At 73.2% G+C, this 230,686-nt stretch carries 196 protein-coding genes and 3 pseudogenes; 101 read left to right on the top strand and 98 right to left on the bottom strand.

The features are described from left to right. Positions 1-24: 24 nt before the first annotated feature. Complete coding sequence (gene allB / locus C3492_RS12140; RefSeq protein ID WP_103811752.1) at positions 25-1,365, bottom strand: allantoinase AllB; 1,341 nt, start codon at positions 1,363-1,365, stop codon at positions 25-27. A gap of 274 nt (positions 1,366-1,639) precedes the next feature. Here allB and C3492_RS12135 point away from each other — a divergent pair, with 274 nt between their 5' ends. Both C3492_RS12135 and C3492_RS12130 read left to right on the top strand, forming a co-directional pair. Then, positions 1,640-2,437, top strand: a complete 798-nt coding sequence (locus C3492_RS12135) for an IclR family transcriptional regulator (protein WP_103811751.1) — start codon at positions 1,640-1,642, stop codon at positions 2,435-2,437. Positions 2,438-2,889: 452 nt separating this feature from the next. Next, complete coding sequence (locus C3492_RS12130; RefSeq protein ID WP_103811750.1) at positions 2,890-3,312, top strand: DUF6234 family protein; 423 nt, start codon at positions 2,890-2,892, stop codon at positions 3,310-3,312. Positions 3,313-3,319: 7 nt separating this feature from the next. On the opposite strand, the gene C3492_RS12125 is transcribed toward C3492_RS12130, so the two are convergent. Then, complete coding sequence (locus tag C3492_RS12125; RefSeq protein ID WP_103811749.1) at positions 3,320-3,673, bottom strand: DUF5955 family protein; 354 nt, start codon at positions 3,671-3,673, stop codon at positions 3,320-3,322. A gap of 144 nt (positions 3,674-3,817) precedes the next feature. On the opposite strand from C3492_RS12125, the gene C3492_RS12120 reads away from it, so the two are divergent. Both C3492_RS12120 and aceB read left to right on the top strand, forming a co-directional pair. After that, positions 3,818-4,426 carry an NTP transferase domain-containing protein gene (locus C3492_RS12120; RefSeq protein ID WP_103811748.1) on the top strand — a complete coding sequence of 203 codons (609 nt, stop codon included), beginning with the start codon at positions 3,818-3,820 and terminating at the stop codon, positions 4,424-4,426. Between the two features lie 184 nt (positions 4,427-4,610). After that, positions 4,611-6,236, top strand: a complete 1,626-nt coding sequence (gene aceB / locus C3492_RS12115; RefSeq protein WP_103811747.1) for a malate synthase A — start codon at positions 4,611-4,613, stop codon at positions 6,234-6,236. A 52-nt stretch (positions 6,237-6,288) separates the two neighbouring features. Here aceB and C3492_RS12110 read toward each other — a convergent pair whose 3' ends face one another. Together C3492_RS12110 and C3492_RS12105 are read right to left on the bottom strand one after the other, a co-directional pair. Beyond that, positions 6,289-7,203 carry a HipA family kinase gene (locus tag C3492_RS12110; protein ID WP_103811746.1) on the bottom strand — a complete coding sequence of 305 codons (915 nt, stop codon included), beginning with the start codon at positions 7,201-7,203 and terminating at the stop codon, positions 6,289-6,291. Between the two features lie 20 nt (positions 7,204-7,223). Next, positions 7,224-8,723 (bottom strand): IucA/IucC family protein, encoded by a 1,500-nt coding sequence (locus C3492_RS12105; RefSeq protein ID WP_103811745.1) that lies wholly within the window; start codon positions 8,721-8,723, stop codon positions 7,224-7,226. Positions 8,724-8,854: 131 nt separating this feature from the next. On the opposite strand from C3492_RS12105, the gene C3492_RS12100 reads away from it, so the two are divergent. From C3492_RS12100 to C3492_RS12080, 5 genes are all read left to right on the top strand, one after another. Continuing rightward, positions 8,855-10,378: an IucA/IucC family protein gene (locus tag C3492_RS12100; protein ID WP_103811744.1), complete on the top strand. Its 1,524-nt coding sequence runs from the start codon at positions 8,855-8,857 to the stop codon at positions 10,376-10,378. A gap of 106 nt (positions 10,379-10,484) precedes the next feature. Then, complete coding sequence (locus C3492_RS12095; protein WP_103811743.1) at positions 10,485-12,026, top strand: hypothetical protein; 1,542 nt, start codon at positions 10,485-10,487, stop codon at positions 12,024-12,026. Between the two features lie 48 nt (positions 12,027-12,074). Further along, on the top strand, positions 12,075-12,818 hold the full coding sequence (locus C3492_RS12090) for an NUDIX hydrolase (protein ID WP_103811742.1): 744 nt from the start codon (positions 12,075-12,077) through the stop codon (positions 12,816-12,818). A gap of 68 nt (positions 12,819-12,886) precedes the next feature. Further along, positions 12,887-14,149 (top strand): VWA domain-containing protein, encoded by a 1,263-nt coding sequence (locus tag C3492_RS12085; RefSeq protein WP_103811741.1) that lies wholly within the window; start codon positions 12,887-12,889, stop codon positions 14,147-14,149. Beyond that, entirely contained in the window at positions 14,149-14,949 is an 801-nt protein-coding gene (locus C3492_RS12080) for a hypothetical protein (RefSeq protein WP_103811797.1), read from the top strand. The genes C3492_RS12085 and C3492_RS12080 overlap by 1 nt, the downstream gene beginning before the upstream one ends. A gap of 53 nt (positions 14,950-15,002) precedes the next feature. On the opposite strand, the gene C3492_RS12075 is transcribed toward C3492_RS12080, so the two are convergent. Beyond that, positions 15,003-15,629, bottom strand: a complete 627-nt coding sequence (locus tag C3492_RS12075; protein WP_103811740.1) for a winged helix-turn-helix transcriptional regulator — start codon at positions 15,627-15,629, stop codon at positions 15,003-15,005. Positions 15,630-15,710: 81 nt separating this feature from the next. Here C3492_RS12075 and C3492_RS12070 point away from each other — a divergent pair, with 81 nt between their 5' ends. The 6 genes from C3492_RS12070 to C3492_RS12045 all read left to right on the top strand — a co-directional run bounded on the left by C3492_RS12070 (position 15,711) and on the right by C3492_RS12045 (position 21,511). After that, complete coding sequence (locus C3492_RS12070; RefSeq protein WP_103811739.1) at positions 15,711-16,919, top strand: pyridoxal phosphate-dependent aminotransferase; 1,209 nt, start codon at positions 15,711-15,713, stop codon at positions 16,917-16,919. Positions 16,920-17,089: 170 nt separating this feature from the next. Next, on the top strand, positions 17,090-18,916 hold the full coding sequence (locus tag C3492_RS12065; RefSeq protein WP_258055640.1) for a serine protease: 1,827 nt from the start codon (positions 17,090-17,092) through the stop codon (positions 18,914-18,916). A gap of 31 nt (positions 18,917-18,947) precedes the next feature. Next, a complete protein-coding gene (locus C3492_RS12060; protein WP_258055639.1) occupies positions 18,948-19,514 on the top strand; it encodes a DUF4232 domain-containing protein in 567 nt (188 codons plus the stop codon). Between the two features lie 113 nt (positions 19,515-19,627). Next, a complete protein-coding gene (locus tag C3492_RS12055; protein WP_103811794.1) occupies positions 19,628-20,230 on the top strand; it encodes a histidine phosphatase family protein in 603 nt (200 codons plus the stop codon). Positions 20,231-20,415: 185 nt separating this feature from the next. Then, entirely contained in the window at positions 20,416-21,036 is a 621-nt protein-coding gene (locus tag C3492_RS12050) for a hypothetical protein (protein ID WP_103811738.1), read from the top strand. A 52-nt stretch (positions 21,037-21,088) separates the two neighbouring features. Next, entirely contained in the window at positions 21,089-21,511 is a 423-nt protein-coding gene (locus tag C3492_RS12045) for a thioesterase family protein (protein ID WP_103811737.1), read from the top strand. A gap of 13 nt (positions 21,512-21,524) precedes the next feature. On the opposite strand, the gene C3492_RS12040 is transcribed toward C3492_RS12045, so the two are convergent. Beyond that, a complete protein-coding gene (locus C3492_RS12040; RefSeq protein WP_175252304.1) occupies positions 21,525-21,926 on the bottom strand; it encodes a helix-turn-helix domain-containing protein in 402 nt (133 codons plus the stop codon). 117 nt (positions 21,927-22,043) lie between these two features. On the opposite strand from C3492_RS12040, the gene C3492_RS12035 reads away from it, so the two are divergent. Together C3492_RS12035 and C3492_RS12030 are read left to right on the top strand one after the other, a co-directional pair. Further along, a complete protein-coding gene (locus C3492_RS12035) occupies positions 22,044-23,483 on the top strand; it encodes an MFS transporter (protein ID WP_103811736.1) in 1,440 nt (479 codons plus the stop codon). Positions 23,484-23,580: 97 nt separating this feature from the next. Then, the gene (locus tag C3492_RS12030; RefSeq protein ID WP_103811793.1) at positions 23,581-24,201 is read left to right on the top strand and encodes a 3'-5' exoribonuclease domain-containing protein; all 621 of its coding nucleotides are present in this window, start codon (positions 23,581-23,583) and stop codon (positions 24,199-24,201) included. A gap of 16 nt (positions 24,202-24,217) precedes the next feature. On the opposite strand, the gene C3492_RS12025 is transcribed toward C3492_RS12030, so the two are convergent. The 8 genes from C3492_RS12025 to C3492_RS11990 all read right to left on the bottom strand — a co-directional run bounded on the left by C3492_RS12025 (position 24,218) and on the right by C3492_RS11990 (position 31,425). After that, positions 24,218-25,585 (bottom strand): nucleobase:cation symporter-2 family protein, encoded by a 1,368-nt coding sequence (locus C3492_RS12025; RefSeq protein WP_103811735.1) that lies wholly within the window; start codon positions 25,583-25,585, stop codon positions 24,218-24,220. 264 nt (positions 25,586-25,849) lie between these two features. Beyond that, the gene (locus tag C3492_RS12020; RefSeq protein ID WP_103811734.1) at positions 25,850-27,235 is read right to left on the bottom strand and encodes an 8-oxoguanine deaminase; all 1,386 of its coding nucleotides are present in this window, start codon (positions 27,233-27,235) and stop codon (positions 25,850-25,852) included. Between the two features lie 66 nt (positions 27,236-27,301). After that, positions 27,302-28,714 carry a nucleobase:cation symporter-2 family protein gene (locus C3492_RS12015; protein WP_103811733.1) on the bottom strand — a complete coding sequence of 471 codons (1,413 nt, stop codon included), beginning with the start codon at positions 28,712-28,714 and terminating at the stop codon, positions 27,302-27,304. Between the two features lie 64 nt (positions 28,715-28,778). Then, complete coding sequence (gene pucL / locus C3492_RS12010) at positions 28,779-29,702, bottom strand: factor-independent urate hydroxylase (protein WP_103811732.1); 924 nt, start codon at positions 29,700-29,702, stop codon at positions 28,779-28,781. A 6-nt stretch (positions 29,703-29,708) separates the two neighbouring features. Further along, a complete protein-coding gene (gene uraH / locus C3492_RS12005) occupies positions 29,709-30,122 on the bottom strand; it encodes a hydroxyisourate hydrolase (protein WP_103811731.1) in 414 nt (137 codons plus the stop codon). Positions 30,123-30,126: 4 nt separating this feature from the next. Next, a complete protein-coding gene (gene uraD / locus C3492_RS12000; protein WP_103811730.1) occupies positions 30,127-30,639 on the bottom strand; it encodes a 2-oxo-4-hydroxy-4-carboxy-5-ureidoimidazoline decarboxylase in 513 nt (170 codons plus the stop codon). 151 nt (positions 30,640-30,790) lie between these two features. After that, a complete protein-coding gene (locus C3492_RS11995) occupies positions 30,791-31,102 on the bottom strand; it encodes a helix-turn-helix domain-containing protein (protein ID WP_181140334.1) in 312 nt (103 codons plus the stop codon). A 47-nt stretch (positions 31,103-31,149) separates the two neighbouring features. Next, positions 31,150-31,425 (bottom strand): hypothetical protein, encoded by a 276-nt coding sequence (locus tag C3492_RS11990; RefSeq protein ID WP_181140327.1) that lies wholly within the window; start codon positions 31,423-31,425, stop codon positions 31,150-31,152. A gap of 149 nt (positions 31,426-31,574) precedes the next feature. Here C3492_RS11990 and C3492_RS11985 point away from each other — a divergent pair, with 149 nt between their 5' ends. The 3 genes from C3492_RS11985 to C3492_RS11975 all read left to right on the top strand — a co-directional run bounded on the left by C3492_RS11985 (position 31,575) and on the right by C3492_RS11975 (position 35,006). Further along, on the top strand, positions 31,575-32,432 hold the full coding sequence (locus tag C3492_RS11985; protein ID WP_103811727.1) for a TIM barrel protein: 858 nt from the start codon (positions 31,575-31,577) through the stop codon (positions 32,430-32,432). Between the two features lie 28 nt (positions 32,433-32,460). After that, positions 32,461-33,348 carry a 2-hydroxy-3-oxopropionate reductase gene (locus tag C3492_RS11980; protein WP_103811726.1) on the top strand — a complete coding sequence of 296 codons (888 nt, stop codon included), beginning with the start codon at positions 32,461-32,463 and terminating at the stop codon, positions 33,346-33,348. 194 nt (positions 33,349-33,542) lie between these two features. Beyond that, positions 33,543-35,006, top strand: coding sequence for a catalase (locus tag C3492_RS11975; RefSeq protein WP_103811725.1), 1,464 nt, complete (start codon positions 33,543-33,545; stop codon positions 35,004-35,006). A gap of 309 nt (positions 35,007-35,315) precedes the next feature. Here C3492_RS11975 and C3492_RS45640 read toward each other — a convergent pair whose 3' ends face one another. Next, the gene (locus C3492_RS45640; protein WP_258055638.1) at positions 35,316-35,561 is read right to left on the bottom strand and encodes a hypothetical protein; all 246 of its coding nucleotides are present in this window, start codon (positions 35,559-35,561) and stop codon (positions 35,316-35,318) included. 343 nt (positions 35,562-35,904) lie between these two features. On the opposite strand from C3492_RS45640, the gene C3492_RS11965 reads away from it, so the two are divergent. Together C3492_RS11965 and C3492_RS11960 are read left to right on the top strand one after the other, a co-directional pair. Beyond that, positions 35,905-36,138 carry a hypothetical protein gene (locus C3492_RS11965; RefSeq protein ID WP_103811724.1) on the top strand — a complete coding sequence of 78 codons (234 nt, stop codon included), beginning with the start codon at positions 35,905-35,907 and terminating at the stop codon, positions 36,136-36,138. 159 nt (positions 36,139-36,297) lie between these two features. Beyond that, on the top strand, positions 36,298-36,969 hold the full coding sequence (locus C3492_RS11960) for a TIGR04222 domain-containing membrane protein (protein WP_103811723.1): 672 nt from the start codon (positions 36,298-36,300) through the stop codon (positions 36,967-36,969). Positions 36,970-37,053: 84 nt separating this feature from the next. Here C3492_RS11960 and gcl read toward each other — a convergent pair whose 3' ends face one another. Then, positions 37,054-38,841 carry a glyoxylate carboligase gene (gcl, locus tag C3492_RS11955; protein ID WP_103811722.1) on the bottom strand — a complete coding sequence of 596 codons (1,788 nt, stop codon included), beginning with the start codon at positions 38,839-38,841 and terminating at the stop codon, positions 37,054-37,056. A gap of 350 nt (positions 38,842-39,191) precedes the next feature. Here gcl and C3492_RS11950 point away from each other — a divergent pair, with 350 nt between their 5' ends. Further along, positions 39,192-40,040 (top strand): hypothetical protein, encoded by an 849-nt coding sequence (locus C3492_RS11950; protein WP_308461142.1) that lies wholly within the window; start codon positions 39,192-39,194, stop codon positions 40,038-40,040. A 209-nt stretch (positions 40,041-40,249) separates the two neighbouring features. Here C3492_RS11950 and C3492_RS11945 read toward each other — a convergent pair whose 3' ends face one another. Then, entirely contained in the window at positions 40,250-41,842 is a 1,593-nt protein-coding gene (locus C3492_RS11945; protein ID WP_103811720.1) for an AMP-binding protein, read from the bottom strand. Then, entirely contained in the window at positions 41,839-43,512 is a 1,674-nt protein-coding gene (locus C3492_RS11940; RefSeq protein ID WP_103811719.1) for an AMP-binding protein, read from the bottom strand. Before C3492_RS11940 ends, C3492_RS11945 begins: the two co-directional genes overlap by 4 nt. Before the next feature lie 114 nt (positions 43,513-43,626). Between C3492_RS11940 and C3492_RS11935 the strand changes: the two genes are divergently transcribed. From C3492_RS11935 to C3492_RS11925, 3 genes are all read left to right on the top strand, one after another. Then, positions 43,627-44,457 (top strand): response regulator transcription factor, encoded by an 831-nt coding sequence (locus tag C3492_RS11935; protein ID WP_103811718.1) that lies wholly within the window; start codon positions 43,627-43,629, stop codon positions 44,455-44,457. 185 nt (positions 44,458-44,642) lie between these two features. Beyond that, entirely contained in the window at positions 44,643-47,465 is a 2,823-nt protein-coding gene (locus C3492_RS11930) for an AAA family ATPase (protein WP_103811717.1), read from the top strand. Positions 47,466-47,675: 210 nt separating this feature from the next. Continuing rightward, positions 47,676-48,467, top strand: a complete 792-nt coding sequence (locus C3492_RS11925) for a trypsin-like serine protease (RefSeq protein WP_103811716.1) — start codon at positions 47,676-47,678, stop codon at positions 48,465-48,467. A gap of 112 nt (positions 48,468-48,579) precedes the next feature. Here C3492_RS11925 and C3492_RS11920 read toward each other — a convergent pair whose 3' ends face one another. After that, on the bottom strand, positions 48,580-49,716 hold the full coding sequence (locus C3492_RS11920) for a winged helix DNA-binding domain-containing protein (protein WP_103811715.1): 1,137 nt from the start codon (positions 49,714-49,716) through the stop codon (positions 48,580-48,582). Positions 49,717-49,837: 121 nt separating this feature from the next. Between C3492_RS11920 and C3492_RS11915 the strand changes: the two genes are divergently transcribed. After that, positions 49,838-50,680 carry a patatin-like phospholipase family protein gene (locus C3492_RS11915; RefSeq protein ID WP_103811714.1) on the top strand — a complete coding sequence of 281 codons (843 nt, stop codon included), beginning with the start codon at positions 49,838-49,840 and terminating at the stop codon, positions 50,678-50,680. Positions 50,681-51,031: 351 nt separating this feature from the next. Here the strand turns inward: C3492_RS11915 and C3492_RS11910 are convergent, their stop codons facing one another. The 5 genes from C3492_RS11910 to C3492_RS11890 all read right to left on the bottom strand — a co-directional run bounded on the left by C3492_RS11910 (position 51,032) and on the right by C3492_RS11890 (position 59,218). After that, a complete protein-coding gene (locus C3492_RS11910; protein ID WP_103811713.1) occupies positions 51,032-52,351 on the bottom strand; it encodes an ABC transporter substrate-binding protein in 1,320 nt (439 codons plus the stop codon). Next, a complete protein-coding gene (locus C3492_RS11905) occupies positions 52,348-53,442 on the bottom strand; it encodes a hypothetical protein (protein ID WP_103811712.1) in 1,095 nt (364 codons plus the stop codon). Before C3492_RS11905 ends, C3492_RS11910 begins: the two co-directional genes overlap by 4 nt. Continuing rightward, entirely contained in the window at positions 53,439-55,190 is a 1,752-nt protein-coding gene (locus C3492_RS46630) for a VWA domain-containing protein (RefSeq protein ID WP_103811711.1), read from the bottom strand. The genes C3492_RS11905 and C3492_RS46630 overlap by 4 nt, the downstream gene beginning before the upstream one ends. 72 nt (positions 55,191-55,262) lie before the next feature. Next, positions 55,263-57,530, bottom strand: a complete 2,268-nt coding sequence (locus tag C3492_RS11895; protein WP_103811710.1) for a serine/threonine-protein kinase — start codon at positions 57,528-57,530, stop codon at positions 55,263-55,265. Further along, positions 57,527-59,218 (bottom strand): serine protease, encoded by a 1,692-nt coding sequence (locus C3492_RS11890; RefSeq protein WP_103811709.1) that lies wholly within the window; start codon positions 59,216-59,218, stop codon positions 57,527-57,529. Before C3492_RS11890 ends, C3492_RS11895 begins: the two co-directional genes overlap by 4 nt. Positions 59,219-59,399: 181 nt before the next feature. On the opposite strand from C3492_RS11890, the gene C3492_RS11885 reads away from it, so the two are divergent. Then, complete coding sequence (locus C3492_RS11885) at positions 59,400-60,164, top strand: polysaccharide deacetylase family protein (protein ID WP_181140333.1); 765 nt, start codon at positions 59,400-59,402, stop codon at positions 60,162-60,164. A 13-nt stretch (positions 60,165-60,177) separates the two neighbouring features. Here the strand turns inward: C3492_RS11885 and C3492_RS11880 are convergent, their stop codons facing one another. Then, positions 60,178-61,191 carry a DUF2278 family protein gene (locus C3492_RS11880; RefSeq protein WP_103811707.1) on the bottom strand — a complete coding sequence of 338 codons (1,014 nt, stop codon included), beginning with the start codon at positions 61,189-61,191 and terminating at the stop codon, positions 60,178-60,180. Positions 61,192-61,384: 193 nt separating this feature from the next. Here C3492_RS11880 and C3492_RS11875 point away from each other — a divergent pair, with 193 nt between their 5' ends. Continuing rightward, complete coding sequence (locus tag C3492_RS11875; protein WP_103811706.1) at positions 61,385-61,825, top strand: SRPBCC family protein; 441 nt, start codon at positions 61,385-61,387, stop codon at positions 61,823-61,825. A gap of 27 nt (positions 61,826-61,852) precedes the next feature. On the opposite strand, the gene C3492_RS11870 is transcribed toward C3492_RS11875, so the two are convergent. The 6 genes from C3492_RS11870 to C3492_RS11845 all read right to left on the bottom strand — a co-directional run bounded on the left by C3492_RS11870 (position 61,853) and on the right by C3492_RS11845 (position 69,273). Further along, positions 61,853-62,491, bottom strand: a complete 639-nt coding sequence (locus tag C3492_RS11870) for a LysE family translocator (protein ID WP_103811705.1) — start codon at positions 62,489-62,491, stop codon at positions 61,853-61,855. Positions 62,492-62,534: 43 nt separating this feature from the next. Then, entirely contained in the window at positions 62,535-63,686 is a 1,152-nt protein-coding gene (locus C3492_RS11865; RefSeq protein WP_103811704.1) for an XdhC/CoxI family protein, read from the bottom strand. A 122-nt stretch (positions 63,687-63,808) separates the two neighbouring features. After that, entirely contained in the window at positions 63,809-65,266 is a 1,458-nt protein-coding gene (locus C3492_RS11860; RefSeq protein ID WP_103811703.1) for an NCS2 family permease, read from the bottom strand. 154 nt (positions 65,267-65,420) lie between these two features. Further along, positions 65,421-67,802: a xanthine dehydrogenase family protein molybdopterin-binding subunit gene (locus C3492_RS11855; protein WP_103811702.1), complete on the bottom strand. Its 2,382-nt coding sequence runs from the start codon at positions 67,800-67,802 to the stop codon at positions 65,421-65,423. 2 nt (positions 67,803-67,804) lie between these two features. Then, positions 67,805-68,380 (bottom strand): (2Fe-2S)-binding protein, encoded by a 576-nt coding sequence (locus C3492_RS11850; protein ID WP_103811701.1) that lies wholly within the window; start codon positions 68,378-68,380, stop codon positions 67,805-67,807. Beyond that, complete coding sequence (locus C3492_RS11845) at positions 68,380-69,273, bottom strand: xanthine dehydrogenase family protein subunit M (RefSeq protein WP_103811700.1); 894 nt, start codon at positions 69,271-69,273, stop codon at positions 68,380-68,382. The genes C3492_RS11850 and C3492_RS11845 overlap by 1 nt, the downstream gene beginning before the upstream one ends. A 351-nt stretch (positions 69,274-69,624) precedes the next feature. On the opposite strand from C3492_RS11845, the gene C3492_RS11840 reads away from it, so the two are divergent. After that, positions 69,625-71,298 carry a PucR family transcriptional regulator ligand-binding domain-containing protein gene (locus C3492_RS11840; protein WP_103811699.1) on the top strand — a complete coding sequence of 558 codons (1,674 nt, stop codon included), beginning with the start codon at positions 69,625-69,627 and terminating at the stop codon, positions 71,296-71,298. A 167-nt stretch (positions 71,299-71,465) separates the two neighbouring features. After that, positions 71,466-72,230 (top strand): hypothetical protein, encoded by a 765-nt coding sequence (locus C3492_RS11835; protein ID WP_181140326.1) that lies wholly within the window; start codon positions 71,466-71,468, stop codon positions 72,228-72,230. Positions 72,231-72,403: 173 nt separating this feature from the next. On the opposite strand, the gene C3492_RS11830 is transcribed toward C3492_RS11835, so the two are convergent. Next, positions 72,404-73,192, bottom strand: coding sequence for a GntR family transcriptional regulator (locus C3492_RS11830; RefSeq protein ID WP_103811697.1), 789 nt, complete (start codon positions 73,190-73,192; stop codon positions 72,404-72,406). A gap of 180 nt (positions 73,193-73,372) precedes the next feature. On the opposite strand from C3492_RS11830, the gene C3492_RS11825 reads away from it, so the two are divergent. Both C3492_RS11825 and C3492_RS11820 read left to right on the top strand, forming a co-directional pair. After that, positions 73,373-74,215, top strand: a complete 843-nt coding sequence (locus C3492_RS11825; protein ID WP_103811696.1) for a (2Fe-2S)-binding protein — start codon at positions 73,373-73,375, stop codon at positions 74,213-74,215. A gap of 315 nt (positions 74,216-74,530) precedes the next feature. Next, on the top strand, positions 74,531-75,574 hold the full coding sequence (locus C3492_RS11820; protein ID WP_103811695.1) for a DUF2637 domain-containing protein: 1,044 nt from the start codon (positions 74,531-74,533) through the stop codon (positions 75,572-75,574). 81 nt (positions 75,575-75,655) lie between these two features. Here C3492_RS11820 and C3492_RS11815 read toward each other — a convergent pair whose 3' ends face one another. The 3 genes from C3492_RS11815 to C3492_RS11800 all read right to left on the bottom strand — a co-directional run bounded on the left by C3492_RS11815 (position 75,656) and on the right by C3492_RS11800 (position 79,660). Further along, a complete protein-coding gene (locus tag C3492_RS11815) occupies positions 75,656-76,099 on the bottom strand; it encodes an ATP-binding protein (protein WP_103811694.1) in 444 nt (147 codons plus the stop codon). A 318-nt stretch (positions 76,100-76,417) separates the two neighbouring features. Further along, positions 76,418-78,160, bottom strand: coding sequence for a pyruvate dehydrogenase (locus tag C3492_RS11805; RefSeq protein WP_103811692.1), 1,743 nt, complete (start codon positions 78,158-78,160; stop codon positions 76,418-76,420). A 69-nt stretch (positions 78,161-78,229) separates the two neighbouring features. Then, on the bottom strand, positions 78,230-79,660 hold the full coding sequence (locus C3492_RS11800) for a protein phosphatase 2C domain-containing protein (protein WP_103811691.1): 1,431 nt from the start codon (positions 79,658-79,660) through the stop codon (positions 78,230-78,232). A 296-nt stretch (positions 79,661-79,956) separates the two neighbouring features. On the opposite strand from C3492_RS11800, the gene C3492_RS11790 reads away from it, so the two are divergent. After that, positions 79,957-80,946: a helix-turn-helix transcriptional regulator gene (locus C3492_RS11790; protein WP_103811690.1), complete on the top strand. Its 990-nt coding sequence runs from the start codon at positions 79,957-79,959 to the stop codon at positions 80,944-80,946. A 236-nt stretch (positions 80,947-81,182) separates the two neighbouring features. Here the strand turns inward: C3492_RS11790 and C3492_RS11785 are convergent, their stop codons facing one another. The 7 genes from C3492_RS11785 to C3492_RS11755 all read right to left on the bottom strand — a co-directional run bounded on the left by C3492_RS11785 (position 81,183) and on the right by C3492_RS11755 (position 90,544). Further along, the gene (locus tag C3492_RS11785) at positions 81,183-82,451 is read right to left on the bottom strand and encodes an SGNH/GDSL hydrolase family protein (RefSeq protein WP_103811689.1); all 1,269 of its coding nucleotides are present in this window, start codon (positions 82,449-82,451) and stop codon (positions 81,183-81,185) included. A 207-nt stretch (positions 82,452-82,658) separates the two neighbouring features. Continuing rightward, positions 82,659-83,147: a methylated-DNA--[protein]-cysteine S-methyltransferase gene (locus C3492_RS11780; RefSeq protein WP_103811688.1), complete on the bottom strand. Its 489-nt coding sequence runs from the start codon at positions 83,145-83,147 to the stop codon at positions 82,659-82,661. A gap of 65 nt (positions 83,148-83,212) precedes the next feature. Beyond that, complete coding sequence (locus tag C3492_RS11775; protein ID WP_103811687.1) at positions 83,213-84,610, bottom strand: DNA-3-methyladenine glycosylase 2 family protein; 1,398 nt, start codon at positions 84,608-84,610, stop codon at positions 83,213-83,215. A gap of 79 nt (positions 84,611-84,689) precedes the next feature. After that, on the bottom strand, positions 84,690-85,784 hold the full coding sequence (gene rsgA, locus C3492_RS11770; protein WP_103811686.1) for a ribosome small subunit-dependent GTPase A: 1,095 nt from the start codon (positions 85,782-85,784) through the stop codon (positions 84,690-84,692). A 253-nt stretch (positions 85,785-86,037) separates the two neighbouring features. After that, positions 86,038-87,513 carry a cellulose-binding domain-containing protein gene (locus C3492_RS11765; RefSeq protein WP_103811685.1) on the bottom strand — a complete coding sequence of 492 codons (1,476 nt, stop codon included), beginning with the start codon at positions 87,511-87,513 and terminating at the stop codon, positions 86,038-86,040. A 269-nt stretch (positions 87,514-87,782) separates the two neighbouring features. Continuing rightward, a complete protein-coding gene (locus tag C3492_RS11760; RefSeq protein ID WP_103811684.1) occupies positions 87,783-89,150 on the bottom strand; it encodes a radical SAM protein in 1,368 nt (455 codons plus the stop codon). A 386-nt stretch (positions 89,151-89,536) separates the two neighbouring features. Continuing rightward, the gene (locus tag C3492_RS11755) at positions 89,537-90,544 is read right to left on the bottom strand and encodes a hydroxyacid dehydrogenase (RefSeq protein ID WP_103811683.1); all 1,008 of its coding nucleotides are present in this window, start codon (positions 90,542-90,544) and stop codon (positions 89,537-89,539) included. Between the two features lie 110 nt (positions 90,545-90,654). Between C3492_RS11755 and C3492_RS11750 the strand changes: the two genes are divergently transcribed. The 7 genes and pseudogenes from C3492_RS11750 (at position 90,655) to C3492_RS11720 (ending at position 100,172) form a co-directional block, all read left to right on the top strand. Further along, a complete protein-coding gene (locus C3492_RS11750; RefSeq protein ID WP_103811682.1) occupies positions 90,655-91,941 on the top strand; it encodes an FAD-binding protein in 1,287 nt (428 codons plus the stop codon). 157 nt (positions 91,942-92,098) lie between these two features. Then, the gene (locus C3492_RS11745; RefSeq protein WP_103811681.1) at positions 92,099-93,349 is read left to right on the top strand and encodes an ROK family transcriptional regulator; all 1,251 of its coding nucleotides are present in this window, start codon (positions 92,099-92,101) and stop codon (positions 93,347-93,349) included. Positions 93,350-93,360: 11 nt separating this feature from the next. Then, a complete protein-coding gene (locus C3492_RS11740; protein ID WP_374938338.1) occupies positions 93,361-95,259 on the top strand; it encodes a glycoside hydrolase in 1,899 nt (632 codons plus the stop codon). Between the two features lie 150 nt (positions 95,260-95,409). Continuing rightward, the gene (locus C3492_RS11735) at positions 95,410-98,304 is read left to right on the top strand and encodes a glycoside hydrolase family 2 TIM barrel-domain containing protein (RefSeq protein ID WP_103811680.1); all 2,895 of its coding nucleotides are present in this window, start codon (positions 95,410-95,412) and stop codon (positions 98,302-98,304) included. A gap of 135 nt (positions 98,305-98,439) precedes the next feature. Continuing rightward, positions 98,440-98,781: pseudogene (locus C3492_RS45625) on the top strand (jacalin-like lectin); the annotation flags it as partial. Positions 98,782-98,881: 100 nt separating this feature from the next. Further along, positions 98,882-99,463 (top strand): TetR/AcrR family transcriptional regulator, encoded by a 582-nt coding sequence (locus C3492_RS11725; RefSeq protein WP_181140325.1) that lies wholly within the window; start codon positions 98,882-98,884, stop codon positions 99,461-99,463. Further along, positions 99,456-100,172 (top strand): alpha/beta fold hydrolase, encoded by a 717-nt coding sequence (locus C3492_RS11720; protein ID WP_103811679.1) that lies wholly within the window; start codon positions 99,456-99,458, stop codon positions 100,170-100,172. Before C3492_RS11725 ends, C3492_RS11720 begins: the two co-directional genes overlap by 8 nt. Here the strand turns inward: C3492_RS11720 and C3492_RS11715 are convergent. After that, positions 100,106-100,918 carry an isocitrate lyase/phosphoenolpyruvate mutase family protein gene (locus C3492_RS11715; RefSeq protein WP_103811678.1) on the bottom strand — a complete coding sequence of 271 codons (813 nt, stop codon included), beginning with the start codon at positions 100,916-100,918 and terminating at the stop codon, positions 100,106-100,108. The genes C3492_RS11720 and C3492_RS11715 overlap by 67 nt on opposite strands. 65 nt (positions 100,919-100,983) lie before the next feature. After that, a complete protein-coding gene (locus C3492_RS11710; protein WP_308461139.1) occupies positions 100,984-101,325 on the bottom strand; it encodes a hypothetical protein in 342 nt (113 codons plus the stop codon). A gap of 130 nt (positions 101,326-101,455) precedes the next feature. Here C3492_RS11710 and mmuM point away from each other — a divergent pair, with 130 nt between their 5' ends. Further along, positions 101,456-102,379, top strand: a complete 924-nt coding sequence (gene mmuM, locus C3492_RS11705) for a homocysteine S-methyltransferase (protein ID WP_181140324.1) — start codon at positions 101,456-101,458, stop codon at positions 102,377-102,379. Between the two features lie 474 nt (positions 102,380-102,853). On the opposite strand, the gene C3492_RS45620 is transcribed toward mmuM, so the two are convergent. From C3492_RS45620 to C3492_RS11685, 5 genes are all read right to left on the bottom strand, one after another. Beyond that, complete coding sequence (locus tag C3492_RS45620) at positions 102,854-102,979, bottom strand: hypothetical protein (protein ID WP_258055637.1); 126 nt, start codon at positions 102,977-102,979, stop codon at positions 102,854-102,856. Then, entirely contained in the window at positions 102,976-103,644 is a 669-nt protein-coding gene (locus C3492_RS11700) for an ABC transporter ATP-binding protein (RefSeq protein WP_103811676.1), read from the bottom strand. Before C3492_RS11700 ends, C3492_RS45620 begins: the two co-directional genes overlap by 4 nt. 28 nt (positions 103,645-103,672) lie before the next feature. Further along, positions 103,673-105,763, bottom strand: a complete 2,091-nt coding sequence (locus C3492_RS11695; protein WP_103811675.1) for a bacteriocin-associated integral membrane family protein — start codon at positions 105,761-105,763, stop codon at positions 103,673-103,675. A gap of 142 nt (positions 105,764-105,905) precedes the next feature. Then, on the bottom strand, positions 105,906-106,217 hold the full coding sequence (locus tag C3492_RS11690) for a lactococcin 972 family bacteriocin (protein WP_103811674.1): 312 nt from the start codon (positions 106,215-106,217) through the stop codon (positions 105,906-105,908). Between the two features lie 249 nt (positions 106,218-106,466). Further along, complete coding sequence (locus tag C3492_RS11685; protein WP_181140332.1) at positions 106,467-108,038, bottom strand: carboxylesterase/lipase family protein; 1,572 nt, start codon at positions 108,036-108,038, stop codon at positions 106,467-106,469. Between the two features lie 281 nt (positions 108,039-108,319). On the opposite strand from C3492_RS11685, the gene C3492_RS11680 reads away from it, so the two are divergent. Continuing rightward, a complete protein-coding gene (locus C3492_RS11680) occupies positions 108,320-109,384 on the top strand; it encodes a LacI family DNA-binding transcriptional regulator (RefSeq protein ID WP_103811673.1) in 1,065 nt (354 codons plus the stop codon). Positions 109,385-109,494: 110 nt separating this feature from the next. Next, positions 109,495-109,698 (top strand): hypothetical protein, encoded by a 204-nt coding sequence (locus tag C3492_RS11675; RefSeq protein ID WP_103811672.1) that lies wholly within the window; start codon positions 109,495-109,497, stop codon positions 109,696-109,698. Between the two features lie 89 nt (positions 109,699-109,787). Here the strand turns inward: C3492_RS11675 and C3492_RS11670 are convergent, their stop codons facing one another. The 6 genes from C3492_RS11670 to C3492_RS11635 form a co-directional block, all read right to left on the bottom strand. Further along, positions 109,788-110,042: a hypothetical protein gene (locus C3492_RS11670; RefSeq protein WP_258055636.1), complete on the bottom strand. Its 255-nt coding sequence runs from the start codon at positions 110,040-110,042 to the stop codon at positions 109,788-109,790. Continuing rightward, positions 110,039-110,902, bottom strand: a complete 864-nt coding sequence (locus C3492_RS11665; protein WP_103811671.1) for an oxaloacetate decarboxylase — start codon at positions 110,900-110,902, stop codon at positions 110,039-110,041. The genes C3492_RS11670 and C3492_RS11665 overlap by 4 nt, the downstream gene beginning before the upstream one ends. Positions 110,903-111,062: 160 nt before the next feature. Continuing rightward, on the bottom strand, positions 111,063-111,719 hold the full coding sequence (locus C3492_RS11660) for a ThuA domain-containing protein (RefSeq protein ID WP_103811670.1): 657 nt from the start codon (positions 111,717-111,719) through the stop codon (positions 111,063-111,065). 974 nt (positions 111,720-112,693) lie between these two features. Further along, complete coding sequence (locus C3492_RS11645; RefSeq protein ID WP_103811669.1) at positions 112,694-114,082, bottom strand: hypothetical protein; 1,389 nt, start codon at positions 114,080-114,082, stop codon at positions 112,694-112,696. A gap of 54 nt (positions 114,083-114,136) precedes the next feature. Then, entirely contained in the window at positions 114,137-114,985 is an 849-nt protein-coding gene (locus C3492_RS11640; protein ID WP_103811668.1) for a hypothetical protein, read from the bottom strand. Positions 114,986-115,332: 347 nt separating this feature from the next. Further along, positions 115,333-116,313, bottom strand: coding sequence for a helix-turn-helix transcriptional regulator (locus C3492_RS11635; RefSeq protein WP_103811667.1), 981 nt, complete (start codon positions 116,311-116,313; stop codon positions 115,333-115,335). Between the two features lie 207 nt (positions 116,314-116,520). Here C3492_RS11635 and C3492_RS11630 point away from each other — a divergent pair, with 207 nt between their 5' ends. From C3492_RS11630 to C3492_RS45615, 4 genes are all read left to right on the top strand, one after another. Next, positions 116,521-116,829 carry a hypothetical protein gene (locus tag C3492_RS11630; RefSeq protein ID WP_258055635.1) on the top strand — a complete coding sequence of 103 codons (309 nt, stop codon included), beginning with the start codon at positions 116,521-116,523 and terminating at the stop codon, positions 116,827-116,829. A gap of 108 nt (positions 116,830-116,937) precedes the next feature. Beyond that, a complete protein-coding gene (locus C3492_RS11625) occupies positions 116,938-117,126 on the top strand; it encodes a hypothetical protein (RefSeq protein ID WP_103811665.1) in 189 nt (62 codons plus the stop codon). A gap of 11 nt (positions 117,127-117,137) precedes the next feature. After that, positions 117,138-118,148, top strand: a complete 1,011-nt coding sequence (locus C3492_RS11620; RefSeq protein ID WP_103811664.1) for a DUF6528 family protein — start codon at positions 117,138-117,140, stop codon at positions 118,146-118,148. 60 nt (positions 118,149-118,208) lie between these two features. Further along, entirely contained in the window at positions 118,209-120,251 is a 2,043-nt protein-coding gene (locus C3492_RS45615; protein ID WP_258055634.1) for a DUF1906 domain-containing protein, read from the top strand. 954 nt (positions 120,252-121,205) lie between these two features. Here the strand turns inward: C3492_RS45615 and C3492_RS11610 are convergent. Next, the gene (locus C3492_RS11610; protein WP_103811662.1) at positions 121,206-122,417 is read right to left on the bottom strand and encodes a transglycosylase family protein; all 1,212 of its coding nucleotides are present in this window, start codon (positions 122,415-122,417) and stop codon (positions 121,206-121,208) included. Between the two features lie 684 nt (positions 122,418-123,101). On the opposite strand from C3492_RS11610, the gene C3492_RS11600 reads away from it, so the two are divergent. After that, the gene (locus C3492_RS11600; RefSeq protein WP_103811661.1) at positions 123,102-123,506 is read left to right on the top strand and encodes a VOC family protein; all 405 of its coding nucleotides are present in this window, start codon (positions 123,102-123,104) and stop codon (positions 123,504-123,506) included. Here the strand turns inward: C3492_RS11600 and C3492_RS11595 are convergent. From C3492_RS11595 to C3492_RS11585, 3 genes are all read right to left on the bottom strand, one after another. Next, positions 123,486-124,175, bottom strand: coding sequence for a helix-turn-helix transcriptional regulator (locus C3492_RS11595; protein WP_181140323.1), 690 nt, complete (start codon positions 124,173-124,175; stop codon positions 123,486-123,488). The two genes, C3492_RS11600 and C3492_RS11595, sit on opposite strands and share 21 nt — an antisense overlap. A 191-nt stretch (positions 124,176-124,366) precedes the next feature. Continuing rightward, on the bottom strand, positions 124,367-125,314 hold the full coding sequence (locus tag C3492_RS11590) for a VC0807 family protein (RefSeq protein ID WP_258055633.1): 948 nt from the start codon (positions 125,312-125,314) through the stop codon (positions 124,367-124,369). A 342-nt stretch (positions 125,315-125,656) separates the two neighbouring features. Then, positions 125,657-126,865 (bottom strand): YihY/virulence factor BrkB family protein, encoded by a 1,209-nt coding sequence (locus C3492_RS11585; protein ID WP_258055632.1) that lies wholly within the window; start codon positions 126,863-126,865, stop codon positions 125,657-125,659. 141 nt (positions 126,866-127,006) lie between these two features. Here C3492_RS11585 and C3492_RS11580 point away from each other — a divergent pair, with 141 nt between their 5' ends. From C3492_RS11580 to C3492_RS11475, 23 genes are all read left to right on the top strand, one after another. Continuing rightward, on the top strand, positions 127,007-128,641 hold the full coding sequence (locus C3492_RS11580) for an acyl-CoA dehydrogenase family protein (protein WP_103811659.1): 1,635 nt from the start codon (positions 127,007-127,009) through the stop codon (positions 128,639-128,641). Positions 128,642-128,918: 277 nt separating this feature from the next. Further along, positions 128,919-130,214 carry a GAF domain-containing protein gene (locus tag C3492_RS11575; protein WP_181140322.1) on the top strand — a complete coding sequence of 432 codons (1,296 nt, stop codon included), beginning with the start codon at positions 128,919-128,921 and terminating at the stop codon, positions 130,212-130,214. 165 nt (positions 130,215-130,379) lie between these two features. After that, positions 130,380-131,714 carry a hypothetical protein gene (locus C3492_RS11570; RefSeq protein ID WP_103811657.1) on the top strand — a complete coding sequence of 445 codons (1,335 nt, stop codon included), beginning with the start codon at positions 130,380-130,382 and terminating at the stop codon, positions 131,712-131,714. A gap of 130 nt (positions 131,715-131,844) precedes the next feature. After that, positions 131,845-132,417, top strand: coding sequence for a GNAT family N-acetyltransferase (locus C3492_RS11565; RefSeq protein WP_103811656.1), 573 nt, complete (start codon positions 131,845-131,847; stop codon positions 132,415-132,417). A gap of 127 nt (positions 132,418-132,544) precedes the next feature. After that, positions 132,545-132,628, top strand: a complete 84-nt coding sequence (locus C3492_RS46870) for a putative leader peptide (RefSeq protein ID WP_309486338.1) — start codon at positions 132,545-132,547, stop codon at positions 132,626-132,628. A gap of 125 nt (positions 132,629-132,753) precedes the next feature. Then, positions 132,754-134,451, top strand: a complete 1,698-nt coding sequence (locus C3492_RS11560; protein ID WP_103811655.1) for a nitrite/sulfite reductase — start codon at positions 132,754-132,756, stop codon at positions 134,449-134,451. Next, positions 134,448-134,630, top strand: a complete 183-nt coding sequence (locus C3492_RS11555) for a hypothetical protein (protein ID WP_030645814.1) — start codon at positions 134,448-134,450, stop codon at positions 134,628-134,630. Before C3492_RS11560 ends, C3492_RS11555 begins: the two co-directional genes overlap by 4 nt. Then, positions 134,627-135,337 carry a phosphoadenylyl-sulfate reductase gene (locus C3492_RS11550; protein WP_103811654.1) on the top strand — a complete coding sequence of 237 codons (711 nt, stop codon included), beginning with the start codon at positions 134,627-134,629 and terminating at the stop codon, positions 135,335-135,337. The genes C3492_RS11555 and C3492_RS11550 overlap by 4 nt, the downstream gene beginning before the upstream one ends. Continuing rightward, on the top strand, positions 135,334-135,900 hold the full coding sequence (cysC, locus tag C3492_RS11545) for an adenylyl-sulfate kinase (protein ID WP_103811653.1): 567 nt from the start codon (positions 135,334-135,336) through the stop codon (positions 135,898-135,900). Before C3492_RS11550 ends, cysC begins: the two co-directional genes overlap by 4 nt. After that, the gene (gene cysD / locus C3492_RS11540) at positions 135,897-136,832 is read left to right on the top strand and encodes a sulfate adenylyltransferase subunit CysD (RefSeq protein WP_103811652.1); all 936 of its coding nucleotides are present in this window, start codon (positions 135,897-135,899) and stop codon (positions 136,830-136,832) included. Before cysC ends, cysD begins: the two co-directional genes overlap by 4 nt. 2 nt (positions 136,833-136,834) lie before the next feature. Next, positions 136,835-138,169 carry a sulfate adenylyltransferase subunit 1 gene (locus C3492_RS11535; RefSeq protein ID WP_103811651.1) on the top strand — a complete coding sequence of 445 codons (1,335 nt, stop codon included), beginning with the start codon at positions 136,835-136,837 and terminating at the stop codon, positions 138,167-138,169. Between the two features lie 274 nt (positions 138,170-138,443). Then, a complete protein-coding gene (locus C3492_RS11525; protein ID WP_103811649.1) occupies positions 138,444-139,556 on the top strand; it encodes an aliphatic sulfonate ABC transporter substrate-binding protein in 1,113 nt (370 codons plus the stop codon). 12 nt (positions 139,557-139,568) lie between these two features. Beyond that, complete coding sequence (locus C3492_RS11520; RefSeq protein ID WP_165951494.1) at positions 139,569-140,372, top strand: ABC transporter ATP-binding protein; 804 nt, start codon at positions 139,569-139,571, stop codon at positions 140,370-140,372. Next, positions 140,359-141,243, top strand: coding sequence for an ABC transporter permease (locus tag C3492_RS11515; RefSeq protein ID WP_103811647.1), 885 nt, complete (start codon positions 140,359-140,361; stop codon positions 141,241-141,243). Before C3492_RS11520 ends, C3492_RS11515 begins: the two co-directional genes overlap by 14 nt. Before the next feature lie 2 nt (positions 141,244-141,245). Next, a complete protein-coding gene (locus tag C3492_RS11510; RefSeq protein WP_103811646.1) occupies positions 141,246-141,983 on the top strand; it encodes a sirohydrochlorin chelatase in 738 nt (245 codons plus the stop codon). A gap of 212 nt (positions 141,984-142,195) precedes the next feature. Then, positions 142,196-144,394, top strand: a complete 2,199-nt coding sequence (locus tag C3492_RS11505; protein ID WP_103811645.1) for a hypothetical protein — start codon at positions 142,196-142,198, stop codon at positions 144,392-144,394. A 3-nt stretch (positions 144,395-144,397) separates the two neighbouring features. After that, positions 144,398-145,648 (top strand): hypothetical protein, encoded by a 1,251-nt coding sequence (locus C3492_RS11500; protein WP_103811644.1) that lies wholly within the window; start codon positions 144,398-144,400, stop codon positions 145,646-145,648. Further along, complete coding sequence (locus C3492_RS11495) at positions 145,645-148,359, top strand: GTPase-associated protein 1-related protein (RefSeq protein ID WP_103811643.1); 2,715 nt, start codon at positions 145,645-145,647, stop codon at positions 148,357-148,359. The genes C3492_RS11500 and C3492_RS11495 overlap by 4 nt, the downstream gene beginning before the upstream one ends. Beyond that, positions 148,356-150,053: a hypothetical protein gene (locus C3492_RS11490; RefSeq protein WP_258055631.1), complete on the top strand. Its 1,698-nt coding sequence runs from the start codon at positions 148,356-148,358 to the stop codon at positions 150,051-150,053. Before C3492_RS11495 ends, C3492_RS11490 begins: the two co-directional genes overlap by 4 nt. After that, positions 150,050-150,175, top strand: coding sequence for a hypothetical protein (locus tag C3492_RS45610; RefSeq protein WP_258055630.1), 126 nt, complete (start codon positions 150,050-150,052; stop codon positions 150,173-150,175). Before C3492_RS11490 ends, C3492_RS45610 begins: the two co-directional genes overlap by 4 nt. A gap of 96 nt (positions 150,176-150,271) precedes the next feature. Continuing rightward, on the top strand, positions 150,272-150,940 hold the full coding sequence (locus tag C3492_RS11485; protein ID WP_103811642.1) for a tellurium resistance protein: 669 nt from the start codon (positions 150,272-150,274) through the stop codon (positions 150,938-150,940). Continuing rightward, positions 150,934-151,914, top strand: coding sequence for a PP2C family serine/threonine-protein phosphatase (locus tag C3492_RS11480; RefSeq protein ID WP_103811641.1), 981 nt, complete (start codon positions 150,934-150,936; stop codon positions 151,912-151,914). The genes C3492_RS11485 and C3492_RS11480 overlap by 7 nt, the downstream gene beginning before the upstream one ends. Next, positions 151,915-153,252, top strand: coding sequence for a protein kinase (locus C3492_RS11475; protein ID WP_103811640.1), 1,338 nt, complete (start codon positions 151,915-151,917; stop codon positions 153,250-153,252). A gap of 42 nt (positions 153,253-153,294) precedes the next feature. On the opposite strand, the gene C3492_RS11470 is transcribed toward C3492_RS11475, so the two are convergent. From C3492_RS11470 to C3492_RS11455, 4 genes are all read right to left on the bottom strand, one after another. Beyond that, entirely contained in the window at positions 153,295-153,618 is a 324-nt protein-coding gene (locus C3492_RS11470; protein WP_103811639.1) for a hypothetical protein, read from the bottom strand. Positions 153,619-153,689: 71 nt separating this feature from the next. Then, a complete protein-coding gene (locus C3492_RS11465; RefSeq protein WP_103811638.1) occupies positions 153,690-155,186 on the bottom strand; it encodes a hypothetical protein in 1,497 nt (498 codons plus the stop codon). 273 nt (positions 155,187-155,459) lie between these two features. Next, positions 155,460-156,116, bottom strand: coding sequence for a DsbA family protein (locus C3492_RS11460; protein WP_103811637.1), 657 nt, complete (start codon positions 156,114-156,116; stop codon positions 155,460-155,462). A gap of 79 nt (positions 156,117-156,195) precedes the next feature. Continuing rightward, on the bottom strand, positions 156,196-157,206 hold the full coding sequence (locus C3492_RS11455; protein ID WP_103811636.1) for a ketopantoate reductase family protein: 1,011 nt from the start codon (positions 157,204-157,206) through the stop codon (positions 156,196-156,198). 494 nt (positions 157,207-157,700) lie between these two features. On the opposite strand from C3492_RS11455, the gene C3492_RS11445 reads away from it, so the two are divergent. Next, positions 157,701-159,854 carry an MMPL family transporter gene (locus tag C3492_RS11445; RefSeq protein ID WP_258055628.1) on the top strand — a complete coding sequence of 718 codons (2,154 nt, stop codon included), beginning with the start codon at positions 157,701-157,703 and terminating at the stop codon, positions 159,852-159,854. A gap of 141 nt (positions 159,855-159,995) precedes the next feature. On the opposite strand, the pseudogene mgt reads toward C3492_RS11445, so the two are convergent. From mgt to C3492_RS11425, 4 genes and pseudogenes are all read right to left on the bottom strand, one after another. Beyond that, positions 159,996-161,238: pseudogene (gene mgt, locus C3492_RS11440) on the bottom strand (macrolide-inactivating glycosyltransferase). A gap of 68 nt (positions 161,239-161,306) precedes the next feature. Beyond that, entirely contained in the window at positions 161,307-162,605 is a 1,299-nt protein-coding gene (locus tag C3492_RS11435) for an ABC transporter substrate-binding protein (RefSeq protein WP_103811634.1), read from the bottom strand. Continuing rightward, positions 162,605-163,438 carry a carbohydrate ABC transporter permease gene (locus C3492_RS11430; protein WP_103811633.1) on the bottom strand — a complete coding sequence of 278 codons (834 nt, stop codon included), beginning with the start codon at positions 163,436-163,438 and terminating at the stop codon, positions 162,605-162,607. The genes C3492_RS11435 and C3492_RS11430 overlap by 1 nt, the downstream gene beginning before the upstream one ends. After that, positions 163,435-164,406 carry a carbohydrate ABC transporter permease gene (locus C3492_RS11425; RefSeq protein ID WP_374938337.1) on the bottom strand — a complete coding sequence of 324 codons (972 nt, stop codon included), beginning with the start codon at positions 164,404-164,406 and terminating at the stop codon, positions 163,435-163,437. The genes C3492_RS11430 and C3492_RS11425 overlap by 4 nt, the downstream gene beginning before the upstream one ends. 137 nt (positions 164,407-164,543) lie before the next feature. Here C3492_RS11425 and C3492_RS11420 point away from each other — a divergent pair, with 137 nt between their 5' ends. Continuing rightward, positions 164,544-165,407 carry a phosphotransferase enzyme family protein gene (locus tag C3492_RS11420; protein ID WP_103811631.1) on the top strand — a complete coding sequence of 288 codons (864 nt, stop codon included), beginning with the start codon at positions 164,544-164,546 and terminating at the stop codon, positions 165,405-165,407. 74 nt (positions 165,408-165,481) lie between these two features. Here the strand turns inward: C3492_RS11420 and C3492_RS11415 are convergent, their stop codons facing one another. The 4 genes from C3492_RS11415 to C3492_RS11400 form a co-directional block, all read right to left on the bottom strand. Further along, positions 165,482-166,207 (bottom strand): 3'-5' exonuclease, encoded by a 726-nt coding sequence (locus C3492_RS11415; protein ID WP_103811630.1) that lies wholly within the window; start codon positions 166,205-166,207, stop codon positions 165,482-165,484. 161 nt (positions 166,208-166,368) lie between these two features. Then, positions 166,369-167,607 carry an SAV2148 family HEPN domain-containing protein gene (locus C3492_RS11410; protein ID WP_103811629.1) on the bottom strand — a complete coding sequence of 413 codons (1,239 nt, stop codon included), beginning with the start codon at positions 167,605-167,607 and terminating at the stop codon, positions 166,369-166,371. A 117-nt stretch (positions 167,608-167,724) separates the two neighbouring features. Further along, entirely contained in the window at positions 167,725-169,071 is a 1,347-nt protein-coding gene (locus C3492_RS11405) for a copper amine oxidase (RefSeq protein WP_103811628.1), read from the bottom strand. A gap of 53 nt (positions 169,072-169,124) precedes the next feature. Then, a complete protein-coding gene (locus C3492_RS11400; RefSeq protein WP_103811627.1) occupies positions 169,125-169,937 on the bottom strand; it encodes a Tat pathway signal sequence domain protein in 813 nt (270 codons plus the stop codon). A gap of 198 nt (positions 169,938-170,135) precedes the next feature. Here C3492_RS11400 and glgX point away from each other — a divergent pair, with 198 nt between their 5' ends. Together glgX and treY are read left to right on the top strand one after the other, a co-directional pair. Further along, a complete protein-coding gene (glgX, locus tag C3492_RS11390) occupies positions 170,136-172,247 on the top strand; it encodes a glycogen debranching protein GlgX (RefSeq protein ID WP_103811626.1) in 2,112 nt (703 codons plus the stop codon). 1,014 nt (positions 172,248-173,261) lie between these two features. Next, complete coding sequence (gene treY, locus C3492_RS11385; protein WP_181140320.1) at positions 173,262-175,631, top strand: malto-oligosyltrehalose synthase; 2,370 nt, start codon at positions 173,262-173,264, stop codon at positions 175,629-175,631. Between the two features lie 132 nt (positions 175,632-175,763). Here the strand turns inward: treY and C3492_RS11380 are convergent, their stop codons facing one another. Together C3492_RS11380 and C3492_RS11375 are read right to left on the bottom strand one after the other, a co-directional pair. Continuing rightward, the gene (locus C3492_RS11380; RefSeq protein WP_103811624.1) at positions 175,764-176,519 is read right to left on the bottom strand and encodes a dienelactone hydrolase family protein; all 756 of its coding nucleotides are present in this window, start codon (positions 176,517-176,519) and stop codon (positions 175,764-175,766) included. A 231-nt stretch (positions 176,520-176,750) separates the two neighbouring features. Continuing rightward, positions 176,751-177,677: a LysR family transcriptional regulator gene (locus C3492_RS11375; RefSeq protein WP_103811623.1), complete on the bottom strand. Its 927-nt coding sequence runs from the start codon at positions 177,675-177,677 to the stop codon at positions 176,751-176,753. Positions 177,678-177,777: 100 nt separating this feature from the next. On the opposite strand from C3492_RS11375, the gene lpdA reads away from it, so the two are divergent. Then, positions 177,778-179,271 (top strand): dihydrolipoyl dehydrogenase, encoded by a 1,494-nt coding sequence (gene lpdA, locus C3492_RS11370; protein WP_103811622.1) that lies wholly within the window; start codon positions 177,778-177,780, stop codon positions 179,269-179,271. Positions 179,272-179,409: 138 nt separating this feature from the next. Further along, a complete protein-coding gene (locus tag C3492_RS11365) occupies positions 179,410-180,660 on the top strand; it encodes a M14 family zinc carboxypeptidase (protein ID WP_103811621.1) in 1,251 nt (416 codons plus the stop codon). Between the two features lie 306 nt (positions 180,661-180,966). Here the strand turns inward: C3492_RS11365 and C3492_RS11360 are convergent, their stop codons facing one another. Together C3492_RS11360 and C3492_RS11355 are read right to left on the bottom strand one after the other, a co-directional pair. Then, on the bottom strand, positions 180,967-181,380 hold the full coding sequence (locus C3492_RS11360; RefSeq protein WP_181140319.1) for an SSI family serine proteinase inhibitor: 414 nt from the start codon (positions 181,378-181,380) through the stop codon (positions 180,967-180,969). 110 nt (positions 181,381-181,490) lie between these two features. Beyond that, on the bottom strand, positions 181,491-182,042 hold the full coding sequence (locus C3492_RS11355; RefSeq protein ID WP_103811619.1) for a DUF1707 and FHA domain-containing protein: 552 nt from the start codon (positions 182,040-182,042) through the stop codon (positions 181,491-181,493). Between the two features lie 177 nt (positions 182,043-182,219). Here C3492_RS11355 and treZ point away from each other — a divergent pair, with 177 nt between their 5' ends. Next, positions 182,220-183,965 (top strand): malto-oligosyltrehalose trehalohydrolase, encoded by a 1,746-nt coding sequence (gene treZ, locus C3492_RS11350; RefSeq protein WP_103811618.1) that lies wholly within the window; start codon positions 182,220-182,222, stop codon positions 183,963-183,965. Positions 183,966-184,007: 42 nt separating this feature from the next. Here the strand turns inward: treZ and C3492_RS11345 are convergent, their stop codons facing one another. From C3492_RS11345 to cyc2, 5 genes are all read right to left on the bottom strand, one after another. Further along, positions 184,008-184,943: an aminoglycoside phosphotransferase family protein gene (locus C3492_RS11345; RefSeq protein ID WP_103811617.1), complete on the bottom strand. Its 936-nt coding sequence runs from the start codon at positions 184,941-184,943 to the stop codon at positions 184,008-184,010. Positions 184,944-184,995: 52 nt separating this feature from the next. Further along, positions 184,996-186,123, bottom strand: coding sequence for an aminopeptidase P family protein (locus C3492_RS11340; protein WP_103811616.1), 1,128 nt, complete (start codon positions 186,121-186,123; stop codon positions 184,996-184,998). Between the two features lie 210 nt (positions 186,124-186,333). Beyond that, complete coding sequence (locus tag C3492_RS11335) at positions 186,334-186,897, bottom strand: PDZ domain-containing protein (protein ID WP_103811615.1); 564 nt, start codon at positions 186,895-186,897, stop codon at positions 186,334-186,336. Positions 186,898-187,038: 141 nt separating this feature from the next. Beyond that, positions 187,039-188,913 carry an O-aminophenol oxidase PhsA gene (gene phsA, locus C3492_RS11330; RefSeq protein ID WP_103811614.1) on the bottom strand — a complete coding sequence of 625 codons (1,875 nt, stop codon included), beginning with the start codon at positions 188,911-188,913 and terminating at the stop codon, positions 187,039-187,041. A gap of 114 nt (positions 188,914-189,027) precedes the next feature. After that, positions 189,028-191,181, bottom strand: a complete 2,154-nt coding sequence (cyc2, locus tag C3492_RS11325) for a germacradienol/geosmin synthase Cyc2 (RefSeq protein ID WP_103811613.1) — start codon at positions 191,179-191,181, stop codon at positions 189,028-189,030. A gap of 152 nt (positions 191,182-191,333) precedes the next feature. Here cyc2 and C3492_RS11320 point away from each other — a divergent pair, with 152 nt between their 5' ends. Together C3492_RS11320 and C3492_RS11315 are read left to right on the top strand one after the other, a co-directional pair. Then, positions 191,334-192,134: an alpha/beta fold hydrolase gene (locus tag C3492_RS11320; RefSeq protein ID WP_103811612.1), complete on the top strand. Its 801-nt coding sequence runs from the start codon at positions 191,334-191,336 to the stop codon at positions 192,132-192,134. Beyond that, positions 192,131-193,396 (top strand): cytochrome P450, encoded by a 1,266-nt coding sequence (locus C3492_RS11315; RefSeq protein ID WP_103811611.1) that lies wholly within the window; start codon positions 192,131-192,133, stop codon positions 193,394-193,396. Before C3492_RS11320 ends, C3492_RS11315 begins: the two co-directional genes overlap by 4 nt. On the opposite strand, the gene C3492_RS11310 is transcribed toward C3492_RS11315, so the two are convergent. Together C3492_RS11310 and C3492_RS11305 are read right to left on the bottom strand one after the other, a co-directional pair. Beyond that, positions 193,373-194,593, bottom strand: coding sequence for a damage-control phosphatase ARMT1 family protein (locus C3492_RS11310; protein WP_103811610.1), 1,221 nt, complete (start codon positions 194,591-194,593; stop codon positions 193,373-193,375). The two genes, C3492_RS11315 and C3492_RS11310, sit on opposite strands and share 24 nt — an antisense overlap. Positions 194,594-194,615: 22 nt before the next feature. Further along, a complete protein-coding gene (locus tag C3492_RS11305; RefSeq protein WP_103811609.1) occupies positions 194,616-195,263 on the bottom strand; it encodes a ScbR family autoregulator-binding transcription factor in 648 nt (215 codons plus the stop codon). Between the two features lie 432 nt (positions 195,264-195,695). On the opposite strand from C3492_RS11305, the gene C3492_RS11300 reads away from it, so the two are divergent. Next, positions 195,696-196,670 carry a lytic polysaccharide monooxygenase gene (locus tag C3492_RS11300; RefSeq protein WP_103811608.1) on the top strand — a complete coding sequence of 325 codons (975 nt, stop codon included), beginning with the start codon at positions 195,696-195,698 and terminating at the stop codon, positions 196,668-196,670. Positions 196,671-196,688: 18 nt separating this feature from the next. Here C3492_RS11300 and C3492_RS11295 read toward each other — a convergent pair whose 3' ends face one another. Continuing rightward, entirely contained in the window at positions 196,689-197,339 is a 651-nt protein-coding gene (locus tag C3492_RS11295) for a Tat pathway signal sequence domain protein (RefSeq protein WP_103811607.1), read from the bottom strand. A gap of 640 nt (positions 197,340-197,979) precedes the next feature. Between C3492_RS11295 and C3492_RS11290 the strand changes: the two genes are divergently transcribed. From C3492_RS11290 to C3492_RS11280, 3 genes are all read left to right on the top strand, one after another. After that, positions 197,980-198,690 carry a DUF6230 family protein gene (locus C3492_RS11290; RefSeq protein WP_103811606.1) on the top strand — a complete coding sequence of 237 codons (711 nt, stop codon included), beginning with the start codon at positions 197,980-197,982 and terminating at the stop codon, positions 198,688-198,690. Continuing rightward, positions 198,684-199,145: a DUF6114 domain-containing protein gene (locus tag C3492_RS11285; RefSeq protein WP_103811605.1), complete on the top strand. Its 462-nt coding sequence runs from the start codon at positions 198,684-198,686 to the stop codon at positions 199,143-199,145. The genes C3492_RS11290 and C3492_RS11285 overlap by 7 nt, the downstream gene beginning before the upstream one ends. Positions 199,146-199,598: 453 nt before the next feature. Then, positions 199,599-200,591 carry a sporulation protein gene (locus tag C3492_RS11280; protein WP_103811604.1) on the top strand — a complete coding sequence of 331 codons (993 nt, stop codon included), beginning with the start codon at positions 199,599-199,601 and terminating at the stop codon, positions 200,589-200,591. 31 nt (positions 200,592-200,622) lie between these two features. Here C3492_RS11280 and tatA read toward each other — a convergent pair. Then, positions 200,623-200,796 (bottom strand): annotated as a pseudogene (gene tatA / locus C3492_RS11275) (Sec-independent protein translocase subunit TatA); the annotation flags it as partial. A gap of 359 nt (positions 200,797-201,155) precedes the next feature. Beyond that, positions 201,156-201,524, bottom strand: a complete 369-nt coding sequence (locus tag C3492_RS11270) for a metalloregulator ArsR/SmtB family transcription factor (RefSeq protein ID WP_103811602.1) — start codon at positions 201,522-201,524, stop codon at positions 201,156-201,158. A 180-nt stretch (positions 201,525-201,704) separates the two neighbouring features. On the opposite strand from C3492_RS11270, the gene C3492_RS11265 reads away from it, so the two are divergent. Then, on the top strand, positions 201,705-202,160 hold the full coding sequence (locus C3492_RS11265) for a tellurite resistance TerB family protein (RefSeq protein ID WP_103811601.1): 456 nt from the start codon (positions 201,705-201,707) through the stop codon (positions 202,158-202,160). A gap of 180 nt (positions 202,161-202,340) precedes the next feature. Here C3492_RS11265 and C3492_RS11260 read toward each other — a convergent pair whose 3' ends face one another. Then, complete coding sequence (locus C3492_RS11260) at positions 202,341-204,188, bottom strand: aromatic amino acid ammonia-lyase (protein ID WP_103811600.1); 1,848 nt, start codon at positions 204,186-204,188, stop codon at positions 202,341-202,343. Between the two features lie 127 nt (positions 204,189-204,315). Continuing rightward, on the bottom strand, positions 204,316-205,278 hold the full coding sequence (locus C3492_RS11255) for an ABC transporter substrate-binding protein (RefSeq protein ID WP_103811599.1): 963 nt from the start codon (positions 205,276-205,278) through the stop codon (positions 204,316-204,318). Positions 205,279-205,568: 290 nt separating this feature from the next. Between C3492_RS11255 and C3492_RS11250 the strand changes: the two genes are divergently transcribed. Genes C3492_RS11250 through C3492_RS11235 form a run of 4 tightly spaced genes read left to right on the top strand, consistent with a single transcriptional unit; the run spans position 205,569 to position 209,754 of the window. Next, positions 205,569-208,247 carry an ATP-binding protein gene (locus C3492_RS11250; RefSeq protein WP_103811598.1) on the top strand — a complete coding sequence of 893 codons (2,679 nt, stop codon included), beginning with the start codon at positions 205,569-205,571 and terminating at the stop codon, positions 208,245-208,247. Beyond that, positions 208,244-208,720: a roadblock/LC7 domain-containing protein gene (locus tag C3492_RS11245; RefSeq protein WP_103811597.1), complete on the top strand. Its 477-nt coding sequence runs from the start codon at positions 208,244-208,246 to the stop codon at positions 208,718-208,720. The genes C3492_RS11250 and C3492_RS11245 overlap by 4 nt, the downstream gene beginning before the upstream one ends. A 28-nt stretch (positions 208,721-208,748) precedes the next feature. Beyond that, positions 208,749-209,165: a DUF742 domain-containing protein gene (locus tag C3492_RS11240; RefSeq protein WP_181140330.1), complete on the top strand. Its 417-nt coding sequence runs from the start codon at positions 208,749-208,751 to the stop codon at positions 209,163-209,165. Further along, on the top strand, positions 209,152-209,754 hold the full coding sequence (locus C3492_RS11235; RefSeq protein WP_103811595.1) for an ATP/GTP-binding protein: 603 nt from the start codon (positions 209,152-209,154) through the stop codon (positions 209,752-209,754). The genes C3492_RS11240 and C3492_RS11235 overlap by 14 nt, the downstream gene beginning before the upstream one ends. Positions 209,755-209,757: 3 nt before the next feature. On the opposite strand, the gene C3492_RS11230 is transcribed toward C3492_RS11235, so the two are convergent. The 8 genes from C3492_RS11230 to C3492_RS11195 form a co-directional block, all read right to left on the bottom strand. Further along, positions 209,758-210,426 carry an ABC transporter permease gene (locus C3492_RS11230; protein WP_103811594.1) on the bottom strand — a complete coding sequence of 223 codons (669 nt, stop codon included), beginning with the start codon at positions 210,424-210,426 and terminating at the stop codon, positions 209,758-209,760. After that, positions 210,423-211,076 (bottom strand): ABC transporter permease, encoded by a 654-nt coding sequence (locus C3492_RS11225; protein ID WP_103811593.1) that lies wholly within the window; start codon positions 211,074-211,076, stop codon positions 210,423-210,425. Before C3492_RS11225 ends, C3492_RS11230 begins: the two co-directional genes overlap by 4 nt. Beyond that, on the bottom strand, positions 211,073-212,206 hold the full coding sequence (locus C3492_RS11220; RefSeq protein ID WP_181140318.1) for an ABC transporter ATP-binding protein: 1,134 nt from the start codon (positions 212,204-212,206) through the stop codon (positions 211,073-211,075). The genes C3492_RS11225 and C3492_RS11220 overlap by 4 nt, the downstream gene beginning before the upstream one ends. Before the next feature lie 253 nt (positions 212,207-212,459). Next, on the bottom strand, positions 212,460-213,755 hold the full coding sequence (locus C3492_RS11215; RefSeq protein WP_258055626.1) for a PP2C family protein-serine/threonine phosphatase: 1,296 nt from the start codon (positions 213,753-213,755) through the stop codon (positions 212,460-212,462). 72 nt (positions 213,756-213,827) lie between these two features. Next, positions 213,828-214,235, bottom strand: coding sequence for a peptide-methionine (R)-S-oxide reductase MsrB (gene msrB / locus C3492_RS11210; RefSeq protein ID WP_103811591.1), 408 nt, complete (start codon positions 214,233-214,235; stop codon positions 213,828-213,830). Between the two features lie 15 nt (positions 214,236-214,250). After that, positions 214,251-215,642: a UDP-N-acetylmuramate--L-alanine ligase gene (murC, locus tag C3492_RS11205; protein ID WP_103811590.1), complete on the bottom strand. Its 1,392-nt coding sequence runs from the start codon at positions 215,640-215,642 to the stop codon at positions 214,251-214,253. Between the two features lie 158 nt (positions 215,643-215,800). Next, complete coding sequence (locus C3492_RS11200) at positions 215,801-216,274, bottom strand: indole-3-glycerol phosphate synthase (RefSeq protein WP_181140317.1); 474 nt, start codon at positions 216,272-216,274, stop codon at positions 215,801-215,803. A gap of 164 nt (positions 216,275-216,438) precedes the next feature. Beyond that, positions 216,439-217,173, bottom strand: coding sequence for a pyrimidine reductase family protein (locus C3492_RS11195; RefSeq protein ID WP_103811786.1), 735 nt, complete (start codon positions 217,171-217,173; stop codon positions 216,439-216,441). A gap of 283 nt (positions 217,174-217,456) precedes the next feature. Between C3492_RS11195 and zapE the strand changes: the two genes are divergently transcribed. The 9 genes from zapE (at position 217,457) to C3492_RS11150 (ending at position 226,132) form a co-directional block, all read left to right on the top strand. After that, positions 217,457-218,560, top strand: coding sequence for a cell division protein ZapE (gene zapE, locus C3492_RS11190; protein WP_103811588.1), 1,104 nt, complete (start codon positions 217,457-217,459; stop codon positions 218,558-218,560). A 206-nt stretch (positions 218,561-218,766) separates the two neighbouring features. Further along, complete coding sequence (locus C3492_RS11185; RefSeq protein ID WP_103811587.1) at positions 218,767-219,165, top strand: hypothetical protein; 399 nt, start codon at positions 218,767-218,769, stop codon at positions 219,163-219,165. Positions 219,166-219,245: 80 nt separating this feature from the next. Then, positions 219,246-219,824: a carbonic anhydrase gene (locus C3492_RS11180; RefSeq protein ID WP_103811586.1), complete on the top strand. Its 579-nt coding sequence runs from the start codon at positions 219,246-219,248 to the stop codon at positions 219,822-219,824. A gap of 8 nt (positions 219,825-219,832) precedes the next feature. Continuing rightward, positions 219,833-221,311, top strand: a complete 1,479-nt coding sequence (locus C3492_RS11175) for a SulP family inorganic anion transporter (RefSeq protein ID WP_103811585.1) — start codon at positions 219,833-219,835, stop codon at positions 221,309-221,311. A 104-nt stretch (positions 221,312-221,415) separates the two neighbouring features. Further along, complete coding sequence (locus C3492_RS11170) at positions 221,416-222,312, top strand: slipin family protein (protein ID WP_103811584.1); 897 nt, start codon at positions 221,416-221,418, stop codon at positions 222,310-222,312. Positions 222,313-222,353: 41 nt separating this feature from the next. Further along, positions 222,354-223,211 carry a PPK2 family polyphosphate kinase gene (locus C3492_RS11165; RefSeq protein WP_103811583.1) on the top strand — a complete coding sequence of 286 codons (858 nt, stop codon included), beginning with the start codon at positions 222,354-222,356 and terminating at the stop codon, positions 223,209-223,211. A 261-nt stretch (positions 223,212-223,472) separates the two neighbouring features. Next, entirely contained in the window at positions 223,473-224,996 is a 1,524-nt protein-coding gene (locus C3492_RS11160) for an FAD-dependent oxidoreductase (protein WP_103811582.1), read from the top strand. A gap of 96 nt (positions 224,997-225,092) precedes the next feature. Beyond that, positions 225,093-225,932: a polysaccharide deacetylase family protein gene (locus C3492_RS11155; protein WP_103811581.1), complete on the top strand. Its 840-nt coding sequence runs from the start codon at positions 225,093-225,095 to the stop codon at positions 225,930-225,932. A 17-nt stretch (positions 225,933-225,949) separates the two neighbouring features. Next, positions 225,950-226,132: a hypothetical protein gene (locus tag C3492_RS11150; RefSeq protein ID WP_103811580.1), complete on the top strand. Its 183-nt coding sequence runs from the start codon at positions 225,950-225,952 to the stop codon at positions 226,130-226,132. Here the strand turns inward: C3492_RS11150 and C3492_RS11145 are convergent. From C3492_RS11145 to C3492_RS11135, 3 genes are all read right to left on the bottom strand, one after another. Continuing rightward, on the bottom strand, positions 226,124-226,795 hold the full coding sequence (locus tag C3492_RS11145; RefSeq protein WP_103811579.1) for an ABC transporter: 672 nt from the start codon (positions 226,793-226,795) through the stop codon (positions 226,124-226,126). The two genes, C3492_RS11150 and C3492_RS11145, sit on opposite strands and share 9 nt — an antisense overlap. Next, on the bottom strand, positions 226,792-227,676 hold the full coding sequence (locus C3492_RS11140; RefSeq protein ID WP_103811578.1) for an ATP-binding cassette domain-containing protein: 885 nt from the start codon (positions 227,674-227,676) through the stop codon (positions 226,792-226,794). The genes C3492_RS11145 and C3492_RS11140 overlap by 4 nt, the downstream gene beginning before the upstream one ends. An 84-nt stretch (positions 227,677-227,760) precedes the next feature. Then, positions 227,761-228,201, bottom strand: coding sequence for a DUF6086 family protein (locus C3492_RS11135; protein WP_103811577.1), 441 nt, complete (start codon positions 228,199-228,201; stop codon positions 227,761-227,763). A gap of 146 nt (positions 228,202-228,347) precedes the next feature. Between C3492_RS11135 and C3492_RS11130 the strand changes: the two genes are divergently transcribed. Beyond that, positions 228,348-229,067 carry a peptidyl-tRNA hydrolase gene (locus C3492_RS11130; RefSeq protein ID WP_103811576.1) on the top strand — a complete coding sequence of 240 codons (720 nt, stop codon included), beginning with the start codon at positions 228,348-228,350 and terminating at the stop codon, positions 229,065-229,067. A 131-nt stretch (positions 229,068-229,198) separates the two neighbouring features. After that, positions 229,199-230,512 carry a DUF692 domain-containing protein gene (locus tag C3492_RS11125; RefSeq protein WP_103811575.1) on the top strand — a complete coding sequence of 438 codons (1,314 nt, stop codon included), beginning with the start codon at positions 229,199-229,201 and terminating at the stop codon, positions 230,510-230,512. Positions 230,513-230,686 lie beyond the last annotated feature (174 nt).

The raw sequence follows: 230,686 nt of genomic DNA, 5'->3' as shown, positions 1-230,686 counted from the left end.
GCCGGGTGCGGTTGCGGTGGTGGGTCACTGGGGGCGGGCGAGCAGCGTGCCCCGCGGCGCGGTGAACTCGCCGTCGGCGACGATGCGTTCGCCGCGCAGCCAGGTGGACTGGACGACGCCGTACAGGGTCCGGCCGGCGTAGGCGGTGACCGGGTTGCGGTGCTGGAGGCCGGCCGGGTCGACGGTGAAGGTCTCGTCGGGGGCGAGGACGGCGAAGTCGGCGTCGTGGCCCGGGGCGATGGCGCCCTTGGAGGCGCCGAGGCCGACCAGGCCGGCGGTCCGCGTGGACATCCAGCGCACGACGTCCTCCAGGCCGTGGCCGCGCTCGCGGGCCTCGGTCCAGACGGCGGACAGGCTGAGCTGGAGGCCGGAGATGCCGCCCCACGCGGTGGCGAAGTCGTCCCTCTTCAGGTCGGCGGTGGACGGCGAGTGGTCGGTGACCACGCAGTCGATGGTGCCGTCGGCGAGCGCCTCCCAGAGCAGGTCCTGGTTGGCGGCCTCGCGGATGGGCGGGCAGCACTTGAACTCGCTGGCGCCGTCCGGGACCTCCTCGGCGGTCAGGGTGAGGTAGTGCGGGCAGGTCTCCACGGTGATGCGGACGCCCTCGGCACGGGCGGCGCGGATCAGTGGCAGGGCGTCGCTGGAGGACAGGTGCAGTACGTGCACGCGCGCGTTCAGGCGCCGGGCCTGTGCGATGAGGTTCGCGATGGCGGTGTCCTCGGCGTCGCGCGGGCGGGAGGCGAGGAAGTCGGCGTACCTGGGGCCGCCCTGCTGCGGGGCCGCGGCCAGGTGGTGCGGGTCCTCGGCGTGCACGATGAGCAGCCCGTCGAACCCGGCGATCTCGGCCAGGCACTGAGCGAGCCGCTCCTGGTCGAGGTGCGGGAACTCGTCCACGCCGGACGGGGACAGGAATGCCTTGAAGCCGAAGACGCCGGCGTCGTGCAGCGGGCGCAGGTCCTTGAGGTTGTCGGGCAGGGCACCGCCCCAGAAGCCGACGTCGATGTGTGCCTTGTCCCGGGCGACGTCCTGCTTGATGCGCAGGTGCTCGACCGTGGTGGTCGGTGGCAGGGAGTTGAGCGGCATGTCGATCAGGGTGGTGATGCCACCGGCCGCCGCCGCGCGGGTGGCGGTCCAGAAGCCCTCCCACTCGGTGCGGCCGGGGTCGTTGACGTGCACGTGGGTGTCGACCAGGCCGGGCAGCAGGACGTGGTCGCCGACGTCCTCCAGGCGGGCGGCGGCCGGGACCTCGGCGTCGTACGGCAGGACGGCCGTGATCGTCCCGGCGGACACGGTGACGGTGGCGGCCCGTGTCCCTTCCGGAGTGATCACGCGCGTGGAGCGCAGCACCAGTTCAGCGTCGGACACCCGAACCCCTCTCTCTACCGCCGTTTTACGTCCAGGAAACGGGATTTACACCCACGTAACGGACTTCAACGTTCTGTTGAAGGAGTCTTCACTCCCGCTCCCCCGCCGTCAAGAGGCACACTTCTGGGCGGCATCGAAGCGCCATCAGGTCTGGACGTTTCCACAAAGCGGAATTAGAATTCCAGCAAGCAGAACGTAGCTACGTACAAGCAGGGAGTCAACCGACTGCCGGGTAGGCTTCTGCTCTCCCCGCCAGTCCCGAAAGGAACGCGCCGTGCCGACGTCCAGCGCCAGCACCACCGACTCCGCCAAGCCCTCCGCCGCCGGCGGGGTGCAGTCCCTGGAGCGCGCCTTCGACCTGCTTGAGCGGATGGCGGACGCGGGCGGCGAGGTGGGGCTGAGCGAGCTGTCCGCGGCGAGCGGGCTGCCGCTGCCGACCATCCACCGGCTGATGCGCACGCTGGTCGCCTGCGGTTACGTCCGTCAGCAGGCCAACCGGCGCTACGCCCTCGGGCCCCGGCTGATCCGCCTCGGCGAGTCCGCCTCCCGGCTGCTCGGCACCTGGGCGCGGCCGTACCTGGCCCGGCTGGTGGAGGAGACCGGCGAGACGGCGAACATGGCGCTGCTCGACGGGGACGAGATCGTGTACGTGGCCCAGGTGCCCTCGAAGCACTCGATGCGGATGTTCACCGAGGTCGGCCGGCGGGTGCTGCCGCACTCGACCGGCGTGGGCAAGGCGCTGCTGGCCGGGGTGCCGGACGACGAGGTGCGGGCGCTGCTGGCCCGGACGGGCATGCCGGCCGCCACGGAGAAGACCATCACCACGCCGGAGGGGTTCCTGGCGGCGCTGGAGGAGGTGCGGCGGCTGGGCTACGCCGTGGACGACAACGAGCAGGAGGTCGGGGTGCGGTGCCTCGCGGTGTCCGTGCCGGACTCCCCCACGGCGGCCGCCATCTCCATCTCCGGACCGGCGGGACGGGTCACCGAAGCGGCCACGGAGAAGATCGTGCCCGTGCTCCAGCAGATCGCCGACGAACTGTCGGCCGCACTGGTCAGCCAGAACCAGGGCTGACGGGGGTACGGCGCCGGTACGTCGAGTGCCGCCACCGCGAGGAGGCCGTCGCCCACCCCGACGGCCAGGGCTGCCCCGTACGGCGTCGGGGGCTGGCCCGCGCGACCTCGGGAGCCGATCAGCACGACCTCGGGGGCCGATCCGCACGACCTCCGGAGCTGCCCCCTGCGACGCCGAGAGCTGATGCCTGTGTCCAGGGAGGCCGGGGCGTCCGCTTCGAGGGCGACGGGCACTCGGGTCCGTCCGGCTCGCCCGGCCACGGCGAGCCCGCGGCCGCTTCAGAGGACGCCCTGCACGACGTCCGGCACCGCCTGCCGCCGCCGACCGGTGCCGGACCTCCCGGGCACGCCCCGGCGGCGGGGGCACCGGGCATCGCATCTGCGTCCCGGCTCGCCCCCGGCTGAGTACCCGTGCTCATGCGCCCCCTCCGCCCGCCCGGGCAGGGTGGCGGTATGGACCTCCCCGTCGCCCCGCCCGCCTTCGACGCCACCGACGGTCCCGGACCCCACCGCCGCGCCGACCGGGGGGCCGATGTCGGAGCCGGGTGCGGGCTGGTGTTCCTGGAGCTGGTCGCCCTGGTGGTGATCTTCGGGCTGTGGGCGTTGTCCGGGTGGACTTTCGACACGGCCGAGACCGCCACGACCGACCCCTTGTGGAACTACCTGGCCGCGGCCGGCGGAGTCGGCGTCCTCGCCCTCGTGGCGGGCCTGATCGCCGCGCGGGCCGGTGCCGTCGTCACGGTGGCCACCCAGGCCGTCATGGCCACCCTGGTGTGCCTCATCGTCTTCGGCGGGGCCGCCGCGCAGTCCCACCAGGACCAGGTCTGCCGGGACATGCCGTCGGCGGCGGGCTGCCGGGGCGACGAGCGGCCCTAGCGGACGGTCAGGCCCCGGCGTCCGGATCCGCCCGGCGTCGCGGGGCCCGGTCACGGGGCGGTTCGCCGAACAGGTCCACCGCGTCGCGCACCTGGGACAGCCCCCGGGCCAGCGCGCTCACCGAACCGATGGCGCCGGCGACCAGCAACAGGGAGCTGCGCAGGCGCGGGATCTCCGGCAGGCCGCCGGCGGCCATCGCGGCCAGCGCCGCGAGTTCGTCCTCCGCTATCACCCGGTCGGGGAAGTCCGCGGGCAGCGCGGCGAGTTCGCGGCGCAGACGGGACACCGCGGTCCGCAGTTCCGCCACCCTAGGGTCCTCGTCGCTGCCGGTCACCGGCCTCTGCCCCAAGCTCCGCAACACAGCCCTCCCCCCTGACACGCCGTCGTGCGCGGGCCAGTAAACGCCACCCCGTGCGGGAGCGCCACAGCGCGGACCGAATTTCAGCCCAACGGAAGCGGCGCCGGAAAACCGGCCGAATCCACGGCCGTCGGGTATGCAGGACCCATGACGGACAACCAGGATCTCCAGGGGGGTGTCGCGGGGCTGCTGCTCGCCGCCGGCGGCGGCAGACGGCTCGGCGGGCGCCCCAAGGCACTGCTTCCGCACCGGGGCCGGCCCCTGGTCGAGCACGCGGTCGGGGTGTTGCGCGCGGCCGGGTGCGAGCGGATCCACGTGGTGCTGGGCGCCGCCGCGGACGAGGTCCGGCAGCGCGCCCGGCTCGACGGCTGTGTGCTGGTGGACAACCCGGACTGGGCGGCGGGCATGGGCTCCTCGCTGCGCGCGGGGCTGGCCTCCCTCGCCGGTACGGGCGTCCGCGCGGCCCTGGTGAGCCTGGTCGACCAGCCCGGCATCGGGCCGGCCGCGACGGCCCGGGTGCTCGGCGCCTGCGAGGACGAGACGTCCCTGGCCTCGGCCGCCTACGCGGGGGTACGCGGGCATCCGGTGCTGTTCGGTGCGGCGCACTGGGCGGGCATCGCCGGGACGGCCACCGGGGACCGCGGGGCGCGGGCCTATCTGAAGGCGCACGAGGGGGAGATCCGGCTCGTGGAGTGCGCGGACGTCGCCGAGCCGTACGACATCGACACGGAGGCCGACCTGAGCCGCCTGCGGTGACCGGGGTGGCACGGGGCGCCACCATGCCTCGACCCGGAGAATCTCGACATCAACAAACCATTGAACTTCCACGATGAGGAAACTACTATCCACTGATCAGAAGCGCCTGTCCGCACAGTCGGCGCTCACCGTCCTGTTCGTGCCCCTTGGCACGAGGTGCCACCGCTGAAGGAAGTGACAGCTCATGTCCGCACCAGCGCCGTCCCCGCTGGCCATCGTCGACGCCGAGCCCCTGCCCCGGCAGGAGGAGGTCCTCACGGACGCGGCGCTCGCCTTCGTGGCGGAGCTGCACCGGCGGTTCACCCCGCGCCGTGACGAACTCCTGGCCCGCCGGGCCGAGCGCCGCGCCGAGATCGCCCGCACCTCCACGCTCGACTTCCTGCCGGAGACGGCCGCGATCCGCGCGGACGACTCCTGGAAGGTCGCCCCGGCCCCGGCCGCGCTGAACGACCGGCGCGTCGAGATCACCGGCCCCACCGACCGCAAGATGACCATCAACGCGCTCAACTCGGGCGCGAAGGTCTGGCTCGCCGACTTCGAGGACGCCTCTGCCCCCACCTGGGAGAACGTCGTCCTCGGCCAGCTCAACCTGATCGACGCCTACACCCGGAACATCGACTTCACCGACGAGCGCAGCGGGAAGTCGTACGCCCTGCGGCCGGACGAGGAGCTGGCGACCGTCGTCATGCGCCCGCGCGGCTGGCACCTGGACGAGCGGCACCTGGCCGACGCCGACGGCCGTGCCGTCCCCGGCGCCCTCGTCGACTTCGGCCTGTACTTCTTCCACAACGCGCGGCGGCTGCTCGACCTCGGCAAGGGCCCGTACTTCTACCTGCCGAAGACCGAGTCGCACCTCGAAGCCCGCCTGTGGAACGACGTGTTCGTGTTCGCGCAGGACCACGTCGGCGTCCCGCAGGGCACCGTCCGCGCCACCGTGCTGATCGAGACCATCACGGCCGCGTACGAGATGGAGGAGATCCTCTACGAACTGCGTGACCACGCCTCCGGGCTGAACGCCGGCCGCTGGGACTACCTGTTCTCCATCGTGAAGAACTTCCGTGACGGCGGCCCCAGGTTCGTCCTCCCGGACCGCAACGCGGTGACGATGACCGCCCCGTTCATGCGGGCGTACACCGAACTCCTCGTCCGCACCTGCCACAAGCGCGGCGCGCACGCCATCGGCGGCATGGCAGCCTTCATCCCGTCCCGCAAGGACCCCGAGGTCAACAAGGTCGCCTTCGAGAAGGTCCGCGCCGACAAGGACCGCGAGGCGAACGACGGTTTCGACGGCTCCTGGGTCGCCCACCCCGACCTGGTCCCGATCGCCATGGAATCCTTCGACAAGGTCCTCGGCGACAAGCCGAACCAGAAGGACCGCCTCCGCGAGGACGTCCACGTCGAGGCGGCCGACCTGATCGCGATCGACTCGCTCGACGCGAAGCCGACGTACGCCGGGCTGGTCAACGCCGTCCAGGTCGGCATCCGGTACATCGAGGCCTGGCTGCGCGGGCTCGGCGCGGTCGCCATCTTCAACCTGATGGAGGACGCGGCCACCGCCGAGATCTCCCGCTCGCAGATCTGGCAGTGGATCAACGCCGGCGTCGAGTTCGAGAACGGCGAGCGCGCCACACCGGAACTGGCCCGCAAGGTCGCCGCCGAGGAACTCGACGCCGTCCGCAAGGAGATCGGCGAGGAGGCCTTCGCCGCCGGGCACTGGCAGGAGGCGCACGACCTGCTGCTGCGGGTGGCCCTCGACGAGGACTACGCCGACTTCCTCACCCTGCCGGCGTACCGGCAGCTGCGCGGCTGAGGCCAGCCCCGTCCGAGTGACCCCGGGGGACGTCCCGGGGCCACTCGGCGGGTCATCCGAGGTGCACCGACCAGTCCTGTTCCGCCGCCGGCTTGCCGTGCAGGTCGGGCACCCGCTTCAGCCAGTCCGGCCGGCCCGCCTGTGTCTTCCGCGCGCGGGCGGCCTCCTCGGCGGCCAGCTCCTCGCGGCTCGGGAAGTCGGTGGGCAGCCACTCCGGGGAGAGCCGCACCCGGTCCAGGAGGTAGCCGACGTAGGCGTCCCGGACGTCGTCGGGCGTGGCGAACCCGGCGTCCTCGGCGAGCCAGGCGTCCGGCACCTCGGCGACGATCGCGCGCAGCAGCTCCTCGGTCACCCGGGGCGCCAGTTCGGCGTCGGCGGCGCGCACGTCGGGGCCGTAGTGGCCGAGGGCGTGGTGCCGGAAGTCGTACCGCCGGCCCGGGGCCGTGGTGTCCCAGCGGTGGTGGAAGACGAGGGCGGCGCCGTGGTCGATGAGCCACAGGCGAGCGGGCGCGGTCCCGAGCGTGGGCCAGACCATCAGGTTGGAGCTGTGGACCGTACGGTCGACGTTCACGGTCAGCGCGTCCAGCCAGACGATCCGGCCGGCCTCCTGCGGGTCCACCGGGAACGTCCGGGCGATCTCCGGGGTGAAGTCCCGGGCGCCCGGCAGATAGTCCATGCCGAGGTTGACGCCCGCGCTGGCGCTGTGCAGCTCGCGCACCTCCTGGTGTTCCTCCCCGGCGGCGATGGCCGGGTCGAAGTGCACGAGGACCAGCTCGGGGAAGCGCAGGCCGAGCGCGCGGGCGAGTTCACCGACGATGATCTCGGCGACCAGCGCCTTGTGCCCCTGCGCGGAACCGGTGAACTTCACGACGTAGGTGCCGTCGTCGTCGGCCTCCACGACTCCGGGCACGGAGCCGCCGGAGTGGAGCGGGGTCACGTATCGAACAGCAGTCACGTCGCGCAGCACACCGGCCAGACTACGGCAGGTCAGGCACCGGCCAGCGGGTTCGGCAGCGGCAGATAGCGGGCGTCCGCGCCGTCCGCGGCCGTCCAGCGCAGGAGCAGGTTGGTCTTGCCCGGCAGGGTGGGGGCGGTGAGCAGCGCGGGGATCTCGGGGAGGTCGTGGCGGGCGAGTTCCCGGCGGGCGGCGGGCCAGGGGTCGAGGCCGGGGTGGTGGTCGGTGAGGGCGCCGGCGATCTCGGTGAGGTGGTTGACGACCAGGCAGTACACCAGTCGCTCCCAGCCGGCGGCCCGGGTGACGTCCGGCAGCAGCTTGGCGCCCTCCGCGTCCCGGAACAGGGCCTGCACGGGCGTGCCGGCCGCGTCCACGGCGACGAGCGTGTTCTGCAGGTGGGCCTCCAGGACCACCCCGTGGTCGTCGAACGCGGTCAGGGCGGGCGGCACGACCTGCCGCAGGTACGCCTCCCACCAGGCGGCCGGGTCGGTGGCGGCGGCGAGCGGGCTGCCGTCGAAGCCCTCGGCGAGGCCCGCCGCTAGCAGCGGGGTGGCGCCCGGCAGCAGGTGCCCGCGCAGCCCGTCGCGGACCAGGACGGCCAGCTCCTCGAAGGCGAACGCGGCGGTGCGGTAGCCGCGGTCGCTGAGCCAGGCCGCGGGCGGGCCCATCGCCGCGAAGGCGTGCCGGGCGGCGGTGTCGGTGCGGCGCAGCTTGCGCAGGTCGTGGCGCCACAGCCGGCGGATGTCGTTGGTGATGCGGACGTCCAGGCTGAACTTCAGGAACAGGTCGCGGCGCGGCTCGTACACCGTGCGGACGGCGGCCGTGGGCCAGGTGTCGAACGGGGTCGTGCCCAGCCGCAGCAGCCGGCCGTCGGCGAAGGCGGGCGCGAGATCGCGGGCGACGAGGTCGAGCTGCCAGGGATGGGCGGGCAGCAGCCGGTAGCCGGGCGGGGCGGTGCCGAGGGCGTCCAGGGCCCGGGTGTCGCCCTCCTCGGCCACCTGGTCCTCGCGGACGCCGAGCAGCGTCAGCGGGAACCGGGCGTGCGCCTCGGGGGCGTACGGCAGCCAGGACGCGACCGGGCCGCCGCCGCGCGCCTTGGGGGCCGGGTGGTGGGGGTGGCCGGTGAGCAGGGACTGCTCGGAGCGCAGGTACGGGTCCTCGGGCGCCGTGGCCCGGGCGCGGGCGGTGAGCAGGGCGGCGATCGCGTCCCGGCTGTCGATCATCTCGGCGGGCAGGTCGCCGCCGGGCAGCCCGGTGTGCCGGCGCAGCTCCTCGGCGACCAGTTTGACCAGCTCCGAGTGGCCGACGCGGTGCCAGGTCCCGGCCGTGTACAGCTCGGGGTCGGCGGGGCGCCGCCCGGGGCGCACCCGTAGCAGCCGGCCGTCCGGCAGCCGGTGGACGCTGCGGTCCCCGGCGTCCGGCAGGGGTTCGGCGACCTCCCGCAGCAGGCAGTTGAGCAGGGGCGCGGTCGCGTACGCGTCGGCGCGGCGGCCGACGGCGCCGTCGGGGGGTGTGAGGTCCACGCGATCCATTCGTTCTTCGTCCAGGGGGCCCGCGGTCTTCCCCGGGGCGCGCCGGGTGCGCCGTGCGGGAGCCGGTGACGATCAGTATGGCTGCCGTCCCGGACAATCGTGCCGTGCCCCGTGTACCCGAGGAGCCGATCGTGCACCGTCCTCCGACCGCCGAGACCGAGATCGCCGAGGAGCTGGCCGCCGTCCGGCCCGCACTGCTGCCCCGGTACCGGGCGGAGCTGCCCGGTGCCCGCGCGGCCGTGCTGACCCGGTTGTGGCGGGCGCTGGCCCATGAGCCGCTGCCGTGGCGGTCCGGCCGGGTGCCCGGGGCGGACGGTCTCGCCCTGCGCCTGGCCGACGGGCGGACCCTGCACGGGCCGCACGCCGATCCGTACGCCACGAGCGCGTACGTCACCGCCGTACGCCTGGACCGGGAGCGGTACGACGATCCGGCGCGGCTGATGACCGCGCTCGGGGTGCCGCACGCGTCCGCGTTCGCCGCGGAGCTGGCGCACAGCGTGGCCTCGCTGGCGCTGTCCCGGGCCGGCGCCGGTCACCCGGAGGAGTGGCCGGTGGACGGCGGCGGGAAGGACTGGGAGTGGGAGCAGCGGGTGGTCGACGGGCACCCGTACCACCCCAACTGCCGTTCCCGGCCGGGCTTCTCGGTGGCGGACCAGCTGGCGTACGCCCCCGAGCACGGGCCGGTGGTGGAGCTGGGGACGGTGCCGGTGCCGGCCGACGGGTGCCTGGTGTCCGGCGACTGGCCGGCCGAGCTCCGCGACGGCGACCGGATCCTGGTGCCGGTCCACCCCTGGCAGGCGGCGCACGTGCTGCGGCGGCCGTACGACGCCTGGCGCCCCGCCCGCCCGCTGATGTCCCTGCGCACGCTGGCGGTGCCCGGCGGCCCGCACGTGAAGACCGCGCTGAGCGCCCGGCTGACGTCGTCGGTGCGGGACATCTCGGTGTACTCGGTGCGGGCCGCGGCGCCGCTGTCGGCGTTCGCCGAGGACCTGGCGGCGCGCACGGACGGCCTGCTGCACATCACCCGCACGCTGGGGGCGGTCACGGCCCACTCCCCCGACTTGGCCGCGCTGCTGCGGGAGTCGCCGGAGGTGTACGCCGGCCCGGGTGAACGCGTCCTGCCGGTGGCCGCGCTCGCCACCACGTCCCTGCCGGGCTCCCCCGCCTGGCTGGCCGCGTTCACCCGGCTGGCGCTCACGGTGGGCCTGCGGCTGCTGGAGCTCGGCGTGGCCCTGGAGGCGCACGGCCAGAACCTGCTGGTCGTGCTGTCGGCCGACGGCACCCCGCTGCGCCTGGTCTACCGCGACCTGGCCGACATCCGGATCAGCCCGGCCCGTCTGACCCGTCACGGCATCACCCCGCCCCCGCTCACGGGCCGCCTGATCACCGACGAGGACACCACCCTGCGCCGCAAACTGTTCGGCTCGCTGGTGGCGGGGGCACTGGCGGGCACGGCCGGCTCGGCCCCCGCGCTGGGCGCCGCGCTGCGGGCCGCCCTGCCCGATCTGCCGCCCGGCCCGGACCTGGCGCCCCTGCGCGAGGACCCGCTTCCGGCGAAGGCGTTGACGCTGATGCGTCTGTCACCCGACCAGGCGGGGGACATCTGGACGACCCTGCCTCATCCCTGCGCGGTGCCGTTCCCGGCCCAGGGCTGATTTCGCGTCATGTTCCCTGACGGAAAAGGCGTTTGTTCTACGATGCGCGGTCCGGCGGTGTACCCCTGATGAGCCGGCCAGGACACGAGAGCTTCGAGAGCAGGAGATGACTGACGACGACCGCAGTGACAGCCTGATGTCGCCGATCCAGCCCGAGCAGCTGGACCCGGGGGCCGTGATCGCCCAGTCGCTCGACAACCAGTGGGTCCCCGCGCAGCTCACCCGGGAGATGATCGAGCGGGGTGAGTCCCTGGACCAGGTCGACCGCCGACGCGTGCGGGAGGTGCGGGCCGAGTACTTCCGCAGCCTCATCAACGCCAGCCAGGTCGTGATCAACCGCGCCTACTTCTACAACAACGACGCGATCAGCCAGGACCTCGCCGAGGAGGGGGAGGCCCGCGCGGCGCACCGCAAGCTGCTCGCCTCGGGCGCGATCGTCCCGTTCCTGCTGCGGGAACGCCATCCGGCCGAGGACCCGCCGGCCCACCTCCACCTGCGGCGCGGGGGGTTCACCGCCTGGCAGGAGACGCTGGCGGGCATGCCCGCGGGCGACCGGGTGCGCTGTGTGCGCATGTCCTGGGACGACTCCGCCGGCGACCAGGAGAACCTGAACCGCACCCGGATACGGCTCTACCAGCCGTTCACCGAGAAGGTCCAGGGACTCACGGCGAAGGACATCGACATCCTCGCCGCGCAGGTCGGCGTGGCCCGCGAGGACACGGACCGGTTCGGCGAACGGCTCGGCGAGGTGGTCGCGTTCAGCAACGGCCTGAGCGTGCGCCGGCAACCGGTGGTGCGCAACACCCTGTACGAGGAGTTCGTGACCGTCCCGGGCACGAACGTGGCGGAGGGCAGGTACGACCGCGCCAAGCCCTTCGCGGCGGAGATAAAGCAGCTCCTGGACCTCATCTACAACGTGAACCTGGCCGACGCCCTGGGGCGTTACCCCCTCACACCGGTCGGCAGCCTGCGGCGCGTGGTGCTCCAGGAGGCCCGCGAGGCCACGTCCTCGACCGTCGGTGTCGTCCAGGACCCGGAGCGCCTGCTGACGTTCCTGCGCCAGCAGACCTTCGCCGTCGTACAGGACCACCTGACGCCCCAGGCGGTGAACGACCTGACCCTGCACGACATCTGGCGGCTGCGGCAGACCCCCGCCTGGAACTCCTACATCAAGGCGTTCGGCGCGCTGACCGCCGCGCCGGAGACCTTCCACGACGGCGTCGGGCAGGTCTTCGACTCCTACGTCCGGCTCAACGCGGAGATCGTCCGGCTCGCGCGGGAGCGCCGGCAGGCCCGGCCGGCCCCCTGGCGCCCGGTGGTCGAGGTCGTCGTCACGGTGGGCGCGGCCGTGTTCACCGCCGTCAGCGGCAACGACATCTGGGAGGTCGCCGGTACGGTCCTGCCACTGACGGTGAGCGGCTCGCTGACCGGCTCGGTGCAACTGGTGCTGCGCAACCACATCGCCGGACGGCAGGAACAGAGGTTCGCCCGCGAGATCGCCTCCGTACGCCTGGCGAGTGAACGAGAATGGGCGCAGTTCCACGAACTGGTGCGGCGCCTGCCCGGCTACCGGGACACGGCGGGCCCGGTACCCACGGGCACGGCCTCGACGACCACCCAGGACAACGAAGACCTGCCCGACTACTGACGGACCGATGAGCGGGAGTACTCCTGTGCCCAGCCTGCCGAGGCCCCGATGAACCGTTACGAGGCACTGCGCCGGAACGTCCCGGAGTGGTTCCGCGACGATCCCGAAGGGGTCCGGATCCTCACGGACCCGGCGCTGATCCGCGAGGCCCGCCGCCAGGTGACCACCGCCGGACAGAGCGGTCGCGGCGGCCCGTTCGGGGCCCTGTGGGCGCGGCTGCGGGCCGTACTGCGACCGGTCCCGGCGGGTGTGCTGTCGGCCGACCGCTACCTGTGGTACCTGCGCGACCCGGTGCGCTTCCCCGACGGCCGCCTCGGCCTGTACGACCGCATCCTGCCGCCCCCGGCCTCCTCTCCCGGCGTGGTGGTCCTGCCGCTGCTCGGTCCCGAGAAGGAGGTCGTTCTGATCGAGCACCACCGGCACGCCACCCGGAGCCGGCACTGGGAGGTGGTACGCGGCTTCGGGGCCCCCGGCGCGACGCCCACCGAGAACGTCACCCGGGAGCTGCGGGAGGAGATCGCGGCCACGCCGACAGAGGTGATCCCGCTGGGGGAACTGCACCCCGACACCGGGCTGCTCGGCCACAAGGTCGCCCTGTACGCGGCACACGTGGACGGCATCGGCCCGGTCGAGCGGGGTGAGGCGATCCACCGGGCGATCACGGTGACGCCGGCCGAGGCGGAGGAGATGGTGACCGACGGGCGGATCACCGACGGCTTCACCGTCGCCGCGCTCTACCGGGCCCGCCTGGCAGGGTTGTTCGGGACTGCGGCGCCGGACGACGGTGTCTGAGGCACCCCCGGGGCAGGCGGGCGGCGGTCGTTTTGGAGGACGGCCTGTCTGATCAATAAGATCCGGCGATGATCAGAAGACAACGGCTGGCGGCGGGCGTCTGTGCTCTGCTCGCCGCCCTGACGGCCGGGATCGCGTTTCCCGCCGGCGCGGTCGCCGACGAGACGGACCAGACCGCTCCGAAGGTCGAACTGGTGCTGGACGTCAGCGGTTCCATGCGCACCCGTGACATCGACGGCGGCACCCGGATGGCCGCGGCGAAGCAGGCGTTCAACGAGGTGCTGGACGCGACCCCCGAGGAGGTCCGGCTCGGCATCCGTACGCTCGGCGCCAACTACCGCGGCGACGACCGCAAGGAGGGCTGCAAGGACACCGAGCAGCTCTACCCGGTCGGCCCGCTGAACCGGACCGACGCGAAGACGGCCGTGGCCACGCTGGCGCCGACCGGCTGGACGCCGATCGGGCCCGCGCTGCTGAAGGCGGCGGACGACCTGAACGGCGGTGACGGCACCCGCCGTATCGTCCTGATCAGCGACGGCGAGGACACCTGCCAGCCGCTCGACCCGTGCGAGGTGGCGCGGGAGATAGCCGCCAAGGGCATCGGGCTGACCATCGACACCCTCGGCCTGGTGCCGGACGCCAAGACCCGCGACCAGCTCAGCTGCATCGCCGACGCCACCGGCGGCACCTACACCGACGTGCGGCACAAGGAGGAACTGAGCGACCGCGTCGGCGAGTTGGTGGACCGGGCGGCGGACCCGGTGGTCACGCCGGTGGCCACCGAGGGCGCGGACCGGTGCGAGAAGGCACCGGCGCTCAAGTCCGGCCTGTACACCGACCGCGTGGAGTTCGGGCAGCAGCGCTGGTACAAGGTGGACGTCGATCCCGGTCAGGAGCTGCGCGCCTCGGTGAGCGTGGCGGACGACCGGGCCGTCCAGCCGAACCACGGTGTGCTGCTGCGGGCGGTGACCGTGCACGGCCGGGAGATCGTCCGCGGCGAGGCCGCCGGCACCGGCCGTACGGACGTCGTCTCCACCGGTCTGCGCTACCCCAGGCCGGACAGCGACGACGACGCGGCGCCCACGGAGACGGTGTGCCTCCAGGTCACCAGCTCCTTCTCGGCCGCGTCCGGCGTGAAGACGACCCCCGGTCTGCCGCTGGAGCTGACCGTCGACGTCGTGGACGGGCCGTCCGGTCACCACGACGTGGCCGCGTTCGGTCTCGGCCGTGGCTGGTGGCTGCTCGGCACGCTGGTGCTGATCGGCTTCCTCGCCGGTCTGCTGTGGGGCTGGCTGTCGCGCTGGCGGGTCGCCGTCTGGAGGACGAACTGATGCGGATCACACGTGTGTGGGGCGCCGCCCTGCTGGCGCTGGGGCTGGCCGCCGGACCGGCCGCCGCGGACTCCTCGCCCTCCCCGAGCGCCTCCGCCGACGGCGACGCGCCGACCCGGGCGGGCACCTCCTTCCGTACGGCGACCGAGATCGACCAGGGGCAGCAGGCCACCGCCTCCGGCTCCACCGGCGACTACCTGTACTGGTCGTTCCCCGCGGACACCGGGCAGCGCCCCACCGTCGAGGCGACGGTGAAACTCCCCGACGCGCACGGCTCCGAGACCTGGCAGCTCGATGTGTACGACGGTCTGCGGCGCCGCCAGTCCTGCCAGTACGGCGCCCAGACCCGGACCGCCGCGCAGGGCGCCGGCTCGGTCGAACTGGCCTGTGTGCTGCGCACGGTGCGGGGCTGGGCGGAGCCATGGGCCAATGACCCGCTGCCGGGCACGTACTACATCCGGCTGACGGTGGTGGACCTCGGCGCCGCCGACCTCGGCAAGCCCGTGGGCGCCGAGGTGCGCGTCGACTCCAAGGGCATCGGCGGCGCGGCGGCCGTGGACGGCTCGCTGGGCAAGCCGCTCGTCCCCGGGATCGCCGCCAAGTCCGCGCAGGACGAGGACGGTTCGAAGGGTGCCGTGCTGTCCAGCTTCGGCTCCGACGACGGCTGGTCGTCCGGGTGGTGGTCCGACCGGTGGGTGTGGACCGGGATCGGCGCGGTGCTGGCCGCGCTCGCCGGCATCGGCGGGTACGTGCTGACGCGGGGGTCCGGGCGGCCGTCGCGGGTGCCGCCGAGTGTCTGAGCCGACGTAGCGCGAAGGCCCGCCCGACGGCGGGCCTTTCCGTTCCCCGGGTCTCACGCCTCCCGCAGTGCCTTGGCGAGCGTGCCGTCCCCGCTCACCGTCACCCGGCCGTCCCGTACCGCGTCCGGCAGCCCCGTCTCCCCGCGGGCGATGGCCTCGCAGGTCGCCGCGTCCATCACCAGCCGCGCGTCCGCCTCACCGGGCGCGGGCCCGTCGCCGTACACCGGACCCTCCTCCGCGCCGACGTGGAGGTGGAAGTCCCCCTCCTCCAGGCGGACTTCCACGACGCCCTCCCCGTCCAGCGCCCGCAGCAGCGGCAGTGCGAACCAGTGCGCGCGGACGGCGTCGGTGGGCCGGCGCTCCCCCAGTTCCTCCTCGCCCCACGCACCCAGCGCTTGCAGTACGGGCAGCAACTGACGTCCACGGGGGGTGAGTTGGTACACGTACGCGGCGCCCGGCGGGGGCAGCCGCCGTCTGGTGGTGAGCCCGTCCCGTTCCATGTCCCTCAGCCGTGAGGCGAGTACGTCCGTGCTGACGCCGGGCAGGTCCGCGTGCAGGTCCGTGTAGCGGCGCGGGCCGGCGAGCAGTTCGCGGACGATCAGCAGGGTCCAGCGGTCGCCGACGAGGTCGAGGGCGCGGGCTGCGGAGCAGTACTGGTCGTAGCTTCGGCGAGGTGACATGCGACGCAGTCTAGACGCGTTGTTGGACTTTCCAAGCTCCCGCTTGGTAAAACCAAGCAACACGAGTTTCCGGAGGGGCGCATGGAGTTCCGGCAGTCCAACAAGCTCAGCGAGGTGTGCTACGAGATCCGCGGCCCGGTGATCGAGCACGCCAACGCGCTGGAGGAGGCGGGGCACAGCGTGCTGCGCCTGAACACCGGCAATCCCGCGGCCTTCGGCTTCGAGGCGCCGGAGGAGATCCTCCAGGACATGATCCGGATGCTGCCGCAGGCCCACGGCTACACCGACTCCCGCGGCGTCCTCTCCGCCCGCCGCGCGGTCGCCCAGCGCTACCAGATCCTGGGCCTCGACGTGGACGTGGACGACGTCTACCTGGGCAACGGCGTCTCGGAGCTGGTCTCGATGGCCGTACAGGCACTGATCGAGGACGGCGACGAAGTGCTCGTCCCCGCGCCGGACTTCCCCCTCTGGACGGCCGTCACGACGCTGGCCGGCGGCAAGGCCGTGCACTACCTGTGCGATGAACAGGCCGACTGGAACCCGGATCTGGCCGACATGGCGTCGAAGATCACCGACCGCACCAAGGCCGTGGTCATCATCAACCCGAACAACCCGACCGGCGCGGTCTACCCGAAGGAGGTCGTCGAGGGCATCCTCGACCTGGCCCGCCGGCACGGCCTGATGGTGTTCGCCGACGAGATCTACGACCAGATCCTCTACGACGACGCCGTCCACCACTCGGCCGCGGCGCTCGCCCCCGACCTCGTCGTCCTCACCTTCTGCGGCCTGTCCAAGACCTACCGGGTGGCGGGCTTCCGCTCCGGCTGGCTGGTGGTCACCGGGCCGAAGCAGCACGCCAAGGACTACCTGGAGGGCCTGACCATGCTGGCCTCCATGCGGCTGTGCGCCAACGCGCCCGCGCAGTACGCCATCCAGGCCGCGCTCGGCGGACGCCAGTCCATCGGCGAACTCACCGTGCCCGGCGGGCGGCTGAACGAGCAGCGGAACGTGGCCTGGGAGAAGCTCAACGAGATCCCGGGCGTGTCCTGCGTCAAACCCAGGGGCGCGCTGTACGCGTTCCCGCGGATCGACCCCAAGGTGCACCCGATCCACGACGACGAGAAGTTCGTCCTGGACCTGCTGCTGCGCGAGAAGATCCAGGTCGTCCAGGGCACCGGCTTCAACTGGCCCGCCCCCGACCACTTCCGCATCCTGACCCTGCCGCACGCGGACGACCTGGAGGCGGCGATCGGCCGGATCGGCAGGTTCCTCAGCGGGTACCGGCAGTAGGCGCCTGGCCCGTTTCGCGCATCCGTGCGAAGATCACCTCCGTTGACGACCGGGGGTCCGACTCGGGGCGGGCCGCCCATCGGCCGCCGGTGCGCGCCTGACCAGCGCCGCACCCCCCCTGGTCCGGTCCGGGCGGACGGCTCGGACACGTCAGACCAGGGGGAGCAGCAGTGTTCTCGTACGGACAATGCCGTACGCACGGGAAGCGCCGTACGGCCGTCGCCGTGCTGTGCGCGGTCGTACTCGGGCTCTCGGCGCCGGGCGCCCGGGCCGGAAGCGGGCCCCGGCCGCTCGCGTCCGCCGACGGGCAGGAGGCACGGCAGGCCGCGCGGTTCTGGACCGCGCAGCGCATGGCCGACGCCCCGCCACTGGACGCGGCGCGGCACGTGCCGACGGAGCCCGGGGCGGCGACCGCGGCGGCGGCCCGGCCGAAGGGCACCTTGTTCAAGGGAACCCGGCTGGTGGGCACGTTCTTCGGCGCCGACGGACCGCGCGGCACCACCTGGCACTGCACCGGCAGCGTGATCGACACCAAGGCGCGGAACGTCGTCCTCACCGCGGCCCACTGCGCGCTGAACATGAACGGCGACTACATCTTCGTCCCGAAGTTCGTGAAGGGCGCTTCCCCCGACCGGCAGCCGTACGGCGTCTTCCACATCCAGCGGATCTTCATCGACCCCCGGTACGTGCCCGACCGCGGTTCGGCCACCACCAGGAAGGCCGCGTCCGACCTGGACACGGCGTTCGCCCGGGTCTCGGCCAACCAGCGGGGCACGTCCCTCCAGGACGCCGTGGGCGGCGGGCTGACCTTCACCCGGCCGGCCGGCTACACCCACCGGAACGTCACCGTCGTGGGCTACCCCTCGCACCGGCACAACAGCGCCGGACGCGCCGTCAAGTGCACGGTTCCGACGAAGCAGTTGCGCGGCTACCGGCAGTTGTCGATGACCTGCGGCGGCTACTACGGCGGTGTCTCCGGCAGCCCGTGGATCACCGACTACAAGGACGACGCCCGCACCGGGCACGTCATCGGCGACCTCGGCGGCTACAACGGCGGCGGGAACGACGCCGACGCCGACTACATCAGCTACGCCACCGCGTTCGGCGCGGATGCCGCGAACCTCCTCGCCGACGCCGTCGCCGACCGGACCCCGCCCACCGACCTGCCGCCGTACCGGGGCGTCAAGGGCGCGCTGCCGGGCGGCGCCGCACGCTGGCGCAAGGCCGCGCTCATGGCGTCCGGCGACTACACCGGCGACCGGCACGGCGACCTGCTCGTGGTCTGGTCCGACGGCGGGGTCACCCTGCACCCGGGCGACGGCAAGGGCGGTTTCCTGGCCGAGAAGCGGCTGCGGCGGGCCAACTCCACCTGGACCCACGCCCGCACCCTGACCGGTGGCGCCTTCACCGGCGGCGCCCGGTCCGGCCTGCTGGTGCGCTGGTCCGACGGCGAGGTCACGCTCTACCCGCAGCCCGGCCCCTCCGGGCTGGGCCGGGAGATCCGGATGGCACCGCCCGGCTCCGCGTGGAAGAAGGCCGTCCAGTTCACCTCCGGGGCGTTCCGCGCGGACGGGGGCACGGGGCTGCTGGTCCGCTGGGCCGACGGCGCGCTCACGCTGTACCCGCAGGCCGGGGCCGGTGGCCTCGGCACCGGCACGCGGCTCGTCGCGGCGAACGGCACCTGGACCAAGGCCGCCCTGCTGGCCGGCGGCGACTTCGACGGTACGGCCGGCGGGGACCTGCTGGTGCGCTGGGCGGACGGCGCGCTCGACACGTACACCGGCACCTCGGCGGCGGGGCTCGGCACCAGGACGCGGCTGCGCGGCCCGAACGGCCCGTGGCGGCACGCGCAGGGGCTGACGGTCGGCGGCTTCCGCCACGGCGACCCGGGGAACGACCTCGTCGTGCGCTGGTCCGACGGGGAGACGACGCTGTACGCCGACACCAGCCCGAAGGCGGTCGGCACCGAGCTCACGCTGGTCCATCCCGGCACCTGATCGTGCCACCGCGTACCGTCAAGGGGGAATCATGCGCGTGACCACTCGCCTCGCCGGCGGCCTGACCCTGCTGACGGCCGGTCTGGCTCTGGCGGCCTGCGGCACCGGCACGACGGCCGCGCCGGACGCGACCGTACCGGCCTGCCGGACCGTCTCCCTGACGTGGACGCTGTCCCTGCTCGACGGGGACGGCGCGGAGAAGGGCGGCGACAGGGAGAAGGGCACCGACCGGCCCGACGCGCGGCTCACCGCCGTCCACGAGGGCCCCGGCGCGTGCGTGTTCGCGGGCTACCCGGCCCTGGAGATCCACAACGGCAAGGCCGAGAGCATCGAGGGCACCGGCCAGGGCCGCCCGGCCTCCCTCGCCCTGTCCGGCGGGGCCTCCGTGACCGTGGACCTCCACTACACGCGCCGTGGCACGAAGGGCGCGGACGACAGCTGGTGCGTGCGGCAGGGCGAGGCATCGGTCCGGGCACCCCACGACACCCGTGGCGCCGTCGTCCCCGTCACGGACGCGCAGGGGAAGGCCGCCACGATCGACGCGTGCGGGGAGACCCTCGCCATGGCGGTGCCACGCCGGACACCGGCCGGGTCCTGAGACAGCGGGCCCGCGGAGCGAGAGCCGCTGTGCGAAGGCCGTCGCCCTCCGGGACCGGCCGTCTGGCGCAGTCCGTCCTGCGCGCGGCGGGCGCCCTGTGCCACCGTGCCGTCATGGGTGACCTCCTTCTCGTGCGGCACGGTGAGACCGAGTGGTCGCGGTCCGGGCGGCACACGGGCCGGACCGACGTACCCCTCACCGAGCACGGGCGGGAGGAGGCGCGCCGGCTGGTCCCGCTGATCCGCTCGCAGCGGATCGGGGCGGCGTTCGTCAGCCCCTTGCAACGCGCCCGGGAGACCGCTCGGCTCATCGGTGTCCCGGACGCGCGGGTCGACGCCGACCTCCATGAGTGGGACTACGGCGGCTACGAGGGGGTGACCACCGTGGACATCCAGCGGAGCCGGCCCGGCTGGTTCCTGTTCACGGACGGCGTCGCCCCCGGGCCGCCGGACCACCCGGGCGAGACCCCGGAGCAGGTCGGGGAGCGCGCCGACCGGATGCTGGCCAAGGTCGACGCGGCGCTCGCCGACACCGAGGGTGTCGTCGTGCTCATCGCCCACGGCCACTTCCTCCGCGTCCTCACCGCCCGCCGCCTGGGCCTGCCACCCCGGCACGGGGCCCTCTTCCAGCTCGCGACGGGCGCACTGTGCCGCCTCGGCACGGAGCACGGCCGACCGGTCATCGCGGGGTGGAACATCCGGCCCCGGGGGGAGTGAGGAGCCGGGCGGAGTGAGGCCCCGAGGAGGGTGAGGAGCAGGGAGCGCTGTCAGACCCGGGTCGTACTCTGCGAGTGGGTCACCCGTCCGACGGCCCGGGGGCCGACCGTCCGGCGGCCCCGCGGGACGGTCCGTCGGCGGTCACCCGGCCGTCACCCCGACAACGACCCCGGGAGGAGCCCCCCGTGACCCGACCGCCCACCGCCGCGCAGCGGCGGGTGATCGAGGACGCCGACCCGGTCACCGGCCGGCTCCGCGGTACCGAGGCCCAGCTCGCGGCACTGGTGAAGCGGGGGCTGGCCTTCCGGCATCCCCGGCCGCCGCACGACCACTTCCTCACCCCGGCCGGCCACCGGATACGGGAGGCGGTGCCCGAGCCGGCGGCGGAGCCGGCGCGGGACACCGGCGTGTTCACGGCCCGCGTCGGCGGTGAGGAGGAGCCGCCCGCGTCCGGTCCGGCGCGGCAACGCGAGGTGCACAGTGCCTGGCAGGGGCTGCTGGAGCTGCGTCGGATGACGAATCCCGACGGCGCGGCGGACCGGCCGTGCGGGTGGGAGCGGACGCATCTGGTGCCGGCCGCGGCGCTCGCGCTGGAGGCGGCCGGGCACCGGCCGGCCGGCGGGGACACGGACGGTTACCGGGTCCGGGCGACCCCGCAGCCGGAGGCGGTGGCGGTGTACGCGCCGGACGCGCCGACGCTGGCCGCCTGCGCGGTCACGCTGGAGCGGGCCGGCTGGCAGACGGGCGAGTACACCGAGCCCCGGACGAGAGCGCGCTATCTGCTGGCCTCGCCGCGCCGGGTGTGACCGCCGTGTCAGGATCGGTCGACCCGAGAATCGAACAGGGGAAGGGCAAGCAGTGGCCGAACCGTTTTCCGTCCGTGTGACCGTCCGCGGCTACGAGACCGATGTGCAGGGGCACCTCAACCAGGCGGTGTACCTCAACTACGCGGAACACGCCCGCTGGTCGCTGCTCCAGGCGGCCGGGATCAGCCAGGCCCGGCTGGTGGGCCGGGGTGTGGGCCCGGTGGCACTGGAGACGACCATCCGCTACCGCCGTGAGCTGCTCGCCGGCGACGAGGTCGACGTGACCTGCGCGTTCGAGTGGGGGGAGGGAAAGACCTTCCGGATCCGGCAGGAGGTCGTGAAGACCGACGGCACCCTGGCGGCCGAGGTCGTCGCGGTGGGCGGTGTGATGGACCTCACCGCGCGCAAGCTGCTGGCCGACCCCCGGGAGGTGTTCAGGGAACTGGCCACGGACCCCGCTCTGTTCGGCCTGTAGGTCCGCCGGGGGCCTACGCGTCGAGCGACTCCGGCCGGTGCTCGGCGTCGTAGGCCGCCCGCGCCTCGGCGACGTACACCCGGTTGCGCTCGGCCCAGTCGGTCAGCCGTTGCAGGGTGTCGTGCAACTCATGGGCGACGGGCGTGAGTTCGTACTCCACCTTCGGCGGCACCGTCGGGTGGACGGTCCGCGTCACCAGGCCGTCCCGTTCCAGGTTGCGCAGGGTGAGGGTGAGCATGCGGCGGCTGATGCCCTCGATGCCGCGCTCCAACTCCGTGAACCGGATGGGTCCGTGCGCGGCGGCGACGAGGATCTGCACGCTCCACTTGCCGGCCACCCTGTCAAGAACTTCGCGGACGGGGCACGCGTGCGCGTTCACTGCCTGGACCGTAACACCGGTGTTCCCCTGGGACATCGGACTGCCTCCTTACGCCGGGCTTCATGGTCACCCACGATGATCCCCGTTACAAGTCGTGCACCAAGGTGCGCGGAGAGAACCGGGAACGCGGGAAGAACGGGGAGGCGGCACACGATGTCGGCCATGATCGAGAACAGTCCGTCACCGGCGGCGGTGGCCGCGGGAGCACGGTACTCCCGCTGGACCTCCCTCGCCGTGCTGTGCGCGGGCACGCTGATGACGGTACTGGACGGCAACATCGTCACGGTGGCGATGCCCGCCATCCAGAGCGACCTCGGCTTCGGCGGGCCCGGGCTGGCCTGGGTCGTCAACGCCTACCTGATCTCCTTCGGCGGACTGCTCCTGCTGGCGGGACGGCTCGGTGACCTGGTGGGCCGCAAGCAGATGTTCACGGCGGGGCTCGCGGTGTTCACGCTGGCGTCGGTGCTGTGCGGGACGGCGACCGGGCAGGGCATGCTGATCGCGGCGCGGGCGGCGCAGGGCGCGGGCGGGGCGATGGCCTCGGCGGTGGTCCTCGGGATGCTGGTGGCACTGTTCCCCGAGCCGCGCGAACAGGCCCGCGCCATCGCGGCGTTCAGCGCGGTCGGTGCGGCGGGCGGCGCGCTCGGCACCTTCCTCGGCGGCGCTCTGACCGAGGCGCTGAGCTGGCACTGGATCTTCCTGATCAACCTGCCGATCGGGGTGGCCGCGTGGCTGGCCGCGGTGCGCGTGCTCACCCCGGAGCCCGGCGCCGGGCTCGGCCGGGGCGCCGACTACCCCGGGGCGGCCCTGGTCACCGGCGCGCTGATGCTGACGGTGTACGTGATCGTCGGCGCGGGAGACCGCTCCCGCGCCGTCACCCTGCTGCTGGCGGCCCTCGCCCTCGCCCTGTTCGCGGCGTTCGCCCTGCGCCAGGCCCGCGCCGCGCGCCCGCTGCTGCGGCTGCGGCTGTTCCGCTCCCGGCTGCTGACCGGCGCCAACGCGGTCCAGGTGCTGATGATCGCCACGATGTACGGCTTCCAGTTCATCGGCGCCCTGTATCTGCAACGGGTGCTGGGTCATGGCGCGCTCGCCACGGGCACCGCGTTCCTGCCGGCTCCGATCACGATCGGTGTGCTGATGCTGGGGCTGTCCGCGCGGACCGTGGCCCGGTTCGGCGGGTACCGGGTGCTCCTGACCGGCCTCGTGCTGATCACGGCGGGCATGGCCCTGCTGGGCCGGGCGCCCGCCGACGGCTCCTACGTCACCGATGTGCTGCCGGCGATGCTGCTGCTGTCCGCCGGGTTCGCGGCGGCCATGCCGGCGCTCACCGGACTGGCGATGTCGGGCGCCCGGGCGGAGGACGCGGGGCTCGCGTCCGGACTGTTCAACACCACGCAGGTGGTGGGGGGTTCGCTGGGCCTGGCCGTCCTGTCGACGCTCGCGGCGAGCCGCACTCAGGGCCTGCTCGCCGACGGCGCGTCCCTGCTGCCCGCGACCGCCGCGGGCTACCGGCTGGCGTTCACCGTGGCCACGGGCATCGCGGCGACGGCCCTGGTCCTGGCGGCACTGGTCCTGCGCGGGCGCCGCGGCTGAGGCCGGGCCGGGACACGGGCCGGTGGCGCCCCGCATCCCCGTGGGACCGGGTACACGGGGATGCGGGGCGCGCGGGGTGGGTGGGATGCTCCGGGTCATGTCCGCACGTCGTGTCAAGCCCAGTCTGTACATCTCCGTCGACGTCGAGGCCGACGGGCCGATCCCGGGGCCGTACTCCATGCTCAGCCTCGGGGCGGCGGTCGCCGGGGTGCAGGACGCCTCCGGTTTCACCGCGGCCGATCCCGAGGAGCGGACCTTCTACCGGGAACTGCGCCCGATCAGCGAGGAGTTCGTGCCGCAGGCGCTGGCGGTGAGCGGTCTCGACCGGGCCCGGCTGATCGCCGAGGGTGCCGAACCGGCCGTTGCGCTCGCGGAGTTCGCCGCGTGGGTGGGTGAGGTGAGCGCGGGCGCGCAGCCGGTGATGTGCGGTTACCCGGCGTCGTACGACTGGACGTTCCTGTACTGGTACCTGATCCGCTTCACCGGGAGCAGCCCCTTCGGGCACTCCGGCTGCCTGGACATGAAGACGCTGTACGCGACGAAGGCCCGGCTGCCGCTGCGTGCGGTGGCGAAGGGGACCATGCCGCGGGAGCTGCTGTCGCGGCGCCGGCACACGCACCACGCGCTGGACGACGCGATCGAGCAGGCGGAGTTGCTGGCCAACCTCATGAAGTGGCCGGGGGCCACGGCGTCGCCGCCCGCTCCCCCGGCCTCGTGACTCCTGACCGCCGGCCTCAGTGCGCGGCGGCGATCTCCTCCCCCGCCTCCATCGGATGGGTGACGTCGTGGGCCTCGCGGCCCTTGCCGAGGTGATTGAAGAGGAGGTTGAGCACCACGGCGGTGACGCAGCCCGTGGAAATGCCCGAGTCCAGGACGATCTTCGCGGTCTCGGGGAAGGCGTGGTAGAACTCCGGCGCGGTGATCGGGATGATGCCGACCGCGAGGGACACGGCCACGATCAGGACGTTGTTGTCCCGGTCCAGGCCGGCCCGGACCAGGGTCTGGATGCCGCTAGCGGCGACGGAGCCGAACAGGACGACCCCGGCGCCGCCGAGGACCGGCCGGGGTACGACCGCGATGAGCGAGGCGGCCATCGGGCACAGGCCCATCAGGACCAGGAAGCCGCCGCCGGTCGCGACGACGTACCGGCTGCGGATCCTGGTCATCGCGACCAGGCCGATGTTCTGGGCGAAGGCGCTGCACATGAAGCCGTTGAACAGCGGGCTGATCGCGGAGCCGAGGGTGTCGGCGCGCAGGCCGGCCGCGATGGTCCTCTCGTCCGCGGGACGCTCCACGATCTCGCCGAGCGCCAGCATGTCGGCGGTCGACTCGGTCATCGAGACCACCATCACCACGCACAGCGAGAGGATCGCGGCGAGCTGGAACTGCGGGGCGCCGAAGTGGAACGGGGTGGGGAAGCCGACCACGTCCGCGTGGGCGACGGGGCCGAAGTCCGTGACGCCGAAGGGTATCGCGACGAGCGTGCCCACGATCAGGCCGAGCAGGACGGCGATCTGCTTGACGAAGCCGCGGGTGAAGCGGCGCAGGAGCAGGACGATGAGCAGGGTGATGCCGGCGAGCGTGAGGTAGGTCGTGGAACCGTAGTCGTCCGCCCGGGGGTCGGGGCCCTGGGCCCAGCCGAAGGCGACCGGCAGCAGGGACACGCCGATCAGGGTGATGACGGAGCCGGTGACGACGGGCGGGAAGAAGCGGACCGCCTTGCAGAAGACGGGCGCGGCGAGGAAGCCGAGGAGGCCGGCGACGATGACCGCGCCGAAGATGACCGGCAGGGCGTCGGACTTGTCCTCGGTGGAGGCGACGATCGCGGTCATGGGGGCGACACCGGCGAAGGTGACGCCGTTGACGAAGGGCAGCCGGGCGCCGATCTTCCAGAAGCCGAGCGTCTGGAGGAAGGTGGCGAGGCCCGCGGTGAACAGGCAGGCACCGGTGAGGAAGGTCAGGTCGGTCGCGCTCAGGCCAATGGCCGAGCCGACGATGAGCGGTGGGGCGACGACCCCGGCGTACATGGCGGCCACGTGCTGCAGGCCGCTGGTCGCCATTCTCAGGGCGGGGAGTTTCTCGTCTACGGGATGGGCGGCCACGGCGGGTCCTCCGGGCGGGTAACACGTCGTCGTCGACGTGGGTTTCATGGAGGTGGTGCGGGTGGGCAGGGGGGACCTCCCTGGTCGAGCGAAGCCGAGAGCTCGGGGAGGGGACCTGACGGGGGCGAGCGGTGTGGGGGTGACCGTCCCGGGGCGCGTGCGTGCACCCGCCCCGGGGACGGCTGCCGTGGATCCCGCTCGGATCCACGGGTCCCGGCCGGGAGCCGTCCCTCCCGGCCGGAGTCTGTACGGGCCCGAGCCGGATCAGGCCTGTGCGGTGATGCGGGCCAGGCGCTGGGCCTCCGCGCGGGTGGCGACGGCGATGGCGTCCTCGTCCACGGTGAGCAGGCGGCCGTTCTCCACGATCTGCCGGCCGTTCACGAAGGACGCGGTGACCGGGGCCGCGGCGCCGAACACGAGCGCGGTCACCGGGTCGGCGATGGAGGCGTGGGCGAGCGTGTCCATCTTCCACAGCACCAGGTCGGCGAGCTTGCCGGGCTCCAGCGAGCCGGTCTGCTCCGCCCGGCCGAGGACCTGGGCGCCACCGTGGGTGCCGAGACGCAGCGCCTGGCGGGCGTTGAGGGCGGCCTCGCGGTGGGCACCGAGGCGGTTGATCAGGAGGGCGTTGCGCAGTTCGGTGTGGAGTTCGCCGGACTCGTTGGAGGCGGTGCCGTCGACGCCGAGGCCGACCGGGACGCCCGCACGGAGCATGTCGGGGACGCGGGCGATGCCTGCCGCGAGGCGGGCGTTGGAGGACGGGCAGTGGGCGACGCCGGTCCCCGTGCGGGCGAACGCGGCGATGTCGGAATCGGTCATGTGGACGCAGTGCGCCATCCACACGTCCGCACCCAGCCAGCCGGTGGACTCGAAGTAGTCGGTCGGGCCCATGCCGAACAGCTCGTGGCAGAACTTCTCCTCCTCCACCGTCTCCGAGCCGTGGGTGTGCAGCCGTACACCGAGACGGCGGGCCAGCTCGGCGCCCTCGCGCATGAGTTCGGTCGAGACGGAGAACGGCGAGCAGGGAGCGACCGCCACCTGGGTCATCGCGTCGAAGGAGGCGTCGTGATGCTTCTTGACGGTCTCCTCGGTGGCGGCGAGCGCACCCTCCAGTGTCTCGACGGCGAAGTCCGGCGGCAGCCCGCCGTCCTTCTCGCTGCGGTCCATCGAGCCGCGCGCCAGCGTGAACCGGACGCCCGTCTCCGCGGCGGCGCGGATGATCGAGCCGGACAGGTCGCCGGAACCGTGCGGATAGACGTAGTGGTGGTCCATGGCGGTGGTGACACCGCCCCGGGCCATCATGGCGAGCGACCCCCGCGCGGCGGCGTACGTCATCTGCTCGTCGATGCGCGCCCAGGTCGGGTAGAGCGCGACCAGCCAGTTGAACAGGTTGTGGTCGGTGGCGAGGCCCCGGGTGATCCACTGGTAGAAGTGGTGGTGGGTGTTGATCAGACCGGGCGTGGCGAGGTGGCCGGTCGCGTCGATCCGGCGCACCACGTTCTCCAGGCCCTCGGGCGCCCTGCCCGCGCCGACCGACTCGATGCGGTTGCCGGCCAGGACGAGGTGTCCGGAGGCGTACTCCGTGTCGCCCGCGTCCACGGTCGCGATGGCGCAGTTCTCGATGACGATGCGCTCGGCTGCCGATGGTGCCATCGTGCTTCCTTGTCTTTCGGTGGCGGCCCGTGAACGGGGCGTCCACGGGGAGGGCACGGCAGGACCCTAGGAGGATTTGAGTGCCGGAGCCGGTTGCCCGCTCCGGGTGCCGAGGTGGTGGAAGAACAGGTTGAGCAGGACCGCGACGAGCGCGCCGGCGCTGATGCCGGAGCCGAGCACGGTCTGCGCCCAGGCCGGGAAGCCGGCGTAGAAGGTCGGCGCGGCCAGCGGGATGATGCCGGCGCCGAGGGCCACGGCCACCAGGATGATGTTGGAGCTGTCGTCGAGGCCCGCCTCGGACAGCGTACGGATGCCGCTGACGGCGATCGAGCCGAACAGGACGATGCCCGCGCCGCCGAGGACCGGCATGGGGACCAGGGAGACGACCGCGCCGAGGACCGGGAAGGCGCCGAGGGCCAGCAGGGCGGCACCGGCGACGGCGACGACGTACCGGCTGCGCACCCGGGTGAGCGAGACCACGCCGACGTTCTGGGCGAAGGCCGAGGTGGGGAAGCCGCCGAAGACGGGGCCGAGCAGGGTGGCGATGCCGTCGGTACGCAGACCGCGGGTGATGGTCCGCGCGTCGGCGCGGCGGTCGCAGATCTCGCCGAGGGCGAGCATGCCGGCGCTGGACTCCGTCATCAGCACCAGCATCACGATGCACAGGGAGAGGATGGCCGCGGGCTGGAACTCGGGGGCGCCGAAGGCGAACGGCGTGGGCAGCGCGGCGAGGGGCGCGGACTTCAGGCCGCTGAAGTCGGCCATGCCGAAGGGGATCGCGGCGAGCGTGCCGATGAACAGCCCGAACAGGAGAGCGATCTGCCGGACGAAGCCCCTGCCGAAGCGCTGGATGAGCAGGATGACGGCGAGGGTGAACCCGGCGAGCGCGAGGTGTCGCATGGCGCCGAAGTCGGCGGCGGTCTTGTCGCCGCCCTGGGCCCAGCCGACCGGTACGGGCATCAGCGTGACGCCGATCAGGGTGATGACGACGCCGGTGACCAGGGGCGGGAAGAAGCGGAGCAGCCGGCCGAAGAACGGGCCGAGGGCCAGGCAGAAGGCGCCGGCGACCATCACCGCACCGTAGATCGCGGGGAGTTGGTGGCCTTTGCCGTTGGTCTCGGCGATCGCGAGGATCGGGGCGATGCCGGCGGAGGAGGCCGCGTTGACAAAGGGCAGCCGGTTGCCGACGAGGCCCTTGACGCCGAGGGTCTGCAGGACGGTCGCGACGCCCGCGATGAGCAGGCTCGCGGCGATGAGCCGGGTGCGGGCCGCGATGTCGAGTCCGCAGGCCTGGCCGATGATGAGCGGAGGAGTGACGACGCCCGCGTACATCGCGGCGATGTGCTGGAGCGCGGCGGGGACGAGCCGCGGGAGGTGGAGCTTCTCGTCCACCGGGTGCACGGACGTGACGGCGTCCTCGATGTGCTCCGGCGGGGTGGAACAGGGGGCTGTGGCGGGCCCCTTCGCAGGCTGTGCCATTTCGTTCCCTCCGGTGTGGCGGGCCCCCGGCCCGGGTGGCGGGGCCGGGGGCGCGCGTCCCGCGTCAGAGGTTGGTCATGTCGACCGGGATACGGGCCTCGCAGCCGTCCCGCAGGACGGTGGCCTCGATGAGGCCGTAGGGGCGGTCGGCGGCGAAGTAGACCTCGTTGTCGTTCTTGAGACCGAACGGCTCCAGGTCCACCAGGAAGTGGTGCTTGTTCGGCAGCGAGAAGCGGACCTCGTCGATCTCGCCGCGGTTGTTGATGATGCGCGCGCCCATCTGGTACAGCGTCTGCTGGAGGGAGAGGGAGTACGTCTCGGCGAAGGCCTGGAGCATGTGCTTCTTCGTCTGCTCGTAGGACTTCTCCCAGTGGGGCATCTTCTGCTCGTCGTCGGTCCAGTTGAACCGCCAGCGGCCGGAGACCTCGGTGGCCAGGATGCGGTCGTACGCCGCCTGGAGGGTGGTGTACTTGTCCTTGACGTAGCCCCAGAACTCGGAGTTGGTCGAGTTCATCACGACCAGGTCCTTCAGCCCGGAGATGACCTCCCACCGCTCACCGTCGTAGGTGATCTGGGTGAGGCGGGTCTCCTGGCCCTTGCGGACGAAGGAGTGCTTGACCTCGTCGGCGCCGATGAACCTGGAGTTGGCGTCGGAGGTCTCGATCCGCTCCCAGGCGTACTCCTCGATGCGGATCCTGGCGCGGTGGATCGGCTCCTGGCTGGTGACGAAGTGCCGGGCGAGGTGGATGCCGAACTGCTCGGCGGACTCGATGCCGTGTTCCTTGGCGAACGCGAACACCGTGTTCTTGGTGGTGTCGGTCGGCAGGACGTGGGCGTTGGAGCCGGAGTAGTGGACCTCGTCCATGTCGCCGCTCAGCGCGACGGAGACGTTGAGGTCCTTGATGTGGTGGGTGGCGCCGTCCCGCGTGATCTTGACGACTCGGTTCTCGGCCTTGCCGTACTGGTTCTGTCCCAGAATGGTGGGCATCTTTAGCTAGCTCCCTCGGTAAACGGAGTAGCCGAACGGGTTGAGCAGCAGCGGCACGTGGTAGTGCTCGCCCGGCACGACGGCGAACGTGATCGCCACCTCCGGGAAGAACACGCCGGGTCCGCTGTCCCGATTCGCGGGGGCGTCCTGCTGCGCATCGGCTTGCTTCTTCGCGAAGTACGGCTCCACCTCGAAGTCGAGCCGTACGTGGGTGGTCCCCTCCGGCAGGGCCGGCAGGTCCTTGCACCGGCCGTCGGCGTCGGTCGCGGAGCCGCCGAGCGCCTGCCAGTCCCCTCCCTGCCCGTAAGGGGCTCCCTGGCCGCTGCGGGCGGAGAGGTGGACGGCGACACCCCCGGCGGGGCGGCCGATCGAGGTGTCCAGGATGTGCGTGGACACGGAGGCGGTGGTGCTGGTGCTCATGGTGTCAGGCGTCCTCTTCGACGAGTCGGGCCAGTCGGATGCGGTTGATCTTGCCCAGCTCGGTGCGGACGATCTCCCGCTCCTGCTCCGGCGCGTTCCCGATCCGCTCCTTGACCGCGTCCCGCATCTGCTCCCCGGTCCGGCCGGTGGCGCAGATGAGGAAGACGTGGCCGAACCTCTCCTGGTAGGCCAGGTTCAGTTCCAGCATCTCCGCCTTGAGCTCGTCGGAGGCGCCGGCCATGCCGCGTTGCTCGCGGGCGGAGGCCGGGTCGCCGGGTTTGGGGCGTCCGATCGGCGGATGTCCGGCCATCGCCTCCTCAAGGTCCGCGGTGGTCAGCTCGGCCATGGCGGCGTCGCTGGCGGCGTACAGGTCCTCGGGCGTGGCGTAGGGGCGGGTGGCGAGCAGTCGCCGGGCCCACTCGGTGGAGGCGCACGCCTCGTGGAGGGCGGCGAGGGCCGCGCGCTCCTCCAGATCGTTGAACCGGGCCAGGCCCGGGGGCGTGGAAGTCGACGTCACGGGAGCCTCCGTGGCCACGATGGGCCGTCGTGCTGATCGGGCTGCCGATAGCTAACGCCCTCGGAAACATCACGTCAACACTTTGTTGAAAATTCCGCGTAACAAGCCGGGCCGGGCCCGGACGGCACGGCGGCCCCCGCTTCCGGCCCGGTCAGGAACCCTTCTCCCGGTTGAGGTAGTTGTAGACCGTGAACCGGCTGACGCCGAGCGCGCCGGCCACGGTCTCCACGCCGTGCCGCACGGCGAACGCGCCGCGCGCCTCCAGGCTGCGGACGAGTTCCTGCTTGGCCTTGCGGTCCAGATCGGCCAGCGGCCGGCCCTGCCTGCGCTCCATGACGGCGAGGATGTGGTCGAGGGAGTCGGCGAGCTGGGGCAGGCGCACGGCGACGACGTCGACGCCCTCCCAGGCGAGCACGACGTCCTCGGGGCCGGCCTCGTCGGGTGGCAGCATCTCCCCGCCCATGGCGTCGACCAGTGGCTTCACGGCCGCGATGAACGGCTCGTCCCCGGTCACCTGCCGCCCTCCGCGGTCCCGTCGCCGTTCACGCCGTCGATCACGTTGACCTGGAGCGAGACCCGGGTGGCGCCGGCCTCCAGGGTCTTGCGCAGCAGCGCGTCCACGGCGGTGAGCACGCGATTGGCGCCGCCCTCCGCCGTGTTGCCGAACGGGCCGACGTCGACGGCGTCCAGCTCGGCCGTCTCGATGACCTCGCGCGCCACCAGGGCGTGCGCGGGCGCCTCGTCCAGGTCGAAGGGTTCGGTCGTGAACTCCACTCTCAATCGCACGCGCTCAACCTAACGCCCGGCGCGGCTTTTCGGGCGGCCGGCGACCGACCCCCCTTGACAAGCTCCGACACCCGGCGGCAATCTTCCATTACGCAGAAATCAACTTCCGTAATACGGAATCTTAGCCCACGGAAGGGAGCGCGGCCCGAATGCCAGGTTTCGAGTGGAGCACCGCCGCAGACCAGCGCTTCAACGTCAACCTGTCGATCCTCTTCACCGAGCTCCCGCTCCTGGAGCGTCCCGCGGCCGCCGCCGCGGCGGGCTTCTCCGCGGTCGAGCTGTGGTGGCCCTGGATCGACTCCCCCACCCCCGCGCGGTCCGAGCTGGACGCCCTGCGGAGGGCGATCGAGGACGCGGGGGTCCGGCTCACCGGCCTGAACTTCTACGCCGGCCGGCTCCCGGGCCCGGACCGCGGCGCCCTGTCGGTCCCCGGCGAGGAGTCGGAGAGGTTCCGCGCCAACATCGACGTCGCCGCCGGCTTCGCGGCCTCCCTCGGCTGCACGGCCCTCAACGCGCTGTACGGCAACCGCGTCGAGGGCGTGGACCCGGCCGAGCAGGACGCGCTCGCCCTGGAGAACCTCACCCTCGCGGCCCGGGCGGCCGACCGGATCGGCGCCATCCTGCTGGTCGAGGCCCTCAACAAGCCCGAGTCACCGCTGTACCCGCTGGTGAGCGCGCCCGCGGCCATCGCGGTCGTGGACAGGGTCAACGAGGCGACGGGCCTCGGGAACGCGAAGTTCCTGATGGACCTCTACCACCTGTCCATGAACGGCGAGGACCTGCCCTCGGTCATCGAGCGGTACACCGCGAGGACCGGGCACGTGCAGATCGCCGACAACCCCGGCCGCGGCGCCCCCGGAACGGGTTCGCTCCCGCTGGAGGACCTGCTCGGCCGGCTGAGGAAGGCCGGTTACGACGGCTGGGTCGGCCTTGAGTACAAGCCGGGCGACCGCCCGAGCGCCGAGGCCTTCGACTGGCTGCCCGTCCAGGCCCGCGCGGCCCGCTGACCACCCCGCACTGAGAAAGGCACCCCCGATGAGTCTTCCCAAGATCGCCTGGATCGGCCTCGGCATCATGGGCTCCCCCATGTCCGAGAACCTGATCAAGGCGGGTTACGACGTCACCGGCTACACCCTGGAGCGGGAGAAGCTGGACCGGCTGGCCGCCGCCGGCGGTACGGCCGCCGCCTCGATAGCCGAGGCCGTACGGGATGCCGACGTGGTGATCACGATGGTGCCCGCCTCCCCCCAGGTCGAGGCCATCGCCTACGGCCCGGACGGCATCCTGGAGAACGCCCGGCGGGGCGCCCTGCTGATCGACATGTCCTCGATCACCCCGCAGACCTCCGTCGACCTCGCGCAGAACGCGAAGGAGAAGGGCATCCGCGTCCTGGACGCGCCCGTCTCCGGCGGTGAGGCCGGCGCCGTCGAGGCCGTACTGTCGATCATGGTCGGGGGTGAGCAGGCCGACTTCGACGAGGCGAGGCCGGTCTTCGAGGTGCTCGGCAAGACCATCGTGCTGTGCGGTCCGCACGGCTCCGGCCAGACCGTGAAGGCGGCCAACCAGCTCATCGTCGCCGTCAACATCCAGGCGTGCGCGGAGGCCGTGGTCTTCCTGGAGAAGTCGGGCGTGGACCTGAAGGCCGCGCTGGACGTCCTGGGCGGCGGCCTCGCCGGCTCCACCGTGCTGACGCGCAAGAAGGACAACTTCCTGAACCGCGACTTCAGGCCGGGCTTCCGCATCGACCTGCACCACAAGGACATGGGCATCGTCACCGACGCCGCCCGCACCGTCGGCGCGGCCCTGCCGGTCGGCGCCGTGGTCGCCCAGCTCGTCGCCTCGCTGCGCGCCCAGGGTGACGGCGGCCTGGACCACTCGGCCCTGCTGCGGGCCGTGGAGCGCCTGTCCGGCGCCCAGGCCTGACGGCCCCTCGCAGACTTCCGGGCCGTGGCGCCGCCGACACCTGTCCTGTCGCGCCCAGGCGGCGCCGCGGCCCGGAATCACCTTCACCATGCCACCGCTTCAGTTCAACAAACTGTTGACGCCCAGATCGCCCCACTTCTAGGCTCCACGAAGCGGAAACAGGTTTCCGCTGACACCCGCACGGAAGGTCCACGATGTCGCAGCGCGTGCTCACCACCGAGTCCGGCGCCCCGGTCGCCGACAACCAGAACTCCGCCTCCGCCGGCGTCGGCGGCCCGCTCCTGATCCAGGACCAGCACCTGCTGGAGAAGCTCGCGCGCTTCAACCGGGAGCGGATCCCGGAGCGTGTGGTGCACGCCCGTGGCTCCGGCGCGTACGGCCACTTCGAGGTGACGGACGACGTCACCGGCTACACCCACGCCGCCTTCCTCGGCGAGATCGGCAGGCGCACCGAGGTGTTCGTGCGCTTCTCGACCGTGGCCGACTCGCTCGGCGGCGCGGACGCCGTCCGCGACCCGCGCGGTTTCGCGGTGAAGTTCTACACCGAGGAGGGCAACTACGACCTCGTCGGCAACAACACCCCCGTGTTCTTCATCAAGGACCCGATCAAGTTCCCCGACTTCATCCACTCGCAGAAGCGGGACCCGTTCACGGGCAGGCAGGAGCCGGACAACGTCTGGGACTTCTGGGCGCACTCCCCCGAGGCCACGCACCAGGTGACCTGGCTGATGGGCGATCGCGGCATCCCGGCGTCGTACCGGCACATGAACGGCTACGGCTCGCACACCTACCAGTGGACGAGCGCCGAGGGCGAGGCCTTCTTCGTCAAGTACCACTTCAAGACGAACCAGGGCATCCGCTGCCTGTCCGCCGAGCAGGCGCAGGAGCTGGCCGGCAAGGACCCCGCCTCCCACCAGACCGACCTGCTCCAGGCGATCGAGCGGGGCGTGCACCCGTCCTGGACGCTGTACGTGCAGATCATGCCGGCGGCCGAGGCGGCGGACTACCGCTTCAACCCGTTCGACCTGACCAAGGTGTGGCCGCACCGGGACTACCCGCTCCGGCGGGTGGGCCGCCTGGTCCTCGACCGCAACCCGGACAACGTGTTCGCCGAGGTCGAGCAGGCCGCGTTCTCCCCGAACAACTTCGTGCCCGGCATCGGCCCGTCCCCGGACAAGATGCTCCAGGGCCGCCTGTTCGCCTACGCCGACGCCCACCGCTACCGCCTCGGCGTCAACCACACCCTGCTCCCTGTGAACGCCCCGAAGGCGGTCCCCGGCGGCGCGCGGAACTACGGCCGGGACGGCTTCATGGCGCTCAACGCACAGGGCCGCCACGCCAAGAACTACGAGCCGAACTCCTACGACGGCCCGGTCGAGACCGGCCGCCCCCTCTCGGCCCCGCTGGCGGTCTCGGGCCACACGGGCACCCACGAGGCGCCGCTGCACACCAAGGACGACGACTTCTTCCAGGCCGGCGAGCTGTACCGGCTGATGTCGGCGGAGGAGAAGTCCCGCCTGGTCGCGAACATCGCCGGCGGCCTCTCGCAGGTCTCCCGCGACGACGTGATCGAGAAGAACCTGGCCCACTTCCACGCCGCCGACCCCGAGTACGGCAAGCGCGTGGAGGAGGCGGTCCGCGCCCTGCGCGAGGACTGAGCACCGGGAACCCGCGAACTGCGTACGGAATCTGACGGGAGGTCATGATTTCGCACGCGGTCCGCGCGGCACGCCGGGCGGCCCGGATGAGGGGTGGCCGCCGGGCGGAGCGCGCGGGCTGGGCGAGGACCGCGGTGGCCTGCGAGCCAGTGCGGTGGTGAAGGACCCGCGTCCCCTTCTCGACCAGAGGGAAGGGCACCCGGCTCCGTCGCACCCACCGCGGTCCCACCCGGCCCCTCCCGGGGGGCCCACCCACCCCGTCCGGCGGCGCGAACGACCTGTCGCGCCCAGCCTCGCGCCGTCGGACGGCTACCAAGCGCTCCCCGCACCGGGGTCGTGTCCCCCGGCGAGGGAGCGTTCGGCGTTGTCCAGCAGCTCTTTGCAGGTGAGCACCTCGAACCGGGTGACGTGCGGGTTGAAGGTCCGCAGGGCCTCGTTCACCTCGGATTCCGGTACGCCGGGGTGCAGCCCGGGGTGACCGACGAGCACCAGCGCGCCGGCTCGCCGGGTCTCGATGCCGAACTCGTCACGGACACGGCTGAGCGGGATGTCCACCTCTCGTCCCCCGGCACCAGCCGGCGCCGCGCGGCCTCGCCGACGAACCTCCGGGATGATCCCTCAGGTACGCCTCGCCCGCGGCGACCAGCCACTGGTGCATCGCCCGCCTGACGAGTTCCTTGCCCTGTCTGCGTCTGCCGTGGCTGCCGCTGCCCATCTAGGTGAGGACCGCGTCCGCCGCCGACCGCACGGCGTCGGCTGCGGCCACCGCGCGCACCTGCCCCGGCTGCCGCTCCAGCACCATGTCGCTTCTCACGCGCATGGACGACAGTGTGGGGGCCGCCACCGACAGTCACCGTCCCGGCGTGCAGATCCGGTTCCCGCGCCGCAGGCTGAAGGCATGGCCAATCCGACCCACTACCCGCACATCGTGGTCCACCCCCCGGCCCTGGACGGTTCCCGGCGGGTGACCGAGGGGGACGTGACGCTGGGGATCGCCTCACATCTCGACGACGTCGTGGAGATCCTGCGGCTGGCCGATCTGGACCGGATCGAGGTGGAGCAGAGCGACCTGATCGAATGGCAGGGAGGCGGCCCGGACGACTGGCCGGGGCTGTCGGAGCACGAGTGGTGACGGCGGCGCGTACGGCAGCGGTCGTAGACCGGGTGCGCAACCCTCAAATCAACCTCTGAAGACCGCGGCGGAGGCTTCAACCACCCCGGCGCCAGGGCACATTAACGGCACACGGGGCCCGTCGGCACGGGGGCGACGGGCCCCGTACGGGGGTGTCTGATGAGCCGCACGACGTCGAATCCGCCGGACCCTTGCGCGGTCGCGCTGCTGCGCGGGGGTGACCGCGCCGCTCTCACCGTGGCCGTGCTCGGGATGCATCTGCGCGGTGCGGTCGAGGCGGGCCGGCCGGGCACGCTACGCAAGACCGCGACCGGCGACGCCGGGACCTTCCGGTATCCGCTGGAGAAGGCCGTCCGTACCGCCCTCTACCGGCCCGCCGGCCCTCGGGAGCTGCCCGCCCGCGCGGTGGTCCGGCGGGCCCTCGCCCGGATGCGGGCCGAGCTGGCGGCGGAGGGACTGCTGCGGGTGCTGCCGCCCGGCCGCACCCGTGCCGCCCGCCGTCTGCTGGCCGACCTCCGCGAGCGCCGTCCGCTGCCCGAGGGGCGGGACGGTCTGCCGGAGGACGAGGTGCTGCTCGCCGTCGCGCTGTACGGCGGCCGGGCCCTGACCGTCCTCGCACCGCGTTTCGCCCGGGAAGCGGGGCTCACCGGCCGGGGCGCGCTCGCGGACGAGGGCCGCTTCCCGTTCGGCCGGGGCACCGCCTTCCGGTACGTCGTGGGGGACGAGGCCGGCTACGGCGGCTGGGACGGCGGTGGCGGTGGGTACGGCGGGCACGACCACGGGGGCCACGACTACGGGGGCGGGTGCGGCGGGGGCGGCGGATCCGACTGAGGGCCGGGCGGGCGCGCGTACGACGGAAGGGGCGGCCCGTCCGGATGACGGGTCGCCCCTCCCTCGCACGGCGGGTGCGACGGGTCAGACCTTCAGCGGCTTGACGGACGTCGGCGCGTGGCCGGGCTCGGTGGCCAGCTCCTCGAACTCGGTGATGTCGCTGATGTCCATGGTGCGGCTCATCGAGATGTTGGTGATCCGCTCCAGGATCGCCTCGACGACGACCGGCACCCGGTACTCGGCGGCCAGCTTCTTCGCCTGCTCGAAGGCGGCGCCGAGCTGGTCGGGCTCGGTGACCCGGATCGCCTTGCAGCCCAGCCCCTCGGCGACCTTGACGTGGTCGACGCCGTAGACCCCGATCTCGGGCGTGTTGATGTTCTCGAACTCCAGGTTGACCTGGAAGTCGATGTCCAGGCCGAGCTGCGCCTGCCGGATCAGGCCCAGGTAGGCGTTGTTCACCAGCACGTGGACGTACGGGATCCTGTGCTGCGCGGCGACCGCCAGCTCCTCGATCAGGAACTGGAAGTCGTAGTCGCCGGAGAGCGCGACGACCGGGGAGTCCGGGTCGGCCTTGGCGACGCCGATCGCCGCCGGGATGGTCCAGCCGAGCGGGCCCGCCTGGCCGCAGTTGATCCAGTGGCGCGGCTTGTAGACGTGCAGCATCTGCGCGCCGGCGATCTGGGAGAGGCCGATCGTGGTGACGTACCGGGTGTCCGGGCCGAAGGCCCTGTTCATCTCCTCGTACACGCGCTGCGGCTTCATCGGCACGTTGTCGAAGTGCGTACGGCGCAGCAGCGTGGCCTTGCGCTCCTGGGTGGCGGCGACCCAGTCGGAGCGGTCGGGGAGCCTGCCTTCGGCCTTCAGCTCCTTCGCCACCTCGACGAAGAGCTCCAGCGCGGCCTTGGCGTCGGAGACGACCCCGTAGTCCGGCGGGAAGATCCTGCCGATCTGGGTGGGCTCGATGTCGACGTGGACGAACGTGCGGTCACCGCGGTAGACGTCGAGCTTGTAGCCGGTGTGGCGGTTGGCCCAGCGGTTGCCGATGCCGAGGACGAAGTCGGAGGCCAGGAAGGTGGCGTTGCCGTAGCGGTGCGAGGTCTGCACCCCGACCATGCCGGCGTTCAGCTCGTGGTCGTCGGGCAGCGCCCCCCAGCCCATCAGGGTCGGGATGACCGGGGTCCGGGTCAGCTCGGCGAACTCCACGAGCAGGTCGGTGGCGTCGGCGCCGATGACACCGCCGCCGGCGACGATGACGGGGCGCTCCGACTCCAGAAGAAAGGTGATGGCCTTCTCGATCTGGGGCCGGGTCGCGGCCGGCTTGTAGACGGGCAGCGGCTCGTAGGTCTCCGGGTCGAACTCGATCTGGGTGAGCTGGACGTCGATCGGCAGGTCGATCAGGACGGGGCCGGGGCGGCCGGAGCGCATCAGGTGGAACGCCTGCTGGAAGACACCGGGGACCTGCGCGGCCTCCAGGACGGTCACCGCCATCTTCGTCACGGGCCCCGCGATCGAGGCGATGTCGACGGCCTGGAAGTCCTCCTTGTGGATCACGTTGGTGGGCGCCTGGCCCGTGATGCACAGGATCGGGATCGAGTCACCGATGGCCGAGTACAGGCCGGTGATCATGTCGGTGCCGGCCGGGCCGGAGGTTCCGATGCAGACACCGATGTTGCCCGGTGCGGTCCGGGTGTAGCCCTCGGCCATGTGCGAGGCGCCCTCGACGTGGCGGGCGAGGGTGTGGTTGATGCCGCCGCCCTCCTTGAGGGCCTTGTAGAACGGGTTGATCGCCGCGCCCGGCACACCGAAGGCGTCGGTGACGCCCTCGCGCTTGAGGATCTCAACTGCCGCGCGGGCAGCGGTCATACGAGCCATCGAGTACTCCTGCTTCGGCTGTCGGATGCGTACTCCCGTCGCGCCCCGCGGTGAGCACCCATGTTTTCCGCATAACGGAAATCTACTTCTACTATCTGGAAGCAATGTAAGGGGGTGGGGCAAGGTCGTCAAGAGTGGTCCGGACACCGGCAAGCGCCGGACAGGAGCGGCCGGAGAGGGGCACCATGGGAGCGCCGTCCCGACGCGAGGCCTTGGAGTGGGCCATGTCCGAGAGCGTTCCCGTGCGTTGCCCGGCCTGCCGGCGCGCCCACGTCTACACCGCGCCGGCGTATCCCTGCGCGTGCGGGGCACCGACCGCGCCCCGGCTGGATCCGGCGGCCGAACCGGCCGTGGCGGCGCACCGCGCCTGGGACGACGAGTGGCTCACCGTGTCGTGCGCCGCCTGCGGGCGCCTGGGCCACTGGCCCCACCCGGAACTGGGCTGCCCGTGCGGCACGGTCCTGCGCATCCCGGTGACGGGGGTGCGGGCGGCGGAGCCGACGGCGGGGGCACAGGGACCGGCCGGGGCGTGGGAATCACCGGGGACGCGGGGCCCTGCCGGGGCGTGGGAATCACCGGGGACGCGGGGCCCTGCCGACGTCCAGGCCCCGACGGACCCACAGGAACCCACGAGCCCGCCCGGACCCGCCGGCGCGCACACACCCGAGGGCGCGCGGGGGCCGTCCGGCTCGACGGAACCCGCCGGCGCACGGGAACCGCGTGGTGCAGGGGAACCCGCCGGCGCTCCGGGCCCGGCCGCGGTCCACCGCTCGTCCGGTCACCGGCCCCCCTTCCAGCCCCGCCCCATCCGTACCGCCCGGGACACCGTCACCACCGCCGCGCTGTATCTCCGCTGGCTCGGCTACCGGGACATCCGCCGGGCGGACCAGCGGCCCCCGAACGGCGTCGGGCTCGCCACCCGCGGGCTGCTCGCCCAGGTGGACCCGACCGCGCGGCCGGCCGGGCCGAGGGACGTGGAGTGCCTGTGGCTGACGGCGATGACCGAGTCCGCCGAGTGCGTGTACTTCTCCCTCGCGGGCTACACCGACGCCGCCCGGGCCGGCGCGGACGCCCTCGGCATCCCGCTGTTCGTGCTCGACCTCGCGGGGGTCCCGCAGCCGGTGAACGACCCCGCCGACACCCTGCACACCAGGGGCGCTCCGGAACGGGGTACGAGGGCACGCGACGGACAGGCCTGACCTTCTCTCCTCTCGCGGTACGGCCCTGCACGTACTCCTGTCGGCCGGCCCCGCCCATGTGAGTCGCACCCGGGCCGGGGCGACGTGACGGATCTGAAGCCGCCCACCCGACGGCCCCCGGGCCGAGCGCGCCGCCGACCGTGCGCTCGCCCGGGGACCGCCGTGGAACATTCACCGCATGCTCGTTCCCGGCCGTTTCACACCCGGGATCACACCCCGTACGTGTCCCGCAGCTCCACCTTCCGGATCTTCCCGGACACCGTCATCGGGAAGGTGTCGAGGAGCTGGAGCCTGCTGGGGACCTTGTAGTGCGCGAGCCGCCCCGCGCAGAAGTCCCGCAGCTCCTCCAGCGTGAGCGGGTCGGCGGGATCGCTCGGGATGACACAGGCGAGGACCTCCTCGCCGTACCGCTCGTGCGGCACCCCGACGACCTGGACGTCGCGGATCTTGGGGTGGGCGTACAGGAACTCCTCGATCTCGCGCGGGTAGATGTTCTCGCCACCCCGGATGATCATGTCCTTGATCCGGCCGACGATCTCGACGTACCCGTCCTCGCGCATCACCGCCAGGTCCCCGGTGTGCATCCAGCGGCCCGCGTCGACGGCCTCGGCCGTCTTCTCCGGCTCGTTCCAGTAGCCGAGCATCACGCTGTAGCCGCGCGTGCACAACTCCCCCGCCGTGCCCCGGGGCCGGGTGATCCCGGTGGCCGGGTCGACGACCTTGACCTCCAGGTGGGGCAGGACCCGGCCGACGGTGGCGGTGCGGTGCTCCAGATCGTCCTCGATCCGTGTCTGCAACGACACCGGGGACGTCTCCGTCATGCCGTAGCAGATGGAGACCTGCTCCATGTGCATCTCGGCCACCACCCGCTTCATCACCTCCACCGGGCACGGGGAACCCGCCATGATGCCGGTGCGCAGGGTGGAGAGGTCGTAGGAGGCGAAGCCGGGGAGGTTCAGCTCCGCGATGAACATGGTCGGGACGCCGTACAGCGACGTGCACCGCTCCCGCTGCACCGCCTCCAGCGTGGCCGCCGGGTCGAAGGACGGCGCCGGTATGACCATGCAGGCGCCGTGCGAGGTGGCCGCCAGGTTGCCCATCACCATGCCGAAGCAGTGGTAGAAGGGGACCGGGATGCAGATGCGGTCCTGCTCGCTGTAGGCGATCGACTCCCCCACGAAGTAGCCGTTGTTGAGGATGTTGTGGTGGGAGAGGGTGGCGCCCTTCGGGAAGCCGGTCGTGCCCGAGGTGTACTGGATGTTGATGGGGTCGTCGCAGGACAGCTCCTCGTAGGACACGTCGGGCGTCGCCCGTCGGAGCAGTTCGTCCCAGCTCGGGTCGCCGATGTACACGATCTCGCGCAACTCGGGGCAGCGTCCGCGCACTTGCTCGGCCATCGCCCGGTAGTCGCTCGTCCTGTGGCTGAGGGAGGCCACCAGCAGCGAGACGCCCGACTGCCTGAGGACGTACTCGGCCTCGTGGGTGCGGTAGGCCGGGTTGATGTTGACCATGATCGCGCCGACGCGTGCGGTGGCGTACTGCACCAGCACCCACTCCGGGCAGTTGACCGCCCAGATGCCCACCCGGTCGCCCTTGGTGACGCCACTGACCACCAGGGCCTGTGCCAACTCCTCGACGGCCGCCCCGAATTCCGCGTAGGTCCAGCGCCGCCCGGACGGCACGTCGACCAGGGCCTCGCGGTCCGGCCAGGTCGCCACGGCCCGGTCCAGGTTGGCGCCGATGGTGTCGCCGAGCAGGACGGTGGGGCTCGTCCCGTGCGTGTACGACAGCGACGATGTCACCGGAAGTCCTCCTCGCGGTACTCGTTCTGAGAGCCGGCCGCCGTGGCCTCGCGCAGCTCGATCCGGCGGATCTTGCCGGAGACGGTCTTGGGCAGCGCGCCGAACTCCAGCCGGCGGATGCGTTTGTAGGGCGCGAGCACGTCACGGGAGTGCTCGAAGATGACCTTCGCGGTGTCCGGGCCGGGCTCCCAGCCCTCGGCGAGGACGACGTACGCCTTGGGCACCGCGAGCCGCAGTGCGTCCGGGGCGGGGACGACGGCCGCCTCGGCCACCGCCTCGTGCTCCAGCAGGGCGCTCTCCAGCTCGAACGGGCTCACCTTGTAGTCGGAGGCCTTGAAGACGTCGTCGCTGCGCCCGATGTAGGTGAGGTATCCCTCCTCGTCCCTGGTGGCGATGTCCCCGGTGCGGTAGTAGCCGCCCGCCATGGCCTCCGCCGTGCGGTCCGGGTCGCCGTGGTAGCCGGTCATCAGGCCGACCGGTCGCTCGGCGAGGTCGAGCGCGATCTCGCCCTCGGTCGCGCCGGGCGCGCCGGAGACCGGGTCCAGGAGTTCCACCCGGAAGCCGGGGCTGGGGCGGCCCATGGAACCGGTCTTCAGCGGCTGGCCGGGGCTGTTGGAGACCTGCACGGCCGTCTCGGTCTGCCCGAAGCCGTCCCGGACGGTCACCCCCCAGGCGCGCCGGACCTGCTCGATGACCTCCGGGTTGAGCGGCTCGCCGGCGGCCACGACCTCGCGGGGCGGGGTGCGCAGCTGCCCGAGGTCGGCCTGGATGAGCATCCGCCACACGGTCGGCGGGGCGCAGAAGGTGGTGACGCCGGCGCGGTCCATCTCGGCCATCAGCCGGGCCGCGTCGAAGCGGGTGTAGTTGAAGACGAAGACGGTCGCCTCCGCGTTCCACGGCGCGAAGAGATTGGACCAGGCGTGCTTGGCCCAGCCGGGCGAGGAGATGTTCAGGTGGACGTCGCCGGGCTTGAGGCCGATCCAGTACATGGTGGCGAGGTGCCCGATGGGGTACGAGGTGTGGGTGTGCTCGACCAGCTTGGGGCGGGCGGTCGTCCCGGAGGTGAAGTAAAGCATCAGCGGGTCGTCGGCCAGCGTCGGGCCGTCCGGGACGAAGTCGGCGGGGGCCGCGTAGGCGTCCTCGTACGGCTCCCAGCCCTCCTCCGGCAGGCCGCCGACGGAGATCCGGGTGTAGGCGCCGGGCACGTCGGCGAACTTGGCGGTGTCCTCCGCCCGGACGACGACGTGTTTCACCCGCCCCCGCTCCACCCGGTCGGCGAGGTCGGCCGGGCCGAGCAGCGGGGTGGCCGGGATGACGACCGCGCGCAGCTTCATCGCGGCCAGCGCGGTCTCCCAGAGCTCGGCCTGGTTGCCGAGCATGACGAGGACGCGGTCCTCGGCGGCGACCCCGCGCTCGCGCAGCCACCGGGCCACCCGGTTCGACCGTTCGGACAGCTCCGCGAAGGAGAGCCGGGTCTCGGTGCCGTCCTCCTCGACGATGTGCAGCGCTGTGCGGTCGTTGCCGTCGGCGATCTCGTCGAACCAGTCCAGCGCCCAGTTGAAGTGCTCGGGCCGGGGCCAGCGGAAGCCCTCGTAGGCGGTGGCGTAGTCCTCTCGGTGTTCCAGCAGGAAGTCCCGTGCCCTGCGGAACATCTCCGTCGCCGTCGTCATCGGTTCTCCTCCTATGCTCCGGACCATTGCCGGGCGGCTCTCTGGCATCGTCTAATCCGTGATGCGGGTCTCACTACCCCCGAACGGGGGTGTGGGCGGCCGAAAGGGCGAACGGTGACGGCGGACGCGGTGGGGGCGGTGGAGATCGGTGGCGCGCTGGCCCGGCTGCGGCGGGCGACGGGACTCCCCGTGGCCTTCGGTGGCCTGGTGGAGTCCGGCCGGCCGCAGATCCGGATCAGCGAGCTGAGCGGCACGACCACGGCCGCGCTGCGCTCGCTCGCGGTGACCTCCGGCAGCGGGCTCGGTGGCAAGGCGGTGGCGCTGGCCCGGCCGTGCGCGGTGACCGACTACTCCAGCTCACGGCAGATCAGCCACGAGTACGACGTACCGGTGGCCGCCGAGGGCATCCGCGCGGTGCTCGCCGTGCCGGTGGTGGTGCGCCGCCGGGTGCGCGGGGTGCTGTACGGAGCGCTGCGCTCGGCCCGGCCGCTCGGTGACCGCACACTGGACGCGGCGGTGGCGGTGGCGCGGGACGTGGAGCAGACGCTGGTGGTGCGGGACGAGGCGCGGGAGTTGCTGGCGGCGGCCCGGCCCGAGCGGACCGGCCCCGACGACGGTGCCGTGTGGGAACAGGTGCGCGAGGCGCACGCGGCGCTGCGGGCGCTGGCCCCCCGGATCGCCGATCCGCGGCTGCGGGCCGAACTGCTGGCCGCGTGCGGGCTGCTGACGGCGCCGCCGCGAGCCGGGGGCGTGACCCTGGCGCCACGCGAGGTGGACGTGCTGTCCTGGGTGGCGGCGGGGGCCACCAACGCGGCGGTGGCCGAGCGGCTGGGCATCGGCCCGGAGACGGTCAAGGGGTATCTGCGTTCGGCGATGCGGAAGCTGGGCGCGCACACACGAGGGGAGGCGGTGACCGCGGCGCGCAGGGCGGGACTGCTGCCGTAGCCCGAGGCCGGCCAGGAAACCTGACGGTCATGAAACCCGTCGGTTGGGAAACCTGACCATTCAGCCGGCGCAACTTTGAATTTCCCTCTGCTTGACCGTTTGTTATTTCCCTCACCAGGGCTTCCGTCCGAATTTCAAGGATCGTTGCCTAGAATTTGGTCCGGACACGACACACGAGGGGAGCGGTGACCGTGCGACGGGACTTCCAGGAGCCTGCCAGGTGCCGCCCCGACCTGGTCATCGGTCGCGAGGAGCTGTTCGCGTCCGCGCGTGAGCAACTCGCCTCCGGGGGCAGTGTGCTGCTCCACGGCCCCGCCGGAATAGGGAAATCCACCGTCCTGCGGGCATTGGCCGAGGAATACGGCGCCACCGCGCGCACGGTCTTGCGCTGCTCGGCGACCGAGTCCGAATCCCACCTCCCCTTCCTCGCCCTCGCCGACCTCCTCGGCCTGGTGCTCGACGAGGTCTCCCCACGACTGCCCGCCGCCCAGCGCACCGCCCTGGAGTCGGCGCTCACCGGCCGCGGCGAGTCCAGCCTCCAGCGGGACGGACTCGCCCTGCGCCTGGCCGTGCTGTCCGCGCTGCGCGCCCTCGCCGCCCACGGCCCCGTCCTGGTCGTCGCCGACGACCTCCAGTGGCTGGACCCGGCCAGCGCGGAACTCCTCGGCTTCGCCGCCCGGCGCCTGGAGGGCACCCCGGTGCAACTGCTGTGCGCGGTCCGCACCGAGGGCCGGCAGAGCCAGGAGTACGACCGCCACCTGCGCGCCTGCCCGCCGGGCACCCTAGCGGTCCGGCTGGGCCCGCTCTCCCGCACCCAGGTCGCCGAACTGCTCGACCACCGCGGCCACGGCTGCCTGTCCCGCTCCACCGTCCGCGAGATCCACCGCACCAGCGGCGGCAACCCGCTCTTCGCCCTGGAGCTGGGCCGCGCCCTCGCCGACAGCCCCACCCCGCCCCGGCCGGGCGAGCCGCTGCCCGTGCCGACCTCGCTGCGCGCCCTCGTGCTCAGCCGTCTGGACATGCTCTCGGTGGAGGCCCGCCGCACCCTGCTGGTGGCCAGTGCCGGCGCCCGCCCCACCCCGGCCCTGCTGCACGCGGCCGGCCGGGAGAACGCCGAGGCCGAGTGCGCCCAGGCCGCCGAACTCGGGCTGCTGGCCACCGAGCCGGACGCCCCGGCCGTACGGTTCGCGCACCCGCTGATATCCGCCGCGCTGTACGCGGAGGCGCCCGCCCACGAACGGCGGGCCGCGCACGCGGCGCTGTCCACCGCCGCCTCCGACCCGATCGAACGGGCCCGGCACCTGGCGCTCGCCACCACCGGAACCGACCCGGAGGTCGCCGCCCGGCTCGCCGAGGCCGCCGCCCTCGCCCGGGACCGCGGAGCGCCCTCGGTCGCCGCCCAGCTGGGGCTGCTCGCCGCCCGGCACACCCCGGCCGACGGCACCCCCAGCCCGGAGGAACGCCGGCTGACGGCCGCCGAGGACGCGATCACCGCCGGCGAGGTCGACCTGGCCCGGGACATCGCCCGGGAGGTGCTGGCCCGGGCGACCGTGCCCGCCGACCGGGTGCGGGCCTGGATGATCGTCATCGACACCGCCGGCCACACCATGGCCGAGGTCGACGCCGTCTTCCCGCAGGCCCTCGCCGACGCCGGCGACGACCCCCGGCTGCTCGCCCTGGTCCACTACCAGCTGGCCTGGCGCGCGCTGATCGTGGAGGGCGACTTCACCGAGGCCCGGCAGGCCGCCGCGCACGCCGCCGAGCTGGCCGCCCGCGGTGCGGACCGGCGCACCGAGCTGCTCTCCCTCGCCTTCCAGGCGCAGACCGAGACCCTGATGGGCCATCCGGAGGCGCCCCGCACCATCAAGCGGGCCCTGAAGGAACCCCAGGACCCCCGGGTGGCGTGGCATCACAACGGCGCGGGCAGCGCCCGGTTCCGCTGGCTGGTCATGGGCGACCAGCTGGCCGAGGCCCGGACCACCGTCACCGCGCTGCTGCGCGAGGTGCGCCGGCGCGGCTCGGTGGAGAGCGAGGTGCACTTCCTGCGCGGCCTCGCCGAGACCGAGCTGCGCGCCGGGCACTGCGGACGTGCCCTGGAACTGGCCCGCGACAGCCTGCGGCTCGCCCGGGACTCCGGGATCGGCGAGACCGCCTCGGCGATGCTCACCTCGCTCGCCGAGGCCTCCGGCGGCGATGTGGACCGCGCCCTGGCCCTCGCCCGGGAGGCGGTGGACCACGCCGAGGAGGACGGCGACCAGATGTACCTGTCCCGCGCGCTGGGCGCCCTCGGGTACGCCCAGCTCGTGGCCGGGGACCCGGCGGGCACCGTGCGCTCGCTGCGCCGGGTGCGCACCCTGGAGCTGGGCCTCGGCATCACCGACCCGGCCCGGGGCCGCTGGCAGGGCGACCTCGCCGAGGCGCTGGTCCGGATCGGTGAAGTGGCCGAGGCGCAGGACGTCATCGACGTCAGCCGGGAACACGCGCTGCGGCTCGGCCGGGAGAGCGTCCTCGCCGTGCTCGACCGGTCCGAGGCGCTGGTGCGCGCCGCCCGGGGCGACCTGGAGGCCGCGCTCGCCCAGCTGACGTCCGCTCAGGACCGGCTCGGCAAGCTCGGCTACGGCCTGGAGGAGGCGCGGGCCGCGTTCGCGCTGGCCCGGCTGCGGGGCGGCCCAGGGCCGTCACCCGCGGTGTTCGACGAGGCCACCCGGATGTTCCGGCGCTGCCGGGCGCTGCCCTGGCTGCGCCAAGTGGACGAATCCCCGGCCGCCGACGGTCCGGAACCGGCACCGGCCGTGCCGGAGGCGCCGGCCGCGCTGCACGCGCTGGCCGCGATGGAGCGTCAGGTCGCCGCGCTCGTCATGGAAGGCGCCACCAACCGGGAGATCGCGGCCCGGCTGTTCATCAGCGTGAAGACGGTGGAGGCGACCCTGACACGGGTCTACCGCAAGCTGGGGATCCGCTCGCGGGTGGACATCGTCCGATTGGCGGCAGGTCACCGCGCGCCCTGAGCGGTGCTCTTGTTAACTGAACCGGACCGAGGGTTTTCCCTCACCCAACCCCCTAGGGGGTTCCCTCATTGGGAGCCGAGGGTGCCGGGTCCTAGCGTAATGGGCGTGCCGCTCGCCCGGGCACATGGGGGTCGGTCCCGCGACCCCCATGCAAACCCCCCACACAGACCCGCGCGACCCCCCACCGGTGCAACCCCACTGAGGAGACTCATGTTCGGGCTCACACGTGCAAGAAAGACCGCCGCGACCGTGGTGGCCACCGCCGCCGCGGCGGCGTCCGCGCTGCTCGCCTCCCCCACGGCGAGCGCCGCGCCTCAGCCCATCGTCGGCGGTACGACCACCACGACGACCGCGTACCCGTTCATGATGCAGATCACGGACGCGTCCCAGAACCAGTTCTGCGGCGGCACCCTGGTGGCGCCCAGGAAGGTGGTGACGGCCGCGCACTGCATGGTCGGCGAGACCACGAGCAGCGTCCGCGTGGTCGGCGGCCGGACCTACCTCAACGGCACCAACGGCACGGTGAGCCGGGTCAGCAACATCTGGATCAACCCGGACTACACGGACGCCACCAACGGCGACGACGTGGCCGTGCTGACCCTCTCGACGTCGATGCCGTACACCACGGCGAAGTACGTCTCCTCCTCCCAGACGGGCGTGTACGCGGCCGGCACCACCGCCCGCATCCTCGGCTGGGGGACCACCTCGGAGAACGGCGGCTCCTCCAACCAGTTGCGGACCGCGACCGTCCCGGTCGTGTCCGACTCCAGCTGCCGCTCCTCCTACGGTTCGGACTTCGTCCAGTCCGACATGGTCTGCGCCGGATACACGTCCGGCGGCGTTGACACCTGCCAGGGCGACAGCGGCGGTCCCCTGCTCATCGGGGGCGTCCTGGCAGGGATCACTTCCTGGGGCGAGGGGTGCGCGGAGGCCGGTTACCCGGGTGTCTACACCCGGCTGACCACCTTCTCGAACCTGGTGACCGCGCAGGTCAACTCGTGACCCGGAAGATTTCCCGAGCACCGCTCGGGTGACGGCCGGGGGGCGTTGCGGGCCACCACGAGCGGCCCGCAACGCCCCCTCTCCACCGCTCCGGTCGCGTCGACGGCCGCCCTCACCGCCGTACGACGTCCCCGAACCGGATGTCGTACGCGGCGCCCGGGTGCATGACCGCGAGCATCCGCTCCCCCTCCGCGGTCACCTCCTCCCGCCGCGCCCTGCTCAGCCCGGCGAAGGTCTCGATGACGAGGGCGCCGCCGTCGAGCTTCCACAGACCGGCCAGGAAACCGTCGACCAGCAGCACCCGGTGGGCCTGGTTGCCCTGCCAGTGCCGGCCGCGGTGCGCGGGCGGTACGACACGGGTGCGGTCGGCGTGGCCGAGCAGCAGGTTGTCGAACTCGGGCAGGAAGCGGGGCGGTGCGGGGGTGGCCGGGTCGGGGCGCGGGGCGTCGGGGAGGTCGAAGAGTTCGACACCGTCCGGGTCACGGAAGGTCAGCAGCCGGGGGCGCAGGCGCTCGAAGGCGGGCTTGAGGCGGGTGAGCCCGGCCCAGGTCTGCATGTCCCGCACGGAGGCGGGACCGAAGGCCGCCAGATAGCGCAGGATCACGGCGTCCGGCGTGGGCGCGGGTCCGGCGGGGCGGCCCAGCCAGTGCTCGACGGTGGTGAGGGCGACCTGGCCGCTCTGGTCCCACAGACCGCGCGGGGTCACCTGGACGAGCGGGAGCGTGCAGCGGGCCGCGACGGCGAGGGCCCGCGGGTCGGCGTCCGGCCACTCGGCGCCGAGCGCCGCGCGCAACTGGGCCATGGTCCGCGGCTCGGCCTCCACCAGGTCCCGGGCGACGGCCGCGAGCCGGCCCAGGTCGACGCCGGTCAGCCCCGTGCGGAAGTTCCCCAGCTCCCGGTCGCGGGCCGGCTGGACGAAGGGCCGCAGGGCAAAGCAGTCGTCGGCGGTGTGGGTGTGGATCGTGGAGCGCAGCGTGACGATCCGGGCCACGTCCCGGCCGGCCATGAGCGTGGCCAACCGCTCCGGCGTGAAACCGTCCAGCCGGGCGGCGAGGGCGTAGTACGGGGGTCTGGTGTTCTGCGCCTGGAGCCCGAGGAGATGACTCACCGCGTCCCCGGCCGACCGCGCGGACCGGCTCAGCAGGAGCTGCCGGGCGAGGGTGGCGCGGTTCAGCGCACGGACGTCCATCACCGGGGCGCTTCCCGAACCGCTCCGGACGCTGCTCTGCTCACCGCTGCTCTGGGTCATGGGCGCACGCTAACGCCCGTCGCGGACAACGTCTGTCCGCGATGGCCCGCGGTTGTCCCTCCGCCGCCGGCTGTGGTGTCGTACCCGTGGATCGAGGACTGGCTCTCCGGAAGGGGCGGACATGGGCGGGGCGTTGGTGCTGGGCGGCGGGGGTGTGGGTGGGATCGCCTGGATCACCGGGGTGCTGACGGGGCTCGCCGAGGCCGGGCGGGACGTGACCGGCGCCGGGCTGCTCGTGGGGACCTCCGCCGGGTCCACCGTGGCGGCGCAGGTGGGCAGCGGGCTGGGGCTGGAGGAGTTGTACGCCCGGCAGGTGGATCCCGCCCTCCAGGCCGCCGAGATCATGGCCGAGATGGACCTGGAGAAGTTCGCGGCGGAGATCGGCGCGGCCGTGGAATCGGCCGCGTCCATGAGGGAGTTGCGGCGCGCGGTCGGGCGGGTGGCCCTGGACGCGCGGACGGTCTCCGAGGCGGAGCGCCGCGCGGTGATCGAGTCCCGGCTGCCGTCCCACGGGTGGCCGGAGCGGCCGTTGAAGATCGTCGCGGTGGACGCGGAGAGCGGTGAGCCGCGGGTCTTCGACCGGGCCTCGGGCGTCCCGCTGGTCGACGCGGTCGCCGCGAGCTGCGCCGTGCCGGGCGTGTGGCCGCCGGTGACGATCGGCGGGCGCCGGTACGTGGACGGCGGGGTGCGGTCCGTCGCCAACGCCGACCTCGCCGCCGGTGCCGACCGGGTGCTGGTGCTGGTGCCGCTGGGTGCCACCGAGCCCTTCCCCAGCGAGCGGCCGCTGGAGCGGTCCGTGGCGGAGCTGCGCGCGGGGGGTGCCGAGGTCGTGGTCGTCGCTCCCGACGAGGCGTCCGCCGCGGCGATCGGCGACAACGCCCTCGACCCGGCTACCCGCCGCCCCGCCGCCGAGGCGGGCCGCGCCCAGGGCCGCGCGCTCACCCTGCCCTGGACACGGGACTGACCGGGCCCGCGCGTCGTGCCGTGGCGAGAAGGCTGAGACCATGACCGGGACGAAGGAGGCCACGCATGCCTCATGACCCGTCGGACCCGGCCGCGCCCGGGGCAGTCGCCGACCGGCCCACGCGGGCGCTCGGCGAGCCGAGGGCGGCCTGTGCGTGCGCCGTCGGGGTGTGACGCGGGCGTGCCCTGACGGCGCCACCGCCCGCGCGCCTGCCCGCATGGCATGCGGTCACGGGCCGAGGACGGCCTGCCCGAACACCGTACCGTCGCGAGCCAAGGGCGGCCTGTGCGTGCGCCGTCGGGGTGTGACGCGGGCGTGCCCTGACGGCGCCGCCGTCCTTGTGCCGGCCGTTCACGACGGGCGGTCGCAGACGGACGGCAGCCAGGTCAGGCCCGGGGTGGCGCTGAGGGTGTCCAGGGAGTGCAGGAGGTCCTCCAAGTGACCGGGGTGGGCGAGGAATTCGATCGCCGCCTCCGCGAACGCGTCCCGTACCGCGGGCGGCATCGCGTCGGAGGCGTCGAAGCAGTGCACGGCCTGCCGGTCGCGGAGGGTGAGCGCCAGGGAGCGGCGCCAGTCCGGGTCGGTGCCGCCGGCGGGCGGGACGCCGGTGTGGACGGAGAAGCCGGACTGCTGGGCGCTCCAGGCGCGTTGGGCGTCGGTGGAGGCCAGGTACCGGATCAGCTTCTTGGCCGCCGGGGTGGCGTGCAGCAGGGCGACCAGGTCTCCGGAGACCTCCCACGCGCGGTTGGCGGGGGCGCCGAGGAGCAGCCGGGCGGAGGGCTCGTAGCGGCCGTCGACGTCCTTCCAGGCGTGCTGGCGGCCCCGGATGAACGACGCCTGGTGCTCCAGCGTGCAGCCCCGCGGGCTCACGGTGACCGGCCGCGACGCCGCCTCGTACGGGGTCTTCAGGGCCCGCCGGACGAGGTCCGGGTCGCCTCCCGCGCCGACCAGGTCGCGCCAGGTGGTCCAGGCCGTCCTGACCGGCTTCGAATCCCAGGGCAGTGCGCCGCGCGCCCACTGCTCGTAGACGCCCGGACCGTACCGTTGCAGCAGGATGTCCTCGATCCAGTCGGTGCCGGGCCAGCCACTGGTGGCCCCGGAGCCCATGCCGACGCACCACGCGGCCGGCCGGTGCGCCGCCTTCCTCCGCTCCTGCTCCCCGACATCGGCCGGGTACCAGACGACGCTCTTCAGATCGGCCTTGAGCGGGAACCAGTACACGTGCCCGTCCGCCAGCGGCATGGCCCAGGACGGGCCGAAGTCTGCCTGGTCCACCAGGTCCTCCAGCGGCAGGAGGTGCTTCTGCCGGGCGTACTCGGCGAGTTCGCCGGGGCCGGTGAGCGCCACGACGTCGGGTGGCGTCCCGGCCTCGACGTCGGCGCCGAGCACCTGGCTCTCGGCGTTGCTGCCCTGGTAGTCCACGTGGATGCGGTACTTCCGCTCGAACGGCTCGATGACCGCCTTCCGGAAGTTCTCCTCGTCCTCGCCGGTCCAGTTGGCCAGCAAGGTGACGGTCGGCTCCTGCCCGAGGACGCGTACGCCCACCACGACGGCCGCCACCAGCACGGCCAGGCAGCTCGCCACCACCGTGACGATACGGACCAGGCGGCGGGAGGGGCGGGACGGGGTGCCGGGGGCGGCCGTCGCGGAGCCGCCGGGGTGCGCGTTCACCGGGGCCTGAACCGGTAGTCGTCGATGTGCCGCCGCAGGCCCGTCTCGGCCAGTGCCATCAGCAGGACGCCTCCTATCAGGATCCACACCGCCGCCGACGCGCGGAAGCCGGTGTGCGCCAGGTACGAGGCGATGTGCCGCCCCGCGTCGGGTATGAGCCGCCCGTGCAGCGGGCTGTCGAGCAACTGCCGGGTGTCCGCCATCCCCTGCTGGGTCCACACGGTGAACAGCGCAGTGGTGACGACACCGGCCGCCGTCAGCGCCAGGGCGGCCAGGAGTGGGCGGTTGTAGCGGCGCCGGAAGCGGCGGCGGAGGAAGAGCTGGGTCTCCAGCAGCGCGGCGCAGAAGGCGAGGGCCAGCAGCAGGGTGACGCTCCAGGCGAGCCACAGCGGCGGGCCGAACGAGGTCTGCCGGTGCACGGCCGCCCGCTGCTGCCGTTGCAGCGCCTTCAGCCGGTCCTGTATGCCCGTGCCCTTCTCCGTCAGGATGCTGGTGGCATAGCTGCGGTACGCCTCGCGCAACAGGCTGCCGTCCGGCTGGAGCTGGGACCTCTGCACCTTGTCCGCGTAGACCGTGATCAGCCCGGCGATCGTCTGGAGGGTCTGCCGGCCCGCCGGGCCACCCACGTCGTCATCCGCGGCGGCGGCCGCCAGGCTCTGCGCGGCGACCGAGATCTGCTTCTGGAAGTCGCTGGTCGGGGCGGGCGCGCCGGCGTCCCGCTCGGCCTGGCCGAGCGCGTACAGCGCGGTGTCCAGGGACAGGACGGCCGGGGCGCTGGAGGTGCGCAGCGGGTTCGCGTCGCCGTGCACACCCTGGTACGACACGAACAGTGACAGCGCGAGCAGGGCCGACAGGGCCAGCAGCAGGCGGTGCCGGAGGGTCAGGTCGTGCGCGGTCGTGCTGCCGCCGTCCGCCGGGCGCGGCCCGGCACCGGGGAGCCGGAGCCGCGGGCGGGCCAGGCGGCGCGACGCCCTGCCGCGGGCGCGGCGGTCGGCGGGGCGGGCCCGTGCGGGACGTGGGGTGGGCGGGGCGGCCGGCTGCGCGCCGGTCACGGGGCCGGTGCCGGGTGTGGTCCCTCTGCCGGTGGTCATGCGGGCGCCCCTCTCAGCGGCCGGCCGCACTTGCCGCCGCAGTAGACGGAGTCGGCCGGACCGAGCCACTTGCAGCCGGGGCACTCGATGAGTCCGTCGGGTCGGACGGGCAGGGGCGGATCGGCGGATCCGGCCGGGGCGGCTCCGTCCGGCGTGGCGCGTCCCGGCGTGGCGGCCCCGTCCGGCGTGGCGAAGCCCGGTGGGACACCGGCGGCGCCCGGCGGGGTGGCGGAGCCCCGTGGGTTGGCCGAGCCCGGCGGGGCGGCGGAGCCCGGCGGGGCGGCGGAGCCGCGTGGAGTGGCCAAGCCCGGCGAGGCGGCGGAGCCCCCCAGGGCCCCGGCGGCGTCGGCACTCCGCGCGGCGGCACGCCCCTCCCCCGAGCCCGCCGCCGGCTGTTCCGGTGGCGTCGTCAGGGCGCTGGAGAGGATCAGGTGCTGCCAGTCGACGTCCTTCAGCCCGCTGCGGACCCGGCCGGTGCCCGGTGCGGCCTCGATCAGCCGGAGCGCGCCCAGCAGTTGGGTGTCGCCCAGTTCGGTGGCCAGCGCGAGCGCGCGGGTGAGTTCCCGGTCCGCGGTGTCGCGGCCGTCCGTGCCGCGCAGCCAGGCCCGGTAGGCACCGGCAACGGCGGCGCCGGCCTGCTGGTACAGCTCGTGCCGGCGGACCCCGGGGTGCTGCCGGGAGGCGTCCAGCGGGTTGTCGGTCCAGCGCACCAGGACGGGCTGCGGCGCGGGCAGCCGTACCGGCCGGCCGAAGTCGGGCACGGCGATCTCCACGGCGGCGAGCTGGAGGTCCTCGCCGGTCTCACGGCCGGTGGGGTCGGCGGTGAGGACGACCTGGAAGTGCCGTACCTCGTCGCCCCAGGCACGGGTGACGTACTCCGCGCCGCGCCCGCCGGAGCCGGCCGGAACGGGCGGCAGTTCCTGTTCGCTCGGCACCACCTGCTTGACCTGCCGGATCACCGTGCCCGGGGTGGGGGTGAGCCGGATGCGCAGCTCGGGTACCGCCGTGCCGAGCAGGCCGGCCACCAACTCCTCGTACGCCGTGGTCAGTTCGGACTCGGCGCGGACGGCCCGGGCGCGCCCGTGCAGCCGCCGGGTGATGCGCAGCAGCAGGCCGGCGTCCCAGTCGCCGCCGATGCCCCAGGCGTCGCAGACGAACCGTCCCTCGCAGGCGTCGAGCGCGGTCTCCAGGGACATGGCGGCCCGGTGGTCGTGCTCGTTGCGCCCGTCGGTGAGCAGCAGGACGTGTTTCACGGGGGCGGGGTGGTCCTTGAGCACCCGGCGGGCGAGGTCGAGCCAGGTGCCGATGGCGGTGCCGCCGTCCGCGTCCAGGATGCGCACGGCGCGTTCGGCGGCCTCACGTTCGCCGGGACCGGCGACGGCGAGCACCGCGCCGCCGGCTCCGGGGTGGACGAGGGTGGCGTCGAACCGTCCGGAGAGCACGGCGAACGCGGTGCCGTCGGGCAGCATCCGGACCGCCGCGACGGTGGCGTCCTTGGCCGCGTGCAGTTTGGCGGCGGGGTGGAGCATCGAGCGGGAGGTGTCGACGATCAGCACCTCGGCGAGCGCGGGTCCGGTGCCGGGCACGGGCGCGCCGGGGTGCCCCGGGCGGCCCCGGCTCCTGACCCCGATCTCCAGGATGGCGTGCATCTCCGGGTCGGGGTGCCGCCCGGCGGGGTCCGGCGCGACCGGCAGTTCCTTCTGCTGGCCGACCGCGAGCGTCACCTCGGTCTCCTCGGCCACGGTCATCGCTGCCTCTTCCCAAGTGGTCCGGAAGCTTGTCTCCCCCGGGGCGTCGGGCTCCCGGGGGCGGTGCGGGGGTCAGAACATGGTCATCGGCCGGACCGCGTGGGCCAGGTCGAGGAGCCGGCCGTGTTCGCCGGCGGTGCGGGCCTGGGCGGCCAGTTGCCGGAACGACTGCTCCAGCCGGGTGCGCAGGCTGTCCTCGTCCCCGGGTCCGAGGAGTTCCCCGGCGGGGAAGTCCGGTCCCCAGCCCTGGGCCGGCCGGCCGTGCAGGGCGTTCTCGCGGACCTCCGCCACCAGCCGGGCCCGGGACTCCCCGGCCGCCGCGCCGCCGTCCAGGCGCAGTTCGGGCAGCCGCCTGACGGCGTCCCGCAGGCCGGCCGGGGTGGGCGGGTCGCCGTGCAGGACGCCGGCGCGGATGCGGACGGCCGCGACGCGGGCGGCGTCGTGGTGCCGGGAGGTGGCGGGCACCTCGTCGAGGACGTGGACGGCGGCGTCCCGGTCGCCGCCGGCCAGGTGGCCGCGGGCCAGGCCGAACGCGGCGGCGGTGTGCGCGGAGTCCCGTTTCCAGACGGCTTCGTAGTACCGCATGGCCCGCGTGGGGCGCCCACGGCCCGCGGGCTGGGAGCCGGTGTGCTCGGCGCAGTAGCCGAGGGCGAGCTTGGGCACGTACTCGCCGGGCAGGGCCCGGTAGACGGCGTCGAAGCGGGCGCCCGCCGGCTCCACCTCGCCCTTGCTGAGGTGCAGCACGCCGTGGTGCCAGGCGATGCGCCAGTCATGGGCGGCGCGTTCGCCGAGCTGGGTCTCGGCCTCGGCGAGCCAGCTCTCCGCCGCCTGTTGCTCGCCCTTCCTGAGGTAGGCGCGGCACAGCCACAGCGCGGTCTCGGGGGTGCCGAGGCGGGATTCGCGGGGCCACTGCCGGGCGACCCGGTCGGGGGCGTCGGGCGGGAAGGTGTCCAGGAGCAGGGCGGCGCCGTCGTCGGGGTCGGGCAGCGGCTCGGGCAGGGCGCCGGCCACCTCGGCGGCGGCGGGCGGGGAGACGTCCAGGCCGGCGGGCCGCTCGCCGGGGCGGGTGGTCCAGTGGTCCAGGGCGGGGATGGCGCCGAGTCCGGCGTCGAGGCTGGCGCCGGTCGCCCGGAACCGGGTGGAGCTCTCCGGCAGTTGCTCGCCGAACTGGAGCGAGCGGAACTCGCGGAGGACTTCCCAGAGTTGGCGGGACATCTCGGCGGCGGAGCGGAACCGGGCGCGGGGTTCGGCGTGGGTGGCGCGGGCGATGAGGCGGCGGAAGGAGTCGGGGGCGAGACCGCGGGCGGCTTCGCTGTTCCGGGCCAGGGCCTGGAGGGTCATGCCGACGGTGTAGAGGTCGCTGTCGACGTGCCAGCCGCGCCGGTCGATCTCCTCCTGGGGCGGGGCGTAGCCGGCCGTGTGGACGTAGGCGGAGGTGCGGTCGCCGATGGCGCGGACGGCGCCGAGGTCGATGACCTTGATCGCCCGTCCGAAGTGGATGACGTTGGCGGGTTTCATGTCGCAGTAGAGCAGCCCGCGTTCGTGCATGTACTGGAGGGCGCCGAGGATCTTGCAGCCGTAGGTGAGGACGTGGTCGAGCCGGGGGCGGCCGTGGAAGATCCGCTCGACGTCGTCGGCGTCGAAGAGCTGTTGCAGGGAGCGTCCGCCGATGTAGTCCATGACCAGGTAGCCGGTGGGCGGGCGGCCGGGGGCCCGGTGTTCGGCGTAGGTGATGATGCGGACGATGTCGGGGTGGTGCAGGTCGGTCAGGGAGCGGCGCTCCTCGACGGCGGTGCGGCGGGCGAGGGCGTCGTGGACGTTGATCTGGCCCTTGAGGACGACCCGGTGGCCGTCGGCGCGGGTGTCCTCGGCGAGGTACACCCAGCCGAGGCCGCCGTGGGCGAGGCAGCCGAGGACCCTGTAGTGGTCGGCGACGATGTCGCCCCTGGTGAGCTGCGGCCGGAAGGAGTAGGGCGTGCCGCAGCGGGGGCACCGGCCGGTGTCGCGGGCGGGCTGGCCGCCGTAGCCGATGCCGATGGTCATGGTGCAGCCGTTCGCGCCGCAGCGGCGGCCCCCGGTGGGCGGTCGCGGGTCCTCGACGAGGACGTCGTCGGGGACGGGGACCTCGGGCAGGACGACCAGTCCGTGCTGGTCGAGTTCGCCGATGCCGGCGACGGCGTGCACGGGCGCCGGGCCGGGCGGCTCGGGCTCCCCGGCGGTGCCGGCCGGGGGCCGGTCCGGTGGTGCGGTGCGCGGTTCGGCGTGCCGGTGGCCGCAGGTGTCGCAGTAGCCGGTGCCCATGATGCGGCCCGCGCAGCCGGGCCGGACGCACGAGGTCACGAGGCTCCCTCCTCACCGGGTGTGGGGGCGGAGCAGAAGCCGACGAACCGCTGCACGGCGGTCTCGGCCCGCTCGATGTCGCAGGGGGTCTGCCGCAGCAGCGAGACGGCCTGTTCGTAGAGCCGGTACGCCGCCACCACCCGGTCGCCCTGCGCGGCGGCCCGCTGCCGGCACAGCGGCCACTCGGCGCCGACGCGGCCGAGGAGTTCCTCGCGGCGGCGCAGCCGGGCGTCGAGCAGTTCGACGGCCTTCTCCAGGCGGCGCCGGCGGCGGCCCACGGCGTCCTCGAAGATGAACAGCCGTCCGGCGCGGGCGGGTCCGCGTTCCTGCTCGGGGGCGTGGTCGATCCAGGCGCGCAGAATCCCGCTGCGCCGGACGCCGGCCTCGGCCCGGTCGATCAGCTGCCGGGTGCCGGGCGGGGGCAGCACGCGGTCCCGGCGGGCTTCGAGCGCGGGCCCCAGCTCGTCGGTGATCCGGTCGAGTTCGGTGCGCAGGCGGGCCCAGCGCTCGCGCAGCGGCCGGTGCACGAGGAACTCGGCGGCCTGGTCGGCGCGTTCTCCCCGGCCGCGGAAGACCAGCAGCAGCCGTGCGCCCTGCCGGGCGAGCCGGTCCAGCAGGCCGAGCAGGGCGTCGGGTTCGGCGGCCTCGTCGACGGCGACCAGGACGGCGGCGAGCGGCAGGCGCAGGGTGCCGAGCCGTTCGGGCCGGGGGTCGTCGCGGATGCCGAGGCGTTCGGCGATCCGGTCCATGACCTCCGCGGCCGTCAGCCCCTTGACGTCCAGGGCGACGTCGTGGGCGCCGGCGGGGGGCACGGTCTCGGGCGGGTCGTGACTGACGGCGCTGGTGTTGCGGTGGGTGCGCAGCTCGCGGTCGGCGAGGGTGACGGCCCGCTGCAGGGTCCAGGCGCGGTCGCCGTGCGCGGGGACGACGGTGACGAGCACCGGCCAGCCCTCGCCGCGGAACCAGGAGGCGAGTTCGGTGGCGAACGGGACGTCGAGCCGGCCGGTGGCCGCGCCGGTGCGGGTGCGCAGCCGGGGGTCGACGGCCTCGGCGCCGTCTGTCCAGGCGGCGACCTGCGGCAGGTGGCTGAGGATGGTCTCGGTGGGGCTCATGTAGCTGAAGGTGGAGCCCGGGCCGTCGTCCACGCTCAGGACGATGCCGATGACCTGGTCGGTGGCGTGGTCGACGACGCCGCCGCCGCTGAAGCCGTCGTCGGCGAGTTCTTCGGGGGTGAGCGGGCGCAGCTGCACCTGGCTGTCCCGGCCGCGTGCGGCGACCAGGGTGGCGCCGTGCCAGCGTCCGCCGTCGTCGCCGCGCGGAAATCCGTACATGCTGACGGGGCCGTGGGGGGCGGCGAGCCGGTAGAGCCGGGTGGTGTGCTCGGCGGGCAGGGGTGCGGACAGGCGCAGCAGGGCGAGGTCGCCGCTGCGGTCGCCGAAGGTGTCCTCGCTCTGGGGTACGTGTTCGTCCGGGCGGACGGTGGCGGTCACGGCGGCCAGGCCGGGAACGCCGACCAGGCGGACGGTGTAGCGGTGGCCGGGGCTGACGACGTGCGCGGCGGTGAGGACCCGCTCGGGGGCCAGCAGCACGCCCGCGCCCCGAACCCGGCCGTCCGGTGTCTCGATGCGCGCGATCCAGGACGGTGTCCGTAAGCGCGATGCGGCGACTCGCTCCCCCGTGCGCGTCATGGTCCCGAGGTTACTGCGCGTACCACGCCCGATACTACTGGTATGCACGGGGTTGTTGCGGAAGCCCGGACAGCACGGTGCGAACACCTGCACTATACACGCGGTGTATAGTCCGGGCATGCCTCTTACGACCGAGACGAGCTCCACGCCGACGCACGCGACCACCGACGCACCCAGGAAGATGCGCGGAACCGGCCGGAGGTTGCGTGGCTGGGCGCTCGCGTCCGCCGCCGGCCTGGCGCTCACCCTGTCCGGCTGCGCGCAGGTCGACACGGTCGCCCCGAGCACCGCCCGCGCCGAGGCGGCGCAGGGGGCAGCGGCGCGGTTCGGGACCGTCGACTGCCGGGAGGCCAAGTGCATCGCGCTCACCTTCGACGCGGGCCCCAGCGAGAACTCGGCTCGGCTGCTCGACATCCTGAAGGAGAAGAAGGTCCCGGCCACCTTCTTCCTCCTCGGCAAGCGGCACATCGAGAAGTACCCGGAGCTGGTCAAGCGGATGGCGGCGGAGGGCCACGAGGTCGCGAGCCACACCTGGGACCACAAGATCCTCACCCGCATATCGGACGCGGAGATACGCGAGGAGCTGACGCGCCCCGACGACGCGATCGAGCGGCTCACCGGGCGCAAGCCGACGCTGATGCGCCCGCCGCAGGGCCGCACCGACGCCGACGTGCACAAGATCTGCAAGGAGCTGGGCCTGGCGGAGGTGCTGTGGAGCGTGACCGCCAAGGACTACACGACCGACGACTCGGCGCTCATCACCAAGCGGGTCCTCGACCAGTCGTCCCGGGACGGGATCATCCTGCTGCACGACATCTACCCCGGGACCGTGCCGGCCGTGCCCGGCATCATCGACGCGCTGAAGGCGCGGGGCTACGTCTTCGTGACGGTCCCCCAGCTGCTGGCGCCCGGCAGGGCCGAGCCCGGCAAGGTCTACCGCCCGTAGCCCCTCCCCCGGCTCAGAACACCACCGACCAGCCCTCGCGGGATGCCTGTTCGGCCGTGTAGGAGACGCCGTGGACCTTGAGGCCGGCCGCGTCGAGGAGTGTGATCTCGCCGCCCTGGTTGCCGAGCGGGGTGTCCGCGGTGAGCGGCACGGTGAGGCAGTCGCCGGGCGCGAGCGGGGCCGTGGCCGGGACCGGCGAGTCGTGGCCGAGGCGGCTGACGATCCGCCAGCCGGTCAGGTCCGCGGGCTCCGGCGAGGCGTTGAGGAGGGTCACGCTCTCCGCCTCGGGAGCGGCCCCCTTCGGGTTGACCATCGCCGCGACGATCATCACGGGCTGCGCGCCGGTCGTGGGCCGGGTGCCGTCCACGTCCTCCAGGGTGTGCCCGGTGGTGTCGTCGGTGTGCCAGGACTGGCTCTGGAAGGCCAGGAAGATGCCGACCCAGCGGGACTGCGCGGGGAACCGCAGCAGAAGCCCGCCGTCCTGCCACACGCCGTCGTCGCCCTTGAAGCGGCGGCTGTTGCCCTGGTTCATGTGGACGTCGTGCACGCCGTTGCCGGGCAGGAAGCCGAACACCTTGTCCTTGACGGCGGGTTCGGGGCCGAAGCGGGAGCCGAAGACGTAAGCCCGCGCCTGCGGGTCCGCCACCGCGCGCTGCACGTAGTGGTCGAGGAGGTCGGCCAGGTCGTTGTCCGGTCCCTCGACGTCCGGTGGGAGCGTGCGCATCCCGGCCGGGTCGAAGAGGTTGCCGCGCACGAAGTCGAGGGTCGGGCCGCCGGGACCGGCCGGCAGGGTGTTCCAGCCGCCGGGCAGGCCCTCCAGGGCGGCGGTCAGCGGATGCCGGAAGTCGTCGGCGACCAGGTAGAGCAGTTCGGAAGGGTGCTCCTGGGAGAGCACGTTGACCGCGGCGCGGTAGTGCGTGCCGCGGTCGTCCGTGAGGTGGATCTGGTAGTGCGGTGTCTCCCGCGCGCCCTCGCGCCGCGTCTCGACGACGCGGGCGATCAGAACGCCGTAGTTCTTCACCGGCATGACGATCAACTCCCCCGTACGACGGGCTGCTTGACCGGCCCGTCACAGGAAGCGTAGAAGCAGGATCCCCGTGGCGCCGCCCCGCGCACCCACTGTTCCAGAATACGACCCCTCATGGACACCTGCTACGCGAGCGGGCCGGCGCGGCGGGTGAACGCGCAGGTGACCGGCGTCTCTTGTCTACGATCGTGCCGTGCCCACCTTCTCCTTCGAACGCACGGTGCCGCTCCCGCCCGACGAGGCGTGGCGCCGGCTCACGGACTGGCCGCACCACGCCGACGCGGTCCCGCTGACCCGGATCAGGGTGCTCACGCCGCCGCCGACCCGCGACGGCACGCGCTTCGTGGCCCGCTCTGGGCTCGGCCGGCTCACCTTCGACGACGTGATGGAGGTGACGGTGTGGCGCCCGCCGGCCGACGACGTCCCCGGCCTGTGCCGCCTGGAGAAACGCGGCCGGCTGATCCTCGGCTGGGCGGAGATCGAGGTCCACCCGGGGCCCGGTGGCCGCAGCCGCGTGGTGTGGCGGGAGGACCTGAGCGTCCGCTTCCTCCCCCGGGCCTTCGACGGCCCCCTGAAGTCGGCCTCCCGCCTGTTGTTCGGCCGGGCGGCAGACCATCTGCTGACACGGGGCTGAGCCCAGGGCGGTGCGTCCGCGCGGCCCTCAGTCCTTGCGGCCCGTCAGGGCCACCGTCACGCCCAGGCCGATCATGGTCAGGCCGCCCGTTCCGCCGACCGCGGACAGGCGGCGGGGTGAGCGGGCGAACCAGTCGCGGGCGGCCGAGGCGGCCAGGCCCCAGACGGCGTCGGAGATCACCGCGATGGCGTTGAAGACCAGCCCGAGCAGCAGCATCTGCGCCGGGACGTGCCCCTGCCCGCGGTCCACGAACTGGGGCAGCACGGCGGCGAAGAACACCATCGTCTTGGGGTTGGCCACGCCGACCGCGAATCCCTCCCCCAGGGTGCGCAGACCACCGCGCGCCGGGCCGGACTCCGCGACCGCGGCCCGCAGCGAGCCGCGCTGCCGCCACGCCTTGACCCCGAGGTGCACGAGATACGCGGCGCCCGCGAGCTTCAGGGCGGTGAAGACGAGGACCGAGCGCTCGACGACCGACCCGATGCCGAACGCCACCGCGACGACGAGCAGGTACGCGCCCAGCGTGTTGCCGACGACGGTGGTCAGCGCCGCCCGGCGGCCGTGGGCCAGCGCCCGCCCGATCACGAACAGCACGCTCGGGCCGGGGACGATGATGAGCAGGAAGGAGAGGACGGCGAAGGCCGCCAGACGGTCGGGGGACACCATGCCGTCATGCAACACAGCCGCGACGGCGGTCGGCAAACGCTTTTCAGGCCACCGATCCGATCCGCCCCGCCGGCCGCGCCGCCGTGTCGTGGTGGATGGGGGTGTGCGCGCCGGTCAGCGGCACCCCGCTGCCCCCTCGCCGGCCCGCGACGATCTCCGCCGCGATGGACAGCGCCGTCTCCTCCGGTGTGCGGGCGCCGAGGTCCAGGCCGATCGGGGAGCGCAGCCGGGCCAGCTCCAGGTCGGTGACGCCGACCGCGCGCAGCCGCTCGCCGCGGTCCAGGTGGGTACGGCGGGAGCCCATCGCGCCGACGTAGGCGACCGGCAGCCGCAGCGCCAGCTTCAGCAGGGGGACGTCGAACTTGGCGTCGTGGGTGAGGACGCACAGGACGCTGCGGCCGTCGACCTCGGTGCGCTCCAGGTACCTGTGGGGCCATTCGACGACGATCTCGTCGGCCTCGGGGAAACGGGCGCGGGTGGCGAACACCGGGCGGGCGTCGCACACGGTGACGTGGTAGCCGAGGAACTTGCCGATCCGGACCAGTGCCGACGCGAAGTCGATCGCGCCGAAGACGATCATCCGGGGTGCGGGGACGGAGCACTCGACCAGGACCGTGAGCGGGGCGCCGCAGCGCGAGCCCTGTTCACCGATCTCCAGGGTCCCGGTGCGCCCCGCGTCCAGGAAGGCTCCGGCCTCGGCGGCGACCGTGCGGTCCAGCTCGGGGTGGGCGCCGAAGCCGCCGTCGTACGACCCGTCGGGCCGGACCAGCAGGGCCCGGCCGCGCAGCTCCGCCGGGCCCTCGGCGATCCGCGCGACCGCCGCCGCCTCCCCTCGGGCGGCGGCGGCCAGCGCGGCCGCGAACACCGGCCGGGCGGGACCGTCCGCCCGGACCGGTGTGACGAGGATGTCGATGACGCCGCCACAGGTCAGGCCGACGGCGAAGGCGTCCTCGTCGCTGTACCCGAAGCGTTCGAGGACGGTGTGGCCGTCCTCCAGCGCCTGCCGGCACAGCTCGTACACGGCGCCCTCCACGCACCCGCCGGAGACCGAGCCGATCGCCGTGCCGTCGGCGTCCACCGCGAGGGCGGCGCCGGGCCGGCGCGGGGCGCTGCCGCCGACGGCCACCACGGTGGCGACGGCGAAGTCACGGCCCTGCTGGACCCACTGGTCCAGTTCCTCGGCGATGTCCAGCATCTGTCGGTCTCCTCACGGGGGTCGGGGGACGGGCGCCCCGATGGGGCGCGGGGAACGGCGCGACCGGCCACGACGGGCCCGCGGAGGGCGGGCGGCCCGTCACGGCACCGTCGGCGGGGCGTCTAGTGCACGCCCAGCCATGCCTCGATGGGATGGAGGGCGAAGTAGACCAGGAAGACGACCGTCAGGCCCCACATGAAGGCGCCGATCTCGCGGGCCTTGCCCTGGGCCGCCTTGATGGCGGTGTAGGAGATCACGCCCGCGGCGACACCGGTGGTGATGGTGTACGTGAACGGCATCAGGACGACGGTCAGGAAGACCGGGATCGCGGTCGCCCGGTCGGCCCAGTCCACGTGCCGGGCGTTCATCAGCATCATGGCCCCGATGACGACCAGCGCGGCGGACGCGACCTCCTGCGGCACGATCGCGGTGACCGGGGTGAAGAACAGGCAGGCCGCGAAGAACAGGCCGGTGACGGCGGAGGCGAGACCCGTGCGGGCTCCCTCGCCGACGCCCGTCGCCGACTCGATGAACACGGTCTGGCCGGAGCCGCCCGCCACACCGCCGATCGCGCCGCCGGCGCCGTCGATGAACAGCGCCTTGGACAGGCCCGGCATCCGGCCCTTGTCGTCGGCCAGTCCGGCCTCGGTGCCGACGCCGATGATGGTGGCCATCGCGTCGAAGAAGCCGGCGAGCACCAGGGTGAAGACGATCATGCCGATCGTCATCGCGCCGACCTCGCCCCAGCCGCCGAACTCGACGTTCCCGAAGAGCGAGAAGTCGGGCATCGAGACGGCACTGCCGTGCAGTTGGGGGGCGCCGCCCGCCCACTGCGCCGGGGCGATGACACCGAGGCCGTTGAGGACGGCGGCGACGACCGTGCCGGAGACGATGCCGATGAGGATGGCGCCGGGGACGTTCCGGGCCTGGAGCATGAAGATCAGCAGCAGGGTGCCGGCGAAGAGCAGCACGGGCCAGCCGGCGAGTTCCCCGGCGGGGCCGAGGGTGAGCGGGGTGGCCTTGCCCTGGTGCACGAAGCCGGACTTGTAGAGACCGATGAGGGCGATGAACAGGCCGATGCCCATGGTGATGCCATGCTTGAGCGCGAGCGGGATCGCGTTCATGATCATCTCGCGCAGGCCGGTGACGACCAGCAGCATGATCACCACGCCGTACAGCACACACATGCCCATGGCCTGCGGCCAGGTCATGGCGGGGGCGACCTGCGAGGACAGGACGCCGGAGACGGAGAGGCCGGCGGCGAGGGCGAGCGGCACCTTGCCGACGAGACCCATCAGCAGCGTGGTGAGGGCCGCCGCGAACGCGGTCGCGGTGATCAGCGCCTTCTGGCCGAGCGTGTCCCCCGCCGCGTCCTTGCCGGACAGGATGAGGGGGTTGAGCAGGAGGATGTAGGCCATCGCCATGAAGGTGGTGATGCCGCCGCGCACCTCACGCGCGACCGTCGATCCTCTTCTGGATATGTGGAAGTACCGGTCGAGCCAGGACCGCCCGGCCGGGACGCGGCTGCCTTCGCCGGCGTCCTCGGCTGCGGTCCTGGGCTCCACTGACTGCTGGGTCATGGGCCAACTCCCAAGGTTCATAGGTGCACCCGTGCGGCGTCTTGTCCGGGCACGGGATTTGGGATTGGACGACCCGGGGGACGGCCCGAGACGAACAGTGGGGGTCCGGGGGGACGAGGCCCCCCGGGAGCTCACCGGTCGGAGCCCCGAAGGGTCACGTTCCGGTCAGGTGCTCGGGCCGCACCGGCGTGCGGTCGAGCTCCAGCCCGGTCGCGTTCCGGATCGCCGCGAGGACGGCCGGGGTGGACGACAGGGTCGGGGCCTCGCCGATGCCGCGCAACCCGTACGGGGCGTGCTCGTCGGCGAGTTCGAGCACGTCGACCGGGATGGTCGGCGTGTCGAGGATGGTGGGGATCAGGTAGTCCGTGAAGGAGGGGTTCCTGACCTTCGCGGTCTTCGGGTCCACGATGATCTCCTCCATCACGGCCACGCCCAGGCCCTGGGTCGTACCGCCCTGGATCTGGCCGATGACGGAGAGCGGGTTGAGCGCCTTGCCGACGTCCTGGGCGCAGGCCAGTTCGATCACCTTGACCAGGCCGAGTTCGGTGTCGACCTCGACGACCGCGCGGTGGGCGGCGAAGGAGTACTGGACGTGTCCGTTGCCCTGGCCGGTGCGCAGGTCGAAGGGCTCGGTCGGCCGGTGCCGCCACTCCTTCTCGACCTCCACGGCCTCGTCCTCCAGGACGTCGGCCAGGTCCGCGAGGACCTCGCCGCCGTCGGTGACGACCTTGCCGCCCTCCAGCAGCAGCTCCGCCGTGGCCCAGGCGGGGTGGTAGGAGCCGAACTTGCGCCGGCCGATCTCCAGGACCTTCTCGCGGACCAGCTCACAGGCGTTCTTCACGGCACCGCCGGTGACGTACGTCTGCCGGGAGGCCGAGGTCGAACCGGCCGAGCCCACCTGGGTGTCCGCCGGGTGGATCGTCACCTGGTTGACGCCCAGCTCGGTGCGGGCGATCTGCGCGTGGACGGTGACCCCGCCCTGGCCGACCTCCGCCATCGCGGTGTGCACGGTGGCGACCGGCTCACCGCCCACGACCTCCATGCGCACCTTGGCGGTGGAGTAGTCGTCGAAGCCCTCGGAGAAGCCGACGTTCTTGATGCCGACCGCGTAGCCGACCCCGCGTACGACGCCCTCGCCGTGCGTGGTGTTGGACAGGCCGCCGGGCAGCTGCCGTACGTCGGCGCCCTCGCTGGACTCCCACTGGCGCTCCGGCGGCATGGGCATCGCCTTGACGCGGCGCAGGAGTTCGGCGACCGGGGCCGGGGAGTCGACGGGCTGCCCGGTCGGCATCAGGGTGCCCTGCTCCATCGCGTTGAGCTGCCGGAACTCCACCGGGTCCATGCCGAGCTCCTTCGCCAGCTTGTCCATCTGCGCCTCGTAGGCGAAGCACGCCTGGACCGCGCCGAAGCCGCGCATGGCGCCGCAGGGCGGGTTGTTGGTGTAGAGGGCGATGGCCTCGATGTCGACGTCGTCGATCACGTACGGGCCGACGCTCAGCGAGGAGGCGTTGCCGACGACCGCCGGGGAGGCGGAGGCGTAGGCGCCGCCGTCCAGGACGATCCGGCACTTCATGTGGGTCAGCTTGCCGTCGCGCGTGGCCCCGTGCTCGTAGTGGAGCTTCGCCGGGTGGCGGTGGACGTGCCCGAAGAAGGACTCGAACCGGTTGTAGACGATCTTCACCGGCTTGCCGGTGCGCAGCGCCAGCAGACAGGCGTGGATCTGCATCGACAGGTCCTCGCGGCCGCCGAACGCGCCGCCGACACCGGCCAGCGTCATGCGCACCTTGTCCTCGGGCAGGCCGAGGACGGGCGCCATCTGGCGCAGGTCGGAGTGGAGCCACTGGGTGGCGATGTAGAGGTGGACGCCGCCGTCCTCCTCGGGCACGGCGAGGCCGGACTCGGGGCCGAGGAAGGCCTGGTCCTGCATGCCGAAGGTGTACTCGCCCGTCACGATCACGTCCGCGCGCCTGCGCGCCTCCTCCACGTCGCCGCGGACGATCGGCTGGCGGTGCACGATGTTCGGGTGCGGGACGTGCCCGGCGTGGTGGTCGTCGCGGTTCTCGTGGACGAGGATCGCGTCCGGGGCGGTCGCGGAGGCCTCGTCGGTGATGACGGGCAGCTCCTTGTAGTCCACCTTGATCTTCGCGGCGGCGCGGCGGGCCGTCTCCGGGTGGTCGGCGGCGACGATCGCGACCGGTTCGCCGTGGTGGCGCACCTTGCCGTGCGCGAGGACCGGGGTGTCCTGGATCTCCAGGCCGTAGTTCCGCACGTCGGTGGGCAGGTCGTCGTACGTCATGACGGCGTACACGCCCGGCATCGCGAGGGCCTCGGAGGTGTCGATGGAGAGGATCTCGGCGTGCGCGACGGTGGAGCGCAGGATCTGGCCCCACAGCATGTCCTCGTGCCACATGTCGGACGAGTACGCGAACTCGCCGGTGACCTTGAGGGTGCCGTCCGGGCGGAGCGTGGACTCCCCGATGCCGCCCCTGGTCTGCGAACCCTGGGTGATCTTGGTGGGTGCACCGTTGGCCGGCATGCTCAGACCCCCTCGGACTGCCGTGCGGCCGCCAGGCGGACCGCGTCCATGATCTTCTCGTAGCCCGTGCAGCGGCACAGGTTGCCCGACAGCGCCTCACGGATGTCGGCGTCGGTCGGGTTCGGGTTGCGTTCCAGCATCTCGTCGGCGGCGACGAGCAGGCCCGGGGTGCAGAAGCCGCACTGGACGGCGCCGGCGTCGATGAACGCCTGCTGGACGGGGCTCAGTCCGGTGCCCTCGCCGGTCTGCGAGTCGGCGCCCTTGGCCTGCCACCCCCTGGCCTCGTCCAGGCTCGTGCCACCGCGGGCACCCGTCCCGCAGGACCGCTGCCGGGCGTAGTCGGCGAGGCCCTCCACGGTCACGACCTCGCGGCCCTCGACCTGCCCGGCCGCGACCAGGCAGGCGCACACGGGCACGCCGTCGAGGCGGACCGTGCAGGAACCGCACTCGCCCTGCTCGCAGGCGTTCTTGGAGCCCGGCAGGCCGAGCCGCTCGCGCAGCACGTACAGCAGGGACTCGCCCTCCCAGACGTCGTCGGCCTCCTGCGGACGTCCGTTGACGGTGAAGTTGACGCGCATCACGCAGCTCCCTCGGTGGTGCGGCGGGCGCCGCGGTACGACTCCCAGGTCCAGGTCAGCGTCCGGCGGGCCATCACGCCGACCGCGTGCCGGCGGTAGCTCGCGGTGCCCCGGACGTCGTCGATCGGGTTGCAGGCGGCGGAACACAGGTCGGCGAACCGCTTGGCGACCGACGGGGTGATGATCTTTCCGCTGTCCCAGAAACCGCCCTCCTCCAGGGCCGCGTTCAGGAACTCCTCGGCGGCCTTGGCCCGCACCGGGGTGGGGGCGGCGGAGCCGATGCCGGTGCGCACGGTCCGGGTACCCGGGTGCAGGGCGAGCCCGAAGGCGCACACGGCGATGACCATGGCGTTGCGGGTGCCGACCTTCGAGTACTGCTGCGGGCCGTCGGCCTTCTTGATGTGCACCGCCCGGATCAGCTCGTCGGGCTGGAGCGCGTTGCGCTTGACGCCCGTGTAGAACGCGTCGATCGGGACGAGGCGGGTGCCCCGGGCCGCCGACGCCACCTCGACCTCGGCGCCGGCCGCGAGGAGGGCGGGGTGGGCGTCACCGGCGGGCGAGGCGGTGCCGAGGTTGCCGCCGACGCCGCCGCGGTTGCGGATCTGCGGGGAGGCGACCGTGTGCGAGGCGAGCGCGAGGCCCGGCAGTTCGGCACGGAGGTTCTCCATGATCGCGGTGTACGGGACGGAGGCACCCAGCCGTACGGTGTCCTCGCCGACCTCCCACTCGTAGAGGTCGCCGACGCGGTTCAGGTCGAGGAGGTACTCGGGCCGACGGTGGTCGAAGTTGATCTCGACCATCACATCGGTGCCACCCGCAATCGGCACAGCGGTGGGGTGCTCGGCCTTCGCGGCGAGCGCCTCCTCCCAACTGGCGGGGCGAAGGAAGTCCATGACCGGCTCTCTTCTTCGTCTCAGTGCTCTTGAGGTCGTACAGATTGAGCCAATCCGTGTGCGGCGGGCCCGGCTCGTTCATGTGCTGTTAACGCGGAGTGGACTCAGTACACCGCCCTGTGCTCCGACGGGGTCAGTCACCGAAACCATGAAGGAGTTCGCTGGCCAGCACGAGCATCTTGTAGATTCGTATGAACGGAGGTCATCGCTAACCTCTCCGTTTTCCCGGGGAAACGCGGGTGACGGCACGGCGACCCCGGACTCCGGCCGGTGCGGCCCCTCACCGGACCACTTCCCGGCGCTCCTCCAAGATCCATCGTAGGTTTCGAGACAAAGAACGGCGGCGACGAGATGCGGCTGCGCGCACTGCTGGACACCGACGCGCTGGGCCTGCGGCTGCTCGGCGGCGAGGACGAGCTGGACCGCGCGGTGCGCGGGGTGATGACCACCGACCTGCGCGACCCGAGCCGCTACCTCTCCGGCGGTGAACTGGTGCTCACCGGCCTGGCCTGGCGCCGGGACGCCGCCGACTCCGAGCCCTTCGTACGGATCCTGGTGCAGGCCGGGGTGGCCGCCCTCGCGGCCGGCGAGGCCGAGCTCGGCGATGTGCCGGACGACCTGGTGCTGGCCTGCGCGAAGCACCGGCTGCCGCTGTTCGCGGTGCACGAGTCGGTGGCGTTCGCGACGATCACCGAGCACGTGGTCCGGCAGGTCTCCGGCGAACGCGCCGGGGACCTGGCGGCCGTCGTGGACCGGCACCGCCGGATGATGACCTCGGGCCCGGCCGGCGGCGGCCCGGACGTCGTCCTGGACCTGCTCGGCTCCGATCTCGACCTGCGCGCCTGGGTGCTCTCCCCCACCGGCCGGATGATCGCCGGCTCCAAGGTGGCGGGCCCGGCGCTGCCCGCCGAGACCTGCGCCCGGCTCGCCGCCGAGCACCTGGCGGCCACCCGCACCGGCCGCCGCGGCCCGCACCGCGTCCAGGTGCACGGCACCACCTACTCCCTCTTCCCGGTGCGCTCCTCCGGCCGTTCCCCGCAGGCCGCCCGCGATGTCCGCGAGACGGTCCTGTCGGACTGGCTGCTGGCCGTGGAGGCGGACGCGGGCGACTGGCCCGGTGAGCGTCTGGACCTGCTCCAGGGCGTGACCCAGCTGATCGCCGTCGAGCGGGACCGCCGGGACGCGGCCCGTACGGTCCGTCGCCGGCTCGCCCAGGAGGTGCTGGAGCTGGTGCAGACGGGCGCCGCGCCCGCCGAGATCGCCGCCCGCCTCAGGGTGGCGGCCCCCGTGCTGCTGCCCGGGCTCGGGGCGGCCCCGCACTGGCAGGTCGTGGTGGCCCGGGTGGAGTGGGAGGACGGCGAGGTCGAGGGCGGCCCGGTCGCCCAGTCCCTGCTGGAGGAGGTGCTGGTCGACCCGCTGGCCACCGGCCCCGAGCCCTCGGACCGCATAGCCGTCGCGCACACCGGCGACGAGGCCATCGCCCTGGTGCCGCTGCCCGCGGTCGCCTCCGAGCACGACGGCTCGGAGACCGGTCTGCTCGCCGACGCCCTGCTGCGGTCGGTGCGCGAGCCGCTGTCGGCGGGCCTGGACGACGACGGCCGGCTCACCCTCGGGGTCAGCGCGGCCGTGCACTCGGCGGAGGGCCTGCGCGGCGCCCTGGAGGAGGCCCGGCACGCCCGCCGGGTCGCCGCCGCCCGCTCCGGCCGGGTCTGCGCGGCCGGCCACCAGGAGCTGGCGTCGCACGTCCTGCTGCTGCCGTTCGTCCCGGACGACGTCCGGCGCGCCTTCACGGCCCGCCTGCTGGACCCGCTGAAGGAGTACGACCGCCGGCACCGGGCCGAGCTGATCCCGACCCTGGAGGCGTTCCTCGACTCCGACGGCTCCTGGACGCGCTGCGCGACCCGTCTGCACCTGCACGTCAACACGCTGCGCTACCGGGTCGGCCGCATCGAGCAGTTGACGGGACGGGACCTGTCCCGCCTGGAGGACAAGCTGGACTTCTTCCTGGCCCTGCGCATGAGCTGAGGTCAGCGGGGGCGTGCGGCGGCCGGACGAGGTCACGCCCGCACCCCACTACTTTGTGAAATCTTTCACCCACCCTCTTGGCCGGGCCCCGCGATTGGTGCTGGAATGCCGCCACCACTCAACAGCTCGATGGCGTGCTCGGGGAGGGCAACGTGGCGCATACCGCCATGTCTGGTAACGGAACCACCGGTGAAGATCCGCTCCAGACCGCGGTATGGCGGTTGCGCAGCCGGGCCTGCTGGGCCGACGCGGCGGCCCTGCTGCCCGCCGACCGCCCCGCCCCGGCGTTGCAGCGGGCCGCCCTGCTGGCCGAACGGTGCCTGTACACCGAGCGGGGCTGGGAGGAGGCGGAGGACGCGCTGCGAACGGCGGAGGCGGTGGCGCACAGCGACGAGGAGCGGGGGGCCGCCGCGTGCGAGCGGGGCTACCTCGCGTACGCCGCCACGCTGCTCGGTGTGCGGGACCGGGCCGACGAGGCGCGGGCCGCGCTGGGGCGGGCGGCGGCGCTGATCCCGCCGGGGGCCTCCGGGCGGGCCCTGCTGGACTTCCGGCGCGGGCTGGTGGCGCAGAACCTGGCCGGTGCCCCGCAGGCGGCCCGGGCCGCGTTCCGCCGGGCGCACGCCGCCGCCGCGGCCGACGCCGACCCGTTGCTGCTGTCCTTCACCTGGCGCCACCTGGCGGGACTCGCCCTGCGGGACGGTGAGTTGGCGGAGGCGCGGCACGGCTTCGCCGAATCCCTCCGCATCCGGGAGGAGTTGGGCTATCTGGTGGGCACGGCGCCCGCGCTGGTCTCCCTGGCCGACACGGAGGAGGAACCGGAGGCGTCCCGGCTGCGCGAGGAGGCGCGCCGTCTGTTCCGACTGCTCGGTGGGGTGCCGACGTGGCTGGCGCAACAACTGGCACCGCCCGCGCCGGGGGCGGCGACGGCCTAGAGACCGCCGGTCCGTCGCCGTCTGCGGGCCCGTGGCGCTCGCTCGCGCAGTTCCCCCGCGCCCCTGGGGGTGCGGAGGATGCGCCCCGAAGGGGCGCGGGAAACTGCGCGACCAGCCAGGGACCCGTACCCGGCAGACGGCCCGCACCCCACCGGCGGCCCCGCCGCAAAGCCTCAGGCCGCGCCCGCGAAATGCCCGCCCACGAGCCCCCGCACCCGCTCCACGTCGCCGGAGGCAAGGGCGTCCAGCAGGGCGAGGTGCTCCGCCGCGTCGGCGAGCAGCTCGGGCCGTCCCCGCCGCACCGGGGGCCACTGGGACCGCCGGTGCAGGTCCTCGGCGATGCGGACCAGTTGCTCGTTGCCCGACAGGCCGAGCAGGGTCCGGTGGAAGGCCCTGTCGGACTCCGCGTACGTCGCCGGGCAGCCGGCGGCGGCCACCCGTACCGTCTCCTCCGCGAGCGGCCGCAGCTCGGTCCACCGCTCGGCGGGCACCGTCCGCGCGAGCCGCAGCATCACCGGGACCTCGATGAGCGCGCGCACCTCCGCCAGCTCGGCCAGCTCCCGGGCGCCCCGCTCGACCACCCGGAAGCCGCGGTTGGGCACGACTTCGACGGCGCCCTCCAGCGCGAGCTGCTGCATGGCCTCCCGCACGGGCGTGGCCGAGACGCCGAAGCGTTCCCCGAGCACCGGCGCCGAGTAGACCTCGCCCGGCTTGAGGTCGCCGGTGACCAGCGCCGTGCGCAGCGCGTCCAGGATCTGCCCGCGCACCGAGGAGCGCTGCACGGCGGCCCGCGACTCCGGGACCGGCCACTCACCGTGGGTGTGCTCGCCCCGCGCCGCGTCCGGCACCGCGGCGTCCCGTTCCCGGCCCGGGTCGGCACCGGCGGCCGGCCGCTGCCGCTGCTGCGCGGGCACCCGGGCGGCGGCCGGCGCGCCCGGGGAGCCCTGCACGCCCTGCTTCACGGCTCCTCCTGGCGGCTTGTCGGCACTTGGGGTCATTAACGACGGGTTGTCGCTTGTCCGTCAAGCACCTTAGGCGCACCGGGCGACAGTTCAAACTCCGACAACTCCGGGTAAGGTAAGCCTTACCTGTGCAGCCCAGTCCGTGCATCACGGACGTGTCCAAGGACCGGTGGTCCCGCCATGCCCGCTGCGGCCTCGCCGCTCACCGCCGCCTACGACCGCCTCGCCACGGCCTTCCCGGGCCTGACCGTGACCGAGCTGGGACCGGACGACCCGGCGCCCACGGGCGGGGGCTGGACCGGCGCCGCCGGGCTCGCGGCGGGCGGCACGGAGCTGGACGCCTTCCTCGCCCTGGACGCGGACCAGGTGGTGCGGGACTACGGCCGGCCCGCCCGCCCGGACGTCGTCGCGAGCTTCGGCCTGCACCGCTACGCCTGGCCGGCCTGCCTGCTGATCACCGTCCCGTGGTTCCTGCACCGCCGGGTGCCCCGGCTGCCCGTGACCCACGTCTGGTACGACCGCACGGCCGGCCGGATGGCCGTACGGCCTCCCGTCTCCGTCGCCTGCCTGCCGGGCGACCCCGCCGCCGCGCTGCCCGGCACGGTCGTCGTGCCGGACGAGGAGGCGCTGCGGGCCGAGGTGCGGGCGGCCGTGGCCGGGCACCTGGAGCCGGTGCTCGGCGCCTTCGGGCCCCGGATGCGGCGGCGCGGGCGCGCACTGTGGGGCATGGCCACCGACGAGCTCGTGGAGGGGCTGTGGTACGTCGCCGGGCTGTTCGGTGAGCCGGAGGCGGCGCGGGCCGTACGGGAGCTGGAGCTGCTGCTGCCGGGGGCGACCCTGCCGTACGCCGGCTCCGCCGGGTTCCGGACGCTGACCGGGCCGGACGGCTCACCGCTGCCCACCCGGGACCGGGTGAGCTGCTGCATGTTCTACACCGTCCGCCCGGACGACCCCTGCGCCACCTGCCCGCGCACCTGCGACAGCGAGCGGATCGCCAAACTCACCGCCACCGCGGCCGCTTGAGGGACGTTCAGGTCGGGAGCACGCCCGCGGGTCCACTAGGATCACCGGCACAGGACCGCCCGCCCTCGGCCCGGTTCACGCACTGGTGATTCACAACTTCCTCACCTGTCGCGGGAACTTTCCGAGGAACCACCCGTACGGGTAGTCTTATTCGAACTCAACTCCCGCCCCTCACGCGGCAGTTCGAGCAGAACGCCGTCCTGGGCATCCCCTTGCACCTTATTGGCGGCCTCTTGCCCCGAAACCCCCTGAGGGCCCTCGGGAGTGGGCCACTATGGCGGGCGTTACGCCCTATCCCAATGCAAGGGACCCCTGATGAGACTGACCGACATATCGCTGAACTGGTTGCTTCCGGGCGCCGTACTGCTCCTGGGCGTGCTGGCGGCGGTGGCGGTGCTCGCGCGCGGAAAGCGCTCCTCCGGGGAGAACGCGAGCGCGGACGACTCGTGGGAGCGCAGCGAGGAGCGCCGCAGGCGCAAGGAGGCCATCTACGGCACGGCCTCCTACGTACTCCTGTTCTGCTGTGCGGCGGTGGCGGCGGCCCTGTCCTTCCACGGCCTCGTCGGCTTCGGTGAGCAGAACCTCGGGCTGACCGACGGCTGGCAGTACCTGGTGCCGTTCGGCCTGGACGGCGCGGCGATGTTCTGCTCCGTCCTCGCGGTCCGCGAGGCCAGCCACGGTGACGCGGCGCTCGGTTCCCGGATACTGGTCTGGCTGTTCGCAGCGGCGGCGGCCTGGTTCAACTGGGTGCACGCGCCCCGGGGCGTCGGGCACGCCGGTGCGCCGCAGTTCTTCTCCGGCATGTCGCTGTCGGCGGCCGTACTGTTCGACCGGGCGTTGAAGCAGACCCGCCGGGCCGCGCTGCGCGAGCAGGGCCTGGTGCCCCGTCCGCTGCCGCAGATCCGGATCGTGCGCTGGGTGCGGGCGCCCCGCGAGACGTACAAGGCCTGGTCGCTGATGCTCCTGGAGGGCGTGCGCAGCCTCGACGAGGCCGTCGAGGAGGTCCGGGAGGACAAGCGGCAGAAGGAGGAGACCCGGCAGCGGCGGCGCGACCAGCAGCGTGTGGAGCGCGCCCAGCTGAAGGCGATCAGCCGGGGCCAGCGCGGCTTCGTCGGCCGGGGTGCCGGCCGCCAGGTCGAGGTGCAGGCCGTGGAGCGCGGCCCGGCTCCCGCGACCGCGGAGCCTGCCATATCGACCGCGGAGCAACTGCCCGTCCGCGCACGGCCCTCCCTGCAGCGGGTCCCCAGCGGGAGTGAGCCGGTGACCGTCGACCTCACCGCCGAGGACGACACCATGGCCCTGCCGCGCCTGGACTCCCTGGAGCGCAAGCTGAAGGACCTGGAGCAGCAGTTCGGCTGACAGCCGGCCCCGCGGTGCCACCGCGGTACGGGACGGGGGCGTGACCGCGCGGGTCACGCCCCCGTCCCGTTGCGCTCCGCCTCACGCCGCCTCGGCGCCGAGTTCGAACCACACCGACTTGCCCACCTCGTGCGGCCGTACGCCCCAGGCGTCGGCGAGGGACTGCACCAGCAGCAGGCCCCGGCCGTGGGTGTCGTCGTCCGTGTCCGGCGCCCGCGGCTCGGGTCTGCGGGCCACGAAGTCGCGTACCTCCACGCGCAGTCCGCCGGGGTCCACGACGGCCGTGAGGACGGCGTCGTCGTCGGTGTGGACGAGCGCGTTGGTGACGAGTTCGCTGGTGAGCAGCTCGGCGATCTCCGAGCGGCCCGGTTTGCCCCAGTGCCGCAGCAGTTCGCGCAGCTCCCGGCGGGCCTCCGGCACCGCCCTGAGGTCCGCCCGGCCCAGCTCGCGCCGCAGCCGCCGCGCGTGTTCGGTGGTGGTGTCGGTCTCTTCCCCCGTTGTCGCCGAGAAGGCCCCTACCGTCACGGGACCGCCCCCTCGCGCCTGCCTCTTCATGACCCCCGCCCGCACGCCGCCGGTCCCTGCCCCTCCTGGTCGAACACGTTCACGGGGGGATGCTTGCCCAGCAGGCTCCCGGGCAGTCCTGGCGCATGCCCGATGACCGGTGGTTCGGCCATATCCGCACCCCGCCCGGCCCGGCCGTCGGACACCTCCGCGGCCGGACCTCGCGCTCACCGGACGCCGCCGGACGCCACGGAAGCCCCGGGACACCGGTCCGGCCGCGTCCGGCACCGGCTGACGTCACGTCGTCACGCCACGTGAAACTGGCCGAAATCACCCCCCTCAGAGCCGCGGTACGTTGCGCAGGTTGGAGCGGGCCATCTGGAGCATCCGGCCGACCCCGCCGTCCAGCACGATCTTGGAGGCGGACAGCGCGAACCCGGTCACCATCTCGGCGCTGATCTTCGGCGGGATGGACAGGGCGTTGGGGTCGGTGACGACGTCGACCAGGGCCGGCCCCTTGTGCCGGAAGGCGTCCCTGAGGGCCCCGGCGAGCTGCTTGGGCTTCTCCACGCGCACGCCGTACGCGCCGCAGGCCCGGGCGACGGCGGCGAAGTCGGGGTTGGTGTTGGTGGTGCCGTACGAGGGCAGCCCGGCGACCAGCATCTCCAGTTCGACCATGCCGAGGGAGGAGTTGTTGAACAGCACCACCTTGACCGGCAGGTCGTACTGCACGAGGGTCAGGAAGTCCCCCATCAGCATGGAGAACCCGCCGTCCCCGGCCATGGCGACCACCTGCCGGTGCCGGTCGGTGAACTGGGCGCCGATGGCCATCGGCAGCGCGTTCGCCATCGACCCGTGCGAGAAGGAACCGATGATCCGGCGGCGGCCGTTGGGCGAGACGTACCGGGCGGCCCAGACGTTGCACATCCCGGTGTCCACGGTGAACACGGCGTCCTCGTCGGCGACTTCGTCCAGTACCGCGGCCACGTACTCGGGATGGATCGGGATGTGCTTGTCGACCTTCCGGGTGTACGCCTTGACCACGCCCTCCAGCGCGTCGGCGTGCCTCTTCAGCATCCGGTCGAGGAATCGCCGGTCCGTCTTCTCCCTGACGCGCGGGACCAGGCACCGCAGCGTCTCGCGGACGTCGCCCCACACGGCCAGGTCGAGCCGCGAGCGGCGGCCGAGCACCTCGGGCCGTACGTCGATCTGCGCGATCCGCACGTCGTCCGGCAGGAACGCGTTGTACGGGAAGTCGGTGCCGATCAGGATCAGCAGATCGCACTCGTGGGTGGCCTCGTAGGCGGCGCCGTAGCCGAGCAGTCCGCTCATGCCGACGTCGTACGGGTTGTCGTACTGGATGAACTCCTTGCCGCGCAGCGCGTGCCCGACCGGCGACTTGATCCTCCCGGCGAACTCCATGACCTCGGCGTGGGCGCCGGCCGTGCCGCTCCCGCAGAACAGGGTGACCCTGTCGGCCTCGTCGATCATCTCCGCGAGCGCGTCGATCTCGGCGTCGCCCGGCCGCACGGTGGGCCGGGAGGTGACGAGCGCGCTCTGCGCCGCCTTCTCCGGGGCCGGTTCGGCGGCGATGTCGCCGGGCAGGGCCACCACGCTCACCCCGCTGCGGCCGACCGCGTGCTGGATGGCGGTCTGCAGCAGCCGGGGCATCTGCTTCGGGCTGGAGATCAGCTCGCAGTAGTGGCTGCACTCCTGGAACAGCCGTTCCGGATGGGTCTCCTGGAAGTAACCGAGGCCGATCTCGCTCGACGGGATGTGCGAGGCGAGGGCCAGCACCGGGGCCATCGAGCGGTGGGCGTCGTACAGGCCGTTGATCAGGTGCAGGTTGCCCGGGCCGCAGGAGCCCGCGCAGGCGGCCAGCTTCCCGGTGATCTGGGCCTCGGCGCCGGCCGCGAAGGCGGCGGACTCCTCGTGACGGACATGGATCCAGTCGATGGCGGCATTGCGGCGGACGGCGTCCACGACCGGGTTGAGGCTGTCGCCGACGACGCCGTACAGGCGCCGCACCCCGGCGCGGACGAGGATGTCGACGAACTGCTCGGCGACGTTCTGTTTGGCCATGGCGCGCGTCAGCCCCTTCGCTGTCCCGGGATACGGCCCTCCCGTTCCATCAATCCACAGGGGCGGTGATCACGCCTCCCACACGGCCGCCGCCGTACGGTCGTCGGCGTAGCCCTTCACCCGTACCTGGGCGTCGGTGAGGAAGGCCGTGAGGCCCGGCGGGGTAGGCCCCGACCAGCGGCGGGCCAGGAAGGCGCAGAGGGCGGGCTCGTCGCGCAGCGGGCCGGCCAGGCCCGCCGTGCACATCACCAGCACATCACCCGGGCGGGCTACCGAGGCCCGGAACCGGAACGGCTCGCGAGGCGGCTCCGGGGCCGGCACCGCGGGCTCGAACGGGCTCGGCGGGGCCGGGAGGCCGAGGTCCATCGTCAGCCGGTCGCCCTCGGGCGTCCGCTCCGGCGGCGAGCCGGGGCCGGCGACGGGTGCGCCGGTACCGTCCTCCGGCCCGACCTGCGGCTCGATGTCCTGCCAGGCGTCGTCCCGCAACCGGAACAGCCCGCCGTCCCCGACGCCGAAGAACACGCGGGTACGGCAGTCCGGGTCGGCGGGCAGCAGCAGACAGCGCAGGCTCGCCGTGTACTCCTCGGGGTCCAGGCCCTGTTCGGCGGCGCTCGCGCGGAGCCTGCCGAGACTGCGGTCGGTCAGCCGGTGCAGACCCGACTTCAGGTCGCCGCGCCGGGCCGCGCGGATGTCCTCCACGAGCCGCTGGTGGCTGCGGCCCACGGCCCGCCCGATCCAGCGGCACGCCTCGGCCGCCGCCAGGTGCGCGCCCGGCGCGGCCCGGGCACCGGTGGCCATCGCGACCAGGACCAGCGCCTGTTCTCCCGCCCCGAACCGGGCGGTGAGCAACGCGTCCCGGCGCGGCTCGCCCCGGTACCGGGCCGAGTCCCCGCGCAGCGAGACGGCCCGCAGGGTGCAGGCGCCGTACCGGGCGCCGTCCAGCACGGTGTCCGCGACCAGCTCGCCGAGCCCGTCCGGTTCGGCGAGCGGAAGCGCGGTGGGCTCGGGGTCGTAGGTGGGGGGACCGGAGCCGACGTAGTCGACGCAGGGGGGTGGGGAGGGCGGGGTGCTCTCGGATGGCGGTGCGCTCTCGGTGGGCGGGGTGCTCTCGGTGGGCGGGGTGCTCACCGACGGTGGAGGGCTCTCCGCGGGCGGGGCGAACTCGGCGGGGAGCGCCAGATCGGTGGGGAGGGCGGGTTCTGCCGGTGGCGGCGGCGCAGCGCGTTGCGTCGGCACCGGCGCTTTCACGGGTGCCGGTTCCGGAGGCGCCGGCTCGACTGGTCCGGGATCCACCGGTCCCGCATCCACCGGTGCCGGATCCGACGGTCCTCGTTCCGCCGTGTCCGTCGGCCGTCCCCCCACCGCGTTCCGCGCCGAGGCGAAGCGGTCGTCCACGGAATCGGGCGCTGCCGTGGGACCCGTGTCCTCGGTGGAGTCGTCGTACAGCTGGCCCCACCAGTCGTCGTCGCGACGGGCGGGAGTTCCCCCCTGCTGGCTCATGCCCCTGATTGTCCACCGCACGGGCGGTGGGAAAACGGGGCATCGGGAAAATCCGGCGCATCGCCCCCCGTCGAACGGCGTATCGGGTGAGCGGGTGAACTGCCGTACGAGAAACGGTTGATGGCCGCCGGGCGGCCCCACCCCCCACGGGAGGACCGCCCGGCGACGTCCGGACCCACCTTGGCAGAGTCACCCCCGGTGCGGCGATGATGTCGGCGGCGGGTTTGCGCCGTGGCCGGTTTCCGCCATGCCGCTCCGCTTCCGTCGGTTTGTGCACAGGGGAGGGACGCGGGGCGATGCTGGCAGCGCTGGGGCTGGACGAGACGCACGAGGCGGCGTACCGGGCGCTGGTGTCCGTGGGCGCGGCCGACGTCACCGATCTGGCGCGGCGCCTGACGCTGGCCGAGCAGGACACCGAGCGGGCGCTGCGCCGGCTGGAGCGGCGGGGTCTCGCGGCTCAGTCCTCGGCGTGGCCGGGCCGCTGGGTGGCGGCTCCGCCCGGGGTGGCGCTGGGCGCGCTGCTCGCCCAGCAGCGGCACGAACTGGAGAAGGCGGAGCTGGCGGCGGCGCTGCTCGCGGAGGAGTACCGGGCGGCGGCGGCCGAACCGGCGGTGCACGACTTGGTGGAGGTGGTGACCGGCGCCTCCGCGGTGGCGCAGCGCTTCCTCCAGCTCCAGCTCGGCGCGGCCGAGGAGGTGTGTGCGCTGGTGACCGGCAACCCGGTGGTCGTCTCCGGCATGGAGAACGACGCGGAGGAGCAGGCGGCCGGGCGTGGGGTGCGCTACCGGGTGGTGGTGGAGCGGGCGGTGCTGGACCTGCCGCACGGGCTCACCGAGCTGACGGCGGCGCTCGGCCGGGACGAGCGGGTGCGGGTGGTGGACAGGGTGCCGACGAAGCTGGTGGTGGCCGACCGGTCGCTCGCGATGGTGCCGCTGACGTCGAGGACGTCGGAGCCGGCCGCGCTGGTGGTGCACGCCAGCGGGCTGCTGGAGCTGCTCGCCGGGCTGTTCGAGTCGGTGTGGCGGGAGGCGCTGCCGCTGCGGCTCGGCGCCGCCGGGGTGACCGAGGCGGAGCCGGACGGCCCGGACGCCACCGATCTGGAGGTGCTGTCGCTGCTGCTGGCCGGGCTGACCGACGCGAGCGTGGCCAAACAGCTGGACCTGGGGCTGCGGACCGTGCAGCGCCGGGTGCGACGCCTGATGGAACTGGCCGGGGTGACGACCCGGCTCCAACTGGGCTGGCACGCCTGCGAACGCGGCTGGGTGTCCCGCGACACCGCCGGCTGACCCCATGCCGACGAAGCCGTTCACCGGCGTCTGGGTGTCCTGGGAAACCGCCGAATGACCCCGGGTGCGCCGACACAGCCGATCACCGACGGCTGGGTGCACCGCGAAACCGCCGGCTGACCCCATGCCGGCGCAGCCGATCACCAACAGCTGGACGTCCCGCGACACCGCCGGCTGACCCCATGCCGACCAAGCCGTTCACCGACGGCTGGCCCTGGGGGCGCCGGCGCAGCCGTTCACCCGCCTGCTGGTCGTGCGAGCGGTGCCGCGCGGGTGACCGGCGCTGTGGCGTGGGCGCGGCCCGTCAGGTGGGCTCCGAGCGGCCCCCGGATCAGCACGCGGTGGACGGTGTCGGCCACGGCGGCCATGCCGGCGTCGTTGAAGTGCAGGTGGTCGCCGGGGTCGTAGGCGGGCAGGATGCGACCGGGGTCGTCCGGGTCCCGGACGGTCGCGTCCGCGTCGGCGACCGCGTCGAAGGCTCCGCCGTCCCGGATGAAGGCGTTCACCCGCTGCCGTACCGCCTCGCCGGCGGCGGTCCAGGCGGGGTACCCGCCGTAGGGGGTGAGGGTGACGCCGACGACCCGGACACCGCGGGCGTGGGCGCGGGCCACCACGGTGCGGTAGGCGTCCGCGAAGGCGGCGGCGTCGTTCGCCTCCGGGGTGCCCTTGATGTCGTTGATGCCCTCGAAGACGACCAGGACCCGCACCCCGGCCCGGTCCAGCGCGTCCGCGTCCAGGCGGGCGAGGGCGCTCGGTCCGGCGCCGTCGAGCAGCAGGCGGTTGCCGGCGATGCCCGCGTTGAGGACGCCGAGCCGCCGCTCGCGCAGCCGTTGGGCGAGTCGGTCGGGCCAGCGGCGGTTGGTGTCGGGGGTGGAGCCGTTGCCGTCGGTGAGCGAGTCCCCGAACGCGACGACACTGCCGGCGGCGGGCCCGCGGACATCGACGCCGGTGACGTAGTACCAGCGGCTGGTGGTCGCCGTGTACGCGCTGCCGTCCTCGTCGGCGGCCCGGCCGGCGCCCGCCGGGGCCACATAGCTGGTCTGGAGGGCGGTGCGGTGGTAGGTGGCGGGCCCGGAGTTCTCCGGCGTGTACACGGTGACGAGCAGGTCGGCTCCGGCCGGTACCCGCAGCGACACCGGGTCGGTGACCGCGTCCGCGCCCGGTGGGACGGTCAGCTCCGTGGCGCTGCGGAAGGTGGCGGTGCGCAGGGTGCCGGGTACGGCCTCGGGGCCGGCCGCCCGGCTCAGCGCGACGGTGACCGCGCCGAGGCGCAGGGGCGTGGTGCCGAGCCGGTTGCTGAGCCGGACGCGGACCGCGGTGCCGCCGAGGCTGAGGTGGACGACGTTGCGGACGGCGGCACCGGGCAGCGCGGCGGCGGTGCCGGAGGGCGCGGTCTCCCAGCTGCCGGTCCAGGGCGGCGGGGCCGGTTCGGCGACGGCCGGTGCCGTGAGGCCCGGCAGCAGCGCCGGGAGGAGGACCGCGAGGACCCGTACGACCTTGGCCATGTGTGCCCGCCCTTCCCCGTCGGCCGTCGGAGGCGACCGTGCCACACGGGCGGGCCGCGCCGCCGGAGCATCGACGGGGGTCCACCCGCTCGGCGCAACGGGCACACCGGGCGCACCGGGGAGCCACGGGGCCGTGGGGGCGCGGGGCGGGAGGCGCGGCGGGTGGGGCGAAGGGCGCCGGGGGCTGGAGGCGTGGCGGGCGGCGCGTCAGGGGAGCACGCCCTCCAGGGTGAGCAGCCGGACCTTGCGCTCAAGTCCCCCCGCGTACCCGGTCATCGATCCGTTCGCGCCGATCACCCGGTGGCAAGGGCGCACGATGAGCAGCGGGTTGGCGCCGATCGCCCCGCCGACGGCGCGAACGGCGGCGCGGGGCGCGCCGATCCGGGCGGCGATCTCGCCGTAGGTGGCGGTGGCGCCGTACGGCAGCTCGTCCAGCGCGGCCCAGACCCGCTGCCGGAACTCGGTGCCGGTCACCCGGAACGGCAGCCGGAACTCCTTCAGTTCCCCGGCGAAGTAGGCGGCGAGCTGGTCGGCCGCGGTGCGGAACGGACCGGGGTCGTGCCGCCAGCCGTCCAGGACGGTCCGGCCGCCCTTCTGCCCGGGCACGGAGAGGGAGGTCAGCGCGCCGTCCGCGTCGGCGGTGAGCAGCAGCCGCCCGACGGGGGCGTCCAGGTGGGTGCAGTAGACGGTGGTCATCGAAGCGGCTTCCTCGGCTCGGCGGTCAGGGGACGGGCGGTCGGTTTCGGTGTTCGGGCCGGCGGTCACCGGATCGGCTCCCCCGCCACCCGCAGGTGCTGGACGGCGTACGACCGCCAGGGCCGCCAGCTGTCGGGGACGTCCGCGCCGGGCGGGGCGACGTCGGGATCGCCGAGGGCGCGCACGCGGAGGGTGGCGACGGTGGCCGGGTCCATGCCGGGCAGGGCGAGCAGGGCCTCCTCGGCGTCGTGCCGGTCGGCGCCCGGGTCCAGCCGTACGGTGCCGTCGGCGAGGGCGGCGGCGAGCGCGCCCAGCGGGCCGCCGGGCTCGGCCTCGGCGAGGACGGCGGGCTCCGGGAAGAGGTGGGTCAGGCCGCCGTGGGGTGCGTCGAGCACCTTGCCGTACCGGCGCACCAGTTCCCCGGCGCCGTGGGTGCCGGCGAGGGTGCGTACGGCGGGCTCCAGCGGGTCCACGGCGCCGGGCGAGCGCAGTCCGGGCCGGGCGGCGACCAGCGGGGCGAGCCGGGGGTCGGCGCCGAGCCGTTCGTCGACGGCGTAGGGGTCGGCGTCCAGGTCGAACAGCCGGCGCAGCCGCTGCACGGCGGTGGTGAGGTCCCGGGGGTCGGTGAGGTGCAGCCGAGCGTCGAGCCAGCCGCCCGGGCGGGTGCCGGTGCCGGTCCGCGGGGTGCGGGGGCGTTCCTGGACGGCGGCGAGGCCGGTGCCGTAGGGCAGCCGCAGGGTGCGCCGGTAGGTGCGGGCGCCGGGGGCGCCGGTCACCTCCTCGACGCCCGGTACGGCCTCCCGGGCGAGCTGGTCGAAGACGGCGGCGGACTGGTAGGGGCCGCGGTGGGCGAGCCGGAGCGGGATGCCCGCGCCGGGTGCGGCCCGGCGGTCGGCCCGGTTCCTGGGGGCGGCGGCCCGCACCTCGGTGGGGGTCGCGGCGTACACCTCCCGGATGGTGTCGTTGAACTGCCGCACGCTGGCGAACCCGGAGGCGAACGCGATCTCGGTGACCGGCAGGCCGGTGGTCTGGAGCAGCACCCGCGCGGTGTGCGCCCGCTGGGCCCGGGCGAGCGCCACGGGCCCGGCGCCCAGCTCCGCGGTGAGCTGCCGCTGGACCTGCCGGGCGCTGTAGCCGAGCCGCGCGGCGAGCCCGGCGACGCCCTCGCGGTCCACGACGCCGTCGGCGATCAGGCGCATGGCCCGGCCGACGACGTCCGCGCGGACGTTCCACTCCGCCGAGCCCGGCACGGCGTCCGGCCGGCACCGCCGGCAGGCCCGGAATCCGGAGCCCTGCGCGGCGGCGGCCGTCGCGAAGAACCGTACGTTGCGCCGTTTCGGCGTCACGGCCGGGCAGCTGGGCCGGCAGTAGATGCCGGTGGTCTCGACGGCGAAGAAGAACACCCCGTCGAACCGGCCGTCCCGGCTGCGCACCGCCTCGTACCTGCTGTCTTCGTCCTTCACGTGGTCCAGTGTGGGACGGGCGGGAGGCAGGGGCCAGCGGAAATCGGACGTGGAGCTGACGGGCGCGGCCCGGGTGTCCCTACGCCCACCGCCCCCGCTTCGCCTCCATCGCCGCCTTCCCTTCGGCTCCCCTCCGCCTCCACTCCCGGCGCAGCTCCGCGCGGACCCTGGCGTCCGTCTTGGCCACGATCCACTGGTTCTCCCGCAGCAGCTTCCGGTAGCTCTCCAGCCGCCGCTGCGGCAGCTCCCCGTTCTCCACCGCGGACCGCACCGCGCAGCCCGGCTCGGACTCGTGGGCGCAGTCGTGGAACCGGCACCGCTCGGCCAGCTCCTCGATCTCGGTGAACACCTGCCCGACGCCGGTCTCGGCGTCGAAGAGGCCGACGCCCCGCAGCCCGGGTGTGTCGATGAGCACCCCGCCGGAGGGCAGGGCGAGCAGGTTGCGGGTGGTCGTGGTGTGCCGCCCCTTGCCGTCGACGTCGCGGGCCGCCCGCACGTCCATGACGTCGGCGCCGACGAGCGCGTTGGCGAGGGTGGACTTGCCCGCGCCGGACTGGCCGAGCAGCACGCTCGTACCGGAGCCGACGAGCGCGACGAGCACGTCGAGTCCGTCGCCGTGCAGGGCGCTGACGGTGAGGACGGGCACGCCGGGCGCGCTGGTCTCCACGTCCTGCACGAGGTGGGCCAGGGTGACCGGGTCCGGCACGAGGTCGGCCTTGGTGAGGACGACGACGGGCTGGGCGCCGGACTCCCAGGCGAGGGCGAGGAAGCGCTCGACGCGGCCGAGGTCGAGTTCGACGGCGAGGGACACGGCGACGACGGCGTGGTCGACGTTGGCGGCGAGGATCTGCCCCTCGGACCGCTTGGAGGAGGTGGAGCGGACGAAGGCGGTGCGGCGCGGCAGGTAGGCGCGCACGTACCGGGGGTCGCCGCCGGGGTCGACGGCGACCCAGTCCCCCGTGCACACGACCTTCATCGGGTCGCGGGGCACGACGAACTCGGTGTCGGCGCGGACGGTTCCGTCCGCGGTGACGATGTCGCACTGTCCTCGGTCGACCCGGACGACCCGTCCGGGCAGCAGCCCGTCGGCCTCGAACGGGGCGAACGCCTCGGCCCAGGCCTCGTCCCAGCCGTAGGGAGCCAGTGCGGAGAAAGCAGCGGAGGTGGAAGTCAAGGGAGACCCTTCACAGGGTGGCCCCGGGCGGGCGCGTACGGTGCGCGGTCGGTTCAGCCGGTGGCCACGGAGGTGGACTTGATGAGTTCCTGGATGAGGGCAGCGCCCAGCGCAGTGACAGCCATCTGTCGACACCTCCTCGTCCTCGCTCGCGCGTCCGCACACCACCTCGGCGTGCCAGGCAACTCTAGCCCGTGGGCGGGCCGGTACGTCAAAGCATTTTCCGCACGCCCCGCGGTTTCCGCCCCCGCGGTCAACCGACCGCGCAGGGCGAACCGTTGAGCGTGAAGCGGTACGGCGTGCGGTTGGCGTCGGCCCAGGAGCCCAGGAAGCCGAAGGACAGGGTGCCGTGCGCGGCGACCGCCTTGTTGTAGTCGGCGGCGGTGGCGGTGACGCGGGGGCCGTCCTGGTGCACGGTGGCGTCCCACATCTGGCCGACCTGCTGGCCGTCGCGGAAGGTCCAGGACACCTCCCAGCCGGTGAGGGACTGGTCAGTGGTGACGCTGACGGTGGCCTGGAAGCCGTCGGGCCACTGGCTGTCCAGCTCGTAGGCGACCCGGCAGCCGGCCGGCCGGGTGGTGGCGGGGGCGCTCGTCGGGCCCGCGCGGTGGGTCGCGGAGGAGGTGCCCTGCGGTTCGGGGTCGGGCTTCTGCCGGGCGGGCGGGCGCGCGGTGCGGGTCGCGGGGGCCGGGTCGGAGGGGGAGTCCGTGGCGGTGGGGCGCGCCGCGGTGCGGGAGACGCCGGGGTCGGCGACCGGCTGCCGGTCGTCCTGGGCGGCGGCGGTGCCGTCGCCGGAACCGCCGAACGGCATCATCGACACACCGAGCGCCAGCGCCGACAACAGCACCGCGGCGGCGAGGAGTCCGCCGCGCAGCACCCGGCTGCGGCCCGGGCCCTCCTCGCGGTCGTCGGCGTCGGCGCCGCCCGGGTGGCCCGCGCCGAGGCGGACCTCGGTGGCGCGGCGGCGCCGTTCCAGGTAGGCGAGGCCGCCCCAGCCGATCACTCCGCCGGCCAGCGCGCCGGGCAGTCCGCCGCCGTGCAGGCGTAGACAGGCCGCGGCCTCGGCGCACCGCACGCAGGTGGCGAGGTGCCGGGAGAGGTCGCCGGGGGTCTCGGCGACGGCCGAGCGGGTGACCGCGTCCAGCAGGCGGGCGTAGCTGCGGCACTGCGCGTCCATCGGCGAGTCGAGGTGGGCGCGGTGGCAGCGGTCCCGGAACAGGCCGCGGACCTGGTCGAGTTCGTCGGCGACGGTGGCGGGGTCCAGGCCGAGCCGGCGGGCCACGGTGGGCAGCGGGAGCGCCTCCACCTCGGCCAGCCAGAGCAGCGCGGCGTCCGCCTCCTGCATGTCCCGCAGGCCGCGCAGCGCGACCGGCCGCCCGAGCGGCGGCCCCGTGAACCGGGCCGCGCTGCCGGAGTTGAGCCACAGCCGCAGCTCGGGGTCGAGCTTGTGCCCCTGCCCGTCCGCCTCCCAGGCGGCCGCGGTGGTGCGTACGGCGGTGAGCAGCGCCGGGATCGTCGGCAGCCGCGCGGTGCGGCTGCCGGCGCCGCGCACATGGGTGCTCGCGGCGGCGCGGACCTCCCGCATGCCGAGCGTGAACGCCTCGGTGGCGAGCTGGTGGGCCGTCAGGGACCCGGAGGTGCACAGGTCCGCGTAGGAGAGCACCGCGTCCCAGCACTCCGAGAACAGCGCGGCCTCGGTGTCGTCCTGGGGGGTCGGCAGGTCGGGCATGGGACTCCTGCATCCACGAGCGAGGGCAACTCACCAAAGGGGAAGGGGAGTTGCGGGGAACCCCGCGGCAGGGCACAGAGCCTTTCACGCTCCCGCCACAACTGACAAGCGGCCTGTTCACATCCGGCTACCGACAGTGGCGGCGGGCGCGCGCGCCGCGATCAGCCCGCGACTCCGGCCTCTGGTACGGACGCGGACGCGGTTCTGCTCACCGGGTCACACCCGGACCCCGACGGGTCACACCCGGACCCCGCCGGGACCTCGACGGGTCACACCCGGACGGGCTCCTCCCCCGTCTCCGTCCCCTCCGACGACGTCCCCTCCGCCGACGTGCCGTCCGCGGGCAGGCTGTCCATGAAGGAGCTGACGGAGAAGACCGCGCGGCCGGGTCCGGGCGGGCCGTAGCCGGGCGGGGAGGACAGGCCGAAGTCGTCCATGGTCTGCCGGTAGGCCTGGAGCAGCCGGATGTGGTACTCCAGCGGCGCGCCCTGCGGGTTGGCCTTGCCGAGCGGGGTGGTGGGCTCCGGGCACCAGGTGGTGAAGCGCGGGGTGATGCCGTGCGACATGAAGAAGCGCAGGCCCTCCGTGGTGGAGGCGATGGCCTCGTCGACGGTGGTGAAGCCGAACGGCTCGGCCATCTCCACGCCCGCCACGAAGTTGGGGATCACGTTGCGCGCGCCGAACACCTCGGCGGAGTCCAGGATGCGGCGGTGCCACTCGTCACGGCCGACGTAGCGCTCCTTGCCGGGGCAGTACAGCTCGAACAGCCGGCGGTCCCACACCTCGAAGTTGGGGTGGTAGATCTGCACGCCGTAGTCCTTGAACCGCTGCACGTCCGCCTTGGGCAGCGCCTGCGCGACGACCTTGCCGATCCAGCGGCCCGGGAAGCGCTCCTCGATGGCCTTGGCGTAGTGGCCGTAGAAGTCGGCCTCGTCCCGGCCCGCCACCTTCGAGGTGATCGCGCCGCCGGTGAGGGTGTAGGCCGTCGACGCCTTCTGGGTGTCGTACCGGTCGATGATCTCCAGCGCCTCCAGGACCTCCTCGACGTCCTTGACGCCGGTGTAGGGCCGGCCGGCAGCCTTGTGCTGGCGCCAGTTGTGATTGATGTCGCAGTACTGGCACTCCTCCTTGGCGCCGAAGTACTGGCAGACCCGGAAGACGGTCAGGTAGATCAGGTAGCCCCACTGGATGGTGGGCGCGACCTCCATCACGGACTTCCCGTTGGAGAGGGTGTGCCGGTAGTACTCGGGCATCGGCGGCACCCCGACGTCGGCGATGCGCCTGCCGTCGAGATACAGCCCGAGCATCCCTTCCTCGTCGGCGGCGACCCGGTACGGCGAGGCGGGGTTCACCCGTACGGAGACGACCGTGCGCCTCAGGTCGTACGGGCCGCCCGTCAGGATGATCTCCTCCGGGGGCCGGCGCAGCGCGGCCTCGCCCAGCTCGGGCAGGGTGCCGTGGTCGAAGGAGAAGATGAAGTAGGACTTCGGTTTGACGTCCCCGTCCTCGTTGTCACTGAGGGCGGATTTGTCGAAGGCGACACCGCCCCGGAGCAGGTCCTCCTTGAAGACGGCCTCCCGCGGCACCTGCGGGAACCGCTCCATCAGATCCTCGACCAGCGCGGTACGACTGCCCATCCGTCTGTCTCCTCCCGGCTCAGGCGTACGCCTCTCACCGTATGCCCCCGCCACCGGCACACCGGTGCCGGGGGCCCGGCGATCCTACCGGTACGCCCCTTGCGCCCCCCTTTGTGTGAAATCAACAAGGTGCCCTGGTCGGACAACCCCGCGCGACGCTGCGCCGGTCGGACCTCCCGGGCGCACGGGATGCCGCCCGCCCGGCCACGGCCACGTCGTCCACTGCCCGGCGGCCCGCCCCGCGCAGGGCCCGGGAGATCCTGGAAGCGATCAGGCCGACGGCGGCGGACACCGTGGTCTCGGCGGGCGCGGCACCCATGCCTTGCCCGCCGGCGCGGACCCGCCGCGCTGCGGGTCGGGGCCGCCGCGTCCGCCGCCCGGCAGGCTCAGGCCGTCCTGCCCAGTTCGGCCGGGTCGACCGCGTGCAGCAGAGCGGCGCCCGCCGACAGCCGCTCGGCCTCCTCCACGACCACCCGCCCCAGCCGGGCCACCTCGTTGCCCTGCGAGCCGGCCAGGTGCGGGGTGACGAAGGCGTTCGGCAGGTCGTACAGCGGGGAGTCGGCGGGCAGCGGTTCGGGGTCGGTCACGTCCAGCACGGCGCCGAGGCGGCCGGCGCGCAGCTCCGCGACCAGCGCCTCGTGGTCGACCAGGGCGCCGCGCGCGGTGTTGACGAGCACGGATCCGGCAGGCATCAGGGCCAGTTCGCGGGCACCGATCAGACGATGGGTCTCGGCGGTCTGCGGGGCGTGCAGCGTGACGATGTCGGAGGTGCGCAGCAGCTCGTCCAGCGGCAGCAGCGGCACACCGAGCCGGGCGGCCTCCGCCGCGTCCACGTACGGGTCGGCGAGCGTGACCGCGAGGTCGTACGGGCGGAGCAGTTCGAGCAGGCGGCGGCCGATCCGGGAGGCGCCGACGATGCCGACGCGGCGGCCGTGGTTGCCGATGCCGGGCAGGATCTCGCCGTAGGGGAAGGCGCGCCAGTCGCGCAGCCGGTCGCGGTGGGCGAAGACGTCCTTCCCGGCGAGCAGGATCATGGCGAGGGTGTACTCGGCGACGGGTACGGCGTTGGCGGCGGCGGCCGAGGAGACGGCGATGCCCCGCTGCCACACCTCGGGCGTGGTGAACCCCTTGACCGAGCCGGCCGCGTGCAGCACGGCGCGCAGCTTCGGCGCGGCGTCCAGGACGGCCGCGTCCAGGCGGGGACAGCCCCAGCCGGTGATCAGGATCTCGGTACGGGCCAGGGCCTCCCGCACCCGGGCCCCGGTGAAGTCGTCCGCCACCAGGGCGGGATCGATGTCCACGCAGGCGCGCAGCCGGGTCAGCAGTTCCGGCGGGAAGACGAGCGGCACGTTCCGGGCTGTCATGGCGAACAGCGCCTGGGGACGCTCGGGCAAGGAGGGGACCTTCCGGCTCGGTGACGCTCGGACAGCAACCGGTCTCTACCGTAGGTGGCGCCTGATGAGAGGGTCAACGCAGACGCAACGCACCGGGAGAGGACACAGGGATGGCTGAGACCGCAGGGACCACGGGGAGGACAGGGGCCGGGGGCGCCGGCACGGTCACCAACTGGGCACGCACCGTCACGTACGCGGCACGCGAGTTCCACCGTCCGCGCACGCCGGAGGAGCTGGCGGCGCTGGTGGCGGGGAACACGCGGGTGCGGATACTGGGCAGCGGGCACTCCTTCAACCGGATCGCCGACCCGGGCCCGGACGGCATCCTGGTGTCCACCGCCGGGCTGCCGCAGACGGTCGACGTCGACACGGCCGCGCGTACGGTCCGGGTGTCGGGCGGCGTCCGCTACGCCGAACTGGCCCGCACGGTCCACGCGCACGGTCTCGCCCTGTCCAACATGGCCTCCCTGCCGCACATCTCGGTGGCCGGTTCGGTGGCGACGGGCACGCACGGCTCGGGTGTGACCAACGGCCCGCTGGCGGCGGCGGTCCGCGAGGTGGAGATGGTCGTCGCGGACGGTACGACGCGGAGGATCGGCCGGGACGACGCGCGGTTCGCCGGTGTCGTCACCTCCCTCGGCGCGCTGGGCGCCGTCACCGCGCTCACCCTCGACCTGGAGCCGGCGTACGGGGTGGAGCAGCGGGTCTACACCGGACTTCCGTTGGACGCGCTGGACTTCGAGGCCGTCGCCGCCGCCGGGTACAGCGTGAGCCTCTTCACCGACTGGCGGCGGCCGGGCTTCCGGCAGGTGTGGGTCAAGCGGCGCACGGACCGGCCGGCGGTGGACTTCCCGTGGGCGGCGCCCGCGACGGAGCCGCTGCACCCGGTGCCGGGCATGCCCGCGGTGAACTGCACGGAGCAGCTGGGGGTGCCGGGGCCGTGGCACGAGCGGTTGCCGCACTTCCGGGCCGAGTTCACGCCGAGCAGCGGGGAGGAGATCCAGTCGGAGTACCTGCTGCCGCGGCCCTCGGCCCTCGGCGCGCTGCACGCGATCGACGGCATCCGGGACACGGTCGCCGGGGTGCTGCAGACCTGCGAGGTGCGGACGGTCGCCGCCGACGCGCAGTGGCTGAGCCCGGCCCACGGACGGGACTCGGTCGCGCTGCACTTCACCTGGGTGAAGGACGAGGCGGCGGTGCTGCCGGTGGTGCGCCGGCTGGAGGAGGTGCTGGAGCCGTTCGACCCGCGCCCGCACTGGGGGAAGGTCTTCCAGATCCCGCCGGCCGCACTGCGCGGGCGGTACCCGCGGTTCGCCGACTTCCGGGACCTGGTCCGCGCCCTGGACCCCTCCGGCACGTTCACCAACGCCTTCGTGCGGGACCTCCTCGGCCACTGACGGCCGTTCGCCGGGGCGCTCGCGCCACCCCCCACTTCCTCCACCCCCTTTCCGAACCCCTTGTCGAAAGTCCCTCCCAGCCCCTAGCCTGACGTCCGCGCCGGTGCCGTAGCCGCCTCGGCCCGCACTGGTCCGACGGGAGGGGAGGGGCAGCCGCGTGAAGCGCACCTCACGTGACATCCGCACCGCGAACCGCTACGAGGTGCTGCGCCAGATCATCGCCGAGTCTCCCACCTCCCGTCAGGAGCTGGCCGCGGCCACCGGGCTGAGCCTCGCCACGGTGGCCACGCTCGTCGGTGAGCTGCTGGACCTCCGCATGATCACCGAGGTGGGGTTCGAGGACTCCGCCGGGGGCCGCCCCCGGGGGCTAGTCGCCGTCAACGCGTCGGGGGGCGCGCTGATCGGCGTGGACATCGCCGAGACGTACGTCCACGTGGAGCTGTTCGACCTGGCGTTGAACGTGCTGGCCCGCGCCGACGAGGACCTGCGGCCCGGCGAGAGCCGGCCCGAGCAGGTGGTCGGGCACGTCGCCGCCGCGGTGGACTCGGTCGTCGCCCGGGCCGGCATCGAGGCGGCCCGGGTGCTGGGCGTCGGGGTGAGCGTGCCGGGCCAGGTCGACCGGGACACCGGGGTCGCCGAGTACGCGCCCAACTGGTACTGGCACGACGTGCCGTTGCTCGGTCTGCTCGCCGAACACATCGCCTACCCGCTGTACCTGGACAATCCGCTGCGCGCGTGCGCGGTGGCCGAGCTGTGGTTCGGTGCGGCGCGGGGCCGCGGGGACGCCGTCGTGGTCAACCTAGGCACCGGCGTCGGCGCCGGTCTGGCCCTCGGCGGCGGTCTGCACCGCGGGGTGAGCAACAGCGCCGGTGAGTGGGGGCACACCACGCTCGTGCTGGACGGCCGGCTGTGCCACTGCGGCAACCACGGCTGCGTGGAGACGTACGTCGGTGCCCCGGGCATCATGCAGAACCTGCGCGAACTCGACCCGGGCTCGGTCCTGTTGCACCCCGGGGACCAGACGGCCACCATCGACGCGCTGGCCCGCGCGGTCGCCGAGGACGACCCGGTGGCGCTCAAGGTCGTCCGGGACACGGCCCGTTACCTCGGCGCCGGCATCTCCGACCTGATCAATCTCCTCAACCCCGAAGTGGTCGTCCTCAGCAGCTGGGTGGCCTCCCGGCTGGGCGAGCCGCTGCTCGGGGAGGTCCGCCGGGCGGTCGCCCGGCACGCCCTGGGCCGGCCCCTGGCCGCCACCGAGATCGTCCTCTCCCCGATCCCCACCGACCCGGTGTCCCTCGGCGCGGCCACGTTCGCGCTGGAGGGGGCGCTGCAGTCCGTCGGGCAGCGGACCAGCACCAAGCGCACCACCGCCCCCGCAAGGAGCCGTACCGCACCGCCTTCGTGACGACGGAAGGGATGCACGTGTCTGACCTCCGCACCTCCCGGCCCCCCACTTCCCGGCCCCGGATCCCTCGGCCCCGCACCCGCAGACCGGTCCTGCTGACCGCCTCGGCCGCGCTGGCCGTCACCGGAGCCCTGCTCGGCTCCCCGCCCGCGAGCGCCGCCGGCACCACCGGCACCCCCGCCGCCGAGGTCTCCCCGCACGCCGCCCAGACCATCGACAACATCGGCGCGTCCGGTGCCTGGTGGGTCAACGACCTGAAGAACTTCGACCCGGAGGTCCGGGCCCGGGTCGCCCGGCTGCTGTTCTCCGAGGACGGCCTGGACCTCAGCGCGTACCGCTACAACATCGGCGGCGGCGGCACCGGCGTGACGTACGCGCCCCGCGCCGCCGAGGACTTCCTGAAGCCGGACGGCGGCTACGACTGGAGCAAGGACGAGGCCGGCCGCTACTTCCTCTCCGCCGCCGCCCGGTACGGCGTCGAGGACCTGATCGGGTTCGTCAACAGCGCGCCGGCCGCGTGGAAGACGAACGGCAAGAGCTGCGGTGGCCATCTGAAGGCGCAGAACGAGCGGGACTTCGCGAAGTACGTCGCCGACGTCACCGACCACTTCGCGCAACAGGGCGTGAAGCTCGACTACATCAGCCCGTTCAACGAGCCGACGAACAGCTTCGACTCGTGCGGCCAGGAGGGCATGCTCGTCGACGTCCCCCAGCGCGACGACATCGTGCGCGCGCTCGGCGCCGAACAGCGGGCCCGGCACCAGAAGGCGACGATCATCGCCGACGAGTCGACCAGCACGGTGAAGTTCAACTCCGAGGTCCCGCAGTGGATCTCCCAGCCCGGTACGGCCCCGTACGTCGCCAGGCTTGCCCACCACACGTACGACAACCCGGGCGACGCCGACCGGGCACAGGTGTACGAGACGTCCAGGGCGGCCGGCAAGGAGTCCTGGTCGACCGAGATCTGCTGCTTCGGCAAGGGCGGCACGGGCTGGGCGCAGGAGTACGACCCGACGATCGACGGCGGGCTGAACCTCTCCCGGATCATCTACAAGGACTTCGCGACCGCCCATGACTCGGCGTTCCAGTGGTGGGTGGCGCTGTCGGAGATGATCGGCAGCGATCCGACGGCCCGGAACGACGAGGGCTGGAACGACGGCCTGGTCTACTACGACCCGGACTACGCGAAGAACGGCAACCAGACCCTGTACTTCACCAAGCGCTACTACACGCTCGGCCAGTACAGCAAGTTCGTCCGGCCCGGCGCGGCCCTGCACGACGTGACCGGCGCGCCTGACGGTGTCGAGGTGTCCGCGTACGACGGGAACGGTCGCTGGGTGGTCGTGGTCAACAACCACAACGCGACCGACACCGCGCTGAACCTGCACTTCAACAGCCGGACGCCGGTGCGGGCCACGCAGGCCGTGCGGACCTCCGCCGACGAGAACTGGGCGAAGGTGGCCAAGCCTTCGATCGCGGACGGCACCATGTCGGCGACGCTCGCGGCCCGTTCGGTCACTACGTACGTCTTCGACCGCAAGGGACACGGGAGTTCGGCGCTGACCGGTGCCCTGGTGGGCGAGCAGTCCGGCAAGTGCCTGACGGCCGATGCCTCGGGTGCCACGATCGCCGGCTGCACGGACACCGCGGAGCAGTCCTGGTCGTACGACGCGAGAGGCACCCTGAAGGGCACCAACGGCTATCTCACGGCCGGGAGTTCGGGGCTGACGACCACATCCGCGTACAGCGGTGACGGCACGCAGCGCTGGCTGCTGAACTCCAACGGGCAGATCGTGAACGAGGCATCGGGCAGGTGCCTGGACGTCAGCGGACAAGCGACGGCCGACGGCTCCAGGGTGATCCTCTACCGCTGCACCGGCGGCGCCAACGAAGCCTGGACCAGGCAGTAGCGCGACCGCTTCCCCGACCGAGGGCCGCCGGTCACTCCCCTGACCCGGCGGCCCTCGTCTCACCTGTCCCGCGTTCGTGTTCCTCTTCCGCCGGCGCCGGCCGGGCAGGGGATCACGCAGACCGGCATCAAGGGCTGAGCTAGGAGACCGATGTCTTTCCACACCCGCACCGACTACGTCGAGGACGTCTCCCCGGGGACCGGGGCGCTGCCGCCGCGCGCCTGGTACGCGTCCTCCGACGCCGCGTCCCTCTCACTCGGCGGCGGCTGGCGATTCCGGCTGTCGGACACGGCCGACGCCCAGGACGACTCCTTCGCGGCGCAAGGGTACGACGCCGGTGACTGGGCGGAGGTCACGGTCCCGGGCCACTGGGTGCTCCAGGGCCACGGCTCCCCCGTCTACACCAACCACCTCTACCCGTTCCCGGTCGACCCGCCCCGGGTGCCGACCGAGAACCCGACCGGCGACCACCTGCGCGTCTTCGACCTGCCCTCCGACTGGCCGGCCGGCGGCGAGGCCGTACTGCGCTTCGACGGCGTGGAGTCCTGCGCCCGGATCTGGCTGAACGGCACCGAGCTGGGCGAGTTCAAGGGCTCCCGGCTGCCGCACGAGTTCCCCGTCGGCCCGCACCTGAGGATCTCGGGCAATGTGCTGGCCGTGCGCGTCCACCAGTGGTCGGCGGGCTCGTACCTGGAGGACCAGGACCAGTGGTGGCTGCCGGGCATCTTCCGGGACGTCACCCTGCTGCACCGGCCGCCGGGCAGCGTCCGGGACTTCTTCGTGCACGCCTCCTACGACCACGTGTCCGGCACGGGCACCCTGCGCGTCGACTCCGACGTGGCGGGCCGGGTGACCGTCGCGGACCTCGGTGTGGACGTCCCTGCCGGTGAGCCGGTCACCGTCCCGGTCGAGCCGTGGACCGCCGAGACGCCGAAACTGTACGACGGCGTGCTGGCCACCGACGGCGAGCGGGTGCCGCTGCGCATCGGCTTCCGCACGGTGGAGCTGTCGGAGGGCCTGATCAAGGTGAACGGCCGCCCGGTGCTCTTCAAGGGCGTCAACCGGCACGAGTGGCACCCGGAGAAGGGCCGGGCCCTCGACCTCGCGACCATGCGCGAGGACGTGCTGCTGATGAAGCGGCACAACATCAACGCCGTCCGCACCTCCCACTACCCGCCCCACCCGGCCTTCCTCGACCTGTGCGACGAGTACGGCCTGTGGGTGATCGACGAGTGCGACCTGGAGACGCACGGCTTCACCGAGCAGGGCTGGCGGGACAACCCCGTCGACGACGACCGCTGGACCCCGGCCCTGCTCGACCGGGCGGCCCGCATGGTCGAGCGGGACAAGAACCACCCCTCGGTCGTCATCTGGTCGCTCGGCAACGAGGCCGGCACCGGCCGGGGCCTGACCGCGATGGCCGAGTGGATCCACGCCCGTGACGCCTCCCGGCTCGTGCACTACGAGGGCGACCACACCTGCCGTGACACCGACGTCTATTCACGGATGTACGCGAACCACGCCGAGGTCGAGCGGATCGGGCGGCACCTGGACGGCGGACCGCTCAGGCGCCGCGAACTCCCCTTCATCCTGTGCGAGTACGCGCACGCCATGGGCAACGGTCCCGGCGGACTCGCCGACTACCAGCGGCTGTTCGAGGCCCACGACCGGCTCCAGGGCGGCTTCGTCTGGGAGTGGATCGACCACGGCATCGCCCACCCCGAACTGGGCTACGCCTACGGCGGCGACTTCGGCGAGGAGCTGCACGACGGCAACTTCGTCTGCGACGGTCTGCTGTTCCCCGACCGGCGGCCCTCCCCCGGCCTGGTCGAGTACAAGAAGGTGATCGAACCGGTCGCCGTCACGGGCGACGGCACGGCCGGCACCGTCCGTGTCACCAACACGTACGACTTCGCGGACCTGTCGGCGCTGGCCTTCTCCTGGTCGTACGAGGTCGAGGGCGAGAGCGTGGACTCGGGCAGCCTGTCGGTGCCCGCGCTGGCCCCCGGTGAGTCCGCCGAGGTCAAGCTGCCCGCCGTACCGGCCGGTGCCCCGGCGGGCGAGGCGTACTGGACCGTCCGGGCGGCTCTCGCCTCCGACACCGCGTGGGCGCCGCGGGGCCATGTCGTCGCCTGGGGCCAGCTACCGGCGTCGGCGCGCCGGGCGCCGTACGTCGCCGCGTCCGCCCGCCCGGCGCCCGATGACGGGGTGGTCACCCTCGGCCCGGCCGTCTTCGACGCCCGCACCGGGGCGCTGCGCACGATCGGGGCGGTACCGGTCACCGGTCTGCGCCTGGACGTGTGGCGGGCCACCACCGACAACGACGACGGTGCCGCCTGGCAGAGCGACCTGCGTTACGGACTGCTGTGGCGGAAGCTCGGCCTGCACCGGATGCGGCACCGCCTGGACGCGGTCGAGGCCGGCGAGGACGCGCTGACGGTCCGCACCCGGGTGGCGCCGGCCGCCCGGGAGCTGGGGCTGTCGACGGTGTACCGCTGGACGTCGGACGGGGACCGACTCCGGCTGACCGTGACCACCGTGCCGGAAGGCGACTGGACGGTCCCGCTGCCCCGCCTCGGCATCCGTTTCGGGCTGGCCACGGCCGACCGGGTGCGGTGGTACGGCGGCGGGCCCGGCGAGGCGTACCCGGACACGCGGACGGCGTCCCGGATCGCCCGCTGGCAGTCGACCGTGGACGAGCTCCAGACGCCGTACGTCCGCCCGCAGGAGAACGGTGCCCGGATCGACGTCCGCTGGGCGGAACTGGGCGGCCTGCGCATCGAGGGGGACCCGGCGTACTGGTTCACCGCCCGCCGTTGGACCACCGAGCAGCTCGACGCGGCGGCCCACCGCACCGACCTGGTGCCTGCCACCGCGTCCGACAGCGGCTCCGCCGCGGCGGTGTGGGTCAACCTCGACCACGGCCAGCACGGCATCGGCTCCCAGTCCTGCGGTCCGGGTCCGCTGCCCCGGTACCACCTGCGGGCCGAGCCGGCGGAGTTCTCGTTCGTCTTCTCCCCGGCCCCCGCTCCGGAGACCAGCTGACCGACACGGTCCCGACGCCCACCGCGGCCGCCCGGCTCTGCGCCCGGCCGGCCGCGGTCGACTCGACACGACTGCGAGGTGGTCGACAAGGTCCTCTACCGGGGCAGCGACCTGGTCTCCCTGACCGCGACCCCCAACCCGCGGCTCCGGGCGAGCGACTTCTCCGGCGGCCCGCACGGCACGGCCTTCAACGACGCCGACGACCTGCCGGACGCGCCCGCCCCGCGGACCCTCATCCTGCGCGGCGGCGCCCGCCTGGACGCCGTGTCCCTCACCCTCGACGGCGGTACGGTCCTCGGTCACGGCGGCACCGGCGGTACGGCCGCCTCCCTCACCCTCCCCACCGGGGAGCACCTCACCTCGGTCGGGCTCACCGCGGGCCGGAAGGACGGCCGCACCCGGATCTCCTCGGCCGCCTTCACCACCGACCGGGACCGCACCCTGACGGCCGGCACGGCGACGGCGGACACAAGCTCGGGGTGCTGTACGCGCCGATCGGCTGAGTACGCCGAGCACGTTGACACCCCTCTACCTAGAGACCCTAGGCTATGCCCTAGGAGTCCAAGGGAGGTGGGCGGTGGCCCGGGTGGGAGTGACCGTCGAGCGGCTGGTGGTGGCGGCGGCGGAGCTGGCGGACGAAGCCGGCTTCGACCACGTCAGCATCTCGGCGCTGGCGCGCCGCTTCGGCGTCAAGGACGCGAGCCTGTACTCGCACGTCCGCAATCTCCAGGACCTGCGCACGCGGCTCGCCCTGTACGCGGGCGGCGAGCTGATCGACCGGATCGCGGCGGCGGTGGCCGGCCGGGCGGGCAAGGAGGCGCTGCGGGCCTTCGCCGGCGCCTACCGGGACTACGCCCTGGAGCACCCGGGACGGTACGCGGCCACGCAGATCCGCATGGACCAGGCCCTCGTCGCCGACTCCCCCGCACTGCGCCGCACCGCGCAGATCACCTACGGCATGCTGCGCGCCTACGGCCTGGAGGAACCGGACCTGACGGACGCGGTGCGCCTGCTGCGCAGCACCTTCCACGGCTACTGCCTCCTGGAGGGCGCGGGCGGCTTCGGCGCGGACCGGGACGTACGGGCCTCCTGGGACAAGGCCGTCGACGCCCTGCACCTCGCCCTCGCACACTGGCCCCGGGAGCAGAACGATGACTGACACGCCCTGCTACGACGTCACGGGCCGGGGTCCCGTGCTGCTGCTCGTGCCGGGCGGGGCCGGGCATCCGATGGGCCTCGGACCGCTGACCGAGCGGCTGGCCGCGCGCTTCACCGTGGTGACGTACGACCCGCTGGGCCTCGCCCACGGCCGGCTCGGGCACCCGGTCGCCGAGCAGCGGGTCGCGGACTGGAGCGAGGGCGCGCGGCGGGTGCTGGAGGAGGTGCTGCCGCAGGGTGCCACCGCGTCGGTGTTCGGCACCAGCTCCGGTGGCATCGCGGTGCTGGACCTGCTGGCGCGGTACCCCGGGCGGCTGGCGCACGTGGTCGCGCACGAACCGCCGTGCGTGACGGTCCTGCCGGACGGGGCGGCGCGCCGGGCCGAGCTGATCGAGCAGTTGGACGGTCCTGGACGGCCGCCCGCCGAGGGCGGGTCGGCGACCCCGATGGGCGTCTTCCTGGCCCGTGTCCTGCGCCCGTTCACCGCGTACGCGCCCGTCCTCAGCCCGCCCCCCGGCCGGCTCACCCTCGCCGCCGGCGCCGCGTCGCGCGGCCAACTCCTGTACCGCACGGCCGAGTTCCTCGCCGCACGCACGGGCTGCTCCTTCACCGAGTTCCCGGGCGGGCATCTCGGCACACTGGATCACCCCGTGGAGTTCGCCGACTCGCTCGCCGAGACGCTGCGTTCCAGCGCGCGCACGTCGGCGTAGGACGGGATCGTACCGGCCGGGGCCCGCCCGGCGGCGATGTCGGCGACCGCGTCCAGGGCCGCGCCCAGCGCCCGGCGGTACAGCAGCGAGCCGAGGCTGACGCGGCGCACGCCGAGTCCGGCGAGGTGACCGAGCGTGGGTCCGGTGGGCGAGTGGAGGACGTTGAGGGGGGCTGCGGTGTGCCGGACGAGGGCCGCGATGCGCTCCGGGTCCGTGACGCCGGGTACGAACACCCCGTCGGCGCCCGCTTCCTGGTAGGCGTCGAGCCGGCGCAGGGTCTCCCTCTCGTCGCCGTCGCCCGACCAGTAGGTGTCGGTGCGGGCGTTGACGAACAGGCCCGGTACGGCCGCCTTGACGGCGGCGATCTTCGCCGCGTGCCGCCGGGCCGGGCCGAGGCCGTCCTCAAGATTGATGCCGACGGCCCCGGCGTCCCACAACTGGCGCGCCAGCTCGGCGACTTCGGCCGGGTCGTCGCTGAAGCCGTCCTCGGCGTCGACCGAGAGGAGGTACGGCCCGGAGCCGAGGACCCGGGCGAGGCGCACGGTGTGCTCGCGGGTCGCGCCCTCCCCGTCGGGCAGCCCCACGGCCGCCGCGACCGCAAGGCTGGTCGTACCGATCGCCGGGAATCCCCGGGCGGCGAGGGCGGCGGCCGAGGCGTGGTCCCAGGCGTTGGGCAGCAGCAGCGGCTCGCCCGGACGGTGATGGAGGCCGGCGAAGGAGGGGGCGGCAGCGGGCTCTGCGGTCATACGGCCATGCTGGACCACGGTCGGTTCGGCGCCCGCCGAAGCGTAGGGCGCCCCTTCCTGCCGCCTCACCGGGGCGTCACCGACCAGGACGGGCCGGCGGACACCTCGTCCACCGCCGTGAACCGGAAGGCGGCGGCCGGCCCGCCGGACCGGCTCACCCGCACCTCGTAGCCGTGCTCGTCGCCGTCCGTCTCCACGCACACCAGCTCCGCCGGCGGCAGCGGGTCCGGCTCCCCGGTGAGCCGGGCGAGCGCCACGAACAGCGTGGCCGCGCCGTCCCCGGTCACCCCGGTCAGCTCCGGCGACAGGCCGGTGACCGGGGCGAGCTCGGCCCGCAGGCCCCGCCCGCCCGGCCAGCCCGTCGACTGCTGGGTCGAGGAGCGTTCGTTCGCTATCCCGTACGGCATCTGTGATTCCGAACATCGAAAAGGTAAGGGGGCGTCACGAGGGGGTCAAATGGGTCCGGCGGAGAATGCGGGACGGAAGGGAAAGCCCAGGGAAAGCTCTTTCCCCTCCCCTTCGACTAGCGTCGTGACCATGACCAGCCACACCTCCCCCAGCCTCACCGACGCCCTCGCCGCCGGGACCGTCGTGCTCGACGGCGGCATGTCCAACCAGCTGGAGTCGGCCGGCCACGACCTGAGCGACGAGCTGTGGTCGGCACGGCTGCTCGCCGAGCGGCCCGAAGCGGTGACCGAGGCCCACCTCGCCTATTACCTCGCCGGCGCGAGCGTGGCGATCACCTCCAGCTACCAGGCCACCTTCGAGGGCTTCGGCAAGCGCGGCATCGGCCGGGAGGAAGCCGCGCGGCTGCTCGGGCTGAGCGTGGAACTGGCCCGGGAGGCGGCCGGCAAGGCCCGTGGAGCGGGTGTCTCGCGCCCGCTGTGGGTGGCCGCCTCCGTCGGGCCGTACGGGGCGATGCTCGCGGACGGCTCCGAGTACCGGGGCCGGTACGGGCTGGGCGTGGACGAGCTGGAGCGGTTCCACCGGCCCCGGATGGAGGTGCTGGCCGCCGCCGCGCCGGACGTGCTGGCGCTGGAGACCGTCCCGGACGCCGACGAGGCCGCCGCGCTGCTGCGGGCGGTGCGGGGGCTGGGGGTGCCGGCCTGGCTGTCGTACACCGTCGAGGGCACGCGGACGCGGGCCGGGCAGCCCCTGGAGGAGGCGTTCGGGCTCGCCGCCGATGCGGACGAGGTGATAGCGGTCGGCGTCAACTGCTGTGCGCCCGAGGACGTGCCGGGCGCGGTGGAGATCGCGGCGCGTGTCACCGGCAAACCGGTCGTGGTGTACCCCAACAGCGGGGAGGCGTGGGACGCGCGGGCACGGGCCTGGCGCGGACGCACCACGTTCGGCGCCGGGCAGGTCAGGGCGTGGCGGGAGGCGGGAGCACGGCTGATCGGAGGGTGCTGCCGGGTCGGGCCGGAGGCGATCACGGGGATCGCCGGAACGCTCGCCGCGTAGGGCGGGCCGAGCCGGTCACCTCCGCGTCCGGCACGGAGCCGTCTCGTGGAAGGCTCCGGCAGAGACGCGGCACGGAGCCGTCTCGTGGAAGGCTCCGGCAGAGACCGGGTTCACGGTGGTGGTGGCCGCCATGGACGTCGGCGCGGCGGGCACGCTGACCACGCTGTGCGAGGCCGGTCCGGACGTGCCGGGGCACTGCCGCCGGCCGGGGAACGACGACCCCCCGTTCGCGCGCGATCTGCGGCGGGCCCTGACCGCCGTGCACGTGCCCACAGGAGCTGGGCCGGGTGGCCGACGTGCGCCCCGCGCTCGACCGGCCCGCCGGCAGCGGCGCATCCGCTGCTGGGCACGCGGGTGGTGGTGCGGGACCCGGTGGCGGCGGTCGGCGGGTGAGGCGGAGCGGACCGGGGCCGGCGGCTCACACCGCCCGGCCAGGTGCCGCGCCGCTCCTCCGGCGACCGGGCGGCGGGACGCTCAGAAGATCCTCGCCCCGACCCGGCCGAGGATGGTGAAGGCGTGCGTGCCGTAGACGGCGAAGACCGCGATGGCGGCGAGGACGAGAAGGACGAGGGGAGCGGCCCAGGTGAGACGGATCTTCATGCGAGCTGCCTTCCTTTCACGGGTTCGGGTTGGGTCGTGCTTCCGACGGTCAGCACGGTGTCGCAGCGGTCGCGGACCGCGTCGTTGTGGGTGGCGATGACGACGGCGCAGCCGTCCTCGCTCATCGTGCGCAGGATGTCGACGACCAGCGTGGTGTTGTCGTGGTCGAGCGCGCCGGTGGGCTCGTCGGCCAGCACGAGGGCGGGCTGCTTGACGATGAGGCGGGCCAGGGCGACGCGCTGCTGTTCGCCACCGCTGAGCCGGTGGACCTGCTCCTTCTCCCGGCCCGCCAGCCCGACGCGTGCGAGCGCCTCGGCGACCGTCGGAGCGTCGGCCCTCTTCCGCCGTGGCTTCATGGCGACTTCGAGGTTGGCCGCGACGCTCGCGTTCTCGATCAGGGCGTAGTTCTGGAAGAGGTAGCCGAGGACGTCGCGACGGTAGTGCCGGGCGGCGCGCGGGCCGAATCCCGTGATGTCCCGGCCCTCGTGGCGGATCGCGCCGGAGCTCGGGGTGTCGAGAAGGCCGAGGCAGTTGAGCAGCGTCGACTTGCCGGAGCCGCTCGGCCCGACCAGCGCCAGCAACTGGCCTCGCCGAACGGTGAAATCGAGGCCGGACCACAGGGTACGCGGGCCGTAGGACTTGCGCAGGTTCTCGATCTCGATCACGAGGTGGCTCCGATGGGACGGTGGGGGGTCACGACTCTGCCGCCCCTTCCTTGACGATCCGACGGTGGAAGAAGGCCAGGGCCGCGAGCACCGCGGCGATCTCGACGGCGACGAGCCCCGCGTTGGCGCCCAGGTCGAGGCCGGTGATGTGGACGGGTTCGGCGGGCGGTTTGAGGCCGGTTCTGCGGTACTCCTCCAGCTCCTGGTTCTGCCACCACACCTGGAAGGGCACCCATACGGCGAGCAGGACGGCCAGCAGTCCCTCGACGCCCAGGAGCGCACGGTGTGTGGCCGTGAACCGCCAGCCGCTGATGTACCGGGCGAAGATGGTCTGCGCGTTCTTCCGGGAGTGGACGATGCAGACCCCGACTCCGGTGATGAGCAGCACCACGACCGCCACGGCCAGGTTGAACAACTGGAGCCGGAAGTCGGCGACGAGATCGCGGAGCTTGAGGGCCGCGTTCTGTCCGACCGGGCTCATCCCGGTGACGTAGGTCTCCAGACGGTGCTCGGCGATCCCGTCCGTCACATCGTCCGGGTTCTTGAAGACGAGACTCTGCTGGGAGGCGTAGGCGACATAGCCCCGGTTGCTCAGGGAGGGCGAGCCGTCGGGGAAGACGATGACCACCGGGTCGGTGACGAAGGACTCGTCCGCGTCGGGGTTGGTCATGGCCTGGAGCCGGCCCCGGGGGTTGTAGGTGAAGAGCCGCTGGCCGTCCCGGGCCCGGAGAGCCGTCACCCGCTCGGCGGGAACCGCCTCCGGGCGGCTCGGGTTCAGCAGTTCGGGGACCGAGGCGGCGAGACGGCCGGTGTACCGGTCCAGGTCCGCGGGGACGAGCAGTCTCACCCGGGTCCCGTCCGCCGTGGTCGCGGGGACCCGCCGCCCCGCAGCGTCGAGCACGGGCTGTGCCGCGAGATAGGACTCGTTGACGATCAGCAGGTCGCGGTCCGGGAGGCCGGCCAGGTCGCCCAGGTGCCGGAGCCTGCGGTGCCCGGCGATGATGACCTGCCCGTCCCCGTCGGCCTTGCGGAGCCAGCCGCCCACCTTCTCGTCCAGGACTTCGAAGGCGCCCTCGCTCGCCGTGCTGCCGTTGAGGGCGATCGCCGTGGTGTCGCCGATCTTCCGGTACGTCTCGATGCTGGCTTCCCGGCTGGCGATGTTCTGTCCGGCCATGACGACGTCACCGGCGATGCTCACCGCGAGCAGCAGCGCGGGGATCCGCACCAGGTACGTGCTCATCGCGGCGGTCCGGGCGGGGAGTTCGCCCTTCAGCGCTCGCAACAGGGCGGTCTGGGAGGTGAGCTGGAGCGTGATCGCGTGCACGGCGAGGGAGACGAGCCCGAGGACGGCGGCGACACCCAGGGCGATCAGGGCGAAGAGGCCGATCCAGGCCAGTCCGTTGTAGAGGCCGAGCAGCAGCAGGGCCAGGGCGGTCACCCCGCCGAAGGCCGCCGCCCAGAAGGTCGCCAGTTGCCGCAGGTCCCGCAGCAGGATCTGCCCGAACGACCTGCCCTGGAGGCGCTGCACCCCGTATCCCTTGGCGCTGAGCATGACGCCGGCGCCCGTCATCGTCACGACGGCGAGGGTGACGACGAAGAAGGAGCGGAGCAGAGCGCTGTCGGAGTAGGCCGGGGTCAGCTGCCCGAGCGAGTAGGGGCGGTAGGGCGCCGCCTCGAAGCCGAGGCCGGTGAACGTCCGGACCAGTTCGGCGACGTCCCGGTCCGAGCCGAACACGTAGTAGTAGCCCCGCGGATCGCGGTTGCCCAGCTCGGCGACGGGGTGCACATCGGTGCGGTAGTCGCGGTCGAAGGCGGGGTAGCCGTCGCGCAGCCAGTCGGAGTGGGGTCCTCCGGGGGCCAGGTAGAGATGCCGCCGGCTGTACGGCTCTTTGAGGTCGGGGGTCTCGCGCGCGACCGTCGCCCCGTGGGACCGGGCGAACTCGGCCATGACTCGGGTGACATGGGCGCCGGTGGTCTCCCCCTTGGTGTCCGTCACCCAGACGACGGCCGTGTGGCCCATGACCCAGCGTCCGTCGAGGTCTCGGAGGAACAGGAAGGAGAGCACTGCGGAGAACGCCAGTACGGCGGCGTGAACGAACTTGATACTTCGGTGCAGCATCGACGACCCAGATCGGGGAGCGCGGCTCCGGGAGGGCAGAACAGGCGGGGAGTGGACCGCCCGCGGGGAGACATGGCATTCTCTCCGCGGGCGGAGGTGCTCACCTCACCACGAGGAACAGGGGCTCACCGGCCCCGATGGGTCAGCAGCTGGTCTTGTAGTACGCCTTGTTGCCGTACAGCGCAGCGTCGGCCTGGGTGATGCTCCAGTTGCCCGCGCTCGCCTCGTCGGTGTCGATGTACTCACCGACGGAGGTCGAGCCGTGGCAGCGGCTGGACAGGTAGTAGTCGGACCACACGTACGAGGTGCCTGCTCCGTGGTCCCAGGTGCCACCCTCCGCCGGGTAGGAGATGGTGGCCAGGGCCGGAGTGGCACCGGCGATGACGAGGGCACCGGCGGCTATCGCGACCTTCAGGCTGCGCTTGTTCTTCACAGGGATCTTCCTACTCTCCATGACATGATCTCGCCTTTGGCTTGATATCTGCCTTGCATGGCTTGATCTTGATCTTGATCGGGCAGGACTCTCCCAGGAGGGTAAAGGCCTGTCAAGTTCTAGGTAATACACCGGACTTGGCGCCCAAAACGTGCTTGCACTCTTCACAAGGACTGCACATCTGATGGGTCGTGAGGAACGGTGACCGAGGGTCGCCGGCAGTCGGCGCGCCGGAGCAACCGCCAGGCCGGGCGAGGTTCTCGGAGGCCCTCAGCGACGCCGGGCCGCCACCGAGCGCCGCAGACGCCGTACCGCCGCCGCCAGCTCCGCTCCCGGAGCCCGGCCCACGGACGCGGGGCTGATCTCCGGGACGACCGTGCGGGCGGTCGGCCAGAGGCCGGTCTCCGCATCCCGTGGGCCGTGTACGGTACGCGGCTCGCCCTCGCCGAAGACCCGCACCGGATGCGTCGCGTCCCAGGCCGCCCAGCCGGGGTCCCCGGTCGCCGCGAACCGCACCCAGGCGGCGTGCATCGCGTCGGCCAGCTCCTGCGGGGCGCCCTCACCGGCCAGCTTCCGCGACTCGGGCACGTCCCCGCTGTCGAAGACGAACCCCAGCTCCAGGGCGTGGCAGGCGCCGAGGCCGGGCAGCCGGGAGGGCCACGCGAACTCGTACAGGTGACTGGCGCCGGGGTGGGCGTCGGCGAGCCGGTGCAGCGGCACCCGCAGCAGGTGGTCGGTGACCATCTGGCCGACGATCTCGGCGGTCCCGGCGTCCGGGTGCAGCGTCCGGTAGCCCCGCGCCACCTCGTGCCCGGCGTGGCAGCGGGCCATCGCCCCGGCCAGGGCGACCGCGCCGAGCCGGTCGACGTGCTCCAGCAGTCCGCCGGGCACCAGCCACAGCCGGTACTCGTCCCGGGTCCACCCCATGAGCAGGTCGACGTCCCGGGCGGCGCCGCCTTCGGTCAGCGCCTTCAACGGGTCGCCGGGCACCAGGTCGCCGTCCACGACGATGCCGAACGCGGGCCCGCCCAGCACCGGGCTGCTGAGCCGGCCGACCTCGGCCTGGGTGCGCAGCAGCAGTGCGCGGTCGACCGCCGCGAACGCCTCGGCCGTGGCGGGGATCTTCAGCCGGGTGGCCATCCGGCGCACCATCCGCCGTACCTTGTCGCGGTCGACGGCCTCGGGCGCGCCGCTCTGCAGGACCGCCCGCCGGATCAGGCCCCGCGTCTGGGGTGCGGCGAGGAGGACGCCGGCGCTGATGGCGCCGGCCGACTGGCCGCACAGGGTGATCCGGTCCGGGTCGCCGCCGAAGACCTCGATCGTCTCGTGCACCCAGCGCAGCGCGGCGAGCTGGTCGCGCAGGCCGGGGTTCGGGGGCGCGTCGGGGAACAGCCCGTAGCCCTCCACCCCCAGCCGGTAGTTGACCGAGACGAAGACGACCCCGTCGCGCGCGAAAGTCCTGCCGTCGTACACCGGCACCGCCGAGGAACCCCTGGTCAGCGCGCCGCCGTGCAGCCAGACCAGGACCGGGAGCCGGGCGCCGGGCCCCGGCTCGGGGGTCCAGACGTTCAGGTTGAGGCAGTCGTCGCCGGGAATCACGGGGTCGGACAGGTACTGGGCGAACGCCTCGGAGTACGGCGGCTTCGGCGCGGTCGGACCGAACGCGCCGGCGTCCCGCACCCCGTCCCAGGGCTCGGGCGGCCGGGGCGGGCGGAAGCGCAGCGGGCCGACGGGCGGGGCCGCGTACGGAACGCCCCGGAAGACCGCGATCCCCCGCTCGTACCGGCCGCGTACGGCCCCGTGGGGCGTTCTGACCACGGGGCCCGTCTGGTCTGCCGTCATCGCCCACCAGCCCTTCGCCACGCGCGCGTGCCTCCTTCCAGCAAGAGCACCGGATCGCCCGGACCTATTCCGGTGCACAGATCCCCGGGATGCGCTGTCCGGCGTACGGCCACCTTTCGAAAGTCTCCGCCGGTGCCGTCCGGTGATTCCCCCGTCTTCCCGCCGTCTTGCCCCGCACTTATCGCAGGAAGCGCTTTCTGTGAGGTCGGTGCGCAGGCCTCGGAAGCAGCGCTGGTCGCGACTTTCGATGGCCCACGGGCGGGCCGGAGAGGTGGTTGCCTATGGTCCGTGCGGGGAGTGCGAGCGTGGGGGCCGGGCCGACGCCGGCGGTGGTGGCCCGGGAGGCGGGCGTGTCGGTGCCCACCGCGTCGAAGGTCGTCAACGGCCGCGAGGACGTGGCCCCCGAGACCCGCCGCCGGGTGACCGAGGCGCTCGACCGCCTCGGCTCTGTGCGCCGCCCCCGCTTCGACGCGGCGAAGGCGCCCGGTCTGGTGGACCTGGTGCTGCATTCACTGGAGAGTTCCTGGTCGGGTGCGGTGCTGCACGGGGTGGAGGCGACGGCGCACGAGGCGGGCCTTGAGGTGGTCGTCTCGGCCGGCCCGGGCCGGCCCCGGGGCACCCGCCGGGAGCGCGACTGGCTGGACAAGCTGACCGCGCGCGGCTCCTCGGGCGTGCTGGTCGACCAGGCGGAGCTGTCCGCCTCCCAGTACGCCTGGCTGGACCATCACCGCATCCCGTACGTGCTCATCGACCCGGCGTACGAGCCGCCGGCCGGCGTGGTGTCGGTCGGGGCGGCCAACTGGCAGGGCGGGGTGAGCGCGACCGAGCACCTGCTGGGGCTCGGGCACGAGCGGATCGCGGTGATCGCCGGCCACCGGCGCACGATGGGCGACGGCGCCCGGGTGGCCGGCTACCGCTCGGCGCTCGCGACCGCGGGAGTGCGGCACCGGGCCGATTACGTGCGGCACGCGGGCCGTGACGAGACCACCGCCCGGCTGCGCACGCACGAGCTGCTGGACCTGCCCGATCCGCCCCGCGCGGTGTTCGTGTGCTCCGACCGGATGGCGCTCGGGGTGTACGCGGCGCCGGCCGAGCGGGGGTTGGGGGTGCCGGACGACGTGAGCGTGGTGGGGTTCGGTGATCTGCCGGAGGCGCGCTGGGTCGCCCCGGCGCTGACGACCGTGCGCCAGCCGCTGGCGGAGATGGCGGCGACGGCGCTGCGGCTGCTGGTGCGGATGATGCGCGGCGACCGCCCCGAGGGGACGCGGACGGAGCTGTCGACACGGCTGGTGCGGCGCGCGAGCACGGCCCCGCCCGGGAACGGCCCCGCCGCGTGCCGCCCGTGAACCTCGCCGACCGGACGGCCGCTCGCCGGAGCGAGCGGCCGGGTGCGTGATGCCGGCGGCGGATCCGGGCGCGGGAGGTGACCCGCCCCGGTGCGCATCGTTCGCCGGGCATGAAGCACTCCCCGCGTAGCGCCGCGGCCCTCTCCCTGGCCGCGGTCGCCCTGGTCACCGCCTGCGGCACGGCCCACGCCGCCTGCCGCACCCTCGCCCCGGGACAGCAGCGCGCCACCGTGGTCCCGCCCGTCGACGAGCACGGCCCGGAGGAGGACGTCGGACTCGACGAGAACGGCCGTCCCGACCTCAGGGAGGACTGAGTCCGACGGCCGGCCGCCAGGAGCCGGTGACACGGTGACGGCCGGGCACCTCCGCAGGGGGTGCCCGGCCGTCGTCGTCCGGTGGCCGCTCAGTCCTCCTCGCCCCGGCCGGCCCCGACGAGGGCCTCGACCACGTCCACGGCGCTGCCGTCGTGGTCGCTGCCGGCGGTGCCGCTGCCGGTCTGGAGGTTGGCCGCGCGATCGACTTCGAGCCAGGAGTCGGCGTGGGAGTTGTCGATCACGGTGATCAGGCCCCCGGACGCGACGGTGGGCACGGCGCCGGCTCCGAGGAGCACGGCGGCCACCGCCGTGGCCACGCCGAGCCGCGGTACGGCACCGCTCACACGCCCACGCCCTCGGGAGTCAGCCGCTCGCGGGCGATGTTGCGCTCCAGCAGACTCGTGGAGGCCTTCACGCCGACGCCGCTCGCCGGGTCCACCTCGGGCAGCCGGCCATCGGCCGCCTTCAGGCCGGCGAGCGCCGAGTCCATCGCCTCGTGCGCGGCGAACAGGCAGGGGGTGCTGTAGATGGCGACGTCCACGCCGAGGTCGGACAGCTCACCGAGGGACAGCCGGGGCGACTTGCCACCCGCGATCTGGTTGAACAGCAGCGGCTTGTCCCCGACGACCTCACGGATCCGCTTGATCCACTCGACGCTGCGCACCCCGTCGACCAGCACCACGTCGGCGTCCGTGGCCGCGAGCCGTTCGGCGCGGTGCAGGATGTCGTGCTCGTCGGTGGCGTCCGTGCGGGCGACGACGACCAGGTCCCTGCGGGTCTCCAGGACCTTGTGCAGCTTCTCCAGGTACTCCTCCAGGGGCAGTACCTGCTTGCCGTCGGCGTGGCCGCAGCGGCGGGGCCGCTTCTGGTCCTCCAGGATCACCCCGGAGGCGCCGATGCGCTCCAGGCCCTCGACGACGTGACAGGCGACCTCGGGGTCGACGTACCCGTCGTCGATGTCGACCAGCAGGTGGTGGTGGGGGAACGCGCCGCGCAGTCGCTGGACGAAGGCCACCATGTCGGGCCAGGCGATGAATCCGATGTCCGGCAGTCCGTAGTACGAGGCCGCGAAGCCGAAGCCCGATACGAACATGCCGTCGTAGTGCCTGGCCGCGATCGACGCCGAGTACATGTCGTACACGCCGATCAGCGGTGTGGTTCCGGGACCGGCGATGCGCTCGCGCAGCTTATTACCGTAGGTCAAGGTCCGGCTCCTCCTGTGGGTGGGTGACGCGGGGCGGAAGGGGGGCCGCCGCGTCTCGACGCCCTTTGCCAAGACAAGAGCATCTCTAGATAGTCACGTGACCTTCCTTCTACGCCAGCTTTACTCACTCCAACGGCGCAACGGGTTCACCGCAGAAACGTCACTGGTCAGCCGTTGCCGCCCAGGTGAGGCCGCCGTTCAGGTGCGCCAGGAAGACCGGGTCGCGGTAGGCGTCGGCGGCGTGACCGAGGGCCGTATAGAACACGCGTCCGCCTCTGGGACCCCGCTCGTAGCACCAGGCCAGCGGATGGTCCGCGCCCATGCCGCCGCCGGCGTACGACGTCTCGTCGGCGCGCAGCAGCACGCGTGCCCCGCCGCTCGGGGCGTGGTCGAAGTCGTACCACTCGTCGGTGAACTCCCAGACGGACGGCAGCCGTCGGGTCGCGGGGTGACCGGGGTCGGCGACGAGGACCCGGCCCGGCTGGTGGGCGGGGTGCCGGGTGAAGCGGGCGCCGAGGAGTTCGCCGTAGTACGGCCACCCGTACTCGGTGCAGGCCGCCGCGTGCACCCCGGCGAAGCCGCCGCCCGACCGGACGTGCCGCTCCAGCCGCTCGCGCCCGGCCGGGGTCAGCACGTCCCCGCTGGTGGAGAGGAAGACCACGGCCGCGAACCCGTCCAGCGGCCGTTCGAGGTCCGCGGGGTCCTCGGTGTGCTCGACGGTGAACCCCCCGAACCCCCGGACAGCGGCGACCGCGTCCGGGAGGGAGTCGTGGCGGTAGTCGGTGGTGCGGGTGCACAGGAGGAGACGAGGAGGCATGCCACGGGACTCTAGGCGCACGCCCGACGCCCCGGCAGTGCGGTCCGCCGTCCCCTGGTCCGGCACCGCCGGGCCACGGAACGTGCCGCTCAACCGCCTTCGTCCCGACCGTCTTCGTCTCGACCGCCTTTTCCAGGCTGTTGTCCGGCGCACCGTCACCGTACGACGGCGGGTCCCCGCGCCGCACCGGTGCCGTCGCCGTGCGGGCCGGCGGCAGGAGCGCGGCGAGTTCCGCCGGCGCGGGCCGGTGGACGGCGTCCGCGGCACTGCGGAGCACCGGGACCTTCTCGCCGCTGATCCGCACCACCCGGCCCTTCGCCGGTGCCGCGCAGGCGTAGCTCTCCGGGCAGTCGGCGGCGCTGCCCCGCCCGGCGCCGAGGCGGAGCACGGCGCCGTTCCCCGTACGGACCGGTCGCCTTACGGCTGGGGCTTTGGTATCCCGGCCAGGGCGTGCAGAACCAGGTTCCGGTCGAGGCGGAGCGGGCCCCGGGGGCGCAGGGCAGCGGATCGTCGCGCTGCGCGTCCCGGGGCAGGCCGCCGGTCAAGGGCAGCCGCGCCCCGTCCTGCCGGTCGTGACGGAAGGCCAGGACCGCCCACACATCGGCTCTTCCTCACTTCGTGCTCGTGTCATCGGCCGGCCGGACGCCTGTGGTGGACGTTCGGATCCAACTCCGTCATCCACCTGGCCGGCCTGCCGGACATCCCGGCCGAACTCCATGAATCCGCCAGGGTCGACGGGCGGGCACCTGGCAGCGTTTCCGGTACTGCGGGTTCCCGTTGGAGCCGGGCCACGACAGTCGCAGCCACACTCCTGCGGTGTTGTTCCGGACACGAGTTCAGCGATCATCCCGGCCGACGGAACGGTGACGTCCGGCCGCTGATGATCGCTGAACGAGTGGTGTTCCCCGCCACACGACCGTGATCGGCGATCGAGGGTTCCACGTCTCGCCGCCCGTCACGGGCGTGCCCGCCGATCAGGCGATGGTGCCCACGTGCATCGAGCCGTCCGGAAGCCCGGCCGTGTAGGTGTCGAAGACGTCACCGTTGCTGTCGATGTTCGTGGCGCTCGACCACGCGCCGGACGAGCTGCGCACCCGGTCCCAGACGCCGGACCCCGGCACGACCGCGTCGACGTGCATCGAACCGTCCGGGAGGGCGGACGTGGACACCGAGGTGACGTCACCGTTGGCGTCGATCTGCGTGGCCGCACCGGCCCAGGTGCCCGACGCGCTGCGCACCCGGTCCCAGACGCCGGACCCCGGCACGACCGCGTCGACGTGCATCGAGCCGTCCGGGAGCGCCGTCGAGGCGATGGCGGAGATGTTGCCGTTGTCGTCGATCTTGGTGGAGGAACTCCAGCTGCCCGAAGAGCTGCGGGTACGGTCCCAGACGCCGGAGCCCGGCAGGAGGGCCTGGACGTGCAGGGTGCCGTCCTTCAGGCCCGACGCGGAGAGGGCGGTGATGTTGCCGTTGGAGTCGATCTGGGTGCTGGACGACCAGCTGCCGGACGCGCTCCGGGTACGGTCCCAGACACCGGCGCCCGGGACGAGGGTCTGCACGTGCAGCGTGCCGTCGGGCAGGGCGGCGGCCGAGACCGCGGAGACCTTGCCGTTGGTGTCGATCTGGGTGGCGGAGCCCGCCCAGGTGCCGGAGGCGCTGCGCACCCGGTCCCACACACCCGAGCCGGGCACGATGGTCAGCACGTGCACGGTGCCGTCCGGAAGCGTCGCCGACGCCACCGCCGTGATGTGGCTGTTGTCGTCGATCTCGGTGGCGTGCGCGTCCCAGGTGCCCGAGGCGCTGCGGGTGCGGTCCCAGACCGTGCCGGCCGGGGTGACCGGGTCGTCGACGATGTTCTTGTAGCGGTACGCGTCGTAATAGCTGGTGGGCCAGCCTTCGATGCTCGACCAGTTGATGTTGGCGTGGGTCGGGCCGTGGGTGGGGTTGTTGGGGTTGCTCTCCGCGTAGTACGTGAAGTCGCCGCTCGTCTTGTTCGTCCAGCCGGCGAAGATGAAGGTGTGCTCGGCGGTGTAGTCCATGATGTCGCCGGGCAGGAGGCTGGAGAAGCTCTCCTTGGTGGAGACGTCCGGCAGGGTCCAGGTGACCAGGCTCGACGACAGGTGCCAGGCCATCGAGACGTAGCCCGAGCAGTCCTCCCGGTAACCGCCGTAGTAGCCGCCCTGGTTGTAGGGCACGCCGGCGTCCACCCAGCTCTGCGCCCGGTTGAGCACCTCGCTGCGGGTGATGGGTCCGTCGACACTGGAGTCGGCGTGCGCGGGCAGGACCGCCGCCAAGGTCGTGGTGGCCGTCACGGCCGTGAGGACGGCCAGGGCACGCAGTCGGGACGTGCGGGGATTCCGCATGGTGAACTCGCTTTCTGTGAAACAGGAGAAAAATGCGGGGAAGAGGGACGGAGGTCACATGTGCGCGGCGATGACGGACAACTCCGCCCGGTCGTCGGACCGCTGGTGGGCCGGGTCGGCCGCGGGAGTGTCGCCCGGCTCGGTGTACTGCACGACCGTCAGCGCCGCCCCACGCCTGACGACGTAGTAGTGGTTGGTCTGCCGACCGGGCATGGAGATGCCCGCCACCGCGGTCCAGGAGCGTGCGTAGGCGGTGCCGCCGGTCGTGGACGCCGTCTTCGTGACCACGGCGTCCCGCGGTGTGTCGTGCTGTGCCTGCATGGCGCGCAGGTCGTCCTGGCAGCCGTCGAAGGCGGTGACGAGCTTGCGGTAGGCGGCGTCCGCGGCCGTGGCGGAGTCGAAGGTGAACGTGTCCTGGATGGCGGGAGTCTTCGTCCTGCCGACGTAACCCTGCTGCCGCCAGCCGACGGCCCCGTGCACCCAGCCGCACTCGCTGACGCCCACGTCCTGGGTGGTCTGCCGGGTGCGCGGCGGACCGATCTCCTTCCAGCCGGAGCGGTGCGCGTCGGGCAGTTGTGCGGCGGGCAGCGGACGCGCCGCCTTCGACGTGGTCTTCGGCGCGGCCTTCGGCGTGGTCTTCGACGCGGCCTTCGACGTGGGACGGGCCGCGGACGGGCTGGAACTGGGGGTGGCCGGGGGACTGGGCGCGGTGGTGGTCCAGTCACCGTGTCCCCCCGGCTCCGCCTGGACCGGGGAGGCGGTCGCAACGGGCAGCGCTCTGGCGGCCGTTGCAGGGGCCGCCGGGTCGGCGGCGTACCTGACGGCACCGACGGCGGCCGCGGCAGCGAGCGGCACGGCGGCGAGGGCTATGACACGGACGCGGCCTCGAACGCGGCTGGACATGGCGGATCTCCTTCACGGGCAGGGGCGTGCCCGGCAGGAGGGCCTGCGGCGGGCACGGTTCGTCGGCGCGCCGCGGGGGCGGCGACGGGCGCCGGAACGGTCCGCGGCATGAGGCTCTCGCCGCAGGCGCCGAGAAGAGAGTGACCGTTACACGCAGCCAGCGGTATGGCTTTGACCTGGACAGAAGGGTCCGCGGACGGTTCCGGCCAGCAGCGGACGGCCCGGGTGTGGGCAGAGAGGGGAGCAGGGGGAAATCGGCCCCGCGGACAACCGGGCGTCGGTCAGGGCCGGAAGCGGGGCGAGTCCGGGTGGGAGGCCGGAAGAGGCCGTGGCGGGCCGGTGCCGGCTCAGCCCAGCCAGCCGCGCTGGGCCGCGCGCACCCCCGCTTCGAAGCGGCTTCGCGCGTTCAGGTGGTGCATGAGCCCCGTCGCGATCCGGCGGGCGGTACGGGAGGAGACGCCCAGACGTTTGGCGATGGCCTCGTCGGTATGACCCTCGGCCAGCAGCTTGACCACGGCCGCCTCGGTGTCCGTCAGCCCCTCCGGGCCACGTCGGCTGTTCTCGGCGAGCGGTTTGGCGGACTGCCAGACGCTCTCGAAGAGCGCGCACATCGCGGTCAGTGTGCCTTGGCCGCTGAGCAACACCGCACCGGCGGCCGTGTCGTTGCTGCTGACGGGGCAGACCGCGACCTTGCGGTCGACGATGATCAGGCGGGTGGGCAGGGTGGCGACGGTACGGATCTCACCGCCGCGCCCGCTCAGCCACTCCAGGTACTCCAGTGTCCGCGGATTGTTGCGGACGCTGTCGAGGTAGATGGTGCGCAGCCGCACGCCGCGCTCCAGGAGGGAGGTGTTCAGCGGCCGGGCGGCGGCGATGGCCTGCGGCGTGTGCTCACCGTCCGGGGCGAAGGTCATGACCTCCTCGGCCACGTCCCGGGTGAGCCGGGCCAGCCGGTCACGGATCTCGTCGATGCCGGTGAGCTGCTCCACACCGGGGGAGGTGGTGCGCTGGGCGGCGTGCTCGGCGATCAGCTGGGCCGCCGCGGCCCGGGAGGCCTCCACGCGCTGCTGCTGAGCGGCCAGTTCGGCCTGCTGGCGGGCGAGCAACGACTCCAGGCCCACCTCGGGGCTGACGGCGTGCAGGGCACCGGGAACCTCGTACGAGTGGCGGACCAGGGCGAGTTCGCTGAGCCGGTCGAGTGCCCGGCGCACCTCGGCCTCGGACAGCTCCAGCCGCACCGCCAACTCGGCAACGCCTTCGGCTCGGTGTTCGAGCATGGCCCGGTAGACGGCTTCCGTGATCGGATCGACGCCCAGTGCTGCCAGCATTCATCCCCCCGACCGCGCGGTGTTCACCGAATCAAAAGGATCATCGCACAACAAGGTCTGCTGTGCTCGATGTGTGAAGTGGTGTGGCCTTTTCCGGCCTCCGGTACAACCGTCCAAGCCAGGCAAGTAGCGTGAAATGCAGATCTTTTGAAAGCGTTGACCAGTATGTATCTCGTTCACGCACGACTGCGCCCCCCGGGAAGCGGTGTGCCTCTGCCCCCCGTGGCCGCCGGCCTGCTGCGCGACGCGGCTCGTCCCGAGGACCGGCTGGAGCACATCAGCCTCCACCCGGCCGTCCGGCCCTGCGCGGTGGTCGGGCTGTGGCTTCGCGTCGCGTCGTTGTGTGAGGCCGAGCAGGTGGCGACCGCTCTGTGTCTGCGGGCGCTGGCCGCCGGGCCCGAGTTCGCCGGCTGGTCGCTGCTGGGCGCCGAAGTACCGCTGCTGGCCCCTTCGGGCCACAGCCCCTTCCGGCCCGACGTCAGCCCTTCCGAACACCCTGACCAGGACGGACATTAGTTCCAGGCCGCAGGGCGCGTCACCGCGGGACGTGTCCGAAGAGGTTGTCCGCTGACCTCGGTTCGTGGCCGGTACTTCCGACTCCTGTGACCAGAAGGACGTTTCGTCATGCCCGAACTGCGCCTCGCCGTCGCCGCTGCGGTCGCGACCCTCTCCCTCGGCGTCCTCGCCGCTACCGGTGCCCACCTCGCGCACCCCGCTCCCACCGCCGTCGCCGCCCAGGGGCAGCCGGCCACCGCCACCACCGAGCAGCCGGCCGGCACCGCGATGACCACCGACGACATGATCTGGCAGTGAGAGGCACCAGGATGGCATCCTCCGAACCGCCCTCACGCCTGCCCTCCCGACGCTCGCTCCTGCTCGCCGGACTGGGCACCGCCCTCGGGGCCGCTGTGCCGCTCGGCGGCAACGCCCGCGCCGCCACACTGCCCCCGGTTCTGGTCGGCGACCAGAAGGCCCGCAAGGTGCTGCTGCTCGACCCGGCGAGGACCAGCTGGGATCCGGTGGCCGATCCGTCGGTGGTGCGGTGGTCGTTCACCCCGGACGGCGATTCCCGGTACGCGGACCTCCAGCCGGCCTCCAGTTTCACCTATGTCAGCGAGGTGAAGGCGCGCGCGTCGGGCGGCTCCACGCTCCTGCTCGTCACCGCCTCGTACGGCTTCGCGGCGGTGGTCGAGTACCCGACCGGCAACCGCCGCTGGGCCGGCCTGGTCGCCGACTCCGGACCGGGGGACGACCTCAACCCGCACAGCATCGAGCTGCTGCCGGACGGCAACGTCGCCGTCGCGTGCAGCACCGGCAACGCCGTCCGCGTCTACGCCGCCTCCCAGGGCCCCGCCGCCACGGCCCACTTCACCGCCCCTCTGGCCACGGCGCACGGCGTGCACTGGGACTCCAGTGCGAACGTGCTGTGGGCGGTGGGCGGCAGCAGGCTCGCCGCGTACACCCTCGACGGCACTCCGGCGCAGCCCGGCCTCACCGAGAAGACCTCCGCCTCCGTGGACCTCCCCACACCCGACGGCCACGACGTGGGCGCCGTGGCGGGCTCGTCCGATCTGCTGTGGGTGTCCACCGGGCAGGCGCTGTACCAGTACTCGAAGTCGGCGCGCACCTTCACGCCCTACGGCAGTTCGGCCTGCGGCCTGTGGGGTGGTGTGAAGGCCGTGAGCAACTACGGCAGCAGCGTCATCTTCACGATGCCGGACGGCGATCTGAGCCCCGACTGGCTGACCCGCTACGTCCGCAACGCCTCCAGCACCGTCGCCCCGTACACGCTCGCGGACGGCGGCATCTACAAGGCCCGCTGGTGGCAGCCGTAGCCCGCTGAACAACCCACCCTCCCTACTTGTCATGCACGCGCCTGGGAATTGAGGTTTTCCGTGCCCGTACCCACCGCCCTGCGCAGAGCGCTGCGCAGGTCCCTCACGCTCACCGCCACCGCGGCTGTGCTGACCGGCATCGCGCTCCCGGCCGCCCACGCGGCCGGCCCCACGTCCCGTTCCGTCACCTACCGGGGCCACCAGTTCACCGTTCCGGCCGGCTGGGACACGGTCGACCTCGACCGCGACCCGCGCGCCTGCGTCCGCTTCGACCGCCACACCCTGTACTACGGCACCCCCTCCACGGACCAGGACTGCCCCTCCCACCTCGTCGGACGCACCGAGGCACTGCTCGTCCAGCCCGCCGGTTCCCGAGGCGCCGACCAGGCGCGCACCGACAGGGCCGCCCACCAAGTGGCAGCAGCCGACGCCCAGGTGCGGCTCACCGGCACCTACGACAGCGACCCGGGGCTCGTCGAGGACATCGCCACCGACGCGGGCCTCACCCTGCGGAGCGCCTCCTCGCCCGAGCCCGCGCCCTCCACGCTCACCGCCGCGTCCGTCTCCAGCACCAGCACCCACTACACCGGCAAGGGCTTCGACGCCTGCGCCGCGCCCTCGGCGAGCGCCATGAACGCCTGGAACAGCTCGTCCCCGTACGGCGCCGTCGGCATCTACATCGGCGGCGCCTACCGCGCCTGCAGCCAGCCCAACCTCACCGCCTCGTGGGTCTCCCAACAGGCCTCGGCGGGCTGGCACTTCATCCCGATCTACGTCGGCGTCCAGGCCGCCGGCATCACCTCACCCACCGCCCAGGGCACCAGCGCCGCCGACGACGCGATCGCCCAGGCCGCCTCACTCGGCTTCCCGGCGGGCTCGGTGCTCTACTACGACATGGAGGCGTACAGCTCTTCCGACTCCTCCGACGTGCTGAGCTTCCTGTCCGCCTGGACCAAGGAACTCCACGCCCGGGGCTACGACTCCGGCGTCTACAGCAGTTCCAGCTCCGGCATCTCCGACCTGGCGGACCACTACGGCAGCGGCTACCAGATGCCCGACGTCATCTACGACGCGCTGTGGAACGGCAGCGCCGACACCGGCGACCCGGCCGTCCCGTCCACGCTGTGGGCGAACCACCAGCGCATCCACCAGTACAGCGGCGGACACACCGAGACCTACGGCGGCGTCTCGATCAACATCGACTCGGACTACCTCGACGTCGCCCCGACCGCCTCCGCCGTCCCCCACGGCACCGTCTGGGACCGTACGCGCGGTTCCTCCGGCGCCTGGGCGGGCAGCTCCACCGAGATCGACGACAACGACGCCATCACCGCCGTCGCCTCGGCCGCGCTGCCCGACGGCACCCTGCACACCTTCACGGTGGTTCCCGGCTCCGGGGTCTGGGAACGGGTGCGCAGCGCCTCGGGCACCTGGGCGGCGAACGCCGTGAAGATGGACGACAACGACAACATCGTCGCCGTGTCCGCCGCCGCGCTCAAGGACGGCACGCTCCACGTCGACGTGGTGGTGAAGAACTCGGGCGTGTGGGACCGCACACGGAAGACCGACGGCACCTGGACGGCGGCCACGAAGATCGACGACAACCCGTCCGTCACCCGGGTCGCCGCGGCAGGGCTCACCGACGGCAGCCTGCACCTGGAGACGCTCGTCCCCGGCTCCGGCATCTGGGAGCGGGTGCGCAGCGCCTCCGGCGCGTGGCAGACTTCGGCAACCCAGATCGACACCAACGGGAACATCACCGCGCTGGCCACGGTGGCGCTGCCGGACGGCACCCAGCACATCGAGACCGTCGTGCCCGGCTCCGGCATCTGGGACCGCGTCCGTAACGCCGCGGGCGACTGGCAGGCATCCACGCAGATCGACACCAACGGCAACATCAGCGCGGTGAGCGCGGCGGCGCTGCCCGACGGAAGCATGACCGTCGACGCGGTGGTACCGGGTTCGGGCGTGTGGGACCGTGCCCGCAGCGCCTCCGGCACCTGGCAGGGCTCCGCCACGAAGGTCGACGCCAACGGCGATGTCTTCGCGGTCCAGTCCGCCGGCCTGCCCGACGGCACCGTGCACCTGCAGACGATCGTCTGAGCACCGACCCGCCGCAGATCCCGGCACATCGCGCGAGGGCCCTCCGGTCCGGCGTGGACGACGACATCCGTCTCCACCCGATCACCGCCGAAGGGCCCTCGCGCCCGTCATGTCCGAGGGTCGCTTCCCGGCGGCGGCCGGTGTTCGGGGTCCCAGGGACTCCCTGCCGACTGCGGACCGAACGGTGAGGCCCGTCGGGCAGGGCGTGAACGGCGCCCGCCGGCGAGCAACTGCCGTCCTGTGCACCGCCGGAGGAATGCGGCGCTCTCCCGGTCGGCCGGCCCCGCATCAGACACCTTCCCGCCTGTGGCGGAGACCTCCGGCGTGCTGGAGCTGTCACCGGTTCCACCTCTTCCGGTCCCACCGTCATGCCGGCCCAGACCGTCCACGGTGGTGTGCGGATGGCCGTAGCCGGTCCAGGACCGGTCAGCCGGCCAGGGAGTCTTCGAGGTCGTCCTGTACGCGTTGGTCCACCGGGGCGCCAGGACCGGCCGGGAGGCCGGGGCGCGCGTCCATACGGAGAAGCAGCTGATCGTCATCCACGTTGTTCGCACGTGCCGAGCGCGGGCCGCCGGTGGTTCGGCTGCTTGCCGGGCACTCCGGTGGCAGCCGAGCTCGCGCAGACCCCGCAGGCCGGCGCAGCGTGGACCCGTGGCGCCCGGACCGCCGGACGGCGAACCTCACAGACCACCGGACGCCATCGACGACGCACCGGACAAGGCACGGTGGTCCGGTCCGGCGTCAACGGGGCATCGCGGTCAGACAAGAGGGCCTCCCGGGCTCCGGCGGCGGACGTCGCAGTCCACTCCGAACCCCAGAAGGCCCTCATCCGTGCAGACACCCATCGAGGTGTCGGGCGATCGCGGCCACCACCCCGCCGTCCAGGTCCACCGCCTCACGTGGTGTCCGCTGCCTGCCGGCATCCTCGACAGGGGTACCGGTGACCGCGATCGATCAGGCGATGGTGCCGACGTGGAAGGTGCCGTCCGGCAGTCCAGCCGCTGAGGTGGCGATGATGCCGCCGTTGTCATCGATCTGCGTGGCCCTGGAGAAGCTGCCGGCCGCGGACATCTCGCGGTCCCAGACGTCGCCGTCGACGACGGCCTGAACGTGCATGCTGCCGTCGGAGACCGCGCCGGAGGAGATCGCCTTGATGGTGCCGTTGTCGTCGATCTTCACGGCACTGCTCCAGGACCCGGAGGCGGCCCGCGTGCGGTCCCAGATGTCGCCGTTGACCAACGCCTGCACGTGCAGCGTGCCGTCTGCCAGGCCGGACGCGGAGAGGTCCTTGACACCGCCGTTGTCGTCGATCTTCACGGCACTGCTCCAGGACCCGGAGGCGGCCCGCGTGCGGTCCCAGATGTCGCCGTTGACCAGCGCCTGCACGTGCAGCGTGCCGTCCGGCAGGCCGGACGCGGAGAGGTCCTTGATACCGCCGTTGTCGTCGATCTTCGTCGCGGACGACCACGAGCCCGAGGCCGATCGTGTGCGGTCCCAGATGTCGCCGTTGACCACGGTCAGGACGTGCAGCGTGCCGTCCGGCAGGGCCGCTGAGGCGATCTTCGTGATGGCGCCGTTGTCATCGATCTTCGTCGTCGACGACCACGCACCCGACGCCGATCGAGTGCGGTCGTACACCTTCCCGTTCACCAGGGACTGCACGTGCAGGGTGCCGTCCGGCAGGCCGGACTCGGCGATCTCGGTGATCGCCGTGTTGCCGTCGATGTTGGTCGTCGACGACCACGCGCCCGACGCCGACCGGGTCCGGTCGTACGCCTTTCCCGACGGCGGAGTCGGATCGGCCGGGAACGGGTCGGCGGTGTCCGCACCCAGGCCTGCATTCGGACCGCAGAACGGCCATGCCTGCTCGCCCTGCGCGGCGAGCACCTTCTCGCCGATGAGGATCTGCTCCTTCTCGGTGGCCTGGTGGGGGTAGTCGGCGTAGGCACTGCCACCGTAGGCGTTCCAGGTGCTCAGGGAGAACTGAAGGCCGCCGTAGTAACCGTTGCCGGTGTTGATGCTCCAGTTGCCCCCGCTCTCGCAGTCGGCGACCTTCTCCCAGGTGGTGACGGACGCCGCCTCGGCGGTACCGGGCAGGAGCGCCAGGGCGGCGCCGGCCAGGGTGAGGGTGATGAGGGGCAGGCGTGCGGTACTGAATCGAGGCATGGCTACTCCAGTGCTGGGAAAGTGGGAGTGCGATTCCGACAAGGCGCGCCGTCCCGGTGCTACCGACGCGCGCACGGTCCCGCCTTCGGGCACCCGGCGGTGAATGGCCTGGGCGAGCCGGACAAGAGATGCACGGCGTACTTCAGATGCGGAACGTTGTGCGGAGATCCATCGCTCGCCCCATCGTGGTGGTGATCGTCACCTGGGGAAAGAGGAGCGCACCGGCCGGAACAGGCCCAGGACGGTGCGGGCCAGAGGACCCGTCGCCGGGCCGCGACGACCACCACGGGCGCGCGTGCGGGTGAGTGCCGAGACAGTCAACTCCGCACCGCATCCGGCACACTCGAACGCATCGGCCAACTACCACTGCCCCTCACCGGCCCATCGGATCATCCCCGCCGCCTCGCCGGCCCACAGGGAGATTCGGACGCGGGCTCGGGCAACTGGCGCGGTTCAGGGTGGTCCAGGCCCGCGCCTGCGCCTTCGCCGTGGCACTGCTGGCCGGGATCGGCGCTCCCGGTTGCGGCCCCCGCTGCCGGTGACGCGCCACCACCTGGCCCTCGGCCACGGCGTACTGCTCACCCTCGTCGCCCGCCGGGTGGGCGCGGCGGCCGCCACTCCTCGGCCCGGCCGGTGTCCGATTCCTTCAAGACCGGCAGACCGTTCGCTGTCTACGGTGGCCGCATGACCGTACGATTCGCCGTGATCGGCCTGGTCGCCTCCGACCTGGCCGCCTCTCTCGCCTTCTACCGCCGCCTCGGACTGGTCTTCCCCGACGGGGCCGAGGACCAGCCCCATGTCGAGGCGGAACTGCCCGGCGGACTGGTGCTCGCCCTGGACACCGAGGAGACCATCCGCTCCTTCCATCCCGGCTGGCGGCCGTCCGCCGGCCAAGGGCGGGTCGCGCTCGCCTTCCGCTGCGACTCCCCCGCCGAGGTCGACGCCCGCTACGAGGACCTGGTGGCCGCCGGTCACCACGGGGAACTCAAGCCGTGGGACGCCTTCTGGGGACAGCGGTACGCCACCGTGCACGACCCCGACGGCAACGCGGTCGACCTGTTCGCCCCGCTACCCGCGCCCGGCGAGTAGTTCCCCCAGCGGCATCCCCGCCAGCTCCCGCACCTCCCGGGCCAGATGGGACTGGTCCGCATAGCCCGCGCGGACCGCCGTCTCCGCGTACGGCGTCCCGGAGCGGGCCAGGGCCAGTGCCCGCTGGAGGCGCAGGACGCGGGCCAGGGTCTTCGGGCCGTACCCGAAGGCGGTCAGGCAGAGGCGGTGCAGCCGGCGTTCGCCGAGGCCCAGTTCGGCGGCCGTCGCCGCCACCGTGCGGCCCTCGTCCAGGCACTCCACCACCCGGCGCAGCAGCGGGTCCGGGGCACCCGCCTCCGCCGCCCGGTCGAGGGCGATGTCTTCCAGTGCGCTCGCCGGGTCGGGGGCCTCCGCGACCCGGTCGCACAGCCGGCGCACGCTCGCGGCGGGCCAGAGCTCCGCCAACTCCACGCGGAGATCACGCAGTTCATACGCCGGGACGCCGAGCAGCGCGGGCGCGGTGCCCGGGAAGAACCGGATACCCGCCCAGGAGCGCGCCGGGCCCTCGGGGAGGTAGGGGCGAGTGTCAGGACCGGCTACCAACAACCGCCCCTCGCTCCACAGCAGGTCCATGCACCCATCGGGCAACACGGGCCGGGCACCGACACCGACCGGGGAGTTCCTCCACACGACCGCACCGGCCAGCCGGGACACCCGCTCCACGTACACGACAGCCAGCGTACGCCGCCCACGATGCCCGTACGGGACGCCCTCGGTCCACCTGAGTGGCGGGCCGGGGCGGAGCACACCCGAGCGGGTCGCCTCCGGCACCGGGCCGGCAAGGTGAAGGCCGCCCGGAGCGGCGCCGGTTGGCGAACCGGGAAGGCGAGCGCATGCACGTATGGGGCAGAAGGGCGGGGTCACCGCCGGGGTGGCCTGCCGAAGGCGGAGGTGCACGGACGAGCCGTCGTCCGGGTCCCTCGGCTCGGACGCGGGGACGCCGGGGAAGAGCCGCCTCGGTGGACCGTCGGCGGTGCCGGGGGGCCGAACAGCGGGAGGGCGTGGCGTATGCGGAAGCGGCGGGCGCAGACGGCGGTGGCCCCGGCGGTCAGGCCCAGCAGGAGCAGCGAGAGGGCGCGGTCCAGCAGCGGCACCGTGTCGGTCGGCAGCGTCGCGGCGGCGACCGAGCCGAGGACACCGTCGAGGAGCTGCTCGGCTCCCCACAGCGCAGTGAGGACACGCAGGGCTCGGCGGAACGGGGCGCTGTCCTGCCAGATCCTGTCCCGTGCGCGGACCGCGCTGCCCCGGTGCAGGCGCTGCCCCACCTGGAACGCCAGGGGTCTGCGGGTGAACGCGGTGCCGAGCACCCAGCCGCCGACCGCGAGGGACAGTGCCGCGTTCTTGAACAGCAGGACGCGGGGACCGCCACCGATCAAGGACACCAGCGCAGCAGCGGCCAGCAGGACCGTGAAGAACAGGTCGACGCCGTCGATCCTGCGGTGCCGGGCCGCGCCGGCCAGCAGGCGCAGAGCCGGTGGCGTACCGCTCAGCAGCAGGGCCGACGCCTGGCCGGCGCCGAGGGCCCGGGCCACGTAGTAGACGAGGAGCGGCAGGACGAGGTCCACGGCGAGGGAGAACAGGGGGCCGCGAGCGGTCCCGGAGGGCCGCGGAAGCTCGGCGGACTCGGCGGACACGGACCCGTCCGTCCGGGCGATCCTGGCCGCCCCGGCCATCCCGGTCGTGCCGCTCGTCCCCGGGGGTCCGGTCGTCCCGTCGGCACCGCTCCCGCCGGCCCCGGCGTCCCCGCCCGCGCCGCCCGCCCTCCTCGTCGTACCGCTCCGTCCCCTGTGTCCCGTCGGATCCGCCATGTCCGCCGCCTCCTCGCCCGGTGCCGAAAGCAGTACCGGACGACGTGACGAACCACGGCGCCGCCCGGCTGTCTGCTCTGGCCGGACGCCTCCGGCCTGCGCGTTCACGACCTTCACGCTAGGCGCGGGACGGTGTCCGGCGGATCGGCGCAGGGGTGGAGTGCCGGGTGGACATTTCCGGGGACGAACGCAGCCGCCTTCTCCACCGCAGGGTCCACCCCGAGGGTGGAGAGGGCCAGGGAGGGCCGGGGTGGGTCAGGGGGGAGCCCGGGAGGGACAGGGGGGCCACTCCCGGCGTGAGTCGATCACAGCCCTCAGCCGATCACGGCAACCCTCAGCCGATCACAACCGACCAGCTCCGCCCTTCGCCGAACCCCCGTCCCCACGCTCCTCCCCCGCACCCCCGGCACCCCCGGCCCGCCCATTCCCCTTGTGCGCGTGATGCGGGTTCTTGGCGTGGGTGCGCAGGCGGGCCGTCACGTCCTCGGGGGGCAGGAAGCGGGACCAGCGTTCGGGGAACTCGGACGGCATGTCGGGGTCGTCGGGGTCGACCTCGCGGGCCGCCGCGGCGCGGGCGACGTACTCGGCGACCTGCGCGTGCCGCATCCGCTCGTTGGCCTCGCGCGCGGCCGCCGTGGCCGCGGCCGGCCAGACCCGGTCGATGGCCGCGTTCACGGCCGCGCCGACGAGCACGGCGAACGCGGACACACCGATCCACAGCAGGACGGCGACGGCGGCGGCGAGGGAGCCGTAGATGGTGGCGCCCTCGATGGTGCTCGTGAGGTAGATGCGCAGCAGGAAGCTGCCGAGGACCCACATGGCGAGGGCGACCAGCGCGCCGGGCACGTCCTCGATCCACGGGGAGCGGACCGGCACCGACACGTGGTACAGGGTCGTCAGGAAGACGATGGACAGGACGATCACGACCGGCCAGTACAGGACCTGGACGACCGTCTCCGACCACGGCAGGATCCGCACCACCGCGTCCGGCCCGGCCACCATCAGCGGCAGTGCCACCGAGCCGATCAGCAGCGCCACGATGAACAGCAGGAACGCCATGATCCGGGTCTTCACGATGCCCCGGACGCCGTCGAGGCCGTACATGACGGTGATGGTGTCGATGAAGACGTTCACCGCGCGCGAGCCCGACCACAGGGCGAACAGGAAGCCGATGGAGATCACGTCGGGCCGGCCGCCCTTCATCACGTCGTGCAGGATCGGCTCGGCGATCTCCTTGACGCCCTTGTCGGACAGCACCGTGCGGGAGGCCTCCAGGAGGTTGGTCTCCAGGCTGTGGATGGTGTCGGCGCCGGTCCAGTCGTCGACGTAGCCGAGCAGTCCGATCAGGCTCAGCAGCAGCGGCGGCACGGACAGCAGCGTGAAGAACGCCGCCTCGGCCGCCAGGCCCAGGATGCGGTACTCCATGCAGGAGTTGACGGTGTCCTTGAGCAACAGCCAGGCGGTCCTGCGCTTGGAGACGTTCCGGTAGAGGGCTCTGGCCCGGTGGAGCCGGCCGGCCGGCCGCTCGGGGGGTTCACTTGCTGGCTGCACGTCCTAACGGTAGCCGCCGCACCGGCCCGTCCTCACCTTCCGGGGGCGATCACCGGGGGACGCATCGACGGACGCGTCGATTTCCGGCGCTGTGCCACTCCGGGAGCCATCACCGCCGCCGTCCCGGGTAGGTTCGCAACCATGGCAGGCACCTCCACCCACACCGTGACGAACCAGCCGCCCCCACTGGCCGGCTACGACGTCTTCACCGCCGACCGGGCCCTCGCCGAGGCCGTCGACCGGTACACCGGGGCCGACGTCCTGGAGGAGGCGCGCGCCGAGCTGTCCGCGCTGGGCCGGGCCGCCGGTTCGGCCCAGCTCCAGGAGTGGGCGGTACAGGCGAACGAGCATCCGCCCCGGCTGCGCAGCCACGACCGGTACGGCCACCGGATCGACGAGGTCGACTTCCACCCGGCCTGGCACCGGCTGCTCGGCAAGGGCGTCTCGGCCGGGCTGACCGGAGCCTGGACGCGCCCGTCGGGGCATGTGCGCCGGGCGGCCGGGTTCCTGGTCTGGACGCAGGTCGAGGCGGGCACCTGCTGCCCGCTGTCGATGACACACGCTGCCGTGCCCGCCCTGCGCGCCGACGCGGACCTGGCCGCCGAGTGGGAGCCCCGGCTGGCGTCCACGGTCTACGACCGGGAGCTGCGGCCCGCCGGACAGAAGCCCGGTGCCCTGTTCGGAATGGGCATGACCGAGAAGCAGGGCGGCAGCGACGTCCGCGCGAACACCACCGCGGCGCGGCCCCTCGCGGTGGACGGCGCGTACGTGCTGACCGGGCACAAGTGGTTCTGCTCGGCGCCGATGTCGGACGCGTTCCTGGTCCTCGCGCAGGCGCCGGGCGGGCTCACCTGCTTCCTGGTCCCGCGGGTGCTGCCCGACGGCGGCCGCAACGTCTTCCTGATCCAGCGGCTGAAGGACAAGCTGGGCAACCGCTCGAACGCCTCCGCGGAGATCGAGTTCGACGGCACCTGGGCGCGCCGGGTCGGCGAGGAAGGGCAAGGGGTCCGCACGATCATCGGGATGGTCGCCGCGACCCGGCTGGACTGCGCGCTCGGCTCGGCAGGCCTGATGCGGCAGGCGGTGGCGCAGGCCGTGCACCACTGCGCGCACCGGGAGGCGTTCGGCGGGAAGCTCGTCGACAAGCCGTTGATGCGCAATGTCCTCGCCGATCTGGCGCTGGAGTCGGAGGCGGCGACCGCGCTCGCGCTGCGGCTGGCAGCGGCCTGGGACGACGGTGGCGAGCAGGAGCGCGCCTTCCTGCGGCTCGCGGTGCCGGCCGCGAAGTACTGGATCACCAAGCGCTGCGCCCCGGTGGCCGTGGAGGCCGCCGAGTGCCTGGGCGGCAACGGGTACGTGGAGGAGTCCGGTCTGCCCCGGCTGGTGCGGGAGTCGCCGCTGAACTCCGTCTGGGAGGGCGCGGGGAACGTGCAGGCGCTGGACGTGCTGCGGGCCTTGCGGCGGGAGCCGGGCGCGCTGGACGCCTGCCTCACCGAGATCGGCCGGGCGCACGGCGCGGACCACCGGCTGGACCGGGCGGTGAAGGACCTGTTCACCGAACTCGCCGACCTGGAGGGCGTCGAGGGGCGCGCCCGGCGCCTGGTGGAGCGGCTGGCGCTGGTCCTCCAGGGCTCCCTCCTTGTCCGGTACGCCCCGCCGGAGGTGGCCGACGCCTTCTGCGCCTCCCGCCTGGGCGGCGACCACGGCGCGTCCTTCGGCACGTTGCCGACGGGCCTGGACCTGGAGTCGGTGGTGGATCGAGCGCGCCCGGTCTGACCTGCCGTGCCCGGCCGAGGTCTCGGAGGGAGGGGGTGGTGCTGCGCCGACACGGCACCACCCCCTACCGCCTGGGTCAAGTCTCAGCCAGGCCCCGGCGGTTCACCAGGGTTGCAGGGGGTTGCAACTTATGGGGGCACATGCGCGGAGTCTGTGCCTCCGCCATGTCCGGAACGGCAGTATGAGGGGCACAGCCGGACCGGAAACCGCCGCCCGGACGGCTTGACAAGTGTGTTCGACGCCCCTTTCCGGGAGGACCGCAGTGGTGAACCCGCCGATGAACGTGGCGCGCCTGGCCGCCGTGGACGCGGCGCAGGCGGCACGGGTGCTGAGCGAGGTGCGCGAGGCCACGCTCGCCGGGCAGCGGACGCGGCTCGCGCCCCGTCCGGTGATCGAGCAGTCGTGGGGACGGATGCTGCGCAGCGGTGTCGACCCCGAACGCGACTTCAGGTCCGGGCTGTTGCCCTCGGACGAGGTGCGGCGCCGGCGGGAGGAGTCGCCGCTGCGGCATGTCCTGCCGGTGCTGCGGGAGGGGCTGCTTTCGGTCGCGGACGTCGCCCAGCACATCATGGTCGTCGCGGACGCCGACGGGCGCGTGCTGTGGCGGGAGGGGTCGCCGTCGGTACTGCGGAAGGCCGACGGGCTCGGCTTTGAACTCGGCGCGGACTGGCGGGAAGACGTCGTCGGCACCAACGGGGTGGGCACCCCGGCGGTGGTACGGCGGCCGGTCCAGGTCTTCGCCGGCGAGCACTTCGTACGGTCCCACGTCTCCTGGACCTGTTCGGGCGCGCCGATCACGGATCCGCGGGACGGGCGGCTGCTCGGCGTGGTGGACGTCAGCGGACCGCTGGAGACCATGCATCCGGCGACCCTCGCCTGGGTGGACTCGGTGGCCAAGCTGGCCGAGGCCCGGCTGCGGGAGCTTCATCTGACCTCGCTGGAGCGGCTGCGGGTGGTGGCGGCACCGGTGCTGGCCCGGCTGGCCGGGCGGGCGCTGGTGGTGGACCGCGACGGCTGGACGGCGGCCGTGACCGGGATGCCGTACGTGCGGCGGGTGACGCTGCCCAAGACGCTGGCGCCGGGCCGCCGGTGGCTGCCCTCGCTCGGCTCCTGCGCGGTGGAGCCGCTGGCCGGGGGCTGGCTGCTGCGGGCGGAGGAGGAGCCGCGGGCCGGTGCCCACCGGATCGTGCTGGACCTCGCCCGGCCGGGCCGCTGCACGGTGAAGGTCACGGCGTCGGCGGGTTCCTGGTCGCGGGAACTGAGTCCACGCCATGCCGAGTTGCTGTTCCTGCTCGCCGAGAACCGCGCCGGGCGCGGGGCGGCGGGGCTGGCCGAGGACGTGTTCGGCGATCCTTCCCGTACCGTGACCGTGCGGGCCGAGATGTCCCGGATCCGGAGGTACCTTGGGGAACTTCTCCAGCATCGGCCGTATCGTTTCCGCGACGACACGGAAGTGGACGTGATCCTTCCAGAAGATCCGTCCCACCTGCTCCCCCAGTCGACAGCACCAGCGGTGACCCGGAAGCGGAACGCCGTGCAGGACGGCCGTACCGAGCGGCCCGGACCGGGGTGACCATCCGGCCCGGCCCGGCCCCGCACGCGCGTCTTCCGCCCATCTGCGCGGACTTTGCCCTGCGCGGCCCGTTCCTGCCGTAGCATCCCGTACGGGCCTCCCCACCTGCTCCTCGCGTCAACCTAGGGATCGTGAGGCGCAGTTGGCCCGCCCTCTGGAGGAGAGATGAAGCATCGCGGCAGACACCGCCGACGCAGACGGGGCGCTGCGCTGCGTGCGGTCCTGACCGGCACCGCGCTCGCACTCACCGCCGCGGCCACCCTGATCAGCGCCTCCCAAGCCGACGTCACCGAGAACCCGGGCGCACTGAAGCCGCTGACCTCCCCGGCGGACACCGGCCGGCTCCGCCTCCAGGAGCACCGGGTCCCCGCGCGCTCCCTGGACCGGCTCGCCCGCACGATGGGCCGCCCGGTCGGTGTGGACACCGTGCTCCGGAGCACCGACCGATCCCTGCGCGAGGGTGACGACTGCTCGACCGGCGACCGCGCCTCGCTGCCCGTCGCCCCGGCCGCCGCCCGCGCCTACTGCTGGGACCCGGCCGACACCGCGGCCGGCGACTGGCGGCCCGCCTCGGTGACCACCTCGGGGGACGCCGACGAGGACGGCGTCTGGGGCACCCACCGGGTCGTCCTCGCCGGCTGGACCCACAGCACCACCACCGGCCGCCCCGCCGAGCGCGGCCTCGCCCGGGTCGCCTTCGTCGACGCGGACGACCCCGCACACCTCTCCTACCGCTGGGTGCTGCTGGTGGTGCCGGTCGACGGCGGCCGGGACTACCGGGGCCTGGCCTCCGGCCTCTCCGGGATGGTCTGGTACCGGAACAAGCTGCTGGTCACCACCACGGCCGGCGGCGCCGACGCGCTCTACGTCTACGACCTGGACCGCATCCAGCGCACCACGGTCGACGGGCCGGCGATCGGCCGCGTGGCCGGCGGCTGGTCCGCCGACGGCCACGACTACGTGCTGCCCGCGGTCGCTTCGTACCGCTTCACCTCCGGCCGTTGCGCGCCTTCCGGGCCGCCCTGTCCGGGCGCGCTCGCCCTCGACCGCGGTACGACGCCCGACAGTCTCGTCGCCGCGGAGTGGACCACGCCCGGCGGCGACCGGAGCGCCCGGCTGTGGCGGTACGCGTTCAGCGACGATCCGGCGCGTCCCGGGCCGCTCGCCACGGACGCCTGGGGACGGGCGGACGCGGTGGAGGCGTACCGGACCCGGGCCGACGGGATCCGCGGCCTGCTGTCGTACCGGAAGCCCGGGGCGGACCGCCCGTCCTGGTATGTGGGACGGCTGCCCGAGTCGCAGGACGGGCACGGCGGGCTGTGGCGGCAGGACACCCGGGGTGCCCGGGCGGCCCGCTGCGGCGCCGACGCCTCGGACCGCTGCTGGGCGCAGGACGCGGGCTCCCTCTCCTACTGGCAGGAGACCGGCGAGGTGTGGTCGCTGTCCGACCGCATGCTGTTCGCGCTGCCGCTGGCCGAGCTGGACCGCTCCCTGGACTGACGGCCGCCACCGGGAGCCGTCGTGACCCACGGTTCCGGAGGCCGCGGCGTGCCGCTCGGCTCCGGGGCCGGGCCGGGGGCACCCCGGACCCGATCGACAGACCGGGCAGCAGGATGGTTCCCTGGCTCGCATGAGCAGCGCCCCTGTCACCACCTGGTCCCTTGAGCAGACCTCCCCGGCCGACCTCCTGCCCGCCGCCGCCCCCGACGGCGACGTCCGGATCGTCCGCGCCGAGGTGCCCTCCCCCGAGTTCAGCCGGTTCCTGTACGCCTCGGTCGGCGGGGACATCCGCTGGACCGACCGGCTGGGCTGGACCTACGCGCGGTGGCGGGAGTACCTGGAGCGGCCCGGCGTGGAGACGTGGGTGGCCTACGACCGCGGCACCCCGGCCGGCTACGTCGAGCTGGAGCCGCAGGACGAGGGCGCGGTCGAGATCGTGTACTTCGGGCTGATCCCCGCCTTCCGCGGCCGGCGCATCGGCGGCCACCTGCTGGCGTACGGGACGGCCCGCGCGTGGGACCTTGCCGAGCGGTGGCCGGGGCGGACGCCGACGAAGCGGGTGTGGCTGCACACGTGCAGCAAGGACGGTGAGTTCGCGATGGACAACTACCAGCGGCGTGGCTTCAAGCTGTTCGACACCAAGGTGGAGCTGGAGCCGGACGTGGCCGCGCCGGGTCCCTGGCCAGGTGCATACCCCGCCTGACCTGCCAGGACAAGCCTTTCGACCGCCCGTGTGAGCGACGACACCCTTGTTCCACATTCCGGGACAAGGGTGTCCGCATGATGGATGAAGCTGGACTGTGTCCAGATCGCCGTGACACGCTTCCGTCATGTCCGGAACTGGAATTGCCTTGGTGAGTCGGCGGCACGTCGACCTCGGCCGCATGTCCAGCGCCATCTGTCCGGCGAGCTGACGCCTCCCAGCACCGCCGTTCCCCCTCGCACCTGATCACGCGTGCGCAATGACGCGCACCCCTGCCGCATGCGCACGGACGTGCAGGTCAGCCGTTTTCCCGCCTGTCCCGAAGGACGTACCTCCATGGCCGCCACCCCACAGAACCCCGCCGCCTCCGCGCCCCGCCGCAAGGTGAGCCGTCACCGCGGTGAGGGCCAGTGGGCCGTTGGCCATTTCACGCCCCTCAACGGCAACGAGCAGTTCAAGAAGGACGACGACGGTCTCAATGTGCGGACACGCATTGAGACGATCTACTCCAAGCGCGGCTTCGACTCGATCGACCCGAACGACCTGCGCGGCCGGATGCGCTGGTGGGGGCTGTACACCCAGCGCAAGCCCGGGATCGACGGCGGCAAGACCGCGATCCTGGAGCCGGAGGAGCTGGACGACGAGTACTTCATGCTGCGCGTCCGCATCGACGGCGGGGCGCTGACCACGCGCCAGCTGCGCGTGATCGGTGAGATCTCCCAGGAGTTCGCGCGCGGCACGGCGGACATCACCGACCGGCAGAACGTCCAGTACCACTGGATCCGGATCGAGGACGTGCCCGAGATCTGGGAGCGGCTGGAGGGCGTCGGCCTGTCCACCGTGACCGCCTGCGGTGACACCCCGCGTGTGATGATCGGCTCCCCGGTGGCGGGCATCGCCGAGGACGAGATCATCGACGCCACGCCGGCGCTGGAGGAGATGAAGCGCCGGGTCCTGAACAACAAGGCGTACTCGAACCTGCCGCGCAAGTTCAAGACGGCCATCTCGGGTTCGCCGCTGCTGGACGTCGTGCACGAGATCAACGACGTCGCGTTCGTCGGCGTCCGCCACCCCGAGCACGGCCCGGGCTTCGACGTCTGGGTCGGCGGCGGTCTGTCCACCAACCCCAAGCTGGGCGTGCGCCTCGGCGCCTGGGTGCCGATCGACGAGGTCCCGGACGTCTACGAGGGCGTCATCTCGATCTTCCGCGACTACGGCTACCGCCGGCTGCGCAACCGGGCCCGGCTGAAGTTCCTCGTCGCCGACTGGGGCGCGGAGAAGTTCCGGCAGGTACTGGAGGACGAGTACCTGAAGCGCAAGCTGACCGACGGCCCCGCTCCCGAGCAGCCGGTGCAGCAGTGGCGCGACCACATCGGTGTGCACCGGCAGAAGGACGGCCGGTTCTACGTCGGTTTCGCGCCGCGCGTCGGCCGGGTCGACGGCGCCACGCTGACGAAGGTCGCCGACCTCGCGGAGGCGCACGGCTCGGGCCGGGTGCGCACCACCGTCGAGCAGAAGATGATCATCCTCGACGTCGAGCAGGACAAGGTCGACTCGTTGGTGGAGGCCCTGGAGGCCCTCGACCTCACCGCGCGGCCGTCCTCCTTCCGGCGCGGCACCATGGCCTGCACGGGCATCGAGTTCTGCAAGCTCGCCATCGTGGAGACCAAGCAGCGCGGCTCGCAGCTGATCGACGAACTGGAGCGCCGGCTGCCGGACTTCGACGAGCCGATCACCATCAACCTCAACGGCTGCCCGAACGCCTGTGCCCGTATCCAGGTCGCGGACATCGGTCTCAAGGGCCAGCTGGTCCTCGACGACAAGGGCGAGCAGGTCGAGGGCTACCAGGTGCACCTCGGCGGCGCCCTCGGGCTGGAGCCGGCCTTCGGCCGCAAGGTGCGCGGCCTGAAGGTCACCGCTGAGGAGCTGCCCGACTACATCGAGCGGGTGCTCAAGCGGTTCCAGGCCGAGCGCGCGGACGGTGAGCGGTTCGCGACCTGGGCGGCGCGGGCGAGCGAGGAGGCGCTGTCGTGAGCGAGCGGGCCGCGCCCTTCTACTGCCCCTACTGCGGCGACGAGGACCTGCGCCCGAGCGGCGAGGGTCACGGCGCCTGGGAATGCGCCGCGTGCAACCGCGCATTCCAGCTGAAGTTCCTGGGTCTGCTGGCCCGGGGCGTTCAGCGAGCCGACAACGGAGGGGACGACCTGATATGACGACGGCTCAGGAAGAGCGTACGACCGAGGAGCTGAAGGCGCTCGCCGAACAGGCGGGCCGTGACCTGGAGGACGCGTCCGCGCTGGAGATCCTCCAGTGGGCGGTGGACACCTTCGGCACGAAGTTCTGCGTCACCTCCTCGATGGAGGACGCCGTGGTCGCCCATCTCGCCTCGCGCGTGCTGAAGGGCGTCGACGTCGTCTTCCTCGACACCGGCTACCACTTCCCGGAGACCATCGGCACCCGGGACGCCGTGGAGGCCGTGATGGACGTCAACGTCATCACCCTCACGCCGAAGCAGACGGTCGCCGAACAGGACGCCGAGTACGGCCCGAAGCTGCACGACCGCGACCCCGACCTGTGCTGCGCGCTGCGCAAGGTGCGGCCGCTGGAAGAGGGCCTGAAGAACTACCAGGCGTGGGCGACGGGCCTGCGCCGCGACGAGTCCCCGACCCGGGCGAACACCCCGGTCGTCGGCTGGGACGAGAAGCGGCGGAAGGTCAAGATCTCGCCGATCGCCCGCTGGACCCAGGACGACGTGGACGCGTACGTCACCGAACACGGCGTGCTCACCAACCCGTTGCTGATGGACGGCTACGCCTCCGTCGGCTGCGCCCCGTGCACCCGCAGAGTCCTGGAGGGCGAGGACGCGCGGGCCGGCCGCTGGGCGGGCCGGGCCAAGACCGAGTGCGGACTGCACGGATGACGAACGAGCGGATTCAGGAGAACCACGTGACGACCGGAGCCACCGTCTGGCTCACGGGTCTGCCGAGCGCCGGCAAGACCACCATCGCGTACGAGCTGGCGGGCCGGTTGCGCGCCGAGGGCCACCGTGTCGAGGTGCTCGACGGCGATGAGATCCGCGAGTTCATCTCGGCGGGCCTCGGCTTCTCCCGGGAGGACCGGCACACCAATGTGCAGCGCATCGGCTTCGTCGCCGAGCTGCTGGCCCGCAACGGCGTCAAGGCGCTGGTCCCGGTGATCGCTCCGTACACGGAGAGCCGGGACGCGGTGCGGGGGCGGCACGAGGAGAACGGGACGCCGTACCTGGAGATCCATGTGGCGACCCCGGTCGAGGTGTGCAGCGTGCGCGATGTGAAGGGGCTGTACGCCAAGCAGGCCGCGGGCGAGCTGACCGGGCTCACCGGGGTCGACGACCCGTACGAGGAGCCGGAGAAGCCCGATCTGCGGATCGAGTCGCAGCACCAGACGGTCCAGGAGTCGGCCGCGTCGGTGTACGCGCTGCTGAGCGAGAGGGGACTGGCATGACCACGGTCGCCAAGGTGGACGAGGGCACGGACAGCCCGTACGCGCTGTCGCACCTGGACGCGCTGGAGTCCGAGGCGGTGCACATCTTCCGCGAGGTCGCGGGCGAGTTCGAGAACCCGGTGATCCTGTTCTCCGGGGGCAAGGACTCCATCGTCATGCTGCACCTCGCGCTGAAGGCCTTCACCCCCGCGCCGGTGCCGTTCTCCCTGCTCCATGTGGACACCGGGCACAACTTCCCGGAGGTCCTTGAGTACCGGGACCGTGTGGTGGCCGCACATGGGCTGCGCCTCCATGTGGCGTCCGTCCAGGACTACATCGACCGCGGTGTGCTCAAGGAACGTCCCGACGGCACCCGCAACCCGCTCCAGACGCTCCCCCTGACGGAGAAGATCCAGAGCGAGAAGTTCGACGCCGTCTTCGGCGGTGGCCGCCGCGACGAGGAGAAGGCCCGCGCCAAGGAGCGGGTCTTCTCGCTGCGCGACGAGTTCTCCCAGTGGGACCCGCGCCGCCAGCGCCCGGAGCTGTGGAACCTGTACAACGGCCGGCACTCCCCTGGTGAGCACGTCCGGGTCTTCCCGCTCAGCAACTGGACCGAGCTGGACGTCTGGCAGTACATCGCCCGCGAGGGCATCGAGCTGCCGGAGATCTACTTCGCCCACGAGCGCGAGGTGTTCCAGCGCGGCGGCATGTGGCTCACCGCCGGGGAGTGGGGCGGGCCGAAGGACGGCGAGACGGTCGAGAAGCGGCAGGTGCGCTATCGCACCGTCGGCGACATGTCCTGCACCGGCGCGGTCGACTCCGACGCCGACACGATCGAGAAGGTCATCGCCGAGATCGCCGCGTCCCGGCTGACCGAGCGGGGCGCGACCCGCGCCGACGACAAGCTGTCCGAGGCCGCGATGGAAGACCGCAAGCGCGAGGGGTACTTCTAAGCATGAGCACGACCACGACCGAGGCGCTCTCGGCCACCACCCTGCTCCGGTTCGCCACCGCCGGCTCCGTCGACGACGGCAAGTCCACGCTCGTCGGACGGCTGCTGCACGACTCCAAGTCGGTTCTCGCCGACCAGCTGGAGGCCGTCGAGCGCGCCTCCGCGAGCCGGGGCCAGGACGGCCCGGACCTCGCGCTGCTCACCGACGGCCTGCGCGCCGAACGCGAGCAGGGCATCACCATCGACGTCGCCTACCGCTACTTCGCGACCCCGCGCCGCCGGTTCATCCTCGCCGACACCCCGGGCCATGTGCAGTACACCCGCAACATGGTCACCGGCGCCTCCACGGCCGAGCTGACGGTGATCCTGGTCGACGCCCGCAACGGCGTCGTCGAGCAGACCCGCCGGCACGCGGCCATCGCCGCCCTCCTGCGCGTGCCGCACGTCGTCCTCGCCGTCAACAAGATGGACCTCGTCGGGTACGAGGAGAAGGTCTTCGCCGCGATCGCCGAGGAGTTCACGGCGTACGCGACCGAGCTGGGCGTCCCGGAGGTCACCGCGATCCCGATCTCGGCACTGGCCGGCGACAACGTGGTGGAGCCCTCCGCGAACATGGACTGGTACGGCGGTCCGACCGTGCTGGAGCACCTGGAGACCGTGCCCGTCAGCCATGACCTGGCGCACTGCCACGCGCGGCTGCCCGTGCAGTACGTGATCCGTCCGCAGACCGCCGAGCACCCGGACTACCGGGGCTACGCGGGCCAGATCGCGGCCGGTACGTTCCGCGTGGGCGAGCCGGTCACCGTCCTGCCGTCCGGGTGTACCTCGACGATCTCCGGCATCGATCTGCTCGGCGAGCCGGTCGACGTGGCCTGGACGACGCAGTCGGTGACGGTGCTGCTCGCGGACGACATCGACGTCTCGCGCGGCGACCTGATCGTGCCGACGAAGGACGCCCCCGCCACCACGCAGGACGTGGAGGCGACGGTCTGCCACGTCGCGGACGCGCCGCTGACCGTCGGTCACCGGGTGCTGCTCAAGCACGGCACCCGCACGGTCAAGGCGATCGTGAAGGACATCCCGTCCCGGCTGACCCTCGACGACCTGTCCCTGCACCCGCATCCGGGACAGCTCGTCGCCAACGACATCGGCCGGGTGAAGATCCGTACCGCCGAGCCGCTGCCGGTCGACTCCTACGCCGACTCGCGCCGCACGGGCTCCTTCATCCTGATCGACCCCGCCGACGGCACCACGCTCACCGCGGGCATGGTCGGCGAGTCGTTCGCGTCCCCCGAGCCGGTCAAGGACGCGGCCGACGACGACGGCTGGGACTTCTGAGCGATGAACTCCACCGATTTCTACTCGACGTTCGCGAAGGAGGGCGGCCGTGTCGGCAGCGGCGCCCTCGGCAGCGGGCAGGGCGGGGTCGCTCGATGTGCGCTGTGACGTACGCGCACTGCCTGCGCGCCCCGTCCCCCCACCCTCCCCCACATGCTCGGCTTCGCTCGCAAGCGGGGGGACCCCCACCCCGGAAGCGACGAAGACCCTTTGCCGACTCCCGGCCACGACCTGAGAGACCGTGACCGCCGGGCCAACGAGAGGAAAACCTCCCGTGCCTGCCAACCGCTCCGCTCTGCTCCGCCGCGGCATCGCCGCGATCGCCGCACTTCCCCTGCTGTCCCTCGCAGCCTGCGGCTACGGGTCCGACTCCAAGGACGACAACGCGGGCGCCAAGATCGCCACCGGCGCCAAGAAGATCGACGGGCTCGGCTCCGTCAAGATCGGCTACTTCGGCAACCTCACCCACGCCACCGCCCTGGTCGGCAAGCAGAAGGGCTTCTTCCAGAAGGAGCTGGGCGCCACTGAGGCCAAGTACCAGGTCTTCAACGCCGGTCCGTCCGAGATCGAGGCGCTGAACTCGGGTTCCATCGACATCGGCTGGATCGGCCCCTCCCCGGCGATCAACGGCTACACCAAGTCCGACGGCAAGAGCCTGCGCATCATCGGCGGTTCGGCCTCCGGCGGGGTGAAGCTGGTCGTCAACCCGAAGAAGATCACGTCCCTGAAGGACGTCAAGGGCAAGAAGATCGCGACCCCCCAGCTCGGCAACACGCAGGACGTGGCGTTCCTCAACTGGGTGGCCGAGCAGGGCTGGAAGGTCGACGCGCAGAGCGGCAAGGGTGACGTGTCCGTCGTCCGCACGGACAACAAGGTGACCCCGGACGCCTACAAGTCCGGCTCCATCGACGGCGCCTGGGTGCCGGAGCCGACCGCGTCCAAGCTGGTCGCCGAGGGCGGCAAGGTGCTGCTGGACGAGTCGACGCTGTGGCCGGACAAGAAGTTCGTGATCACGAACATCATCGTGTCGCAGAAGTTCCTCAAGGAGCACCCGAAGGCCGTCGAGGCGGTCCTCAAGGCGTCGGTCGAGACCAACAAGTGGATCAACGCCAACCCGGACGAGGCGAAGGCCGCCGCGAACAAGCAGCTCGGCGTCGACTCCGGCAAGGAGCTGCCCGCGAAGGTGCTGGACCCGGCGTGGAAGTCCGTCCAGTTCACCGACGACCCGCTGGCCGCGACCCTCGACACCGAGGCGAAGCACGCCGTCAAGGCCGGCCTGCTGGAGAACCCCGAGCTGGACGGCATCTACGACCTCACCCTCCTGAACAAGGTCCTCAAGGCCGAGGGCGAGCCGACCGTCAGTGACGCCGGACTCGGCGCCGAGTAAGTCCCGTAGCCGATGAGTTCCCAGGAGGTGACGACCATGGCAACGACCTTCGCCGAGGCCGCCGAGACGGTCGAGCACGCGGCGCGCATCGAGCACGTCTCGAAGTCCTTCGCGACACCGGGCGGGCAGCAGCTCGTCCTGGACGACATCAGCCTCGATGTCGCACCGGGTGAGTTCGTCACCCTCCTGGGGGCCTCGGGCTGCGGCAAGTCGACGCTGCTGAACCTGGTGGCGGGGCTGGACCGGCCCTCCGCCGGCAGCATCGCGACCGACGGGCGTCCGGCCCTGATGTTCCAGGAGCACGCCCTGTTCCCGTGGCTGACCGCGGGCAAGAACATCGAACTCGCCCTCAAGCTCAGGGGCGTCGCGAAGAACGAGCGCCGCGAGCGGGCCGAGCAGTTGCTCGAACTGGTGCGGCTGCAGGGCTCGTACGGCAAGCGGGTGCACGAGCTGTCCGGCGGTATGCGCCAGCGTGTGGCCATGGCCCGCGCGCTCGCGCAGGACAGCCAGCTGCTGCTGATGGACGAGCCGTTCGCCGCGCTGGACGCGATCACCCGGGACCTGCTGCACGACGAGCTGACCCGGATCTGGGCCGAGACGGGCGTGTCCGTCCTGTTCGTCACGCACAACGTGCGCGAGGCGGTACGGCTGGCGCAGCGGGTGGTGCTGCTGTCGTCCCGGCCGGGCCGGGTGGCCCGTGAGTGGCGGGTGGACATCCCGCAGCCGCGGCGCATCGAGGACGCGCCGGTCGCCGAACTGTCCTTGGAGATCACCGAAGTACTGCGTGGGGAGATCCGGCGTCATGGCCAGCACTGAGACCAAGACCGTCACGGACGCGGGGAGCGTCGAGGCGGGCCTGGACGCCCTGGAGGTCGTCGCCGCCGGCCGTACGCCGTTCCGGCAGACGTTCACCAGCAAGATCCTGCCGCCGGTCATCGCCACCGCGGTGGTGCTGGTCGTGTGGCAGGCGCTGATCTCCTTCAAGATCGTCGACGACCCGACGAAGCTGCCCTCCCCCGCCGACGTCGGCGGCGAGTTCAAGCGTGCCTGGCTGGAGGGCACGCTGCTGGGCTACATCTGGACCAGCGTCTCGCGCGGTCTGCTGGGCTTCCTGTTCGCGCTGGCCATCGGCACCCCGCTCGGTCTGCTGGTGGCGCGGGTGAAGTTCGTGCGCGCGGCCATCGGCCCGGTGCTGTCCGGCCTGCAGTCGCTGCCGTCGGTGGCGTGGGTGCCGCCGGCGGTGATCTGGCTGGGCCTCGACAACAAGATGATGTACGCGGTGATCCTGCTCGGCGCGGTCCCGTCGATCGCCAACGGCCTGGTCTCCGGCATCGACCAGGTACCGCCGCTGTTCCTGCGGGCGGGCCGCACCATGGGCGCGACCGGGGTGCGGGGCGCCTGGCACATCGTCCTGCCGGCCGCGCTGCCGGGCTACCTCGCGGGCCTGAAGCAGGGCTGGGCCTTCTCCTGGCGCTCGCTGATGGCCGCGGAGATCATCGCCTCCTCCCCCGACCTGGGCATCGGCCTGGGCGCGCTGCTGGAGAACGGCCGCAACGCCAGCTCCATGTCCATGGTGTTCGAGGCCATCTTCCTGATCCTGTTCGTCGGCATCGCCATCGACCTGCTCATCTTCAGCCCGCTGGAGCGGTGGGTGCTGCGCAGCCGCGGCCTGCTGGTGAAGGGCTGACCATGCGCCGTCCGGTCCTCCTCGTCATCGCCCACGGCAGCCGCGACCCGCGGCACGCGGCGACCGTGCACGCCCTGGTGGAGCGGGTGCGGTCGCTGCGGCCGGGCCTGCGCGTGGAGACCGGGTTCCTGGACTTCAACGTCCCGTCGGTGCACGGGGTGCTCCGGTCGCTGGCGGCGGAGGGCGTACGGGACGTCGTCGCCCTGCCGCTGCTGCTGACCCGCGCGTTCCACGCCAAGGCCGACATCCCCGCCGTGCTGCGGGACGCGCCGGCCCGGCTGCGGATCCGGCAGGCGGACGTGCTCGGCCCGTCCCCGCTGCTGCTGTCCGCCCTGGAACGGCGGCTGTACGAGGCGGGCCTGTCGCCCGCCGACAAGTCCTCGACCGGGGTCGTGCTGGCCTCGGCGGGGTCCTCCGACCCGGAGGCGATCGCGGTGATCGCCGACATCGCGCGGGAGTGGTGGCACACCGGTTGGTGCGCCGTGCGACCCGCGTTCGCCTCCGCGTCCCTTCCCCGCACCGAGGACGCGGTACGTGAGCTGCGCGTCCTCGGCTGCGAGCGGGTCGCCGTCGCGCCGTACGTCCTGGCCCCCGGCTTCCTGCCGGACCGCATCGCGCGCGGCGCGGCCGCGGCGGACGTGCTCGCCGAGGTGCTCGGCCCCGCCCCCGAGGTGGCCCGGGTGGCGCTGGAGCGGTACGACAGCGCCTGCCGGCCGGTTCTGGCGGCACTCGGCGCGTGACCGCCGCGCGGCCGTGTCGCGCCACCCGGGTGCGGTGACTCCGGCGGCTCCGTGGCGGCGGGGCGCGCGGTACCCGGCGCCCCCGGCGGTACCGGGACGCGTCGGTCGTCACGGCCCGCTCCCACCTGCTCGGTTTCCTCGAAAATCCCTCCTGGGCACTTCCGGATCTGCTGGGATGGACCCCTGAGCACTATCGGGGGAGAACGGTTCGCGTGGCCGGTCGGGAGTTCGGGTGTCACCTGGGGCTGCCCAGGGCCCTGTCGGGTCTGCCGCTCAGCCCGCTCGTGCCCGGGTACGGCGCCCTCGCCGCAGCCCAGCACGCCGCGGGCCTACGCCATGTCGGGGAGGCGCTGGGGGCCGGCACCGGTGGGTTACGGGTGCTGGACGGGCTGTTCGTGCCCGCCGGGACGCGTGGCCGGCGCCGGGTGGACGCGCCGCTGCTGGAGGGGCTGGCCCGGTCCGCGGGTCCCGCCGTCGCCCCGCTCGCCGCGCGGCTGGCCGAGCTGCACCGCGCCGACCCGCAGGCACCCCGCCGGATCGTCCTCTACCAGCTGATCAACCTGCTGCAGGAGCGCCCCGAGGGCGACCGTGGCCCCGCCGTGCGCGAGGCGGGCGTCCACCCCGACGAGGCGGCCGGTCTGCTCGCGGCGGCCCGGCTGCGCCCCCGGCTCGACCGGCGGCAGCGCGATGCCGCCGAGTCCCTGGCCGACGCGCTGGCGCAGGCGCGGCTGCACCGGCTGCACACCCTGCTGGACCGGTTGCCCATGGCCGGTGCCGACCCGGCGCTCGCGGCCCTGCGGGACGGGACGGCCGAGCGGCTGAGCGCCGTCGAGGACGCCCTGCGGGACGGGCGACGGGCCGAGGAGCGGGGTGACCGGGAGACGGCGGGCGCCGCCTATCTGCGGGCGCTTCAGACGGCCTCCGACGACCGGCGGGCCCTGGGCGGACTGGTCCGCCTGCACGGCCACCGGCCCGCGCTCGGCACCGCACTCCGCTCCGACCACGTCGAGTTGAGCTGGAAGGACGACCGGGGGACGCCCGGCGAGTGGCGGCTGCTGCGGCTGTACCGGGACGGCCGGGGCAAGCCCGCCGTACGTGCCGTCGCCGACGCCGCCACGGCCACCGCCGGCCCGGTGCGGGACACCGGTGCCGAACCGGGCGGCACGGTCCGGTACGCGGCCCTGCCGCTGCGCGACGGCCGGGTGGACGGGCCACCGCTGGTGTCCCGGCGGCTGCTCGTCGCCCCGGAGGTGGAACGCCTGGTGCTGACGGACGGCCCCGGGCGGATCGACTGCTCCTGGCGGCGGCCGGACGCCGCCGCCGAGGTCACGGTCGAACACACCGGGCCCGACGGGAAGTCGGCGCACCTCACCGTCCGCGCCGACGGGTTCACCGCGACCGGTCTGCCGGTCGGCGACCACGTCTTCCGCGTCGTGTGCCACTACCGGACGGCCGACGGCCGTACGGTCCCCTCCCCCGGCCTGCGCACGACCGCCACCGTGCACCCCTGGCCGGACCCCGTGCGCACGCTGACCGCACGGCCCGTGGCGGGAGCCGTACGGTTCGACTGGACCGGGGCGGAGGGCGCCGAGGTCCGGCTGGTGACATGGCCCGGCGGGGCGCCGGAGCCGGGCACCGAGCTGCGCTCCGACGCGCTGCCGCCCCCGCTGGACTGGCCCGGACCGGCAAACGCCCCGTGTCCGCCGCCCGGCACGTACACCGAGGTCGCCGCCGTCGCCGTACGCGGGGCGCGGGCGCTCGCGGGGCCGACGGTCGGTGTGGAGGCCGTACGGCCCGTGCCCGGGCTGAGCGCCCACCGGCTCCCGGACGGGCAGGCGCGGATCGTCCTGGACTGGCCCGAGGACGTCCCGCACCTGGTGGTCGGCTGGACCCCGGTGGGGTCCACGGGCGGCGGGGAACACACGGTCACCGCGCACGCCTACCGGCGCGGCGGCCTGCGCCTGCCCGTCGGCCCGGGGGCCGTCCGGGTGCGGGCCGCCCCGGTGCCCCGGGTGCCCGGGGCGGTGGTCGTGGTGCCCGACGCGGCCGAGGTGCTGGTCCCGGCGGACGCCTCCGTCTCGTACGAACTGGTCGGCGCGCCACGGCGGTTGTTCGGCCGCAGCCGTCGCACGCTGCTGCGGGTCACGCTCAGCGCGCCCGGCGAGCTCGCTGAGGTCCCGGAGTTCGTGTGCGTCGCCCGCGGCGGCACCCTCCGACCGCGCGACGCCGCCGACGGCACGACCGTCCTGCGGATACCCGGACCCGAACTGGTCCGGCACGGCAGCCTCGAACGGGAACTGCCGGCCGCCCCCTGCCCGCCCCCCTACACCCTGCGCGGCTTCCTGCTCGGGGAGCACGCCGCCTCGGTCCGACTCGAAGAACCCTCTCTCACCAGCCTGGTGGTGCGCTGAGCCATGACGACCGTCATCTGCCCCTACTGCTTCACCCGTGCGTCGGCGGCCAGACTGCCGTACCGCTGTCTGATGACGCCGAACGGCGTGCGCGGCGGCACGCCCTGCGGGCCGCGACCGGACGAGACCTGGGCCGCGTTCATGGGGCCGGGCGTGCCCCCGGCGGCCCGGATGCGCGGCCCGGTGTTCGCCCCGGCGCGCAGGCTCGCCGGACTCGCCGGACCCGGCGGCTCCGGCAGCAGCGTGCCCTGCCCCGACTGCGGGGTGCCGACGCCGGTGCGGGTGTGCGGGTCCTGCCACAGCGATCTGCCCAGCGACTACTGCGACCAGGACAGCCGGATCATCGCCCTGGTCGGCGCCAAGGCGTCCGGCAAGAGCACCTATGTCGCCGTCCTGCGCAACGAGTTGGACCACCGGGTGGGCCAGGCCTACCACGCGTCGCTCGCGGCGATGGGGCAGCACACGCAGGCACGGGACAGGGAGATGGCCGAGGACCTGTACGAGCGGCTGCGGCTGCCGGGCGCCACTCGGCCGGCCGCGCTCGGCTTCAACGACCCGCTGCTGTATCGGCTCAGCCTGCCCAGGCGCGGGCTGCTGGGCGGCTCCGGCACCCGGCACACCACGCTGGTCTTCTTCGACGCGGCCGGCGAGGACCTCGCGGACGCCGAGGCGATGGACCGCTACACCCGCTACCTGAGCGCCGCCGACGGCATCATCCTGCTGGTCGACCCGCTGCAACTCGGCTCCGTACGCGACCGGTTGCCGGTGCACGACGGTCCTCCGCTGCCCGTGGTGGAGACCTCGCCCCGGCAGATCGCCGCCGACCTCGCCGCCCAGCTGCGCACCCACGGCAAGGGCAGGGCGGGCGGCCGGGTGACCACCCCGATAGCCGTGGCCGTCACCAAGACGGACATGCTGAGACCCCTGCTCGACCCGCACTCCCCACTGCTCCGCAACGCCCCGCACCCCGGCGGCGCCTACGACGCCGAGGACCGGCTCGCCGTCCACGAGGAACTGCGCGCCCTGCTCACCGACTGGGACTCGGGCGCGCTGCTGCGCCAACTGGAGCACGACTTCGCCCGGTTGTCGCTGTTCGGGCTGTCCGCGCTGGGCGCGCCGCCGCCCGCGAACGCACCGGCGGACGTGCCGAAGTCCGGGCCGCAGCCCGTGCGGGTGGAGGACCCGCTGCTGTGGCTGCTGTCCTTGCGCGGGCTGCTGCCCGTCCGCACGGCCGGGAAGGAGCGCGTGCGGTGAGCCTCGCCCAGCTGCACTACACCTCGGCAGCGCCCGGCCCGGACGGGTCCGGCTTCCGCTTCACCGCCGTCAGTCCCGGTGTACCGGCCACGCTGCTGCGGGAGGCCGAACAGCTCATCGGGTACGAGCCGCCGCGCGACCTGCCGGACCGGCCGGACGGCGAGCAGCTCAAGTCCTTCCCGCGCTCCCTCAGCTGTACCGAACTGTCGGACGGAGGCCGGCTGTTGTGCCGGTCGGTGTACACCGGCGCGGACTACAGCGGGCGCTGGGGCAACTTCCACGCGCACGCCGTGCACCTGCCGCCCGGTACCCGGCTGCCGGACGGCGCGCTGCCGATCACCGCGTGGGAGTCGCGGCGCTGGGCGGACACCACTCCGCCGGGCGGTCGGCCCGAGCCGATCGACCGGTTCGAGCCGTCGGGGCTGCTGCGCCGGGACGGGCTCGTGGCGTTCGCCCGGTCCCGCGCGGACCGGCTCGCCGCGTTCTTCGCCGACCTGCGCACCCTGGCCGACGGCACCGACGCCCGGCAGATCGTGCTGGTGGAGCGGGACAGCGCGGACGTGGCCCAGTGGATCGCGCTGGCCTGTACGGTCCTGCCGCGCGAGCAGGCGCACCGGCTGACCTTCACGACGTACACCCGGCGGCCGCAGCAGGCCCGCCAGCAGATCGTCGGGGCGCTGCCCTCCTCGGAACCCGTCGGGCACGACCACCGGTTCCGGGTGCACGACGGCACCGGCCGGGCCACCGGGGAGCCCGCGGCGGACATCTGGGCCGACGTCTGCGCGCGGATCTGGACGGCCGGACGGCCGGAGCTGTTCCGGGACACCGTCCGCGGCGCCGGGGACACCGCCGGTGAGGTCGGTCCGCTCGCCGTCACCGCGCTCGCCGAGCACATCGCCCTGCCCGCCGCCGCCCGCGCGGCGGCGGCCCGCTGGGCCACGGACCACGCCGCCGGACTGCCCGAGCCGGCGCTGACGGCCCTGATCGGGGAGCTGGCGCGGGAGACCGGGGAGGGATCCGCGGACTCCCGGCACTGCGGAGGCTCCGGGGACTCAGCGGGCTCCGGGGATTCAGCGCGCTCCGGGGACTCCGGCGGCTCCGGGGACGACGAACCGGCCGCCCTGGCCGCGCTGTTGGCCCGGCTGGACGGACAGGTGCCCACGGCCGTCTCGGCGCCGCTCGCCGCCCGGGTGCTGACCCTGGCGGTCCGCGGCCTGGGCCCGGTGCCCCGGCTGGGCGCGGGTTCGCTGACCCCGGAGGTGCGGGCCGCGCTGGCCCGGGACCTCGCACCGGCCCTGCGGCACGGCATCGCCGACGCGACCGGGCCGGTGATCGGCCGGCCCCTGGAGCTGCTGCACCTCGCCGACCTGCTCGACGTCGACTGCACCGACCTGCTCCCGGAGTTCGCGGGCCGGGCCGCCCGGGAGCTGGTGAGCGGAGAACCGGCGGGCGACCGGAGGCGGGCCGGCACAGAACCGGCGGACGACCGGACGCTCGTGCACACAGAGCCGACGGGAGACGAGGCGCGGCTGAGCGCGAGGCCGGCGAGCGACCGGGCGCCGGCGCGGGCGAAACCGGCAAGCGACCCGGCGCCGGTGGGTGGAAACCCGGGTGCCCGCTCCGACGCCGCACTCCTCGATGCCGTACACGCCCACCCCGCCCTGCGCACCGCCCTGTTCGGGGCGCTGAACGCGCTCGCGGCGGCTCATCCGGCCGCGGTCGCCGGGCGGCTCGCGGGGTCCGGGCTGCCGGTCGCCCTGGACCCCGGCTTCCCGCATCTGCGGATGTGCGTCCTCGGTGACACGGCCGGTCCGGCCGGCGGTGACCGGCGCGGCCGGCTGCGCGCGGTGCTGCACACCGCCGGGGTCTCGCCGCACGCCGATCCGGCCGTCCTGCGCACGGCGTTCCGTCTGGTGTGGCGCGAGGAGCTGCCCACCGGTGAGGAGGCGAGCATGCTGCTGAACGAGCTGGGCTCGGACGCGCACCGGCTGGCCGGCACCCGCGATCTGCTGGTCGCCGCCGCGCTGGCCGCCCCGGCCGAGGACGCCGCCGTCCCGCTGCTCGCCGCCGACCTGCTGCGCTGCTTCACCACGGAGCTGGCCCCGGCGGACCGGGCGCCGCTGCTCCTGCTGGAGTTCGCCGCGCTGCTGGGCACCGACGGCGAGGGCGAGAACTGGGTGGAGCGGGTCCGGGCGCTGCGGGACGGCGCGGTCGAGCCCGTACCGGAGCAGGTGACCCGGCGGGTGCACGACGCCCTCGCCCGGCGGCTGCTGACCGTGCCGGTGCCGGAGAGCGAGCTGTACGCGCTGGCCCGCTCGGGCGACCCGGCGCTGCTGGCGGCCTACGAGCGGGCGGCGCGCGGTGCCACGGTGGCCGAGCGACTGCGGACCGTGCCGTCGTACGCCGCCGCCCGCTTCTGCGACTGGACCGCGTACCAGGACACTCATCCCGGCTGGGAGGCGACCCGCACGGCGCTGCTGGCCAAGGTGCTGCGGCCGGTGGTGCGGGCGCTGCCCGCCGAGGACCAGGCGGCGGTCGAGGAGGCGCTGCGGCGCACCGGCCGGGGCCGGCTGGACGCGTACCGCGCGTGGAACCGGCCGGGCGCCCTGGGCCGGCTCGCGGGCCGGCTGACCGGGCGCGGCCGGCGCGAGGACGCCCGCACGGCCTGGCACGGGGACGTCCAACCGCCGGCCGACGGAGGTGCCCGGTGAACACCGCGGGCGGTGACTCGGATCTGCACCTCGCGGTGCAGGTGCTGCTGGCCCTGTTCGGCTGGTCGGGGCTGGTCGCCGTCGCGGTGTGCCTGTTCCGGACGCTGTGGGAGTTCCTCGGGCGGGGTGTGCGCGCGGTGTGGCGGGGGCTCGGGCCGTGGCAGGCGGGCCGCCTGGACCCACGCCTGCCCGGTGTCGGCGCGGCCGAGCCCGCCGAACTCGCCTACTGGTGGCGGCAGTCGTGGGTGGACGCGGCGAGCGCCTCCCGGGACGGCATGCGGATGCTCTGGCGGGCCTTCAGCGATCCCTGGATGGACCGGACCGTGCGGAACCTGTTCCGTGGCCGGCGCCCCCGGGGACGCCGGGTCCGGGTGCCGCTCGGCCGGTTCCTGCTGGTCGTCCTGATCGCCCCCGGTACGGCGGCGGGCGCGCTGATCGGCGCGGTGCTCGCCACCGTGCTGCTCGGCTGGGCGTTGCTGGTGTTCGCGCTGCTGCTCGGCGTGGTCTGGCTCGGCTGGGCGGCGGGCGTACCCCTGCTGCGCGGGCTGGAGCGCGGCCGGGCGCTGCTGCGGGGCCTGCGCATGGCGTGCCCCCACCCGGGCTGTTACGCGCCGGTGCCGCTGGCCGTGCACCGCTGTCCCGGCTGCCCGGCCCGCCACGCCGAGCTGCGGCCGGGCCGGTACGGCGCCCTGTGGCACGTGTGCGGCTGCGGGCGCAGACTGCCGGCCACCCGGCTGGCCGGGCGGGGGAAGCTGTCGGCGCTGTGCCCGCGCTGCGAGCAGGTCCTGCCCGAGGCGCTGGCCACCACCCGGGTGGTGCACACCCCGCTGGTCGGCGGCACCTCCTCCGGCAAGACGATGCTGATGACGGCGATGGTGGAGGGGCTGCACTCCTGGGCCCGGGAGGGCCGGCTGCGTGTCGAGTACGCCACCTCCGCCGACCGCGATGCCCACTCCGGGGTCAGTCGCCGGCTGAGCGAGTCCGGCTGGGCCCATGCCACGACCGGTGGGCCGCCGCGCGCCCTCATGCTCACCGTGGCCCGGGGCCGGCGGCGCCGGCTGCTGTACCTGTACGACCCGATGGGCGAGTCCGTGAGCGACGCGGAACGGGTGCGTGCGCAGGGGTACTTGGCGCATGCGGACGGGGTCGTCCTGGTCGCCGACGTCCTCGCCGATCCGACGGTGCGCGGCCGGCTCGGTCCGGCGGACACCGAGCGGGCCCAGCGGGCGCGGCCGTCGGCGCAGGGGCCGCGGACGACGTACGAGCGGCTGACCGGCGAGCTGGCCGCGCTGACCGGGCGCCGGCGCCGGCTGCCGGTGGCCGCGGTCGTCACGAAGCGGGACGTGCTGGACCGGCTGACCTCGCTGCCGGTGCCCGGCGACGGCCGGATCGACGACTGGCTCGGCGACATCGGCCTGGGCGCGCTGGTGCGGGCCCTCGGCCACGACTTCCGGGCGGCCCGCTACTGGGCGGTCAGCTCCCACGCGGCCACCGGCACCGGCCCGTTGGAGAGCGAGCAGCGACGCGCCGCCGAACCGGTGCTGTGGCTCCTCGCGGCCTCCGGGCTGCGCACCGGCCCGCTGACCGGGCAGACCGGCGGCGGGCCGGGCCGGGTGCCGTGGCCCCGGCGGCGGGACGGCGCCCGCCAGGGCGGCAGGGACGGCGACAGGGAAGGCGGGTACACCCCGGCATGAACCATGTGACTCCACCCGTCGGCCGGGCCCGGCGGGTGATGGCGGGCCTGTTCGCCGCCGCCCTGCTCCTGGCGGCGGCCACGCTCGTCCTCGGGGCCTGGGGGCTGCTGCCCCGGCCCTGACACCTCCCGTGACGAATCCCTCTCACAGGACTCCCCTCACAGGACTGCCCCTCACAGGAAAGGAACTGCGGCGTGAGTGACATTCCCGGCGGGCCGATGGCCAACCGGCCGGTCCACTTCATCTGGCTGCTCGACTGCTCGTACTCGATGCAGGGCGAGAAGATCGCCAAGCTCAACTACGCGATCAGGGAGGCCGTTCCGGAGATGCGGTCGGTGGCCCATGACAACCCCGCGGCCCAACTGCTGCTGCGCACGGTCACGTTCTCCACGACCGCGCAGTGGCACCACCAGACCCCGGTCCCGGTGGACGACTTCACCTGGCAGGACGTACAGGTCGACGGCATGACCAACCTCGGCGAGGCGCTGCACCTGGTGGCGCGCGAGCTGCAGACCCCGCCGATGCCGCAGCGGGCGCTGAAGCCGGTGCTGGCGCTGGTGTCGGACGGTGTGCCCACCGACGACTGGAAGGCGGGCCTGAAGGCCGTGGACGCCACCCCGTGGGGGCGCAAGGCGGTCCGGGTGGCCATCGCGATCGGCGCGGACGCGGACCGCGGGGTGCTCCAGGAGTTCCTCGGCAACCCGGAGCTGCAACCGCTGGACGCCAACAGTCCCAAGCAGTTGGCGGCGGCGATCCGCTGGGCGTCCACGGCGGCCGTGAAGGCGGCCTCCCAGCCGGTCGCCGGTGACGGGTCGGGGGTGAGCACGGCGAAGCAGCCGTACGCGCCGCCGGTGCTGGACGACGACGATGACGACGACGTGTGGTGACGCTCGGGGTGCGACGGTGGGAGACGCTGGAGGGCAGCGTCCAGGGCGTCGGCAAGCAGCGCAACCAGGACTGGTACGCCTGCCAGGGCACCGGCGCCGGTACGGATCCGCTGGTCCTGGCGGTGGCGGACGGGCACGGCTCGGCGGTGCACGCGCGCAGCGCGCTGGGCGCGCGGTTCGCCGTGGACCGGTTCCTGGTGCTGGCCGACGCCTTCGGGCGGGCGGCGCACGACTGCCATGAGCCGGGGCGGCTGGCCCGGCTGATGACCTACGCCCGGGACGACTTCCCGCGGGCCCTGGTGCACGAGTGGCGGCAGGAGGCCCTCGGCCACTGGGACCGGAACCGCCCGGTGGTGGAGGAGGCCTCCCGGGAGCCGGGGACCGAGGAGAAGCTGGTGCTGTACGGCACCACGCTGATCGGTGCGGTGTTCACGCCCTGGCTGTTCGTGGCCTGGCAGATCGGCGACGGGGACCTCGCCGTGGTGGAGCACGACGGCGCGCTGGTCCGTCCGCTCGCACCGGCCGAGGAGGACCTGGGCGACGAGACCGAGTCGTTGTGCGGGCGGGAGGCGTGGCGGGCGATGCGGATGCACTGGGCGCCGGTGTTCGAGGAGGCGCGGGCGCCACGGCTGGTCGTGCTCTCCACGGACGGCCTGTCGAAGAGCTTCGCGTCGGCCGACGGGTACCGCGAGTTCGTCAGCGGGCTGGCCGGGCGGCTCGCCGAGGAGGGCAGCGCGGGCGTCCGGGAGGCCCTGCCGGACTGGCTCGCCCAGGCGTCCCGCTACTCCGGGGACGACACGACCCTGGCGGCGGCGGTACGCCCGGCACCGGCACCGGCACCGGCGGAGACCCCGACGACGCCCGGTACTCCCGGCGCCCCCGAGGAGCCCGTGGAGCCCGGTACGACGCAAGCGCGGACACCGCCCGGCCCGGCCGGTGGCGAGGTGGACATGGAACGGACAACGGAGACGTAGATGAGCGGCATGCTCGATGGCGGGGCGCACCTCGCGGCGGAGAACGGTGACGACGTCGAGATCCTCGACTTCCTCGGCGCGGGCGGCCAGGGCGAGGTGTACCGGGTCCGGACGCCGGACGGGGAACGGGCCCTTAAGTGGTACTACCCGACCTGCGCGACCGCCGACCAGGAGGCGATCGTACGGGAGCTGGTGACCCGGGACTTCGCCGACGACCGCTTCCTGTGGCCGGAGGCCTTCGTGCCGGAGCACCGCGGCTCGTTCGGCTATCTGATGGGCCTGCGCCCGGACCGCTACAAGGGTCTTCCGGCGCTGTTCCGGCGGCAGTTGCGCACCAGTCCGCGCGCGCTGCTGACGGCCTGCCTGTACACGGTGGAGGCCTATCAGGCGCTGCACTCGCGGGGCATCGCCTACCGGGACATCTCCTGGGGGAACATCTTCTTCGACCCGGACACCGGTGACGTCCTGGTCTGCGACAACGACAACGCGGTGGTGGAGGGCGACGCCAGCGGCATCTCGGGGACCATGGAGTTCATGGCCCCGGAGCTGGTGCGCGGTGACCCGGGCGCACGTCCGGGCACCCAGTCCGACCTGCACTCGCTCGCCGTACTGCTGTTCATGCTGCTGATGAACCACCATCCGCTCAAGGGCAGGCGCGAGCTGGGCATCCACTGTCTGGACGAGGCGGCGGAGCGCAAGCTGTACGGCAGGAGCCCGCTGTTCGTGTTCGACCCGGCGGACGACGCCAACGCGCCGGACCCGCTGGAGCACGCGACCGTGCTGGCCACCTGGGACGCGGCGGCGGAGCGGCTGCGGGAGCTGTTCCGGCGGTCGTTCACGACGGGCCTGCGCGATCCCGCGGCCCGGGTGCGGGAGTCGGAGTGGCGTGACGCCCTGCGGGCGGTGCTGGACGCGGTGGTCGAGTGCGCCTCGTGCGGGCGGCAGAACATGACGGAGCCGGGCGAGAACCCGCCGCCGCGGGACTGCTGGGGGTGCGGGGCCCGGCTGGTGCTGCCGCCGCGGCTGACGGTGACCACTCCTCCGCCCCGCACCGAGCACCACATCCGGCTGCGCCGCGCCGCCCGGGTCCAGGCCCACCATCTGCTGCCGGAGCCGGCGCGGCACGACTGTTCGGACGCGGCACTCGTCGCGGAACTGGTCGAACACCCCAAGAAGCCGGGGCGGTTCGGGCTCGCCAACCGCTCGCGGGAGACCTGGACGGGCACCCGCTCGGACGGCACCGTGCAGAAGATCGAGCCCGGTCAGACGGTGCCGCTGCGGTCGGGGCTCGACCTCGACCTGGGCGGCGGGGTCCGGGCGGTGGTGCGGGCCCGGTGACGTGGCAGGGCCGAAGCCCCGTGGCGGCGGGGCTCCGGCCGGTCAGAGCCCGAGGGCGTTGATGAGCTGCTGGGTGAAGGCGAGGCTGCCGGTGCCGGCCGAGGCCGCGATGGCGATCGTCTCCAGCGCGGAGCGGATCCGGCCGCGGTTCGGCGGCAGGCCGTCCTCGGCGGACTCCTGGAACTGGGCCTGGATGATCTCGCCCTGGGGCACCAGCTCCGGGTACTCGGCGCGCAGCGTGTCGGTGAGCCTCTGGGCGAGGTCCATCATGGTGGGCAGGTCGGGGTGGGCGTGGTTGATCTGGATCTGGCCGTGGTCGCCGAAGTTGGCGGGGCCGTTGACGTTGCCGAAGTTGTAGGTGCTCATGTCCTGTCCTCGCTCGCGGTCCGGCGGCTCGCCCCGGAACCGGAGGAGCCGTCGGACGGTTGGGGTTGCGGTTACGGCTTCGGCGCGGACGGTCCTGATCCCGCGGGACCGGGGCCGCCCTGGGCTCCCGGGCCGCCCTGGGGTCCGGGCCCTTGCTGCCCGCCTAGGAGGATCGTGCCGTGGGCGCCGAAGTTGCTGGGACCGCTGACGTTACCGATGTTGTAGGTCTGCGTGTTGATGACCTGTACGGCCTTGTCGAAGGAACCGGTGTCGATGTTGTGGTCCCGCAGGAACCGTTCCGTGGCGGTCAACACGCCCTGCTGGAGCCGGAACAGGAAGTCCTGCGCGTCGGTGCGTTCGGCGTAGCCGGCCTCGTCCCAGGCGCCGAGGTCCTCGCGCAGGCTGCCCGTGGCGCCGTAGTCGTGGCGGACGTGCTGTCTGGTGATGGCGCGGCGGGTCCGGGCCAGCGCCCGGTCGTGGTCGCCCTGCCAGCGGTGGCGCCGCAGGATGCGGCCGAGGGCACCGCGCAGTTCCGGGCCGGTGCGGCGGGTGGCGTACCGGAAGAGGTCCCACCAGCTCTCCCAGGGGGCGACCGGGAGCCGGTCCACGCGGTAGAAGCGGCCGTCCAGCGGCGGTATCGCGTAGGCGGCCACCTCCCAGGTCAGGCTGGGGTGCTGGAGGATCGCCCGCAGGTACATGGAGACGATGAGCCGGCCGCCCTCGCCGACGCGTTCCAGGCACAGGTGGGTGCGCATGCCCGCCCCCGGTGTCTGGAGGCCGGCCTGTACGAGTTGCTTGGGGATCTGGGCGCGAGGCCGCCGGGTGGGGTCGGGCACCAGCTCGGGTATGAGGTGGGCGTTGCTGCCGAGGACGTAGAGCCGGTTCCTGGCCCGCAGCCCCTGGAGCCCGGAGATGTTCTCCATGTGCCGTGCCACGTAGGTGTGCAGGTCGATGACGTCGAACGGGCGCATCGGCAGCTTGCCGCCGCCCGGGGCGTCGGCGGGTCTGCTGATGTCGATGGGCTGCCAGACGACTTCCTTGATCTTGTCACCGCTGCCGACGAACGGCTTGGTGTAGGCGGCCTCGTCGGCGTAGGGCAGGACGTTGGCGCGTTTCAGGTCGTGCAGCGCGGCCTCGGCCTCGGTCTCCACCGGGGGTGCGGTCTGCTCGGGTCTGTCGGTGGAGAGGAACACCTCCCGTGCCATGACGCGGCCGCGCGCCTGGGTGTGGCGGACCAGTGTCCAGGCGATCGCGTAGGCGCCGAGAGGGCCGAAAATCGCCACCCATCCGAGTGACCGGTGTCCGTTGACCAGTCCCCAGACCCCGATGAGGAGCGCGAGGAGTACGGCCGTCTGGAGGCAGGCGAGCCTGCGGTCGAGGGCGGCGCGGCGGCGGGTGGCCACGCGCGCGTGCCGGGCGAGGGCGACGAAGTTGATGTTGAGGCTGAGCCCGATCGCGTTGAGCCGGTCTCCGGTGAGCATCCGGTCGACGTACAGGGCGAAGTCGTCGTCGAGGTGCACCGAGGCGCTCAGGCGCCGGGTCACCCCGTCCTTGCGGTACTGCGGCAATGACGGCAATGGTCTGCCCGTCACACTCATCCGTCCGTCCCCCTCAGGCCTTCCGCGCCGTTCACCCTAGGGACAACCCCGCGGGTTTGTCGCCTGGTTCGGTGAGGGGCGGTGCCGGGGGACGTTCGTGTGGTATCGGCCGCCGCGGTCCGGCGCTCCCCTGTGACGTCGGACCGCGGTGGCTCTTGGTTCTGCGCCGAACGGCGCCGCCGTGTCACACGTCCGGTGCGGCCGGCCCGCCGGAGGGGCGTTTATCGGCCAACCCGCTCCGGGTCAGTCGAACCGGAGCGCACCGGTGCGGGTGCGCTTCAGTTCGAAGAGGTCGGGGTGCCGGGCCAGCACCCGGAAGCTGTCGAAGAGTTCGGCCGCCTCCGCGCCGCGCGGGACGGCGCGCAGCACGGGTCCGAACCAGACGGTGCCGTCGATGTGGAGGGTGGGTGTGCCGACGTAGCCACCGGTCTCCGGCTCGGCGCCGGCCGCGTGGCTGCGGCGGACCGCCTCGTCGTACGACGGGTCGTGAGCGGCGGCGGACAGGTCGGCGGGGAACCCGAGCCCGGCCAGCGACTCGGTGATCACCGTGTCGAAGTCCTCGACGCCCTGTTCGTGGATGCGGGTGCCGAACGCGGTGTACAGCTCGCGCAGCACCTTCTCGCCGTACCGCTCGGCGGCGGCCACGGCGACCCGCACGGGTCCGATCGAGCGGTCCACCAGGTCGCGGTACCAGTCGGGCAGTTCGTTGCCGGTGTTGTGCAGGTACAGGCTCATCACCCGGAACCGGAGGTCGAGCGGGCGCAGCCGCTCCACCTCCAGCAGCCAGCGGGAGGTGATCCAGGCGAAGGGACAGGCGGGGTCGAAGAAGAAGTCGACCCGGGTCGGGGCGGTGGTGGCGGTGTCCGTGTCCGTGTCCGTGACGGTGCTGCTGTGCGTCATGGCGCCGACGCTAGTGCCCCGGTGGTCCGGAATCCCGGCCCAATCCACCACCGTTCTCTTGACCCATTTCAGCTGGCGGTCACGCGCGCACCGCCTCGTCGGCCAGTCGGACCAGGTCGGCGACGGGCAGCGAGCCCGCCGCCCGGTGCTCCCTGGCGAACCGGTTGGCGAGACCTTGCAGCAGTTCGTTCAGCGGGGTGGGGACGCCGTGCAGCCGGCCGAGCAGGGCGATCTCGCCGTTGAGGTAGTCCGCCTCGATGGTGCCGGTGCCCCGGACCAGGGACTGCCAGGAGGAGCCGCCGCCGCGGGGAGCGCCGTCCAGCGGGACCAGGGTGACCTTGTCGCCGCGGGCCGCGCGCTGCTCCTCCGAGCCGGTGTGCGGGATGCCGGCGGCGTCCAGCACGGCCTCCCCCTCGGCCCGCACGCGCGCGAACAGGGCCCGTGCCTCCTCGCTCGCCACCGGCCCGCTGACCGCTTCCAGCGCGTTGCCGAGGTTTCCGAGGAGCTTGGCGTACTGCCAGCGGGCCACGTCGGGCACCACCGGTGCCTCGAAGTGGGAGTCCGCGAGGTCGGCGGCGATCCGGCGGGCGGTGTCGTCGGTGCCGTGCGGGAGGCGGCCGAGGTGCAGGACGCCGGTGAGCGGGGCGCCGGCGGCGGAGACGACGCCGGGTTCCACGAAGGTCGACGGCAGCCAGACGCAGACGCCGTACACGTGCCGGAAGCGGCGCAGCGCCAGCCGGCCGCTCTCGACGCCGTTCTGCAGGCAGACCAGCGGCAGCAGTTCGGCCGCCGTTCCGCCGCCGGCGACGGGCAGGTCGGCCCAGGTCTCCAGGGCGGCCACGGTGTCCTGGGTCTTCACCGCGAGGACGAGGACGTCGTCGGCGCGCAGTTCCCCGAGCGGTCCCGGTCCGTCGACGGCGGGCAGCCGGTGCGTCGACTCGCCCTGGGGAACCCGCAGTCGCAGTCCGTGCTCGCGGAGGGCGGCCAGGTGCGGGCCCCGGGCGACGAGGACGACCTCCCGCCCGGCCTGGGCCAACCGCCCGCCGACGGTACCGCCGACCGCGCCGGCCCCGATGATGATGTAGCGCATGGGCAGAGCCTCGCACACACGTCCGCCTGGCGGCGCCGGTGCGGTGCGGCCGTCGTGCCCCGTGGGGGCGGGCGCGACGGCCGCGCTCGGCGCATGCCGGACGGGGCGCCGGCCGGCTTGGGCGAAACTCTGGCCGATCGGCGGGGCCGGGTTCAACTCCTCCACGCAGCTGTGACTTGTTCAACAAGCTTTCGTAATGACAAAGGGGGCCTGGGCGGCGGATCGGACACCGCGTCCCTGAGAGCCGCCCCCGAGAACCGGCGATAGATGTAAGGGCCCACTGTCCTCCCCAGCGGTGATCCGTGCCCGGCGCGGTTCACCGGGCAGTACGACGAGACGGCTTTGTCCGGCCCCTACCGTCGAACAGGAGCAAGCAGACGTGGCGGCAGGGGGCCGTCACCGCACACGAGGGGGCAGACCCGTCATGGGGAACACAGAGGTGCGGGTGCGGGGGCTGGAGCGCCCGGCACCGCTGGGCGGCCGTCGGCATATGGGTGTTGTTCGTCGTCCTGGCGATGGGCCTCGGCTCGGCGGCGGGCCGGGTCGACGTGAGCGAGAGCGATCAGCTCAAGGGCGAGACGCACACCGCCGCGAAGATCATCGATGACGCCGGGATCAAGGAGCCGGCTTCGGAGACGGTCCTGATCCAGTCGAAGGACGACGCCGTCAAGGCCACCAGCCCGCAGTTCCGCGCGGCCGTCGCCGATGTGGTCGAGGCCGTCGGGGGCACCGGCAAGGTGACGGGTGTGACCTCGCCGTACGACACGCACACCGTCTCCCGGGACGGCCGCAGCGCGCTGGTCCAGTTCGACCTGCGCGGTGACGCGGAGACGGCCGCCGACCGGATCGAGCCGGTGCTCAAGGCCGTCGCCGGGGTGCAGAAGGACCACGGCACGCTGCGGATCGAGGAGATCGGCGGCGCCAGCATGCAGAAGCAGTACAAGGACGCCTTCGGGGACGACTTCCAGCAGGCCGAGTACTCGGCGGTGCCGGTGGCGCTCGGCATCCTGCTGATCGCGTTCGGCGCGCTGGTGGCCGCGCTGCTGCCGGTGGCCCTCGCGATCACCGCGATCATGGCGACGATGGGTCTGATGGGCCTGGTCAGCCACCTCCAGCCGATGAGCGACACGGCCAACTCGGTGATGCTGCTGGTCGGTATGGCCGTCGGTGTCGACTACTGCCTGTTCTATCTGCGCCGGGAGCGCGAGGAGCGGATGGCCGGCCGGGACGCGGGCACCGCCCTCCGGATCGCCGCCGCGACCAGCGGCCGGGCGATCATCGTCTCCGGTGTCACGGTGTGCGTGGCGATGGCGGGCATGCTGTTCACCGGGCTCGCCGAGTTCGAGGCGATGGGCCTGGCCTCGCTGATGGTGGTGGCGGTCGCCATGGTCGGTTCGGTGACCGTGCTGCCCGCGCTGCTGTCGCTGCTCGGCGAGCGGGTCGAGAAGGGGCGGCTTCCGTTCCTGGGCCGCCCCAGGCGCAGGGGGAACGGGGACAGCCGGTTCTGGACGGCCGTGCTGCGGGGTGTGCTGGCCAAGCCGCTGGTCTCGGTCGTCGTCGCGGCCGGCGCGCTGCTGGCGGTCGCCGCGCCCGCGCTCGGCATGAAGACCCAGCAGCTCACCCTGGACCAGGAGTTCGGCGACTCGCTGCCGATCGTGCAGACGTACAACCGCATCAACGACGCCTTCCCGGGCGGCAGCGAACCGGCCGAGGTCGTCGTCAAGGCAAAGGACATCGACGCCCCCGAAGTCCGGCGGGGGCTGGCCGACTTCAAGGAGCAGGCGGTCACCTCGGGCGCATCGCGCGGACCGGTCGACGTCAAGGTGTACGACGCCCAGGACGTGGCCCTGGTGTCCGTGCCGCTGGTCGGCGGCTCCGACATGGACCGGGCGACCCAGAGCCTGGAGAAGCTGCGCGACGAGGTGCGGCCCGCCACGCTCGGCAAGGTCGACGGCGTGCAGGCGCCGGTGACCGGGCAGGTCGCGGGCAACAACGACTTCAACGACCAGCTGATGGGCTCCGTCGTCCCGGTCTTCGTGTTCGTGGTCGTCTTCGCCTTCCTGCTGATGCTGCTGTCGTTCCGCTCGCTGACCGTCGCGGTCACGTCGATCGTGCTCAACCTGCTGTCGGTGGCCGCCGCCTACGGCATCCTCGTCGCCGTCTTCCAGCACGGCTGGGGCGCCTCGCTGGTGGGCGCCGAGGGCGTCGGCGCGATCGTCACCTGGCTGCCGCTGTTCCTCTTCGTGATCCTGTTCGGGCTGTCGATGGACTACCACGTGTTCGTGGTCTCCCGGATCCGCGAGGCCCGGATGCGCGGCCGTACGACGAAGGACGCGATCCGGCACGGCGTGGTCACCACGGCCGGGGTCGTCACCAGCGCCGCGGTCATCATGGTCGCCGTGTTCGCGATCTTCGGCACGCTCTCCATGCAGTCCATGAAGCAGATGGGCGTGGGCCTGGCCGCGGCGGTCCTGATCGACGCCACGGTCATCCGCGGGGTGTTGCTGCCGGCGGTGATGGCCCTGCTCGGCGAGCGCAACTGGTACCTGCCGAAGTGGCTGCACCGCCTGCCGGACCTCACCCACGACGAGACCCCGGAGCCGGTGGCGTCGCCGGTGCCCGACCGGGGCGAGCGGCTGACTGTCTGATTCCGCCCGTTGCCGCAGGGCCCGTCGGCTCCCCCGGGAACCGACGGGTCCTGTCCGTGCTCTCGTTGGTCGACCGGGCCCGGCCGGGAGCGATCGTCTACAAGGCCCGGCTCGACGCCACGGCGTACCTGTGACGGCTCCCTACCTCGGGCGGCGGCCCGGCAGTTCGGCCTCGATGAGGTCCGCGGCCCGCCGGGTGCCGCCCTCCTGGGCCATCTCCGCCTGCACCTCTTTGAGCCGGCGCGCGACCTGCGGGTCGTCCACCAGGGCGAGCGCGGCCTCGCGGAGGCGGTCGGCGGTGGCCTCCTCGGCCGGCAGGTGCCGGGCGACCCCGAGCGCCTGGAGCATGTCGGCGTTGCCGAACTGGTCGACGGCCTGCGGCACGGCGATCATCGGCGTCCCGGTCGCCAGCCCCTCCTGGCTGCCGCCGGCGCCCGCGTGCGTGACGAACAGGTCGGCCTGCCGCAGGATCGCCAGCTGCGGCATCCAGTCGCGCACGTCGACCCGGGCCGGTACGTCGCCCAGCTCGGCGCGGCTCACATGCCGGCCGACCTGGAGGACGACATGCCAGCCGGGCAGGTCACCGAAGGCACGCACGCACTCCCGGTAGAAGGCGGGCTGCTTGGTGAAGGCCGAGCCGAGCGACACCAGGACGACCTTCTCCGCACCGGCGGGCCGCTGCCAGTCGCCCTGGTCGGCGCGGTCGCCCTGACAGGCGCCGACGAAGGTGTGGACGCGCTCGTCCACCCGGTCGGCGTGCGGCTGGAGCGCCTTCGGGATGAGCACGAGGGAGCGCGCGGGGCGGCCGGCGAAGGAGTCCGGGTCCTGGCTGATCCCGTTCTCGGCCAGCCACGCCGCGAACCGGGCGTAGTACGCCCGTCCGCGCTCGGTCTTCCTCGGCTCGGCCCACATCGGCTCGGCGACCTCCTCCTCGTAACCCTCCCAGGCGACGAGGTTCGGTGAGAGCGAGATCGCCGGGACGCCCCAGCGGTGGGCCAGGACACGGGCCGCGTAGGAGGTGATGTCGTACAGGACGAGGTCGGGGGTGTCGTCGGCGTAGGCCTCGACGAGCTGGGGGAGCGCCTGGACGGCGTTGTCCAGGAACGGTTCCACGTTGTCCAGCAGGGTGGTCCCCCATGCCTCGGGGTCGGCGTCCGGGCCCGGCAGGGTGGAGGTGTAGAGCACGGGCCGGGCCCCGGTGGCGGCCACCTTCTCGGCGAGGACGGGCGGGATGGCGTAGGTGACGCGGTGCCCCCGGGCGACGAGTTCACGGATCACCTCCAGGCTGGGGTTCACATGGCCGTGGGCGGCGACGGAGAACATGGCGATGTGGGCGGGTGCGGTCATGTCCGGCAGGCTAGGCGAGACGAGACGTCTCGTTCAATCGATTTGCCGCCCGGTACTACGCCGTGTGCGAGGCCGGACCGGCCCCTTCCGGGCCGGCGGCCGCGCTCAGCGCTGGTAGCGGGCCAGCACCAGATTGCCGTCCTTCTCCAGGCGGCGGCGCAGTTCGGCGAGGCCGATGGCGCCGCTGTAGTACTCCTGGTAGGCCGGGGTGGCCACCTTGTCCTTCCACTCGGGGTAGCCGCGCACGGACTGGGCGGGCGCCGGGCGCAGCCGGGCCGCGAGGGCGGTGCCGGTGGCCCAGCCGTTCTCCGTGGTGTGCAGGGCCGGGTCCTTCAGAGCCTCGGTGCCGGTCGGCAGCATCCAGTCGCCGAGAGCGAGGCGGACCATGTTCTTGGGCCGCAGCAGGAAGTCGATGAACGCGACCGCCTCCTTCTTGTGCGGGCAGTCGGCGGAGACGGACAGCGTCTGCGGGCTGACGCCCTGCGTGAGCCCGTCGGCACCCGCCGGCGCGGGCAGCACCTCCCAGCGGAAGCCCTCGGGCGCCTGCTGCGCGATCTGCTGGCGGTAGGAGAACCCCAGCGGGACCATCGCGTACCGGCCGCCGAAGAAGCCCGGCAGGGTGTCCGAGCCGCCGCTGCCGAGCGTGGAGGCGGGCGCGCTGCGGTCGACGGCGACCTGGTCGTGCACGGTGCGCGGTACGACCGCGTCCCCGGCCGTGAACCGTACGGTGACCTTCCCGTCCGCGCCCCGGTGGAACAGCCGCCCGCCCGCCGACAGGGACAGGTTGAGCGTGGCGGAGACGGGCTCCTTCAGCGGCCAGGCCACGCCGTACCGCCCGGGCCCGCTGAGCCGCTTGGCCACCTGCCGGAACTCCGTCCAGCTCCACGGGTGTTCCGGTGTCGGTATGCGCACCCCGGCCTCGCGCAGCCGGTCCGCGTTCGCGATCAGGACACGGGGCTCCTGGAGGAACGGCACGCCGTAGAGGCCGGTCCCGAACGCGGCCGTCTCCCAGCTGCTCCGCGGGATGTCGGACCTGAGCCGGGCGGGCAGCAGGCCGGTCAGGTCGGCGAGGTAGCCGCCGTGGGCGAAGTCGGCGAGGTCGTCGGAGGCGTCGTGGATGACGTCGGGGGCCTCACCGCCCTCGAAGGAGGTGAGCAGCTGGTCGTGCACACCGTCCCAACTGCCCTGGACGTACTCGACCTTGATGTCCGGGTGGGACGCGTTCCACTCCTTCACCAGCTCCTTGTTGGCGGTGACGGACTCCTGCTGCCAGGCCAGGGACTGGAAGCGCAGGGTGATCGGGCCACCGTCCGTGCGATCGCCCGAGGAGCAGCCCGCGAGGAGCAGCAGGAGCACGACGAGCGCCGCGGCGCTTCTGGTCCGCGTCGGCGCTTCACCGCCCATCAGCTCTTCACCGCCCCGGCGAGCAGGCCGCCCGTGATCCGCCGCTGGACGAGCGCGAAGACGGCCACGGAGGGAAGGGTGGCGAGGAACGCGGCGGCGGCCAGCGGGCCGAGGTCGGCCACGCCCTCCGCGCCGATGAAGTGGGTGAGGATCACCGGCAGGGTCTGCCTCTGCGGGCTCTTGAGCAGCACCAGCGCGAAGAAGAACTCGTTCCACGCGGTGACGAACGCGAACAGCGCCGTCGCCGCGATGCCTGGTGCGAGCAGCGGCGCCGTCACCGACACGAGGGTTCTCAGCCGCCCGGCGCCGTCCACGGCCGCCGCCTCCTCCAGTTCGGCGGGCACCGCCCGGACGTGCCCGGTGAGCATCCACAGCGCGAACGGCAGCGCCCACACCACGTACACCAGCACCAGCCCGGTCAGGGAGTCGATCAGCCGCAGGTTCTTCAGCACCAGGAACAGCGGAATGATCACCAGCACGAAGGGGAACGCCTGGCTGACCACCACCCACCCCGTCGCGGCCCGGGTCAGCGGGGAGCGGTGCCGGGCCATGACGTAGGCCATCGGGGTCGCGACCAGGACCGCGACGACCGCCGTGCAGAGCGCCACCAGCAGGGAGTTCAGCGCGGCGTGCGCCAGCGGCTGCTCCGCGAACGCCTGCCGGACGTTGGCCGGCGTCGGGTGGCGCGGGATCCAGGTGGGGTGCGGGCTGCCCAGCTCGCGGGGGGACTTGAGCGCGGTGGACAGCAGCCACAGCAAGGGGAAGGCCAGGAAGAGCAGGTAGCCGAGGAGGGCGGCGTACTGTCCGGCGCGGGCCGCGCGACGGGTCCTCATGCCTCCTCACCGCCCCGCAGCCGGCCGGCCAGGAACACCGCGAGCAGGACCGCGACCACCGCGACGAGCACGCAGCCCATCGCCGCCGCGTAGCCGAACTGACCGTAGCGGAAGGCCTCCTCGTAGGCGAAGAGCATCGGCAGCCGGGTCCTCCCGCCGGGTCCGCCGCTCGTGAGCACGTAGACCAGCGCGAAGGAGTTGAGGTTCCAGATGAGGTTGAGCGCGGTGATGGCGAGGGCCACCGGTCTGAGCGCCGGCCAGGTGACGGTGCGGAAGCGGCGCCAGGCGCCCGCGCCGTCGACCGCCGCGGCCTCGTGGAGTTCGCGCGGGACGTTCTGCAGTCCGGCGAGCAGGGCGACCGTGGTCTGCGGCAGGCCCGCCCAGACGCCGACGACGATCACCGCGGGCAGCGCGGTGGCCAGGCCGCTCAGCCAGTCCCGGCCGGTGCCGAGGCCGAGGTCGCGCAGGGTTTCGTTGAGCACGCCGGCGTCCGGGTTGTAGATGAGGCGCCACATGATGCCGACGACGACCTCGGGCATCGCCCAGGGCACGATCGCGAGGGCGCGGGCCAGGCCGCGCAGGCGCAGGTCCTGGTTCAGCAGCAGGGCCAGGCCGAGCGCGAGCAGGAACTGCGGCACGGTCACGCCGGCCGCCCAGACCAGCCCGATCCGGAACGACTCCCAGAACAGGGTGTCGTGCAGCAGGTCGCGGAAGTTGAGGGCGCCGATCCACCGGGTGGCGGCCGTCCGGCCGGACTGGGCGTCGGTGAAGGCCAGCAGGATGCCGTAGAGCAGCGGGCCGACGCTGAGCAGCAGGATCGGGATGAGGGCGGGCAGGACCAGGAACCAGGCGCCGTGATCGGCGACGCGGCGACCGGCCGGCCGCCGTGCTTCGGCCGGTGCTGTCCGCGCTTCGGCCACTGATGTCACGGAACCAGCCCCTTTGCCTGCTCCGATTGGCGTGTTCATGTTCGTAAAGGCCCGGTACCCCGTCAAGGGACCGCGCACCAGGGCCGGGCCCGCGCCCGGTGGCCGGCCTGGGCGAATGCGAGACTGGCCGAGGACCGGACAGACACGGCACGGGAAGACGGCACGGAGGCAGGACGATGGACGAGGCACGCGCGCGGGACGTACTGGCCGCGGCGGGAGTGCTGCCGGATCCGGCCCGGGACGCACGGCTCCTGGCCCTCGGGGAGAACGCGGTGTTCGCGGCCGGCGACCTGGTGGTGAAGGTGGGCCGGGACGCGGAGCTGCTGGGGCGGGCCGAGCGCGAGCTGGCCGTCGCGGGCTGGCTGGCCGAGGCGGACGTGCCCGCGGTTCGGGCGGCCGAGCCGAAGCCGCTGCTGGTGGACGGTCACCCGGTGACCGTGTGGCACCGGCTGCCGGATCCCGTACGGCCGGCCGAGCCGCGGGATCTGGCCGTCCTGCTGCGCGGGGTGCACGCACTGCCCTCTCCTCCCTTCGGGTTGCCGCCCCGCGATCTGCTGGGCGGCGTGGAACGCTGGCTGCGACTCGCGGGCGACGCGATCGACGCCGAGGACGCGGCCTTCCTCCGTGCGCGCCGCGACGGCTTCGCCGCCGAGGCGGCGGCGCTCACACCGCGTCTGACGCCGGGACCGATCCACGGGGACGCGCTGCCCCGCAATGTGCACGTCGGGCCGGACGGGCCGGTCCTGGTCGACCTGGAGACCTTCTCCGCCGATCTGCGCGAGCACGACCTGGTCGTCATGGCTCTCTCCCGCGACCGGTACGGGCTGCCCGCCGAGGCGTACGACTCCTTCACCGAGGCGTACGGGTGGGATGTGCGGGAGTGGGAGGGCTGCGCGGTTCTGCGGGGCGCCCGGGAGACGGCGAGCTGCGCGTGGGTGGCCCAGCACGCGCCGTCCAACCCCAAGGCGCTGGCCGAGTTCCGGCGCCGGGTGGCGTCGCTGCGGGACGGGGACGCGACGGTGCGGTGGTATCCCTTCTGAGGGTGCCCGCCGGACCCGGCCGGGCGCGACGATCGACCCCGCTGCCCGCCACGACGCGCCGCGGACCGGAACGGCTAGGCGGGCTGGCCCTCGGTCAGTTCCCTGAGCGGCCACCTGCCGTCGACCACCGCGTCCGCCTCCCCCTTGCGCCGCAGGAACGCCTGGAAGTCCGCCGCCCACTGCGCGTACCACTCGATCTGACGGCGGTGCAGTTCCGCCGGGCCCAGGGACGCTATCTTCGGGTGACGGTCGGCTATCGCGGACGCGAGCCGCGCCGCGGCGAGGGCGTCGGCGGTGGCGTTGTGGGCCGCGCCGAGGACTATGCCGTACTCGGCGCAGACCGCCTCCAGGTTCCGTTTGCCTCGGCGGTAGCGGTCGACCCAGCGGTCGATGGTGTACGGGTCGACGACCGGGGCGGGGTGGGTACCGTCCAGCCGGTCGGTCAGGGACGGCAGACCGTACCGCCGCAGTTCCGCCGAGAGCAGCGTGAGGTCGAACGCCGCGTTGTAGGCGACGACCGGAACGCCCGCCTTCCAGTACGACACCAGGACCTCGGCGATGGCGTCGGCCACCTGGTCGGCCGGGCGGCCCTCGGCCGTCGCGCGTTCGTTGCTGATGCCGTGCACGGCGACCGCGTCGGCCGGGATCTCCACGCCCGGATCGGCCAGCCATTCCCGGCGCCCCATGGGCTCACCGGCCTTGACCTCGATCACGGCGCCCGTGACGATGCGCGCCTCGCGCGGATCGGTCCCGGTCGTCTCCAGGTCGAAGCCGATCAGCAGCTCCCGGTGCCAGCCCATGGGCGGCCCCCCTTCTTGGTGGTGCTTTCCCCCAGTGGCCTCCACCATCGCACGCGGCACTGACAATCAGACGACAGCGTTCCGCTTCCGGGCCCCGGACCGGCCCGCACCCGGCCCCGCAACCCGCCGCCGCACCCGACCCCACACCCGGTCCCGGCCGTTCAGGACACCGGGCGCGAATCCGCCCAGGCCAGCTCGAATTCCTCGCGGTATGTCGGGAAGAGTCCGACTTCACCCACATCATCCGACTTGACCAGCCGGCTGCCGTTGCGCAGCACCAGCACCGGCGACTCCATCCCCCGCGCCCCGCGCAGATAGGACTGCACCACGGCGACGCCGTCGGCACCGTCGCCGTCCACCAGGTAGGCGGTGAAGCGGGGCGTCTCGTCGTACACCTGGATCTCGAACGCGCCCGGGTCGCGCAGCCGGGACCGCACCCGGCGCATGTGCAGGATGTTCATCTCCACCGAGCGGCTCAGTTCGCCCCGTTTCATCCCGAGTTCGCGTTCGCGGCGCTTGACCGAGCTGGAGGCCGGGTTGAGGAAGAGCAGCCGTACCCGGCAGCCGCTCTCCGCGAGCCGGACCAGGCGCCGCCCGGAGAAGTTCTGCACCAGCAGGTTCAGACCGATGCCGATGGCGTCGAGCCGGCGGGCGCCACCGAAGATGTCCTCGGCCGGGAACTGGCGCAGCAGCCGCACCCGGTCGGCGTGGACGGCGACGACGTCGGCGTACCGGTCGCCGACCAGGTCCTCGACCGCGTCGACGGGCAGCCGGCGCGCCGAGGGGACGTCACCGCCCGCGCCGAGCATCTCCAGCAGCCGGGCGGAGGCCCGTTCGGCCTGGCTGAGGACCGCCTCGGACAGGGCCCGGTTGCGGGAGACCACGTTGCGGGTGACCTCCAGCTCGTCCAGGGCGAGTTCGAGGTCCCGGCGCTCGTCGAAGTACGGCTCGAAACACGGCCAGTGCTGCACCACCAGCTCGCGCAGCTGGGGGAGGGTGAGGAAGCTGAGCACGTTGTCGTCGGCCGGGTCGAGCAAGTAGCCCTTGCGGCGGCTGACCTCGCGGACGGCGACCGCGCGCTGCACCCACTCCTGCCCGGCCGGCCCGGCCGCCGCCACCACCCACTCGTCGCCGTGGACGGGTTCGTAGATGGGCCGCAGCACGGCCGCCACGACCGCGCGCAGCCGCTGTTCGACGAGGTTCAGCCAGATGTAGGCCCGGCCGGCCCGCTGGGCGCGGGTGCGCACCTCGCGCCAGGCGTCGGCGTCCCAGTCCAGCTCCGGACCGATGGAACCCGCGTCCATCGGCCGGGCCAGGGACACCGCGCCGGGCGGGACGTCTGTGGAGTTCCCCTCGTGACCCTCGTCACCAGGAGGCAGCTCCAGCCCTCCCGAGCCCACCCGTGCACCGCCTTCCGCTCCCCCGGGCCTTTCCCGTCTCAACGATCAAGGAAGGGTACTCCGCGAGCGGTCGGCGGTGCAGCCGGATGGACAGGTCCGGTTTCCCGGCTGCTGTGCTCAACTACGCCATTCCCAGTGTCCGTTCTCCCATGCCAGCTCCTTCGGAGTGAGCGGATTCATAGCCGTGACGTCCCGCGGGGCGATGGAGAAGCCCTGCCAGTGCACCGGCATGGGCTGCTGGTCCTCGTCCCGGGCGATGTGGTGGAAACCGACGTTCACCCAGACCACGGGGTGTGTGAGGGCCTGGCCGCCCACCCACTTGTCGACCGACTTCGGGTGGCCGGTCGCGCACGTCGGGTTGTTGCTGGCGAACAGCTCGCACTTGTCGTACTCGGTGACGTACATGTCGTGCTTGGTGAAGCTGCGGCCCGGGTACTTGGTGGTCGGCCCGGGGACCAGCTCGTAGGAACGGGCGTGGCCGTCCTTGTTCTTGCCGGTGGCGCTGACCACCCGCCACCAGCGGTAGGTCTTGTAGTCGCCCGCGAGTTCCTTGCCGATCTTGGTGCGGGTGGTCCTGGCGGTCGGGCCCTCCCGTCCGGCGGGGGCGCTGACGGTGGAGTCGTACTGCTCGACCTTCGTCTTCGACGAGCCGTCGAGGCCGAAGTCGAGCCGCCAGAAGACGTTGTGACTGTGGCTGGTGGCGTAGTCCCGGGCACCCTTGCCGATGGGCCAGCCGCGTCCGTCCTGGGCGTTGTAGTCCTCGAAGGAGAGGCTGCCGGTCGCGCCGACGTTCATGTTGATCGTGCCGTCGTCCTGGAAGCGCCACTCGGTGATGTACTCGTACCAGCCGACCTGGTTGACCGTGTAGACCAGCAGGTCCTTGCCCTGCTGCTGGTAGGTCCTGCCCGACTGGAACAGGTCGTGCATCCGGTAGGCGTGGCCACGCGAACGGGTGGTCGTGCACAGGCCCTTGACGTTCGGGTGGCGCGGGTCGCCGTCCGGGACCTTGACGGTCTTGATGGTGCCGCCGGGACACTCGCCGGGCGACAGCTCCATCAGCTCCTGGGCGAAGTCCTGGCCCGTCAGGTCGTAGTACTCGTGCTTCCCGTCGTCGTACGGGACGTGGATCTGGCCGAGTCTGGCGCTGTTGAGGACCTTGATCGGCTTGGCCTCGCCCTTGGGCTGGTAGGAGATGTTCTCCAGGACGAGGCCGGCCTTGCTGTCGTAGCGCCAGCACATCCGCCAGGTCGTGCCGGTGGTGAGCTTCTGTTCGATCGTGTAGGCGGTGCTGCAGCCGGGGGCCGCCGCGGCCGGGGCGGTCCCCGGCCGGGCCGCGGCCGGACCGGCGAGGGTCGTCGCGCCGGCGGCCAGCGCGGCCAGGGACACGCCGACGGCTGCGGTCGTGCGGGCGGCGCGGCCGAGGCCTCGCGGCCGGACCGCGCCGGACAGGTGCTTCTCGGGCATGAAGAGGTGACTCCCTTACCGGAGTACGGGTGTGAAGGTCGGGCGGCGGCCGGTCAGCCGCGGTCGAGGGCGGCGGTCTTGCGGGCGCTCAGGTCGATCACGAGGTCCCTGGTGTCGATCCACGGACCGTTGCGCACCTTGGAGAACAGCCGCACGCACCGGTGGACGCCGCACTTGTCGAGCACCGCGGGCTGGGCGCCGGGCGAGGCCTCGTAGATCCCTCCGCTCAGCTCCAGTTGGTCCGGTGAGGCGAGTTCCTTGCCGGTGGCGTCCTTGTAGTCCGCCCTGAGTCCCGCGCCCAGCGGGCCGGCGATCAGGATGCGGGCCGCCTCGGCGTTCTCGGCGCGGCTTGGCGGCGGCTGGACGCCGCGCTGGGTGCCGGTCCGCTCGACCTCCCCGGTCCTCAGGTTGACGGTCCTGGTGACGAGTGTGTCGTTCTCGTAGTCGTAGAAGGCCACGTCCGCGCGCCGGGGCGCGTCCGGGTCGTCCGCCTCCGCGGCCTCCGGCTCGGCGAGGTCGACGCTCAGCCGCTGCGGTCCGCGGTCGCCGTCGACGTCCCGGGCCGTGGCCGAAAGCCGTCCCGCCGCGGCTATCTTCTCGACCCGCCGCAACTCGTCGTCGGTGAGCGGGTCACGGCCCGTGCCCTGCTTCTCCTCGGCCGGTGCCTGCTCCACGACGCCGGGCGGCGCGGCGTCCGGGTCCTGCCCGGCCTGCCGCGCGGCCCGCGTGCCGCCGCCGGCCCCTCCGGATTCGTCCGCTCCCGCCGTGCCCGGCAAGGTGACCGCGACCATCGCGGCGGTCCCCGCCGCCGCGAGGGCCGCACCGGTCAGTACTTTGCCCAGATGGCGGTGGACTGTCTCACGCACATTCTCCCCCTACTCCCCCTGGTCCCCGGGAGTACGTATCTGCCCCGCTGGTTCGGCGTACGGCGGGTACCAGAACCGCCGTGCGCACTGGTCACTGGATAAGAGGGCGGGCGAGCCACGGGAGGTTGCCTCACTTTCGGACGAGACTCGGGGCCAAGGCGGCCCACGGCGGACGGCACACCTGGGAGAGTCGTATCCATGCAGGTCTGGCCTGGAGAGGCGTATCCGCTCGGCGCCACCTATGACGGCGCCGGAACCAACTTCGCGGTCTTCACGGAGGCCGCGGACCGAGTAGAGCTGTGTCTGTTGCACGACGACGGCTCGGAGACGGCGGTGGAACTGCGCGAGAGCGACGCGTTCGTGCGGCACGCGTACGTGCCGGGCGTGATGCCGGGACAGCGGTACGGGTTCCGGGTGCACGGCCCGTACGACCCCGGACGCGGGCTGCGCTGCAACTCCGCGAAGCTGCTGCTCGACCCGTACGCGAAGGCGATCAGCGGGTCGGTCCGGTGGGGCGAGGAGGTGTACGGCTACCACTTCGGCGCGCCCGAGAGGCGCAACGACCTGGACTCGGCGCCGCACACCATGACGTCGGTGGTGATCAATCCCTACTTCGACTGGGGTGACGACCGCCCGCCGCGCACCGAGTACCACCACACGGTGATCTACGAGGCCCATGTCAAGGGCCTGACCATGCGTCACCCGGGACTCCCGGAGGAGCTGCGCGGCACCTACGCGGCCCTCGCCCACCCGGCGATCATCGAGCACCTGACCAAGCTCGGGGTGACCGCGCTCGAACTGATGCCCGTACACCAGTTCGTGAACGACCACCGGTTGGTCGACATGGGCTTGAACAACTACTGGGGCTACAACACCATCGGCTTCTTCGCCCCGCACAACGCGTACGCCTCCTGGGGCGACCGCGGCCAGCAGGTGCTGGAGTTCAAGTCGGCGGTCCGGGCGCTGCACGAGGCCGGGATCGAGGTCATCCTGGACGTGGTCTACAACCACACCGCCGAGGGCAACCACCTGGGTCCGACGCTGTCCTTCAAGGGCATCGACAACCCGTCGTACTACCGGCTGACGGAGGACCCGCGCTACTACATGGACACCACGGGCACCGGGAACTCGCTGCTCATGCGGTCCCCGCACGTGCTCCAGCTGATCATGGACTCGCTGCGGTACTGGGTCACCGACATGCACGTCGACGGCTTCCGCTTCGACCTCGCGGCGACCCTCGCCCGGCAGTTCCACGAGGTGGACCGGCTGTCGTCGTTCTTCGACCTGGTGCAGCAGGACCCGGTCGTCTCGCAGGTGAAGCTGATCGCCGAGCCGTGGGACGTGGGCGAGGGCGGATACCAGGTGGGCAACTTCCCGCCGTTGTGGACCGAGTGGAACGGCAAGTACCGGGACACGGTCCGGGACCTGTGGCGGGGCGAGCCGCGCACGCTCGCCGAGTTCGCCTCCCGGCTGACCGGTTCCTCCGACCTCTACCAGGACGACGGCCGCCGCCCGCTGGCCTCGATCAACTTCGTCACCTGCCACGACGGATTCACGCTGCACGACCTAGTGTCGTACAACGAGAAGCACAACGACGCGAACGGCGAGGACAACCGGGACGGCGAGAGCCACAACCGGTCGTGGAACTGCGGGGCGGAGGGGGAGACCGACGACCCGGAGGTGCTGCGGCTGCGCGCACGGCAGATGAGGAACTTCATCGCCACGCTGATGCTGTCCCAGGGCGTGCCGATGATCAGCCACGGCGACGAGTTCGCGCGCACCCAGCGCGGCAACAACAACGCCTACTGCCAGGACAACGAGCTGTCCTGGGTGGACTGGCCGGAGTCCCTGGAGAGCGACCTGCTGGAGTTCACGCGCGCGATGGTGTGGCTGCGCCGCGACCATCCCGTCCTGCGCCGGCGCCGCTTCTTCCACGGCCGTCCGGTGGAGGGCACCCACGACGAGCTGTCCGACATCGCCTGGTTCACCCCCGAGGGCGGGGAGATGACGCAGCGGGACTGGACCTCGGCGCAGGCGTCCGCGCTGACCGTGTTCCTGAACGGCAACGCCATCTCCGAGCCCGGCCCACGCGGCGAGCGCATCACCGACGACTCCTTCCTGCTGATGTTCAACGCCTCCCCCGAGCCGCTGGACTTCCTGGTGCCGGTCGACCACGGCCGCCAGTGGCAGGTGGTCGTCGACACGGCCCGCCCGGAAGGGGTCCCACCGGGAGCGGGCGCGAAGGTGGCGGCCGGTGACCGCATCACCCTGCCGGACCGTAGCTTGACGGTGCTGCAACGGCCGGCCTAGCGGTCGTGAGGTTCGCGCACCGCGGACAGCCGTCTCACTCACGCGCGCGTAGGGGTCGCTCGCCTGTGCCCCTGCGCGCGTGTCGGGTGCGCGGGACGTAGGCGCGGGGTGGCCGGCGTAGGCGCTGTACGCGCGCGTGGCCGGCGTAGGCGCTGTACGCGTGCGCTGCCCCGGTCCGCATGGGCGGGGCCGGGCGGCTCGGGCATCGCTTCCGCGCGGGCCGCCTCGGGTGAGGCAGGAGCGCCCATGACGCCGGGGTGCACGCGGGCTGCCGCCGCGTCCGCCTGGGGCGTGGGGGCCGTGGCTGTCCGGTGGAGAGCGGACACGGCGTCCTCGGCCTGGCACTCGGCGGCCTGGCCGCGGTGCTCGGCCATCCGGCTCACGCGCTGGGCGGCGCGGCGGCACCGGTGGCACTGGCGGCACCGGTGGCACCGGTGGCACTCCGCGGCAGGCCCGCCGCGTGCGTGCCGGCGTGCCCGCGAGGGCCGCGATGGCGCCCACGGCGGCCCCCGGGGGCCAGGACGGGCGCAGGCTGCCCGGTGACGTACCCGGCGACGAGAGAGGCCACGGCGGGCGCGTCGGCGAGCACCGCCCTCCGCTGCCCGTGCCGGTGCGCGAGCCGCCCCACCGGCGGTCCCCCGGCCACCTGGCCCAACGCGGGCGCGCCACCGGTCGGCCGGGCCGTGCCGGTCCGCGAGCCACCCCGCCAGGAGCCCCCGGGCCACCTGGCCCAACGCGGGGCCGCCACCGGTCGGCCGGACCGTGCCGGGGAACCGCCGGGGCGGGCGGACGGCGGCACACGGCCGAACCGGACGGCCGTCGCCGGCAGCCGCCCCGGGAGGGACCCGCGCGGCAGCAGCGGTCCCGGCAGGCCGGTCACCCGGCGGAGGGCGTCCCACGGACCGCACCGCCCCCGCTTCCCCGCCGCCCCCAGCGCTCGGCGCCGGACACGCGTGCGTGATCCGGGCACAGGTCGATGACACGAAAGACGGCGAGCGGGGTACGTAGCTTCCCATGACTTCTGCGCGACCCGGACCGGGGGTGCCCACGGCCACCTACCGGCTGCAGCTCCAGCCCGCGTTCCCGTTCGCCGCCGCCGAAGCGGCCGTACCGTACCTGGCGTCGCTCGGCGTCTCGCACCTGCACCTGTCCCCCGTCCTGGAGGCCGTCCCGGGCTCCGCGCACGGTTACGACGTCGTGGATCACACGCGCGTGCGTGCGGAGCTGGGCGGCGAGGAGGGGTTGCGCGCGCTGGCGCGCACGGCGCACGAGCACGGCCTCGGCCTGGTGGTGGACATCGTGCCGAACCACATGGCACTGGCGCCCCGGCACAACCCCGCCCTGTGGGAGGTGCTGCGCGAGGGACCCGACTCGCCGTACGCGCGCTGGTTCGACATCGACTGGAAGGCGCAGGGCGGCCGGGTGCTGCTGCCGGTGCTCGGCGGCCCGGTCGGCTCCGAGGCGGCGCACCTGGTGGTCGACGGTGATGTGCTGCGTTACCACGACCACGCCTTCCCGCTCCGCCCCGGCACCGAGCACCTGCCGCTGCCCCGGCTGCTGGACGCCCAGTGGTACCGCCCGGTGTGGTGGCGGCTGGCCCGCACCGAGCTGAACTACCGGCGGTTCTTCAGCATCTCGGAGCTGATCGGGGTGCGGGTGGAGGACCCGGAGGTCTTCGACGCCACGCACGGCACGATCCTGCGGCTGCTGGCGGAGGGCGTGTTCGACGGGCTGCGGATCGACCATCCCGACGGGCTCGCCGACCCCGACGGCTACCTCGCGCGGCTGCACGAGGCGACCGGCGGGCGCTGGACGGTCGTGGAGAAGATCCTGGCCGACGGCGAGCACCTGCCGGCCTCCTGGCCCGTCGCGGGCACCACGGGCTACGACGCCCTGCGGCACGTCGACGGCCTGTTCACGGACCGTACCGGGGCGTACGAACTGCTGGGCCGCTACCGGGCCTTCGCGGCCCCGCAGACCGACCGGGGCGGCAACTGGGAGGCCACGGTCCGGCGGGCGGCGTACAAGGTGCTCACGCACGAGCTGGCCACCGAGACGGACCGGCTCACCCGGGTGGCGGCCCGGCTGTGCGCCGCCTCGCCCGACCTCTCGCTGCGCGACCGCGCGCCCTGGGCACTGCGGACGGCCGTGGAGGAGCTGCTCGTCCGGATGCGGGTCTACCGGCCGTACGCCTCCGGTGACGCGTCTGCCGTGATCACCGAGGGGGCCGCCGAGGAGGCCCGGCTGGCCTTCGTGGTGCCCGAGGAGGCCGAGGCCGTCGGCGTCGTGCGCCGGCTGCTGGTCGAGCCGCCCGGTGACCCGTCGGCGCCGGACCACGCCGACCGGGTGGAGTTCCGCACCCGGTTCGCGCAGACCGCGTCGGCGCTGCGTGCCAAGTCAGTGGAGGACACGGCGTTCTACCGCTACGTGCCGCTGCTGTCGGCGACCGAGGTGGGCGGCGACCCGGGCAGCCCGGGGGTGTCCGCGGAGGAGTTCCACGCGTACTGCGCGCGCGTGCAGCGCGATTGGCCGCTCACCGGCACGGTCGTCTCCACGCACGACACCAAGCGCAGCGCGGACGTGCGCGCCGCGCTGGCCGTGCTCACCGAGTGCCCGGACCGCTGGGCGGAACTGCTCGCCGAGGTGACCCTGCCCGAGGAGGGCGTACCGGACGGACAGCTGGCCTGGGCGGCCTGGCAGACGGTCTTCGGGCTGGGACCGGCCGACGAGGAACGGGTCCAGCAGGCGCTGCTGAAGCATGTGCGCGAGGCGGGCATGTACACCAGCTGGACGGAACAGGAACCGCCGTACGAGGAGGCGGTGGCGTCCTTCGTCGCCGCCGGGCCGTGCGGGCCGCCCGGCGAGCGCGTGGCGGCGTTCCGGAAGGCGTTGGAGCCGTACGTGCGGGCCAATGTCCTCGGCACCGCGCTGGTCCATCTGACGATGCCGGGGGTGCCGGACGTGTACCAGGGCACGGAGGGCGAGTACCGGGCGCTGGTGGATCCGGACAACCGGCGGCCGGTGGCGTACCCGCCGGAGGCGCCCGGCGAGAAGGACGCGCTGACGACGGCGGCGCTGCGGCTGCGCGCCCGGCGCCCGGAGGCCTTCGGCGCGGGCGCGTCGTACGACCCGCTGACGGCGGAGGGCCCGGCGGCCGACCACTGCCTGGCGTTCGCCCGCTCCGGATCGGTGGTCACGGTGGTGACCCGGCTGTCCCTGCGGCTCTCGGAGGCGGGCGGGTGGCGGGACACCCGTCTGCCGCTCCCGCCGGGCCGCTGGGCGGACGTCCTCGTCCCGGGCCGGGAGTTCACCGGCCAGGCTTCCGTGGCGGAGCTCCTGGACCGACTGCCGGTGGCACTGCTGGAACGGGTGGCGGAGGACTGAGGGCGCCGGGCCGGCCCAGCGGGCGAGTGGGGCGCGCGGCAGCTCGGCGGAGGGTTGCCCTCCGGATGGCCGCGCGCGGGCGGTCGTACGCCGACACGCCAGAAATGTGCCGCGGCGACCGGTAAGCACTGGTCAGCGGGTGGCCGAGCTCGGACTGACCGGATCCTCCGTCACGGGCAGGCACTCGGAGAGCAGGTCGACGACGTCGCGCCAGGCTCGCTGCGCGTGCCGTGGGTGGTAGCCGACGCCGGGGACCACGGGGTGGTCGACCGGCGGGTGGTGGAAGGCGTGCAAGGCGCCGCCGTAGACCACGAGGCGCCAGTCGACGCCCGCGGCCTGCATCTCGGCGGTGAACGCGGCCCGTTGTGCGGGCGGCATGATCGGGTCTTCCGACCCGACCCCGGCCCACACCGGGCAGCGAATGCGCGCCGCCTCGCCCGGTCGGCCCGTGGTCAGCGCGTTGACCGTCCCGATCGCGCGCAGGTTGACGCCGTCGCGCCCGAGTTCCAGCCCGATGGCGCCCCCGGTGCCGTACCCGACGGCGGCGATCCGGTCGGGGTCGGTCCGCGGTTCGGCGCGCAACACGTCGAGCGCCGCATGACCGATGCCCCGCATCCGGTCGGGATCAGCGAGCAGCGGCATGCAACGGGCCAGCATCTCCTCGGGGTCACCCAGATAGCGCCCGCCGTGAAGGTCGAAGGCCAGCGCCACATATCCCAGCTCGGCGAGAGCGTCGGCCCGGCGGCGCTCGACGTCGCTGAGCCCCATGCCCTCCGGTCCGAGCAGCACCGCGGGACGGCGGTCGGCACCGGCCGGGAGCGCGAGGTGCCCGGTCATCGTCAGACCGTCGGCCGGATACTCGACCGTGCGCGTCGTGATCGTTGTCATGAGTCTGGACCGTAGTGATCGTCGAGCCCGGTCCGGCCGGAGTTCTGCGGCCGGCAGAACAGCCCGGGGTGCAGGATTCTGGCGTGTACCGGCCCGGCCCCCTGAAGGGGCGTCACAGCCAGGCACCTCACAGTTCAGGCGGCCTGGTCGAGTCCGCCGCGTGTCTCGGTCACACCCCGAGCGCAGCCGCCCGGCGCACCGCTGCCCCTGCGCGCGGCTTCCCGCACGCCGTCACGCCGCGGGCGGCTCGCAGTCCTCGTGCGGGCCGTGGGAGCTCGGGGGTGGCCAGGCGGCGCGCAGGAGGACCATGAAGGCCGCGGCGGCGCCCGTGGGCGGCACGCGCGCGTAGACGGTCAGGGGGCGCTTCCAGGGCGGGTCGGGGGTGAGGACCACGCAGTCCTCGCCGACGGCGCCGCGCACGATGTGGGCGGGCGCGGCGCACACCCCGACGCCGGCGGCGGCCATGCGGACGGCCGTGGAGGTGTGCTCGGTCCACACGGCGGTGCGGGGCCGGAATCCGGCGTTCCCGCAGGCCCGGTCGAGGAAGCGTTCGCCGTGCACGACGGGTTCCATGGCGCAGCGGATCCAGGCGTGGTCGGCGAGTTCCGGGAGGGTGACCGTCGTACGCCCCGCGAGCCGGTCGTCGAAGGGCACGACGAGGACGACCTCCTCCTCGCCGACGGGCACGACGGTGCCGGGCCGCCCGGCCGGCTCCGGGCCGACGGCGAGGTCGGCGGTGCCGCGCTGCACCGCCTCCTCCAGGGCCTCGGCGGTGGCGTACTCGTGCAGGCGCAGCAGGACCCGGGGGTGAGCCGCGCGCCAGCGGGCGAAGACGTCGGGCAGGGGGCCGACCGCGATGGAGTGCAGGGCCGCGATGTGCAGCTCGCCGCCCTCGGCGCCGGCGGTGGCGCGGGCGGCGCGGCGGGCCTGGGCAGCGCTGCGGACGGCGAGTTCGGCGTGCGGCAGGAAGGCACGGCCCATCGGGGTGAGCCGCACGCCCCGGGGAAGGCGCTCCAGCAGTGCGCCGCCGACCGACTTCTCCAGTGCCTTGATCTGGTGGGAGAGCGCGGACTGGGTGACGTGCAGGGCGTCCGCCGCGCGCGTGAACGACGCCTCCCGGACGACCGTCACGAAGTACTCCATCTGGCGCAGGCTCACGTCCCCGGACCCTTCCCCGCCCTGGCATGAAGATCGTGCATGGAGTCCACAAGAACATTGCCTTGGACTCATGACAAGGGGTGGACGGAGGGTGGATGCCATGACCATCGACACGGGCATCACCACATCCGACGTGATCGTCGTCGGCGGCGGCACCGGCGGTTACAGCACCGCCCTGCGCGCGGCCGGCCTGGGCCTGGACGTCACCCTCGTCGAGCGCGACAAGGTCGGCGGAACGTGCCTGCACCGGGGCTGCATCCCCAGCAAGGCGATGCTGCACGCCGCCGAGCTGGTCGACGGGATCGCCGAGGCCCGCGAGCGCTGGGGCGTGAAGGCGACCGTGGACTCCGTCGACTGGGGAGCGCTGACGGCCACGCGCGACGACATCGTGGCGCGCAACCACAAGGGGGTCGAGGCGCATCTCGCGCACGCGGGCGTGCGGGTGGTGCGGGGCAGCGCACGGCTGACCGGGGCACGTACGGTGCGGGTGGAGAGCGTGGGTACGAACCGTGCGCCGGGCGTGCGTACGGAGGGTTCGCCCGGCGTGCGTACCGAGAGTGCGCCCGGCGTGCACGATCTCACCGCGCGCCGTGCGCTCGTCCTCGCGACCGGCTCCCGCCCGCGCACGCTCCCGGGACTCGATCCGGACGGACGGCGCGTGGTGACGAGCGACGACGCCCTGTTCGCGCCGGGGCTCCCGGCATCGGTCCTGGTGCTGGGCGGGGGCGCGATCGGGGTGGAGTACGCCTCCTTCCACCGGTCCATGGGCGCCCAGGTCACCCTGGTGGAGGCCGCCGCCCGGATCGTGCCGCTGGAGGACGCCGACGTCAGCCGGCATCTGACACGCGGTCTGAAGAAGCGCGGGATCGACGTCCAGGCGGGCGCGCGGCTGCTGGACGCGGAGCTGCTGGAGAACGGCGTACGCGCGCGTGTGCGCACCGCCCGGGGAGAGACCCGGACGGTGACGGTGGAGCGGCTGCTGGTGGCCGTCGGCCGGGCTCCCGTCACCGAGCGCCTCGGCCTGGACGCGGCCGGGCTGACGACGGACGAGCGGGGGTTCGTCGTACCGGCGGACTGGAGCCGGCTGGAGACGGCCGTGCCCGGCGTCCACGTCGTCGGCGACCTGCTGCCGCCGCCGTCGCTCGGCCTCGCCCACGCCTCGTTCGCGGAAGGCCTGCTGGTGGCCGAGACCGTGGCGGGGCTGGAGTCGCCGCCGGTCGACTACGCGGCCGTGCCCCGGGTGACGTACTCCTCGCCGCAGACCGCCTCGGTGGGGCTGAGCGAGGCCGAGGCACGCGCGCGTGGGGAGGAGGTCGACGTCAACACGATGCCGCTGACCGCCGTCGCCAAGGGGATGGTGCACGGCCAGGGCGGCATGGTGAAGGTCGTGGCGGAGGCCGGCGGCGGGCAGGTGCTCGGCGTCCACCTCGTCGGCCCCAACGTGTCGGAGATGATCGCCGAGAGCCAGCTGATCGTCGGCTGGGACGCCGAGCCCTCGGACGTGGCCCGGCACGTGCACGCGCACCCCACCCTGTCGGAGGCGGTGGGCGAGGTGTTCCTGACGCTCGCGGGACGCGGCCTGCACCAGCAGTGAGCCCACGGAACGCGGGGGCCCCGGCGGGGGCGGGCCCTCGCGTCCGGGCGCCCCCGGGAGCCTCCTCCGCCGGATGCTTGACAGTTCACCCTTCGCGTGGGGGACTGGGAGGTGCGAAGCCGGGCGGACAAGTCGGGGGTGAGTCCTCTGCCGGAGCTGCGCTATCCCAGCGTTCCCGAACTGGTCGCCGCCGCTCAGGCGTTGGCGGCTCAGGAACCCGGGCTGTGCGCGCTGCGTCAGGTGGGCGTCTCGCGCGCGGGAAGACCCTTGCACCTGCTGTCGGTGGGACACGCCCGCCGCGCGGTGCTCGTGGTGGCGGGCGCGCACGCCAACGAGCCGACGGGCGGCTCCACCCTGCGGGTGCTCGCCGAAAGGGTGCTGGCAGAACGCGAGTTGCGGGCGGACACCTCCTGGCACTTCCTGCTGTGCGCGGACCCGGACGGCGCGAGTCTGCATGTCACCCCGGCGCCGCGCAGCCTGCTCGACTACCACCTCGGCTTCTACCGGCCGACGGGTGCGGAGCAGCCGGAGTGGTCGCCGTCGGTGCTGCCGCCGGACCGGCTGCCGCCCGAGACACGGACGCTGACCGGGGTCATCGACGAACTGCGCCCGTATCTCCAGGTGACCCTGCACGGCACCGATCTGGGCGGGAGCTGGGTGCAGTTGACCAAGGACGTGCCGGGTCTCGCCGAGCCGTTCGCCAAGTCCGCGGCGCAGCTGCACATCCCGGTGGAGACGGGGGCCTCGGACGCGGCGGGCTGGCCGGCCTCCGGTCCCGGTGTCCATGTGATGCCCGGCCCGGAGACGGGCGTGGCCTACCCGAGCCTGCCGGACGACGCCCGGCACAGCACCTGGTACCACGCGCACCGGTACGGCGGTCTGACGGCCGTGGTGGAGGTGCCGATGTGGGCCAGCGACCTGGTGGACGACCCGGCGCCGCACCCGGCACCGGCGGCGGCCATGCGGCGGCTGGCCACGCGGCTGCTGCGGGACTCCCGGGAGGTCGAGCGGATCCTCGCCGAGGCGCTGCCCCGGCTGGAGGGCGCGGACGGGCCACTGCTGCGGGCCGCGCAGTGGGCCCTGGAGCTGATCCCGGGCCTCGCGGAGGACTGGACCCACACGTCCCCGGCGGGCACGACGATGGCGTACGTCGGCAGTGTCGACGCGTTCGGACGGCGACTGCCGCTGCGGGCGGCGGCGATGCTGCTGCGGGTGCTGCGGGAGGCGGACGACCGGGCGGCGCCGCGTCTGGAACAGCTCGTGGCCACCTGGTGCGACGCCTTCGCGGAACGCTTCCGGGCCCGCTGGGTGCCGTTGGAGCACCAGGTGGAGCACCAGTCCCGGACGGTACTGGTGGCGGCCCAGCAGGCCCGCGACCAGGCGGCGTGACCCGAGGGCGACACGGGTACGCGGAACCGGCGCACGGGGAAGCCGCGCCCGTCGGCACGCCGAACTGGCGGCATGAGCCGAGGGGCGGAGGCGGGCGCCCTGAGCCGAATGGCGGGGCCGGACGCCCTGAGCCGAGGGAGGCGGGCGCCCTGAGCCGAGGGAGGCGGGCGCCCTGAGCCGACGCGCCGAGCAGGCGTGCAAGCCCGCGCGCGGAGCGAACGGGGGCGTGCACCGGGCGCCGCCCGCGCCGAACCCGCGTCGGCTCACGCCCCCCAACGCGCCGCCCCCTGCTCATCGCCCCGCCCGTCAGCCGTCCAGGGCGAAGACCGACCCCGTCCGCGCCCGCATCACGCACACGCTGGTGTACGTGTCCCGGAAGTCGACCGACCGCCCGTCCCACCGCCCGCGCGCCTGGACCGTCACCGGGGCGAAGATCATCGGGCAGAAGACCTGCTCGGCCGGGATGCGGTCGATGGCACCGCCGGCGGCGGCCAGTTCCGCGCAGGCCTCGGAGGCGCGCGCATGGCCCTGGGGCGGGTCGCACAGCAGCAGCGTGTCGCGGGTGTCGCCGGACCGGGCGTCGCCCTTGGTGACCGTGAGGTGGAGCCAGTTGCCCGGGAGGACGTCACGGGAGGCCGCCTGGGCCGGACCCGCGGTGAGGAGGCCGGCCGCGGTCAGCAGGGCACCGGCCGCCGCTGCCGCTCTGGTGATGTACGTCATGCCCCGTTGCATCGGCACGGCGGCCCGCCTTCCGCAGTGCGGCTCACCCGATCGGTACCGCACACGCGCGTGGCGGCGCGCCCGTCCGAACAGGACCGGCCGGGCAGGACTCAGCTCGCCGCGAGCCGGAACACCATCCTGCCGAAGGCGACCTGGTCACCCTCGCGGACGACGACGGCCCCGATCACCCGGCGGCCGTTGACGGTGGTGCCGTTGGTCGAGCCCAGGTCCCTGAGGACCCACAGGCCGCCCTGGTGGCGGAGTTCGGCGTGCACGCGGGAGACGGTCTCGTGGTTCAGGCGCAGCCCGTTCGCGGGGTCGCGGCCGATGCGCAGCAGATGGGTGTGCGCCGGATGCGGCAGCAGCAGCTTGGGCAGCCGCTCGGCCTGCCAGGCCCGCCGCAGTCGTACCGTGAACCCGGAGACGGCCTCCACGGTGCCGAGGACCACGCGGGAGAAGCGGTTCTCCCGGGGCAGGTCGGCGACGAGGGCGGCGAGTTCGTCGGAGCGGCGCGCGGCGAGCGCCAGTTCCATGCGGCGCACGAACGTGTCGTGCGAGAGCCGGCCCATGGCGACGCCGTCGCGCAGCACCCGCAGCGCCTGGTCGCGCTCCGCGTCGGACAGGCGCGCGGGGTAGGTGGAGAACTCGAAGGACGACGTCACGCTGGTGATTGTCGGGCAGTGAACCCCGGGTGTCCAGAAATCGGGGAATCGGTGCCGGTCCGTGGGTACTTCCGCGACACCTGCCGGCAAAGGGCCGATTCGAGAGCGGATTGATCGTCCGGGGCGGCACGATGGAGACGCGGGACATCACGGTGAGCAGACGAAGGGGAACCGTCCGTGCAGTTCGAGGTGTGGGCACCGCAGGCAGAACGAGTGACGCTCCATTGCGAGGGCACCGCGCGCGCGTTGGCGCGCGATCCCGCGCGCGGGGGGTGGTGGACGGGCGAGGCGGAGGCCGGGGACGGCGCCCGGTACGGGTTCGCGCTGGACGACGGCCCCGTGCTGCCCGACCCGCGCTCGCGCCGCCAGCCGGACGGTCCGGACGGGCTGAGCGCGGTCGTGGACCACGAGCGGTACGCGTGGCGGGCGCCGTGGGCGGGGCGCGGGCTGCCGGGCGCGGTGCTGTACGAGCTGCACGTGGGCACGTACACCCGGGAGGGCACCCTGGACGCCGCCGCCGCCCGCCTGGACCACCTGGTGGAACTGGGCGTGACGCACGTGGAGTTGATGCCGCTGTGTCCCTTCCCGGGGCGGCACGGCTGGGGCTACGAGGGCGTGTCGCTGTGGGCGGTGCACGAGCCGTACGGCGGTCCGGAGGCCCTGAAACGCTTCGTGGACCGGGCGCACGAACTCGGTCTGGGCGTCGTCCTGGACGTCGTGCACAACCACTTGGGGCCCACCGGGAACTATCTGCCCCGGTTCGGGCCGTACTTCACGGACACGCACACCACGCCGTGGGGTTCGGCGGTGAACCTGGACGCGCCCGGCTCGGACGAGGTCCGGGCCTTCCTCCTCGGCAGCGCGCTGGCGTGGCTGCGGGACTACCGGATCGACGGTCTGCGGCTGGACGCGGTGCACACGCTGTACGACACACGCGCGTGCCACTTCCTGGAGGAGCTGTCGGCGGCGGTCGACGGCCTCGCCGAGGAGGTGGGCAGGCCGCTGTTCCTGATCGCCGAGTCGGACATGAACAACCCGCGCTTCATCACCCCGCGCGCGGAGAACGGCCTGGGACTGCACGCGCAGTGGAACGACGACTTCCACCACGCCCTGCACGCCACGCTGACCGGTGAGTCCCAGGGCTACTACGCCGACTTCGCCCGCGATCCCTTCGCCGCGCTCGCCAAGACGCTCACCGGCGGCTGGTTCCACGACGGCACGTACTCCAGCTTCCGGGGCCGCCGTCACGGCCGGCCGCTGGACCGCGCGCGCGTGGCCGGACACCGGCTGCTCGGGTACAGCCAGACCCACGACCAGGTCGGCAACCGCGCCCAGGGCGACCGGCTCTCCGCGCACCTCTCCCCCGGCCTGCTGGCCTGTGCGGCCGCGCTGACCCTGACCGCCCCGTTCACACCGATGCTGTTCATGGGCGAGGAGTGGGCGGCGGGCACGCCCTGGCAGTTCTTCACCGACCACACCGACCCCGAGCTTGCCGAGGCGGTACGGCAGGGCAGGCGCCGGGAGTTCGCCGCGCACGGGTGGGCCGAGGAGGACGTGCCCGACCCGCAGGACCCGGCGACCCGCGAGCGGTCCTGCCTGGACTGGTCGGAGCCGGAACGCGAGCCCCACGCGCGCGTGCTGGCCTGGTACCGGAAGCTCATCGCGCTGCGCCACGCCCAGCCCGACCTCACCGACCCGGACCTCGCCGACACGAAGGTCGCCTACGACCAGGACGCTCGCTGGCTGGCCTTCCGGCGCGGCGACGTACGGGTGGCGGTGAACCTGGGCAAGGAGCCGGCGGCGATCCCGCTGGGCACCGGCAGGGTGGAGATCCTCGCGGCCTGGGACCCGGTCGAGGCGCCGGGCGGGGACGGGCTGCTCCAGGTGCCCGGGGAGTCGTGCGTGGTGCTGACGCAGCCCTGAGGGACGGTGCCGGCGCAGCCCTGAGGGGCCCTGGCGGTCCCGTCAGGGCTCCGGCTCGTCCTCCTGGAGGTCGGTCACCCGCTCCAGCAGGATCGGCTCCCAGGCGCGCCGCAGCTGGGTCCGCAGCAGGGGCAGGGAGCCGGTCGTACGGCCGTCCAGGCGGTCGGTGAGGCGGATGACGGTGTCGCAGCGGGCCAGCCACAGGCCGCGCAGGCAGGGGCGGGCGCCGTAGCCGGCGAGGGTGGCGGCGCGCACGGCCGGCGGGGAGCCGACGGCGACGGCGAGTCCGGCGATGTCCTCGGCGGGGTCGCCGAGGGACGCCGCGGTCCAGTCCAGGATGCCGCGCACCCGTCCGTCGGCGCTGACCAGCACATGCGCGCCGGTGAGCCCGTGGTGGGTGAGGACGGCGGAACCGGGCTGTGCGGCGAGCTGGGCCGCGCCGGGCGGGGTCAGCTGGTGCAGCCGGGCGGCGTCGAACTCGTCGGCGGCGGCGAGCCGTTCGGCCGCGTGCACGGCCATCCGGCGCAGCGCCTCCAGCGAGCGCGGGGCGATGCGCGGCACGCCGAGCGCCTCGGCCTGGCGGGCCGGCACCGTGCGCAGCCCGCTGAGCAGCCCGGCGAGGTCGGCCTCGCCGACGGCGGAGACGTCGTACTCGTCGGCCGTGCCGCCGGGCACCCGGGTGTCGAGGGTGTAGGCGAGACCGGGCGCCCAGTCGCCGTGCGCGACGCTGGTCGGGACGGCGACGGGCACCTGCGGGCGGACCAGCTCGCGCAGGCGCAGTTCGCGGCGGCGGCGGACGGAGGCCTCGCGGTCGGGCGCGAGGCGCAGCACATGACGGCTGCCGACCCACCAGGTGTGTTCGCGGTCCTCGGTCACGGGCCGCACATCGGGTCCCCGCGTGCCGTCGCCGCCCTCCTTGAGCAGCGAGCGGACCAGTGCGCGGACGGTGTCCGCGGTGGGTGTCGGTGCCTGGGTCATGGATCGCACGTCGCCGTTCCGGGTGTCGTCGGAGTGGGTCTCCTCGGGTCTCTCACTCCACTATGACCATCTCACGGGTGGTGTTGTTGAGGCGGCGGCCGCCGTCCTCGGTGACCGTGACGATGTCCTCGATGCGCACCCCGAAACGGCCGGGCAGGTAGATGCCGGGCTCCACGGAGAAGCACATGCCGGGCACGAGCGGCTGCTCCTCGCCCTCGATCATGTACGGCGGCTCGTGCGTGGTGACACCGATGCCGTGGCCGGTGCGGTGGATGAAGTACCCGCCGTACCCGGCGTCCGTGATCACCGCGCGGGCGGCGCGGTCGACCTCCTGGCAGGCCACACCCGGGCGTACGGCCTGGAAACCGGCCTCCTGGGCGGCGCGCACGATGTCGTGGACCCGGCGCTCCTCCTCGGTCGGCTCGCCGACGTGGACCGTGCGGGTGGTGTCGGAGCCGTAGCCGTCCTTCAGGCCGCCGAAGTCGAGGACGACCATGTCGCCGGGCTGGATGACGCGGTCGCCGACCTCGTGGTGGGGGTTGGCGCCGTTCGGGCCGGAGCCGACGATCGTGAAGTCGACCTGGGAGTGGCCGAAGCGGCGCAGCAGGCCGGCGAGGTCCTGGCCCACGTCGGACTCGCGGCGGCCGGCGAAGGGGACCTTGCGGATCTCCTCGAACGCCAGGTCGGCGGCCGCGCCGGCGGCCGCCAGGAGTTCCAGTTCGGCCGCGTCCTTCACCGCGCGCAGCATGGGCAGGGCATCGGTGAGGGAGGCGTAGGAGGTGCCGGGCAGGGCCCGCTGGAGGCCCAGCAGGTGCATGGCCCAGGTGTTGTCACTGATGCCGAACCGGCCGCGGTCGTCGAGGAGGCCGGCGGTGACGGCGTAGGGGGCCTTGCCGTCGGTCCAGTCGCGCAGCGTCAGCGCGGCGGCGCCGGCCGCCTGCTCGGCGTCCGGGGCCTCCAGGGTGGGCACGACGAGCACGGGGTCCCGGCCGGGCGCGAGGACCAGCAGGGTCAGCCGCTCCGTGACCGCTGTGGGCGTGTAGCCGGTGAGCCACACCATGTCCGGTCCCGGCGCCACGAGCAGCCCCGCGAGGCCGGCGTCGCCGGCGGAGCGCGCGGCACGCTCCATACGGGCCCTGTAGTCGGCGGCGGCGAAGGGCGCGGGCGTACTACCGGTCATCCGGGCCTCCGGGGCGGGTGCGGAAACGGGGCGGTGGCGTCTCGGGCAGCATCCTGCCCGTCCGCACCGGCCCACGCGAGCCGGTCCCGCGGACCGGCGTCCCGCAGTCCGTCGAGGGGGCACTCGGCATGGGTCCATGATGACGTGCGGGACGGATGGTGACCAAGGGGTTTCCTGGCGTGACCGGGACCGCGGCGGTCCCTGACCGGGTCAGGTCACCACTCCCGGGGTCACCGCCAACTGCTGGTAGCCGCCGCTCGCGTGGCGCACGGTGAGCAGCACCGCCTTGCCGGGACGGGCCCGTCCGACGGCTCGGGCGAGGTCGGCGGCGGTGTCCACACGGGCCTCGCCCCACTGGAGTACGACGTCCCCGCGGACCAGGCCCGCCGCGTAGCCGGGGCCGGGCACGTGCACGCCCACCACGAGGGCGCCCACCTTCTCCGCGTCGACCGTCTCCACGCCGAGGACCGGGCCGGACGGGGCCGGGACGGGCGCCGGCGGGGGCGTGGCCCTGACCGAGGGCGCCGGCGCGGGCGGCGGGGCCTGGCGTCGCAGCTCGGCGAGTCTGCTCATGCCGATCACCGTGGCACCGACCGTGCCGATGCCGACGCCGGAGAGCACCAGCACGGTGCCGGCGCACAGACCGCACAGCAGGGTCCGCAGCCGCCGCCCGCGCCGGGGCGCGGCGTGCGGGCGACGGGCGGGGTCGGGGGTGTCGTCCTCCCGCCGGTCCTGGCCGGGCATCGGCTTCGGACGCAACGCAGTGTGTTCCATGGTTCGCTCGCCTCCGGCTGGTGCTCTACCCGGGGCGGTGGGGCGCGACGAGACACGAAAGGGTGAGACTGCCCGGAGGGTGACGGAGGGTACTCATAGCTGTCACGCCAGCCGTTCAGCACACCCTTTCGGCCCGCCCTGTCAGCCCGTGTGGCCCTCGCCGTGGCCGCCGTGCGCGCCGCCGTGGTCGAACTTCAGGGCCTCGGAAGGCATGACGACGAAGGGTCGCATCATGCCCATGTCCTCGTGCTCCAGCAGATGGCAGTGGTACATGAACCGGCCGTACGCGCCGTCGAAGCGGCCCATGACCCGCAGCATCTGGTTGCCCGGCACCCGGAAGACGTCCTTGTAGCCCCGTTCGTTGGGCGCGAGCGCTATCTCGCGGCCGGCGTCGTACCGGATCGGGGTGCGGGTGCCGCCCACCGCCGGGTCGAAGCCGGAGACGTCGTAGGCGTCCCGCCCCAGCAACTGGAAGTCGGCCAGGTGGATGTGCATGGGGTGCACGATGGGCGCGAGGTTGAGGAAGCTCCACTGCTCGTGGCTGCCCTCGCCGATCGTGAAGCCGAGCCCGTCGTTGAACGTCCGCGCGGTGCGCCGGTACGTCCTGGTGGTGCCGTCGGGTCCGGTGACCTGCACGATGCCCTCGGCCGGGAACGTCAGGCCGCTCGGGTCCTCGACCTCGGTCATCTCCCAGATCTCCGGGTGGCCGCCGGCCCCCTTGGTGGCGGGCGGGGTGAGCAGGACGAGCCGGTGGCCGTGCGGGGTGTCGTGGGTCAGGCGGCGGAAGGAACCGGAGAGCACCTCCGGAAGTTCGAAGGTGTCCTCCGCGCAGCTCTCCCGGACCCGGAACTCCAGCACGGCCGGACAGGGCACGTCTCCGGCCGGGTCGGGCACCCCCGCCGGCTGGTTGGGACCCTTGTTGACCAGCCGCAGGGTCCGGCCCGCGAGTCCGCGGAAGTCCACCAGCAGGTCGAACCGCTCGGCCGGCGCGGCGGTCAGGGCCGGCAGCTCCGCGTCGAAGTCGACCGGCACCGGGCGCGGCAGCAGTCCGCCGTCGCTGCCGATCTGGTGGACGATTCCCGGTACCGGCCGGTCGTCCTCGTCGATGAGGACGAGTTCGAAGATGCGCGCGTTGGAGGCGTTGACCAGCCGGAACCGGTGCCACGCCGGGTCCACGTCGGCGTACGGCCAGATGCGGCCGTTGACCGTGGTGTACGGACCGGTGAAGGGTATGGAGACCGGCTTGCCCGTCTCCGGGTTGCGCTGCTGGACGATCACCGTCTTGTGCAGGAGCCGGCCGTTGAGACGGCCGTCCTCGTCGGTGTCGAGGTTGCGGTCGGCGATGACGAGCGGGATCTCCCGCTCGCCGGACGGCAGGTGGAGGGCGTCCTCCTCGTCGTCCCGGACGAGGTAGGTGCCGTACAGGCCCGCCATCACGTTCCACCGGGTGATGTTCATGGCGTGGTCGTGGTACCACCACTGCACCGCCTGGTGGTCGTTCGGGTACTCCGACAGCTGGGCGTCGCCGTGGCCCACGGCGTTGTCCGCCCAGCCGTCGTTGCCGCCGCCGGTCTGCGCGCCGTGCAGATGGGTCACCGACCAGGCGGGCAGGGCGGCGACGTCCTTGTTCGGCTCGACGCCCCCGCGGCCCGGTTCGGTGGTGGCCTGCGGGCGGCCGTCCGTGCGCAGCGGCACCTCCACCGAGGTGACCGGGTACTCGCTGTCCTTGGGGATGCGGTTGGTCCAGGCGATGCGGACGCGCTGTCCCCGGCGCACCTCGATGGTCGGGCCCGGCACGTGTCCGTCGTAGCCCCACATCAGGGTCGGCGGCAGTTGCGGGTGCAGGCGCACCCAGGTCGGGCGCAGGGCGATCTCGGTCTCGCGCAGGACGTCGTCCGCGGCGGGCCGCAGGACCGGCGGGACGGTCAACGGCGCCACGTACGGCGTCAGTTCGCGGGCCGCCGGCGCCTGCTCGCCCGCGGTCGGTCCGGTGAGCCTCTCGATGGTCTCGGTCAAGGTCGAACACCCCCGTGTGTTCTGGCGCTGTTGTTCCCCTTACTCCACAAGACTCCCGAGGACTCACCGAAGTTCCCTGAATGCCCGATTCCGTACGCGGAGATTTGCGGACCGTCAGCCCGGCGACAGGGCGGGGGTGCGGCCGGGCAGGAAGCCGTGGGTGCGGCGGCCGAGCCATTCGGCCTTGTACCGGTCGACCTCCCGGTGCCAGTTGAGAATGCCCGCCAGCCAGTTCCGCAGGTCCTGCACATAGGCGTCCATGAGCGTGCGGGCCTCGGCCGACAGCTCGAAGTCCTCGTACAGGACCGGCAGTTCGTGGGCGACCACATGCTCGAACTGCCGCATGCGCTGGGTCATCAGGTCGTGGACGACGCCGAGCGCGGCCGGATAGTCCACGCCGAAGAAGTTCTGCACGACCAGCACCGAGTTGTGGATCTCGCCCTCGTACTCGATCTCCTTCTGGTACGAGAAGACGTCGTTGAGGAGACAGGCGTAGTCGATGGCGGCGTTCTCCAGGGAGCGCACCGGACCGCTGGCGTACACCTCGGCGGGAATCGCCGGGCCGTGGCCCGTCCGGCACAGGCTCAGGGTGAGGTCCGAGCCGAAGGTGGAGCGCCGCATCTCCAGGTAGTCGACCGGGTCGGGGATGCGGTTCTGCAGCTGGTTGGAGAGTTCCCAGACCCAGCTCTCGGTCATCTTGTCCACGGCCGTCCTGAGGGTGCGCCGCTGGTCGGCGGTCATCTCGGCCGTGGTGCGCGTCCACAGGTCGATCAGCGCGCGTTCCATGGCGTCGGCCGGAACGATCGTGGGCGCGCCCTCCACCGCCATGCACTGCGACAGGCGGGCCGTGGTCAGCCGGGCGGCGGCGAGGTCCCGGCGGTGGCCGTACACCAGGGGGTAGTAGTCGTCGCCGTAGGTGCCCCAGGCGAGCCACTGCGCGCTGAGGTCGAGGGCCTCCGGGGTGGCGTCCGGGTCCAGGCCGGCGGAGCACAGCGCGAGGTCGTAGGCGGCGAGCTTGTCCTCGTCCCAGACGCCCTCCTGGAGGACGCCCATCCGGTGACACCAGTCGACGAGGTTGCCGCGGGCCCGGTCCAGGTGGGGGCTGAGCTGGAGCTCGAAGGGCATGTAGAGGTCGGGGATGCGGGACGGGCCGACCTTCTGGTAGGGCACGTGGGAGTAGGCGCGCAGCCGGTCCTGTGCGGCCGCGGCGAGCAGCGCGCCGACGTCGGCGGCGGAGGTCCCGGGCCCGCTGGGGAGCTGCCAGGGCGAGCTGGAGCGCGCGCCCTTGTTCATGTAGCGGCTGGAGCGCATGTGCCACTCGTGGCCACCGGACTGCCAGTCCTGGAGGCCCTTGGTGTAGGCGGCGACCGCGGCGACCTCGGCGGGCGTGAGGCCCTTCTCCAGGGCGACGGCGGGGACTTCGGTGAACGCGGTGTGCTCGAACTGGTGCAGCCGCGAGGTGAGGACGTCGTTGACGGTGTCGGCGGCCTCCTGGGTGGTGCAGCCGAAGAACTTCTCCAGGACCAGCACGCCGTTGCTGTTCTCGCCCTCGTCCTCGACCTCGCGCTGGTAGGAGAACAGGTCGTTGCGCAGGTGGACGGCGTCGGAGAAGGTCTCCATGAGGACGCGCAGCGGCCGGGTGCCGGCGACGGCTGCGGGCACCTCCGCGGTCGCGTACTCCACGAGCCCCGCCGACCAGGGTGCGCCGCCGACCTTGCGGCGCATCTCGATGTACTCGACGGGGTTGGCGACGCGCCCCTCGTTGATGTTGGACAGCTCCCACATCGACTCGTTGAGCAGGTGCTCGGTGGCGACGGAGAAGCGGCGCCGCCAGTCGACGGACATCGCCGGCACCGTCCGCGCCCACAGGTCCTTCAGCCCGGCCTCCACCGGGTTCTCCGGCTCCGGCACGGGGGTGGCGGGGTCGAGCGGCATGAACAGCGGCAGACGGTCCAGGTGGGCCTTTCCGGCGGCCCGGTCCGGGGTGCGCTTGAACATGTCCAGGAAGTGGTCGTCGAAGAAGAACACCCACACGTACCAGTCGGTGATCAGGGAGAGAGCGGGCCCGTCGCAGTCGGGATGGGTGTAGGCGCACAGGAGGCCGTAGTCGTGCGCCTCCAGGTCGGCCTGGTCCCAGATCCCGGAGCCTTCCAGCATGCCCATGTCGCGTGCCCACTGCGTGGAGTGGGCCCGGGCCTCGTCCAGGTGCGGGTTGAGCCGCGCGGGATACGGCATGTAGAAGTGCGGGAGTTCGAACGGCTGCGTCATGGCCGGGCCCTACCCGCGGCCCCGGACGCCCATCCGGTCGGCGGCACATGATCACACCATCGCGTGAACCGCTCGCGAAACCTGGAACTCCGGTGGGCGGTTGTGGCGTTGGTTCCCTTGCCGTGTCCGCGCGCGGGGGCCACGGTAGGCGCATGACCTCCTTCGTGCTGCCCCATGAGGTGCACGGCGACGGCGCCCACAAGGTGTTCGCCGTGCACGGCTGGTTCGCCGACCGGTCCGCCTACGCGGCCGTCCTGCCGGACCTGGACCGCACGTCCTTCAGCTATGCGCTGGTGGACCTGCGGGGTTACGGCGAGGCCCGGGACGCCACGGGCTCGTACACGACGGCCGAGGCGGCCGTGGACCTGGTGGAGCTGGCGGACCGGCTCGGCTGGGACCGGTTCTCGGTGGTCGGGCACTCGATGGGGGGCGCGGTGGCGCAGCGGCTGCTCGCCGTCGCCCCGCACCGCCTGCGCCGGATCGCCGGCGTCTCCCCCGTGCCCGCCTCCGGAATGCCGCTGGCCGGCGAGCAGGCGGCGCTGTTCGCGGACGCGGCGCACCGGGCGGAGAACCGGCGCGCGATCATCGACCTCACCACCGGGGGCCGCCGGCCCGCCGCCTGGCTGGACCGGATGGTCGCCCGCTCGCTGGAGCGCAGTGACCCCAAGGCGTTCCGGGCCTGGCTGGACTCGTGGGCGGGCGAGGACTTCACCGCCGACGTCGTGGGCAGCGAGGTACCGGCGCTGGCCGTGGCCGGCGCGCTGGACCCGGCGCTGTCCGCGGAGGTCATGCGGCAGACCTGGCTGTCCTGGTACCCGCGCGCGGAGCTGACCGTACTGCCGGGCGCCGGTCACTACGCGATGGACGAGACCCCGCTGGACCTGGTGCGTGCCCTCGAGGACTTCCTGCGGGCCGACGGCCCGGGCGGCACCGGGGCGGGCGGGGCGGCGTGAGCGTGCGGGACGCGCCGCCGGTCCCGGACGTCTTCGATCCGCGCCGGTACGCCGCCGGGGTGCCCCACGACGACTACCGCGTGCTGCGCGACCACCATCCGGTGGCCTGGCAGCAGGAACCGGAGGTGCTGGGCTGGCCGGCCGGGCCCGGGTTCTGGGCGGTGACCCGGCACGCGGATGTCGTACGCGTGCTGAAGGACGCGGGGACGTACTCGTCGTACGTCGGCGCGACCCAGATCCGCGACCCGGACCCCGAGGACCTGCCGTTCATCCGGCGGATGATGCTCAACCAGGACCCGCCGGGGCACGGGCGGCTGCGGCGGCTGGTGAGCCGTGCCTTCACGCCGGGGCGCGTGGACCGGTTCGCGGCGGTCGCCCGGGAGCGGGCGCGCACGCTGCTCGCGGGCGCCCTGGAGGCGGCGCGGGCGGGGGACGGCACGGTGGACCTGGTGTCCGCCGTCACCGACGAGTACGCCCTGCTGAACCTGGCGGATCTGCTGGGCGTTCCGGAGAGCGACCGGCGGTTGCTGCTGCGCTGGACGCAGCGGGTCATCGGCTACCAGGACCCGGACGAGGCCGGTCCGCCGGTGCTGGACGAGGAGGGCAGACCGGTGAATCCGCGGTCACCGGCGATGCTGGCGGACATGTTCGCCTACGCCGGACAGCTGGCCGCGTACAAGCGGCGGTATCCCGCGGACGACATCATGACGACGCTCGCCCACGACGCCGAACTCGCCGAGGCCGAGCTGGAGATGTTCTTCTTCCTGCTCACCGTGGCGGGCAACGACACCGTGCGCGGTGCGGCCCCGGGCGGACTGCTGGCGCTGGCGGAGCACCCGCAGGCGTACGCGTCACTGCGCGCCGGGAAGGTGGGTGTGCCGTCCGCCGTCGAGGAGCTGCTGCGCTGGCATCCGCCCGTGCTGACCTTCCGCCGGACGGCCGTGCGGGACACCGAGCTGGCGGGCCGCGCGATCCGGGCGGGCGACAAGGTCGTGGTGTTCCACGCCTCGGCCAACCGCGACGAGCGCGTCTTCGCCGCTCCCGACCGGCTCGATCTCGCCCGTTCCCCCAATCCGCACGTGTCCTTCGGGGACGGCCCGCACGTGTGCCTGGGCGCTCACTTCGCCCGGCTGCAACTGCGGCTGCTGCACGAGGAGGTGCTGCGCGTCCTGCCCGGACCGCCGCGTCTCGCCGGGCCGCCCGGGCGGCTGGTGTCGAACTTCATCAACGGCCTCAAGTCACTGCCGGTGCGGATCACCTGATGCGTGCTTCCCGTCGCCTTGCGGATCGGTCTGGATCAGCGCGTGCGTGCCACTGGTCCGCCAGCTCCGCCCCTCGGCCGCCACCAGTTCGGCCTCGGTCGTCGCGGACAGGCCGGTGATCACATCGGACTTGAGGGTGCGCAGGGCGGCGACCGGGCCGGGGAAGTACGCGGTCGTCTCCCGGAAGGGCGTGGTGGGCGGCCAGAGCCGGTCGCCCACCAGGCGCCGGTAGTTGAGGTCGCCCTTGACGATGGTCAGCGTGGCCGCGGCGAACTCCGCGCGCAGGTCGTCCGGCATCGCCGCGTACGGCAGCGGGGCGCAGGAGAAGGGGTGGGCGCGGACGGTGAGCCGGCCGTCGGCCATGGCCGACCAGAGCAGGCGCCCGTACTCGGCGGCTGTCCCGTGGGCCGCGCGCAGCCGGTGCAGCGCGTCGACGACGTCGGCGGTGGTGGCGTCGGAGACGTAGTACGGGTACGGCTTGACGTGCAGCACCGCCCGCGCGGTCCGGCCCTCGGCGAGGAGATGGGCGATCAGCAGGAGGTCGGGGACGAGTTCGCGGCCCGCGTTGTCCGCGACGAGCACGAGCGTGCCGGTTCCGGCGGGCGGCAGCAGCGACCACAGGGTCTCGCTGTCGTCGGCGACCAGTGCGGGGGCGGGTTCGCGGGCCTGGGCGCCCGCGGCGGAGAGCCGGAAGCCGAGGTCGGCGCGGTTGCCCCAGAGCGAGCCGTGCAGCAGGGCGCCCGCCCGCTCGTCCTCCGGAAGGTCCCGCAGGCCGTCCAGGGCGGCCAGTTCCTCGTCGGTCTCCGGGGCGTCGAGTTCGGCGCGTTTGAAAGGGCGGAAGGGGTCGATGCCCTGCCAGGCACCCGGCCCGAACCAGCAAACGGCGTCCAGCAGCCGGCGGTAGAAGTAGCTCTCGGCCCACAGCCAGGGCACCTCGTACCAGGACCGGCCGGCGTACTCGGCGAGGCCCCAGTCGTGCCACCGGTCCCGGTCCGGGGCGTCGGCGGGCAGCGGTCCGAGGGTCCCCTCGGTGCAGCTCTTCAGCAGCTCGTCCAGCGCTGTGCGCTGCCCGGGGCCGTACGGGAACGCGTCCCTCACCTGCCGGATGATCGCGGGGTGCCGTTCGGCCAGCACGCTGTGCGGGAACGAGCCGGGTTGGTTGCCGAGGATCACGGGTGCGAAGGGGATGTCGGGCATGTCCGTCACCGTATCGCGGGCGTCAGGCGGTGCGGATCTCCCGCTCCAGCTGCGTGGCGAGGGTGACGTAGCGGGGGCGGCGGTGCACCGGGACGAGTCCGCGGACCATGAGGTGCCACATCTCGGCGACCCTGCGCGGCAGCCGTCCGACCGGTTCGAGCGAGCGGCCGGCGACCCGGGTGCCGATGAAGAAGCAGACGAGGGAGTGGGCGACGACGCCGACGTCGAGATCGCCGTGTACGTCGGATTCCCTGATGGCTCCGGTGAACTTGCGGGTGGCGAAGTCGAGCCACTCGGTGAACGGGTGCCGCAGCGGCGGCCGTACGGCGATGTCCGCGGTGGCCAGGCGGAGTCCGGCGCGCGGTACGGGATCCTCCACGGCGAGCCGGGCGATCCCGAACGTGGTGCGCATCAGGGCCTCCAGCGAGGAGCAGCCGCGGCTCTCGACATCGGCCACGAGCTGCCGCGCCGCCTTGGCCTGGAGTTCCAGGATGGCGTGGGCGAGATCCTCCTTGGCGGCGAAGTGGAAGTACAGGGCGCCCTTGGTGACCTTCGCGTGTGCGACGATGTCGCTCAGACTGGTGGACTCGTATCCGTGCCGGTCGATCAGATCGGCGGCGGCCGTGATGATCGTCGCCCGGGTCTGTTCGGCACGTAACTGCCTTGGCATCCTGGACCCCCTCCTCGCACCCAAAAGAACAGGCCATGCGGTTTGTTTCTGACTCGTTGCATACGATAACTCACCGATCGGCAACGGGAGTCCGGGCGGACCACGCGCGCGGTACGACACGTGTCATCGCTCCGCTCGACGCCGGCCGGGTGCTCCGCACCTCTTCAACGGGCGAGACCTCATGGTTTCCCCTTCGTCGCCGGCCGGTGTCCGCGAGCCCCGGGGCGACGGGCGCCGCCCCATGATCGCCACGATACGAGGCGGACGGCCGACTCCTCAATGGGGTGTGGAAGCAGGCGCAAAACAGCCGAACCGGTCGGTGCTTTCACGCCCCCCGCGCGCGGGTGCGCCAGACCGGCTGAACGCGGCGGCCGGCGGGGCCGTACTGGACGCCGCAGACCCCGTTCCCGCGCCCGCCGAGGAGACGCCCCGATGACTCGGATGACTCGGACGACCGCCCGCCTGAGCGTCAGGACGGCCGCCGTAACGGCACCGCTCCTGCTCCTGCCGTGGGCGGCGGGGCCTGCCCAGGCGCACGGGGCCCCCACGGACCCGGTCAGCCGGGTCTACGCCTGCTCACCCGAGGGGGCCGCCGTCCGGACACCGGCCTGCCGGGCGGCGATCGCGGCGAACGGCGGTCCGTTCACCGCCTGGGACAACCTGCGCGTGGCGGGGGTGGCGGGCCGTGACCGGCGGGTGATTCCGGACGGCAGACTGTGCAGCGGGAACCTGCCGGCGTACCGGGGCCTGGACCTGGCCCGGCGGGACTGGCCGGCGACGCGGCTGACACCGGGCGGCCACCTGACGCTGACCTACGCGTCGACCATCGCGCACACGGGCACGTTCAAGCTGTACCTGACCAAGCGGGGTTACGACCCCTCGCGGCCGCTGACCTGGTCCGACCTGCCCGCGCGACCCTTCGCCGAGGTCACGGACCCGCCGCTGCGGAACGGGGCGTACCGTGTGAACGCGACGTTCCCGACGGACCGGACGGGGCGGCACGTGCTCTACACCGTCTGGCAGAACAGCAGCACGCCGGACACGTACTACGCGTGCTCCGACGTGGTCTTCCCGGAGCGCGGGACGGCCGCCGGGGCGGCGAGGTCCCCTCGGCCCGCACCGACGGCGAGTTCACCGTCCTCACCGGGTTCAACGGCCGTACCGGGTTCTTCGGCCACACCGGCTTCACCGGAGTCGAGTTCACCGGTGGCGAGTCCGACCGACCTGCCCGGCGGCGTCGGCGACCGGGCCGAGGCTGCCGTGCGCGACGGAACCCCGGTCGCGAAGACCACGCACGGCGGGTCGGGCCCCTCGGCACCACTGCTGGCGGGCGGCGCCGCCGCGGTGCTGCTGCTCACCGGGGGCGCCGCCCTCGCTCTGCGGCTGCGTCGTCCACGACGACGCTGAAGCAGACGATCCGGTCGGTCAGTTGACGTAGACCCGGACTCCCGCGTCGGTGACAGGTGCGTACTTCGCCGTGAAGTAGCCGTTGGCGAAGCACAGCGACGAGCCGGACGTCTTGGTGAACTGCTGGTTGGTGAAGGTGATGCTGCTGTCGGCGTTGTCGGACTTACCGGTCAGGCTGGGCGCCTGGTACACGCAGGTCACGGTGCCCAGCAGCGTGCGCAGCTGGACGGTGGCCTGGATGACGGAGCCGCTCGCGGGCGAGACGGTGAGGGTGCCGCCCGAGGTGATCGTCGCGGAGTAGGGCAGGTTGTTGATGGTGATGCCGTTGACGCCCAGGACACCGGTGACGTTGCTGGTGCAGGTGGTGTTGTCGAAGGTGTGCGCGGTGACGGACTCGGTGGCCGTGCCGGGTGCGGTCGGGTTCCCGGTGACCTTGGCGGTGAACTGCGAGCCGGTGCACTTGATCCCGCTGGTGCCGGTCGCGCTGGAGTAGAAGGTGGCGGAGGTGCCGGAGGCCAGCGGGGCGGTGAGGGTGTCGCCGACGGCGACCGCGGTGCCACCGGTGCTGCCGGTGGTGAGGACCGTGCCGGCTGCGGAGGCCGGGGTGGCCCACGTGAGGGCGAGCGCCGTCGCGGTGCCGGCAAGAGCGAGGAGGGAACGCGTACGCATGGGGGTGCCTCTCTTCCGAAGTGGGGGGACAGATGAGGTGAGGTGGGGGGTGGGAATCGGTGCGGATGCCGCCGGCGCGGGGCCGTCACGCCTTCTCCGTACGCGGCGGACCCGCGACGGCGGCACACCGGGCACCGGCCGAAGGCCTCGGGGGAAGACCTCCGGCCGGGCCGGGTACAGGGGCGGCCCGACATGGAGAGAACGAGGGAAGTGACCGTGCCGGGGCCGCACTGAGAGGTGGAGCGGTTGCCGTGACAGGGCCGGGAACGCGGCCGGTGCCGCACGAGGGACGCGGCGGATGCCACGCCTGACGCGACGGGTGCCGCTTGCTGGATCCGGCGCCACGGATCCATGGAAACAGGGGAAGTTGTAGACCTGATCAACCGTCAGGGTCAAGTGGTTGAAGGACAGTTGAGCCAGGCTGGTTGCGGTCCGCGCACATCCGACACCCTTTTTTCACATCTCCCTTGACCCCTGAATGTAACCGGCGGTAACTTCCTCGAAGGCTACTGCCGCGTAACGAGAAAGCCCTTGCGCCCGCCGGGAGTTGCGAGGAGACGTGCGCGGCATCCGCTGTCCGCGCCAGGACACCGCGCCACTGAAGCCCAACCCGCATTGACCCGCGCTCATGGGAGCAGACATGGCCTCGTCCCCGGACGTCCCGTCCACCGGCAACACCCCCGACAGCCCGGGAAGCGACACCCCGGGAAGCGACACCCCGCCCGAAGCCCGGAACGCCGCCGGGACCACCGCCGGCGAGAGACGCGGGCGCGTCCGGGCCCGCCGGGCCGCCGTGATGGCGGTGCCCGCCACCCTGGTCGCCGCCGGCCTCGCGGTCCTCACCGCGCAGGGAGCGCTGGGTGTGCAGTTCTCCATCTCCGGCATGCCGTTCACGGTCACCGCCACGGAACTCAACGGCACCGGATTCGAGCAGTTCGGCGGGCTCGACAACATGGCGGAGGGCAGCCCCAACGCCGGGGACACCGGCGGCCAGGTGCTCGTCGTCACCTCCGCGATCAAGCACGCCACGCTCACCAAGCTGTGCCAGAGCGTCGACCTGGGCGGAACCAACCTGCTGATCACCGCGGGAGGCGGGTCCGAGAAGGTCAGCGCGACCGACCTGACCACCGACTCCACCGAGCTGTCCGGTGACGCGGCGTTCAACAACATCGAGATCGGCAACGACGCCAGCACGTTGAACAAGGCGGGTGTGAAGGGTCCGATCGGCGTCTTCAGCCAGCAGGCCGACACCGTGCGGATCGCTAACCTGCGGCAGACCAACTACGCCACGACGGCTGGTGTGTTCAAGCTGCCGGGTCTCAAACTGCGCTTCAGCGACTCGGGTTGCTGATCGCCGTGCCGGAGCGTCCACGTCCAGGACCGAGGCTCGCCTTTCGCGGATGGCGGGCCCGCCGGCCGTTCTGGGGCGGGCTGCTGCTCGCCCTCGGCGGCGGCGAGATCCTGCTCACCGAGAAGGCCTCGCTGAAGGTCGTACTGCACATCGGCATGCAGGGCCTGGCCGGCTATCTGCTGCCGACCCTCATGGTGCTGCTGGGCCTGCTGATCCTCTTCAACCCCTCCCAGCGGCTCTTCTACTCCATCACCGGCATCCTGCTCTCCCTGGGCAGCTGGCTCACCTCCAACCTGGGCGGCTTCTTCATCGGCCTGCTCCTCGGCGCCATCGGCAGCTGCCTCGCCTTCGGCTGGCTCCCGGACCAGGAACCACGCGTCAGCCGCCGCAAACGCCGCAAGCAGCAGCGGGCCGAGGCACACACCCTGACGTCGGAGGGCGCGGGCACGGCCTGACCCGGAGCCTGGACGAGGATGCCGGCCCAGCGCGGGCTCGGTGCGCGCCGGGCCGTCCTTGACGCTGGGCCGTTCTCGGCGCTGGGTCGTCCTTGACGCTGGGCCCGTTCTCGGCGCTGGGCCGTCTTGGCGGCGGGTGACGGCGCCGATGCCGGGTGTCGGTGACGGAGTGGCTTTGGCGGCGGGTGACGGCGCCGATGCCGGGTGTCGGTGATGGAGTGGCTTTGGCGCCGGTCTCGGTGGTCGAGTGGCCTTGGCCGGGCCTCGGTGCGGGGGGGGACGGACCCCTGCTTGGTTCCCCGGAGCGGAGGAGGCCGGAACCGGGCCGGATCACAGGCCAGAGGTCCCCCGAACAGGTGACTTGGGAACTTCTTTGCGCTCGCCGGGAGTTCATCGGGCAGTCGGACGGCGATGGAGCCGCCCGGGTGACGCGATGAACGAAGGAGCTACGGCATGGTGTTCAAGAGGCTGCTGGGCGCGATCGGGGTCGGCGGCCCCTCCGTGGACACGGTGCTGGACGGCGGCGCGGCGCTGCCCGGCGGCACCCTGTCGGGCCGGGTCCTGCTGCGGGGCGGTGCGACGGCCGTGGAGGTCGAACACATCGGCCTGGAGCTGATCGCCCGTGTGGAGGCGGAGCACGCGGAGGGCGAGAGCGAGGGCACGGTCGCCTTCGAGCGGTTCACCGTCGGCGGCGGTTTCCGACTCGGCGAACAGGAGGAACGCGAACTGCCGTTCAGTGTCCCGCTCCCTTGGGAGACCCCGGTGACCGAACTGTACGGGCAGCCGCTCGGCATCGTGCTGGGCGTGCGGACCGAGGTCGCGGTGGCCGGCGCCCGGGACAAGGGCGACCTGGATCCGCTCGCCGTCCGTCCCCTGCCCGTGCAGGAGGCCGTGCTGGAGGCCCTCGGCGCACTGGGCTTCGGCTTCCGCTCGGCCGACCTGGAGTACGGCCGCATCGGCGGTACGGGGCAGCAGTTGCCGTTCTACCAGGAGATCGAGCTGACCCCGGCCCCTCAGTACGCGCACGCGGTGAACGAGATCGAGCTGACCTTCCTCGCCTCGCCCCTGGGCGTGGAGGTGGTCCTGGAGGCGGACAAGCGGGGCGGCCTGTGGTCATCGGGGCACGACGCCCTGACCCGTTTCACCGTGCGTCACGAGGACGCGCCGACCCTCGACTGGCAGAGAGAGGTGGACGGCTGGATCCGCCAGGTGACCGAGCACCGCGACGCCTACGACAGCCATGCGGCGTACGGCCACGGCGGCGCGCACCAGCCCGGTCTCCACTCCGTCGACGCCCACCGCTCCGGCCCGGGCCTGGGCACGGCCGTGGCCGCCGGTGCGGCGGGCCTCGCCGTGGGTGTCGTGGGCGGCATGGTGGCCGCGGAAGTCGTCGACGAGATCGGGGACTTCTTCGAGGGAGAGGAGGACGAGGGCGACGAAGGGTAGGAGAGAAGCGGGAGGAGGGGGCCGCTCAGCCGGCGGAGCCCTGCGTACCGTCCTCTTCCTTCATCGCCTTGGCCTCGCTCTTGAGGATGCGCATGGACTTGCCCAGCGCCCGGGCGGTGTCGGGGAGCTTCCGGGACCCGAACAGCAGGAGGAACACGACCGCGACGATCAGCAGATGCCAGGGCTCAAGTCCGTTGCGGAGCATGACCGCCCCCTTCCTTGTCTCGCTTGCCTCACTTTGCGGCAACGCTTGCCATGTTGCGCAACTGTACAACCCGGCCTCGGGGCGGGAAAGCGCACACCCGCCCCGGGACAGGCGTTGGTGCCGGGCCGAGCACGAAGGCGGGTTACGGCACACGCCGACCGTGGCGGGCCACCCAGCCGACCGAGCCGGGCCGCCTGGCCGCCAGGGGCGCCACTGTCCGGCGACCGCTGCGCAGCAACAACAACATGACCAGGGCCTCAGTCTGGGTCTGGGCCTGGGCGTCGGTCTCGGCGGCGGTGAATGCGCGCGGGCCGGTGTCCGGATGCCGGAGCTTCTGGAGGACGGTGCCGGTCCCGCGATCAGAGGTCGGGGAGCCGGTGGGCCGGGACGGCGGCGGGTGCCTCCCGCTCGGCGAGCCGGCCGACGAGGAGGCGTACGACGTCGACCACGGCGGCCTGTTCCGCGGTGTCGACGAAGTAGACCTGGCGGCGGCCCTCGCGGCGGGAGCGGACGAGACCGGCGAGTTTGAGCTTGGTCAGGTGCTGGCTGACGGCGGGCAGGGCGCCGCCGACCCGCTCGGCGAGGCCGGTCACGTCGCTCTCGCCCTGAGTCAGCGCCCACACGATGTGCAGCCGGGCGGGCGCGGCGAGCAGACCGAAGGCGGCGGCCGCCTCGGCGAGCACCTCGGCGGAGGGGTTCTGGTGGCCGGTGCCGGGCGCTGTCGCCACTGTCGCCTTCCTCCGCTGGGTTCGTCCTGGGTTCGTCGCTGTGTACCGGCTGTGTACGCCGTGTCCGCGGACTCAGTGTAGATCTCCGGAACTACCCGGCCGCCCCATTAGTTTCTACGTTGCTGTAGAAGTTACTGTCGGGCTGCCGGAAGCACCCGGCGGACGATATGAGGAGTGCGCATGGCCCTGTGGGACCGCATCAAGGAGTCGGCGTCGCAGATGCAGACGCAGTTGGTGGCGAAGAAGAACGACCTGAAGAGCGGCGCGTTCCGCGATGCGAGCATGGCGATGTGCGCGCTGGTGGCCGCCGCCGACGGGACGGTGGATCCGTCGGAGCGGCAGCGGGTGGCTCAGCTCATCGCCACCAACGAGGTGTTGCAGAACTTCCCGGCGGACGACCTCCGCCGGCGCTTCGAGGAGAACCTGGACAAGCTGACGAGGGACTTCGCCTTCGGCAAGGTGAGCGTGCTGCAGGAGGTCGCCAAGGCGAAGAAGAAGCCGGCCGAGGCGCGGGCCGTCATCCAGATCGGCATCGTCATCGGCGGCGCGGACGGCGACTTCGACAAGGACGAGCAGGCCGTGGTGCGTGAGGCGTGCTACGCGCTGGACCTGCCGCCGCACGAGTTCGACCTCTGAGCCTCCTGTGGAGCGCGTGGATGAGGGCATGTGCGGAGACCTCGGCCGTGCCCTCGTCCACGCCCACATCGAACGCAGCTCAGCACGCCCGCGCTCACCACTCCCCCGCTCACCGCTCCCGCCCTCACCCTCCTTCGCTCAGAACTCGGCGCTCAGAACTCGGCGCTCAGAACTCGGCGCTCAGAACTCGGCGAGTCGGGGCAGGAGTTCCGTCGCCGCCTCGATGTCGCCGCTCAGCGGGCGGTCCTCCAGGCCGGTGGGGAGAACGGCGGCGGCGAGGGTGAGGGCGGGGAAGGCCGGCGGCTCCGGGTGGAGACGCAGGGCCCTGACGGCGGACACCAGTTCGCAGGCGAGGACGGTGGCGTAGGCGGCGCGGGCCCGTTCCGTCTGGCGGGCCGCCTGCCCGGCGAAGCCGGCGGCCTCCTCCAGGCCGTGGGAGAGGACGGCGTGTCCGGCCGAGGCCGGCGCGGCGGCGCTGGAACGCAGCTCGGCGAGCGCCGAGTTGGCGGTGTACTCCAGGATCATCGTGCCGGAGCTGCCGGCCGGGCCGGTGGCGAGAAACGCGGGCAGGCCGGTGAGGTCGGGGCGGCTCAGTGCGGACAGGCGTGCGGCGGAGAGCTGAGCGGTCTTCAGCAGGGCGAGGTTCAGGCCGTCCAGCGCCAGCGCGAGAGGGGCGGCGAAGAAGCCGCCGTGGTGGTAGAGGTGGCCGTCCGGGGTCAGGACGGGGTTCTCCGAGGGGCAGTTGATCTCGGTCTCGACGATCCGGCGCAGCGCGGCCGAGGCTTCGAGGGCGGCGCCGTGCACCTGCGGGAACGCGCGGAATCCGTACGGGTCCTGGATCCGCCGGTCCGCTGCGGGGAGCCCGTTCCCCACGCCCGTCGCCGGGTCGTCGGGCAGGCCGAGCAGACGCCGTACCTCGGCGGCGGCACGGGCCGGGCCCGGGTAGGGCCGCAGGGCGTGCACCGGCGCGGCGTACGCCTCCGCGGAGCCCGACACGGCGGCGAGGGACAGTGCCGCGACCACGTGCGTGGCCCGCAGCAGCAGTTCGGTCTCGTGTCCGGCGAGGGCGGCCTGTGCGAGGGCGAGGGCGTTGCTGCTGAGCAGCGCGAGGGCGTCGCCGGCCCGCAGGGTGACCGGGGCGGGCAGCTCACCGGTGGTCCGGTCTCCCTCGCCGACGCCCCGGGGGCCGGCCTCGCCGAGATGCGCGGCCTCGACCGTCCCGGTCGGATCCGCCGCTGCCGGGACCGGTCGTTGCGCACCAACGCCGACGGTACCGAGGGCCCTGGCGTCGGAAGGCGACCACTCCGCACCGAGCGCACCCCCACCCGGCCCCTCCGCCGGCCCGGCCCCCGATCCGACCGCCGCCCACTCCGCAGTACCCACGTCACCACCCGCCGACCCCCCACCCGGCGCCTCGCCGACCCCGAGCTCCGGCCCGGCCCCCGCCGGCTCCCCCGTCGGCACGGTTCCGTCCGCGTGAGGTGGGGTCGCCGAGTCGTCCGGTGTCAGCCAAGGGCGTTCGCCGAGGAGGGTCAGGCCGGTCTGGGCCAGGGCCGTCAGGTCGCCGGTGCCGACGCCACCGTACTCGTTGACCGCCGGGTGCACGCGGAGGCGGAGGGCGTCGGTGAGGGCGGTGACGAAGGACGGGTGGATGCCGGAGCCGCCGGCGAGGAGCTGGTTGGCTCGGATCGCGAGCATCGCGCGAACCGTGCGGGCCGGCAGCAGCGGACCGGCCCCGCCCGCGTGGCTGCGCAGCAGACGCAGCCCGTGGGCGGTCTCCTCGGCCGGGTCGACGGCGACCGAGCGGTGTGCGCCGACGCCGGTGCCACGGCCGTACCAGCGGCCCGTGGCGGCGAGCCGGTCGGCCGTCTCCCGGGCGCGGCGGACCCGGTCCAGGGCGCCGGGGTCGAGGGCGGGTACGGCCGTACCGTCCGCGAGCCGGATCAGGGCGGGGAGGGTGAGGCCGCCGCCGTCGAGCGGGACGCGGGTGTCCCCTGGCTGCGAGGGCACCCGCGTGGGCAGGTCCACGGTCGTTCCTGACAGTTCCTAATCATTCCGGACGTTCCGGTTGTTGTTCCGGTCGTCCGGGTCGTTCTCTTCCGTCTGCTCACCCTGGGCCGTTCCGGCTGTCACGGCCCTTGCGCGTGGTCCGGCCTCAGCCCAGACCCGCCGACTTCAGCCACGCCTTGGCGACGTCCAGCGGGTCCTTGTTCTGGGCCTGCACCTGGGTGTCCAGGTCCAGCAGGGTCGCGGTGTCGAGCTTCGCGGAGACGGCGTTGAGCGCGGCGACGCCCTCCTTGGACAGCGCGCCCTTGTAGGTGAGCGGCTGGACGTTCTCGAAGCCGAACAGGTTCTTCGGGTCCTGGAGGACGACGAACTTCTCCTTGGAGATGTTCGGGTCCGTGGTGAAGATGTCCGCGGCCTGCACGGCGTCCTTCTTCAGCGCCGCCAGCGTGAGCGGGCCGCCCGCGTCCAGCGCCTTGAAGGACTTGAACTCCAGGCCGTAGACGGACTTCAGGCCCACCAGGCCCTGCTGCCGGGTCTGGAACTCCGGCGAGGCGCCGATGACCAGGTCCTTGGCGACGTCCTTCAGGTCGGCGATGGAGGACTTCTCGGTGAGCTGGTACTTCTTCGCGGTGGCCGCGTTGACCGTGATCGAGTCCTTGTCCTGCGCCGACGCCGGGTCGAGCAGCGTGAGCTTGGAGTCCAGCTTGGCGTTGATGGCGTCCGTGGTCTCCGCGAGGGTCTTCGGGGCGGCCTTCGGGTCGAGGTAGGCCAGCAGCGCCCCGTTGTACTCGGGCAGGACCGATATGGAACCGTTCTTGATCAGCCCGTAGGTGGTCTCGCGGCTGCCGATGTTCGGCTTGTACGTGACCTTGATCCCCTTGGCCTTGAGCGCCTCGCCGTAGATGTCGGCGAGCAGGGTGCTCTCGGGGAAGTTGTTGGATCCGACGACGACGGTGTCGCCGCTGGCCTTGCTGTCGTCCGACAGGGGGTTGTCGGACTTGCCGTCGTTGGAGGAACAGCCCGCCAGCAGAGCCGTAGCCGCCGCGAGGGCGACCGCCGCCGCGCCTCGGTTCCTCCGGATGGACCTGCTGATGTGGGTCGTGGAAGTCACGCGCTGATCCAATCCAGCCAGTTCTCGGTCAGTCAAGGGCATCAGATCACCGATTGGCCTCGATCTGCGGTCACTCGTGCACACAGAGCATTCTCTTTGTAACGGATTCTTGATGAAAGGTGAGCTGATCGACACCTCAAGAGGCCTGTAGTCTCACCCGAGTTGGTATCGACCACAGCGGTGCGCGGGGCCCGCTTCGGTGTCGTGACGCAGGCGTTCCGGGGGCGACACAGCCCTCAGGTCCGGGAGCGACGGCTCCCTTCGGACAAGACACCCATGAAGGAGGCCCGGTGTCCACGAACCAGGTGGACGCGCCCGCCCGGCACGCCCCCACGCGGGGCGGAGCACGGGGTTTCGCCGACCGCTGGCCCTTCAGGCGCAAGCTCAATCTGCTCGTCGGCATCCCCCTCGCGGTCATCGCGGTCCTGCTGGCGTACCTCTTCACCGACCTGGTGCGGCAGTCGTCCAGCGCCGCCTCGGCGGCCCGGCTGGTGCGCGACAGCGCACAAGTGGCGCGGCTGGTGGACCGGGTGGAGGCCGAGCACCAGCAGGCCATCCTGCTCTCGACGCGCTACGAGTCCGGGGACGCGAAGCCGTCGGCGTCCGCCTACCGCGCGGCGCAGCACGCGGTGGACTCCCAGGTGGCGAAGGTGCGCGAGGTGTTCGGGGACCGGCTGCCGGAGGGCGAGGCGCAGGCGCTGCGCGGGGTCGAGGGCCTCACCAGCCTGCGCACCTCGGTGGAGCAGTCGTACCTGCCCGCCGACAACATCGACCCGGCCTACGCGGGCGCCGCCCAGAGCCTGATCGACGGCCTCGGCCTCGACCGCGACGCCGACCTCGCCGAGACCTTCACCGGCAGCCTGCTGGACTCCCTGCTGCGCGCGGACGCCGCCCACGGCGCCTTCGAGACCAATGTGTTCGCCGCCACCACGGGCGACACCAACGCGCAGATCGAGTTCACCAGCGCGGTCGGCGCGTACGAGCTGTACACCCACCAGGCCGAGCGCTTCACCCGGTTCGCCACCGAGGCGCAGGCCGAGCGGTTCTCCGGCATCGAGCACACGCAGGCACAGCGCGAGATCGCCGAGGCGTACGCCGAACTCCAGGTCGGCGTCGGCCGGCTGGAGACGAACGACAAGGGGCGGCTGCGCCGGGCGGTGCAGGACGCGCTGACCGACTACCCCGCCTACCCCGAACAGGCCGCCGCCCGGCTGAAGATCACCACCGCGCTGATCGGCCAGATCGCCGACCGGGCCGACGGCGCCGCCGACGGCGCCCGCTGGCGGGCCGGCCTGCTGCTGAGCGGCGCGCTGATCGCCTTCGCGCTGTGGATCGCCTTCGCGGTGCTGGTGCGCCGCTCGGTGGTCCGGCCCGTGCAGGCGCTCACCGGAGCCGCGCGGGAGGTCGCCGAGGTCGCCGGGCGGGAGCTGGCCCGGGTGGCCGACGACGACGCCGAGGACGACGGACCGCCCCGCTTGCGGGACATGCCGGTCACGGCCCGCGACGAGATCGGCGACCTGGCGGAGGCGTTCAACCGGGTGCAGACCACCGCCGCCGCGCTGCTGGAGCGCCAGGTGCTCAGCCGGCGCAACACCGCGGAGATGTTCGGCAACGTGGGCCGCCGGGTCAGCAACCTGACCACCCGGCAACTCGCGCTGATCGACGCGGTGGAGCGGGGGGAGACCGACCCGGCGCTGCTGGAACGGCTGTACTCCATCGACCACATCGCCGTGCGGCTGCGCCGCAACGCCGACAGCCTGATGCTGCTGGCCGGCATCCGCGAGACGGTGCTGGACGCGGGCCCGACATCGCTGTCCACCGTCGTACGGGCCGCGCTCGGGCAGATCGAGGGCTACCAGCGGGTACGGCTGTACGCCGCGTCGGACGCCCTGGTGGAACCGGACGTCATCGGTGACCTCACGCTGATGGTGGCCGAACTGCTGGAGAACGCGGTGTCGTTCTCGCCCGAGGGCAGCCCCGTCGAGGTCACCGTCCGCTCCGGCGCCGAGGGCACGCATGTCGTGATCACCGACCACGGCCTCGGCATGAGCGCCGAGCGGCTCGCGGAGGAGAACGCCCGGCTGATCCGCCGGGAGCGGCTGGACCTGGTGCCGACGAAGGTGCTGGGCCTGTTCGTGGTGGGCGCGCTGGCCCGCCGCTGGGAGATCGCGGTCGAGCTGACCCGCACGCCGGGCGGCGGTGTGACGGCCGAGGTGACGCTGCCGGCTTCGCTGCTGCTGGCGCCGGGCGCGGGGGCCGAGGCTCCGGTGACCGCGGCGCCCGCGCCGGTGGCCGGGGTGTCCGGCCCGGTACCCGCGCGGGGCGCGCTGCCGCCGGACACCACCCACGAGAAGCCACCGGCCGACGGCACCGCCCCGGACGAGCCCGCCCGCGCCGAACACGGCGGCCCGCTCCCCCGCCGGGTCCCCCGCCGCGCACCGCAGGGCACCGACGCGCCGGCCCCTTCGAGGGAGCAGGCGCCCGGCGACGTGGAACGCACCGGGCGCCCGCTGCGCCGCCGGGTGCGCGGGGCCACGCTGCGCACCACCGCCGGCGCCGCGCCGACGGTGCCGAAGACCGTACGGCCGCTGGACGCCGAGGCCGTCCGCAGCGCGCTGGAGGAGTTCGAGGACGCGGTGGAACGCGCCCGGCGGGACAGCGACACGGGCAGCTTCACCCGCCCGGTGACCACCGGTACGGCTCCGCACGGGAGCGGCACGGCCACGGTGGCGCGCCCGGACGGTGGGACGCCCGCATCGCACCGGGCCCGCCCGGACAGCGCCGCCGGGGCTCCGCGCACGTCCCTGCCGGACGCCACCCCGCGGGCCACGCGGCCACCGCACCCGGACGACGCCCCGCCCGACGGCGACGGCACCCCGGCCACCGACCCCCCACAGCACCCCGCCCCCACACCCCCGACCACCCCGCCGCACGACCCGAACCACCTTCCGGAAGGAGCCGAGCAGTGAGCACGTCGACAGGTGACAGCCCGACGGGCGGCACCACGCCGACCGACCTGCAGGCAGCCGCGGCCGACTTCACCTGGCTGCTGAACCGCTTCGCGACCGAGACCGCCGGCGTCGTCGACGCCATCGCCGTGTCCTCCGACGGCCTGCTGATCGCGGTGTCACAGCTGCGCGAGCACGCCGACTCCGAGCGGCTCGCGGCGATCGTGTCCGGCATCACCAGCCTGGCCGCGGGCGCCTCCGGCAACTACGGCCTCGGCGGCCTGAACAAGGTCATCATCGATCTGGAGGGCGGTCACGTCATCGTCTCCGCGATCGGCAGCGGCGCCGTGCTCGGCGTCGTCACCGACAAGGAGGCGAAGCTCGGCAACATCGCCTACGAGATGACGCTGTTCGCCAACCGCGCCGGTGCCGCGCTGAGCCCGCAGCTCGTGCTGGAGCTGAAGAACAGCGTGGGCGCGGCGGCGGCCCGCTGAGGAGGAGAAGGTTTCCATGGCGGACGGTATGCGGGACGGCATTCCGCCCCCGGGCCCGGACCCGGTCGGCCCCGTCCCCGCCGTACGGCCGTACCTGGTCACCGCCGGCCGGGTCGCGGACGCCGCCTCCGGCCGGGCGCTGCCCGTGGAGACCCAGGTGGTGTCCACCGCCGACGGTCTCGACGCGCTCGGCCGGCTCTCCTTCGAGCAGCACGACATCGTCGCCGCCTGCCGGCTGCCGCAGTCGATCGCGGAACTCGCGGCCCGGCTGCGGCTGCATCTCAACGTGGTCCGCGTCCTGGCCGAAGACCTGCGCGAGGCGGGCCAGTTGGCGGTGTACGTGCCGGACGCCGAGGCCACCCACGACGCGTCCGTCCTGCGCAGGGTTATCGATGGCCTGCGGGCCATCCCCGACTCCCGAGGGGTACCGAGTGACACCGACTGAACCGCTCCTGGCCCGGGGCCCGGCCGCGCCCGCGGCGGTGCGGCCGCCGCTGCCGGTGAAGATGGTGATCGCGGGCGGTTTCGGCGTGGGCAAGACCACGGCCGTCGGCGCGATCTCGGAGATCGAGCCGCTGACCACCGAGGCGTCGATCACCGAGGTCGCGGCCGGTGTGGACGACCTGACGCACACCCCGTGCAAGACCACGACGACCGTCGCGATGGACTTCGGCTGCATCACCATCGACCCGACGTTGAAGCTGTACCTGTTCGGCACGCCCGGGCAGGAACGGTTCGGGTTCATGTGGGACGACATCGTGGAGGGGGCGGTCGGCGGGCTCGTCATCGTCGACACCCGCCGGCTGGACGACTGCTACGCGGCCGTGGATTACTTCGAGCACAAGGGCATCCCGTTCGCCGTCGCGGTGAACGCCTTCGACGGCCGGGTGGAGCACGCCCTGGAGGACGTCCGCTGGGCGCTGGACGTCTCCGACGGCGTGCCGGTCGTGGTGTTCGACGCCCGGGAGCGGGGCTCGGTGCGGGACGCGCTGCTCGTCGTACTCGAACTCGCGCTGGCCCGCACCGAGCGGTGACCGTCAGGCGCTGCGGCGTACCCCCGGCGACACCGTGATGCGGGACGCCGCCCAGAACACGGCGAGCGTCGCAAGGGCGAGGCCGGCGACGAGCGTGGCGCCGCCGACGACCTTCTCGTAGTTCTTCTGGTAGAGGCCGTCGATGATGTAGCGGCCGAGGCCGCCGAGGCTGACGTAGGCGGCGATGGTGGCGGTGGAGACGATCTGGATGGCCGCCGTGCGCAGGCCGCTGAGGATCAGCGGCAGCGCGACCGGCACCTCCACCTGGAGCAGCACGCGCGCCTCGGGCATGCCCATGCCCCGGGCCGCGTCCACCGGGGAGGGATCGACGGAGCGGACCGCCTCGTAGGTGGTGACCAGGATCGGCGGTACGGCGAGCACGACCAGCGGGATCATCACCGGCAGCAGACCGAAGCCGATCCAGATGAACATCAGCACGAGCAGGCCGAAGCTGGGCAGCGCGCGGCCGGCGGTGGCGATGAGCGCGAGGGCGTTGCCGCCGCGCCCGGTGTGGCCGGTGAGCAGGCCGACGGGCAGCCCGATCGCGGTGGCGATCAGCAGGGCTTCCAGGGAGTACTTGATGTGCTCGGCGAACCGGGTGGGGATGCCGTCGTAGCCGTGCCAGTGGGCGCTGTCGCTGAAGAAGGCGTGCGCGAAGTTCAGGACGTTCACCGGGCGGCACCCTTCCGCGGCATCCAGGGGGTGAGGAGGAGGCGGACGAGGACCAGTACGGCGTCGGCGAGGATGCCCAGCACCGCGATGGTCAGGACGGAGTTCACGGCGAGGGCGGGCCGGTGGTAGGTCTGGGCGTCGTAGAGCATGTTGCCGAGGGCGCCCTGGTTGCCGATGAGCATGCCGACGCTGACCAGGGAGATGCTGGAGACGGTGGCCACCCGCAGCCCGGCGATGATCGCGGGTACGGCTATGGGCAACTGCACCTGGAAGTACCGGCGTACGGCCCCGAAGCCCATGGCCTGGGCGGCGGCCAGGGTCTCCGGCGGCACCGAGCGGACGCCGTCCACGATCGCAGGGACGAGCACCACCAGGCTGTAGAGCGCGAGCGGGATCATCACCGTGGTCTCGCTCTGTCCGAAGTAGTCGATGAGGACGACGAAGAAGGCGAGGGACGGGATGGCGTAGAGGACCGTGGTGATGCCGAGGACGGGCGGGTAGATCCAGCGGAAGCGCACGCACAGCTGGGCGATCGGCAGCGAGACGAGCAGTCCGGCCAGCACCGGCAGCAGGGCCTCGCGCAGATGCAGCCCGATGAGACCGAGGTAGCTGTGCTGGAGGTCGCTCGGGAGGTCGAAGAAGCCGCTCATCGCCCGGCCTTCGCGTCGGCGTGCTCCGCCACCTGGCTGTGGGCCGCGCGGATCGCCTCACCGATGACCTGCTGGGAGACGACACCTACCGCGCGTCCCTCGCCGTCCACCGCGACGGCCCAGCCGGTCGGCGAGAGCACCGCCCCGTCGAGCGCGGTGCGCAGCGAGTCGGTGCCGGGCACGAACGGCCGCCCGTGGTCCAGGAGTCCGTCCCGGTCGATGGCGCCGGCGGTGAGCCGGTCCGGTTCGCTCCAGCCGAGCGGCCTGCCGTCGAGGTCGGTGACGAGGAGGTAGGGGGCCGTGGCCGCCCGGGCGGCGAGCTTGCCGGCGTCGGCGTCGATCGGGACGACGGGCCCGGTCTGCAACTCCAGTCCGGCGGAGGGGAAGAAGGAGAGCCGGCGGATGCCGCGGTCGGCGCCGAGGAAGTCCTCCACGAAGGGGTCGGCGGGCGCGCTGAGCAGTTCGGCGGGCGGGGCGAACTGGGCGAGCCGGCCGCCGGTGCGCAGCACGGCGACCTTGGTGCCCAGCTTGATCGCCTCGTCGATGTCGTGCGTGACGAAGACGATGGTCTTGCCCAGCTCGTCCTGGATGCGCAGGAGTTCGTCCTGCAGTCCCTTGCGGACGACGGGGTCGACGGCGGAGAACGGCTCGTCCATCAGCAGCACCGGCGGGTCGGCGGCGAGGGCGCGAGCCACGCCGACGCGCTGCTGCTGGCCGCCGGAGAGCTGGTACGGGTACCGCTTGGCCAGCGCGGTGTCGAGCCCCACCCGTTCCATCAGCTCGGCGGCCCGGGCCCGGGCCCGCTGCTTGGTCCAGCCGAGCAGGCGGGGCACGGTGGCGATGTTGTCCAGGATGGTGCGGTGCTGGAACAGCCCGGCGTTCTGGATGACGTAACCCATCGACCGGCGCAGGGTGTTGACCGGCTGCTGCCGGATGTCCTGGCCGTCGAGGAGGATGCTGCCCTCGCTGGGCTCCACCATCCGGTTGATCATCCGCAGGGTCGTCGTCTTGCCGCAGCCGGAGGGCCCGACGAGGACGGTGATCGCGCGGTCCGGTATGTCCAACGACAGCCGGTCGACCGCGACCGTACCGTCCGGATACCGCTTCGTGACTGAATCTATCCGTATCAAAACGCCGCGTACCCTTCGGGCGACCGATCCTGGGCTGATGCGGGGAGAGTCTAGACCGCCAGTGTTTCGGCGCTTTGGCGGCACCATGGCCCACGTGCCGGCCACTTGTCGGCGGTGATGGGCAACCGGCGCCGGCGCATGGCCGGTTGTCCGTGCTCGCCGCCTGCATCAGGGCCCGGTCGGGGCGGCACGGCGGGGGTCATGGAACACCTCGCCGGACTCGGCCTGCCGAGGACCCCTTCGGGCGGCCCCGTCACCCCCGCACCCCCGCCCCCGTCCCCGCCGGACCCCCCTGGCGCGTATGCGGGCGCGCCGCCAGGATCGCGACGTCGTCTTCGGCGTGGCGGACGTCCAGGCGGCTGAGGATGGTGTCCAGGACCGCGTCGAGGGGGTCTGTGGCGGTGAAGCGCAGGGCGGCCAGCCGGGCCAGGGAGCGGTCGATGTCCTCGCCGCGGTGTTCCACGAGCCCGTCGGTGAACGCCACGAGCGTCTGGCCGGGCGCAAGCCGGTGCGTGGCCGACTCGTACCCGCCGAGCCCGGTGCCCAGCGGCGGCCCGACCGGCACGGGCAGCAGACCGGTCGCGCCGTCCTGGTCGATCAGCGCGGGCGGCAGATGACCGGCGCTGGCGAGCGTGACCTGCCCCCGGCCGGGATCGACTCGGGCGAGCAGACAGGTCGCGGGCCTGCGTTCGGCCTCCTTGGAGGCGATGTCGTCCATCTGCCGCAGCACCCGGTGCGGGGGGAGGTCGGCGGAGGCGATGTAGCGCAGGGAGGAGCGGTAGGCGCTCATGTCGACGGCGGATTCCAGGCCGTGCCCCATGACGTCGCCGACGACCAGCAGGGTCCGGCCGAAGTGCAGCCGGACGGTCTCGCACCAGTCGCCGCCGACCAGGGTGCTCGGGCCCACCGGCAGATAGCGGATGGCGACGTCCAGGTTGGGGTGCGGCCGGCCGGGCTCGGCGAGCAGGGCGCGCTGGAGGTCACCGGCGGTACGGCTGACCTGCTCGTGGACGCGGGCGTGCCGCAGGTGGGAGGCGGCGCGCTCGGCGAGCAGGGCGAGCAGTTCGGCCTCGGCGCGCCGCAGCGCTCCCCCGGGCCGCGCCCACACCAGGACGCCGTACACCTCGTCCCCGCTGGTCAGTGGGACGCACAGACCGGCGCCCCGGGTGGTACCCGCGTACTCCAGCCAGGGTTCCGGCGCCGCCCCGGCGGCCGGGACGTGCGCCTCGCGGGCCGCCGCGGCGGCCCACCGGACGTCGGGCAGCAGCCCGGCGTCCCCGGTGACCGCGGCGTACTCGGAGACGGTGTCCCCAGTGCGGCCCATCACAGCGGCGGCTCCCCCGGCCAGCCGCACGGCGGCCCGGGTCAGCTCGGTGCGGGTGGTGGCCGCGTCGAGGGTCGTACCGATCCCGGCCAGGGTCTCCCGCAGGTCGGCCGGCCGCGCACCGGGCCGCGCGGGCTGCTCGGCCTCGCCGGGGCCGCTGCCGTCCCGGCGGCGGGCTCGCTCGACGGGCAGGGGCCTGCGACGGGAACGGATCCACCGCGCCACACCCAACACCCTCACAGAATCTCAAACCGGGGCGACCAGGGCACCAGCCCCGGCCGCCCCGGCGGAGGGACGTCAGCCCTGCTGGGGCTCCAGCCGCAGGGAGATGGAGTTGATGCAGTACCGCTGGTCGGTGGGGGTGGGGTACCCCTCACCCTCGAAGACGTGCCCGAGGTGGGAGCCGCAGCGGGCGCACCGCACCTCGGTGCGGACCATCCCGTGCGAGCGGTCCTCGATCAGCTCGACGGCGTCGGTGTCCTTCGGGTCGTAGAAGGACGGCCAGCCGCAGTGCGACTCGAACTTGGTGTCGGAGGTGAACAACTCGGCGCCACAGGCCCGACAGGAGTAGACGCCCTTGGTCTTGGTGTCCGTGTACTCACCGGTGAAGGCCGGCTCGGTGGCGGCCTGGCGCAGTACCGCGTACTCGGCGGGGGTCAGCTCCGCGCGCCACTGCTCGTCCGGCTTCTCGACGTCGTACGACATCAGTTCTCAGCCCCTTTACTGCGACAGGCGGTCCAGGATCAGCGGGCCCAGGTCTGTCACGTCTCCCGCGCCCATGGTGAGAACGAGATCACCGGGCTTCGCCATTCCCGCGACCACCGCGGGGATCTCCGCCTTGTCGGACACGGCCGTGACGTCGGCGCCGGCCGCGCGCGCGGCCTCGATGATCAGCTCGCTGGTGACGCCGGGGATCGGGTCCTCGCGGGCCGGGTAGATGTCGAGGACCAGCGAGGCGTCGGCGAGGGCCAGCGCCTGCCCCATCTCCTTGCCCAGTTCCTGGGTGCGGGAGAAGAGGTGCGGCTGGAAGACGACGAGGATGCGGGCGTCACCGGCGGCGGCGCGCATGGCCTCCAGGTCGGCGGTCATCTCGGTCGGGTGGTGGGCGTAGGAGTCGATCACCTGGACGCCGGCCGCCTCGCCCTTGAGCTGGAGGCGCCGCTTGACGCCGGTGTAGGCGGCGAGCGCGGGCGCCAGCTCGGCGGCCGGGACGCCGAGGGCGGCACCGGCGGCGAGGGCGGCGACCGCGTTCAGGGCGTAGTGGCGGCCCGGCACGGACACCTCGAAGGTCAGCTCCTGCCCGTCCAGCACCACGGTGACCCGGCTCTTCAGCCCCTGCGGGACGACCGCCAGGACGCGGACGTCGGCGTCGGCCGCCTCGCCGTAGGTCACGATCCGCACGTCCCGGCCCCGCACGCGCCGGGTCAGCTCGCGGGCGCCCTCGTGGTCGGCGGAGACGACCAGCGTGCCGCCCTCGGTGATCCGGTCCACGAACGTCTCGAAGGACTCGTAGATCTCGTCGATCGAGGCGTAGTTGGCGTGGTGGTCCAGCTCGACGTTGAGGACGATGGCGACCTCGGGCGCGTACTTGTGGAAGCTGCGGTCCGACTCGTCGGCCTCGGCGACGAAGATGTCGCCGTCGCCGTGCAGCGCGTTGGAGCCGGGCGCGTCCAGGTCGCCGCCGATGGCGTACGACGGCTTCAGGCCCAGCTCGGTGAGCGAGACCGCCAGCATGGAGGTGGTGGTGGTCTTGCCGTGCGTGCCCGCCACGGCGATCGGCCGCAGCCCCTCCATCAGCGCGGCCAGCGCGTCGGAGCGGTGCACCACCGGGATGCCCAGCTCGGCGGCGCGGGCCAGCTCGGGGTTGTCCTTCCGGATGGCCGACGACACGACGACGCAGCTGGCGTCGTCGGCGAGGTGCTCGGCGGCGTGCCCGATGTGCACGGTCGCGCCCAGCGCCCGCAGCGCCTCGGCGGTCGCCGACTCCTTGGCGTCACTGCCGGCGACCTCGGCCCCGCGCTGGGCCAGGATCTTGGCGATCCCCGACATCCCGGCGCCGCCGATGCCGATGAAGTGCGGTCGGTCCATGGCGTCAGGAAGGCCGGGTGCCATGCGTTTCTCCCCAGAGACGGTACGGGCTAGAGCAGGCCTAGCCTATGCGCTCGGGCACCGGCCGCCTCGCACGCACCCGCGCCCCGCGAACGCACCGCGACCCTGACGGCGCTCACCGGCCGGCCCGGCGTCGCGGCCACGCCGGTCCGGCGGAGCGGCTACGCCTTGCTGTGCGAGAACAGCTTCAGCACCGGCACCCCCACCTTGTGCCGGGCCCGGGAGGCCCAGTCCCGGTGGAAGAACTCCTCCACGTAGTGCGGGTCCGTCAGCACGATCACCTCGTCGGCGCCCACCTCGGCCACCAGCGACTTCAGCGCGTCCAACGGGTGGTCCTCGACCAGCCGCCCCTCCGCCGGGCTCCCCGCGGAGCGCAGGGCCTGGAGCGACACGTCGAGGGCCTGTTGCCCCACGCTCCGGGCCTCCTGCCCCTCCGGCGTCTCGCCTTCGCGCACCGCCTCGTCGAGTTCGCCGAGCGCGATGTCGTCGATGGCCCGCAGCAGCCGGTCCGCCTGCTCGCCGCGCGGCTGGAGCAGGACGTGGAAGGAGACGGGCTCGTCCCCGTGCAAGGTGGTGACGAACTCCACGTCGGCGGACGTCAGGGCCTTCTCGATCATCAGAACGCTTGTGAACACCAGGCGCCTCTCTCCTCCGAGGGCCCGGCAGGGCCCGTGCGGAAACCATCCTTCCCCGTGATCGCACGGGTACTGCCGGACCGAGTCCGTCTGCCGGAAGCTAATCGGAACGGTCGATTCCGCCGATATCGGGACTGACGGTGACATCAGCACCAACGGTGGCGTCAGGACCGACAGTAACGACCGAACAGAAATCCGTCCTGCTCCAGCAGGGACACGAGTTCGAACCGGTGCGGGACGGCCACCGACGGCCCCCCGGCGATCCGCTGCGCGTTCCCCGCGGTGAGCGTCGGCGAGACCGTCAGGCACAGCTCGTCCAGCACCTCCGCGGCGATGAGCTGGCCGAGCAGCCGGGGCCCGCCCTCGGTGAGCAGCCGGGTGTGGCCGAGGCCGGCCAGGGCCTGGACCGCGCGAGCGGGCTCGACGCCCATGCCCTCGCCGGCGATCACCACCTGGGCTCCGGCCCGCTCGGCGGCGGCGATCCGGTCGGGGGCGGCCGCGGCGCCGGTGAGGATCAGCGTGGGCACCAGGGGCGAGGTGAACAGCGGCAGCGTGAAGTCCAGCTCCAGGCTCGCGGTGACGATCGCGATCGCCGGGACCGCGGTCTGTCCGGCGGCCGCGCGGGCCCCGGCGAACTCGTCCCGCACACGGGCGGGCCGGTACCCCTCCTGCCGTACCGTTTCCGCGCCGACCACGACGACGTCCGCGAGCGCCCGCAGCGTGCCGAAGATCCGCATGTCGGTGGCGCTGGAGATGGGCTGCGAGCGGCCCTCGTGCTGGGCGGCGCCGTCGAGCGAGGAGACCATGTTGGCCCGCAGCCACGGCCGCGGGGCGCCCGGCGCGGGGTCCGGGTAGGCGTACGCGGCGGCCAGCTCGGCGAGGCTCCACTCCCGGTCCACGACCGCGGCGGCCCCGACGGGCCCCCCGACGGGCGGGCGGACCCCGCCACCCGGTGCGCCGGCACCCGCGGCACCACCCGCCGCACCGCCCGGCGCACCGGCCCCCGCGGTACCACCGACCTCGCCGGCGGCACCGCCCTGACCTGCCGGGCTCACCTCCCCCGCCGGACCGCGCCCGGGGGTCCGAGCACCCCCCGCGGGGGCCTGGGCTGCTGTTTCTTCGGTCACAGGGAACAGGCGTCGCATGCCGTGCAGTGTGACACGGCGCTTAGCATGGAGAACTGTGTCGTCCTCCACCGCCGCCCCCGGTTCCAGCCCGCTGCCGGAAGCCGGCCCCCTGTCCCTGTGCGCCCGTGAGCCGCACGTGCCCGCGGAGCGGCTGGTCGCCGAGATGGTGCCGCCGCCGCGCTTCGACTCGGTCCGCTTCGCCACGTACATCCCGGACCCGAACCAGCCCAGCCAGACCGAGGCCGTCCGGGTCCTGGAGGGCTTCGCGGCCGGGCTCGGCGGGGCGCACGCCTCCGGCGCCGGCAAGCGCGGCCTCTTCGGCTTCGGCAGGGCCAAGGCGCCCAAGACCCCGGCCGGCCCGCGCGGGGTGTACCTGGACGGCGGTTACGGCGTCGGCAAGACCCACCTGCTCGCCTCCCTGTGGCACGCCACCCCCGCCGAGCCGTCCCGCAAGGCGTTCGGCACCTTCGTGGAGCTGACCAACCTGGTCGGCGCGCTCGGCTTCCAGCAGACCGTGCGGACGCTCTCGGAGCACAGGCTGCTGTGCATCGACGAGTTCGAGCTGGACGACCCCGGTGACACTGTCCTGGTGTCGACGCTGCTCGGCAAGCTGGTCGAGGCGGGTGTGGCGCTCGCCGCCACCTCCAACACGCTGCCCGGCAAGCTCGGCGAGGGGCGGTTCGCCGCCGCCGACTTCCTGCGCGAGATCCAGGGCCTGTCGGCCCACTTCCGCACCCTGCGCATCGACGGCGAGGACTACCGGCACCGCGGCCTGCCCGAGGCCCCGGCACCCTTCTCTGACGAGGAGGTCATGAAGACGGCGTTCGCCACCGAGGGCGCCTCGCTGGACGACTTCGCGCATCTGCTGGAGCACCTGGCGAAGGTGCACCCGAGCCGGTACGGCGCGCTCACCGACGGGGTGCGGGCGGTGTGCCTGACCGGTGTGAAGCCGGTGCCGGACCAGTCGACGGCGCTGCGCCTGGTGGTGCTCGCGGACCGGCTCTACGACCGCGAGGTCCCGGTGCTGGCCTCGGGGCTGCCGTTCGACCGGCTGTTCAGCGAGGAGATGCTGAACGGCGGCTACCGCAAGAAGTACTTCCGCGCGATATCCCGGCTCACCGCGCTGGCCCGGGACGCGAAGGGACTGGTCGGCGCCTAGCCGTCACGCCGCCCGCCCAATAGTCGATCAAGCCCTGCGGGTCAAGGGCGGGTTCACGCCACGCCACCCGCACTTTTCACGCTCTCTTGCGCGCTTAACGCGCAGTTAACCCTGCAAAGGACTTTGCAGGGTTAACGTGTTTCTTGACCATCCATTGACCAATCCTTGGTCTGGACAAGAAAAGCGAACACGGCGGAGGGGGGCTCATGTTCCGAGGTGCGACCGTACGGACGCTGCTCACCCTCCTCGGCGCGACACTGCTCGCCTTCCCGCTCTTCACTCCCGCGGAATCCTTCGCACCCGCGCACACGTTCGGTCAGGTGCTGGCCAAGGCCGAGACCGGAACCACCTCCTCCGCACTGCCGGTACGCGAAGGGGCGGCGGACAAGGTCCGCGCCCCCGGCTGCCCGGGCGACCCCGCGGGCATCCCGCACGTGCGCGACCGGCAGCGCGGCCCGGCCTCCGGCTGCGCGCAGGAGCGCACCCTCATATCCGGCCGGACGGCCGAGACGGGCCCGTCGGAGCCCTCCGGCGGGCCGCACCACCCCACCCCGAGAGCCTCCAGAGCCCACGCGCCGGCAGCGCTCCAGGTCTTCCGCTGCTGACGGACGGGCAGCTCTCTCCCCCCACAACCGTCGTTCAAGTCCGACGCGCCGGGCAGGCGCGCCAGGAGGAACCCACACACATGCAGCCCCTCATCGACAACGCCCGCACCTTCGGACAGCGCCCTGAGGAGTTCGCCAGACTCGCCGAAGGCCAGTCCCCGCAGGTGCTGTTCATCACCTGCTCCGACTCCCGGGTCGTCCCGGCCCTGATCACGGGCGCCCGCCCCGGCGAGCTGTTCGAGCTGCGCACCGCGGGCAACATCGTCCCGCCCCACGCCTCCGAGCACCCCACCAGCGAGGCGGCCACCATCGAGTACGCCGTGGAGGTGCTCGGCGTCCGCGACATCGTGGTCTGCGGCCACTCGCACTGCGGCGCCGTCGGCGCGCTGGTGCGCGGTGACGACCTGACCGCCGTACCGGCCGTGCGTGACTGGCTGGCGTCCGCCACCCCGCGCCCGGCCGGCGCGGCCGAGGACCCGGAGGTCGCCGAGGGCGTGCAGAGCCACGTACTGACCCAGTTGCTGCGCCTGCGCTCGTACCCCTGCGTCGAGCGCAAGCTGAAGGAGGATCAGCTGACCCTGCACGCCTGGTACTACGAGGTGCACACCGGTGCCGTACGGACGCACCGCCCGCAGACCGACACCTTCGAGGCCCTGTGAGCGCGCCGATGACCGACAACCGCACCCTCATATCCCGTTTCCCCCACCTCAGGCAGGACTTCGCCGCCTCCCTGGTGGTCTTCCTGGTCGCGCTGCCGCTGTGCGTGGGCGTGGCCGTCGCCTCCGGGGTCCCGGCCGAACTCGGCCTGGTCACCGGCATCGTGGGCGGCATCGTCACCGGGCTGATGCGCGGCAGCAGCCTTCAGGTGTCGGGACCGGCGGCCGGTATGACCGTGCTCGTCTTCGAGGCGGTCAAGGAGTTCGGGCTGCCGGTGCTCGGCGTGATCGTGCTCGTGGCCGGAGCGCTCCAGGTGGCCATGGGCCTGCTGCGGCTGGGCCGTTACTTCCGCGCCATCTCCGTCTCCGTCGTCGAGGGCATGCTGGCCGGAATCGGCCTGGTGATCATCGCCGGGCAGCTGTATCCGGCGCTGGCGGCGAAGGCCCCGGACTCCGGCCTGGGCAAGATCGCCGGGGTGCCCGGCGCGTTCCTGGACGCCCTCGGCGACACCGGCGCCCTCGCCTCGCTCGCGGTGGCCGCGGGCACGATCGCGGTGCTGCTGCTGTGGAAGCACACCCCGGCGAAGGTGCGGGCGGTGCCCGGCCCGCTCGCCGCGGTCGGGCTCGCCACGCTGGCCGCGTTCGCGCTGGACCTGCCGGTGGCCACGGTCGAGGTACAGGGCCTGCTCGGCTCGGTCCAGCCCCCGCCGCTGAGCGCCTTCGGCGAGCTGGCCGGCGTGGGGCTGCTGGGCACGGTCGTCGCCTTCACCCTGATCGCCTCCGCGGAGTCGCTGTTCAGCGCGGCGGCCGTGGACCGGCTGCACTCCGGTCCGCGCACCCAGTACAACAAGGAGCTCGTCGCCCAGGGCGCCGGCAACATGGTGTGCGGGGTGCTCGGCGCGCTGCCGATGACCGCGGTGATCGTGCGCAGCGCGGCCAATGTGCAGGCCGGTGCCCGTACGAAGGCCTCCCGGGTGCTGCACGGCGTCTGGCTGCTGCTGTTCGCGGCGCTGCTGCCCGGCGTGCTGGCCTACATCCCGGTCCCGGCCCTCGCGGGCATCCTGATCCACGCGGGCGCCAAGCTGGTCCCGGTGCGGTCGCTGACCGTGCTGTGGCGCGAGCACCGCGGGGAGGCGCTGGTCCTCGCGGCCACGGCCGTCTCCATCGTCGCGGTCAGCATGTTCGAGGGCGTGCTCATCGGCCTCGCGCTGGCGGTGGTGAAGACCGCCTGGGAGGCCTCGCACGTCAAGCTGGAGATCGTGGACAAGGGCGCGGGACCGATCGAGGCGCACCTGTCCGGGAACGCGACCTTCCTGCGGCTGCCGAAGATCCTCGACAGCCTGGAGTCGCTGCCCCAGGACCGCCCGGTCCGGCTCGACCTGTCCGGGCTGCACCACCTGGACCACGCCTGCCGTACGGCCCTGGAGAACTGGGCCGCGCGGCACAGCGCGGCGGGCACGGAGCCAGTGAAACTGCTCACGGCCGCCTGACGGCCCGCCCGTGGGGCCGGGGCGCCGAGACCTCTCGGCATCCCGGCCCCACGGGCCTATCGTGGCAACAGCAGACAAACCGGCCTCTGGATGAGGAGGTCACCATGGTCGAGGACCTTCTGGTGACCCTGGCGGCGGCGGGCTCCGCCGGTGTGGTGTACCTGGCGATGGCGGCGCGGGTGGTCAAGCAGTACGAGCGCGGTGTGCTGTTCCGGCTCGGCCGGGTGGCGGGGGACGTACGGCCGCCGGGCCTGACCCTGATCCTCCCCTTCGTGGACCGGTTGCAGAAGGTCAACATGCAGATCGTGACCCTGCCGATCCCGGCCCAGGAGGGCATCACCCGCGACAACGTCACGGTCCGCGTGGACGCGGTGGTCTACTTCCGCGTGGTCGACGCCACCAGCGCCCTGATCAAGGTCGAGGACTACAAGTTCGCGGTGTCGCAGATGGCCCAGACGTCCCTCCGGTCGATCATCGGCAAGAGTGATCTGGACGACCTGCTCTCCAACCGCGAGAAGCTCAACCAGGGCCTGGAGCTGATGATCGACAGTCCGGCGGTGGGCTGGGGCATCCAGGTCGACCGGGTCGAGATCAAGGACGTGTCCCTTCCGGACACGATGAAGCGGTCGATGGCCCGCCAGGCCGAGGCGGACCGCGAGCGCCGGGCCCGGATCATCAACGCCGACGCGGAACTGCAGGCATCCAAGAAGCTCGCCGAGGCCGCCCAGCAGATGTCGGGGACGCCGGCCGCGCTCCAGCTGCGGCTGTTGCAGACGGTGATGGCGGTGGCGGCCGAGAAGAACTCGACGCTGGTCCTGCCCATCCCGGTGGAACTGCTGCACTTCCTGGAGCGGGGCGCGCAGCCCCCGCAGACCTCACAGCCCTCACAGCCCTCACAGCTCTCGCTGCCGGAGACGCCGGAGTCGCCGGGGAAGCCGGGGAAGGAGGTGCAGGACCGGGAGCCCGCGGCACACACCGACGGCGGCCCGCATCCCGGCTGACGAGCACCCGGGCACCCCCGACCCGGACGGAAGGAGCGCGCGTGCGGAACAAGCCGGCCAGGAAGCTCCAGGACCTGCTGCGGCTGCCACCGGGCGAGCGGATCGACCTGTCCCGGTACGACGCCCGGGCCACTCCCGGGGCTCCGGACGGCAAGCAGGCGGCGCGGGCGGAAGCGGACCGCATGGGCAAGCAGCTGGCCCGGCTCCAGGAGCGGCTGTGGGCGGCGGCCACCGCGGGTGACCACCGCCGGGTGCTGCTGGTCCTCCAGGGCATGGACACCAGTGGCAAGGGCGGCACGGTCAAGCACGTGATCGGCCAGCTCAACCCGTCGGGGTGCCGGATCACGGCGTTCAAGGCACCCACCGAGGAGGAGCGGCGGCACGACTTCCTGTGGCGGGTGCGGCGGGCGCTGCCCGAGCCTGGCGAGATCGGCATCTTCGACCGCTCGCACTACGAGGACGTGCTCATCGCGCGGGTCCGGCATCTCGCCCGGCCGGCCGAGATCGGCAGCCGCTACGGCCTGATCAACGACTTCGAGCGCACCCTCGCCGAGGACGGCGTCACCCTCGTCAAGTGCTTCCTGCACCTCTCCTACGACGAGCAGCGGCGCCGTCTGCTGCGCCGCCTGGACCGCCCCGACAAGCACTGGAAGTTCACCCCCGGCGACATCGACGAACGCGCCCTGTGGCCCGACTACCAGCAGGCGTACGAGCTGGCCCTTGAGCGCTGCGCGGCGCCGCACGCGCCCTGGTACCTGGTCCCGGCGGACCGCAAGTGGTACCGCAACTGGGCCATCAGCCGGCTTCTGCTGGAGCGGCTGCGGGACCTGGACCCGCGGTACCCGGACGCGGACTTCGACGTGGCGGAGTGCCGGGAGCGCCTGCTGAAGCAGACGTGAGCGGGCGGCCGTACCGGCGGGCGGATCTCAGCCGGGCTCCGGCGGGGGCGGATGTCAGACGGGGCACTTCGGGGCAGGCGGACGGAAGCCGGGGCGGGATTCCGGCGCAGGCACACGTGAGCCGGACGGGCGGGGCGGAGGCCGACGTGAGCAGGGGTGGGGTTGCGGGGCGCACGGAAGCCGGCCCGGCCGGCATTCCCGCGCGGGCGGGTCGGCGGTGGAGCCAGACGTGAGCCGGGGCGGTCGGGGTACCCGGCGGGCATGCACGAGCAGCGGAAGGTCACCGATTCGTACTGGCTGCGGACCGCCCCGGGGCCGTCCCGTCCCGCCCTGGACGGGGATCTCGACGTGGACGTCGCCGTCGTCGGCGCGGGCATCGCCGGGCTGAGCACCGCCTATGAACTGGCCCGGGCCGGGCGGCGGGTGGCGGTGCTGGAGGCGGGGCGGGTCGCGGCCGGCGTCACCGGCTACACCACCGCCAAGCTGACCGCCCAGCACACGCTGGTCTACGACCGGCTCCGGCGCACCCGGGGGACAAAGGGGGCGCGGCTGTACGCCCGTTCGCAGTCGGAGGCGATCGAGCACGCGGCGGCGCTGGCGGCCGAGCTGGGCGTGGACTGCGAGTGGGAGACCAGGGACGCCTACACCTACGTCCGGGACCGGTCACGGGTGGACGAGGTGCGCGCGGAGGCGGACGCCGCCCGGGAGGCGGGGCTGCCGGCCGTGTTCACCACGGAGACCGGGCTGCCGTTCCCGGTGGCGGGCGCGGTCCGGGTGACCGGGCAGGCGCAGTTCCATCCGGTCAAGTACCTGCGGGCCGTCACCGCCGATCTGCTCGCGCGCGGCGGCGAGGTGTACGAGCGGACGCGGGTCACCGGTATGACGGAGGGCGAGCCGTGCCGGCTGACGACGGAGGCCGGCGCCACGGTGACGGCCCGGGACGTCGTCATCGCCACGCACTACCCGGTGTTCGACCGCGCCCTGCTGTTCACCCGGCTCTCCCCGCGCCGGGAACTGGTCGTCGCCGGGCCGCTGGGTGACGGGCCGGACCCCCACGGCATGTACATCACGCCGGACGAGAACACCCGCTCGGTGCGCACGGCGCCGTACGGCCCGGACGGGCAGCGGCTGCTGGTCGTCACCGGTGAGCACTTCACGCCCGGCACCGGCGACCCGCAGGCGGGCTTCGAACGGCTCGCCGGCTGGGCCGAGGTGCACTTCCCCGGAGTGAAGCTGGACCACGCCTGGGCCACGCAGGACAACGAGTCCACCGACACCGTCCCGCTGGTCGGCCCCCTGCACCCCGGCGCCCGGCACGCGTATGTCGCCACCGGCTTCGGCGGCTGGGGCCTGAGCAGCGGCATCATGGCCGGGCTGCTGCTGGGCGCGCTGATCACCGGCCGGGACCTCGCCTGGCGGGAGCTGTACGACCCGCGCCGGCTGAAGTCGGTGGTGCGCGAGGCGCCGTCGCTGCTGAAGACCCAGGCCGAGGTGGCCCGGCACTTCGTCGGCGACCGGCTGAAACCGCCGGTCCCGTTGGACGACCTGGAACCGGGCGACGGCGCGCTGGTCCGGTCCGGCGGCGAACGGCTGGCGGTCCACCGCGACGAGGAGGGCGCGCTGCACGCCGTGTCGGCCCGCTGCACCCACCTCGGCTGCCTGGTCTCGTTCAACCGCGCCGAGCGCGCCTGGGAGTGCCCCTGCCACGGCTCGCGCTTCGCCGTGGACGGCACGGTGATCCAGGGCCCGGCGGTCGAACCGCTGGAGCGACGCGCGCTGGAGTGACGGAACGCGGGGAACCGCCGCCGTACGGGTGACCGTACCGCCGTGTCGCGGGTCGGATTAATCACATAATCGGACAGTCAGCTTTATGTTCGGACCGTGATCCCACGAGTCCGCTGTATCACCGCCGTCTGTGTCCTGGGCGCGGCGCTCACCGCCTGCGGCACCGCGGGCGACGGGCACCCCGCCGCCACCCCCGCCTCCCCGTCCCCCACCGAGCCGCCCGTGCTCGCGCCGGGCCCCGGCGGGCTGACCCCGGTCTTCGAGCACGGCCCGCGCACCCGGGGCAAGACCGTCGCGCTCACCTTCGACGCCGACATGACCGCCGACCAGGGGCCCCGCGCGGCCTCCGGCGAACACTTCGACAACCCGGGGCTGATCAACGCCCTGCGCACGCTGAAAGTGCCGGCGACCGTCTTCATGACCGGCCGCTGGGCCGACCAGTACCCGGCCGAGGCCCGCGCCCTGGGCCACGACCCGCAGTTCGAGGTGGCCAACCACTCCTGGAGCCACTACGCGTTCACCGCCGACTGCTACGGCCTGCCGACCGTCGACGCCGACGCCGGCGCCATGCGGGCGGAGGTCCAGCGGGCGTACGCCTCCCTCCGCGCGGCCGGCGTGCCCCACGCGATGCCGTACTTCCGCTTCCCCGGCGGCTGTTACGACCAGCGGGCGCTGCGCGCGCTGAGCGGGCTCGGGGTGACCGCGGTGCAGTGGGACGTGATCAGCGGGGACGCGTTCGCCACGGACGCCGACGCGGTGGTCAAGCAGGTGCTCGACGGGGTGAAGCCGGGCTCGGTGGTCGTCATGCACTGCACCCGCAGCGCCGCCCCGACGACCGAGCGGGTCGTCCGCACGGTCGTACCGGAGCTGCGCGAGCGCGGCTACCGCTTCGTGAAGGTCTCCGAGCTGATCGGCCAGGCGGGCAACGGCCGCTGACGTCCTACGCTGAAGGCATGAGCGACGAGGACTACTGCACGATCGTCGAGACGGTGAAGCCGGCCAAGGCCGACGGTCCGCCGTACGCGGAGTGCGTGCTGTGCCGGGAGCCGACGGAGTACCCGGAGTCGTACAAGGGCATCACGCTGTGCCCCGTCTGCGAGTGGCAGGAGGCACAGCGCACCGCCTGCTCAGGGTGAGCGACGCCTGACGAGCCGGCCGGTCGCGGCGAAGGCGGCGGCCGTGAGCACGGCCGCGCCCGCCAGCGGCAGCAGCGGCACCGGTGCCCGGCCGGTCTGCGAGCCGGTGACCAGTCCACCGACCGCCGCCTGCGCCGGGGAACCGGCCGACACCACCGCCAGCAGCGCACCCAGCAGCATCGCCGGTACCGCACGCCCCCTGGAACGCAGCACCGGCCGGCTGGTGAGCGCGCCGACGGCCGTACCGAGCAGGGCGCAGGCGAGGGCGGCCGGCAGTCCCGCGGCGGCGGCCCGGAGCCGGGGCACATGGACCTGGTGGTCGTTGCTCGCCGGGTCGCTGATCAGCGTCACCACCACGGTGGCCGCCACCCCGAGCAGCACGGCCACGAACAGCGCGGTGAGCAGGCAGGCGAGGTGTGCGCGGGCGGGGCCGCGGGCGGCGGCGACGCAGGCCCGGGCCGCGGGCGGCTCCGCGGTGACACAGATCCGTACCAGCCAGGCGGCCACCGGCAGCAGACCGGCGGCCGTGTAGCCGAGCGAGTCCAGCACCGGCTGGCCGCTCTGCACGCCGACGCCCAGGAACGCGACGTACAGGATCACCGGGGGCAGCCAGCGCTGGGAACGCAGCAGCAGGTCGGCCTGGTAGCGCAGGAGCGCGGTCATGGGCGGCTTCCGGAGTCGGCGGACAGCGGGTCGGGGAACGGTGGGTCGACGCGGACCACGTGCCAGGGCGGGCGGGCCGTGAGCAGGGTGCGCAGCAGGATGTCGGAGTGGGACGCGGGGACGGCGAGCCGGTGGCTGCCGGGGGCGGTCTCCACGGCGGACACGGCGATCCGTACCGCGTCCGGCGGCAGCCGCCCGCCCGGCGCCCCCCGTACGGTGACGACCGTGACCGGTCCGGCGGCCGGCGCACTCGGGGGGCCGGTACGGCGTTCCAGGCCCCCGTCGATCACCGCGTACGCCGCGTCCGGCGCCCCGGCGAGGCGGCGCGGGTCATGGTCCACGAAGACCACGGCACCCCCGGCGGCCGTCCGCTCGGCCACCGCCCGCTCCAGCTCGGCCCGCGCCACCGCGTCGAGGCCGGTCCAGGCCTCGTCCAGCACCAGCAGCTCCGGGTCGGCCAGCAGGGCCTGCGCGACGGCGACCTTCTGGCTGCTGCCCTTGGACAGCCGCGCCATCGGCGTACCGGCGTACGCGCTCGCCCCGAACCGCTCCAGCCAGGTGTCCGCGGCGCGTGCGGCGGCCTCCCGGCCGAGGCCGTGGACGGTGCCGAGGTGGGTCAGATAGCCGGCGGCCGTGAAGGGCAGGGCGGACGGGAACCGCTCCGGCACGTACGCCGTGCGCGGACGGCCGCTGATCCGCCCCTCGCTGGGCGCGTCGAGCCGGGCGAGCAGCCGGAGCAGGGTGGACTTGCCGCTGCCGTTCGCCCCTTCGATCCGGGTGAGGGTGCCGGGGGCGATGACGAGGTCGACGCCTCGCAGCACCCAGGGGCCGCGGATGCCGTGGCGACGGCCCACGCGGATCAGGCGCAGATCACGGTGCATGGGGTTCATTCTGTTGGGGGGATCCGGTGGGGGTGGCAGTTCCGGGTGGCCGTTCCGGTACGGCGCTCACGGCGCCGGCCGTGCTCAACGGGCCGTGCCCCGGCTCAGTTCGGCCGCCCTGGCACGTACCGCCGCGGCCCAGGGTCCTCCGGCCCGCGGCGCCGCGGACACCCCGGTGGCCGAGACCTGCACGTCGGACAGCGGACCGCCCGGGAAGGCTTCGAGCCGGCCCCGGTCGATGCCGGTCCCGGCCCGCTGGGTGAGGGCGACGACGGTGCCGACGAAGCCTTCGGAGAGGGCCAGGATGATGCTGTGGCCGGTCCGCCGGTGCCGGGTGAGCAGGGCGTGCACGAAGATCCCGAAGGCGTCCGGATCGATCTGGCACTCGTCGTTGCGCATCGGCCCGATGCCGGACGGCAGCCCCAGCTCGGCCTCGAAGACCTCGACCTGCCGCAGAATGAGCCGGGCGGCCCCGTTGGACGGATTCCACAGCGTCTCGTCACCGATGTCGAAGTACTGACTCATGGCACTCCCCCTCCGATCCCCTCAACCGGTCAAGAGGGCTGAGGCCAGCCGGCCGGTTCACCGGCAAGCCCGGAATTTCCCGTGCGGGCCCCTCGTCCGGCCCTCGCGTTGATCGGTCCGCCCGGGGCTTCGTAGGCTGGGCTCCCGTGAGCCACGTTCCCGCCCCCGCCGCCGACAGCCCCGTCCAGCCCGCACATGATCCGCGTGACGAGGCGCCCCAGTTCGTCCTGCCGCTCGTGGTGCGGATCGAGCGGGGCGCCCCGCCGGCCCGTACCGACGCGCTGGAGACCGCCGCCCGGGCCGTCCTGACCCTGCTCGGCGACGAGCGGGCGCACGGCGACGGCGAGTGGGCCGAGGCGGTGCGCGGCTGGGAGGACGCCCGGATCCGGAAGGTGGTCCGCCGGGCCCGGGGCGCCGAGTGGCGGCGCGCCGAGGCGCTGCCCGGGATCACGGTGAACGGCGCCTCCGCGGAGGTCCGGGTCTTCCCACCGATCCCGCTGGACGGCTGGCCGAAGGACCTGGCGAAGCTCCAGGTGTCGGGCACCGAGCTGGACGACCCCGGACCGCCGCCTCCCGCCGACCCGGCCGACCGGCCGGTGCTCTGGCTGAACCCGGACCTGGAGATGTCGGCCGGCAAGGCGATGGCCCAGGCCGGACACGGCGCCCAACTGGCCTGGTGGGCCCTGCCGGACACCGCCCGCGCCGCCTGGCGCGAGGCCGGCTTCCCCCTCTCCGTCCGCACGGCCACCCCGGCCGACTGGCCCCGTCTGACCACCAGCGGCCTGCCCGTCGTCCGCGACGCCGGTTTCACGGAGATCGCCCCGGGCTCGTGCACGGTGGTGGCGGAACATCCGGCGTTGCGCTGACCGGGGAGCGCCTCGCCGTCCCGCAACCTCAAATGTTGCTCTGAACGCGACAGAAGGGGGGTTCAGCAGCGGTCGCCAGGGCCATATCCCCGTCACTCGACGCAGCAGCACGGGCCGAGGAGGGGGACACCATGCGGCGACTGGGGACCGGGATCGGGTGGCGGCCGGAGATCGCGGACGCCGTGGAGCGCATGCCCGGCATCGACTGGGTGGAGGTCGTGGCGGAGAACGTCTGCCCCGGGCACCTGCCTGAGTCGCTGCTGCGGCTGCGGGAGCGCGGGGTGACGGTGGTCCCGCACGGCGTCTCCCTCGGTCTCGGCGGCGCGGACCGGCCCGACGAGGGGCGGCTGACGGCCCTCGCCGAGCGGGCGGAGGCGCTCGGCTCGCCGCTGGTCACCGAGCACATCGCCTTCGTCCGGGCGGGCGGGGCGCTCACCGCGTCCCCGCGCCTGGAGGCCGGCCATCTGCTGCCCGTGCCGCGCACCCGGGACGCGCTGGACGTGCTGTGCGAGAACGTCCGCATCGCGCAGGACGCGCTGCCGGTTCCGCTGGCCCTGGAGAACATCGCCGCGCTGTTCTCCTGGCCGGGCGAGGAGCTGACCGAGGGCCAGTTCCTGTCCGAGCTGGTCGAGCGGACCGGCGTACGGCTGCTGATCGACGTGGCCAACCTGCACACCAACCACGTCAACCGGGGCGAGGACCCCGCCGAGGCGCTGGCCGCGCTGCCCCTTGAGGCGATCGCCTACGTCCATGTCGCGGGCGGCTTCGAGCGCGACGGCGTCTGGCACGACAGCCACGCTCATCCCGTGCCGCGTCCGGTCCTCGACATCCTGACCGGCCTCGCCGCCCGGGTCGCGCCGCCGGGGGTGCTCCTGGAGCGGGACGAGAACTTCCCCGAACCGGCCGAGCTGGAGCGGGAGTTGGAGGCGATCCGGGAAGCGGTGACGCTCGGGCGCGCGACGGAGGGCGCGGTGGCGGGTACGGCGCGGACACCGGCCCCCGGGGGTACGCCGACCGGTGGTGTCGGTGTCCTGGCGCGGCCGGTGGCGGGCGTGCGTGAGCGGGTCGGGGTCGCGCAGGCCGCCGTGCTGTCGTCCCTGGTGGCGGGGACGCCGGTGCCCGAGGGGTTCGACCGGGTGCGGATGGGGGTGCAGGCGCGGGCGCTCGCGGCGAAGCGGGCGGGGGTCGTGGCGAAGGTGGCGCCCGAGCTGCCGGTGATCCTCGGGGCCGGGTACCGGGAGGCGTTCCTGGAGTACGCCCGGCAGCGGCCGATGCGTGGGGGCTACCGGCTGGACGCGCTGGACTTCGCCGGCCACCTGCTGAAGCTGGGGCGACCGGGCAACGCGGGCGCGCGGCGCGAGCTGCGGGACTGGTGGCTGCACCGAGCGGGCCCGGCACCACGGAAACGGGGACTCATGGAGCGGGTGCTGCGCCGCGGGCTCTGACAGGTCGCCCTGGCCGACCGCCAAGGGGCGCGGGGAACTGCGCGACCAGCCACGACGCACCCGCGGACGCCGACGGACCCACACCAGCCCCCCGGCACCGCGAACGGCCCCCACACCCCCGCACCGAGCGGGCCCGGCACCACGGAAACGGGGACTCATGGAGCGGGTGCTGCG

It is taken from the genome of Streptomyces sp. Ru62, from assembly GCF_002920615.1.
Classification (GTDB): domain Bacteria; phylum Actinomycetota; class Actinomycetes; order Streptomycetales; family Streptomycetaceae; genus Streptomyces.
Note: the sequence above shows the minus strand (reverse complement) of the source record. Positions and strands in the feature narration are given on the sequence as shown.

Excerpts from the sequence above, each read along its gene's own strand:
- C3492_RS11455 (WP_103811636.1), bottom strand. The coding sequence starts at position 157,206 with ATGCGCTACATCATCATCGGGGCCGGCGCGGTCGGCGGTACCGTCGGC.
- C3492_RS11680 (WP_103811673.1), top strand. The coding sequence starts at position 108,320 with ATGGTCCGTGCGGGGAGTGCGAGCGTGGGGGCCGGGCCGACGCCGGCG.
- C3492_RS11750 (WP_103811682.1), top strand. The coding sequence starts at position 90,655 with ATGGCTGAGACCGCAGGGACCACGGGGAGGACAGGGGCCGGGGGCGCC.
- C3492_RS11995 (WP_181140334.1), bottom strand. The coding sequence starts at position 31,102 with ATGGGCGGGGAGATGCTGCCACCCGACGAGGCCGGCCCCGAGGACGTC.
- C3492_RS12070 (WP_103811739.1), top strand. The coding sequence starts at position 15,711 with ATGGAGTTCCGGCAGTCCAACAAGCTCAGCGAGGTGTGCTACGAGATC.
- C3492_RS11310 (WP_103811610.1), bottom strand. The coding sequence starts at position 194,593 with ATGCCCGACATCCCCTTCGCACCCGTGATCCTCGGCAACCAACCCGGC.
- C3492_RS11825 (WP_103811696.1), top strand. The coding sequence starts at position 73,373 with ATGCCCGCTGCGGCCTCGCCGCTCACCGCCGCCTACGACCGCCTCGCC.
- C3492_RS11940 (WP_103811719.1), bottom strand. The coding sequence starts at position 43,512 with ATGACGACGGCGACGGAGATGTTCCGCAGGGCACGGGACTTCCTGCTG.
- C3492_RS11760 (WP_103811684.1), bottom strand. The coding sequence starts at position 89,150 with ATGGGCAGTCGTACCGCGCTGGTCGAGGATCTGATGGAGCGGTTCCCG.
- gcl (WP_103811722.1), bottom strand. The coding sequence starts at position 38,841 with ATGGCTCGTATGACCGCTGCCCGCGCGGCAGTTGAGATCCTCAAGCGC.
- C3492_RS11335 (WP_103811615.1), bottom strand. The coding sequence starts at position 186,897 with ATGGAACACACTGCGTTGCGTCCGAAGCCGATGCCCGGCCAGGACCGG.
- C3492_RS11225 (WP_103811593.1), bottom strand. The coding sequence starts at position 211,076 with ATGAGCGGCTTCTTCGACCTCCCGAGCGACCTCCAGCACAGCTACCTC.
- C3492_RS11150 (WP_103811580.1), top strand. The coding sequence starts at position 225,950 with ATGAGCGACGAGGACTACTGCACGATCGTCGAGACGGTGAAGCCGGCC.
- C3492_RS11340 (WP_103811616.1), bottom strand. The coding sequence starts at position 186,123 with ATGACCGGTAGTACGCCCGCGCCCTTCGCCGCCGCCGACTACAGGGCC.
- C3492_RS11265 (WP_103811601.1), top strand. The coding sequence starts at position 201,705 with ATGGCCCTGTGGGACCGCATCAAGGAGTCGGCGTCGCAGATGCAGACG.
- C3492_RS11920 (WP_103811715.1), bottom strand. The coding sequence starts at position 49,716 with ATGACCCAGAGCAGCGGTGAGCAGAGCAGCGTCCGGAGCGGTTCGGGA.
- C3492_RS11405 (WP_103811628.1), bottom strand. The coding sequence starts at position 169,071 with ATGCCCGAGAAGCACCTGTCCGGCGCGGTCCGGCCGCGAGGCCTCGGC.
- C3492_RS11985 (WP_103811727.1), top strand. The coding sequence starts at position 31,575 with ATGCCAGGTTTCGAGTGGAGCACCGCCGCAGACCAGCGCTTCAACGTC.
- C3492_RS11415 (WP_103811630.1), bottom strand. The coding sequence starts at position 166,207 with ATGGGCTGGCACCGGGAGCTGCTGATCGGCTTCGACCTGGAGACGACC.
- uraH (WP_103811731.1), bottom strand. The coding sequence starts at position 30,122 with ATGAGCACCAGCACCACCGCCTCCGTGTCCACGCACATCCTGGACACC.
- C3492_RS11695 (WP_103811675.1), bottom strand. The coding sequence starts at position 105,763 with ATGCTGCACCGAAGTATCAAGTTCGTTCACGCCGCCGTACTGGCGTTC.
- C3492_RS11185 (WP_103811587.1), top strand. The coding sequence starts at position 218,767 with ATGTTCCGAGGTGCGACCGTACGGACGCTGCTCACCCTCCTCGGCGCG.
- C3492_RS11925 (WP_103811716.1), top strand. The coding sequence starts at position 47,676 with ATGTTCGGGCTCACACGTGCAAGAAAGACCGCCGCGACCGTGGTGGCC.
- C3492_RS11740 (WP_374938338.1), top strand. The coding sequence starts at position 93,361 with ATGCACGTGTCTGACCTCCGCACCTCCCGGCCCCCCACTTCCCGGCCC.
- C3492_RS12080 (WP_103811797.1), top strand. The coding sequence starts at position 14,149 with ATGCGGATCACACGTGTGTGGGGCGCCGCCCTGCTGGCGCTGGGGCTG.
- C3492_RS11870 (WP_103811705.1), bottom strand. The coding sequence starts at position 62,491 with ATGGTGTCCCCCGACCGTCTGGCGGCCTTCGCCGTCCTCTCCTTCCTG.
- C3492_RS11710 (WP_308461139.1), bottom strand. The coding sequence starts at position 101,325 with ATGCCGTACGGGATAGCGAACGAACGCTCCTCGACCCAGCAGTCGACG.
- C3492_RS11425 (WP_374938337.1), bottom strand. The coding sequence starts at position 164,406 with ATGAACACGCCAATCGGAGCAGGCAAAGGGGCTGGTTCCGTGACATCA.
- C3492_RS11580 (WP_103811659.1), top strand. The coding sequence starts at position 127,007 with ATGGCAGGCACCTCCACCCACACCGTGACGAACCAGCCGCCCCCACTG.
- C3492_RS11345 (WP_103811617.1), bottom strand. The coding sequence starts at position 184,943 with ATGACCCAGGCACCGACACCCACCGCGGACACCGTCCGCGCACTGGTC.
- C3492_RS12095 (WP_103811743.1), top strand. The coding sequence starts at position 10,485 with ATGACTGACGACGACCGCAGTGACAGCCTGATGTCGCCGATCCAGCCC.
- C3492_RS12060 (WP_258055639.1), top strand. The coding sequence starts at position 18,948 with ATGCGCGTGACCACTCGCCTCGCCGGCGGCCTGACCCTGCTGACGGCC.
- C3492_RS11600 (WP_103811661.1), top strand. The coding sequence starts at position 123,102 with ATGACCGTACGATTCGCCGTGATCGGCCTGGTCGCCTCCGACCTGGCC.
- C3492_RS11290 (WP_103811606.1), top strand. The coding sequence starts at position 197,980 with ATGGCCTCGTCCCCGGACGTCCCGTCCACCGGCAACACCCCCGACAGC.
- C3492_RS11640 (WP_103811668.1), bottom strand. The coding sequence starts at position 114,985 with ATGTCCAGCCGCGTTCGAGGCCGCGTCCGTGTCATAGCCCTCGCCGCC.
- C3492_RS11980 (WP_103811726.1), top strand. The coding sequence starts at position 32,461 with ATGAGTCTTCCCAAGATCGCCTGGATCGGCCTCGGCATCATGGGCTCC.
- C3492_RS12055 (WP_103811794.1), top strand. The coding sequence starts at position 19,628 with ATGGGTGACCTCCTTCTCGTGCGGCACGGTGAGACCGAGTGGTCGCGG.
- C3492_RS11560 (WP_103811655.1), top strand. The coding sequence starts at position 132,754 with ATGGCCGCCACCCCACAGAACCCCGCCGCCTCCGCGCCCCGCCGCAAG.
- C3492_RS11890 (WP_103811709.1), bottom strand. The coding sequence starts at position 59,218 with ATGACGCGCACGGGGGAGCGAGTCGCCGCATCGCGCTTACGGACACCG.
- C3492_RS11170 (WP_103811584.1), top strand. The coding sequence starts at position 221,416 with ATGGTCGAGGACCTTCTGGTGACCCTGGCGGCGGCGGGCTCCGCCGGT.
- C3492_RS11240 (WP_181140330.1), top strand. The coding sequence starts at position 208,749 with ATGCGGGACGGCATTCCGCCCCCGGGCCCGGACCCGGTCGGCCCCGTC.
- C3492_RS12085 (WP_103811741.1), top strand. The coding sequence starts at position 12,887 with ATGATCAGAAGACAACGGCTGGCGGCGGGCGTCTGTGCTCTGCTCGCC.
- C3492_RS12075 (WP_103811740.1), bottom strand. The coding sequence starts at position 15,629 with ATGTCACCTCGCCGAAGCTACGACCAGTACTGCTCCGCAGCCCGCGCC.
- C3492_RS11175 (WP_103811585.1), top strand. The coding sequence starts at position 219,833 with ATGACCGACAACCGCACCCTCATATCCCGTTTCCCCCACCTCAGGCAG.
- C3492_RS11790 (WP_103811690.1), top strand. The coding sequence starts at position 79,957 with ATGCTGGCAGCGCTGGGGCTGGACGAGACGCACGAGGCGGCGTACCGG.
- C3492_RS11905 (WP_103811712.1), bottom strand. The coding sequence starts at position 53,442 with ATGACCACCGGCAGAGGGACCACACCCGGCACCGGCCCCGTGACCGGC.
- C3492_RS11820 (WP_103811695.1), top strand. The coding sequence starts at position 74,531 with ATGAGACTGACCGACATATCGCTGAACTGGTTGCTTCCGGGCGCCGTA.
- C3492_RS11435 (WP_103811634.1), bottom strand. The coding sequence starts at position 162,605 with ATGGGCGGTGAAGCGCCGACGCGGACCAGAAGCGCCGCGGCGCTCGTC.
- murC (WP_103811590.1), bottom strand. The coding sequence starts at position 215,642 with ATGGCACCCGGCCTTCCTGACGCCATGGACCGACCGCACTTCATCGGC.
- C3492_RS11470 (WP_103811639.1), bottom strand. The coding sequence starts at position 153,618 with ATGAGCACCTACAACTTCGGCAACGTCAACGGCCCCGCCAACTTCGGC.
- C3492_RS11765 (WP_103811685.1), bottom strand. The coding sequence starts at position 87,513 with ATGCCCGACCTGCCGACCCCCCAGGACGACACCGAGGCCGCGCTGTTC.
- msrB (WP_103811591.1), bottom strand. The coding sequence starts at position 214,235 with ATGTCGTACGACGTCGAGAAGCCGGACGAGCAGTGGCGCGCGGAGCTG.
- C3492_RS11135 (WP_103811577.1), bottom strand. The coding sequence starts at position 228,201 with ATGAGTCAGTACTTCGACATCGGTGACGAGACGCTGTGGAATCCGTCC.
- cyc2 (WP_103811613.1), bottom strand. The coding sequence starts at position 191,181 with ATGACGCAGCCGTTCGAACTCCCGCACTTCTACATGCCGTATCCCGCG.
- C3492_RS11590 (WP_258055633.1), bottom strand. The coding sequence starts at position 125,314 with ATGGCGGATCCGACGGGACACAGGGGACGGAGCGGTACGACGAGGAGG.
- C3492_RS11620 (WP_103811664.1), top strand. The coding sequence starts at position 117,138 with ATGGCATCCTCCGAACCGCCCTCACGCCTGCCCTCCCGACGCTCGCTC.
- C3492_RS11305 (WP_103811609.1), bottom strand. The coding sequence starts at position 195,263 with ATGCCAAGGCAGTTACGTGCCGAACAGACCCGGGCGACGATCATCACG.
- C3492_RS11565 (WP_103811656.1), top strand. The coding sequence starts at position 131,845 with ATGAGCAGCGCCCCTGTCACCACCTGGTCCCTTGAGCAGACCTCCCCG.
- C3492_RS11475 (WP_103811640.1), top strand. The coding sequence starts at position 151,915 with ATGAGCGGCATGCTCGATGGCGGGGCGCACCTCGCGGCGGAGAACGGT.
- C3492_RS11180 (WP_103811586.1), top strand. The coding sequence starts at position 219,246 with ATGCAGCCCCTCATCGACAACGCCCGCACCTTCGGACAGCGCCCTGAG.
- lpdA (WP_103811622.1), top strand. The coding sequence starts at position 177,778 with ATGACCATCGACACGGGCATCACCACATCCGACGTGATCGTCGTCGGC.
- C3492_RS11360 (WP_181140319.1), bottom strand. The coding sequence starts at position 181,380 with ATGACGTACATCACCAGAGCGGCAGCGGCGGCCGGTGCCCTGCTGACC.
- C3492_RS11515 (WP_103811647.1), top strand. The coding sequence starts at position 140,359 with ATGGCCAGCACTGAGACCAAGACCGTCACGGACGCGGGGAGCGTCGAG.
- C3492_RS11865 (WP_103811704.1), bottom strand. The coding sequence starts at position 63,686 with ATGCTGGACATCGCCGAGGAACTGGACCAGTGGGTCCAGCAGGGCCGT.
- C3492_RS11845 (WP_103811700.1), bottom strand. The coding sequence starts at position 69,273 with ATGGACTTCCTTCGCCCCGCCAGTTGGGAGGAGGCGCTCGCCGCGAAG.
- C3492_RS11140 (WP_103811578.1), bottom strand. The coding sequence starts at position 227,676 with ATGCACCGTGATCTGCGCCTGATCCGCGTGGGCCGTCGCCACGGCATC.
- C3492_RS12020 (WP_103811734.1), bottom strand. The coding sequence starts at position 27,235 with ATGGCACCATCGGCAGCCGAGCGCATCGTCATCGAGAACTGCGCCATC.
- C3492_RS12015 (WP_103811733.1), bottom strand. The coding sequence starts at position 28,714 with ATGGCACAGCCTGCGAAGGGGCCCGCCACAGCCCCCTGTTCCACCCCG.
- C3492_RS11975 (WP_103811725.1), top strand. The coding sequence starts at position 33,543 with ATGTCGCAGCGCGTGCTCACCACCGAGTCCGGCGCCCCGGTCGCCGAC.
- C3492_RS11625 (WP_103811665.1), top strand. The coding sequence starts at position 116,938 with ATGCCCGAACTGCGCCTCGCCGTCGCCGCTGCGGTCGCGACCCTCTCC.
- C3492_RS11840 (WP_103811699.1), top strand. The coding sequence starts at position 69,625 with ATGCGGCTGCGCGCACTGCTGGACACCGACGCGCTGGGCCTGCGGCTG.
- C3492_RS11300 (WP_103811608.1), top strand. The coding sequence starts at position 195,696 with ATGACTCGGATGACTCGGACGACCGCCCGCCTGAGCGTCAGGACGGCC.
- C3492_RS11510 (WP_103811646.1), top strand. The coding sequence starts at position 141,246 with ATGCGCCGTCCGGTCCTCCTCGTCATCGCCCACGGCAGCCGCGACCCG.
- C3492_RS11635 (WP_103811667.1), bottom strand. The coding sequence starts at position 116,313 with ATGCTGGCAGCACTGGGCGTCGATCCGATCACGGAAGCCGTCTACCGG.
- C3492_RS11575 (WP_181140322.1), top strand. The coding sequence starts at position 128,919 with ATGAACGTGGCGCGCCTGGCCGCCGTGGACGCGGCGCAGGCGGCACGG.
- C3492_RS46630 (WP_103811711.1), bottom strand. The coding sequence starts at position 55,190 with ATGACCGTGGCCGAGGAGACCGAGGTGACGCTCGCGGTCGGCCAGCAG.
- C3492_RS11885 (WP_181140333.1), top strand. The coding sequence starts at position 59,400 with ATGCGCGGAACCGGCCGGAGGTTGCGTGGCTGGGCGCTCGCGTCCGCC.
- C3492_RS12040 (WP_175252304.1), bottom strand. The coding sequence starts at position 21,926 with ATGTCCCAGGGGAACACCGGTGTTACGGTCCAGGCAGTGAACGCGCAC.
- C3492_RS11855 (WP_103811702.1), bottom strand. The coding sequence starts at position 67,802 with ATGCCGGCCAACGGTGCACCCACCAAGATCACCCAGGGTTCGCAGACC.
- C3492_RS11685 (WP_181140332.1), bottom strand. The coding sequence starts at position 108,038 with ATGACGGCAGACCAGACGGGCCCCGTGGTCAGAACGCCCCACGGGGCC.
- C3492_RS12120 (WP_103811748.1), top strand. The coding sequence starts at position 3,818 with ATGACGGACAACCAGGATCTCCAGGGGGGTGTCGCGGGGCTGCTGCTC.
- C3492_RS11690 (WP_103811674.1), bottom strand. The coding sequence starts at position 106,217 with ATGGAGAGTAGGAAGATCCCTGTGAAGAACAAGCGCAGCCTGAAGGTC.
- C3492_RS11715 (WP_103811678.1), bottom strand. The coding sequence starts at position 100,918 with ATGACCGCAGAGCCCGCTGCCGCCCCCTCCTTCGCCGGCCTCCATCAC.
- C3492_RS11430 (WP_103811633.1), bottom strand. The coding sequence starts at position 163,438 with ATGAGGACCCGTCGCGCGGCCCGCGCCGGACAGTACGCCGCCCTCCTC.
- C3492_RS11660 (WP_103811670.1), bottom strand. The coding sequence starts at position 111,719 with ATGCCTCCTCGTCTCCTCCTGTGCACCCGCACCACCGACTACCGCCAC.
- C3492_RS11960 (WP_103811723.1), top strand. The coding sequence starts at position 36,298 with ATGAGCCGCACGACGTCGAATCCGCCGGACCCTTGCGCGGTCGCGCTG.
- C3492_RS12130 (WP_103811750.1), top strand. The coding sequence starts at position 2,890 with ATGGACCTCCCCGTCGCCCCGCCCGCCTTCGACGCCACCGACGGTCCC.
- C3492_RS11805 (WP_103811692.1), bottom strand. The coding sequence starts at position 78,160 with ATGGCCAAACAGAACGTCGCCGAGCAGTTCGTCGACATCCTCGTCCGC.
- C3492_RS45620 (WP_258055637.1), bottom strand. The coding sequence starts at position 102,979 with ATGAAGATCCGTCTCACCTGGGCCGCTCCCCTCGTCCTTCTCGTCCTC.
- C3492_RS11420 (WP_103811631.1), top strand. The coding sequence starts at position 164,544 with ATGGACGAGGCACGCGCGCGGGACGTACTGGCCGCGGCGGGAGTGCTG.
- C3492_RS11125 (WP_103811575.1), top strand. The coding sequence starts at position 229,199 with ATGCGGCGACTGGGGACCGGGATCGGGTGGCGGCCGGAGATCGCGGAC.
- cysD (WP_103811652.1), top strand. The coding sequence starts at position 135,897 with ATGACCACGGTCGCCAAGGTGGACGAGGGCACGGACAGCCCGTACGCG.
- C3492_RS45610 (WP_258055630.1), top strand. The coding sequence starts at position 150,050 with ATGAACCATGTGACTCCACCCGTCGGCCGGGCCCGGCGGGTGATGGCG.
- C3492_RS11610 (WP_103811662.1), bottom strand. The coding sequence starts at position 122,417 with ATGCCTCGATTCAGTACCGCACGCCTGCCCCTCATCACCCTCACCCTG.
- C3492_RS11550 (WP_103811654.1), top strand. The coding sequence starts at position 134,627 with ATGACGACGGCTCAGGAAGAGCGTACGACCGAGGAGCTGAAGGCGCTC.
- C3492_RS11295 (WP_103811607.1), bottom strand. The coding sequence starts at position 197,339 with ATGCGTACGCGTTCCCTCCTCGCTCTTGCCGGCACCGCGACGGCGCTC.
- glgX (WP_103811626.1), top strand. The coding sequence starts at position 170,136 with ATGCAGGTCTGGCCTGGAGAGGCGTATCCGCTCGGCGCCACCTATGAC.
- C3492_RS11645 (WP_103811669.1), bottom strand. The coding sequence starts at position 114,082 with ATGCGGAATCCCCGCACGTCCCGACTGCGTGCCCTGGCCGTCCTCACG.
- C3492_RS11675 (WP_103811672.1), top strand. The coding sequence starts at position 109,495 with ATGAAGCACTCCCCGCGTAGCGCCGCGGCCCTCTCCCTGGCCGCGGTC.
- C3492_RS12105 (WP_103811745.1), bottom strand. The coding sequence starts at position 8,723 with ATGGATCGCGTGGACCTCACACCCCCCGACGGCGCCGTCGGCCGCCGC.
- C3492_RS11570 (WP_103811657.1), top strand. The coding sequence starts at position 130,380 with ATGAAGCATCGCGGCAGACACCGCCGACGCAGACGGGGCGCTGCGCTG.
- C3492_RS11535 (WP_103811651.1), top strand. The coding sequence starts at position 136,835 with ATGAGCACGACCACGACCGAGGCGCTCTCGGCCACCACCCTGCTCCGG.
- C3492_RS11915 (WP_103811714.1), top strand. The coding sequence starts at position 49,838 with ATGGGCGGGGCGTTGGTGCTGGGCGGCGGGGGTGTGGGTGGGATCGCC.
- C3492_RS46870 (WP_309486338.1), top strand. The coding sequence starts at position 132,545 with ATGTCCGGAACTGGAATTGCCTTGGTGAGTCGGCGGCACGTCGACCTC.
- C3492_RS11880 (WP_103811707.1), bottom strand. The coding sequence starts at position 61,191 with ATGCCGGTGAAGAACTACGGCGTTCTGATCGCCCGCGTCGTCGAGACG.
- treY (WP_181140320.1), top strand. The coding sequence starts at position 173,262 with ATGACTTCTGCGCGACCCGGACCGGGGGTGCCCACGGCCACCTACCGG.
- C3492_RS11320 (WP_103811612.1), top strand. The coding sequence starts at position 191,334 with ATGACCTCCTTCGTGCTGCCCCATGAGGTGCACGGCGACGGCGCCCAC.
- C3492_RS11735 (WP_103811680.1), top strand. The coding sequence starts at position 95,410 with ATGTCTTTCCACACCCGCACCGACTACGTCGAGGACGTCTCCCCGGGG.
- C3492_RS11800 (WP_103811691.1), bottom strand. The coding sequence starts at position 79,660 with ATGAGCCAGCAGGGGGGAACTCCCGCCCGTCGCGACGACGACTGGTGG.
- C3492_RS11145 (WP_103811579.1), bottom strand. The coding sequence starts at position 226,795 with ATGACCGCGCTCCTGCGCTACCAGGCCGACCTGCTGCTGCGTTCCCAG.
- C3492_RS11850 (WP_103811701.1), bottom strand. The coding sequence starts at position 68,380 with ATGCGCGTCAACTTCACCGTCAACGGACGTCCGCAGGAGGCCGACGAC.
- C3492_RS11835 (WP_181140326.1), top strand. The coding sequence starts at position 71,466 with ATGTCTGGTAACGGAACCACCGGTGAAGATCCGCTCCAGACCGCGGTA.
- C3492_RS11500 (WP_103811644.1), top strand. The coding sequence starts at position 144,398 with ATGACGACCGTCATCTGCCCCTACTGCTTCACCCGTGCGTCGGCGGCC.
- C3492_RS11380 (WP_103811624.1), bottom strand. The coding sequence starts at position 176,519 with ATGACAACGATCACGACGCGCACGGTCGAGTATCCGGCCGACGGTCTG.
- C3492_RS11860 (WP_103811703.1), bottom strand. The coding sequence starts at position 65,266 with ATGACCCAGCAGTCAGTGGAGCCCAGGACCGCAGCCGAGGACGCCGGC.
- C3492_RS12090 (WP_103811742.1), top strand. The coding sequence starts at position 12,075 with ATGAACCGTTACGAGGCACTGCGCCGGAACGTCCCGGAGTGGTTCCGC.
- C3492_RS12030 (WP_103811793.1), top strand. The coding sequence starts at position 23,581 with ATGTCCGCACGTCGTGTCAAGCCCAGTCTGTACATCTCCGTCGACGTC.
- pucL (WP_103811732.1), bottom strand. The coding sequence starts at position 29,702 with ATGCCCACCATTCTGGGACAGAACCAGTACGGCAAGGCCGAGAACCGA.
- C3492_RS11965 (WP_103811724.1), top strand. The coding sequence starts at position 35,905 with ATGGCCAATCCGACCCACTACCCGCACATCGTGGTCCACCCCCCGGCC.
- aceB (WP_103811747.1), top strand. The coding sequence starts at position 4,611 with ATGTCCGCACCAGCGCCGTCCCCGCTGGCCATCGTCGACGCCGAGCCC.
- C3492_RS11785 (WP_103811689.1), bottom strand. The coding sequence starts at position 82,451 with ATGGCCAAGGTCGTACGGGTCCTCGCGGTCCTCCTCCCGGCGCTGCTG.
- C3492_RS11280 (WP_103811604.1), top strand. The coding sequence starts at position 199,599 with ATGGTGTTCAAGAGGCTGCTGGGCGCGATCGGGGTCGGCGGCCCCTCC.
- C3492_RS11520 (WP_165951494.1), top strand. The coding sequence starts at position 139,569 with ATGAGTTCCCAGGAGGTGACGACCATGGCAACGACCTTCGCCGAGGCC.
- C3492_RS11780 (WP_103811688.1), bottom strand. The coding sequence starts at position 83,147 with ATGACCACCGTCTACTGCACCCACCTGGACGCCCCCGTCGGGCGGCTG.
- C3492_RS11460 (WP_103811637.1), bottom strand. The coding sequence starts at position 156,116 with ATGACGCACAGCAGCACCGTCACGGACACGGACACGGACACCGCCACC.
- C3492_RS12035 (WP_103811736.1), top strand. The coding sequence starts at position 22,044 with ATGTCGGCCATGATCGAGAACAGTCCGTCACCGGCGGCGGTGGCCGCG.
- cysC (WP_103811653.1), top strand. The coding sequence starts at position 135,334 with ATGACGAACGAGCGGATTCAGGAGAACCACGTGACGACCGGAGCCACC.
- C3492_RS11720 (WP_103811679.1), top strand. The coding sequence starts at position 99,456 with ATGACTGACACGCCCTGCTACGACGTCACGGGCCGGGGTCCCGTGCTG.
- mmuM (WP_181140324.1), top strand. The coding sequence starts at position 101,456 with ATGACCAGCCACACCTCCCCCAGCCTCACCGACGCCCTCGCCGCCGGG.
- C3492_RS11485 (WP_103811642.1), top strand. The coding sequence starts at position 150,272 with ATGGCCAACCGGCCGGTCCACTTCATCTGGCTGCTCGACTGCTCGTAC.
- C3492_RS11160 (WP_103811582.1), top strand. The coding sequence starts at position 223,473 with ATGCACGAGCAGCGGAAGGTCACCGATTCGTACTGGCTGCGGACCGCC.